Below are 230686 nucleotides of genomic sequence, written 5' to 3'. Positions count from 1 at the left end.
AGTAACCTGTTGGCTGGTAACCCCAGGACATGTCCAGTGGATGTTCCAAAACTGGCAGAAGTTCTATGTGTGTGTAGTTCATTTCTTTTATGTAATCTACAAGCATATATGCAAGTTCACGGTAGTTGTAAAACTCACCAGCCTTCTCTATGCTTCCATCCTTTTTCATCTTCCATGATGCAAGATGGACTTCATAGATATTGATGGGTTTGTCATATGGTGGAGTTGTTTTTCTTTTTTCCATCCACTCCTGGTCATGCCACTCATAGTCCGGGATGTTTTTGACAATTGATGCTGTGTTGGGACGAAGTTCAGAAAGAATTGCATACGGGTCAGCTTTTAAAACCCTTTTTCCATCAGCACCAATAATCTCGTATTTGTAAAGTTCTCCTTCGCCAATGCCTTCTACAAACAGCCACCAAAATCCACTGCCATAAACTCTCATCATCTTGTGATTTTCGCCGCACCAATTATTAAAATCTCCAACAACAGAAACGCTTTTAGCATTTGGTGCCCACACACAGAAAACTGTTCCAACTTTGCCTCTATAGTTTACTACCCTGCTTCCCAAGAACTTGTAACTTTCGAAATGCTCACCTGATTCAAATTTTTTTATGTCAGATAGGTAAATAGTAGATTTTACTTTTTTTATCATACGCTATCCCTCCATTAGAGCTTAGATATAGAAAAGATAAATACTCACAAAATTTTGACAAGATTTAATACAAAATTCAGTAGACAAATTTATTAAAACAGAGGCTGATAAATTATATAAAACAAACAAAATACAGATTTAATTATAACATTACTGTAAAATTAGAACAACAAAAAATTTTTTCTTAAAATACTTAATACCCAAAATAAACAGGTTTTTATTCTTTAGTCAGCTCAAAAATGATATAATTAAGGTAAAGACGTTAATGAAAAGATTTAAAAGAAAAAGTTATTTCAGGGGAGAGTGTATGGGTTTGTCTCACAACCTGCATGAAGGGCACAGAGAAAGGCTCAAAAAAAGGTTTGTGGAACAAGGACTTGATGGTTTTGAAGACCATCAAGTGTTAGAACTTCTTTTATTTTTCAGCATTCCGAGGAAAGACACAAATGAAATAGCACACAGGTTAATTTCAACTTTTGGAAGTATCTCAAATGTATTTGAAGCTCATCCAAAAGATCTTCAAAAGGTAAAAGGCGTCGGAGAAAATTCTGCTATTTTGATATCTCTTATTTCTCAAATATCAAGAAGATATCTTGCTGATAAAAATAGAAAAACCTTTCAGCTGAGGAATGTGGAAGTAGCAGCAGAGTACATAAAGAGTTTGTTTGTTGGCAGGAAAAATGAGGTGTTTTACGTTATTTGCCTTGATACCCAGTTAAATGTGATATATTCTGTGCCACTTTTTGAGGGTACAGTTAAAGAAGCAGTGGTATATCCACGAAAAGTTGTTGAGTGTGTTATTCGTTACAATGCAAGCAGTGTAATTTTGGCTCACAATCATCCAGGGGGGTCGGTAAGACCTTCAATGGATGACATTAAGACAACACAGAAGATTGTCAATGCTTTATCGACAATAGGTGTTGCTGTAAATGACCATTTTATAGTGGCAAAAGATGAGTACTACAGCTTTGCACAAAATGGGATGCTGCCCCAGCCGCAACTGTAAAAAAGGACTTAGAAAAAATATTTTTTAATATCTTAATATGATATGTGGGGTGTTTTTTAATGGATCAAAATGTAATGTGGGCGTTTTTCTCTCTTCCTCCGAGTATCATGAAACATTCAGTAAATGTGGCCAAGTTATGCCAAAAGTTTGCACGGCCTTTTAATCTTGATGAAAAACTTCTTTTCACTTGTGGTTTGTTTCACGATATTGGGAAACTTTATATTGATGAGAGAATCCTTAACAAAAGAAGTTGCTTAACCAAAACTGAATTTGAAATTATGAAGCAACATACTCTATATGGGTATAATTTATTAAAAGAATCAAATGTTAATGAATTAGTATGTTTATCAGCTTTATATCATCATGAGAGATTAAACGGAACAGGATATTGGAAGAAGAAAAAAGAAGAACTGCCAATAGTTGCACAGATAGTTGCTGTGGTGGATGTCTTTGAAGCAAGTACGAGCTACAGACCTTATCGTTTTCCAAAGAGTAAAAAAGCAGCTTTGAAAATTCTAAAAGACCCTGAACTGTTTAACAAGGACATTGTTAGCGTGCTTGAAAGTATAGTATAATTTCTAAAAACGGGTAAAGTATAAAAGTGTACCGTGGTACAAAACGTTTACCTTAGATTTTAGAAAAAGAGGAGACAGCAAATGAGGTTTGTTAACATTGACCATTTAGAAGAAGGAATGATTGTTGGGAAAGATATTGTAGATTTAAATGGAAATATTCTTGAATAATTCCTTCAGATGTGATTCCTCAGCAGTTAAAGTTGAAAATGATAAAAATATTACATCTTATTGCTGAAATGGTTTTGTCAATGAGTCATATTTGATAGAACTGAGAAAGAACCTGAACATAACCATTTTATCTTCACTTAACGACTTTACAAATGAAAAGTCAAATTCAATTGCTGATACAAAAGAAGAAAATAAATTATATTGTAAGTATAAAATTGTAAGTCGTTAAAAATGGGGTATGAGGAGAGGGGTAGCACTACTGATGGATGGAGTTAGCTGTAAAAAGATTTTAATTGTAGAGGACAGTAGACTAAGTGCCCAGATTACCGCAGAAATTTTAGGCAAGTACGGTTATTGTGCAGAGATAGTAACTACAGGGGAAGAAGCTGTAGAGAGGCTAAAGAGCCGCAATGATATTGATCTAATTCTTATGGATATTGAACTTGAAGGAAAAATTGACGGGATAGAAGCTACTTACTTAATTCAACAGTTTTCGGATATTCCTATTTTATTTCTTACTGCTAACACAAGTAGAGAGATTATGGAAAAAATCCGCTCAATTACGGGGTATGGCTATGTAGTAAAAGGAATGGATGAGCATGTACTTATCTCTATTATAGAAATGGCTTTTAAATTGTATGAAACAAACAAGAGAGTAAAAAAAGAACAGAAGCTTTTTCATAATTTATTTGACTCAAGTGATGCAATTATGCTGATTATTGATCCTGAAACAGGAAAGATTATGGGTGCAAATAGAGCAGCTTGCGATTTTTATGGTTATCCTAAGGAAGTCTTTTTGCAAATGAATATAGAAGCAATTCTTTGTTCTACCAGAGTAGAAGCTTTAAAGAAATACGAAGAAACCTTAAGGAATGGTAATAATTCACTGATTTGTATTCATCGATTGGCAAATGGAGAAGAGCGAGTAGTAGAAGTTTATCCATCTTATATACATCATGAAAATAAGATGGTGTTATATTTAATAATATTTGACATTACTGAGCGCTGGAGAGCTGAAGAAGAACTGATGCTTTACAAACATTTATTTGAAGATTCACTCAACGAAATATATATATTTTCACCTGAGACATTAAAATTCATTGCTGTAAATCGCGGCGCTCAAGAAAATTTAGGATATACGGAGGAAGAACTAACTAATATGACTCCACTTGATTTGAAACCTGAATTTGATGTGGAGAACTTCAAAAAACTACTTTCTGAGTTGATGGAAGGAAAAAAAGAACATATTGTTTTTAACACTGTTCATCGCAGAAAGCAGGGAACTCTATACCCTGTAGAAGTTCATCTTCAACTTGTGCAATATATGGGTAAAAGGTTGTGTGTAGCATTTGTAATTGATATAACAGAACGCAAAGCAATGGAAAAGGAACTCCAAGAACAGAATGAGATTTTGAGTATTATAACTGAGTATGCTCACGATGCTATTATAATGCTTGATAATGAAGGGTGCATAACATTTTGGAATCCTGCGGCTGAGAGGCTATTAGGCTACTCCAAAGAGGAAGTGATAGGTGCTGAATTGCATAGATTAGTTATAAGCGATGAAAACCTTTATAAGCTTTATAAGGAGAGCTTTAAGAAGTTTCAACGGACCGGCAAAGGAAGTATTGTAGGGAAAACGATGGAACTGAAAGCGAAACGGAAGGATGGACATGAGATTTATGTTGAACTTTCTCTTTCTGCTGTGAAGATTAATAATGCATGGCATGCAATAGGGATTTTGCGCGATATAACTGAACGAAAGAAATTCGAAGAATTAATTTATAGGCAATCCATTACTGACTCATTAACGGACATTTACAATCGTCGATTTTTTATGCAAATGTTAGAAAAAGAGATAGAGCGAGCAAAGAGAAATGGGAAGTCATTTTCTCTTATTATGTTTGACTTAGACCACTTTAAAAAAATAAATGATAATTTTGGACATGCCATGGGAGATGTAGTGCTCAAGAGAGTGGCTGAGATGGTAAAGAGAAGGATACGCAAAACAGACTATTTTGCAAGGTGGGGAGGCGAAGAGTTTATAATTCTATTGCCAGAGACTTCGGTAAATAATGCTGTAAAAGTGGCTGAGGAGCTTCGTGAACATATAAGCAGTATGAGACTACCAGTGGTTGGACATGTGACTGCGAGCTTTGGAGTAGCAGGATTCAAAGAGCAAGACACAATTGACAGTATTCTTGTACGTGTAGATGATATGTTGTATGAAGCTAAGAAAGCAGGGAGAAATTGTGTGAAGAGTGAAAGTGAGAAAATGAAGTATGATGCAATATAGTGCGATGCAGTGCAAGATTTTTAACAGAAACTATTGTTTTAGTATATTTTAATATAAAGAGTAAGGGATTAGTAATAACAATGAGTTACTAATCCCTTCTATTTATGTTTAATAGATATATTACTTGTTCCTTCTTTATCTTAAACCTGCTGCAACCGAAACTGTCAGCTGATGCTGAGGGTCAATTTGATTGTCTTTGTGGCGAAGTCCATTGAATGTATACACATCAAAGTGACCATCCATTCCATTTACAATTGTATCAAGGTTTGGACCGTAGCCATATCCACCGCTTCTGTTTGCAACATTTTGGTTGTAAGGCACACCATCAACTCCTGCATGTGGCATGCCAGAAACTGACACGGCTATTCTTCTTCCATTTACTTCAAGTATAAACGGACGTCTTTCCCATGTCCAGCTACCGCCAAATATCTCTTTCATAATTTGAGTGTCTTTAAAGCTCAAGGTTTCTACATCGGCATGACTTGCCCCCATTGTTCTTTTTGCAAAGAAGTATTTTCCTGTCTGAATGTCAATAAACTTTCCAACGCTGCCAATTGGGAATACATAATTTCCCTGCGAAAACCAGTCGAGCATTTCAACTCCGTACTCATTTGAATGCACAGCAACTGTATGAACTGGCACTTTTAAGGTTTGCCCTACATAGAGGTAAGAGTTTTGATTTAGATTATTCGCCGACATAAGTTCATAATCGGGTATTCCAAATTTTACTGCAATAGACCATATTGTATCACCACTTTGCACTTTGTAGTAGGTATAGGTTACATAGTCACCTGAAGTATCAACAGGTATAAAGGAATAAAAGGAACTGCTTGGTTTTGAATTATCTACAATATCTTGCTTTATATCTACTGCCCATATTGAAACATAGCCAGTTCCTTTGGGTGTTGAAATTTTATAGAAATCTGCTTGCTTTCCAATAACATTTACAGTTTGCCCTTGAGTAAGATAAAACAGGTTTTGCGAAGATGAAGAAGGCGCAGCTTTTACATATGTCCACCACTTTATTGTTCCAGTAATCTGGACAGGGTTGAGGCTTACTTTTTTTACAATGAGCTTTTGTCCCACATAGAGCGTGTCGCTTGTAAGATTGTTGAGGCTCTTGATAATTTCAATAGATGTTCCGAACGTTTGGGATAGTATCCAGAGTGAATCACCACTTTGAACACTATAGACTATGTAGTTTCCGTTTGGCTTGAATATCATCCGCTTTCCGGATGGAAAGTAGCGAAATTCAAATAAATTTAAGTAAGTTTTGAAAGTAGAAGAATAAGGTACACAAATTCTATTTTGTATGATTTGCATTGGTCCATCCATATATAAGTTTTTTCCATTAAATGTCACCACATTGCTATCGAGCTTGAATATAAGTTCATTTTGGTCAACGATAAGCTTTGATTGAAGAAAGTTATAGTCTTTTGGATCAAAAGCAAAACTTCCACCCAGTATCCTTGAAAGTTCATAAGGAGAGAGATATGCTGCTGAACTTTTGTTAATAATGGTGATGTAAGATGGGTTGCCATTTGCATCAAAAAACAGAGCCTCTTCTTTTTGAATATCAGAGGCAAACGAAGGAGAAACTATGACTAAAGATAAGATTATAATAGTAACAACAAACAGCCAAAATCTTAATAAACTTTTCATAAAAACCCCGCCTCTTTCATTTAAAGTTTTAATATATTTTCATTATAAAGCCAGGTTTTTACTCAGCTCAAATGAAATACTTTCCAAAATGACTGAGTGTCATTTTTAAAAGTTTAATAAAAAAGGGGCTGTCCAAAAAGACGAATGGACAGCCTCTTTAATTTTGTATTTTTGGCATAGTGATATATTTTTGATATAATATATAAAAAATGATAACATGAGGTGATATACCAGTGGCTCGTAAACATGATAAAGTTGTCTTCAAAAATTACAACCCATACCAATATTTAATGCCTATCGACCCAGAAGCTTTTATACCTCAAAATCATTTGGTCAGAGTAATTGATAAAATCATTGATAAGATAGATATATAAACCGTAATGGAAAAGTACAAAGGTGGTGGTACAAGTAGTTACCATCCACTGATGTTATTAAAAGTTTTAATCTATGCTTACATACAAGGTATTTATTCATCAAGAAAAATAGCTCGGGCTTTACGTGAAAACATTACTTTTATGTGGCTCTCAAAATATCAAGCTCCTGATTTTAGGACTATCAACAGATTTAGAAAAGAAATTTTGGGGGATGCAATTGAAAATATCTTTGCCGAGGTGGTTAAACTCCTTATAGAGTTAGGATATGTAAACTTCGACTATTACTATCTTGATGGGACAAAAGTTGAAGCTAATGCAAACAAGTATTCTTTTGTTTGGGCTAAAAGCACAAAAACTTTCGAAAAGAAACTGAGAGAAAAAGTAAAAAACACTCTTGAAGAAATTGAAAGAATAAATGAAGAGGAAGATAAAGCATTAGGAGATTTAGATGTAAAATTGGAAGCTGACTATGATAGCAAGCAGTTAGAAGAAAAAATTGAGCAAATAAATCAAAGACTTGAGGAAGCTGAGTTTAAAAGTAAGAGAAAAGAAAAAAGAGTAAAGAAATTGGTAAAGGTATTGAAAAATGATTGCGTTTTCAGACTCAAAAAGTATGAGAATTATGAGACAATTTTAAACGGCAGGAACAGTTTCTCTAAGACAGACAATGATGCCACATTCATGAGGATGAAGGATGACCATATGAAAAATGGGATGCTAAAACCTGGATATAATGTTCAAATCGGCACACAGAACCGATTTGTAATAGGTTTTAGCATCCACCAAAGTCCCACAGATACTGTCTGCTTAAAAGAACATCTTGAGGCTGTGAAGAAGATGATGGGATTCACACCCAAGAATGTTGTAGCAGACAGTGGCTATGGGTCTGAAGAAAATTATCTTCATCTGAAAGAATGTGGCATAAATAGCTATATTAAGTATAACACATTTGACTTGGAGCAGACAAGAAGATTTAAGAAGGATATTTTTAATGTAAAGAACTGGGAGTACATAGCTGAAGAAGATGCCTATATTTGTCCTGCGGGTAAGAAGGTTAAATATTTGTATCCGAAGATAAGTGTAAATGAGAGAGGATTTGTAAGCTATGAGAAGGTATATCAATGCGAAGAGATTTGCAATGACTGTGAACACAGAGAAAAATGTTATAAAGGTAGAAGATGGAAGAAGAGATTTAGTGTAAGACCAAGGTTAGAAAAATTGAAGGAAGAGGTAAGACAAAGACTATTGAGTGAAGAAGGCAAAGAGATTTACAATAAAAGGAAGGTAGAAGTTGAGACAGTATTTGGGATAATAAAGAACAATAAAGGATTTAGGAGATTCCTGCTCAGGGGCTTAAAGGGTGTAAAGCTTGAGTGGGGTTTGGTTTGTATTGCCTATAACATAGAAAAATTAGCAAAGATAATGATAGAGGGTTGGGGTAAAACTGTCGCCCAACCCTCTTTTTGTTTGCTTTATAACTTAATATTGGTATTTAATACCACAAAACGTCCTTTTTGGTTATTAAAAATTATTGTTTTGGGACAGCCCCTTTTTCTCTAAAAAGAAATATTTTTCATCAAATTTGCCATCTCCAAGGCAGAGAGGGCTGTGTCAAACCCTTTGTTTCCTGCTTTTGTTCCTGCTCTTTCGATTGCCTGGTCAACTGTGTCGCATGTCAGAACACCAAATATAACTGGAATTTCTTGTTCCAAGGAGACGTTTGCAATGCCTTTTGAGACTTCTGCGCTTACATACTCAAAGTGTGGTGTGCTACCGCGAATCACTGCACCAAGTGCAATTATTGCATTGTATTTTTTTGACTTTGCAAGCTTTTTGCACACAAGAGGTATTTCAAAAGCACCTGGTACATAATATACGTCGATATTTTCGCTGTCCACATCATGCCGCTTAAGACCATCCAAGCACCCTTTTAGAAGCTCATCTGTAATAAATGAGTTAAACCTTGAAATGACAATTGCAAATTTCAAATCTTTTCCTTGAAAGCTACCTTCAAAAGTTCTCAACCTTATCCTCTCCTTTTATTAAAATCTCATGCTTTTTCTTTAATATCTTTGAGTGTATATATTTTTTGTTATATGGATTTACAACAATCGGAATAGATATTCTCTTTAAAATTTCAATTCCGCAATTCTGCAAAAAAGAAACCTTTTCAGGATTGGATGTTGCAAGATTTATTCTCTTTATCCCAAAGAATCTTAAAATATGCAGGGCGTCAAAATAGTCTCTCAAATCATCGTCAAAGCCAAGTAGATTGTTTGCCTCATAGGTATCAAAACCTTGCTCTTGATATGCATATGCCTTTATTTTATTAGCAAATCCAATTCCTCTTCCTTCCTGGTCAAGGTAAATGAGCATGCAGTTTTTATTCTCTGCCATAAACTGCAAGAAAAATTCAAGCTGCTGATGACAGTCGCACCTTAAACTGTGAAAAACATCTCCTGTTTTGCACGAAGAGTGTATTCGTACATTTACCGGCTGGCTTGGATTAAAAGTTTCATTTATCAGCACAGCATGTTCTTTTTGCGAAAAATAGTTTTTGAAAGCAAAAATCTTAAACTTTCCATACTGTGTGGGGAGGTCTGCCTCAGCTTCTTTTTGTACTGTGGGCCGGTTTAATAGAATATGATTTTCAATCTCATCAATTGTAGTAACAGGTATTGAAAATCTCTTTGCCAAGCTTTTTACATACTCTTTGTTGTGACTATCTCCTTTTTCGTCTAAGATTTCAATCATCACTGCAGCAGGAAAAAGCCCAGAAATTCTGCAAAGTTCTACAGCAGCCTCTGTGTGACCTTTTCTTGTCAAAACCCCGCCCTCATGAGCAACAACAGGATTTACATGCCCGGGAATTTTAAAGTCAGAAGCCATCGCATTTGGGTTTGCAAGCTCTTTGCTTGTTTTGCTTCTCTCTTTAGCAGTTATACCTGTTTTTGTGTCTTTGTGGTCAACTGTAACTGTGAAAGTGCAACTGTCTTGAGTGTTGTAAGGAACGTATAAATTCAAGCGCCTTTGAATTTCCTTATCTATGGCAACACAGAACATTCCTTTTGCGTGATTTAAGACAAAACTTATCTTTTCAGGTGTTGAGAACTGAGCGGGCAGAATTAAGTCTGCCTCATCTTCACGGTTTTGGCTGTCAAATACTATTACAAACTCTCCACTTTTAAACTTCTGTATTACATCTTTCAAATCATACATGTCTATCACCTCAAATTTTCTTTCACAATCTTTGCAATGTAGTCAAATTCAATGTTTACATAATCACCAACCTTTTTATACTTCAAGGTAGTATTTTCGATGGTGTGTGGAATCAAAGATATTGTAAAGTATGTGTCAAATACATCAACAACTGTAAGAGAAATACCATCAATTGCAACAGAACCTTTTTTTAAAACAAGCCCTTTGAATTTCTCAAAAGGCTTTATTCCAATTATTCTGCTTTTTCCTTGAATTTTTTGCATGTATACTGTGCCAATACAGTCAACATGACCAAGAACAATGTGACCGCCAATTCTGTCTCCCATCTTCAAAGCAGGCTGTAAGTTTACAGGCATCCCCTCTTTTAAAAATTTAAGTGTGGTTCTTTCAATTGTTTCAGGTGACAGGTCAAAGTCAAATTTGCCATTTGAGATATTTGTAACTGTCAGGCACACACCATCAACTGCGATACTGTCACCAATTTTTGCATCTATCTTTTTCACTTCTATACTCAGCTTTACAATATCCTCAATTTTTCTGACCAAAACAACCCTGCCAACCTCTTCAACAATTCCGCTAAACATAACTTATATCTCCTTCAATGATGGTAGAGTTTTTAAAGGTTGTAACTTTTGTATTTACAAGCTTTGGGAAAAAGTCTTCAAAGCCTTCTCCGCCTACCGCACCTTTTGTGTCCTGCCCACCGATGAAAACATTGAATATCAATGAATACCAGTAATCTGCAATTCTTTGCCTCAAAAGAGAAAAATTTAATAAGCTTCCTCCCTCAACAAGAACTGATACTATCTTTTGCTGTGCAAGTTTTGAAAATGCATCTGAAAGGTCAAGATGACCATCTTCTGATGACTTTGCAAAGATTATTTTTATTCCTTTTTGAGAAAGAAGGTCTATTTTTTGTGCATCATTTACATTTTCGCTGCACACAATGTAGGTAGAATACTCATCAGAAGTTTTTACAATATTGCACCCAAGAGGAATTCGCAGCTTTGTATCAAGTACAACTCTTATGGGCTGTCTTACTATCTCTCCATATCTTGCATTTAAAATTGGGTTATCTGAAATTACAGTATTTACAGAGACCAACGTGGCCATATATTTTTGACGAAGACTGTGTACAAAGACATTTTCCTCTTCAGTGCTAAACAAAAATCTCTTATTTGAAGGTTTTGCAATTTTGCCGTCAATACTCTGGGCAACTTTTATGGCAGTGTAGGGAATACCCTTTTTCATGTATTTAAAAAAGTCTTTGTTGATGCTTTCTGCTTCTTTTTGAAGCACGCCTTCTACAACTTCAATTCCGTGCTGTTTTAAAATTTGTATGCCATTGCCATTGACAAGGGGATTTGGGTCTCTTGTGGCAACCACAACTTTTTTAATTCCACTTTTTATAATTGCTTCTGTACAGGGCGGCTGTTTGCCAAAATGACAGCAAGGCTCTAAAGAGACATACATTGTTGCGTTTTTGAGCAAGTATCCATTTTTTATTGCATCCTCGATTGCCAAAACTTCTGCATGTTTTTCACCATACTTTTGATGATATCCTTTTCCAATTATTGTTCCGTTTTTTACAATCACACACCCAACTCTTGGGTTTGGCAACACCAAAGGAGAAGCTTTTTTTGCAAGCTCAAGTGCCATGTTCATATAATAGCTGTGCGATAGGCACTTCAATAATATCCTCCCCTCCAACGAAAATTGATACACAAAAAATTAAAGCCTCGAAAGCATTTTTCCACCTTCGAGGCTTGTAAGCTCTTATTTATGATGTATAAGAAAATCTTCCTTACACATCCACTCCTTCTCCCATCCGGACTTTCACCGTTGGCACCGGAATTTCACCGGTTCTGCAAAAGCCTTGTTGGCTTTTGCTCGCGGGCTTTTACCGCCAGTGGGGAATTTCACCCCGCCCCGAAGGATGGACTATAGCTACTTTTTTTTATATTCAATTTTATCCTTCATTATATTCATAAATTAGCGAAATTTCAATAACAAAATTTACCTTTATTCAAACCTTGTAGATTACATCTTGAATATTCTTCTCTATCATTTATTGAAATTTTTGTTGAAAAACCAAACAACAATATGATAAAGTATATAACAAAGAACAATCGAAATCGCTTACAACTTCTATGATTTTATAAACTAAAAAGTGTAAGAGAAAGGGGTGAAATTTTTGCCGTCGATAGAAGATGTTGCAAAAAGAGCTGGTGTTTCAAAAGCAACTGTGTCAAGAGTTATAAATGGAACAGCAAACGTCTCTGAGAAAAAGAAAAAGGCTGTTTTGGATGCTATAAAGGCATTAAATTACACTCCAAATGTCACAGCAAAAAACTTGGCGCGGAGAAAAACAGATACAATTGGAATCATAATTCAGTCTCTTAGCAGCTGGTTTTACAGTGAAGTTGTAGGACTTTTGAACGAGTACATCACAAAGAAAGGGTATGGGGCAATATTTTGTCAGCTTATAGATAATATCGATTATTTCAAGTTCCTTGTTGGAAGAGTGGATGGCATAATTGTTTTTGGTTATAGGAGCATTGACAAGCAATCTTTGAGGCTTTTGCAGGCAAACAATGTGCCGGTTGTCCTTGCTGAAAACAACACCGACTATTCAGATGTTCCGCGAATAAATGTAAATAACTTCCAAGGTGGATATATTGCTACAAAGTATCTCATTGAAAAAGGCTGCAGAAAAATTGCACATGTTTCAGGCCCGCTTGAGTCGTTTGAAAGCGTTGCAAGGTTTGAAGGATATAAAGCAGCTTTGAAAGACTTTGGCATTGAGTTTTCTCAGAATCTTGTTGTTGAAGGAGATTTTATGTTTCAAAAAGCATATGAGAATATAAGAAAGCTTGTGCAAAAAGAGGAGATTGACGGTGTGTTTGCGGCAAACGACCTTATGGCGTATGCGAGCATGTATGCCTTGGATGAGATGGGAATAAACGTGCCAGCTCAGGTAAAGGTTGTAGGGTTTGACGATGTTGATTTGGTGGGTCTTAGACTTAGCAAAATGCCAAAGCTTACAACTATAAGACAGCCAATTGACCTCATGGTCAAAACAGCATGTGATATCCTTTTTGAAAAGATAGAAGACCCTGACAAGAAGTTTGAAAGTGAGTATATCCTTGACACACAGTTAATTGTAAGACAGTCTGCTTAAAGTGTATTAAAATCTTTGAGAAAGGAAGGTGTATTTGTATGTATTTTATTGGAATTGACGTTGGAACATCTGGGACAAAGACAATCCTGATTGACTCAAAAGGTAAGATTCTGGCTTCTGCAACGTTTGAATATCCTCTTTATCAGCCTCAGATTGGCTGGGCTGAGCAAAATCCCGAAGACTGGTGGGATGCAAGCGTAAAAGGAATTAAAGCTGTGCTTGAAAAGTCAAAAGTAGACCCCAAGGAAGTTAAGGCTGTGGGACTTACCGGGCAGATGCACGGGCTTGTGATGCTTGACAAAAACTGCAACGTTATAAGACCATCAATCATCTGGTGTGACCAGCGAACGGCAAAAGAATGTGATGAAATAACAGAAAAGGTTGGCAAGGAAAGGCTTGTGGAGATTACAGCAAACCCTGCACTGACAGGTTTTACAGCATCAAAGATTCTGTGGGTGAGAAACAACGAACCACAAAACTATGAGAAGGTGTACAAAATTTTGCTTCCCAAAGACTATATAAGGTTTAAACTTACAGGCGAGTTTGCAACAGATGTGTCAGATGCATCTGGTATGCAACTTTTGGATGTGAAAAACAGATGCTGGTCTGATGAGGTGCTTGAAAAGCTTGAGATAGACAAAGGGCTTCTTGGAAAAGTCTATGAGTCGCCAGAGGTTACGGGAAAAGTGAGCAGGCAAGCAAGCGAACTTACAGGTCTTTGTGAAGGCACTTTAGTTGTTGCAGGTGGAGGAGACCAGGCAGCAGGTGCAGTTGGAAATGGTATAGTAAAGACGGGTGTGATTTCATCTACAATTGGTTCGTCTGGCGTTGTTTTTGCCCATCTTGACGAGTTTAAGATTGACCCACAGGGAAGGGTTCACACATTTTGTCATGCAGTGCCGGGAAAATGGCATGTGATGGGTGTAACACAAGGTGCCGGACTTTCTCTCAAGTGGTTTAGAGACAACTTTGCACACATCGAAAAGGCTGCGTTTGAGTTTATTGACAAAGACCCATACATTTTGATGGACCAGGAGGCAGAACTTGCAAACCCAGGCGCAGACGGACTTGTTTTCCTGCCATATTTGATGGGGGAAAGAACGCCCATTTTGGACCCATACGCCAAAGGAATATTCTTTGGAATAACAGCAAAGCATACACGAAGAGAGTTCATTAGAGCTGTCATGGAAGGTGTTGTATTTTCACTTAAAAACTGTCTTGATATTTTGTACGAGATGGGCATCGAGGTGAAAGAGGTGAGAGTTTCAGGCGGTGGTGCAAAGAGCAAGCTCTGGAGACAGATGCAGGCAGACATATTTGAGATGGATGTATGGACACTAAATTCCAAAGAAGGACCTGCGTTTGGTGCAGCTATCCTGGCAGCAGTTGGTGCAGGAGAATATCAGAAGGTTGAAGAAGCCTGCGATACTATGATTCAAAAGGTAGATAGCTGCAGCCCAAATGAAAAACTATTTGAAATATATAGAAAAACTTATAAACTTTACAACAGTATATATCCAAGAGTTAAGGACTTATTCAACATGTAAGAGAGCCGAGTTTGGCTCTCTTTTTTGTCATTTTGTTTGAAGGATTTTTGCGCCTTTTGTCGAAATAATAAGGTGTGTGACTTTCTTGACAGGGGGACTGAAGGTTGAAGTTACAAAAGAGTTTTTGGATGAGAGTGTTTGAATTTTTTCTTTTCTTTTTAATAGGTTGTCCTTTGGCAATTCAAATTGTCGAAGGTTTTTTTCATATTAAAAATCCTGTCATTGAGTATCTTCAAATTATAACTCTGTTTTTTGCAATGATATTTTTCACTGCGTTTTATATTCTCAGGTACAGCAGTGTATTAAAAAGATATAAGGTGTTCGAAAAAAAACAAAAGGTTATCATCAAAAAACTAAAAGAGGAGAAAGATAATATAGAAAAAAATTATATTGACAGTATCCGTCTCAACAAAGAAATGACAAATATTGTAAAAAGATTAATTGAGACAGAAAGAGGATTGAGAGAAAAAAACGAATGGCTAAAAAATTTTTTTGAACTTTCGACAAAAATTATTAGCCTTTCAAGTGTGAGGGAAATAGTAGAAGTTATAGGGGAATTTAAGTATGAGAGTTTGAGATTTGTGAGGGTGAGTGTTTATCATGCTGGTGATGACAAGAAATTCAAGAGTTTGTATCAATTTGGACAAAAAGATGTGCACGAACAGATCCTCTTTAACAAAGCCAAAGAGGATGTGAATATAGCATACAAAGTAGAAAGTAACAGTATAATAAAAGTGGCTATTCCAATCATTTCGGAAGAAAAGTGTGAAGGTATCTGTTTTTATGTAATTGAATGCAAAAGCGTTTCAAATGAGGATGTTGGATATTATATTAGTATGTGCAACTTTATTACAATGGCAATAAAAAATGCCATTTATTATTCAAATCTCAAAAAACAGAAGTCAGAAATAGAAGATTTGTATGAAAAAAGCACTTACATGAACGAAAAGCTAAAAGAGACAATTGAGGAGTTAAATAAATCAAAGGCAGAACTTGAAAAGAAAAATCAAGAAATTGAAAAGTTCTTCTATGAAACAATCTTGTGCTTGTCCAAAGCAATTGAATACAAGGATGTGTATACAAAAGGACACTGCGAAAGAGTACAGAGCATTGCTTTAAAGATTGCAGATGAGCTTTCGCTTTCAGATGAAGAAAAAGATGTTTTAAAAGTTGCGTGTTTGCTTCATGACATAGGCAAGATTGGTGTAAAAGAGGATATATTGAATAAGAAAGGGTCATTAGAAGCTCATGAGTATGAGGAGATACAAAAACATCCTTTGATAGGGTACAACATTTTAAAAGATTTAGAGTTTACAGACAGAATCAAAAAGGTTGTGCTTCAGCACCATGAAAGGGTGGATGGCAGGGGTTATCCATTTGGATTGAAAGATGAAGAGATAGACCTTCTTGCCAAGATTGTAGCTGTTGCCGATGCCTATGATGCAATGACCTCTGATAGACCCTATAGAAAAGCTTTTGATAAGGAGACAGCTTTAAGCGAGATGAAAAGGTGTGCCGGCAGCCAGTTCGATACTACTATAGTGGAAAAACTGATTAATTTAGCCCAAAAAGGTTTAGTGATGTTTTTATAGAAAAAGAAAAAGGAGTGTGTTAAAATTATTAAATAAGCTTGATAGGGAGCAAAGAATAGAGATGTTCAAGGTCATTTTGGCTATAAAGAACCAAAAATTATTTTCTGTTGTAAAAAACACCCTTATTGAAAATGGCTATACCGTGGCTGATACTGCCACAGACTTTGCAGATTGCCTGAGAAAGATAAGGGTTTTAAAACCGGATATTGTTATTATGGAGTATGGTTTTAGTGTTGGCAGCATGGTAGAGATGATAGATATTCTAAAAAATGACAGAATATGTCCTGTTGTCATCTTGGCAAACCAGGCACAAAGGTCTAATATAGAAAGTGTAATTTTAGAAGATGATGAGTTCAACATTTTCTTGTACAGTCCATTTAATAAGTGGGCGTTCATATCCTTTGTTGAGACTATCGTAAAAAATTGGATGAGATTAAGAAAGTTAGAAGAACAAATAAGAAAGCTTCAGGATGATTTGGAAACAAGAAAGCTTGTTGAAAGGGCAAAAGGGATTTTGATGAAGGAGCTCAAGCTTGATGAAGAAAGCGCGATGAGAAAGCTTCAAAAGCTCAGCATGGACCACCAGATGCCTATTAAAGAAGTGGCAAAGAGAATCATAGAATGGAAATTGAAGAACTCAAAATAAGTTGGGCAAGTCTAATGAATGTGCTTATATTTGGAGGGTTTGATGCAGATAATAGAAAACTTTATGTGATGAATGAGTACATAGAAGTACTTTTAATGCTAAATGCAAAACCCATAATTTTCCCTATAAGTTTTTTATCAACCGAGCTTATAAAAGAGTACATACAGATGTGTGATTGTGTTCTTTTTTGCGGAGGTGAGGATGTTCACCCTAAATTTTATGGCAGAGAACCTCAAGTAGGAATAAGAAAAATCAATCTTTTGAGAGATAGAATAGAGCTTGGAGCAATGAGAATTTCATATGAGATGAACAGAAGAGTTTTGGCAATTTGCAGAGGAGTGCAGGTTATGAATGTTGCGTTTGGTGGGACTTTGATACAGGACATAGAGAGAAAATCCTCCATCTCTCATTACCAGAATCTGGATGGAAGGTATGGATATCACTCTGTGGAGATTGTTGGAGGGGTGCTTGCCAGCATCTTTGGATACCGAAAGATTTTGGTAAACTCTTTTCACCATCAGGCAATAGATGAGGTTGCACCTGAGTTTGAAATAGAGGCAGAATCAATGGATGGCATTGTAGAGGCAATTTCAAAAAAAGACAGAAGCTTTTTTGTAGGTGTGCAGTGGCACCCCGAGCTTATGGCAAAAGATGATGAGTTTCAAAAAAGGCTTTTTGAGAGGTTTTTGGAAGGGTGATGTGTTTGAGTATTGGGAAGCTGTCTGAAATAATTTTGAAATATAGTGGGAAGATAATTTATTCGATAGTCATCTTGGTTATTGGTTTTTTGTTTTTAAAGTTTTCTAACAAAATACTTGAAAAATGGAAGAGAAAACAGAGAAATTCTGTATTTCCAATTAATCAAAAGAGGATAGACACTCTTGCAGCACTTTTCAAAAGTATTATAAAATACTCTATATACTTTTTAGTAATTGTACTCATTCTTGAAAACTTTAACGTTTCAATCAAGACAATCTTGGCTGTTGCAGGGATAGGTGGGCTTGCGATAGGTTTTGGTGCACAGAGTTTAATTAAAGATGTTATAGCGGGTCTTTTTTTGATTATTGAAGACCAGCTGTCTGTTGGTGACTATGTCACCATCGATGGAAGAAGTGGAACGGTCAAAGAGATGGGAATAAAGACAATTAAAATTCAGGACTACAACGGCTCAATCCATATTATTCCAAACGGTTCCATAGGTGCCATTACAAACTGGTCGAGGCATAACTCAAAGGCGATTGTGGATGTTAAGCTCAATACAAAGATGAACTTTGATGAGGTGTCTTTGAAACTCCAAGAGGTGTTCAAAGAGATTGAAGAGGAATTCAAAGAAGACATTGTCACACCACCGCAGATTGTGGGGATTGTGGACACAAACTGGATAGAATATACACTCAGAATTGTGACAGAGACAAAACCTCTTCGCCACTGGGATTTAGAGAGGGCGATGAGAAAAAAGATAATTGAAAAGCTTTTTGTAAGCTAAAAAACAAAAGTTTAGAAAGGGGTAGTAACTAGAGGAAAATGAAAGTTTCAGAGCTTTTCATGCCAACTTTGAAAGAAACACCTTCTGATGCAGAGATAGAATCACATAAGCTTATGCTAAGATCTGGTTTTATGAGACAGCTCTCCTCTGGCATCTATGTGTATCTTCCGCTTGGCTACAGAGTTTTAAGAAAGATAGAAAACATTGTCAGAGAAGAGATGGACAGAGCTGGTGCTCAAGAGGTTCATATGTCTGCACTTATGCCAAAAGAGCTTTGGGAAGAGTCTGGTAGATGGGCAGTATTTGGACCGGAGATGTTCAGAATAAAAGATAGAAATGAAAGGGAGTACTGTTTGGGACCTACTCACGAAGAAGCATTTACTTATATAGTCAGAAACGAGATTTCATCTTACAGGGACCTTCCAAAAATTTTGTATCAAATTCAAACAAAGTTTCGTGATGAAAGAAGACCGCGGTTTGGTGTTATGCGCTGCCGAGAATTTACAATGAAAGATGCTTATTCTTTTGACATTGATGAAAAAGGCTTGGACATATCATATCAAAAGATGTATGATGCCTATGTGAGGATTTTCAAAAGGTGCGGGCTTGATGTAAAGATTGTCGAAGCAGACACAGGTGCAATGGGAGGAGCAAGCTCACACGAGTTCATGGTTCCATCATCTGTTGGTGAGGCGGAAATTGCATATTGCAAAGCGTGCGGATATGCTGCAAACTTGGAAAAGGCAGAGTGTTTGGACACACCAGTTGAAAACAATGAGGAACTTAAAGAAAAACAGGAAGTCTACACTCCAAATGTGAGGACAATTGAGGAGCTTGTGAGTTTCCTTGGCATCGACAGCACAAGGTTTGTAAAGACAATGATTTACAAGGCAGATGACAAGTTTGTCGCAGTGCTGGTGAGAGGGGACAGAGAGGTAAACGAGACAAAGCTAAAAAATCTTTTAGGAGCAACAGACCTAGAACTTGCATCTGCAGAGGATGTAGAAAGAATAACAGGTGCAAAGGTGGGATTTGCCGGACCAATTGGTCTTTCGATAGATGTGTATGCGGACAATGAGGTAAAATACCTCAAAAACTTTGTGGTGGGCGCAAATAAGACAGATTATCATATAAAGAATGTTAATCTTTCAGATTTTAAAGTCACAAAGTTTGCAGACCTCAGGAATATAACCCAAGACGACCTTTGTCCAAAATGCCGCTCTCAGAAGGTGACAATTGAAAGAGGAATTGAGGTTGGACACATATTTAAACTTGGTACAAAGTATACAGAAGCTTTTAACTGCGTGTATACAGATGAAAAAGGCGAAAAGAAGCTCATGATAATGGGATGTTATGGTATTGGTATCAACAGGACAGCTGCAGCTATCATTGAACAGATGCACGATGAGGACGGTATAATCTGGCCAATTACAGTCGCACCATATGAGGTAATTGTTGTGCCTGTAAATGTAAATGATGAAAATCAGAACAAGATTGCATTTGAGATTTATGAAAAATTGCAGAAAAACGGAGTTGAGGTTTTGATTGATGACAGAGATGAAAGAGCAGGTGTTAAGTTCAAGGATGCGGATTTGATAGGAATTCCGTTCAGAGTTACTGTTGGGAAGAAAGTGTCAGAAGGAAAGCTTGAGATTAGAAACAGAAGAACAAAAGAATCTTTTGAAGTTGAAATTGAGAAGGCAATAGAGTTTGTAATTAATCTAATCAAGGAAGAAAAAGCAAAATACCAAATATAAGTTTGAAATGCTTGTCAGCAAAAGGGGCTAAAGACAGAAGCCCCTTTTTGTTATTTTAAGAAAAATTTTTAATTTCAAGGAGGTCATGAAGATGAGGATTATCGATGTTAGCATTCCAATTTCAGATAGTATGGTGTATTTTCCTGGTGACCCAAAACCGCAAATATCAAGGGTTTATAGCATTGAAAAAGGAGAAGCAGCGAACGTCAGCAAGCTCATACTTTCATCCCACACAGGGACACACATTGATGCACCAGCTCATTTTATAAAGGATGGAAAGACCATTGACAAGCTTCCTTTAGAGTACTTGATAGGAGAGGTTAAGGTTTTCGAAGTGTATGAAGATGATAAGATAACCAGAGAGTTTCTTGAAAGCAAAAATATTGATTTAGAAGATAGAATATTTTTCAAGACCAAGAATTCTCAGTATCTTAGCAGCACCTCAGAGTTTTGTGAAAAGTATGTATATTTGAGTTTAGATGCTGCCCAGTTTCTCATAGAAAGGAAAGTTAAGGTTGTGGGGATAGATTATCTTTCGATAGAAGAATTTAGCTCAAACGATTTTGCTGTGCACAAGCTACTTCTTTCTAATAATGTTGTAATTATTGAGGGTTTAGACCTTTCAAATGTATGTGGAGGAAAATACAGATATGTAGCATTGCCATTAAAACTAAAAGACTGCGATGGTGCACCTGCGAGGGTGGTGTTGATTGATTTTTAATCCAAAAATTTTGTAGGTTCCATTTACACCTACTTATTTTAATGGTATTTTTGTTAGAAAGACAATCTGATAATTAAATCGCAATTTATTTTTAAATATTTCTGTCTTAGTTGGATTAATTGGTATCAATAAATATAATACCAATATAATTGTGGCAATTAATTGAATTACTTTGTATAACACAAATAACATTTATTAAAAAAAAAAAAAAAAAAAAAAAGTTACATATAATCAAAAATAAAAGGGAGGTAATAGAATGGAACTTTCTAAATTGCAGACACCAAGAAATCCTTTAAAAGCTAATATCCAGCCAGCTGCCTTTAACCAAGTTCAAGACATTTCTCAAGGCCAATCTTTCAGCACCGGTGTTTTTGACTCAACAAAGAAAAAGGAAAAGAGAGATGAGCTAAAGAAAAACACAATAATCGAGAGGCTGGCTGCAGCATCAACTGAGACTCAGGCGGCTGTAGCACAAGCAACACGAAATGTCAACGAGCTTCAGGTTGCAGTGCAGGAGATTGCAGCATCAGCTCAGGAAGCGTCTAAGGCTGCCAATGAGTCTTTGAAAGCTATTCAGGAGATTGAAAAGGTTGCAAAGGTTGCAGATGAAAGGACAGGCGAGCTTTCGAATTCTATTGCAAACCTTCAAGCACTTATTCAAAATATTGCAGACGAGATTGAAGATATGATTCGAGGAATTGAGTCTGCAGCTCAGACTTCTCTTGAATCTGCTGAAAATGTTTTGCAACTTGAAAGACAGGCAAATGAAATTAGAACTACCGCTCAGGCAGTGATGGAGGTTGCTGACCAGACAAATTTGCTTGCACTCAACGCGGCAATCGAGGCTGCAAGAGCTGGCAAGCATGGTCGTGGTTTTGCAGTTGTGGCAGATGAGGTAAGAAGTTTGGCGGAGACAACAAATAAAGCCGCTATCGAGATTCAAAACATCATAGAGGATATTCAAAAAGATGTAAATGTTGTGGCAGAGGATATAAGAGGTGTTGGAGAACTTGTTAGAGGAGAGGCTGAAAAAGCGAAAGGTGTTGCAGAGGATTTAAAGAAGATAGAAAATGCAATCAATACAATTGTTGAAGCTATGAAGGAGATAAGAGTTTTGTCAAGAAATATGATGAATGCATCAAGCGAAGTCAGAGGTGGAAGCCAGCAAATTGCAGCGGCAGCAGAAGAAACTGCGGCAGCAACAGAAGAGTCAAATGCATCATTGATTGAGCAGACAAAGGCTTTGAACGAGATTAACAATGCAATAACAATGCTTGCTGAGATGGCAGATGAGCTAAAATCTACAAGCATTACTCAAAAGAATGCAGAAGAGCTTGCGGCAGCATCGGCTGAACTTGCAGCAATGGTGGAAGAGTCGCACAAGGCAAGCTATCAGATTTCTTCAGCACTTGAGCAGATAATGCAGGCGAGCGAAGAACAGGCAGCTGCATGTGAAGAGTCCCAGAAAGCAACAGAGAATCTTAAAGAAATGCAGAAAGATATAGTTGATAGATTAGAAAACGCTACAAAATTGGCAAAAGAATTGCAGGAGATTTTAGAAAAGAATAGAAAAGATGTAGAGGGATTGATTGAAGGTGTTGCACAGTCGGTTGAGAAGAACAGACAGTCATTGGAAAGCGTGAGAGTACTTGAAAAAAGGATTAGAAACATCGAGAAGATAATTGATACAATCTCAAATGTTACAACAAAAGTGGACTTGCTATCGCTCAATGGATCAATTGAAGCAGCACGTTCTGGCAAGTACGGGAAAGGATTTGCGGTTGTTGCAGGGGATATAAAGCAGCTTGCTCAGCAGTCAAGTGAAGCAATAGGGAATATAAAAGAAATGGTGAGAAATATCAGCGACCAAGTGAGAGTTGTATATGAAGATGTTGAAAATGCTGTTAAAACTTCAACACAGGAAAATGAAAAGGCGCAAAAGATAACCATTTCGCTTGAAAGGGTAAAACTTGCAACAGAAAAAGTTGTGACAGAAGGTGGGCAGCTCCTTAAGATGGCACAGGATGCAGAAGCAGCTCTGACCCAGATTGCAGCAGGAACCATGCAGATAGCAAGGGGAGCAGAAGAAGCATCACAAGCAGCTCAAAGTGCAGCAACCCAGGCACAAGAGCAGCTTAAAGCAATATCTCAGATTGCTCAGGCAGCTCAAGAGCTTGCTAATCTTGCAGAAGAGCTTAAAAATATTTAAGCGGGGTTAGTTTGAAAGAGGAGGATTGAGTGATATGATTGATGAAGAAAGAAAAAAACTATTAAAATCAGATATAGCTGAAGATTTTGAAGAGGAAGATGAGCTCAGTGATGAAAAGCAGCTTGTGATTTTCAAGCTTGGGAATGAAGAATATGGTGTTGATATAATGCAGGTCAAAGAGATTATCAGAACAACCACCATTACTAAAATACCCCAAGTACCCTCTTTTGTTGAAGGAATAATAAGTCTGCGGGGAGAAATATTGCCTATAATTGATATGCGCAAAAAATTTGGACTTCCTGAGGCAGAAAGAACAAGGCAGACGAGGATTCTTGTCATCAATCTTGACAATGTAACAATAGGTGGAATTGTTGATGAAGTTACAGAAGTTTTAAGACTTCCAAACGATGCAATAACTCCACCTCCTCCTGTTATAAGAGGGATTAATACAGAGTACTTACAAGGTGTTGGTCAAATTAATGGAAGAATAATAATCCTTCTTGATATGTCCAAAATACTAACATCTAATGAAGTAATTCAGATTGAGGAACTTAAGGAGGAACTTTTGAATACAAATACACAATAGCCACATTAAACAAGACAGGAGAGTAGAAATTCAAAGATGGTGAGAGTTTTAGTAGTAGAAGATTCCCCTTTAATGAGAAGGGTTTTAATAAAGATACTTCAAAAAAGTCCTTTTATAAAAGTTGTAGATTATGCTACAAATGGGCAGGAGGCAATCGAAAAGGTTGCCTCCCTTCGCCCGGATGTTGTAACAATGGACGTTGAGATGCCAATTTTAAATGGACTTGAAGCCTTAAAGACAATAATGCAGACATGTCCAACCCCTGTTGTGATGATATCAACGCTTACCCAAAAGGGAGCTGAGGTTACATTAAAAGCTTTAAGCCTTGGTGCTGTAGATTTTATTCCAAAGCCATCTAATTATTCAAGCGAGCTTGAGTGTATAGAAAATGAGATTATTCAAAAAGTTTTAAATGCAGCAAAGGCTAATGTGTTTGTTAAAAAAGCTGATTCTTCAATCAAGCAGAAAGCTGTGTCACTGTCCAAAAGACCATTGGCAAGGCCCAATGCAATATTTATAGGTGTTTCAACAGGTGGTCCAAAGACACTGGGTGAGATTATTCCATACATAAAAAGTGACATAGGCGTACCAATATTTATTGTTCAGCATATGCCACCGAATTTCACACGGCAGCTTGCTTCAACACTTTCAGAAAGAAGTTCACTCTTTATAAAAGAAGCTGAAAAGGGTGAGACTGTAAAACCAAACACAGTGTATATTGCACCAGGCGGCAAGCAGATGGAGATAACAATCTCTGGTGGTAGGACTGTAATAAATATAGTTGATGGGCCAGATGATTTGATATACAAACCTTCTGTTGATTATGTTGGATTTTCACTTGCCCAGCATTACAAAGATAGACTTCTTGCAATAATGTTAACTGGAATGGGGAATGATGGAGCAAAAGCCTTTGCTTTTATCAAAAAGTTAGGAGGATTTATAATTGCTGAGGATCAGACCACTGCTATTATATTTGGAATGCCGAAAGCTGTAATTGACCAGGGTATCGCTGATTTGATTTTGCCTTGCACAAGTATTGCGGGGGCTATAAATTCTATATTTTTATAAAAAAAGATTTTTAAGGGCAGGGTTGAAAGATGAATTATGATGAAAAGAAATTTCTCATGGAGCTTTTAGATGAAGGGAAAAAGATATACAAAATAGAGTTTTTACTAAAACCAGATGCTGAGTTTAAATCTCCATCTATGGCAAAGATATATAAAACTCTAAAAGAAAAATATAATGTGTTTTTGACAATTCCAGATGTAGAGCAGGAACATATAAGTGAGGATGTAAGTGAATATCTGTTTTTTATAGAAGGTGACATTGAAATAAATACATTGCGTCAAGTTGTAGAAGATGTTTGTAAAAGTGAAGATGTAGTTGAAATTTTCTTTATCCAAAAACTATTAAAAGAGGATTTAGAAGTTACAGAAACAGAAGAAGCAAGCGTAATCGCAAACCAGTCTGATAATGTTCAGCTTGAAACTTCTGAGGAAGTGATTAAGAATTTTGTATCAAAAGAAAGTGAACACGATGCTAAAAAAGTTGAGTCGGTGAGAATTGATATAAACAAATTAAATAACCTTACAAATCTTGCGGGGGAACTTATTACCTGTAAATCTCAATTAAATCAGATATTGAATGCGTTCAAAGAAATAAGTATAAAAGATAAAACGCTTAGCAGCTTAATTTCAAACCTTGAAAAGGGAATTTTGAGACTTGAAAGAATCTCATTTGAACTTCAGGAAGGCATAACAAGTTTGAGACTGCTGCCAATTAAAAATGTGTTTAGAAAACTTCCGCGAATTGTTCGGGAGGTTGCACAAAAAGAGGGAAAAGAGGTTGAACTTATCATAAAAGGTGAGGAGACAGAGATAGATAAGATTATACTTGAAAAGATAACCGATCCACTGGTACACTTGGTGAGAAATTGTGTAAATCATGGAATCGAAAAGCCAGAGGAAAGAATTGCTAAGGGTAAAAGACCTCTGGGAAGGATTGTGGTAGAAGCATATGCAGAAGGTGAGAGTATTTATATAAATGTTGAAGATGATGGCAGAGGTATTGATATAGAGAAATTAAAAGAAAAGGCTCTGCAAAAAGGCATAGTGACACAGGACCAGCTTGAAAGAATGTCAAATGATGAAATAATCGAGCTTATTTTCTTACCGGGTTTTTCCACCGCCGAAAAAGTTGATGATGTGGCGGGCAGAGGCGTTGGCATGGACGTTGTGAAAAAGAACATAAGTGAGTTAAAAGGAGAAATAAAAGTTATAACAGAGAAAGATAAAGGGACAAGCTTTTTGATGGTAATTCCTCTCACTGTTGCAATAATAAAGACTTTGCTGGTTTTAGCTGGGAATAGATTGTATTTGCTTCCACTTGAAAAGGTGGTTGAAACAGTAAAGATAAGGAAAGATTCAATAAAGTCTATCACAGGTAAGAAGGTGTGCAGCATCAAGGGGGAAATAATACCTTTTTTCAATCTTCAGGAAATACTTGGATATCAAGAGGACGAAAACGGAAGAAATTATTATTTTGGAATTATAGTAAGGTATGGAGAAAGCAAGGTAGGAATAATAGTGGACAGGCTCATGGGTGAATATGATGTTGTAGTGAAGCCTTTGGACCAGTTTGTGGGGAATGTAAAAGGTATAGTTGGCTCAACAATTTTGGGTGATGGTAAAGTTGTACTTCTGCTTGAACCAGAGCAGCTTATTGAAAGAGTTATTCAAAAAGTCTAATTTAAATCAAAAAAGGAGTGGAGCACGAAGGATGAATTCAGTTAAAGAAATAATTGAAATGCTAAATTCAGACGATTATCTTTTGCAAAAAGAAGCTATAGAAAATGCACCAAAGTTCAAAGAACCTGAAGTTGTTGATGGATTGATAGATCTCTTCATAAAAACAAACAACAAGATGATTGAAGAACACATCACAGAGGCACTAAAGCAAATGGGCGGAAGCTATTCTGTTGAGAAGTTATTAAAGCTTTTAAGTCATGAAGAAGCAAGAGTGAGGGTTTTTGCGTTTGAAGTTTTGTGCAAGATAGGAAATGATAATATACAAGCCATTATAGCAGAGGCAGAAAATCCAGATAAAAATGTGAGAAAATTTATAGTTGATATCATGGGTGCTTTAAAGAACAAACAAACAGTTGATGCTTTGCTAAAAAGGTTATCAGATGATGATGTGAATGTGGTCCAGGGAGCTGTTGAGGCACTTGGTAACATTGGAGATGTTGAAGCTCTCAAGAAGGTAATAGAGTTTTTACCATCTGCTCATCTGTGGGTGCAGTGGACAATAATCGAGAGCATAAAAAAGGTGAACAATAGAGAGCTAATTTCAGAGGTTTTGAACCTGCCGTGGGAGATTGAGGATATCATCTTTGACAGTATTTTTGATATGGTAAAGGAAAATGGTGACATTGAAAATGTGGAGGACGCGATAAATCTTTATCTAAAGCTTTCGACACAGCTAAGAATAAAGGTTTTAGATACCATATATTCGATTTATCTGAGGTCAGACAAGCAAAGACTTGAAAAAATTCTTGCAAATAGCAAGTTTTTTGATGAGATAAAGGCCATTTTGATACATGGTTCAGATGAGCAGAAGTACGAAATTTTTAAATATATGGGTAGTATAGAAGATAAGGACTTTGTAAGCTTTATAAAAAGCAGGGTATTTGATGAGACGATTATTTTGAGTGCCATAAAACTCTATTACACAGCAAATACTTTGAGGAAAAGAGAGCTGATTAAAGTGTTCAAATATTTCAACAAGTCAAAATTAGCTGAGTACATTAGAGAGGTCTTTAAAGGTAATGACAATATACTAAAAATCACCGGCTTGAAGATTATGAGGCAGAATGGAGTTAGGGAGGCAGCAGATATGTTACCTGACATGATGAAAGAAGAAGATCTCTTGCCCGAAGTGTTAAAAACTGCTGTTGAACTTGAACTCAAAGAACTGTTTGATAAAATTTATGAGGAGTATTTCAATATTAAAAGCGATGACACAAAACTTTTGATGCTTGAGTGTATGCTTGAACTAAGACCAGACGACCCGAGGGTTGTGGCGCTCATTAAAGACGAACTTGCAAATGAGTTTTTATCTGATGTTCACGTTCTTAAACTTTTACAGCTGATACGAAAGATTGATAACAAAGAACCATTTAGAGCACAGCTGGAATATTTGGTTGACCATCCCAACATGGAAATTTCCATTGAAGCCCAGGACTTGCTTGTGAGCTAGGCTAAGGAGGATCAAAATGCTTACAGAGGTTATCTTGAATAGTCAAGAGTGGTATGTTATAAGGGACTTCATATATAAATCAACAGGTCTTTACTTTTCAGATGATAAAAAAGGTTACATTCAAAAGAGATTAAAAATTGCGATGGATAATTTAGGAATAGATGATTTTTGGGAATATTTGAAAAGAATTGAGACGGAGAAAAGTGCTCTCAACAAGTTGTTGGAATTGGTCACGACAAATGAGACCTACTTTTTCAGAGACATCCCGCAACTTGATATGTTTTCAAAAGATGTTTTACCTGAACTTTTGAACAGGAAAGCAAGTAAAGGCGATTTTGGACTAAAAATTTGGAGTGCAGGATGTTCGACTGGAGAAGAGCCATATACTATTGCCATAATTTTAAAAGAAAGGCTTGAATACTTTGATGACTGGGACATTGAGATACTTGGTACTGATATCTCAGAAAGAGTGCTAAAGCTTGCGCAAGATGCTGTGTACATGCCGCGGTCTTTAAAAGACGTGCCGGAGTATATAAAACTTAAATATTTTGAATACAGTCCTGCAGATAAGATATACAAGCTCAAAGATGAGATAAAAAAGCTGGTAACGTTTAGATACTTAAATTTATACGATGAGAGCAAGATGAAGCTGATGAGAAATTATGATGTGATATTTTGCAGAAATGTTCTGATTTACTTTGATGAAGAGTCAAGAAAAAAGGTTGTGGAGTACTTTTACGATGCACTGAATCCTGGAGGTTATATCTTCTTGGGACACTCAGAAAGTATTTTGAGAATTACAAAAGCATTTGAGATTGTTTATTTTGACAACAATATAGCGTTTAGAAAGCCTGTAAACTAAAAAATTAATGGAGGTAGAAAAAATTATGCCTAAGATTTTAGTTGTTGATGATTCGCCTGTTGTGAAGAAAATTGTGACAACAACACTTGTGAAAAAAGGGTTTGAGGTAAGAGATGCATTGGACGGTGTTGCTGCATTGGAAATACTCTTGAATGAGAAGATTGACCTTGTTATTACAGACCTCAATATGCCCAAGATGGACGGTCTGCAGCTCACTAGAGAAATAAGGAAGAATCCAACATGTAAGAGAATCCCTGTTATTATGCTAACAACAAATCCATCAGAAGAGCAAAAAGCATTGGAAGCAGGCGCAAATCTCTACTTGAAAAAGCCTGTGACAAGTGAGGAATTGATTTCACATGTTCAGAAGTTCTTGAGTATTGAAATGAGAAGTTAACAAAGGTGGGATTGTAATGACTGACCAACTGTTCAGTGCAGCAGAACTTGAAGAGCTCAAAAAAGAGTTTATTGTTGAAACATACGAGCATCTTGAGAATGCTCAAGATGCTCTTTTACAACTTGAAAAATACCCAGACAGCTACGAGACACTAAATTTTATATTCCGGGAAATTCATTCAATAAAAGGAGGAGCAAACTTCTTAGGTCTGCAGGATATCATCAACGTTTCTCATGAAATGGAAAGCTTATTAGATAAGATGAGAAACTATGAGATATACCCTTCCAGTGATGTTATAAATGCTATTTTCGAGGGAATAGATATCATTCGAAAGTTGGCAGACGATATAGAGAACAATAAGCAAAGCAGCATTAATTATTCCTCATATATAGAGCAATTGAAGAGAATAGACAGTTCAAACCAGTCATCAGATGCAGCTATTGAGCAAAGAGTGAAAAACAATGATGATTTTCAAACATTGAACGAACCTGAATTTGCAGGAAATCGAGAAGATGATAAAAATGATGAATTTACAAACTTCAGAATAAATGAAGATGACCAAAACATTGATGAATATTCTTACCAAATGGTTGTTTCATTTGAATATGGAGATGTTACTTACGGAATTGAGGTAGAGTTTGTCAGGGAGATAGTAAGACCAACAGATGTAACTCCAATACCTTTTGCACCTGCACATGTGATGGGACTTATGAACCTGCGGGGGGATGTTGTCACAATAGTTGATTTTGGGAAACTGCTGGGAGTTGAAAAAAGCGAAAGTAATAATCACAAAGTTCTAATAATCGGCAATGAGGAGTTGACATTTGGGCTGTATGTTGATAATGTAAGAGAAGTTGTAAGCGTGCTTCCTGAGGAGATAAAAAAAGAAGCAAATGTAGTTTCAATTTCGTCAGGTGAGGTTTTGAAAGGAATAGTGGAAAGAAACGGTGAATTTATTCAGGTAATAGATATTAGAAAATTGATAGAGAGGTCAAAAAATGGTATGGAGTTGATTTGAATGGAATGGTATATATATATGGTTTTTGTGATAATGCTAATGGTAATAATTGCTGAAAAATTATTACTTATGAAAAAGTCTAATGAAATAAAGAAGATCATTGAATTTGTGAGTTCGGGGGAATTGAGAGCTGGGATACCCAAAAAATTTGTTGATGCATATAAAAGTAAACTTGACTTGATAGAAAAACAGTTTAGAGATGAGATATTTAAGCTTAAGTCTGAAAACCAATACTTAAAGGAAGAAACGGAGAAAAGCAGAAGAGCGTTGGATAGTCAAAAAAGTGAATTGGCAGAGCAGTTACGAACCATATTTGAGTCAGTCAAGGAGCTTACAGAAGCGTTCAAGATAGTAGTTGATGAGATAAATGAGGTCGTAGTGAAGAATTTGGAAGATATGACTCAAAGGTCGAACAAAGTTGAAGATGATATAAGAAAAGGCTGGGAGCAGGTTTCTAAATCAGTGGAGGATATAAATGTTCTATTGAACCAAATGCAAGAGTTATCGGAAGATGTTGTTAATCTTTCAGCGCATGTTGAGAATATGAGCAAAGTGACCCAGATTATTAGCGATATTGTAAAGGAAATCTCTTTTATTTCATTAAATGCTCAAATTGAAGCTAATAAAGCAAAAGATTCTATGGCATTCAGTTTATTAGCATCCGAGATGAGAAAACTTGCAGATAGTGGTAAACAGAGTTTGAAAGAGGTTAACAAGGCCATTTCAAATATTGTTGAAGATATTAATACAAACAGTATCCGAATTAACACTTTTGTAGGTAAGGTGGAAGAGCTAAAAAATAGGACTTACGAGATAACCGATGAATTTGACTCTGTTCACAAGCTTATTAGTTCTGTGCTAAATTATCAAAATCAGCTCTCTGACCAGGTAAAACAACACTTTGCAGGTATTCAAGAAATTGTCGGGGTGTTAGATAATATTTACAATGAAGGTGTCCAGATTCTGAAAAAACATTGCAAAGATGGAGATGAATAAAACTTGTAATGAGAGAGGTTAAGTAATGAGAAAGGTGACCTTTCTTATTGTTGATGATTCTCCTATGTGGCGAAAGGTGATAAGAAGATTTATAGAAGAAAAGCTTAAAGGTAAAGTAGTGGCAGAGGCAGAGGATGGGCTTGAGGCTGTAGAGCTTTATAAGAGATTTAAGCCTGATGTAGTTACAATGGACATTGAGATGCCAAAGTTGGATGGTATAAGGGCAATGGAAGAGATTTTGAAAGTTGATAAAAATGTGAAAGTCATAGTTATAAGTTCAAAAGGTGAGGAAGATGTAGTCAGAAAAGCTCTTTTAAAAGGGGCAAGAGATTTTATTGTGAAAGATTTGGAAACCGAGAAATGGCTAAAAAGATTTGAAAATGTTATCAAAGAAGCAGAAACAAAAAATTTAAAAAAGAGTGTATTTGACAGTATTAAAAGTTACATTAACAAACTGAAAAGACAGTAGGTATTACAGCGGGGGTATTTGTATGAGCTTGGGAAAGGAGAGATATGAAGAAATAAAAAATAGTAAAGTGGAATTTTTTGTAGAGAATCTAAAAGGCTATTTTGGAAACATAAATGATTATGTGGTAGTTATATGGGCTGATGATGGAACAATATTAGAATTCAAAGAAAATGGTGATAAATTATTGGGATATTCACCTGAACAAATAGAAGGGAAAAAGTGGTTGGATGTTCTCATTGATGAAAAAGAGAAAGAGGAAATGGAATGGGTTTACAAAAAATTAGTAAATGATGAAATACTCAGATATTACGTTAATCCTGTGAGAGATATAAATGGAGTAAAAAAGACATTCTTATGGTACAACTCTAAGATAGAAAGTGTGCAGGACAATAAAAAAATTTTTCTTTCAATAGGTTTTAGCTTAGATGCAGTAGAAAGATTAAATAGAAAAATCCAACGATATGAAAGAGATCTCAATAAAATGAGTGCAGAAAGCGAGAATCTAAAGTTCAAAATTTCTAAACAGGATTTTATTTTGAAACAAAAAGATGAAATGATAAAAGATTATAAAACCAGAGTTGAGTTTTTGGCGTTTTATGATGAGCTTACCAAATTGCCAAACAAGAATTCACTTATGAGATGGTTAAATTTAAGAATTAGTCAAGCAGATAATATGAGTACCTATTTGATCTTTTTGGAAGTGAGAAATTTAGAAAAGTTAAATGTTATGTATGGATATGACTTAGTTGATGAACTGATTATCCACATAAGTAAGAGGATAGAAGAGATACTTGGTAAAGAAACTAAAATATTTAAGATAGGATTTGATAGATTTGCAATAATATGTAATACAGATAACATATCTGAGTTTATTGAAAATTTGTTACAAAAACTATTGGTAACATACAATATTAATGGAAACTTGATGAAAGTAAGTTACAATATAGGAGCAACTGCAATGGAAAATATTAATGACTCCACGGCGAACGTTATAAGGAAATGTGATTTAGCTTTAATAAGAGCAAAAGAGAAAGGTCTAAATGAATATGAGATATTTAAACCTTCTTTGGAGGTTCAAACATTAAAGGAAGGGATAATTGAAAGAGAACTTCGTCATGGATTAGATTTAAATGAGTTTGTGGTGTTTTATCAACCAATTATAAACTTAAAGAATAATCAGATCTGTGGATTTGAGGCTCTTTTGAGATGGCATTATTTAAAGTCGGTGTTTGTATCGCCATTGGAATTCATTCCGGTTGCTGAGAAGTGTGGGTTGATTGTGGAGTTAGGCAATATTGTATTGGAACAGTCCCTAAAGGTAGCTAAGTTGTTAAGCAGATATATTAATGATGAGTTTATAATTTCAATCAATATTTCACCACGACAATTTAGCGATAGAGAGTTTATTCGTTCTACAATTCAAATATTAGAAAATGAGGAATTAGAGAATGTTAAACTTCAATTTGAGATAACAGAAAAATTGGCAGTTGAGAATATTGACTATACAATTGAAGTGATAAATCAGCTAAGAAAGTACAACATAATCTTTGCCTTAGATGATTTTGGTGTCGATTATTCTTCGCTGAATTATTTGAGAAGATTACCAATCCAGGCTGTGAAGATTGATAAATCTTTTATTCAAGATATAGAAAAAGACGAAACGTATTTTATAGTAGAAACAATAATAAAACTATGTAAAAAATTGGGATTAAATGTTGTGGCAGAAGGGGTGGAAACAGAGGAACACTACAGAGCTGTAAAAGAACTTGGATGTGACTATGTTCAAGGGTATTTTATAAGTAAGCCTTTGGCTGTTGAGGAGATGATAAAGTTTATTGAAAAGTATAAATCTCAAAATTAAAAGCCATTTTTAGAAGGCACCAATGTGGTAAAATAAATGTAGGTGCCTTTTTTGTTGCAAAACAATAGCTTGTTTTTTTATAAAAAAGGAGTGAATTTTGAAAATGCTCTTCAAAGATAGAGTTGATGCGGGCGAGAAGCTCACAGAAAAGCTGAGGCTATTTAAAGAAAGGCAGGATGTGGTTCTTTTTGCAATTCCACGAGGTGGTGTGGTTGTCGCAAAAGTAATTGCAGATAGGCTCAAAATACCTTTGGATATTGTGTTGGCAAAGAAGATAGGTGCACCTTTTAACAGAGAGTTTGCTATTGCAGCAGTGGATATAAATGGAGATGTGGTTCTAAATAATGAATATGTGGAGTATTTCTCTATGAAAGATGAATATGTAGAACACCAAAAGAAAAGGGTCTTAGAGAACTTAAAAGACCAACTCATTGAGTACAGGGGCTCTGTTGAGTATAAGAGCTTGGAAAACAAGGTGGCAATAATAGTGGATGATGGAATTGCAACAGGTGCAACAACAAAAGCATGCATAAGGTTTCTTTCAAAGCTAAATCCTAAAGAAATATACGTTGCAACACCGGTAATTGCACCTTCGACGTTAAAAGAGCTGGAAAAAGAATGTGATGGTGTCTTTTATATTGTAAGTAGCGAGCCATTTTGGGCAGTTGGACAGTTTTACGTCGACTTTTCACAGGTCTCTGAAGAGGATATTAAAAAACTGCTAAGCTAAAATTTTTTTAAAAACTGTGTGCACAAAAATGTTAACATAAAAAGGCTTTTGTGATAATATAGAATAAAACAAATGGCGGTTGAGTGTGATGAAGAAATGGACTTTTACAGGGTTGGAGATAAGGTCATAAGTCTTCAAAAAATAGTGGATGAAGTCAAGAAGATATTGGATCTTCGCCAAAAAGGCTTTTCACAGATTGAGGTTGCCGAAAAGCTCAAAATAGACAGGTCTTTTATCTCAAAGCTTGAAGGGCTTGGAGAGGTGCGCAAGGGCAAAAATATTGCTGCAATCGGATTTCCTGTAAAAAACAAGGATGAAGTAGAACAGGTATTAAAAAGCTACGGAATAAATTATTATCTTTTAATGACAGAAGAAGAAAGAAATAGTTTTATAAACTCCCTTTCTGCTGCTCAGCTTTTGAACATCATGGGTGAATATATAAATAATTTTAAAATGTTTGACATTGTAATTGCCATGGGTTCAGACTTCAGGCTAAACTGGTTCAAAGCTTTTCTTGATTGTGAGGTCATTACAATACCTCTGGGAAAATCTCCGCTCAAATATGATGTTGAAGTTGATATAGAAGAGCTGAAAAAAATCTTAGATTCTATTGTGAAGTAGCAAGAAGGAAAAGGAGATGTTTTTTACATGAAAAGGGTAGTGAGTGTTAGCATTGGTTCGAGCAAGAGAAATCACAAAACCCAAGCCAAAATAATGGGTATATACTTTGAGATTGAAAGAATAGGGACAGATGGAGATATAAAAAAGGCAATAGAAGTTATAAAGTCTTTAGATGGAAAAGTAGACGCCTTTGGTATGGGGGGAATTGACATTGTACTTTACGGTGGAGGAAAAAATTATGTCATAAGAGAAGCTATTCCAATAAAAAATGCTGCTCAAAAAACACCTCTTGTTGATGGCACGGGAGTAAAAAATATATTTGAAAAATGGGTTATAAAATATCTTCAAGACAACAACATAATAGATTTCAAGGGTAAAACTGCGCTTGTTGTGTGTGCGCTTGATAGATACAAGCTTGCAGAGGGACTATATGAGGCAGGGTGCAAACTTTTGCTTGGCGATGCCCTATTTGCCTTAGGGATTCCGCTTATGATAAAAAGTCTTAAGACGTTTTACTATCTTGCAGCTTTGCTTGTCCCATTGATAATAAAATTACCATTTAGCATGTTGTATCCCAATGATGAGAAAAAAGAAGAAAATCCCAAAAAGCTCAAAAAGTATTGGAAATATTTTAAAGTAGCAGACATCATCGCGGGAGATTATAAATACATTCAAAAGTACATGCCAGATAGTTTAGAAGGAAAGATAATCATCACAAATACCATTACGAAAGAGGATGTTCAAGAGCTTAAGAAAAGAAAGCTAAAGATGCTTGTTACTACAACACCTGAGTTTGACGGAAGATCTTTTGGGACAAATGTTGTTGAGGCTATTTTAGTTGCTCTGACAGGCAAAAAATTGGAAGACATGAGTCAGGAAGAGATAGAAAAGCTCATAAAAGAGATTGATTTTAAGCCCAGGATAGAAATATTCTATTAGTAGAAGATATTTTCTTGGGTTGATAAAAATTTATACTATTACTTTTGTGTTAGAAGGTGAAAGTAGAATTTTTCTTCCAGAATATGCAAAGTTTTTTCCTCTATTTTTAAGAAAACTTCTAGTTGCAAATTCAAAACCCAAGTTCGAAGAGTATATAAGGCTAATTAATGGAATAGAAATGAGATTAGAATTTTTCATATTTCCGAAAATGGAGAAGGTTTCAAAAAAACATAAAAAAATAAAACATTTTATTGACCAGCAAAGAAGAGGAAGAGTAATACACTTTGATTGGACATATGAACAAAATATTCACATTAATTGTTTTATTGCATATCATATTGTAAGAGAAATATTAAAAAAGTACGGTCAACGTTTAAAAAATAGAAAGATAGGAATAGTTGGGCTTGAAAAAGCTAAAAAAAATGGACTTTTATATGAGCTTGCGGAAAATACAGATATTCTTTATACTTCCTTTGATTCATTTCAAGAGACAAAAATAGCTGATGAGCTTTTAGGAGAGTTCGGAACGATTGTAATAAACTGCTGGGAAGAAGAGAAGTTGTTTGAAACTGCAGATGTGGTGTTTATATTCAGAGAGATAGCCAAGACAGCTTATGCGTCAAAAAGAGGAATAGTGTGCTATCCTGAAATGGGTGTGATAAAAGATTTTGAATTTTTGAAAAAGTCCTTTTTTCTTTCTGAGATTTGTGTTGATTTTCTTCCTCTAAAAGATATATGTATATATAACGTGACACCCTTTATCGATTTGCCTATTAACATGGTTGAAATTATTTGTGAAAAGCTTCTCTTTACAACCATAAATAGCTTTTCAGATGCCAAAAAGGTCTTTACAAAAGACCTCTTTGATGTTAAAATAAAGCTCAAGTGACATGAAAAATTTAATACCTTCTGTTAAGAAGCGGTCAGAAAAGAGCGCTTAAAAGCTCTTTTCGGGCCTGGAAATTGTACCAGGCAGCAGGGATGAAAAAATCCTGCGGGACCCATGTTTTTTACACAAAACATGAGTCTTGGCAGGATTTTTTTATTGTTTTAATAGTTTTTGTGAAGAAGCTTATAATGAAAGGAGTTTTGTGAAAGTATATGGAAAAGCAAGGTGCAGCACTTTTATCAGTTTTTTCTAATACAGCCTTGGTTTTATTCAAACTTATTGCAGGTAGCATTATGGGTTCTGTGTCTGTTATATCAGAGGCAATTCACTCTGGCATTGACCTTTTAGCAAGCTTGGTTGCATATTTTTCCATCAAACAGGCAAGAAAACCAGCAGACAGTGACCATCCTTTTGGTCATGGTAAGTTTGAAAATGTCTCTGGTGCATTTGAAGCGATATTAATATTTTTAGCAGCAGCTATGATTATTTATGAGGCAGTAAAAAAGATTATAAAAGGAGGAGAAGTTGAGAAAATAGAAGCAGGGCTTTTGGTTATGCTAATCTCAGCCGTTGTAAACCTTTTTATATCCTCAAAACTCTTTAAAATAGCTAAAAAAACAGATTCTGTGGCTTTGGAAGCAGATGCTTTGCATCTTTTCACAGATGTGTTTACCTCATTTGGAGTATTCTTAGGGCTTGTTGCAATAAAACTTACACATGTGTACATTATAGACCCGATAATTGCTATTATTGTTGCCCTGATGATAATAAAAGCTTCTGTTGATTTGACTAAAAAAGCTCTCTGTGACCTTGTTGACAAGAGTCTTCCTCAAAGCGAGATTGAGATAATTGAAAATATAATAAGAAAATACTCCCAGGTTACAAGCTTTCACAAGCTCAGAACCAGGAAAAGTGGAGACAGGCGCGAGATTGATGTTCACATTAGAATGGAAAATTCAACTACTTTAATTGACGCTCACAACCTCTGTAACCAGATAGAAAATGATATAAAATCAGCTCTGCCAAATTCGTATATAACAATCCACATTGAACCTGAGGAAGAAGAGTAGAAATTTAATTCTCATTAGCAAGCGTTAGTATATGTTCATAGAGCTCTTGACTGATATATATTCCATTTTTAATTAAATCGTTAAGAATAGGTTTAATTTCCTTGATTAGTTGATTTTCTTTTGCTCTTAATAAAACACCTATAGTTCCTGTAACCTTAAGGCCAAATAGAGAGGCATATTTTCTTGCTAAATAATCATCAATGATGCATAAGTCTGCATTTATTTCTTGCGCTAATAGAATTACCTCTATTTCTCCCTTATGCAAGGAAGTCTGAAGCAATTCTTTTGCATATGCGTTTTTTACTCTTTCTATTAAGATATAATCGAATAGAGAAAGATCAATTTTCTTGTTTGTAGGGGCTTTAAAAAATACTTCTTCATATACTCCATATGGCACAATTATCTTCTTGTAGAGAGCCTCCAAAATTGATAATTGATTTACAGCATTTAGCGCAATTAAAGGAGTTGAATTAACAACTACCTTAAGCATTTTTTACATCCTCTTTAATTTCTTCAAAGCAATCAAAGTTAAATACAGAAATATTTTGCTCGGATAGTAATTGAATAAATTCTGCAATACTCATACCGGCGAGTTCTGCTGCTTGACCAAGGGACAGTCTTTTTTCTTTAAAGTATTTGACAGCTATAAGTTTTTTTATTTCACTTGAAAGTTTGTTTTCATCTTCTCGCAAAGCTAAAAAGATTTCTAATGGTAAGTTTATATTAATGATTTTCTGCATAAAGATTTACCTCTCTCTTTTCTGATTTTACTCTGGTTTTATTATAACATAAAAGAGAATTCACAAAAAGTCTATATTGAAATCAACTGTGTTTGATGATATAATATTGCTAACGGCGATGGAGTCCGCCGTACAAATGCCAATGAGGGCTGATGACTCCTACAGATGCTGCAAAAAAGCAACATCTGTAGGAGTTTTTTGTATTTTATAGGCCTAATTTCCTGCTGACTACTTTGATTTTACTGAAGGAGGCACTGGTTATGAAAAACATTGTTGCAATTGCTATTGGAGCTTTTTTTGGTGCTGTTTGTAGATTTTTTATATCTCAGCTGAGCCTTGGCAGCTTTCCTTTTACAACACTTTTTATAAACGTTGTTGGCAGTTTTGTTTTGTGCTTTGTTGCAGAGATAACGGTAGAACACATAAAGATTTCAACTGCCTTAAGACACATGATAACAACAGGTTTTATAAGCAGTTTCACAACCTTTTCTACATTTGTACTTGAAATTGTGAGGTTTTTGATGAAAGGAGAATTTACAGCTGCGATTGTCTATCCTCTTTTATCCATTGTACTTGGGCTTTTAGCTTCAATTTTTGGCTTTGAACTTGCAAGGGCTGTTTCAGAAAGACAGCAAAAAGAGGAGTATGAGGCAGCATGAACTATCTCATTGTTGGAGTTGGCGGAGTAATTGGAGCAATTCTGAGATATACAGTTGGGAAAATATTCAGAGAAGTAATGGAGAAAGACCATCCTGTTGCTACATTGTTTATCAACGTGATTGGGAGTTTTTTAATAGGATATTTGTCAACAAAGCATCTTTCGAGTGAATACAAACTTTTTCTGATGGCTGGTCTTCTTGGGGGGTTCACAACATACTCTACGTTTATGCTTGAAACATCAAGGTATATAAAGAGAAAAAAACATATGAAAGCTTTTATTTATGTATTTATTTCTATCCTCTTTGGAATACTCGCGGCTGGTGTGGGTATTTGGATAGCAAACTTTATATAAATAATTGTTATATCCTGATTATTTTTTTGGGTCTTTTCACTTGAAACCCCAAATTGAATTAATATATAATTTAAATATTGCAAATTCTAATCTTTTTAATTATTTTGAGGAGAGAGTAGGAAATGAAAATCCAGGCACCAAAAGGAACAAAGGATGTACTACCGGAAGAAAGTTATATGTGGCAATATGTTGAGAATAAATTCAGAGAGATTTGCAAGCTTTATGGATATCAGGAAGTTAGGTTTCCTACATTTGAGTACACAGAACTTTTCCAAAGAGGAGTGGGCGAGACCACTGATATTGTCCAAAAAGAGATGTATACCTTTTTGGACAAGGGTGGAAGGAGCATCACTTTAAGGCCAGAAGGGACAGCATCCACAGCAAGATTGTTCATCGAGCATGGTTTTGCGTCACGTCCGATGCCGCAGAGGTTTTACTACATTATTTCAGCTTTCAGGTATGAAAACACACAAGGTGGTAGGTTCAGAGAGTTTCACCAGTTTGGAATTGAGAATTTTGGTTCTTTTTCGCCTGTGACAGATGCTGAGGTAATTTCACTTGCTTACAATTTTTTTACAAGCATTGGGCTTGACAATATTACTGTGAATATTAACAGCATAGGATGTCCTGTGTGCAGAAAAGAGTATGTAAAAAATTTAAAAGAGTATTTTTCGGCAAATTCTCAAAAGCTCTGCCATACATGCCACCAGAGGCTTGACAAAAATCCTATGAGAATTTTGGACTGCAAAGAAGAGGGTTGCAAGCTGATTGCAAAAGATGCACCAAAACCAATAGATTATCTCTGTGATGATTGTAAAAGCCATTTTGGAAGTGTGAAAACTTATTTAGATTCAGCAAAGGTTTTATACAAGGTTGACCCTTTTATTGTTCGCGGCTTGGACTACTACACAAAGACAGTTTTTGAGATTGTGGCGCCTGTTTCCGATAAAGAGCTTGCAATCTGTGGCGGTGGAAGGTACGACAATTTAATCGAACAGATAGGTGGGAATTCTATTCCAGGAATTGGTTTGGCAATTGGTGTTGAAAGACTTTTGATGCTGCTTGAGCAAAATGGTCTTCTTCCCGCAAGACCGCAGATACCAGAAGTGTTTGTGGCAACAGTAGGAGAAAATAGCCTCAAGAAAGCTTTTGAGATTGCAAGGATGCTCAGGTTTGAAGGAATTTCAACCGTAATTGAAGAGATGGGAAGAAGCTTAAAATCCCAGATGAAATATGCTGACAAGATTGGCTGTCAGTTTTCTATAATCATTGGAGATGACGAAATCGCAAAGGGTGTTTGCAAAGTTAGAAATATGAAGACATCTTCAGAGGAAATAGTAGAAATAGTAAATATTTGTCAGTATTTAAAAGAAAAACTTCAAAAATAACAAGGATGTTTTTGTAACTTTAAAAATTTTCAAAGAAGGTGATAGGTGTGGAAGGTATTAAGGGGTTTAAAAGAACAAAATACTGTGGAGAGGTATCACTTGAGGATGTTGGGAAAGAGGTTGTGCTAACAGGTTGGGTTGATACAAGACGTGACCTTGGCGGGATAATCTTCGTTGATTTGAGAGACAGAACAGGCATTGTACAGGTTGTGTTTGATGAGAAGATGGGGGAAGAACTTTTAGACAAGGCTGACTCATTAAGATCCGAATACTGTATCGGTGTTAGAGGCATTGTGGAGAAAAGGCCACCTGAGACAGTAAATCCAAAGATAAAAACAGGCGAAGTAGAAGTAAGAGCAACAGAACTGAGGATTTTTAACAAGTCTGAGACGCCTCCTTTCCCAATTGAAGAGGGAATAAATGTAAATGAGGCAGTAAGGCTAAAATACAGGTATCTAGATTTGAGAAGACCTGATATGCAGAGGAATTTGATGTTCAGACACAAACTCTATCAGGTTGTGCGAAATTTTCTTTCTCAAAATGGGTTTATAGAGATAGAAACACCCATGCTCACAAAATCGACTCCAGAAGGTGCAAGAGACTATTTAGTTCCCAGCAGAATATTTCCGGGAAAATTTTTTGCGCTGCCACAGTCACCGCAGCTTTTTAAACAGCTTTTGATGGTTGCAGGGTTTGACAGATATTTTCAGATTGTAAAGTGTTTTAGAGATGAAGACCTGCGAGCAGACAGACAACCTGAGTTTACCCAGATAGACATTGAGATGTCGTTTGTTGATGTTGATGATGTTATTGAAATAAATGAAAAACTGCTCCAGACCATTTTTGGAGAGATGCTTGGGATAGACTTAAAACTTCCTCTTCCAAGACTTACCTACAAGGAAGCAATGGAAAGGTTTGGATCAGACAAACCAGATACTCGTTTTGGAATGGAACTTGTTGATATTACTGACATTGTGAAAAACTGCGAGTTTAAAGTATTTTCTGATGCAGCAAACAAGGGTGGGTCGGTAAGAGCCATCAATGCAAAGGGTTGTGCAGCCACATTTTCAAGGCGTGAGATTGATGCGCTTGTTGAGTTTGCAAAGAACTTTAAAGCAAAAGGTCTTGCATGGATTGCAGTTGAAAGTGATGGTCTGAAATCTCCCATTGTCAAGTTTTTAAAAGAAGAGGAGATAAATGAAATTCTAAAGAGACTTGGTGCAGAGGTTGGAGATTTGCTGCTATTTTCTGCGGACAAGGATGAAATTGTCTTTGATGTTCTTGGGAACTTGAGGCTTGAGATAGCAAGAAAGCTAAACCTTCTTGACAAGTCAAAGTTTAATCTTTTATGGGTGGTAGAGTTTCCGCTTTTTGAATATTCAGAAGAAGAGGGCAGGTTTGTTGCAAAACACCATCCGTTTACATCGCCAATGGATGAAGATTTAGAATATTTAGAAACTGACCCAGCAAGGGTAAGGTCAAAGGCTTATGATATTGTGTTAAACGGTACAGAAATTGGCGGTGGTTCTATCAGAATTCACTCACCTGAGATTCAAAAGAGAATGTTCAAAGCCCTTGGATTTACCGAGGAAAGGGCACAAGATAGATTTGGCTTTTTGCTGGAAGCTTTCAAGTACGGCACACCACCGCATGGTGGAATTGCTTATGGATTTGACAGGTTGTGTATGCTACTCTTGGGTTTGGATTCTATCAGAGATACAATTGCGTTCCCGAAGGTAAAAGATTCGTCGTGCCCGCTGACTGACGCTCCATCAGAGGTTGAACCAAAACAGCTTCGAGAACTTCACATCAAGGTTGATGTTGTAAAATAACAAAGAATTTTTCGCGGCTCCATGTCCCTAAAATAGTGGTAGATTTTCTTAATGGGACAGGAGCCTTATTTTTTGCAAAATTTTTACCTTGTATTAGAGCAAGATGCTACAAATATCAGGTCAAAAATTTAAAACAGATATGAAATTTTTTTAATTTAAAACTTCCTAAGCATGGATTATATTAATCTTATAACAAAATGATAACGATTACATGGGAGGGATTCACATTATGAGAGGAATTATTTTAAAGTCTGGTGCACTCTTGATGGTAGTTATTTTGATTATTTCTATTTTGCAAATTTTAACTGTGTTTGCCCAGAACACACCATATGAAAATGAAAAATATCCACACCTTCTTGGCAATCAGGCAGTCAAAAAACCCTCGGTTGCTGGCAGACTGCAAATTATTGAAAAGGATGGGAAAAAGTATTTAGCTGACCAGAAAGGTGAAATAATCCAACTTCGGGGTATGAGCACGCATGGACTTCAGTGGTATCCAGAAGTTATAAACAAAAATGCGTTTGAAGCTCTTTCAAAAGATTGGGAGTGTAATGTTGTAAGGCTTGCGATGTATGTAGGTGAAGGTGGCTATGCTTCAAATCCAAGCCTCAAAGAAAAAGTTATAGAAGGTATCAAGCTTGCTATTGAAAATGATATGTATGTGATTGTTGACTGGCATGTGTTAAATCCTGGCGACCCGAATGCTGAAATTTATAAAGGGGCAAAAGACTTTTTCAAAGAAATAGCTACAAGTTTTCCCAATGACTATCATATAATATATGAACTTTGCAATGAACCGAATCCGAATGAACCGGGAGTAGAAAATAGCTTGGATGGTTGGAAAAAGGTAAAAGCTTATGCTGAACCTATCATAAAGATGCTCAGAAGTTTGGGGAATCAGAACATTATAATTGTAGGCTCTCCAAATTGGAGTCAAAGACCTGACTTTGCGATTCAAGACCCTATAAATGATAAAAATGTGATGTATTCAGTTCATTTTTATTCTGGAACTCACAAGGTTGATGGGTATGTTTTTGAAAACATGAAAAAGGCATTTGAAAATGGTGTGCCAATTTTTGTGAGTGAATGGGGAACAAGTTTGGCAAGCGGTGATGGTGGACCATATCTTGATGAGGCGGATAAGTGGCTTGAGTATTTAAATGCAAACTATATTAGCTGGGTGAACTGGTCACTGTCTAATAAGAATGAAACATCAGCTGCTTTTGTTCCATATGTTAGTGGCATGCATGATGCAACATCACTTGACCCGGGCGATGATAAGGTGTGGGATATAAAAGAGCTGAGTATATCTGGAGAGTATGTTAGGGCAAGGATAAAAGGAATTGCATATAAGCCAATTGAGAGAAATAGCCAAATAAAAGGAGGACAAAGTGCACCTTTGGGAGAAAAGGTTTTGCCATCCACGTTTGAGGATGACACGCGCCAGGGTTGGGACTGGGACGGTCCGTCTGGTGTTAAAGGACCTATTACCATAGAAAGTGTAAATGGTTCAAAGGCGCTATCTTTTGAGGTGGAGTATCCAGAGAAAAAACCGCAAGATGGCTGGGCAACTGCTGCAAGACTTATACTTAAGGAAATAAATGCAAAGAGAGAAGACAATAAGTATCTTGCATTTGACTTTTATATAAAACCAGAAAGAGCATCAAAAGGTATGATTCAGATATTTTTAGCTTTTTCACCACCTTCTTTAGGTTACTGGGCTCAAGTACAAGACAGTTTTAATATTGACCTTTTAAAGCTTTCAAGTGCAAAAAAGACAGAAGAGGGGCTTTACAAATTCAATGTATTTTTTGACTTAGACAAAATACAGGATGGTAAAGTGCTGAGCCCAGACACGCTCTTGAGAGATATAATAATAGTCATAGCAGATGGTAATAGCGATTTTAAGGGAAAAATGTTTATAGACAATGTTAGATTCACTAACATCCTTTTTGAAGACATCAGCTTTGAGAGTAGCCTTTATGATGCTGTCTCCAAGCTTTATTCAAAAGGAGTCATAAAAGGAGCTTCAGCTTTTAAGTACTTGCCAGATAGAAGAATCACAAGGGCTGAATTTGCTGCACTTTGTGTCAGGGCATTGAACCTGAAAATTGAAAAGTATGATGGCAGATTTTCTGATGTAAAAAGTAGCGACTGGTATTCAGATGTGGTCTATACTGCGTATAAAAACGGTTTGTTTGGACAGGAGGAAAATAGATTCTTCCCTGAAAGGATTATGAAAAGAGAAGAAGTAGCAGCTTTGGCAATTGAAGTATACAAAAGATTGACAGGAAAAATAGAAGTTAGCACAGACGATATTCAAATTGCCGATGAAGGGCTTATAAATCCTCAATACAGAGAAAGCGTAAAGTTAGCTGTCAAGCTTGGTATTTTTGAGCTTTATTCAGATGGAACCTTTGCTCCAGGTAAGAGCGTTTCAAGAGGGGAGGCGGCAACAATTTTCTATAACCTCTTGAACTTAGCAGGCAAACTATGATACATGAAATTGAAAAAATTTTTAACGAAAGGCTGCTGGCTAAATGCCGGCAGCTATTTTTATATTATTTTGACCATTCAATATGACAAAATATTGCACATTTTAATATCAACAATTCACAAAAAAACTGCAATTTTATCAATTCATTTTGAAAAAAATAGGATGTAAACTATAATCGAAAAGTTCAACAAGTAAATCGAAAGTTTCAATAAACAACTTGAGAAAGGAGACGGCATCAAAAATGGCAAACGGTCAGCGCACATATCGAAGCGGATTTTTGAGAGAACTTAACAAGAACTTTCCTCTGTTTTTAATGGCACTGCCGGGGGTTGTTCTTTTGATAGCATTTTCTTACTTACCTCTGTTTGGACTTATCATTGCTTTCAAAGATGTGCACTATGATTTGGGTATACTGAAAAGTCCGTGGGTGGGTTTTAAGAATTTTGAGTTTCTTTTCAAAACACCTGATGCGTTTATTATCACAAGGAACACCCTTCTTTACAACTTTGCATTTATAGTCTTTGGGAACTTGGCGGCAATTGCAACGGCCATTGCACTGAGTGAAATGAGAGCAAGATTTATGGCAAAGTTTTACCAGTCAGTAATGTTTTTACCATACTTTTTGTCATGGGTTGTTGTTGCTTATATGGCATTTGCATTTTTAAGTATAGACTTGGGGATTCTCAACACAATGATTCTTCCGAAGCTGGGCTTGCAGCCAATTGCATGGTATTTTGAGACAAAACCTTGGCCTGTTATATTGATACTTGCAAATCTGTGGAAATATACAGGTTACAATGCAGTCATATATTTAGCAGCAATTACAGGAATTGACCCTGAATATTATGAGGCAGCTTTGATTGATGGTGCGTCAAAATGGCAGCAGATAAGACACATAACAATTCCGCTTTTGTCGCCACTTGTTGTTGTGCTTGTTCTGCTTGGAATAGGCAGAATCTTTTATGCAGACTTTGGACTTTTTTATCAGCTTCCAATGAACAGCGGTGCTCTTTTTGATGTAACAAATGTTATTGATACATATGTCTATAGGACTCTCATGGGCATGAACGATATAGGAATGGCATCTGCCGCAAGCTTTTATCAATCAATAATGGGATTTATTCTAGTGCTCACATCCAATCTCATCGTTCGCAGACTTGACCCAGAAAAAGCGCTGTTTTAATAATAAAAGAATTTTGTGTGCAAACAAACAGCATGGAAAGGTGATGATAAAATATGCAGTCAAAGAGCAGGTTTTTGCAGATATCTACTGCATCAGAGATTATTTTGCATATCATCTTTGGTATAGTTGCTCTTGCGTGTTTGGTTCCACTCTGGGCTGTGATATCAATTTCTCTGAGTGATGACAATAAGATCAGACAGATAGGGTATAGACTTTGGCCTGTTAAATTGAGCTTAAAATCATACGAGTTTGTATTGGCTCAAGGAGCAGCTATTGTTCATGCATATGGTTTAACTATTTTTGTGACAATTGTAGGGACAATACTAAGTGTGCTTGTGGTTTCTATGTACGCATATATCCTATTCAGAAAAGATTTCAAGTACAGAAAGTTTTTCACATTCTTTGGATTTTTCACAATGCTAATCAATGCCGGGCTTGTTCCCTGGTATATTGTGTGCGTAAATGTTCTTCGCTTAAAAGATACAATATACGCACTAATTTTACCTTATGTAATGAACATGTGGTATGTACTGATTTTTAGGACGTATCTTTCGATGTCTTTACCTGATTCTATCATAGAGTCTGCAAAAATTGACGGTGCAGGGGAGTTTACAACATTTTTCAGAATTGTTGTGCCGCTTGTAAAGCCTGGACTTGCAACAATTGCTCTCTTTGCGGCAATCACATACTGGAACGACTGGTGGCTGCCCTTTATGTTAGTAGAAAGTGAAAAATTATATAATCTTCAATACCTAATGTACAGGGTTCAACAAAAGATTCAATACTTGGCTGAGATAGCTTCAAAAATTAGTCTTGTAAGCGAGAGTCCGTTAAAAGATTTGCCAGCAGAATCTGCACGAATGGCAATGGCAGTTTTAGGTATGGGACCAATAGTTTTAGCTTATCCGTTCTTCCAGCGTTATTTTGTAAAAGGTCTTACCATCGGTGCTATCAAAGGCTGATATGTAATGGTATTAAAGCGGGTATAAGCTTCAGAGCTGCAGTTTTGTTTGCAGCAACCTGAAGCTTATATACAAAAAAATAAAAAGCGGGAGGTTGATTTTTGGTGAAGCTGAAGAAATTTTTTGTAGTGATGCTTGTTGTGGCTTTTGTGCTCACAAGTGTGATTGGCGTTGTGACCGGTTTTGGTGCATCTTCTTCAAAACTTCCTTACGTTAAGCTTACATGGTATGTCATCGGAACTCCACAAAAAGACTGGGATTTAATCAATCAAAAGGTTAATGAGTACATCAAACCAAAGCTCAATGCTGAAATCAAAATGACAATGTTTGACTGGGGCGAGTACAATGACAAGATGCAGACAAAGATTGCAGCTGGTGAGCCGTTTGACATCTGTTTTACTGCAATCTGGACAAACAACTATAGAACAAACGTGGCAAAAGGAGCGTTCTTACCACTCAACAAACCAGGAAATGACCTTCTTTCAAAGTATGCACCAAAGACAAAAAAGATGCTTGGCGATGACTTTATAAGAGGTGCGTCCATCAATGGCATCTTATATGCGATTCCAGCAAACAAGGAAAAAGCACACCACTGGGGATTCATCGTAAGAATGGACTTGGTAAAGAAGTATAAATTAGATGACATGTTTAAAAAGGTCAAGAAATTAGAAGATTTAGAGCCATACCTCAAAATAATCAAACAAAAAGAGCCAGGTGTATATCCGCTTGGAGCATATGCTGGTGAGTCGCCAAGATTCCTTTTGGATTGGGACAAAGTTGTAGACGATGATGTTCCTGTTTCGCTCTATCCAAATAATAAGAGTACAAAAATTGTCAATGAGCTTGAGCAACCAAATACAAAAGCTCTCTTTAAGACAGTCAGAAAATATTACTTGGCTGGTTACATCAGAAAAGATGCAGCAAGTGTAACAGACTGGATGTCTGATTTGAAAGCAGGTAAAGTTTTTGTAATGCCACAATCGCTAAAGCCTGGCAAAGATGCTGAGATGTCAATCTCAACAGGGTATCAGTGGAAACAGATAGACATCACACCACCTGTTATGTCAACAAGAGAAGCTATTGGTTCTATGCAGGCCATCAATGCAAAGTCCAAGAATCCAGAAAGAGCTTTGATGTTCCTTGAGCTTTTCAACACAGACAAATATCTTAACAACCTTGTAAACTTCGGTATTGAAGGTCAACACTATGTATTTAAAGACAAGGCAAAAGGCATCATTGCTCCTGGACCAAAAGCAAAAGACTACAGCCCTGGTCTTGGCTGGATGTTTGGAAATCAGTTTATAAACTATATCTATGAGAATGAAGACCCGAACAAGTGGAAGAACTTTGAAGAGTATAACAAAAAAGCACTGCCGCTTCTGAGCCTTGGATTCAACTTTGATGATTCAAAAGTAAAAACACAGGTTGCAGCATGCAAAAACGTATGGAAGCAGTATATTCCGCTGCTTGAGACCGGCAGTGTTGATCCAGACAGATACATTCCAGAGGCTATTGACAAGTTCAAAAAAGCAGGTGTTGACATTATTATAAAAGAAGCACAGAAGCAGTATGATGAGTTCCTTAAGAAAACAGGAAGAAAGAAATAATTAAAAGAAAAATTACAGACGGGATACTGGTGCAAGATTTATGCACTGGTATCCCGTTTGTTGCTAATATTTGAAAAGAAATAGATTGTGATTTTATCTCAATATAAGATAAAATAAAAGTAAAAACGTTTATACTTCAAAAAATTCAGGGTTGTGATTTTTATGAAAGATTCATTTAATAAGAGGCACATACTGTCAGTAAGTTTCTTTATACCTCTTATAACTACTCTTGCACTCGTAATTGTACTCATATTAAATACACAGAAAACAGTGGAAGAAAGTGTAACTATTGAAAATGAAGAAACAGAGATCACCACAAAGATAAGATTTTTAAGCCCGTGGGGTGGAAGTGACCCTTATGCCGACACACTCTCGTTTGTACTTCAAAAGTTTCAAGAAGAAAATGCCGGCATAACCATTGTCAATGAATCTCTGTTTGGTGATGATTTTTTGATAAAACTTCAGACAGACTTTGCATCTGGCAACCCTCCAGATGTTTTTGGTCTTTTTCCAGGTTCTGTTCGAGACATCCTAATCCAAAGACACCAAATAGCTGATTTAACAGATGTGTTTAAAAAAGATGTAAAGTGGTATCAAAGTTTTTATACTAACATGTGGAAGTATGTGACTTTCAATGGGAAAATTTATGGTGTTCCGCTTGAAACAATAGTTGAGTGCCTTTTTGTCAACAAGGATATTTTTGAGAAGTACAATCTAAAAGTTCCTCAGACATTTGATGAGCTGATAAATGTTTCAAAAATACTGAAGAGCAAAGGAATTATTCCAATTGCTTTCAATGCCCAGCCAGAGGGGACATACATATACCAGAACATTATTGTTTCGATAGGAACAAAGCATGATGTAGAAAATCCGCTCAAGAGCGGTGAATTTTCATCACCTTACATAAAAGCTCTTGACTATTTAAAAGCTCTTTACAAGGCAGGTGCCTTTCCAGCAAACTACTATTCACTTACCAGCAAACAACGAAATGATTTGTTTTTGACAAAGAAGGCAGCAATGATTGTCCAGGGTTCATGGTTCATTCCAAAGTGTGACCCACAGACAGTTGACATATATTTTTTCCCTCAGGTAAACAATACAGGGAAAAAGCATTTGATTTACGGTCTTGGTGGCGGGACATTTTATGTCAGCAGTCAAGCCTGGCAAGATAGAACAAAGAGAAGCTGGGCGATAAAACTTTTAAAATTTTTGACCTCCGAAAAGGTTGCAAGAATATTTGTTGAAAGAACGGGACTAATTTCAAATGTGAAAATAGAAAACCCGCCCAATGTCAAAAATCCTCTGCGTTCAAAAGTGGAAGGGCTTATAAAAGAAGCCGATGTGCTTGTTGCACCGCCTGACCATTTTGTTGACAGAATGGTTTGGGAAGAGGTTATAACTAAAAATATTCCTTATTATCTACAGGGCACAATTTCTTCAAAGTTATTTTGGGAAAGAGCAATCAAAGCGTGGGAAGAGAATATGGAAAAATTGGGTGAATGAGAATGTTCAAAATAAAGATGATTTTTAGGAACTTAATAAAATATTATCGTACCATTTCCATAGACAAAAAATTTTTAGCAGTTTCATACATTCAAATATTTATTCCAATAATCCTCATTGGGGTTATAAGCTTTAGAATTTCGTCAGATTTGATATTCAAAAAATATGTGGGCTACACCTCTGATGTTATAAAAACAGCAAGGCTGCGAATTGTTGACAAGATAAATGAGATAAATAGCATAACTCAGGATATTTTGTATCAAACAGAACTATACAATGTTTTGGACAAATCAATGAAAAATGTGGATTACTACGATGATGTTGCTTCACTTACAAACAAGTTTCGAAAAATAATCTTAGGGCATCTTGATGTGCAATCAATAGGGGTATTCACAAAAGAGAAAAAGCTGTGTATAGTTGATAACACTTCAAAGGAAGTAGGACTTGACGAGATAATACCATCTCAAATCTCTTTAGAAAAAGTGTATGACATTGCTGCAAAAGGAAACGGGAAACCTGTTTGGTGTGTAGCTTTACTGAAAAGAGACAAAGACAGCAAAGTGGCAGTCTTGATAACAAGGTGCATAAATAATCCACAGACATTAAAGTTTGAAGGAATTTTAGCTGTTATGATAAACACAGAGCTTTTTGACAAGACATTTTCCGAACTTGTTGCAGAAAAAAGTCAGGCAATTGCGGTAGTGGGAGATAACATATTTATTTCAACAAAGGGCGAGATGAATGAAGAAAAAATCCTCAAGTTTATGTCTCAAGTGAAAAATAAAAACGGTGTTGTTACATATACTTCTAACGAATACATTGTCAATATTCTGCCAATAAAACAAGTAGACTGGTACATAGTGACTTCTATCCCGGTTAAAGTATTGTTCAGAGATATAGATAAACTCAGGATGTGGCTTATAGTTTTGTGTTTTTTGTCGTTTGTGATAACGTCAGCAATGTCGCTGATGCTTTCAATGGACTTTTTAAAACCAATTAATGCTATCGTGGAAGCAACAAAAAGAATTAGAAAAGGAGAATACAAGACAATAGAAAATCTTGACAGAAAAGATGAACTTGGTATTCTTATTGATAACTTTAACAATATGGTGGTAAAAATAAATCATCTGATAAATTCAATTTACAAGGAACAGATAACACGAAAAGAGGCAGAACTAAAAGTTTTGCAAACCCAGCTAAATCCCCATTTTTTGTTTAATATTTTGGAATCGATTAACTGGCTTGCACAGCTAAATGGCGTATCCCAAATAAGCGATGTTGTCATTGCGCTTTCAAAGCTTTTAGAGGTGAATCTAAAAGAAGAGAAGTTTTTAACCTTAGAGGAAGAAATAAAATATATAACCTCATATGTTTCAATTTTGAAGATAAACTTTGGTGAAGACAATTTAAAACTTGAAGTGGATGTGGACAGAAAAGCTTTAAAACTTAGAATTCCTAAACTGCTAATACAACCTCTTGTAGAAAATTCTATCTTTCACGGCATACGCCCAAAAGGTTTTGGCAAGATATTTGTGGGTGGTTATATTTGGAACGATAAGCTTGCCATAATTGTAAAAGATGATGGTGTGGGAATACCACCTGAAAAATTAAAGGGGATACGTCAAGATTTAGAAGGTGACAATGAGGTCTTCCTTGAACAGGAGGAAAGGTCCTATACAAGAATAGGGCTTGTAAATGTGGTAAAGAGACTAAAGCTCATCTATGGCAGAGATGCAAGCTTTTCAATTGAAAGCCTGCCACAGAGAGGCACTACTATAAAGATTGAAATTCTGTTGGATGCGCTCAGCAGAGCGGTAGAGGAAAGCTTACAGGAATTTTCTGGCGAAGGGGAAGAGGAAGATGTATAAGATTGTAATAGTTGACGATGACATGCTTATTCGAAAAGGAATTAGAAATGTTATAAGATGGAAAGATTTAGAGTGTGAAATTTGCGCTGAAGCTTCAAGTGGAGATGAGGCTTTAAAGGTAATCGAGGAGGTAAAACCTGACATTGTCATTACAGACATCAAAATGCCCAATATGGACGGAATTGAACTCATTGATAGGATTAAAAAGATTATTCCCCAGTGCAAGATTGTGATTTTGACAGCTTACAGGGAGTTCGAGTATGCCCAGAGAGCTATAAAATACGGTGCTTTTGATTTTCTTCTAAAACCAACGAAGGTTGAAGATATAATAAATGTAGTGCAAAAAGCCATAAACGAGATAAAGAAAGAAAAGACAATAGTTGAGGAGCTGGAAAAGATAAATAGCATTTTGAAAGAAAAACTTCCCATCTTAAGAGAGAATTTTTTGTTCAATGTCATATTTGAGATGATTTCAAATGAAGATGAAATACTTCAAATGGCAACGTTTTATGAAATTGAGATTGGCAGTTTCTTGATGATATTAGCCGAGTGCAGTACAAAAGAAGAAAGAGGAAGACAGAATACTCATTTGTACCTTTTGGGAATATCAAATATGCTAAATGACTTTTTGAGCAACGATTTTACCATTTATACTATTTATTTAAACAACTCTCAGGCAGTGTATATTGTAAGCTCAAAGAAAGAACTTGAAAAAGAAGAAGAGAAGAGGTTTTTTGAGCTTTTGAGCCAGCTAAAAAAAGCAGCAGTGGAGTGTTTTAATATTGATTTGACACTTGCAGTAAGTACGTGGGGCAGGGGCATTGTGCAGCTTCCAGACAAATATAAGGAGTGCATAGATGCGATAAATTACAGATTTTATTTTGACGAAGAGGATATCATATATTACAAGGACCTTTCTCACTTTTTCATGTACGTGGATGACAGAAAGTTGAAAAATCTGAAAAATGAAGTTTTGTTGAGTGTCAGATACGGAAATTATTCAAATATAAATAATCTCTTGCTTGAGCTCGAAGAGACCTTGAAAAAGTCAAAAGCAGATAAACAGTACATCTTCAATTTTTACTATCTTCTGCTCATTGAAATAAATATGATAAAAGCTCAGCTTTCTTCGACCATAAATAAACCTGATAATCAAGAGATGTTTGAAAGTATTGATTATTTTAATGAGATTATAAAATGCAAAAGTTTGTCAGAACTCAGCAACATCTTGCGAATATCTATCCAGCGTACAATTGAAGAAGTCCAAAAACACAACCTAAACAAAATGGGCAGTTTAATAAAAAAGGTGATAGATTACATAAAAGAAAACTACCACTCAGGCGAGATTTCCCTCAGCGATATTTCAGAAAAATTTTTTGTAAGTCCTTCATATTTGAGCAGACTGTTCAAGAAAGAGACAGGAAAAAACCTTTCCGACTTTATAAATGAGTATAGAATAGAAAAGGCAAAGCAGCTTTTGCTCACAACCGACCTTAAAACATACGAGGTTGCAGACAGGGTTGGTATTCCAGACCCGCACTACTTTTCAAGACTTTTTAAACGCTACACTGGCTACAGCCCTTCTGAATACAAAGAAGGTGCAAAACTAAAAGGCGAAAAAGTAAGCGAATAAAAAGAGGGGCATGCAAGAAATAGCCCCTCTCATTTTTTGAGCTTAAAATTATTCTTGCTTCATGTTCACTACCTTCAGTAGCATCACTGAGGCAAAAATAGCAAGGATGGCGCCGAAGATGAAAGGTGCAGAAGGACTTATATATTGCCACAAAAATCCTGCAACCAAACTTGCTGGAAATGCGAAAATTCCAACAGCGCCGTTGTAAAGACCGTAAGCTGTACCTCTTTTTTCAGGGGGAACTAAATCTGCAACAAGTGCCTTTTCAACACCCTCTGTAAGTCCATAGTAAAGACCGTACAGAATGTAAAGAGCAACTATTTGATATGTCTTTGTGACAAGTCCAAAACCCAAGTATATCAGGGCATATACAATCCATCCTGCCACAATCAGGTACTGACGTTTTATTTTATCTGACAAAATTCCAGCGGGGTAGGAGCTTAAAGTTGTTATCAAATTGAAGGCAGCCAGCATCAAAAATATCTCTAAAACTGTCAATCCTCTGTTTTGAGCCTGCAGGATTAAAAAAGCATCTGAAGAATTTCCAAGGGTAAAGATTGAAATTGTCAAAAGATATAGTTTAAACTTTTTATCAAATCCTTTCAATGATAGGTTAACCTTTGCTGCAGAGGGGTTTTGGTTTTTAGTATCTACTGCAAATGCAATTATTAAAAAAAGCGCAATAAAGACTGGAAGAATTGACACCAAAACAAGAATCTGAAATAGGTGTTGAGTGAGCTTTAAGGTGTTTTTTGATGTATGGTATATTATGAAACTGCCCACAATCAAAGCTAAAATTGCCCCTGCAGGGTCCATTGCTCTGCTAAAACCAAATGCCTTTCCAAGTTCTTCTTTTTTGGTTGTGTTGGCAATCAAGGCATCACGAGGAGAGGTCCTTATGCCTTTTCCAACCCTGTCCAAAAACCTTATTACCAAAACAAATACCCAGTTATTGGCAAAATATAAAAGTGGTTTTGAAAGTGCCGAAAGGCCATAACCAATGGTTACAAGCCACTTTCGTTGGTTTAGCTTGTCTGAAAGATACCCTGAAAAGATTTTTAGGATTGTTGCGGTTGAATCTGCCACACCTTCAATAAGACCTATTACAGAGGTTTTTGCATTTAAAACGTTTTTCAAGAAAAGAGGAAGAGCTCTTATTGTCAGTTCGCTTGAAAAATCGTTGAGAAAACTTACAAAACCGAATATAAAAGCGTTCCAAGGTATGCCAAGAATCTTCTTTTCCTCAAGATTGTTCTTTTCATTCTTCACTCTCAATCTCTCCTTTCTCATCAGTTTGCCATTCAAATTCAAGCTCAAACTTTATACTGTCGCTTCTTTTCTTGATTTTGACTTCCATTTCCACATTATCTGGAAAATCAAACTTCCGGTCTTCAATGGTAATAGACTTTTCGCGAGAGATTGTGTCAAGAATCTCTTTTGCATGAGAAATGAGATTTTCAGTCTTTCCTTTTCTTGTCTCTTCAAAACGAGAGATTGTCTGATTTTTAAAATAATCTTTTGATGAACCTCTTCCAAGCCAATCAAGCAAAGCGTGTTTAGAAAAACGCCACTCTCTACCTATCTTTCTTGCTGGTATGTCTTCGTCTTTTAAAATTTGATTGAGTGTTTTTGTAGAGATTTCCAGAAACTCAGCCGCCTCTTCAAAGTTTAAAACCTCTTTTTCCATCTGTATCACCTCATAGTACATCTAAGTTCTACTTAAATTATAGTTATATTATAAACAAAATACATTTAAAATTCAAGTTGAACTGACGGCGTGCTATTTTCTTTGGAAAAAATTTTTTTGCTTTAAAAGAAGGATTTTTTGAAAAAATGAAGAATATATATTATAATGATGTTAGTTTGTTTAATAAACAAACTAATTGTATACAAGAATTTTGTTTAAAACTTAGATGTGCTTAAAAAATTTTTCATTATAGAAGGAGAGTGAGTTATAAAATGAAATACTTCAAAGACATTCCAGAAGTAAAATATGAAGGACCACAGTCAGACAATCCATTTGCTTTCAAGTATTACAATCCTGACGAGGTTATTGATGGCAAGCCTTTAAAAGACCACCTTCGTTTTGCAATTGCTTACTGGCACACGTTCTGTGCAACCGGTAGCGACCCTTTTGGACAACCTACAATTAATCGTCCATGGGACAAGTTCTCAAACCCAATGGACAATGCAAAAGCAAGAGTTGAAGCTGCATTTGAATTTTTTGAAAAGCTAAATGTTCCATTTTTCTGCTTCCACGACAGAGACATTGCACCTGAAGGAGAAAATTTAAGAGAAACAAACAAGAACTTAGATGAGATAGTTTCTATGATCAAAGAATACTTAAAAACAAGCAAAACAAAGGTTCTGTGGGGAACAGCAAACCTATTTTCGCACCCACGATATGTGCATGGTGCTGCAACATCCTGCAATGCCGATGTTTTTGCATATGCAGCCGCGCAGGTGAAAAAGGCATTAGAGGTTACAAAGGAGCTTGGCGGCGAAAACTATGTATTTTGGGGCGGAAGAGAAGGTTATGAGACGCTTTTGAACACCGACATGGAGCTTGAGCTTGATAACTTAGCAAGGTTTTTGCACATGGCAGTTGACTATGCAAAAGAGATAGGGTTTGACGGTCAATTTTTGATTGAGCCAAAACCAAAAGAACCGACTAAACATCAGTACGATTTTGATGCTGCGCATGTTTATGGTTTTTTGAAAAAGTATGACCTTGACAAATACTTCAAGCTCAACATAGAGGTAAACCATGCAACCTTGGCAGGACATGATTTTCACCATGAGCTGAGGTTTGCGCGAATAAACAATATGCTTGGTTCAATTGATGCTAACATGGGAGATCTGCTCTTAGGATGGGATACAGACCAGTTCCCAACAGATGTAAGACTTACCACGCTTGCTATGTATGAAGTTATCAAGATGGGTGGTTTTGACAAAGGTGGACTCAACTTTGACGCAAAGGTAAGAAGAGGTTCTTTTGAGCTTGAAGACTTGGTCATTGGTCACATTGCAGGGATGGACGCTTTTGCAAAAGGATTTAAGATAGCATATAAGCTTGTCAAAGACGGTGTATTTGATAAGTTTATTGAAGAAAGGTATAGAAGCTACAAAGAAGGGATTGGAGCTAAGATTGTAAGTGGTCAGGCAGATTTTAAGACGTTAGAAGAATATGCTTTGAATCTTTCAAAGATAGAAAACAAATCTGGCAAGCAAGAGCTTCTTGAGATGATTTTGAACAAATATATGTTCAGTGAATAAAACCGACATTCCCAACTGAAGGCTGGAAGGAGCTTCCTTCCAGCTTTTTTCATGCGACAATACTTTGAGATTTTGCTGTGAGCAGTAGAAGGAGTTTTAAATTTATATCTTCGCTTTTTTTATGCTCAGGTGAGAAAAACTGTGCAGGTGGTTCACCACAAATGTCTGCTCCGACTATCTCAAAAGCTGATGAGAGATATAAAACTATTTCAATTAGTGTTTTGGGCAGACAATGTCCTTGGTCCCAGGTTGTATTTATTGAAGATTTTGTCAAGATGTCTTTGTCAATACTTATATAAACCGGTAGGTGAGGTTTTATCTTTTTGTATTCAACTGGTGAAAAGATTTTGATTTTATTGTTGTAAATATTTTTCTTTTCTTCTGAAAGAACAAAGATTTCGGCAACATGATTTAAGGCTGCTGCATCTTTTAACCACGAACCACATGTTATAAATCCCGGATAAGTGTCTGAATAGTCAACGTGTTTGTCTATGACTATTAAAGAAAGAGTCTTATTAAATTTTTTTAAAAGCATATATGTAATGTGATGGTATTCGCCAGCACCAAGAAAGAACAATGAATTTTCAACTTTTTTTATTTTTTCTGATATTGAGTCAAATATCTTTTTTGAACACATATATTTAGTTGAGGAGAAATTTTTGAGTTCAATGCAAGTGCACATCTCTTTAAGTCTTGGCTGAAAAGAATAATACTCATCAAACATCAAAATGTATGAAGAAGATAATAAGCTTTTCATGCTCATCATCTCCTTCTTTTGCAGGGTTTACATATATAATTATATCACTTTAAGGTGAAGATGCTGTTATAAAGAAGCAAAATGGTGGTATAAAAATTTATTGAAAGCAGAAGATATTGTAGAAATTAATGTTGGAAGGGAGATGAATTTTGTGAGTCCAAAAGAGATGGTGTTAGAGGCTTTGAAGAGTTCTCCAGAGCCGTTGAAAACTCAGGATATTGTTCAAAAGACAGGACTTGACAAAAAAGAAGTTGAAAAGGCTATCAAGGAACTAAAAAGTGAAGGGCTGATAGAGTCACCAAAACGCTGCTTTTACAAGGCAAAATAAGCACTTAAAAAACTTGTTGCCTGTCCACTTTGTAAGGTGCTAAAAAAGATGGACAGGCTTTTTTTATTTTTTTTAGCTACTTAAAGAGTTTATATGGTGTATAATATTCAAGTAGAAAGCCTGCAAAAAGTTGTGCAAGTTAATCTTTTTTCTCTGTTGGGAGGAAAGCTAATAAAATGTTTAAGCTTCTAATTGTAGAAGATGAGAAGATAACACGAGAAAGTCTTGAAACATTGATACCATGGAATGAATTTGGAATTGGGGAAATTAAGAGTGCCAAAAATGGGCAGGAAGCCTTGGAGATTGTAAAAAATTATATTCCCGACATTCTGCTGTGCGATGTAAGAATGCCACGGATGGATGGTATAGAGTTTTCAAAGAGGTTAAAAAGCATTTTTCCAAAATGCAAAATAGTCTTTATAAGTGGCTATGCAGAAAAGGAGTATCTTTTGTCAGCCATCCGTTTGAATGCAATTGACTACATTGAAAAACCTCTCGATATAGAAAAGATTAAGAGCACAATGAAAAAAGTTGTGGAGATTATAGAGTTTGAAAGAAAAGAGGAGGAAGAAAGAGAGAGACTGAAAGAACATTACAATGAGAGTATATATTACGCTGCTTACCAGCTTGTTCAACAGCTTCTAAAGGATCAGCCCGATTATAGCATTTTCAAAAAGTATACTGCTGAAGATTTTTTAACATCGACATTAGATATTATAGTAGGACTTGTCGATTGGAAGGGTGAAGAGGACCATTTAAATGAGATGGTGTCAAAAGAAATATATAACCAATTTATGACTAAAGATTTTGATTCTAAGTTTACTCTGCTATTTTCGTTTTTGTCACAGAATAGTTTTGTTTTTGTTTGCAGTAAAAAAAATGATGTTGAGATAAACAGGGCAGCAGATATACTCAGAGAAGTTTTTTCACAAAAAGGAGAGATTTCGGCAATAGTTGCAACTTCAATTAAGGCAACTCAGGTAAAACACAGCGTTGAAAATATGCTCAGAATACTCAAAAAGAATATATTCTATAATGGGTTTGGCAGTTTATATACATATGAGAATGTTGTTGAGAGAAATGAACAGGAGATTAATTTTGACTTTGAAAAATTTGAGGAATATCTAAAAAGGGATGATATAAAAAAGGCCAAAGAGGAGATAGAGAAGCTATATTTTTGGCTTAAGTCAAACCAAGGCATTGATATTGAAAAGGTAAAAAATATATTTTTTGAGATGCTCTTAATTGCATACCAAGTAGGAAGACAAAGAAAAATAACACAGCTTTTAGATGAAGCTGGGAGAGCAAAAAAATGGCGCGAAATAGAACAAAAGCTTACTTTAAACCAGCTAAAAGAGGTTATTTATGAAACTCTTGATGGAATATTTGAGTTATTTACAACACGTGGCAATTTAAATCGAAAGGTATATCAGATAATGAGGTTTATTGAGGAGAACTTTTATGACAAGCACCTGAGTGTTCAAAAGATAGCTAACCATTTTTATTTCAGTCCAAATTATTTGTGTAGTATGTTCAAAAAAGCAACTGGTAAGACACTCAACGATTATATAACTGAAGTCAGAATTGAAAAAGCCAAGCAGCTTCTAAAAGATAATAGCATCAAGCTATATGAGATTGCAGAGAGAGTTGGATTTGGAGACCCGAATTATTTTTCAGCCCTGTTCAAAAAGAAGGTTGGAATGACTCCATCTGAATTTAGAGAGAGGTATTATGTATGAAGAGGATTGTAAACGCTTTTTCAAATATGAGTATAAAATACAAATTGTTTGCTTCATATATGTTTGTGATTTTAATATCATTTGGTATATTTTCTTTTATGAACTACGTTATTGTTGGAAGGGATGTCGAAAAACGGGCTATTTATTCTTCTGGCAAGATTGTGGACCAGACAGCTTCTTTCTTGGAAAACAGGGTGTCATCAGTCAAAAATGTACTGAACATTTTAGCTCTTGATTCAACCGTGCAAGAGCTTGTAAACAGGCCTGATGACTATTACTACGAAAACATAGGTAACTGGCTTGTAGACTCTCAGAGATTTACAAAGCTTTTTTACAGTACATGCCAGAATTTTGACATACTCAGCATCTCAATTTATATGACACAGGGATTGGCTAAGCTCAGTGAAACAGATAGTTATTTTCTCTTTGAGCGGATTGAAAAGCTTCCATGGTATCACCAGATGGTTTTAAAAGGAGAGCTTTTTGCTTGGGTTACTCCCAAAATGCTAAATATCGCACGAAAAGATGTTGTGTCTTTAATAAGACTGATTCCAGACCCTAAGAATATTAGTGAATACAAAGCTGCGCTCAGAGCTGATATTTCGATTGCTGAAATTGAAAGAATTCTAAATCAGGCTTTGTTTACAAGCAGAACACTTGCTTTTATTGTCAATTCAAATGGTGAAGTGGTTGCACGTTCTTTAAATAAGACAAACTTATCCCTTGGAGAGATGATAAAAGGGATAGAAAAGAATATATTATATCAAGAGGCAAATGTTGTTGAGATAGAGGTAGGGGGTGAGAAACTTCTTGTTCGCACAAAGAGTATTAGTGATACAGATTGGTATCTTGTACTGGTTACACCTTACAAAGAGATTCATGAGCTTAATATAAAAACCATCAAACAGGTCTTTTTCATGATATTCTTGATTACACCTTTTACATTGATATTTGCTTTCTGGGCAGCAACATCAAGTACATCAAGAATTAAAAGGCTTACTCATAATATGAAGAAGGTTATTGAAAAAGGTGATTTTAATATAGAATTGGACTCTCACTCTCAAGATGAGGTGGGTCAGCTCATATATACCTTTAACTATATGTTAAAAAAAATAAAAGAGCTTTTGTATCAGCAGTACCAGCTTGGCAAGGAGAAGAAAAATTTGGAGCTCAAAGCTCTTCAATCACAGATAAATCCTCATTTTCTGTACAACACCCTTGACCTTATAAACTGGATTGCAATTAAAAACAAAAATGAAGATATTTCAAGGCTTGTAACCTCTCTTTCTCAGTTTTATAAATTGAGTCTTAGCAAGGGTGAAGACGTTGTAACAGTGGAAAATGAGATAGAACATGTGAAGGCGTATGTGATGATTCAAAATTACAGGTTTGACAATTGCATTGACCTTAAGATAGATGTTCCACAAAAACTTCTACAAGCGCGGATACCAAAACTGACTCTTCAGCCGCTTGTTGAAAATTCTATTCACCATGGGATTTTGGAAAAAGATGAGCAGAAAGGTACTATAATCATAAAAGGCGAAATAATAGATGACAAAATGGCTGCGATATATGTTATTGATGATGGCGTTGGAATCTGCGAAGAAGTTCTTGAAAAGATAAAGAAGGGAGAGGTTGAGACTACAAGAGGACATGGTTTTGGTATAAAAAATATAAACGAGAGATTAAAAATCTATTTTGGAAATGAAGCTGGACTGTTTTATGAGAGCAAAATAAACGAGAAAACAGTTGCAAAAGTTCTGTTTCCTGTGGAAGAATAGTGATAAAACAGTAGTTAAATTTTTATCCTTTCAATACTCAAAAAATGCGGAGGCTGGTTTTGAAAGGCCAGCTTCTATTTTTTTGCAATTTTTATTATCTTAATTTTACAAAGAAAATATTAATTTTGTCTGATATGAATTTTTAACTGACCTTTTATAATAAGAAATAGAAGAAGCGAGAATAAATGATTTGTTCAATCACTACAAAAGGAGTGGCTGAATTGAAAAAGAATGGTTTTTGGTATGAAATAAAAAAGAACAAGGTACTTTATGCCATGTTCTTACCAGTAGCAATCTACTACATTCTATTTGCCTACATACCGATGGGTGGAATTGTTCTTGCTTTTAAAGAGTTCAACTATCGAGATGGAATACTTTTCAGTCCATGGAACGGCTTTAAAAACTTTGAGTATTTCTTTGCTTCGGGCAGAGCTTGGCTTGTCACAAAAAACACTATTCTTTACAATTTAGCTTTTTTGGCTGCATACACAGTATTTTCAGTTGCGTGCGCAATTTTTATAGCCGAGCTTGCAGGTAAGATATTTAAAAAGTTCATCCAGTCAGTTATGTTTTTGCCGTATTTTGTATCATGGGTTGTTGTAGCAGCTATGATGTATAACTTTTTTAACTATGATTATGGTCTTATTAACACATTGATAAAAAACCTTGGTGGTGAGCCAATAGATATCTACTCAAATCCTACTTACTGGTATTTCCTTTTGCCAATGTTATATGTATGGAAATGGGTAGGTTACGGAAGTGTTTTATATCTTGCAGCTATAATGGGATTTGACGAAGAGTGTTATGAGGCAGCAATAATTGATGGTGCAAATATCTTCCAGAGAATCTTTTATATCACAATCCCGATGTTAAAACCGACAATGATAATATTGATTTTGCTTGCACTTGGAAGAATTTTGCGCGGCGAGTTTGATATGTTTTATCAGATAATAGGTAATAACGGTCTTCTTCTTGACTATACAGACATTATCGATACCCTTGTGTTCAGAAGCCTTATGCAGGTTCAGGATATTGGGATGGCGTCAGCAGCAGGTGCTTACCAGTCGGTGCTGTGCTTTGTGATTATAATGCTTGTCAACTGGCTTGTCAGAAGATATGACAAAGACTATGCACTGTTTTAAATCTTGACTTAAAAGGGGAGAGAACATTGAGAAAGGGTAAGGATTATATCCTCTTTAACATTATCGGATATATATTTATAACAATAATCGGGCTATTTACCTTCATACCTTTTGTTGTGCTTGTGGTAAGTTCGTTTGCTTCAGAAAACTATATCATAAACCACGGTTACACTCTAATTCCACGAGAATTTTCACTCAGTGCATATAAGCTCATTTTCCAAAATCCTCAAAGAATTTTCAGAGCTTACTTGGTAACCATTGTAGTAACAAGCGTTGGCACAAGTTTATCGTTATTTCTTTCCACAATGGCTGCGTATGTGATGTACAGAAAAGATGTAAAATACAGAAATGCATTGGCTTTCTTCTTGTACTTCACAACACTTTTTAACGGTGGTCTTGCTCCGTACTATATAATCTTGGCAAATTACTATCATTTGAAAAACAACGTGCTTGTTCTGATACTTGTGCCACTTTTCAATGTGTTTTACATTTTAATCTTGCGCAACTTTATCAGAGGTTCTATTCCAGACTCTTTGATAGAGTCAGCAAAGATTGACGGCGCAGGAGATTTTACAATATTCTTGAGAATTGTTTTGCCACTTTCAAAACCAGCTTTGGCATCTATTGGACTTTTTATAGCTCTCAATTACTGGAACGACTGGTGGACGCCGATGATGTTTATTGAAAGACAGAGCTTGTATCCTTTGCAGTATACTCTATATTTGATTTTGTCAAGTGTCAATGTTGCGGCAAATATTCTGCAAAATGTTGTGCGAATAGATATGCCAAAAGAAAGTTTAAAGCTTGCAATGACAGTTGTTGCAACTGGTCCAATAATTTTCTTGTACCCGTTTGTTCAAAGGTATTTTGTCAGAGGCATTACACTTGGTGCTGTAAAAGGCTAAAAAATGGTATCAACAGGTACTTTTTATAATGCCTGTTGGTATAGATTAAAATGAATCAGGGAGGTTGATTGTGAGATGAAAAAGAACTTCAGGCTTTTAGCGCTCATCTTGACAGTATGTTTTGTACTTTCAACCGTTTTAGTTTCAATGTTTGTTGTCGGTTTTGGTGCGCAAACAAAGGCGAAAAGAACTGCACCCGGTTTTGACCCAAGCATTGATGTGTCAAAACCTGTCAAGATTGTTGGTTATCTTTTGGGTGATGCACCGGCTGAATTTCCAAACGTTATGAAAGAGCTCAACAAAAAGCTTCAAAAAGACATCAACGCAACAATGGAGATTAACTACATTGGATGGGGAGATTTGAACTACAAATATCCACTTATTTTGGCATCAGGTGAAAATGTTGACTGGATGTACGCAGCAAACTGGTGCTTCTACTTCCAGGAAGCTGCGAAAGGTGGATTTAAGGAACTTACAATGGATATGATAAAAAAATACATGCCAAGACACTACAAGGCAACACCTTCTGTTGCATGGCAGGAAGCAAAGGTAAAAGGGAAAATCTACATGATTCCTACTGCAACACCTGATAGAAAAGCTGACGTTGTGATTTTAAGAGGCGATTTGAGAGAAAAATACAAAGTTCCACCAATTAAAAAATACAATGATATTGAACCGTTCCTTGCTGCAATAAAGAAAAATGAAAAAGGCATGATGCCAATGAACTTGGACAACCAGTATGATTTGAACTCAGTTATGTGGAGACTTTTGGTTGAAAAAACAGATTATTTAGAAGATGTTGCAAGAGTATCAACAGGCGGTACAGGACTTTTCACAACCATATACGACACCAAACCAAAAGTTTACTATATAATGGACAAAGAGATACTTCCTGCTTTCAAAGAGGCAGCAAAGAAGGTAAAGTCATGGTATGACAAAGGATACATCAACAGAAACGCTTATGCTAACAAAGTAAGAAGCAAAGACGCGTTTGACCAAGGGAAGTCAGCAGTTGCGTTTGGAAACAGCCAAGATATACAATCTAATCTTGCAAATGCAAAAGCAAAAGGATGGAAGGTTGAAATTATCCCAATCTTTGACAAGAGAGGCCACAGACCAGCAGACCCATATATAAATAATGGTGTTGCGTTGGTAGCAAAGACAAAGAACGCAGAGAGAACACTTATGGCACTTGACATAATTATGGAAGAAAAGTCTTACAACTATCTTGTTTATTTTGGAATTCAGGGCAAGAACTATATAATCAAAAACAACAAAATTGACTTGCCAAAAGGTGTTACAGCCGACAACAACACTTATCCTCCAGATGCAGCAGGGTTCTGGTTCACAAACAAGGATCAGTTCTTACCACTTGCAAGCTGGGATGACAATTACATTGCTCTGAGGAACACAATCAAGAAAGCACTTGTAAGCTCACCACTTTCTTCATTCTCACTTGACCAGACAAAGGTAAAAACAGAGATTGCAAACCTCAACAGTGTTATGACACAGTATTACAATCCAATATGTTTGGGTATGGTAAAGAACGTGGATGAAGCTTTTGCAACACTTGACAAGAAGCTCAAAGCAGCAGGTGTTGACAAGGTTAAAGCTGAGGCGCTAAGACAGCTTGAACAGTACTTCAAGGAGAGAAATCAGTAAGCCAGCTAAATACATGAGGAAAATTAAAATTGACAGGCGGTTTTCCTGGTAAAAGGAAGGCTGCCTTTATTTATTTTTTATAAATTATTGGTCTTAATTTATTCAAATTGCAGCATATTGACAATTTTAATAAAAAGATATATAATCATTACAAAGTTAAAGCAAACATTTGCATTGATAAAAGGTGTTTTGAACAATCAAGTATATTATTTGTTGAATTGTTTAAAATCCTTATTAAATTTAGCTGGGAGGTAAGAAAGATGCTAAGTTATTTCAAAAGCAAACGTTTTATAGCTGGTTTGTTGACATTCTTATTTATTGCTACTCTTATTTTTCCAATTTCTATTTTAGGGGCAGATGAAAAAACAACTCTCATCATTCACTACTACAGGTACAATGAAGACTATCAAGGTTGGAATTTGTGGATATGGCCTGTTGAACCAGTTGGTGCAGAAGGCAAAGCTTATGAGTTTACATCTAAAGATGACTTTGGAGTAAAAGCAGTGGTTGAACTTCCTGGGAAAATAACAAAAGTAGGTATCATAGTTAGAAAAGGTAACTGGGAAGCGAAAGATGTTGCTGTTGACAGATTCATCTCAGGAATCAACGGGTCAAAAGAGGTTTGGCTGATAGAAGGTGAAGAGCAAATCTATACATCTCAACCTCAGAAAACTCCAAAAATGACAGCTTTTCTTGATGGTCTTAATACAATCGTTGTAAAGCTTGCAAAGAAAGCGGACATTCTTTCGAATAATAAAACTCAAGGTTTTAAAGTGACAGCTTTTTACGATGAAATTCCTATCAAAAAAGTTGAGCCGGTTTTGCCAAAGATAAATAAGAATTTTAAACCAGAAGATGCAGGGTATGAGCTAATTGATGGCGGCACAAAAGTGAGATTTATATTAAAACCTGGTGCAGGTGATTTTAAATTTACAGACACATCTGGAAAGCTTGATGTATATGTCACTGGAACTATGAACGACTGGGGCGGAACGGCTTCTTCTGAAGGAAAGTACAAACCACTTCCGGCATGGAAAATGACATGGAATGCGCAGAAAGGTTACTATGAACTTATAAAAGAGCTTGGCAAAGACGGTGTTGTAATTGGTGCTAAGTTCAAGTTTACTTCATGGGATGGGACATCTGCAAAGTGGTATCCAGATGGAATGGGAAATGACAAGGTTATTGAAGAGCTTTACACTGGTAATGAGAAGATAACAAAGGTTGACACTTTTAAAATCACAACTGAGGATGAGTTAGAACCACAAGTTCCTTATGTTGTGTCAAAAGATGGCTTCAAACCAACAGTTGCACAGGCAAGAAATATTTTGGACAATCCAAAGTATTATTATAAAGGCAATGACTTGGGATGCACATATACAAAAGCATATTCAGCATTCAGACTTTGGGCTCCAACAGCAATTGGAGTTATATTGAGACTCTATGACGATTATGAGACTACAAAATATAAAGAGTATGAGATGCAGCAGTCGGTAAACGGAACATGGTATCTTAAGATAAATGGAGATTTGAAAGGTAAATACTACCAATATGAAGTTTGGCATGCTTCTAACTCTATAACTGACGATACAATCAGAAAATATGTTGTGCCAGACCCATATTCAAGAGCAACATCTGCAAATTCTGAAAGAACTTTAATCTTTGACCCTAAGGATACAAATCCTGTTGGCTGGGAAAAAGATACTTTTGTGACGCTAAAGAATCAAGAGGATGCAATAATTTATGAAACGCATGTAAGAGACTTTACAATAGATGCTTCAAGTGGAGTAAGGCCAGAGTTTAGAGGCAAGTACTTGGGATTTACTCAGACAGGAACAAAAGGACCGAATGGCGTAAAAACAGGCATTGACCATTTGAAAGAGCTTGGCATAACCCATGTTCATTTGCTTCCAACATATGACTTTGGTTCGGTGGATGAGACAAATCCTGATAAAGCTTATAACTGGGGATATGACCCTGTTTTATATCAAAACGTTGAAGGGTCCTATGCTACAAATCCAAACACAATTGCGAGGATAAAAGAATACAAAAAGATGGTCATGGCACTGCACAAGGCAGGCATAGGAATTATTCAGGACGTTGTTTTTAATCACACATTCCAGATTGGCGATGCGAAATTTTCAATATTTGACAAGATAGTACCTGGGTACTTTTATAGAAAAGACAAAGATGGTAACTACTCCAATGCATCAGGCTGTGGTAACGAAATTGCAACAGAAAAGCCAATGGTAAGAAAGTTTATCATTGATACTTTGACATACCTTACAAAAGAGTATCATATAGACGGTTTTAGATTTGACTTAATGGCAGCAATAGACAGGGTTACTATGGCAAAAGCACAAGAAGAAATAAGGAAGATAAATCCATCAGCAGTAATCTATGGCGAAGGTTGGATGGCAGGTGGAACTCCGCTTGATCCGTCCCTGAGGATGGAGATAGGTTCATTTAACCAAGCAGGACTTCACATAGGGCTCTTTAATGACAGGATTAGAGAAGCAATCAGGGGCAATCTTGATAATGAGTCAAAAGGATTTATGCAAGGAAATTATTCTTACAGACTTGAAGATCTAAAGAAAGGAATCCAGGGTGGACTTGGCGATTTTGCAACAGACCCGGATGAATGTATAAACTATGTATCTGCACATGATAACTTGACTCTTTGGGATAAACTTCAGAAGAGTGTGCCAAATGAACCAGATTATATCAAGGATAAAATGGGCAGACTGGCAAATGCGATTGTTTTGACAGCACAGGGTGTACCATTCTTACATGGTGGTGTTGAGTTCAACAGGACAAAGTTTATGAATCATAACTCATACAATGCAGGCGACAAGATTAACAAGTATGACTGGAACTTGAAAGTAAAGTGGAACAATACTTTCAAGTATTATCAGGGTCTGATTGCACTTAGAAAAGCTCATCCTGCTTTCAGGATGACCACAGCAGAGGATATTCAGAAGTATTTGACATTTATCCAAACACCGAAAGGAACATTAGGATTTAGGCTCACATATCCAAAAGATACATGGAATGACATCATTGTTGTTTATAACTCAACAAAGAAGGTTCAAGAGGTGACACTGCCAGAAGGAAACTGGGTTGTTGTTGCAAATGGTGATGAAGTAGGCACAACACCAATTAAGAATCTGACAAACTTTGTTGCTGGCAAGGCATTGGTTGCACCAATTTCCATGTTTGTTGCATACAAGAGTGATGAATTCCCAAAGGGCTTTGTGAAGGTTGTTGGCAAAGACCCAGTTTCACTTGAAACAGCGCAATCTGTTTTAACACCAAAAGTCTATGGAACGGGCAATGTGGCTGTTACATTCAACGTAAAAGTTCCAGCTGGCACAGATGATGATGTTATCTACTTGGCAGGTTCGTTTGGAAAAGCTGGACTTTCTGATTGGAATCCAGGCGATAAAGATGGTGCAATTGAACTTGTAAAAACACAAGATGGAATATACATTGTCACTCTAAAACTCAATAGTGGTGAGACTTTTGAATACAAGTACACAAGAGGTAGCTGGTCAACTGTTGAAAAAGGTGCGAATAAAGAAGAAATAGAGAATAGAAAACTTACAGTCAAAGATGATGGAAGCGGCAAGATGACCATAAATGATACCATTTTAAATTGGGCTGATAAATAAAACTCTCTGTTTACTAAACCACCCTGCGCTTTAAAAGTAAGTGCAGGGTGGTTAAAAGAAATAAACCCTTTTCAACTTTTCTTAGTTTTGACCATGGGAAGAATAAATGCAAAAAGCGCTTAAGCAACAATTCTTGCACATCGGTTTTTTGGATTTACATCTCTCCTTACAATGTTTTACAATTAAAGCATGAAACTCATTAAAAATATATGTATCTAACTCTAGATTTTGCATAACAAGGTTTTGTATATCTTCATATTTTGCTTTTTCACTTTCTATTAAACCCAGCCTATAAAAAAGTCTTTTTGTATAACTGTCTACCACAAAGATGGGTTTTTCAGCACCGTACAAAATTATGCTATCAGCTGTTTCAAATCCTATACCTTTTTGAGAAAGTAAAACCTGTCTCAAACTTGAGATATCAAGAGCAAACAATTTTTCTAAGTCAGAGTTAAATTCTCTTTTTAAAAAGTTACAAAATTCCTTCAGCCTTTTGGTTTTTTGGTTATAATACCCTGCAGGTTTGATTAATTCAGCCAGCTTCTCATCAGAAGTTTGCAAAATTCCTTCAATTGACAGGATATTTGCTCTTTTTAGATTACAAATAGCCTTTTCCACGGAGTTCCAAGAGATATTTTGAGCTAAGATTGCGCCTATTACCATCTCAAATTTGGTTTCAGCAGGCCACCAGTGCTGTGGTCCCCAAAATTCATAAAGCTTGTTATAAATATTGTAAAGAAATTGCGAAATGTCATTAGAGGAAGCTAATTTTGTAATGTCTTGTTTCATAGCGCTTTTCTAATTCTCTTCTCCTTTCTTTATCACAGTAAATTTATAAACCGACTTTAAAAACACATTAAAAAAGTCATTTGGGCTGTGGTCTTTTATCACAGATAAGAGTGAGTATTCCTCTGGTTTTTTGTTTCTGTCAACAAAGACTGTAAGGACAATCATTTCACCGTCAATTAGTGAATTTTTGCTGCTTTCAATCTTTTCTAAAGGATAAAACATCACAGCAGCATTTATGTACTTTGATGCAACATCAATCTTTTCAATGTACACATCGTAAATTCCTCTTTCAAACACGTTCGACATCAATATTTGAGATTTGATAAAGCTTATAACAGGATTATAATATTTCATTTCAGATGCAGAAACCTTGTTTTTATAATAAATTTTCTGAGTTGTGGTTCCATTTGAGCTTTTACTGCTTACAATATATATAGAATCTGAAACCTTTTGAGTGTAAACGGCATCGGAGATGGTAAGATTTTCACTTACCTGTTGGCTTTCATACGGCTTCGAGTACACAGCAGCCGGAAGTTGTGAGCTCTTATCAGAAATTTTGTCTGGAGCTGTTATATAATATTGCCGGTTAGAAGAAGGCTGAACCTCATTTTTTAGCTTGACGTTGTTAACAATAGTAGTGATGATATACATAGGTACAAGCAAAAACGCAAGAATGGTAAAAAGTTTTACTATTGTTTTGTTCATAGTCCTAAAGTCTCCTTATGAAAATTCATAATTTAAGAAGGAATCTAATTAGATTATAAACCATTTCAGCTTAAAAATCAGCTCAAAAGATATTATCTTGTCTGGCAATATTTAATAAAATGAACGTGCTAAATTCAGCATAAAAGCTAACAAATATTGCATCAAATATACATGTATACACTTAATAATTGCAACATATTTCACGAAAAATTAAAAAATCAAAGAAGGAATTTTAAAATTTGCAGCGAAATATATAAATAGTTTGTTTAATAAATAAACAAAAAGGAGTGGTGTAATGTGAAGAGGTTTGGAAGAATTGTGGCAGTGGTGACTTTGGTTGTTTTCGTGTTGAGCTTAGTTTTAGTTTTCTCACCATCTGAAAAGGCTTTCAGCTCAGCAGGTAGCACAAAGAAGATTGTATTTTGGCACATCACAACTGATGCTGTCGGTAAACAGATGATTCAGAACCAGGTAAATCGCTTTATGAAGGCAAATCCTGGTTTCAAGGTTGAAGTTGTTCCTCTTCAGAACGACTCTTTTAAGACAAAGCTTAAGATTGCTATGGGTTCAAACCAGGCACCAGACGTGTTTGTTACATGGGGTGGAGGACCATTCTTTGAATATGTAAGAGCTGGTAAGGTAAAAGATATCACTGCTTACATGAACGAAAAAGGTTATAAGAACAGATTTATTGATGCGGCATTTGGTCCAATTACTTACAATAACAAAATATGGGCTGTTCCAGTTGAAGGTGCAGGTGTTGCTTTAATTTGGTATAATAAAGAAATTTTCAAAAAATATAATTTAAAAGTTCCAACAACATATGATGAATTTTTGAATATTGTAAAAACACTTAAAGCAAAAGGAATAACACCGATTACGCTTGCAAACAAAACAAAATGGCCAGGGTGTGAATGGTATTGGTATTTAGTTGACAGACTTGGTGGTCCTTCAGTATTTGAAAAAGCAGCTGAAAGAACTGGAGGAAGTTTTGCTGACCCAACATTCATAAAAGCAGGAGAAATGCTGCAAGATTTGGTCAAGATGGGTGCATTTGTAAAAGGATTTAATGGACTTGACTGGGACACAGGACAATCAAGAATGCTCTTGTATTCTGGCAAAGCTGCAATGGAATTAATGGGAACATGGCAAATACCTATTATGAAGGCAGAAAATAAAAAATTCTATGAAAATAATCTTGATTTCTTCCCATTCCCAGCTATAAAAGGTGGAAAAGGTGACCCAAGCAACCTAATTGGTATGGCTTCTTCAAACTATTATGCAGTAACAACCACATGTAAGTATCCAAAAGAAGCGTTTAATATGATTCAGTATTTGATTGATGATCAGGCAGTTAAAGAGAGAATTAATTATGGTCAGATACCACCTGTAAAAGGATTGAAGTTTACTGATCCAATGCTGCAGAAAGTTTACAATATTATTGCAAAAGCAAAAAGTGTTCAACTTTGGTGGGATCAATATCTACCACCTCAACTTGCAGAGACTCATAAAGATATTGTACAGTCCCTATTTGGTTTGACGATTACACCAAAGGCCGCTGCTGAAAAGATGGAAAAAGCAGCAAAGGATTATTTCAAGAAATAATTCTGAACAGCAAACATTTTAATTATAGGATTGGTATTAGCTGTGGTATTTTTCCACAGCTAATACCAATTCACTTTTCTGCAGAAATATTTTAAAGACAAATTTAATGATAGGGAGTGAAGTTAAAGTTGCAAAAAGATAAGGCATCGAAATTAATGCAGAATATAGGCATATTATTATTTTTAACCCCTGCTTTGGTCCTTATTGGCATTTATATAATTTGGCCAATTGCTATGTCATTTAACCTAAGTATGTTTGAGTGGGATGGTATTTCACCACAAAAAATATATGTGGGTTTTAATAACTGGAAAAATCTTTTACAAGACACTATATTTTGGCATGCTTTTTTTAACAATGTGAAGTTTATATTCTTGTCAATAATTATTGAGATGCCAATTGCTATTTTACTGGCTGTTTTGCTTGATAGAGGAGGAAAGAAATTTGATGCATTCAAATCACTTTTTTATCTTCCAATGTTGATGTCATCTGTTGCAATTGGTGTGTTATTCAAGTATATTTACGATCCTCAATTTGGTCTTTTGAGTGGAATTTTAAGCTTTTTGCATCTCGACTTTTTAACTCAGGATTGGTTAGGTGACCCCAAAATAGCATTTTATTCTGTTGTAGCTGTTATATGTTGGCAATACATACCGTTTTATATGATATTCTTTATAGCAGCTTTATCAAATATTCCTCATGAACTTTATGAAGCTGCAAAAATAGATGGAGCGACACAGGGACAATATTTTTGGAGAATAGAACTTCCGCTTTTATCACCTTCTATTAAAACGGCTTGCATCTTGTCGTTAATTGGATCACTAAAATATTTTGATTTAATTTACGTGATGACAGAGGGTGGACCATCAAATGCAACAGAGCTTATGGCAACTTATATGTACAAAAACGCATTCGCTTCATTTAAGATGGGATATGGTAGCACTATAGCATCTGCCATGTTCATGATAATTACAACAGCAGGTATTTTGGCATATTTTGCAACTAAGAAAAAAGAAGCATAGAATTTTTAAGACCTAAGGAGGTAAACAAAAACAATGAGTTCAGCAAAAGAAATAAAAAAGTGGTATTTTATATTTTTAGCTGTTTGGACATTGATTGCAGATATACCTTTTTTGTTTATGCTTTTTACGTCTATAAAAACTCAAACGGAACTCTTAATGGGGAATACGTGGCAGGTTCCAAAAAACCCTACTATTGGAAATTATTCTACTGTTCTTCATGGAAGTTTCTTTTACTACTTAAAAAATAGTGTTATTGCTGTTTCAATTTCTGTTGTGTTAATTTTGATTGTATCATCTATGGCAGCATATATATTTGCACGAATGAAGTTTGCTTTAAATAATATCTTGTATTCTCTTATAATTGCAGGAATGGCAATTCCCATACATGTGACTCTCATCCCGATATATATTCTTACAAACAAGATAAAACTTTATGATACAATTTTTGCATTGATTGGACCATATGTGGCTCTAAGTCTTCCGATGTCAATATTTATTCTTACAGAGTTTATGCGTGAGATTCCGATAGAACTCGAGGAAGCTGCCAAAATAGACGGATGTTCTATGTTTAGATTGTATTATAACATAATTCTTCCCCTTTCAAGACCTGCATTGATTACAGTTGGAATATATAATGGAACGTATCTGTGGAATGAGTTTGTATTTGCTCTTGTTTTGACAAGTTCCCCTGAAAAGAGAACATTACCACTTGGCATTTGGGACTTCCAAGCAAGATATGGTTCAGATATTCCAGCTATAATGGCATTTTTGACACTATCTTTACTTCCAATGTTAATTGCTTATATCTTGGGACAGGATAAGATAATTAAAGGAATGATGGCTGGAGCAGTGAAAGGTTAAATTGCATTTATGTGATAGACACTTTCTATCTTTTTATTGTATAATAATTTGCAAACTCAAACTATGTAAAGGAAAATGACAAAATGGGGAATCATTCGCTGATAAAGCAGATAAATAAGCTTTTGATTCTGAAAACAATTTTAGATAAAGGGGTAATTTCACGTGCGAAAATTTCAAGACTTGTAGATTTAAATAAAGCTACTGTTTCTAATTTGACTGATGAATTAATAAAGGAAGGTTATGTTATAGAAAAGGGTTATGGAAAATCGAAAGGTGGCAGAAGGCCAGTACTTTTACAAGTTAACAAGGATGTTGGTTCAATAATTGGTATAGATTTAGGAGTTGATTACATTCATATAATACTTTCTAATTTTATAGGTGAGATTATTTTTGAAGAGTATGTAAATTTAAAGATTAAAGAGGATAATGAAAAATTTTTAAATATTTTCTTTGATTTAATACAAAAGGCAATAGACAAAGCCCCAGAGACTCCAAAAGGCATCCTTGGAATAGGTATAGGAGTACCGGGAATTGTAGAGAAAGAGTCTGGAGTTGTACTTGTTGCACCAAATCTTAAATGGAGCAATGTACCTTTAAAAGACATAGTTAAGCAAAGATTCAACCTCCCTGTTTATATTGACAACGAAGCAAATGCAGGAGCGCTGGGCGAAAAGTGGTTTGGAGAGTGGGGAAAAGTTACTGATTTGATTTATTTGAGTGTTGGAATTGGACTTGGTGCGGGAATTATTATCGACAACAAACTTTTCAGAGGTGCTGCAGGATTTGCAGGTGAGGTTGGACACACCACTATCAACTTTCAGGACGATGTTTGTAGCTGTGGTAACATCGGCTGTCTTGAGAACTTTGCATCTGAGAGGGCACTTTTGAGTGTTATCAAAAAACTTGTAAAAGAAGGAGCAGAAGATAGGTATATAAGCTGTGAAAATGTAGATGAAATCACTCCTTCTCAGGTAATACAAGCAGCAAAGGATGGAAGCAGAGTTTGCAGGATGGCTGTACTTGAGGTTGCTGAAAAGATGGGGATAGGCGTGGCAAATCTTGTAAACATTTTTAATCCTGAAATAGTAATTATAGGTAACAAGGCATCATTTTTTGGTGATTTGTTTATAGAAAAATTAAGGGAAGTGGTTAACCAAAGATCCTTTATCGCCCAGTTTTATAATCTTAAAATTGAAGTTTCAAAGCTAAAGGACAGAGCTGTGGTTTTGGGGTGCATAGCAATGGTAATCTCTGATATGCTTTCTTTTCCAGAGTATGCATGAGGAGGAAGTGTTAGATGAAAGGTTGTGTTTATGGAAAATTGAAAAGGTTTTCGGCATTGATTTTAGCAATTTTATTTTTGGTTTCAACTTTAATTGGCATAGGAAGTGCTAAGGTTAGTAAAGTTAGCGGAGCAACAAAAAAGAGTTTTATGGAGTTTAATTTTGAAAATAAATTGGCAACTCCGTTTAAAGCATCAGGCAAGTCTATGGTTTTAAAGATTGATAGCACAACGGCAGCAGAAGGAAGCTTTTCGCTTCTTGTAGGTGGCAGGAAGCAAATAGATGATGGAGTTTTGCTTGATGTAACCAATCTTATAGATTATTCAAATGAATATACAATTACTCTATATGTTTATCACAAATCCAGCAAGCTGCAGCGTTTTGTTGTGAGTAGCGAAATTGAGACAAAAAGCGGAAAGGAAAATAAACTGCTGTGTGAAAAAGTTGTCATTCCAAACAGCTGGAAAAAACTTGATGCAAGTTTAAATTTGACTGAGCTAAAAGGAATTAAAAAAGTTTGGCTAAAGATATATGTACCAACCTCAACCACGAATTTTTACATTGACCTTTTTACACTCAAAGTTTTCGACAGCTCTCATCTCATAAAATTTGAAAGCTTTGAAGACAAGAGTATAGCAGGATTTATTCCTCAGGATAAAAAATGTAAATTATCAGTTTCAAAAGAAAAAGCTTATCAAGGTACATATAGCATAAAGCTTCAGCAGACTGCCAAAAAGCAGAATACAACTGTTACTTTGCCGGTGAAAGGTACATTTGAAAAGGGTAAAAGCTATTCAATATCTTTTTATGTATATCAGCCCATTTTAAAGAGTTTAAACTTGGCAATTGGTGTTAGGTTTTTGGAAAATGGAAAGAACACGAAAGAGATTGTGCTTGGAAAAGTAACTGTTCCAAGGAATAAGTGGACAGAAACATTTGCAAGCTATACACCTTCTTTGGATTCAAAAGTAAAAGACTTTGTGATTTTCATAAAGCCTCTTTCAGATGTTTCTTACTATTACCTTGACAACTTCACAATTTCAGATGATGGGTGGTATTCAGCTGTTCCTGATTTAGATTTGCCTTCTTTAAGTGAGAAATATAAAGACTACTTTAAAGTTGGTGTTGCTGTACCCTACAAGGCTTTGACAAATCCTGTTGATGTTGCATTCATAAAGAGACATTTTAACAGCATTACAGCAGAAAATGAGATGAAGCCAGAAGCACTTGAGCCGTATGAAGGGACTTTTAACTTTTCAATTGCTGATGAGTATTTGGATTTTTGCAAGAAGAATAATATAGCTATTCGTGGACACACTCTTGTGTGGCATCAGCAAACACCAAGCTGGTTTTTCGAAAACCCTCAGACGGGGGAGAAGCTGACAAACAGTGAAAAAGACAAGAAGATACTTTTAGAGAGGTTGAAAAAATATATTCAGACAGTTGTTTCAAGATACAAAGGCAGAATTTATGCCTGGGATGTTGTAAATGAAGCTATCGACGAAAACCAGCCTGACGGTTTTAGAAGAAGCGACTGGTTCAATATATTAGGTCCAGAGTATATCGAAAAAGCGTTCATATACGCTCATCAGGCAGACCCTAACGCTTTGCTTTTTTACAATGACTACAGCACAGAAAATCCAGTGAAGAGAGAATACATTTACAAGCTTATAAAAGACCTAAAAGAAAAAGGAGTACCCATTCATGGTGTTGGTCTTCAGTGCCATATTTCTGTGAGCTGGCCAAGCGTTGAAGAGGTTGAAAGAACCATAAAACTTTTTAGCAGCATTCCTGGTATTAAGATACATGTCACAGAAATTGATATAAGTGTGGCAAAAGAATTTGGCGAAGATATAGATGAAGAAACAAAGAGATATCTTTTGATTCAGCAGGCAAGAAAATTAAAAGACCTTTTTGAAGTTTTCAAAAAATACAAAAATGTGGTGACAAGTGTTTCTTTCTGGGGGCTTAAAGATGACTATTCATGGCTGAAAGGTGATTTTCCACTTTTGTTTGACAAGGACTATCAGCCCAAATTTGCTTTCTGGAGCTTAATAGACCCATCAGTTGTGCCAGAGGAATAAAAAGCAGATAGAATGGGAAAGCACCACAAGAAGGTTTTAAAGTTCTTTAGAAGTGGTGCTTTCCTATTTTTTGTGTGGTTTTGAAGTTGAAAAAACTGAAAAATTGTTATATTATGAAATAGAAAATTTTAAAGAAAGGAGTCTGGGAAAATGCTTGATAATTTAGAGACAATTGCACAGAATGACCCAAGCGGTATGTTTGAAGCAGTGTATAATCTTCCTGAGCAAATTCAAAAAGCGTACGAGATAGGCAAAAATATTAGCGTGAATGTAAAAGCAGAGGATATAGATAAGGTTGTGATTACAGGTCTTGGCGGTTCAGCAATAGGTGGGAACCTTTTGAGAGTATTTGTCCTTGACAAGTGCAAAATTCCAGTGATTGTTAACAGAGACTATGTACTTCCAGCTTATGTTGACTCTAAAACTCTTGTCATAGCGTCCAGCTACTCAGGTAACACCGAAGAGACACTTTCTGCATACCAGGATGCAAAGGCAAAAGGAGCAAAAATCATTGCAATCACAACAGGCGGAAAGTTAAAAGAGTTTGCCGAAAAAGATGGATTTGATGTAATCACAATTCCAAGCGGACTTCAGCCAAGAGCTGCACTTGGATACTCATTCATTCCACTCTTGATGCTGTTTGTTAAACTTGGGCTGATTGAACCTGTTGATGACCAGATAGAAGAAACAGTAAAGGTTCTAAGTGACCTGAGAGAAAGATATAAACCAGAAGTGCCTGAAGAGAAAAACCTTGCAAAGAGACTTACACTAAAACTTTGGAACAAGCTCCCAATCATATATGGAATTAGTGGAACCACAGAGGTCATTGCAGAGAGATGGAAGGGGCAGATTTGTGAAAATTCAAAGTCACCAGCATATTTCAATGTATTTTCAGAACTCAACCACAACGAGATAGTTGGAACTGAGTCGCCAAAGCATATTCTTGGACTTTTTGAAATTGTAATGCTCCATGACACAGAAGACCACAAGAGAAATGCAATCAGAATGGATATTACAAAAGACCTTATAAAGGGTGTTGTGTCTGGAGTAAATGATATATACTCAATCGGAAATTCAAGACTTGCAAGAATGTTTTCTCTAATCTACTTAGGCGACTATGTATCACTTTATCTCGCAACACTTTACCAAAATGACCCAACTCCTGTGAAAAAGATTGATATTTTGAAGAACAAACTTGCAGAGATTAAAGACTAAGATTTTGAATTTCTATAAAAATTTTAGATGAGAGCTGAGATGAAGATGTTTTTGGAAGTGGAGACGCACTGTCATACCATTGCAAGCGGTCATGCTTACAATACCTTGGAAGAGATGGTACTTGAGGCACAAAGAAAAGGTTTAAAAGGGATATGTATAACAGACCACGGCCCTGAGATGCCAGGGTCGTGTAGCAGTTTATATTTTTACAATCTGGTTGTTGTACCGAGAAAAATTAATGGTATAATGGTATTTAGAGGGTGCGAGGCAAATATAGTTGACTATGAAGGCAATATCGACATTCCGGAAGCAGCGCTAAAAAAGCTTGATTTTGTGATTGCAAGCCTGCACGATGTTTGTATCCCGAGTGGGACAGTTTCTGACCATACCAGGGCACTGATAGGTGCTATTAAAAATCCTTATATACACTGTATAGGGCATCCGGGAAATCCACTATATGAAATTGACAAAGAAGAGGTTGTACTTGCTGCAAAGGAATATAAAAAAGCAATTGAGATAAACAACTCTTCGTTTTATGTTCGTGAAAAGAGCAAGGAAAATTGCATAGAGATTTTAAAGCTGTGCAAAAAACATGGTGTGTATATTGCCATGGGCTCAGATGCACACTACAAAGCAGACATCGGCAGATGCGAAATTACTCAAAAACTTGTGTGTGAATATGAATTTCCGCCTGAGCTTATTGTCAACAAAAGCTTAGAAAGCTTTATAAGCTTTCTAAAGCTTCATGGAAAGGATATTGAGATTTAAAACAAAAATTTTGAGGAGGTAATTTAAAATGCCGTTAGTTACCACAAGAGAAATGTTTAAAAAAGCGGCCGAAGGCAAGTACGCAATAGGTGCATTTAACGTCAACAACATGGAAATTATCCAGGGAATTGTTGAGGCTGCAAAGGAGGAACAGGCACCGCTTATTTTGCAGGTTTCAGCAGGTGCGAGAAAGTATGCAAAGCACATCTATCTTATCAAGCTTGTTGAAGCAGCACTTGAAGATTCAGGAGACCTTCCAATTGCCCTTCATCTTGACCATGGCGAGGACTTTGAGATTTGCAAAGCTTGTATTGACGGCGGTTTTACTTCTGTTATGATTGACGGGTCAAGGCTTCCTTTTGAGGAGAATATTGCTCTTACAAAAAAGGTTGTTGAATATGCTCATGAACGTGGTGTTGTTGTAGAAGCAGAGCTTGGCAAGCTTGCCGGAATTGAAGATAACGTAAAGGTTGCAGAGCATGAAGCAGCTTTTACAGACCCTGACCAGGCGGCAGAGTTTGTTGAAAGAACAGGTGTTGACTCTTTAGCTGTTGCAATTGGAACAAGCCATGGGGCATACAAATTCAAAGGCGACCCAAGGCTTGATTTTGAGAGACTTCAGAAGATTGTTGAAAAACTTCCAAAGGATTTTCCAATTGTTCTTCATGGTGCATCAACAGTTTTGCCTGAATTTGTTGAGATGTGCAACAAGTATGGAGGAAATATTCCAGGTGCAAAAGGTGTACCAGAAGATATGCTCAGAAAAGCAGCAGAGCTTGGTGTGCGAAAGATTAACATTGATACTGATTTGAGACTTGCAATGACCGCAGCTATCAGAAAACACCTATATGAACATCCAGACCATTTTGACCCAAGACAATATCTCAAAGATGGCAGAGATGCGATAAAAGAGATGGTAAAACACAAGCTTAAAAATGTTCTTGGCTGTGCGGGCAAGGCTCCCGAAATTTTAGAGGAGATAAAGAAAAACAGAGGTTAAAAAATGCTGCCAAATAAAGGGCGGGGGAAAAACCTTGCCCTTTTTCTTTTGACAAAATTGTATTGTAAAATAGTTTGTGGTAAAATACTATATGTTGTTTATGCGCTCAGTAGAATATTTTATGCGTGAAAAGAATAAGTTTTAAAATTTCTAACTTTTAAAAAGGAGGTTTGAGGTTTTTATGAAGCATATAAAGGTTGTTGTAAAAAATGCTCTTTCAAAAACAGTTGTCTCTGGCGGCTGTGGTGAGTGCCAGGCATCCTGCCAGTCAGCTTGCAAGACATCTTGTACTGTTGGAAACCAGATTTGCAAGAATAGAAAATAATTTTATGTAGGTGGGCTGTCAAAAAATTTTTTTGAGGGCAGCCCTGTGCAAAACTTTTTTAATTTAAAATGTGATAAAGCAGGAGGAAGACAAATAGGAAAAGATGGTTCATGCGTTTGAGAAGTTCGGACTCAAAATTGTGGTAGATGTGGCGTCAGGTTCAATTTTCACAGTTGATAGCGTTGCTTATGAGGTAATAAAGTATTACAAAGAAAATGGAAGTTTTGATGGAGTAGAAGATGCACTTGAGTTTGATAAACAGCAGATAGCTGAGGCGGTTTTTGAAGTAAAAAGTTTGATTGAACAAGGTGTTTTGTTTTCTGAGGATACTTATAAGGATATGAATTTGATTGAAAAGAGGAATCCGGTCATAAAGGCAATGTGTCTTCACGTTGCCCACGACTGTGACCTGAGGTGCAGATACTGTTTTGCGTCAAGTGGCAGTTTCAAACAAGAAAGAAAACTTATGAGCTTTGATGTTGGCAAAAAAGCTATAGATTTTCTGCTTCAAAATTCTGGTTCTAGACAGAACTTAGAGGTTGATTTTTTTGGCGGAGAGCCACTTTTGAATTTTGATGTGGTAAAAAAGATTGTTGAGTATGCAAGGCAAGAGGAAAAGAAGTATAACAAAAAAATATCTTTTACACTGACAACAAATGCAACAAACCTCTCAGACGATATAATTAAATATCTGAACCAGAACATGGAAAATGTTGTACTCAGTCATGATGGAAGACCAGAAGTTAATGACTTTATGAGGATTGACAGAAATGGCAATGGCACTTATAGCAAAATCACAGACAACATTTTGAGGTTTATCCAGAAAAGAAATGGGAAAACTTATTATGTGAGAGGAACATTTACAGCAAAGAACTTGGATTTTTCAAAGGATGTTATGCACCTATACAGCCTTGGGATAAAAGAGATTTCGATAGAACCTGTTGTGCTGGACAAAAGCAGTCCCTGGGCAATACGTGAGAGTCACATCGAAAGGATAAAAGAAGAGTATGATATTTTGGCAGAAGAGTTTATAAATGCAAAACTTAAAGGAGAAGGTTTTAACTTCTTCCATTTCAATATAGACCTTACAGGTGGTCCATGTGTTTCAAAAAGACTTTCAGGATGTGGTGCCGGGTTTGAGTATGTAGCAGTTGACCCTGAGGGTAATATCTTCCCGTGCCACCAGTTTGTTGACAAGCCAGATTTTAAACTTGGTAACGTCTTTGAAGGTATAAAGAGGTTTGATTTGGTTGAGGAGTTTAAGAAAAATACTGTTTATGAAAAAGATGAATGTTCACAGTGCTGGGCGAGGTTTTACTGCAGTGGCGGGTGCGCTGCTGCAAACTATAATATGAACGGTGATGTTAAAAAATCTTACATTGTGGGTTGTGAACTTGAAAGAAAGAGGGTGGAAAATGCAATAGCCATAAAGCTTTATCTTATGGAAAAGGGGATTGAAAGCTAAAATGATAGTTACTTATAAAGGCAAGACACCTAAAATTGCGCCTTCTGCCTTTGTGGCAGAGAATGCAGTTATAATAGGCGATGTTGAGATTGGAGAAAATTCAAGTGTGTGGTTTGGCTGCGTTTTAAGGTGTGAAGAGAATAGAATTATAATTGGAAAGAATACAAATATACAAGACCTTACGACAATACACACAGACCACTGCTGCTCTGTTATAATAGGCGACAATGTTACAGTTGGGCACAATGTTGTTCTTCATGGTTGTGAGATAGGCAACAATGTTTTAATTGGAATGGGAAGTATTATAATGAACGGAAGCAAAATAGGTGATAATAGCTTGATTGGAGCAGGAAGTCTTATAACTCAAAACACGGTCATCCCGCCAAATACCCTTGTGTTTGGCAGACCTGCTAAAGTGATAAGAGAGCTCACGCCAGAGGAGATTGAAAAGATTGCAATTTCTGCAAAGGAGTATATAGAGCTTAGCAATGAGTATAAAAAGATAAAAGATTATTAAATTTTGTTTGTTGACTTTTTATCAAGCAGAGGATTATAATTTTACTGAATGAGTATTTGTCTGTGAAAACAACTAAACTTTCTACATGTTTTACTAACCTTCTAAAAAGAAAGGAGAAAGGGTTATGCAAAATAAAAGCTTGGCAAAGTTTCTGATTGGATGCTTGGTAATAGCCTTTGCATTTTACATAGTGTTTTTTGGGCTGGAAATTGGAACAGCAAGCATCCCGTCAGTCCAAAAAGTCATAAGGTATGGTCTTGACTTAAAAGGCGGCGTTTACATTGTATATGAGGCAGCAAAAGAGAACCCAACAAGAAGAGAAATGGAGTCAGCATTGCAGCTTATCAGAACAAGGCTTGACATGAGAAACTTTTATGATGCAACGGCGACAATCCAGGGCTCAAAGAGAATAAGGGTAGAAATTCCAGGTGTCAAAGACCCTGATGAAGCTATACAGTATATAGGAAGAACAGCTTTGATTGAGTTCAAGGGACCTTCTGGAGATTTGATTGTTTCAGGTAGAAACGTTGTTGATGCATATGCGCAGCAGACAGCATCAGGATACGTTGTTGCACTAAAGTTTGACAAAGAGGGAACAAAAAAGTTTGCAGAAGGGACAAAAAAATATTTGGGTCAGAACATTGGAATTTATCTTGATGGCAAGCTCATTTCAAATCCTGTTGTTAGAGCAGAGATAGACAATGGTGAAGCTGTAATTGAAGGCATGAAAGATTTGGAAGAGGCTAAAACACTTGCTCAGCAGATAAAAGCTGGTGCTTTACCATTTGCGTTAAAAGTAATTGAAAGCAAAGCGATTGGACCTTCACTTGGGAATGAAGCTTATAAAACCACATTAAAAGCCTGCATAATAGGATTGATATTAGTATTCCTGTTCATGATTATATTTTACAGATTGCCAGGGCTCATAGCTGATATAGCATTGGTGGCATATGTTGTTATACTTGTAGCAATTGTGGGATATGCAAAGATTACGTTGACCCTCCCTGGTATAGCAGGTATTGTTTTGTCGGCTGCAATGGCAGTTGACGCAAACATTCTAATTTTTGCTAGACTAAAAGAAGAGCTCAGAAATGGAAAAACTTTAAGGGCTGCTATGGATGCAGGTTTTAGGCGGGCACTAAATGCTGTTATTGACTCTAACGTAACAACGATAATAGCAGGAATTGTTCTTCTGTTCTTAGGAACAGGTCCTATTAAAGGTTTTGCATGGACGCTCACAATTGGTATTGTGGTATCATTCTTTACAGCAATTACTGTTACAAGATTTTTGCTTACTTCAATTATAAATACAGGGTTATTCAAGGATATAAGATGGTATGGCGGTAAGAAAACCAGGGAGGTGGATGCTTAAATGACCAAGATTGATTTCATGGGGAAAAGAAAGTATTTCTATATACTCTCAATATTAATCATGGTGATTGGCTTAATTTCGTATTTTGTACAGGGTTTTAACTATGACATAGACTTTACAGGTGGTACAGTTTTGGAGATAAACCTTCATAAGGTTCCGACAGCTCAAGAGATATCCGAGCTTGAAAAGCTGACAAAGCAAATTACAGGGACTCAGACACCTATTGTTAGAAAAGTTGAAGATGGTAAAAAGATAATGATAAACGCACATGAGGTTCATGGTAAAAAGAAGACAGAGCTTTCAAAAGAGACAAGAGACAAGCTCTTTGGTGAGATTGCTAAAAAGTATAATCTTAAAAAAGAGGATTTAATTTCCTATCAGAATGTAGGTGCAGTTGTGTCATCAGAGCTAAAATCTCAGGCAATTTGGGCGGTTGTGATTGCATCAATTTTGATGTTGATTTATGTAGCAATAAGATTTGAATTTAGATTTGGTACAACTGCAATTATAGCTATTATTCATGATTTATTAATAATGCTAACTGTCTATACATTATTTAGGATTCCTTTGAATTCAAGCTTTATTGCAGCAATACTCACTGTCCTTGGATATTCTATAAATGACACTATAGTAGTATTTGACAGGATAAGAGAAAATAGAAGAATAATGGGGAAAATGGAGCTCAAAGAACTTGTAAACTTGAGTATGAACCAGACAATAGGAAGAACAATCTCAACAATTACAACAGTTGTAATTGTATTGATAGTATTATATGTAATGGGAGTTCAGTCAATTAAAGAATTTGCATTCCCACTTTTGATTGGTGTTATATCTGGTGCTTATTCTTCTATATTTATAGCAACAGCACTGTGGTTTGACTGGGAGCTCAGTACAAGAAAGAAGAAACTTCAGGCAAAGCCGAAAAGAGCATAAAAGAAAAGCTGTTATTTATGACTTATTTTTAAATTCTTCAAAAAAGCTCTTGCGAAAGCCATTTTCGTAAGGGCTTTTTTAAAATGTCTTTTTATTTTGATTTTTTGGAGGAATTCTTTATGAAGAAAAAGCAAGAGCATCGAATTAGAATCATACCACTTGGTGGGCTTAACGAAATTGGAAAGAACATGCTTGTTGTTGAAGTAAACGACGAGATAGTTGTCATTGACTGTGGTCTTGCATTCCCAGAAGATGAGATGCTTGGCGTTGACCTTGTAATACCTGACATATCATATCTTATCAAGAATAAGGAAAAAGTAAGAGCTTTGATTCTCACACACGGTCATGAAGACCATATTGGAGCTATACCGTACGTACTGCGGGATTTAAATGTTCCAATTTATGGAACAAAACTTACACTTGGGCTTGTTGAGATAAAACTTATAGAATTTGGTATAGATTTGAACTCTGTAAAGCTGTTCACTGTCAGGGCAGGGGATGTAATTAGCTTTAACAATATGCGCATTGAGTTTATAAGGACCACACATTCCATTGCTGACTCTGTTGCTGTTGCGATACACACACCGCTTGGTCCCATTGTCCACACAGGCGATTTCAAGGTGGACTTCACACCAATTGAGGGTGAACCAATTGACCTAATAAGATTTGCAGAGCTTGGCAAACAGGGAGTTCTTGCGCTTTTATGTGACTCAACAAACGCAGAGCGGCCAGGTTTTACTTTGTCTGAAAAGACTGTTGGTGCGACATTTGACAGGATATTTTCCCAGGCTCAAGGGAGAGTTATTGTTGCAACATTTTCTTCGCACATTCACAGAGTACAGCAGGTCATAAACTCAGCTGAAAAGCAAGGAAGAAAGATTTGCGTCTTGGGAAGAAGCATGGTGAATGTTGTAAACAAAGCACTTGAACTTGGGTATTTAAAGATGCCAGATGGGATGCTAATAGACGTTGATGAGCTTGACAACTATCCTCCAAATAAGATTGTGTTGATAACAACAGGGAGTCAGGGCGAGCCTATGTCTGCACTTTCACGAATGGCTTCTGCCGAGCATAAGAAGGTGGGGATTATACCCGGCGATGTTGTTATAATCTCGGCAGCACCCATCCCTGGAAATGAAAAGTTTGTAAACAGGGTGATAAACGACCTGTTTAAGCAAGGTGCGCAGGTAATATATGAAGACATTGATGATATTCATGTGTCAGGTCATGCCTGCCAGGAAGAGATAAAGCTTATACACAATCTTACAAGACCAAAATACAGTATCCCTGTGCATGGAGAGTTCAAACACTTGATACACCATGCAAAGCTTGCAATGGAGCTTGGAGAAAAAAACGTATTTGTATTAGAAAATGGGAAGGTTTTGGAGATTACAAAAGACGGTGCAAAGGTTGTTGGAATGGTGCAGGCAGGCAATGTTCTTGTTGACGGACTTGGAGTTGGAGATGTAGGAAATGTTGTTTTGCGCGACAGACGTCATCTTGCCCAGGACGGGCTTTTCATTGTTGTGCTCACAATTGATTCGTCAACAAGAGATGTCATCTCAGGTCCTGATATAATCACAAGAGGTTTTATATATATAAGAGAATCTGAGCCTTTAATTGAAGAGGCAAAAAGAGTTATAAAGGATGTTCTTTATTTTTGCAACAAAAATGATATTACTGAGCCTAACGCAATAAAGGTAATTTTAAAAGATAATCTAAGGAATTTCTTGTTTGAAAAGACAAGAAGAAATCCAATGATAATTCCAATCATAACTGAGATTTAAATATGTTTGCTTCTACTTAAAAGACCGCAGGTAAATGAGAGATGTACCTGCGGTCTTACTGTTCTGAGGAATTTTCACATGAAAAAAACTTTTGCATATAATAATAAAAGACAACAACGCTTAAAAAAGTGGTAAAAAGAAGATGTATAAGTCTTCAGATTTGAGAGAAAAGGATGTAATAAACATCTCTGATGGTAAAAAGCTTGGCAAGGTTTGCGATTTAGAGGTTGATGTCAAAACTGGAAAAGTAGATGCAATAGTTGTCCCGGCACCATTTTCTGTGGGCAACATCTTCTCTAAAGAAAAAGACTATGTAATTCCATGGGATAAGATAAAAAAGATTGGTGAAGATGTTATTTTGGTTGAAATCTAATAAAAAGTCATCTGGCATAAAATAACAGATGACTTTTTTATTTTTTTTATATTTTTTTTACTCTCCATAAATGAAAAATGTAACTATAATTTTATTTGTGATTCTGAGAAAAACACTATTTTTGGGTTATGGGAGGAAAGAAGAAATGTTGGAGCTTTTAATAGGTGTGATAACTTTTGTGGGAGTTTTAATTTATTTATTTTATGCTTTGCTAAATGCAGAAAAATTATAAGATGAAGGAGGTTTTATGGGTTGTGGTTTGATATTCTGCAGATACTTATTTACCTTATACTATTAATTCTTTTAGCTATTCCAGTGGGACATTATATTGCAAGAGTCTTTAACAGAGAAAAAACCTTTTTAGATCCTGTTTTGAATCCTATAGAAGAATTTTTCTACAAAATTGCAAGAATTAACCCTACCAAAGAAATGACATGGAAAGAATATGCTTTTTCTTTAACTATTTTTAATATTTGTGGCATAGTATTTTTATATATTTTACAAAGAATCCAAGGAATTTTGCCCTTTAATCCTCAGCATTTAAAAGCGGTTCGCCCAGATTTAGCATTTAACACAGCTGTTAGTTTTGTCACTAATACAAATTGGCAGAGCTATGTGGGTGAAAGACAACTCAGTTATTTTACTCAAATGGTCGGATTAACTGTACAAAATTTCCTTTCGGCAGCAACAGGAATGGCAGTTGCTTTAGCTTTAATTCGCGGATTTATTAGAAAAGAGACACCATATATAGGCAATTTCTGGGTTGATATGACTCGCACAGTCCTATGGTTACTTCTTCCTTTATCTTTTGTATTGGCAATAGTGTTAGTTTCGCAGGGAGTCATACAAAACTTTTCGCCATATTTAAAAATAGCTACGTTAGAAGGAAAAAGCCAGACATTACCTATGGGACCTGTTGCATCGCAAGAAGCTATTAAACTTTTAGGGACAAATGGGGGAGGATTTTTTGGGGCTAACTCAGCTCATCCTTTTGAAAATCCTTCTCCACTTACAAACTTTATAGAAATGTTAGCTATCCAGATTATTCCGGCAGCAATGCCTATTGCGTTTGGCAGGTTTATAAAGAATAAAAAAGAAGGTATTATTATACTGAATGTAATGCTTGTGCTGTTTATATTAGATACAAGTATCATTTATTTGAGTGAATACTATGGAAACCCAATAATTCACAGCTTGGGAATTTCACAACCAGCTGCACTGGAAGGGAAAGAAGTGCGATTTGGGATTGGTGGGTCGGCTTTGTTCACATCTGTTACCACTGCTGTAGCCTGTGGTGCAGTCAATAATATGCATGATAGTTTAACTCCTCTGGCAGGGATGATTGCTTTGCTACAGATAATGCTTGGAGAAGTTATTTTTGGAGGAATAGGTGTAGGACTATGTGGCATACTTATATTTGCTATCTTTACAGTTTTTATTATTGGCCTTATGATAGGGCGCACACCGGAATATTTGGGCAAAAAAATAGAGGCTAAAGAAATAAAAATGGCTACCTTAGCAGTGATTATTCCTTCAGCAGCTATTTTACTTGGAAGTGCTTTATCAGTTAGCATAAAAGAAGGTCTGAGTTCTATTTCGAATGCGGGACCGCATGGATTGACAGAAATTTTGTATGCTTTTTCATCGGCAAGTGGAAATAATGGGAGTGCATTTGCTGGGTTGAAAGCTGATACAGCTTACTATAATATTCTGCTTGGTATTGTAATGCTCATTGGACGATTTGGGACTATTATTCCTTCACTTGCTATAGCTGGCAGTCTGGCGAGCAAGAAAAGAATACCTGTTTCAGCAGGGACTTTTCAGAGTGCTACACCTATATTTGGAGTTTTGCTTGGATTGGTTATTCTCATTGTAGGAGGGTTAACCTTTTTCCCGGCTATAGCATTAGGACCTGTTCTTGAACATCTTTTGATGCTACTTCACAAGCTTTTCTGAGTAAATAGAAAGGAGGCTGGGGCTAATAGCTATGAATAATTCTTTTCAAAATAATAATTCGGATGAGAAAAAACAGGATATGAAAAGAAAAACTAAATATGATAAAAAGTTGATTTTATCAGCTGTTAAAAATGCGTTCATAAAACTTAATCCGATAATTCAAGCTAAAAGTCCGGTCATGTTTATTGTTGAGATAGGAGCTGTGCTTACCACCTTTTTTACTTTTTACGATTTTTTGAGGGGCAAGAGAGAGAATTTATTCATAAATCTTCAAATAGGAATCTGGTTATGGTTAACAGTAATCTTTGCAAATTTTGCAGAAGCTTTGGCTGAAGGTCGTGGGAAAGCTCAAGCAGAGAGTTTGCGAAAAACCAAAAAAGAGATAATTGCAAAAAAATTGGTCAATGATAGGATTGAGAGAGTACCAGCTTCAGAACTTCGAAAGGGAGATATTGTTTTAGTAGAAGCAGGGGATATAATTCCTGGAGATGGAGAAGTAATAGAGGGGATTGCAACTGTGGATGAGAGTGCAATTACAGGTGAGTCTGCACCAGTAATTAGAGAGTCGGGCGGTGATAGAAGTTCTGTTATGAGTGGTACAAAAGTTCTTTCTGATTGGATTAAAGTAAAAATTACTGCAAACCCTGGTGAAACTTTCCTTGAAAAAATGATTAGTTTAGTAGAAGGTGCAAAAAGACAAAAGACTCCTAATGAGATTGCTTTGAATATATTTTTGATAGCTTTAAGTATAATATTTTTGCTTACTACAGCTACCTTGGAAGCTTTTGCACATTACTCAAACACTATTGTGCCTATTCCTGTTTTAGTAGCACTGTTGGTATGCCTCATACCTACTACAATTGGAGGACTTTTGAGTGCCATAGGTATAGCAGGGATGGATAAGCTTCTAAAATATAATATTTTAGCATTATCTGGACGAGCAGTAGAGGCAGCAGGAGATGTAGATGTGCTGCTATTAGACAAGACAGGAACTATTACCTTAGGTAACAGAATGGCTACTGCTTTTATTCCAGCACCAGGAGTTTCAGAGGAAGAACTTGCTAATGCGGCACAATTAGCGTCGTTAGCTGATGAGACACCTGAAGGTAGAAGTATTGTTATATTGGCCAAGAAAAAGTTTAATCTCCGCGAGAGAGAATTGAAAAATTTGAAAATGACGTTTGTACCTTTTTCTGCTCATACCCGAATGAGTGGTGTAAATATTGAAGGTAGAGAAATAAGAAAAGGTGCAATAGATGCAATTGAGGATTATGTTCAAAAAAATGGAGGAATTATTCCTCCAGAAGTAAAGTTGACTGCTGAAAAGATAGCGATGGAAGGCGGCACGCCTTTGATAGTAGCAGAAAATGCTAAGGTATTAGGTGTTATCTATTTAAAAGATGTAGTAAAAGGTGGTATCAAAGAAAGGTTTGCACAGCTTAGGAAAATGGGTATAAAAACAGTGATGATAACTGGAGACAATCCATTGACTGCAGCGGCAATTGCTGCCGAAGCTGGTGTAGATGATTTTGTAGCAGAAGCTAAACCTGAAACAAAGCTAAATCTTATTCGAGAATATCAAGCGCAGGGACATATGGTGGCAATGACTGGGGATGGAACAAATGATGCTCCTGCTTTAGCACAAGCTGATGTGGGTGTAGCAATGAACAGCGGTACACAAGCAGCAAAAGAAGCGGGTAATATGATAGATTTGGATAGTAACCCAACTAAATTATTAGAGATTATAGAAATTGGAAAGCAGTTGCTTATAACAAGAGGAGCCCTAACTACATTCAGTATTGCAAATGATGTTGCAAAATATTTTGCCATTATTCCAGCTTTGTTTGCAAAATCTTATCCCGAATTACAGGTTCTGAACATTATGAAATTGGGTAGTCCGAATAGTGCAATTCTGTCGGCAGTAATTTTTAACGCTTTAATAATTGTCTTTTTAATTCCTTTGGCTTTAAGAGGTGTAAAATACAAACCTCAAAATCCTAATCAGATACTGAGACGAAACTTGCTTATTTATGGAGTAGGAGGCTTGCTGACTCCTTTTTTAGGCATTAAGATTATAGATTTTATATTAACTACACTGCTTGGTATGAAATAAGTAGGAGGTAGTGAAAGGTGCTAAAAAAAGGTCTGTTGAATTCTGTTTTAATGCTAATAATGATGACACTATTGTTGGGTTTTATTTATCCGCTGATTATTACGGCTATAGCAAAATTTCTTTTTCCTTATCAAGCATCAGGTTCATTGATTTACAAAGAAGGAAGAGTAGTAGGTTCAAAACTTATAGGTCAGCAGTTCGATGATCCTCGTTATTTTCATGGGAGACCTTCAATGGCAGGGATGGGATATGACGCAACTTCATCTGGAGGATCCAATTTAGGACCTACCAATAAAAAACTTATTGAGCTTGTCAAAAAAAGAGCTCAACAGTTTAGATTGGAAAATCAACTATCCGCTAACCAATATATACCTGCAGATATTGTTACTGCATCGGCAAGCGGCTTAGACCCGGATATTACACCTGAGGCAGCATTATTGCAAGTTCCCAGGATAGCTCGTTTGCGAGGGATTTCGGAAGAAACATTGGTGAAGTTGGTAGAGAAGTATACTAAAGAAAGGCAATTGGGCTTTCTTGGTGCTCGTAGAGTTAATGTTTTGGAACTCAATTTAGCCTTAGACCATTTACAGGCAGGGAAAGGTGAATAGTTGATGCAGAGCAGAAGTGACGATTTTCGACCAGATCCGGAGATATTGTTGAGAGAAGTTCAACAGCAAAGAAAGGGCAAGCTTACTGTTTTTTTAGGTGCAGCGGCAGGCGTTGGGAAAACATACGCAATGTTAGAAGCTGCCCAAGAACGGCTAAAAGAAGGTATAGATGTAGTAGTTGGATGGGTAGAAACTCATGGCAGAAAAGAAACAGAAGAACTCTTAAAAGGATTGCCAATTATACCACCACTTCGTATTGTGTATAAAGGGAAAGAATTTTTGGAGATGAACGTAGATGCTATCATAGCCAGAAGACCTGCTTTGGTATTAGTAGATGAACTGGCACATACAAACGTACCAGGGAGTCGTCATGCAAAGAGATACCAGGATGTAGAAGAAATAATAAATGAAGGAATTGATGTTTATACAACATTGAATATTCAGCATGTGGAGAGCTTAAATGATATAGTTGCTCAAATTACAGGGGTGCAGGTTAGAGAAACAGTTCCTGATAGATTGTTAGAGATGGCAGAAATTCAATTAGTAGATGTACCGCCTGAAGAATTGATATTGAGATTCAAGGAAGGAAAGGTATATGTACCTGAAAAGGCCGAAGAAGCATTAAAACACTTTTTTAGACCTGGTAATATAAATGCTTTGAGACAGTTGGCTATGCGCTATGCTGCAAAAAGAGTTGATTTTCAGTTAGAAAGTTATATGAGGGTTCACAAAATAGAAGGACCATGGCAGGTTTCTGATAGGGTAATGGTATGTGTAAGTTCAAGTCCTTTTTCTGCTCGCCTGATAAGAATGGCTAAACGATTGGCGGAAGGGATTGGAACAGACTGGATAGCTGTTTATGTTGAAACTCCTGAGCGATTATTTGGTGGGAATGAGGAAAAAACTCAGTTAAATAGAAATCTTGAATTAGCTCGTGAATTGGGCGCAGAGGTTATAACTCTTTCTGGGGAGGATATCGCAGAGGAAGTAATAAAATTAGCAAAAAAGAAAAATGTTACCCATCTGATAATTGGTAAACCCCTGCGTTCAAAAATCTATGAATTATTTCATGGCTCAGTAGTTAACAAAGTGATAAAGAAGAGTGAAGGGATTATTATACATGTTATTCCTGATAAATACAATACAGATAAAAAAAGTATATTATATTTCAGAACAAATATTTCAACATATGTCCATTATATTGAATCATTAATATTAGAAGGGTTAGTAACTACCATTGCTTACTTATTCAGGAAGAATCTTGGTATATTAAACATAGGAATGTCATTTTTAATACCTATTTTAATCAGTTCTATACGCGGTGGAATATTGCCAGGTATGGTAGCAGCTGTTACAAGCATTATTTTGTTTGATATTCTCTTTATTCCGCCCACAGGTAGTTTTTCGGTTACTGATTTGAGGTATATTATAACTTTCATAATCTTCTTGTTAGTAGCTTTTTTTACAGGCAACTTATCTCAGCGAATAAAAATAGAAATGAAGAAATGGCGGGAAAGGGGAGATAATTTAGAAGCTCTCTATTCTCTGAGCCGTGATATTGCAGCATTGGCTGATTTTGATGAGATTTTAAGTAGAATTGTAGAGAAGATGTATGAAATTCTTCAAAGCCCTGTTGCCTTAATATTACCAAATGAAAGAGGAGTTTTACAAATTAGAGCAAATTCAAGAAACTGGGATGAAAATTTGTGGGATGAGAGTGAGAAAGGGATTGCTGCATGGGTATTTAAGAAAGGTGAAAAAGCAGGAAAGTGTACAAACACTTTAAATAATGCAAAAGGATTCTATTTGCCTCTCCAGGTAGGGGAGAGAACCGAAGGAGTAATGGGGATTTACTCGGCTGATAAAATAGAGAAAGAAAAATTACAATTGGCAGAAACTTTTGCGGGGCTGGTTGCATTGGCAATCAGCAGAGCAAAACTCCACAAACAAGCTCAAGAGGCTAAATTTTTGGCTGAATCTGAAAAACTCCGTTCAGCTATTTTTAATTCTATTTCACATGATTTGCGAACTCCTCTATCCTCTATTATTGGAGCAGTAACTACATTGCTAGATAATGAAAAAGGTTTCGATTTAGCGCACCAGCGTGAATTGTTAAGAACTATTAAGCAGGAAGCTATAAGAATGAATAGATTTATAACTAACCTGTTGAATGCAGCCCGCCTGGAAAGTGGAGAATTAAAACTAAAAGAGGAATGGATTGATATACAAGACGTTATAGGCGTAGCAATTAGAAGGTTGGGAGATGCTTTAAAATCTAGGACATTAATTTTGAATATACCCCCTGATTTACCATTGTTGAAAGGCGATTTTATTTTGTTAGAGCAAGTATTTGTAAATCTATTAGATAATGCAACAAAGTATTCTCAGCCGGATAGTGAAATAATTTTAACAGTTAAATTAATGAGCAAATGGATAGAAATTTCAATCAGTAACAAGGGTCCCAAACTTTCTGAAGAAGATTTGGAAAGGATTTTTGACAAATTTTATAGGGTACCTTCTTCTTCGGATATTACAGGTACAGGCTTGGGCTTAACCATTTGTAAAGAAATAGTTGAAGCACATAAAGGTAGAATCTGGGCATACAATCATTCGGAAGGACTAACAATAGCATTTACTCTTCCTCTTCCTGATGTAGAAGTGGGAGAAATACCACCAGCAAAAAAGAGGTGATGCGCGTGAGCGATAAAAACGTAAAGGTATTGGTCATTGATGACGAGGTCCAAATACGAAATCTTCTAAAAGTGGCGTTAAGCGGATATGGATATGAAGTAAAAGAAGCTGCTAATGGTGAAGAAGGAATAAAGTATGCCTTGAATTTTAAACCTGACATAATTATTTTAGATTTAGGATTACCTGATATAGATGGAATAGAGATAATTAAAAAAATAAGAGAATGGAGTTCAACTCCTATAATTGTTTTATCAGTAAGAGAAAGAGAGAATGATAAAATTATGGCTTTAGACTCAGGAGCTGATGACTATGTTACTAAACCTTTTGGAATGGGAGAACTGCTTGCACGCATAAGGACTGCATTGAGACATAGGACATTGGTTTCTCCCCAAATTTCTGTGGAACTTGACGATTTGAAAATTGATTTAGCAAGCAGAAAGGTGACGGTAGAAGGGAAAGAAGTAAAACTTACTCCAACTGAATTTGAAATATTGAAAATTTTAGCACTAAATACAGGAAAGGTTGTAACTCACAAACAATTATTAAAAGAAGTATGGGGGCCTATGTATGAAAATGAAGTTCATTATTTGCGGATATATATAGGTCAAATTCGGAAAAAAATAGAAATTGATCCATCAAGACCTCGACATTTGATTACAGAACCCGGCGTTGGTTATAGATTAGTATGAAATTGTGGTTTATAATTCTATACTCAGTAAACACTCACTTGCTTCATCGGCTTCACATACAACGCATCCATCACCATCAACAATGAGGCTGTGTCCTAAACTTATCATCTTCAAATGTGGCCCTACTGCATTTGCCAGAAATACGTAGTATTGATTTTCTACAGCCCTTGCAATTGGTATTGCTCTGTTTTTATCAATCTTCCATCTTGCTTCTTTTGGGTTGTAAAAGTGAGCAGCTAAGATAAATACACCATCACAGTCGTTATCTTTATATTTTTTGAATATTTCATAATAGTTTTGATCTCTGCAGATTACCACACCAAACCTTTTTTGGTCGTGTTCAAAAACAAGGATGTCGTTTCCAGAGGAGAAAATCCTTTTTTCAAGTTCTGTTGGATATTGTTTGTCGTAATGCAGAATTTTCCCTGTAGGTAGTATGACTGAGGCTCTGTTGAATAATTTATTTTCCTCTTTATATGGATGACCGATTATACAAACAATGCCATATTCTCTGCACTTATCAATTATTTGTCCCAAAAGTTGATTCACTCTTTCATTGAGTTCTTGAGATTGCAACAATTCAATGTTATAACCTGTAAGAGCCATTTCAGGAAAGCATATAATATCCACATCTTCCGCATTAGCAAGGCTCAAAAAATGAATTATTCTGTTTAAATTTTTTGTTAAGACACTGCTAATTTTCATTTGGACAATACCTATTTTCACATACATCAGTCCTTTCTTAAGATTTATAGGAAAGTGCATACTCTCCATTTATTAAATATGATATCATTTCTAATACCCCCCAGTCTACAAATATCTCTTTAAAAAACTAAAAAGATTGTTGAATACAATGGTCTCTTAATTGGTTTCATGAAAAGAATATTCTTCTTTTCAGATTTCGCAAGAAAGAATATAATATAAAAGAATGGGAAAATAAATAAAAGCTTTTTGAAAAGAGAGGGTGCAAGAGTTGAAAGAAGCTTATGAAAAACTTGTGATAGAAGGTGGCTACCCGTTAGAAGGCGAGGTTGTAATAAACGGTGCAAAGAATGCTGCAGTTGCTGTAATTCCCGCAGCTTTAATGGCTGACGGAGAAAGCGTTATAGAAAACCTTCCTTTAATTGAAGATGTGTTTGCAATGGATGACATTTTGCTAAGGCTTGGAGCAAAGATAGAATATGACAATCATTCTCTTAAAATAGATGCGAGGAACTTGCACAGTTACATAGCACCATATGAAAGTGTCAAGAAGATAAGAGCGTCATATTACCTTATAGGAGCACTTCTTACACGGTTTGGCAGAGCAGAAGTTGCCATGCCAGGCGGATGTAATTTTGGTTCAAGACCGATTGACCAGCACATAAAAGGTTTTAGGGCGCTTGGCGCAGAGGTAAAAATAGAAAACGGTATGATAAAGGCATATGCAGACAGGCTTGTTGGCACAAAGATATATTTGGATGTTGTGTCTGTTGGTGCAACAATTAATCTCATGCTTGCTGCTGTCAAAGCCAAAGGTACAACAATAATAGAAAATGCAGCAAAAGAACCGCATGTTGTTGACACTGCAAATTTTCTAAACAGCATGGGAGCAAAAATCAAAGGTGCAGGTACTGACGTTATCAGAATTGAAGGAGTCGATAAGCTTTATCCAACAAAGTATGCTATCATTCCTGACCAGATAGAAGCAGGGACATATATGATTGCTGCATGTGCAACAAAAGGGCATGTAATTGTAAAAAATGTGATTCCTAAACATTTAGAGTCGCTTACAGCAAAGCTTGTTGAGATGGGTGCAGAGATTATAACTTATGAGGACAGCATTGAGGTCATTTGCAGAGGGAGGCTCAGAAGCGCAAGCATAAAGACAATGCCATACCCAGGTTTTCCTACAGACCTTCAGCCTCAGATGACAGTGCTGTTAAGTCTCTGTAACGGTACAAGCGTTGTGACAGAGGGTGTGTGGGAAAATAGGTACCAGTATGTTGATGAACTCAAAAAAATGGGAGCAAACATTAAGGTTGAGGGAAGAGTTGCTGTTGTTGAAGGTGTGGAAAGTCTTCAGGGGGCAGAGGTTGTGGCTGTGGACCTTCGAGCAGGTGCTGCTTTGATTGTTGCAGGGCTTGCAGCCAAAGGGCAAACTGTGATTTACAATGCCAAAAATGTTGATAGAGGTTATGAAAACATAGATTCAAAGCTTTCAAAACTTGGTGCAAAGGTTTCAAGAAGATAAGACAAAAGGGGAAAGATAATAATGTCAGATGAAATGCTTTTCTGTCCGCTGTACAGTGGGAGCAGTGGAAATAGCATTTTAATTTCGTACAAAGATACATCAATTATAGTTGATGCTGGTGTAAGCTTTAAAAAACTTGCACAGGCGCTTGAAAAAATTGGGTTTAACAAAAAGATTGATGCAATTTTACTTTCTCATGACCACTACGACCATGTTAAATGTGCGGGCGTTTACTTTAGAAAGCTCAATGTTCCCATTATAACAAATTACAAAACATGGGAAAGTATAAAAAACTCTCTTGGCAAAGTTGACGAAAGCTATGTCAAATTAATTGATACAGGGACAAGCTTTTCGGTAGGAAGCATTGGAATTGATACATTTTCAATACCTCACGATGCATCTGACCCGATGGGGTTTTGCTTTTATGTCAAAGACAAAAAAGTTTCAATTTGCACAGACGTTGGACATGTAAGTGACAGTGTTGCAGCAATGATAGATTTTTCAGATATTATTTTGCTTGAGTCAAACCACGATGTTGAGATGCTGATGTTTGGGCCTTACCCATATCACCTTAAACAGAGAATAAAAGGTGACAAAGGTCATCTTTCAAATGAGCAGGCAGCCAAGATGATATTGAAATTGAATCTTGCTCGTACAAAAAGGATTTATTTAGGACATCTGAGTGAGGAGAATAATCACCCGGATGTTGCGCTTTTGACAGTAAGTTCAATTTTAAAGCAGCACGGTGTATTTGAAAGTTATAATTTTTCTCTTGAAATTGCAAACAGGTACAGTCCATCACTTTGCTCTTTACTATAAAGAATTTTTTGAAAGGGGAGAATTTAGAAGTGAAGATTGCAATAGGTTCTGACCATGCAGGATTTCCTTTGAAAGAGGCGGTCAAGAAACATCTTGAGAAAAAGGGGCTTGAGTACAAGGACTTTGGGACGTACTCTCAAGAGTCTTGCGACTACCCGGACATTGCAAAGGATGTGGCGCTGGCAGTAAAAAACGGAGAGTTTACATTTGGTATACTCATTTGCGGGACAGGCATTGGAATCTCTATTGCTGCAAATAAGGTAAAAGGAATTAGAGCTGCTCTTTGCCATGACACATTTTCTGCCAAGGCTGCACGAGCTCACAACAACGCAAACATCCTTGCGATGGGTGCAAGGGTTATCGGTGAAGGGCTTGCATGTGAGATTGTAGATGCATTTTTGGCATCAAACTTTGAAGGTGGAAGGCATCAGAGAAGAGTTGATAAGATACATCTTATAGAGGATGAGCAGAAATAGAAAAAATCCTCACAAATTTTTAGAAAGGAGTAAAGAGTATGGTAGAGTACAAGAAAAATGTATACGTATTTGACCATCCTTTGATTCAGCACAAGCTGACCTTAATTCGTGACAAAAACACCGGTGTCAAAGAGTTCAGGGAGCTTGTTGAAGAGATAGCAATGCTCATGGCGTATGAGGTTACAAGAAATCTGCCTTTAAAAGAGGTTGAAATTGAAACACCTGTTGGAGTTGCAAAGTGCAAAGTAATCTCTGGGAGAAAACTTGCCATTGTGCCTATTCTGCGCGCCGGGCTTGGTATGGTAGATGGACTTTTAAAGTTAATTCCTGCTGCAAAGGTGGGGCATATTGGCCTTTACAGAGACCCTGAGACTTTAAAGCCTGTTGAGTATTACTGCAAACTTCCACAGGATGTTCATGAAAGAGACATAATTGTGCTTGACCCAATGCTTGCAACAGGTGGGTCTGCCTCTGCTGCATTTGACTATATAAAAAGATACAATCCTCAGAGCTTAAAACTCATGTGCCTCATTGCAGCACCAGAAGGGATTGAAAGGTTGACTCAAGACCATCCTGACGTTGAGATTTATTGTGCAGCAGTGGATGAGAAGCTAAATGACCATGGCTATATTGTTCCCGGGCTTGGTGATGCCGGTGACAGACTGTTTGGTACAAAGTAGCATTGGATAAGTTACAAACACAAGTTCAAAGAAGCTGGATGGAGGATTTTTGAGATGAGACCTACATGGGACGAATACTTTATGCAGATTGTGGATATAGTAAAAGAGCGGTCAACTTGTTTGAGGCGAAAAGTGGGAGCTTTGATTGTAAAAGACAAAAGGATTCTTGCAACAGGGTACAATGGAGCACCGACAGGCCTTCCTCACTGTGAAGAGGTTGGGTGTCTGAGAGAAAAGCTAAATGTCCCTTCAGGGCAGAGACATGAGCTTTGCAGAGGACTTCATGCAGAACAAAACGCCATAATCCAGGCGGCAAAAATGGGTGTTGTGATAGATGGAAGTGTAATTTACACAACCACATATCCTTGCGTGATATGCGCAAAGATGATAGTAAACGCAGGGATAAAAAAGGTTATATACAAAGGTTCGTATCCAGATGAGATGAGCCAGCAGATATTTAGGGAAGCGGGAATAGAGGTTGTAAAGTTTGAAGAAAATGGTGAAGGTGATTTGAAATGAAAAGGCAAACGTTTATTGTGCTTGCTGCTGGTGAAGGCAAAAGAATGAAGTCAAAGTATTCTAAGGTTGTACAAAAGATAATGGGAAAGCCAATGATACTTTACCTGATTGATGAAATTGAGAAAAACTTTGAAGATAGCCAGATAATAGTTGTTGTAGGCAACAAAAAAGAGGATGTTTACAAGGCATTAGAAAGTAGAAATGTAAAATTTGCTCATCAAGAAAAGCAGCTTGGGACTGCACATGCAGTGATATGTGCAATGGATAAGGTATCAAAAGAAGCAGAAGATGTGTTTGTGCTTTACGCAGATGCACCTTTTATTAAAGCTGATACACTAAAAAGAATTTCTGAAAAAAGAAAAGAGGAAGGAGCATCGCTCTGTCTTTTAACAGCTGTCTTTGAAAATCCGTATGGGTATGGGAGAATAATTTCTGATGAAAATGGCAATGTGTTAAAGATTGTCGAGGAAAAAGATGCAACAGATGAGCAAAGGCGAATAAAAGAAATAAATCCAGGATTTTATTGTTTTGAAAGAAATGCGCTTGCAAGTGTTTTAACAAAGATAGACAATAACAACAGCCAGCAAGAGTATTATCTTACAGACAGTATAGAGATACTAAATAGAGAAGGTAAGAAGGTAGTAAAAGTCCTATGTGATGATAATTTTGAGGTCATGGGCATTAACTCAAGGTATGAATTATTTTTGGCTGAGCAGGAGCTTAAAATAAGAATAAATAAAAAGCACCTTGCAGAAGGTGTTCAAATGATAGATATGTATTCTGTCTACATTCATCCAGATGTGCAGATAGGCAAAGACACAGTGATATATCCCGGCACATTCATACTTGGCAACACTACAATAGGGGAAGAGTGCGTAATTGGTCCAAACTCATACATTGTAAATTCAAAAATAGGTAACAAGTGCCATGTATGGTTTTCGGTGATTGAGGATTCAGAGATAAAAGACAATGTAAAGGTTGGACCTTATGCACACTTGCGACCAAACAGCATCTTAGAAGAAGGTGTTAAGATTGGCAACTTTGTTGAAGTGAAAAACTCAAAGGTGGGCAGAAATACAAAGTCAGCTCATCTTACATACATTGGAGATGCTGACATTGGTGAAAATGTGAATTTGGGGTGTGGTACTATATTTGTAAACTATGATGGGTATAAAAAGCACAGAACAGTGGTTGAAGACAACGCGTTTATTGGCTGCAACTCGAACCTTGTAGCGCCAGTTAAGATAGGGAAGAATGCATACATTGCGGCAGGTTCTACAATCACAGATGATGTTCCTGCAGATGCTCTTGCGATTGCCCGTGAAAGGCAGACTATAAAAGAAGGCTGGGTTTTAAAGCGCAAGAAGATGTATGAAAACCACAATAATAAATAATAAAATGAATAGATTTTGTAGACATTTTAAGATAAATTTATTGAATATTTTGTGTTATAATATAGTTTGCGTGGGAAAAGGGTAGAAAAATTAACTTTTGTGCTGGGGGTAAAAAAAGTGATAACACATGGTAAAGAGATAAAAATATTTACCGGTAATTCAAACAAGGAGCTTGCAGAAGAGATAGCCAGTCACCTTGGTAAAAAACTTGGTGATGCAGAGATTGGCAGGTTTTCAGACGGTGAGATATCAGTTAGAATAAACGAAACTGTGCGCGGTGCAGATGTTTTTGTGGTCCAGTCTACCTGTCATCCTGTAAATGAAAATCTGATGGAACTTTTAATCATGATTGACGCTTTCAAAAGAGCCTCGGCAGGAAGAATTACAGCTGTGATACCATACTATGGATATGCAAGACAGGACAGAAAAGCACGGGCTCGCGACCCAATCACAGCAAAGCTTGTTGCAAATTTGATAACATCTGCAGGGGCAGACAGAGTCCTGACAATGGACCTTCATGCACCTCAGATTCAAGGGTTTTTTGACATACCACTTGACCATCTAATTGGTGTTCCAATTTTAGCAAAATATTTTATGGAAAATGTAAACTTAGAGAATGCTGTTGTTGTATCGCCAGACCTTGGAAGTGTGACACGTGCACGTAACTTTGCAACAAAGCTTGACCTGCCGCTTGCCATAGTTGACAAGAGAAGACCCAAAGCAAATGTTGCCGAGATTATGAACATAATTGGTGATGTGAAAGACAAGACATGTTTGATGGTTGATGACATGATAGATACGGCAGGTACAATTGTTGCTGCAGCTCAGGCTCTTATGGATTATGGTGCAAAAGAAGTTTACGCGTGCTGTACGCACCCGGTTTTATCCGGACCTGCTGTTGAGAGGATAAAAGAGTCACCAATAAAAGAGCTTGTTGTTCTAAATACAATTCCTCTTCCGCCTGAAAAGAGGATAGATAAGATAAAGGTGTTGTCTGTTGCAAGCCTTTTTGCTGAAGCAATAACAAGAATATACGAGGATGTGGCTATTTCTACCCTTTTTGATGAATATATAAGCACAAAAGGGAACAGATAAAAATTGCTTTCAAAGAAGATAAATAAAGGCTGTCTTTTGACATGGTTTAAAAGGCAGCCTGTTTTTGTAAATAAAAAAGGAGTGAGAAAAAGTTGGACTATATCATTGCAGGGCTTGGTAATCCTGGTGAGAGATACACATTTACAAGACACAATGCAGGTTTTTTAGCGATTGACTATTTAGCACAGTTTTTTAACACCAAAGTTGACAAAATAAAGTTCAAAGGTTTGGTTGGCAGCTTTGAATATTCCGGTAAAAAAGTTTTGCTTTTAAAACCAATGACGTATATGAACGCAAGTGGTGATAGTATCATAGAAGCTGTGAACTTTTATAAAATAAAACCTGAAAAGCTCATTGTGATTTACGACGACATAGCATTTGATGTTGGAGTTGTGAAGATGAGAAAAAAAGGGTCTGATGGAGGGCACAATGGCGTAAAATCAATAATACAGCGCCTGGGGACAGAAGAGTTTCCCAGAATCAGAATAGGTATTGGTGTTCCAAAGTATGATATGGTAAAATATGTTTTATCTGAGTTTGAAGACGGTGAAAAAGAAAAGATATTCAAAGCAATTGAAAAAGCAGCAAACGGGATAAAAATCTTGCTTGAAAGTGACATAGACAGAGCAATGAACTATATAAACGGGGATGTGGTGGTGTAGGCTTTGTTAAAGGTTTTAGAAAGGCTTGATGGCTTTAAAACTCTTGAAGAGATTGTTGCCAAAAAAAGCCTTCCTGTTGTTGTCACAGGCGTTGGTGAGATGGGGAAGGCACTTGTGGTCAAGTCTTTATGTGAAAAATTTAACAAAAAGGCGTTGTTTATAACAACTCAAAGAGCAAAACTTGAGTGGGAAAGAAGGTTTAAAAACCTTTTTAGTAGTGTAGTGAGCCTGCAGGAAAGAGAAAATCCATATGTTGCATCTTTTGCAAAGAGCAGGGATTCTGAAATTACCAGGATAGAGCAGTTTGTAAAGATTTTTGAGGATGGTTTTGATGTTCTCATATTAACTGCCCAGAACCTTTTTGAAAAGTACACAGATTTGAAGTTTGATTGCATTCTTCTCACAGAAGGTCTTGACATTCAGCTTGAAACCCTTATAGAAAAGCTTTTAACATTCGGGTATGAAAGAGTAAAAACTGTGGAAAAGAAAGGACAGTTTTCTCAAAAAGGTGGCATAGTTGATATATATCCTGTGGCAAGCACATATCCTGTGAGGATTGAGTTTTTTGGAGATACCATAGATACAATTAGACTTTTTGATGTTGAAACCCAAAAATCTTTTGAAAAAATAGATAGTATTAAAATTTACAAGGCAATTGAGTGGGATTTGCAAGAAGACTTTTCAGAGGGCTTAAAACATATAAAAGATGACTATAAAAAAATGAAATCTAAGCTGAAAGAAGAGAGCAGAAAGAATTTAGAAGAGACTTTCAAAGAAGTGGTAGAAGGAATTCGGCTGGATGTTGAAAGGCTGTATCCATATTACTATCAGCAATTTTTATCAGTTATTGATATTTTTAGTGAATGCCTTATTTTTGTTGACGAGTATAATCAAGTCTACAACAGCTTGAAAGCTTTTGAACAAGAGATGCAAGAGATGTTTTCAGACCTTTTAGAAAAAGGGTTTGTGCTTCCGAAGATGGCAGACTGTTATTATACTGTCAATGAGATTTTGCAAAAGTTCTCAAGCACCATAATTCTTCAAACATTTGCATCTTCTATTAAAGAGATTGAACTGAGAGAGATTATATCTTTCAACTTCTTTCGAGAACTTCCCACCTACAATGCTCAGAAAGAGGTTTTAATTGATGATTTGAAGTATTATATGTCAAAAGACTATACCATAAACATCTTTACAGGAAGTCGAACATCCCTTGAAGATTTAGAAGAGGCACTTTTAAAAGAAAATATACAGTTTTTTGAGCTTGATGAGCCAGAAATAGAAAAACCAGGAGTATATCTAATAGCCAAGTCTGCCGAAAAGGGCATTGAGATACATGATATCAAATGGGTTTGCCTTTCATTTTTCCATCTTGAAAAGAAAAAGGAAACAGAAGCAAAAAAGAGGGCAAAATCTAAAAAGGATGCTTTTTATACAATTGAGGATTTAAAACCAGGTGATTTTGTCGTTCACAGAACACATGGTATTGGCAAATTCTTGGGATTTGAAAAGATTACAGTTGAGAGTACAACAAAAGAATATGTAAAACTTGAATATGCTAACTCTTCTTATCTATATGTTCCAACCACAAACTTGGATGTGATTGAAAAGTATATTGGAACAGACGATGTACAGCCAAAACTATCTAAGCTTGGGTCACAAGAGTGGCAAAAGCAAAAACAAAAGGTAAGAAAATCTCTTGAGATTGTAGCAAAAGACCTGGTTGAGCTTTATGCAAAAAGACAGCTTCACAAAGGTTTTAAATTTTCAAAAGATACGCTTTGGCAGAAAGAGTTTGAAGAAAAGTTTCCGTATACAGAGACAGAAGGACAGCTTCAGGCAATTGAAGAGATAAAAAGGGATATGGAAAGTGAAAAACCGATGGACAGGATACTTTGCGGCGATGTTGGTTATGGCAAAACTGAGGTTGCAATGAGAGCAGCATTCAAAGCTGTGATGGATTCAAAACAGGTGGCAGTACTTGTTCCCACAACAATTCTTGCACAGCAGCATTACATGACATTTTCTGCACGAATGAAAGATTTTCCAGTAACAATTGAGGTTCTCTCACGTTTAAAAAATGAGACACAACAAAAGAAGATAATAAAAGGTTTAAAAGAAGGTACAATTGACATTGTGATTGGTACGCACAGGCTACTTTCGAGCGATGTTAAGTTCAAAGACCTTGGTCTTTTGATTATTGATGAAGAACACAAGTTTGGCGTGGAAGCAAAAGAGAAGATAAAAAAGCTAAAAACAAATGTTGATGTTCTGACCCTCACCGCAACACCTATACCAAGGACACTTAACATGGCACTTTTAGGAATCAGGGATTTGAGCGTGATTGAAGACCCGCCTGAAGATAGGTATCCTGTACAGACATTTGTGCTTGAGTACAATGAAAGGATAATAAAAGAAGCTATTTTAAGAGAAATTTCAAGAGGAGGTCAGGTATTTTATCTTTACAATAGGATAAAAGATATACAAGAGGTGGCTGCCAAACTTCAAAACCTTGTGGGCGACAGTATAAAAGTTGCATGCGCTCACGGGCAAATGCCCGAAGAAGAGTTGGAGAGAGTGTTACTTGATTTTATTGAAGGCAGGTACGATGTGCTTGTGTGCACAACAATCATAGAGTCTGGGGTTGACATGCCAAACGTCAATACACTTATTGTCGAAGACAGCGACAGACTTGGTCTTGCCCAGCTTTATCAGCTAAGAGGAAGAGTGGGTCGGTCTAACAGGCTGGCATATGCATATTTTACATTTAGAAAAGACAAGGTGCTGTCCGAACAGGCACAGAAGAGACTTGCTGCAATAAAGGAGTTTACAGAACTTGGGTCGGGTTTTAAAATTGCCATGAGGGACCTTGAGATAAGAGGTGCGGGGTCTGTGCTTGGAAAGCTTCAGCACGGTCATATAAACAGTGTTGGGTATGATATGTATATAAGACTTCTTTCGGAAGAGATAAGGAGGCTTAAAGGCGAAAATATACAGCCGGAGATTGAACCTCAGATAGATGTAAAGGTAAGCGCGTTTATTAGCAGCAGTTACATTGACGATGAAAAAGAGAGAATTAATATGTACAAAAAGATTTCGTCAATCGAGTCAAAAGATGATGTAAACGATATTTATGATGAGCTGATAGACAGGTTTGGGGATGTGCCCAAAGAGGTTGACAATTTAATAAAGGTTGCATACTTGAAATGTTTGTGTAAAAAGGCAGGGATAATAAGCATTTTACAGCTTCAAGAATGTCTTTTTAAACTTCAATTTTTTAACAGTGAAATGCTTTTAAAAGCAATGAACAAGTTTTTGCAGCAAGGACTTTCATGTTCGCAAAACAAGGACGACTGCTTACAGCTCTTTATAGAGAATAACTGGCTTGATACCCTGATAGCTATTTTAGAAGATTTACAAGAAAGTTAAAAAAGTTTTTACAATTGGGGTGCTTTAAATTAGTCGTTTATTGATTTATAATATTAATATTATCAAAATACTTTTAACAAAGGAGAAGGGATGTATGGATAAAAGAACTAAAATTGTGCTTTTTTCTATTGCAGCAGTTGTGCTTCTGATAATTCTCATTGCTGTAACACCTGAGATAGTAAGGTATGTAGATGAAAACAGGGCAGTTGCCATAGTAAATGGCGAGAAAATAACAAAAAAGGAGTTTGCCATCAACTATAGGTCTCAGATAAATTACTATGGACTTGACAAAGCATTTTTATCCCAAAAAGTTGGAGACAAGACATATGAGCAGCAGATAAAAGAAAATGTTTTGGATGGTCTTATAATGAGACAGATTGAACTTCAGCAGGCAAGAAAGAGAAACATTACTTTGTCTTCAGCAGAAAAGAAAGCAATAGACCAGCAAATTGAGCAGTACAAATCAAACTCTCAATCGGGTACTGAGTTCAAGCAGTATCTTCAGACAATTGGTGCAACCGAGAATGAATATAAGGACCAGGTTATAAAATCCCAGATTGTTTCAAAGCTGTATGATGAGGTAACTAAAAACCAAAAGGCGTCAGATGCTGAGATAGAAAGCTATTATAATTCACATAAATCAGACTTTGTTGAGGTAAAAGCAAGCCATATTTTGTTTAAGGTAAATGACTCAAAAGAGGAAGCTACAAAAAAGAAGAAGGCTGAAGAGATTTTGCAGATGATAAAAGACGGGCAGAACTTTGAAAAGCTCGCACAAAAGTATTCTGAAGATGAGACAACAAAACAAAAAGGTGGCGATATGGGATATTTGAGGAAAAATATAATTATTCAATATTATGGAAATGAATTTGGTAATGCCGTATTTTCGCTTGGGATTGGAGAGATAAGCAATATTGTTCAAACAAATGATGGGTTTCATATTATAAAGGTGACAGATAGAAAACAGCTTCTGCTCAGCGATGTGAAAGATGAGATAAAATCAACAATTGAGAGCCAGAAGAAAGAAGAGTATTATCAGAGCTTACTTGAGAAGTGGAAAAAGGAAGCAAAGATAAAGAAGTTTGAAGATGTTCTAAAAAGCGTATCGATATAATAGTTTTTAGCTTTTAACCTTGAGGTGTGAATTTAAAGTGGATTTTTTGGAGAAGGTAAAGAGTAACATAGAGAAATATGGAATGCTAAAAAAAGGTTTTAAGGTACTAATAGGATGTTCTGGCGGCGTTGACTCAATGGTACTGCTTGATTGCATCTGCAGGCTAAAAGATGAGTACAGCTTAGACATAACAGTTGCGCACCTTAATCATATGCTAAGACCAGAGGCAGATGATGATGAGAAATTTGTAATTGAGATGTGCAAGAGGTATAATATTAAATGTATTACACGAAAAGTTGATGTTGCAAAACTAAAAAAAGAAAAAGGACTTTCTGAAGAGGAAGCAGGAAGAAGCGCAAGATATAGTTTTTTTTATGAAGTAGCAGAAGAGCTGAACATTGACAGAATACTTCTGGGGCACAACAAAAACGATGTGGTTGAAACCTTCTTTTTGAACCTGTTCAGAGGAAGTGGCTTGGAAGGTCTTGCATCTGTGCCGCCTGTGCGTGATATTATTGCAAGACCTCTTATAAATATTTCAAGAGAAGAGATTGAGGAGTTTGCAAGAGTTAACAACATCCCATTTGTTGTCGATAAGACAAACTTCAGTCTTAAATATAAAAGAAACATAGTGAGAAACGAGATTTTACCACTAATAAAAGAAAAATTTGGGGAAAGTGTGTTAAATACCATTTTTCGCACAGTCGAAATAATAAGAGAAGAGAGTGACCAGATAGAAGAGCTTGCTCAAAAGTCTTTTGAGGAATGTGTTCAAAAAGAGGATATTTACTATGTTTTAAATATTGAAAAGACAAAAAATCTTCCAGTCTTTTTGCGAAGAAGAATTATAAAAATGATACTTGAATATTTTAACGCTCCAATTTCGTATGATATCTTAAAAGAGATTGAAGAGCTTGCTTCTCTTTCATCAGGTAAGAAAAAGGTATACAATGAATTAGTTGTTGAAAGACAAAATGACGAGCTGGTATTTTATAGAAAATCGGAAGAGAGTTCTTTTTGTTTTGAAATATCTTTAGACAAAGAAAACCATGTATTTTATAAAAGTTTTAAGTTCAATGTTAAGCCTACTTACAGGATAGAAAACCCAAAGAATATATACATTGATGCACAGCATATTACGCAGGAAAAGCTTTATCTTCGAACGAGAAGAGATGGTGATTTTATCTATTTCAAAACGGGTAAGAAAAAATTAAAAGAATGGTTCATTGACAAAAAAATTCCCAAACGAAGACGAAGTTCCATTTTACTTCTTGCAAAAGGCAGTGAAGTGATTGTAATATTTGATATTTATTCAAATATAGTTACTATAAACCATAAGTATAAAATCAAACCAGATACAAATATTTTCTTAGAAATACAATTTGCAAAAGTGAAAGGAGAAGAGTGACAGTGAAAGACATATCGCTCAAAGTAAAAGAGATTTTAATCACTGAGGAGCAGATAAAACAAAAAGTAAAAGAGCTTGGACAAAAAATTTCTGAAGATTATAAAGATAGTGACGATTTTTTAATGGTATGTATTTTAAAAGGTGGGGTAATTTTCATGGCAGACCTCTTAAGACAGATAACAATTCCTGTTAAGATAGAGTTTATGGCAGTGTCAAGTTATGGAAACTCAACATCTTCATCAGGAATTGTAAGAATTCTAAAAGACCTTGACACAAGCATAGAAGGCAAGGATGTTTTGCTTGTTGAGGACATTGTTGACACAGGTCTGACTTTAAGGTATATAACCGAGTATTTGAGAGGAAGAAAACCGAGAACTCTTAAAATTTGTACCATGCTTGACAAACCCAGCAGACGAAAAGTGGATGTGGAGATACATTACAAGGGGTTTGAGATACCAGATAAGTTTGTAATTGGTTATGGGCTTGATTATGCAGGACTTTACAGGAACCTGCCTTATATAGGCGTTTTGGAATAGAATAAAATTTAATTTTAGAATACTTGAAGGGAGTGCCTATTTACAATTGAGGAACCTATTTAAAACTGCAACAATTTATATTCTGATAGCCCTTGTAATTTTGTTACTTGTAGATATTTTAAGTGGAGGGCTTTCGTACAATCAGCTCTTTTCAAATTTGAGCGAAAGAAGAGAGGTAATTTATTCAGAACTCATAAACGATATAAACGATGGCAAGGTGACAAGGATTGTTTTGAGCTATAACAATGTGTCTGGACAGTATGCAGACGGCACCAAGTTTGACAATGTGTTTGTACCGTCTCCAGACAAGTTTTTGGACCAGATACAGCCAGCCATTCAGGCAAAGAAGATTCAAATAGTGACAAAAGAACCGCCGCAAGTACCATGGTGGCTTTCGACCTTTTTGCCAATGCTAATCTTTGCTGGCTTGATGATTTTTGTATGGATATTCATGCTGCAGCAGACCCAAGGTGGCGGCAGCAAGATAATGTCGTTTACAAAATCGCGTGCAAAGACAATTCAGGACCTTAAAAAGAAAGTCACATTTGCAGACGTTGCAGGTGCAGATGAAGAAAAAGAAGAACTCAAAGAGGTTATTGATTTTCTCAAAAATCCAAGAAAGTATATCGAACTTGGTGCGAGAATTCCAAAAGGGATTTTGCTTGTCGGACCGCCTGGAACAGGTAAAACCCTTTTAGCAAAAGCAGTTGCAGGCGAGGCAGGAGTTCCATTTTTCAGCATATCGGGTTCTGACTTTGTTGAGATGTTTGTTGGTGTTGGTGCAGCAAGAGTGAGAGACCTTTTTGACCAAGCAAAGAGAAATGCTCCATGTGTTGTGTTCATAGACGAGATAGACGCAGTTGGCCGTCACAGGGGAGCAGGGCTTGGCGGAGGTCATGACGAAAGAGAACAGACTTTAAACCAACTTCTTGTTGAGATGGACGGGTTTGGAACAAATGAAGGAATAATTGTAATGGCGGCAACAAACAGACCTGACATATTGGACCCTGCACTTTTGCGACCTGGCAGATTTGACAGGCAGATTGTTGTAAATGTTCCAGACGCAAAGGCAAGAGAAGAGATTTTAAAAGTCCATGCACGTAACAAGCCTCTTGGTGAAGATGTTGACTTGTCTCAAATAGCAAAGATAACAGCTGGGTTTACTGGTGCTGACCTTGAAAATCTTTTGAATGAGGCTGCACTTTTAGCAGCAAGAAAGGGCAAAAGACAGATTAACATGGAAGAGGTTCAGGAAGCTGTGGCTAAAGTGTTGATGGGGCCCGAAAAAAGGAGCAGAGTTTACACTGAAAAAGAAAAGAAACTTACAGCATACCATGAAGCAGGTCATGCAATTGTTCGTACCATGATTCCTGATTCTGAACCTGTCCATGAGGTTTCAATTATACCAAGAGGGTATGCCGGCGGGTACACTATGTATCTTCCAAAGGAAGACAAGTTCTATGCATCAAAATCTGATATGATGCGAGAGATTGTGACCCTTCTTGGCGGAAGAGTTGCAGAAAAGCTTGTTTTGGAAGATGTATCAACAGGTGCAGCATCTGATATAAAAAGAGCAACCAAGATTGCAAGGGACATGGTAACAAAATATGGAATGTCTGATAAACTTGGTCCTATGACCTTTGGAACAGAGCAGGAAGAAGTGTTCTTGGGAAGGGACCTTGCACTTGCAAGGAACTACTCAGAAGAGGTTGCTGCTGAGATAGACAGAGAAATAAAGAGCATTATTGAAGAAGCTTATAAAAAGGCTGAAGAGATACTTAAAGCGAACATTGATAAGCTTCACAAGGTGGCAAATGCACTTTTAGAAAAAGAAAAGCTCACGGGCGAAGAGTTTAGAAAACTTGTTTTTGAAGATGCTCAACCTCAGCCGGCTTAAAAAGGTATGAAAGATTATAAAAATGTAGTTGCATTTTTTCGAAGAATATAATATAATAAAATTGAAAGGACAAAGGCGTCCTGAAGTTTAAAGTGGGCGTCTTTGTCCTTTTTTGTTTACTCATAATATCAAAAATCTTTGAATGGAGGGGAATTTTGTAATGAAGAATTACACCAAGGAAGACATCATTCGCATATGCAAGGAGCAGGATGTAAAATTTATAAGACTCCAGTTTGTGGACATTTTCGGAATTTTAAAGAATGTTGCTGTTCCTGTTGAGCAGCTTGAAGCAGTGTTGAACAATGAGATTATGTTTGATGGTTCGTCAATCGAAGGGTTTGTAAGAATTCAGGAGTCAGACATGTATTTAAGACCAGACCTTAACACATTCACAATCTTCCCATGGAGACCGTCACCAAACAAAGTAGCAAGACTGATTTGTGACGTTTACCTTCCAGATGGAACACCGTTCCCTGGCTGTCCACGTGGTGTGTTAAAGAAGATGCTCAAAAAGGCTGAAGAGATGGGATATAAGTTTTTTGTTGGACCAGAGATAGAATTTTTCTTGTTCCTCACAGACGAAAATGGCAATCCAACTTTGCAGACACATGACCAGGGTGGATATTTTGATTTAGCACCTGTTGATTTGGGCGAGGATGCAAGAAGAGACATGGTATTGACTTTAGAGGAGATGGGATTTGAGATAGAAGCATCTCACCATGAGGTTGCACCTGGTCAGCATGAGATTGACTTTAAATACGACGATGCACTCTATACAGCTGACAATGTTGTGACATTCAAGCTTGTTGTAAAGACAATTGCACAAAGACATGGCCTGCATGCAACATTCATGCCAAAACCAATATATGGAATCAATGGTTCTGGAATGCATACAAATATGTCTCTTGCAAGGGTATCTGATGGCAAGAATGCATTTTTAGACCCAAATGACAAGCTCCAGCTTTCAAAAGAGGCATATTACTTCATTGGTGGTCTTATGAAGCACGCAAGAGAGTTTGCACTTGTTACAAATCCGCTTGTAAACTCATACAAGAGATTAGTGCCAGGGTATGAAGCACCAGTTTACATCGCATGGTCACCAAGGAACAGAAGCCCGCTTATAAGAGTTCCAGCTAAAAGAGGTCAGGCAACAAGAGTTGAGCTAAGATGCCCAGACCCATCAGCAAATCCATACCTTGCATTTGCAGCTGTTTTGGCAGCTGGGCTTGATGGCATTAAGAACAAAATTGAGCCGCCAGAACCAGTTGAAGAAAACATCTTCATAATGAGCGAAGAGGAAAGGGCAAAACGTGGAATTGGAAGCTTGCCAGGAAGCTTAGAAGAGGCAATCAAAGAGTTTGAAAACAGCGCTCTTATGAGAGAGACACTTGGAGACCACATCTTTGAAAAGTACTTAGAAGCAAAGAAGCTTGAATGGGACGATTACAGAACAAAAGTACATCAATGGGAGATTGACTCATATCTTACAAAGTACTAATTTAACAATAAAGGCTGCCATCTCAAAAGAGAGAAGGCAGCCTTTATTTGTATTTTAGTGTAAGGATTAAAGATTTTCATGCTTTTTAGCATTAAGATACCTGTCAATGCTCTCTGCAGCCTTTTTTCCCATCCCCATTGCAAGAATGACAGTGGCTGCGCCTGTGACAATGTCGCCTCCTGCAAACACACCTTCAATGTTTGTCATAAGATTTTCATCTACCTTGATAGAGCCGTTGGGGTTTAGCTCAAGGTCAGGTATAGCTTTTTTGACAAGTGGGTTTGGGCTTTGTCCAATTGCAACTATGAAGTTGTCTGCTTCAAAGACAAAGTTTGAACCATCTACAGGTTTTACGCTTCGTCTGCCAGAGCTATCCGGGTCAGATAGCTTCATTTGTACAAGTTCTAAAGCTCTGACATGGCCCGACTCATCACCTATGAATCTTACAGGGCTTACAAGCTCAACTATTTTTATTCCCTCTTCTTTTGCATGCATAATTTCTTCTTTTCTTGCAGGCATCTCAGCCTCAGTTCTTCTGTATAGAATATAAACGTCGCTTCCAAGCCGTCTTGCAACTCTTGCTGCGTCCATTGCAACGTTTCCACCGCCAATTACACCAACCTTCTTACCAAGTTTGATTGGTGTGTCGTATTCAGGAAACTTGTATGCCTTCATGAGGTTTATCCTTGTTAAAAATTCATTTGCTGAGTATACCCCGTTTAAAAGTTCACCTTCAATGTTCAGAAAATTTGGAAGTCCAGCACCAGAACTTATAAATACAGCGTCAAACCCTTCCTGCTTTAAATCCTCTAAATCAAATGTCTTGCCAAATATCATGTTTGTTCTAAACTCAACACCCATCTTCTTTAGATTTTCAATCTCCCACTCAACAACCTCCTTTGGAAGTCTGAACTCAGGTATTCCATAGTACAAAACTCCACCAAGTTTGTGAAATGCTTCAAATATTGTTACTGCATAGCCCATCTTTGCCAAAGATGAGGCACATGAAAGTCCTGCAGGGCCCGAGCCAATTATTGCAACCTTTCTGCCGTTTGGCTGTGGCTTTGAAAATTCAAACTCACAGTTTTGTCTGAACCAGTCAGCCACAAACCTCTCAAGCTTGCCTATAGCGATTGGATCACCTTTTATTCCACGAACACAGTTCTGTTCGCACTGAGTCTCCTGAGGACATACGCGTCCGCATATAGCAGGAAGAAGGTTTGTCTCAAGTATTTTCAAGTAGCTTTCCTTAAATTTATTTTCCTTTATAAGCCGGATGAATTCAGGAATCTTAACCTCAACAGGACAGCCTTTTACACACGGTGCATTTTTACACTCAAGACATCTTTGTGCCTCCCTAGCAGCTTCATCAGGTGTGTAGCCCAAACACACTTCATCAAAGTTGTGTATCCTCTCAATAGGTTCCTGTTCCTTAATAGGAACTCTTTTCAATACGTCCAATTTCTCTACTCCCCCAATCCAATTTTACATTTGTGTTCCTTGTACGAAATGTTTTCAACATCTTGATAGTAGGAATTTCTTTTCATAAGTCCATCAAAGTCGACTTCAAATCCATTGAAAATAGGACCATCGACACAGGCAAACTTTACTTCATTTCCAATCTTCACTCTGCATCCGCCGCACATCCCTGTCCCATCCACCATAATTGGATTGAGACTGACCAAAGTCTTTATTGAAAACCTTTTTGTTATGTCAACAACTGCTTTCATCATTGGGACTGGTCCTACGGCAAATATTTCATCATACCTTCTGCCACTTTCTAAAAGCTCTTTTAAGATATCTGTGACAAATCCTTTTTTTCCATAGGAGCCGTCGTTTGTGGAGATGTATAGATTATTGCAATATTTTTTTAGCTCATCCTCAAAAAAGATGTTTTCTTTTGACCTTCCTCCAATGATGATATCTATGTTTTTGCCTTCGCTGTGAAGCATCTTTACCTTTGAAAATATTGCTGGAATTCCAAGCCCACCTGCAATGAAGAGGTAATCCTTATCTTCCGGGCTGTGCTCATATGGCATGCCAAGCGGCCCAACAAAATCAATAATTCTGTCTCCAGGGTTTAGCTGAGATAAAAGTGAGGTTGTTTTTCCTACAACCTGAAATATGATGTATACTATTCCCTTTTCATTGTCAAAGTCTGCAATTGTAAGAGGAATCCTTTCACCGTTTTCTGTAACCCTCAAGATAACAAACTGGCCCGGTTTAGCCTTTTTTGCAACCTGTGGGGAGTATATGCCCATGAGCCATACATTCGGCGCTAAGTTTTGTTTTATAACAATTTCATTCATTTTTTTCTCACCTGCATAAACACAGATTTTAATATATAGTATCAAAAAAGCTCTGAAAATTCAAACATAAAGTTTGACAAAAACTTGACTATTACTCTTTTGTAGGGAAAGCTTCTTTGAGATGTAGCATATAATCCTAAGTAAGAGAAATGTTCTGGAGGACAAGACATTGAAGGAGGATATTGAAAAAAGAGTGATTTTGGCAGCAGAAATTATGATTAAGTACAATGCAACTGTGAGGAAGGTTGCAAGGATTTTGGGTGTGTCAAAGTCCACAATTCACAATGACCTTACAGAAAGGCTTTTGTACATTGACAAAGGACTTTACAGGCAGGTAAGAGCTATATTGGAAAGAAATAAGCAAGAGAGGCACATAAGAGGAGGGCTTGCAACCAAGAGAAAGTACCTTATCAAAAAATCACAGCTTCTTTCTAAAAATAGTGGTATAATATAGCTTATAAAAATCTGGTGCAGGAGAGGTCAGAAGATGAAAGCAAGCTTTGAGGAACTTGTAGAAATAATGGACATACTCAGGAGCAAATGTCCGTGGGATAGACAGCAGACACATGAAAGTCTTAAAAAGTACCTCATCGAAGAGACATATGAGGTTATTGAAGCCATAGACGAGAAAGACTTTACAAAACTTAAAGAAGAACTTGGAGACCTGCTTTTACAAGTAGTATTTCATGCCAAAATTGCTCAGGAAAACGGTAGATTTGATATCTACGAGGTTATTTATGACATCTGTCAGAAGATGAAGAGAAGGCATACACATGTATTTGGTAGCGACAACTTTTCAACCGCTGAAGAGGTTCTTCAAAACTGGGATAAAATTAAAAACAATGAAAAAGAAGTTGAAACGGTTACAGAGAGCATGAAAAGAATTCCAAAACATCTTCCAGCTCTTATGAGAAGTTATAAGGTTCAAGAAAAAGCAGCTAAAGTGGGATTTGATTGGGAAAGTTATGAAGGTGCTCTAAATAAAGCATATGAAGAACTTGAAGAGTTAAAGGAGTGTTTGTCGAAAAATGATAAAAAAGAGAAAATTGAAGAAGAAATTGGCGACCTTCTTTTTGCAGTTGTGAATATAGCAAGGTTTTTTGATGTTGACCCTGAAGAAGCCTTGCACAGAACAGTTAAGAAGTTCATAACCAGATTTTCACATGTAGAGGAAAGTGCCTCGAAACAAGGTAAAAAATTGAACGAAATGAGCCTTGAAGATATGGACAAATTTTGGGAAGAGGCAAAAAAAGTTTAGAAAAGGCTTGAAAAAAGAAGGATTTTTGATATAAATATAGAATAGAAATATTTAGAATATCACAAAATACGCGAGGAGGTAAGAAAGAATGAACAAAACAGATTTGATTTCGGCAATGGCAGAGAAGAGTGGTCTTACAAAGAAGGATGCTGAAAAGGCACTAAATGCGTTCGTAGATGCAGTAACAGAGGCACTCTCTAAGGGGGAAAAGGTTCAGCTTGTTGGTTTTGGTTCATTTGAGGTAAGAGAGAGGGCAGAAAGAGTTGGCAGAAATCCTCAAACTCAAGAAGAGATAAAGATTCCAGCAACAAAGGTACCTGTGTTCAAAGCAGGCAAAATGTTGAAAGATGCTGTTGCAAAATAGGTTTTTTGGTCGATATAGAGGTTTTTTAAAAAGAGGGGCAAAACTTTGCTTTAATGTTAACTCGGCTGCAGCCAGTTTTTAGCTGCAGCCATAAATTTTTCGTCGCTTTTATGATTTTTTTAGAAGGCTCAAAGAAGGTGGGGACTTTAAAAAATGCGAATAGACAAGTATCTAAAAGTGTCGAGAATTATCAAAAGAAGGACTTTGGCACAGGAAGCGTGCGAAGCGGGAAGAGTATTTGTGAACGGAAAAGTAGCAAAACCATCAACAGATGTCAAAGTTGGAGATGTCATTGAGGTGCACTTTGGTGACAGAGTCTTTAAATGCAAAGTGACAAGTGTTGATGAAAAGGTCCAAAAGAATCTGGCAAGTTCAATGTATGAGGTGATGGAGTAAGGTTTTCTGAATAGGTTTTGACATAATTTTCTGTCAGAATAAATATAGTTATTATTGTGATGCTGAGAATATTTTTGAAGGATGCCACATGGTAATGGATGAAAGAAAAAATCTAAAATCTAAAATTCACAGTGTGCTTATCGAAAGCAGGGAAAAGATAACAATAAATGGTGTTGATGATGTTGAGAGCTTTGATGAGAACAATATCATCTTGATTGTCAATGATGAATTGCTTGTAATAAAAGGGTTTGACCTTAGAATAAATAAAATAAACACAGAGACAGGTGAAGTATTCATAGAAGGACAGATTTATTCGCTTGAGTATGGTGAAAGTCCTAAAAAAGGTTTGCTGTCACGACTTTTTAAATGAGAGGCGAAAAAGATTGCCGGCAAGCGTATTTGAGCAGATTACGGATTTTACAAGCTGTTTTTTTCTTGGATTTGTAGTAGGAGTTGTATTTGATTCATTCTTTTTCAAAAGGATATTAAAGCGCCGAACAAAAGAACTTTTATTTTTTGCATCTTCAATTTTATCCACAGCAATATTGATAGCGGGTCTTATGTTTATAAATTTTTATACACTCAAATGGTACACCTTTTTGGCAATAGCTTGCGGTATTTATGTTTATAAAAATACCATTTCGCCACTCTATAAAGGATTTTTAAAAAAGGTGAACAAAGTTTTATCTTTTAATAAAAGATGAATTGTGATAGAATATAACTACACTTTTGAGAGTTTCCAAAAAGGAAGACAAGCTATGAAGAAATTTTTTAAAGCGCTGAAAAGAATTATAGTACTTGCATTTGTAATAACCTTTTTTATATATTCAGCCACAACAGTTTTCAAACAGCAGATGATTTTAAAACAGGTAAAAGCTCAGCAGCGGGAAGTCATTGTCCAGATAGAAAGAATCAAAAAAGAAAATGAATATCTAAAAAGGCTTGCGCAGTATGTTGGGACAAAAGACTACATTCAGCAAGTAGCGAGGGAAAAGCTTGGGCTTGTTGGCAAGGATGAGATTGTGTTTATAGATAAGAACAAAAAGAAAAAAGAGTAGAGGAGGCTATTTTGTGTCAATCAAAAGAGGTCAGATATTAGAAGGTATTGTAAAGGGCATAACACAGTTTGGTGCGTTTGTTGAACTTCCAGACGGCAAAGTTGGGCTTGTTCACATCTCAGAAGTGGCAGATGAGTTTGTTGAGGATATAAAAAAATATTTAAAAGAAAATCAAACTGTTAAGGTAAAGGTTATCAATGTAAAAGAAGATGGTAAAATCAGCCTATCGATAAAGAGAGCAAATGAAGCAATGAAAAGAGAAAATGAGAGGAAAAGAACAAAAGATGATTTTGAAGCAAAACTTTCAAAGTTTTTAAAAGATAGCAATCAAAAGATAGTAGAGTACAACAAGAGATTTGACGGGAAAAGAAGATAACAGCCTGTTTTGAGTTTGAAACAGGCTTTTAATTTAGAAGAAGTATGTCAAAAAAATATCAAAAGAAAATAAGGGGGAGAAAAGTTGTTCAAAAAAAAGAACATCTCACTTGCGGTTATAAGAAGGTTGCCGAGGTATCTTCGGTATGTTGAAGACCTTTTAAACCATGATATTATGAGAATATCCTCGTCAGAGCTGAGCCAGAGAATGGGTTATACGGCTTCCCAGGTAAGGCAAGACTTTAACAATTTTGGCGGGTTTGGACAGCAAGGATATGGTTACAGCACACAGGTTCTTTATGAGAATCTTGTAAAAATTTTGGGGCTTGACAGGAATTTTAAAATGGTCATTGTAGGAGTAGGTAACCTTGGTCAGGCATTGGCAAATTATGCTAACTTTTATAAAAAGGGTTTCAGGCTCATCGGACTATTTGATATTGACCCTCAAAAGGTAGGGAAAACTATCCGCGATATAAAGATTGAACACGTTGACAAGCTTAAAGATTTTATCAAAAAGAATGATGTTGACATTGGTGTTCTGTGTGTGCCAGCAGATGTTGCGCAAGAGGTTGCAGATATAATGGTTGAAGGTGGCATAAAGGGTATTTGGAATTTTACTGCAAAGGAGATTGAGGTAAAAGGTGATGTGGTTGTTGAGAATGTGCATCTGATTGACAGTCTGATGGTGCTGTCGTACAAGCTAAATGAAAAACTTCTTGAAAAAGAGAGAATAAAGTAAGACTTGAGGTGAAATGGATGCGATATATAAGCACAAGAGGGAGCAAAGAGGTGCAGGCAAAAGAGGCTATTTACAGGGGAATAGCTGAAGATGGTGGGCTTTACACCCCTGTTTCAATTCCATCTCTTGACACAGAAGAGATAAAAAACATAGACTCTTACGCAAATCTTGCAAAATATATATTTGAGCTTTACCTTACAGATTTTACAAAAGAAGAGATTGCTGATTGCATTGACAGGGCATATAGCCGTGGCAGGTTTGACACAAAAGATATTGTGGGTATCAAAAAGCTCAGTCCTGGTCTTTTTGCACTTGAGCTGTGGCACGGGCCGACGTACGCTTTTAAAGACGTTGCGTTGCAGGTTCTGCCTCATCTTTTGTTAAAATCAATGCCGAGTTTTTACAAACAGGCGCTAATACTTGTTGCAACATCAGGCGATACTGGCAAAGCTGCCTTGGAAGGGTTTAAGGATGTGGAGAGAACAAAGATAGTTGTGTTTTATCCATCTGAGGGTGTGTCAGATGTTCAGAAAAGACAGATGACAACCCAGGAAGGCAGAAACACTTTTGTTGCCGGGATAAAAGGCAATTTTGATGATGCCCAATCTGGTGTGAAGGAGATTTTCACAAGCAAAAAATGCATAGATACAATCGAAAATCTGGGGTTTTTCTTTACCTCCGCAAACTCAATAAATTTTGGTAGGCTTCTTCCACAGATTGTATACTATATCTGGAGTTATCTGGTGCTTTTAAAGGCTGGAGATATATCTGAAGGTGAAAAGATAAACTTTGTTGTTCCGACGGGCAATTTTGGCAATATATTGGCAGGTTTTATCGCAAAACTTATGGGAATTCCTATAAATAAGCTGATTGTTGCTTCGAACATAAACAGTGTGGTTGCCGATTTTGTCAGGACGGGCTTATATGACAGAAGAAGAAAGTTTTACAAAACAATCTCACCTTCAATGGATATTCTTGTTGCAAGTAATTTGGAAAGGTTATTGTATTTGGTAACAAGAGATTCAGAAAGAGTAAAAAAATACATGTTAGATTTGAAAACTGAGGGGTATTTCAAAGTTGAGGAAGAAGTTTTAAAAGATATTCAGGAAAGTTTCTGGGGCGATTTTTCCACAGATGACCAGACAAGAAATAGCATAAAGACTATTTACCGCGAATATGGTTATCTTGTTGACCCGCACTCTGCTGTTGGGTTTGATGTTTACACCAAGTACCAAAAGCAGACCTCTGATAACACAAAAACGGTTGTACTTCAGACTGCAAATCCTTACAAGTTTGCAAAAGATGTTTTGAACGCTTTGTTTGATGGTGAATATAATAATATTGACCCGTTTGAAGCACTAGAGATTTTGTATGCAAAGACAGGTGTTGAGGTCCCGGAGGGGATTAAAAGTCTTCTTTCAAAGCCAATTTTGCATCCTGACGTGATAGAAAAAGACAAGATGTTTGATTTTATATTAGAGAAAATAAGAGATAATTAAAGAAATTTAAAAAAAATATCCGGAAAACATAAAAATTTTGCCGAAAAAGGGTTGAAAAATGAAAAAATTGTGCTAAAATAGAAGTTGAAAAAATGAATATTGCAAGATATCTCGGTAGGCGAGGCTCCTACAGGGATATAGGCTGCTGCCGCGAAAGATTGGAGACAATCTGAGCTGGTGAACAGGTTTTGCCGAAACCAAGGCATAACCTAATGCAGCTTTTTATGCCGTGTAGTGCCAAAGCTTGTACGAGGTAGCTTTGAAAAGGGCAGAAGTGTGCTTTCACCTCGTTTTTAAGCTTTGGGTGAAAGCACTTTTTGTTTCTAATAGCAATGTATAAAAATTTTGGTATTGCGAAAATTCTTCTTAAAGAAGGAGTTGAGAGAAAAGATGGATTCTGGTCCTGTGAGTAAGCAGGATTGGACAACAAAAAGCAATTGTACTTTGGAATGTGGAGGGGTGCTAATTTTTACCTGCTTTGAAGCAAATAAAGGGATGGATACACCCTTTTGCAAATAGATTTTAAAGGCTTTTAGCACCCCTCCACGAGGTTACAAAAAATTCAAAAAAGGAGGGGTGCTAAAATGCCAAATGTCACAAGCTTTTATCTTAGCAGAGTAATCGGCAACAAGGTCTTTTCAGAAGAAAAGAAGGTTGTAGGAAGGCTTTTAGACTTGGTTGTTGATGCAAGTTATATAAGACCAAAAGTAATTGCTGCAAAGGTAAAAAGTGGCGGTCGAACTCAAATTGTGGACTTTTCGTTTTTCATAATCTACAAGGAAAAAGGTCAGTACGTGATTGAAACAAGGAACTTAAAGCCAATCGATGTGAAAAAAGAAGACACCATTATGCTTGTTCGTCATATACTTGACAAGCAGATTGTTGATATGAACGGCAGAAAAGTTGTAAGGGTAAATGATATAAGACTTGCAGTACTTTCTACAGGTGTTTATGTAATAGCTGTAGATATCGGTCTTGAAGGGCTTTTGAGAAGGCTTGGTCTTGCAAAGCCGCTGAAAAAGGTGTTAAAACCGCTTGGTAAAAACATTCCTTCGCGTTTGATTTTGTGGGATGATGTACAGCCGCTTGCATCTCCGAGGCTTGATTTAAAGCTTTCAACCACATATTCAAAGCTTGCTACCTTGCATCCTTCGGATTTGGCAGACATTATTGAAGAGCTTGACAAAAAGACGCAGGCTTATATCTTTTCTACCCTGGATGATGAAAAGGCTGCAGATGTTTTGGAAGAGCTTGAAGTTGAAGCACAGAGAAATGTTTTAGAGAGTCTTCCTGTTGAAAAGGCGGCGGATGCACTTGAGAAGATGCCGGCTGATGAAGTTGCAGATATTCTTGACGAGATAAAAGAAGAAAGAGCAGAAGAGCTTTTAAACAGCATGGAGAAAGAAGCATCAGAAGAAGTCAAAGAACTTATGGAGTATCCCGAAAACAGTGTTGGTGCGATAATGACAACCGATTTTATCTCATTCAAGACACATTTCACAGTTGAGCAGACAATAGAGGAGCTAAGACGCTTAAAACCTGAACCAGATGAAATTTATTACCTGTATGTTGTTGACAATGATGAAAGGCTTTGCGGGGTTGTGTCTTTGCGTGATTTGGTAATCTCTGAGCCTCAAACACCGCTTTATGAGATTATGAACAGAGACGTGGTTTGTGTCAAAGACACTGACAATGTTAATTCCCTTGTTGAGATTATTTCAAAATATAGCCTTCTTGCTGTGCCTGTTGTGGACGAAAGCAAGAAACTCATTGGAGTTGTCATTATAAACGACATTGTATACGAACTGTTGAAGATGAAAAGAAAGCTGCTGCTGTAGATAATAGGTTGATACGAAAGAGGTGATATAAAGATGGCACAGACAACAAGAAGCACCAGACTAAGAAATATTCTTTTAATTTTAAGTGTAATTGGGCCAGGGCTTGTGACTGCAACAGCTGACAATGATGCATCGGGTATCGCAACATATGCAATGGTAGGTTCCATGTTTGGTTACAAGATGCTGTGGGGACTTTTTCTGATAACCATAAGCTTGGCAGTAATTCAAGAGATGGCGGCAAGAATGGGCGTTGTAACTGGCAAGGGACTTTCTGACCTTATCAGGGAAAACTTTGGTGTGAAAATGACATTTTTTGCAATGGTGACCCTTTTGATTGCTAACTTTACAACAACAGTTGGCGAATTTGCAGGAATTGCAGCAAGCCTTGAGATATTTGGTATATCAAAATATATCTCTGTTCCTCTTACTGCCATTTTTGTATGGTATATTATCAATAAAGGTTCGTATAGAAAAACAGAGAAGTTCTTTTTAGGTCTTATGGTAATTTATGTTAGCTATATAATTTCAGGATTTTTGGCCAAACCAGACTGGAAAGAGGTGTTCAAAAACACATTTGTGCCCTCATTTAGCTTTGAGCCCAGTTTTGTATTGATTTTTATTGCCATGATAGGGACCACGATAACGCCATGGATGCAGTTTTACTTGCAGTCATCTGTTGTGGATAAAGGGGTTGATGTTAAGAACCTTAAGTACCAGCGATGGGATGTGTTTTTGGGTGCCTTCTGGACAGACTTTATTGCCTTTTTCATAGTTGTTGCAACAGCGGCGACACTTTACAAACATGGCATTAACATTGAAACAGCAGAAGATGCGGCAAAGGCGCTTCAGCCGTTTGCAGGAAAATATGCATCAAGCCTTTTTGCGATAGGGCTTTTTGGTGCATCACTTTTAGGTGCGCATATTCTGCCACTTTCAACAGCGTATGCTATAACGGAGGCATTTGGTTTTGAAAATGGACTTGACAAGAAATTCAAAGAAGCACCTATATTTTATGGAATAATACTTCTTTTTATTGTAATAGGTGCGGGAATAATTTTACTTCCGAATATACCACTAATTAAACTTATGATAATAGCTCAGGAGATAAATGGAATTTTGCTTCCAATAATTCTCATTTACATGCTCAAGCTCACAAACGATAAAGAAATCATGGGTGAGTATGTGAATTCAAAACTATTTAATGTAATTGCATGGGTGACAGTTGTGTTCATAATAATTTTAACATTGATTTTGCTTGTACAGCCATTTTTGAATATATAGACCTTCCTGGGCCTGTTTTTTACGTTTGCTTTTTAGAGAGAAAGTTTTAAACTATTATGATGAGTTTAGCCGCAGATGGTTTTCATCAAAAGACTATTCTTGCGGCTTTTCTTTTTCTTCACTTGACATGAAGCGCATCTTTGGTTTATAATTGACAAAAGTTAAAATGTACAAGCATAAATTGAAGTGGTTTGAATTAAAATTAATCATAAAAAAATAAAGTCTATTTTCTTTTTGAAAAAGGGGAGGAAAAAATGGCAAGAGAAATGGATACAGCAAAATATCAACTTTCTCGTGAAGCATATGAAAAGTACTTAAAAGAGCTCGAAAATTTAAAAACAGTTAAGAGGAAAGAAGTTGCAGAAAAGATAAAGGTTGCTCGTTCATTTGGTGACCTTTCAGAAAACTCTGAGTATGATGAGGCAAAGGCAGAACAGGCAGCTTTAGAGGAAAGAATTGCATATTTAGAGCAACTTATAAATAATGCCAAGATTATTGATAAGGATGAAGTCTCAACTGATTTTGTTGGGATTGGTACAAATGTAAAAATTCAGAATTTAGATACTGGGGATGTATTTGAATATTCAATAGTTGGGTCAAAGGAAGCAGACCCTTTGAATTTTAAGATTTCTGATGAGTCGCCTGTTGGCAAAGCTTTGATGGGTAAAAAAGTTGGAGATGTTGTTGAAGTGAGTGTACCTGCAGGAAAGTTCAGATATAAGATACTTGAGATATCAAAATAAAAAGACGGAGTTGGTGAGAAGGGATGCAGGATTTTGAGTTTACACAGGAAGAGCTAAACGAGCAGATACAAAACAGGATAAAGAAACTTCGAGAACTTCAGCAGAATAAATACAATCCATATGAAAAGGTAAAATACGACCCGACACATTATTCCACTGATATTAAAGAAAACTTTGAAGTATTTGAAGGCAAGTTTGTCTGTGTTGCAGGAAGGATGCTTTCAAAAAGAGGCCATGGCAAGGCTTCATTTGTGGATATTTTGGACACAAAAGGAAAAATCCAGATTTATATAAAGATTGATGAAGTTGGAGAAGAAAAGTACGAGGAGTTCAAAGAGTATTATGATATCGGAGATATAATAGGTGTAAAAGGTGAGGTTTTCAAGACTCACAAGGGCGAAATTTCGGTAAAGGCAAAAGAGATTGAGATGCTCACCAAATGTTTGCGACCACTTCCTGAAAAGTGGCATGGGCTTAGAGACATTGATACAAGGTATAGAAAAAGATATCTTGACCTGATTGTAAATCCTCAAGTAAGAGATACTTTTATCAAGAGAAGCTTAATAATTCGCTCAATCAGAAAATATTTGGATGACAGGGGATTTTTGGAAGTAGAAACGCCTGTTTTGAGCCCTGTTGCAGGTGGTGCTGCTGCAAGACCTTTTATTACCCATCACAATGCTTTAGACATTGACCTGTATTTGAGAATTGCAACAGAGCTTCACTTAAAAAGACTTATAGTTGGTGGGTTTGACAAGGTATACGAGCTTGGTCGAGTATTTAGAAATGAAGGTATTTCAATAAAACACAATCCGGAATTTACAACCATTGAGATTTACCAGGCGTATGCTGACTATAAGGACATGATGGAACTTACTGAAAAGCTCATCACAACGGTTGCACAAGAGGTTCTGGGCACATTAAAAATAACATATCAAGGGCAGGAGATTGACCTGACACCGCCATGGCAAAGACTTACCATGGTTGAAGCAATCAAAAAGTATGTTGGTGTGGACTTTGAAAATGTTACTTCTCTGGATGAAGCAAGAAAAATTGCAAAGGACCTTGGGATTGAGGTTGAGGAAAACTGGCAGGTAGGTCATATTATAAACGAGGTGTTTGAGAAAAAGGTTGAAGATTTTCTTGTCCAGCCCACGTTTATAATGGACTATCCGGTTGAGGTTTCTCCGCTTGCAAAGAGAAAGAAAGACAATCCACAGTTTACAGAGAGGTTTGAACTTTTCATTACATGCAGGGAAATTGCAAATGCATTTTCTGAGCTGAATGACCCGTTTGATCAGAAAGAGAGATTTTTAGAGCAGCTCAAGGAAAGGCAGAGAGGCAACCAAGAAGCCCACATGATGGATGAGGACTTTATAGAAGCGCTTGAGTACGGCATGCCACCGACAGGTGGGCTTGGAATAGGAATTGACAGGCTGGTTATGCTTCTGACAGATTCATATTCAATCAGAGATGTGTTACTTTTCCCAACAATGCGACCAAAGGATTAGAAAAAGAGGAAGGGGCAGTTTTGTTTATTTTTTGAAAAAGCTGCCCCTTTTTTTAGAATACTATAATCTTTTAATTGTGCTATAATAGTAAGGGAAGGTAAAATGGAAAAGAAGGAGATTTTAAATAGCATGAAAATTGCTATTCCGCATTCGCTTTTGTATTATTACTATTTTCCTTTATGGGATACATTTTTCAAAGAGCTCGGGTTTGAGGTGGTAGACACAGGACCAACAACAAAAGATATTCTTGACAAAGGTTCAAAGGCGGCTGTTGCCGACATCTGTGCACCCATCAAAATCTTTACAGGGCATGTTATTGAGGGACTTGAGAAGGCTGATTATGTTTTTGTTCCAAGGTTTGCGAGGATAAAAAAGCCAGAATATTTTTGTCCAAAGTTTATGGGGCTTCCAGATATAATTGAGGGAACGGTAGAAGAAAGTAAAGGAAGAGTTATCTCACCCATAATAAATGAAAAAAACAACGAGAATATAAGCTCGCCGAAGGTTTATGAAATCCTTATTGAGATGTTTGGATTTTCTCACAGGGAGATACGACTTGCGATAAAAAGAGCAGAAGAGGTTTTTGAAAGGTTTAAAAAACTGATGCACAAAGGACTTTCTTGCGACAAAGCACTTGATAGCTACAAAACGGGTAGATGGGAAGAGGACTTAAGAAGAGTAAAAAAAGATGTCGATGTGACAATTGCTGTTTTAGGATATGTGTATGATGTGTATGATTCTTTCATAAGCATGGATGTTGTAAAAAAACTTGAAGCCTTAGGTGTAAATATAAAAACATTTGAGATGGTACCCCAAGAGGTTGCATATGACAATTTAAAACACTACAGGAAAAGACTTTTCTGGACGTTCTCAAACAGGGTACTTGGTGCAGGTCTTCATTATCTTAAAGACCCAGAGGTAGATGGTATAATCCATGTGACAGCTTTTGGATGCGGACCTGATGCAATTGTTGGAAGGTTTTTGCAATATGAGAGCGATGTTGCAGGAAAGCCATTTACCACTTTGAGAGTGGATGAACATACAGGCGAGGGACACATGATAACAAGGATTGAAGCCTTTGTTGACATGCTCAAGCGAAAAAAGTGGGCAAAATTGTCGGAGGTATTATAAAAATGAAAGTATCATTTCCTTACATGGGCTCTGCCATAGTGTATAAAAAACTTTTTGAGTTTTTGGAACATGAAGTGATAATGCCGCCAAAACCAACACAGAGGACCATGGACCTTGGTGTCAAATATTCACCAGAGTTTGCTTGCATTCCTCTTAAAATGGTCATGGGAACATATTTAGAGGCCATTGAAAAAGGTGCAAAAGTGCTTGTGACATCTGGTGGACATGGTCCGTGCAGGGCAGGTTTTTATGGTGACACTCACAGGAACATATTAAAATCTCTTGGTTATGACGATGTCGAACTTATAATCTTTGATGCTCCACAGGATAACTGGAGGGCATTTTTCAGGAACGTTCAAAAAATCCGAAATGGAGTTCCTTGGCATAAGGTTATAAACAGGATGTACACGTTATACAGATTTGTCCAGAAGCTTGATGAGCTTGAGAAGATGGTTCAAAAGATAAGACCGTATGAGGTCAACAAAGGCCAGACAACTCAGGTTTGGAATCAAATCCAAGAAAAGTTTGACAAAATAAAGACAAGAAAAGAACTGTATAAGGTTTATGAAGAGTGCAAGCAGATGCTTCTTAGCATCCCAACAAAGAAGGTTGATGAAAAAGACAGAATAAGGGTTGGAATTGTGGGAGAGATTTATGTTGTGATGGAAAGCTCTATTAACTTTGGGATAGAAGAGATTTTGGGCAATCTTGGTGTTGAGGTAGAAAGAAGCTTGTATCTTTTTGAGTGGATAAACGACAATCTGGTTCCATGGATTTTAAGACCCAAGAGGTTTAAAGAGATTATAAAAAAGGGTCAAAAATATATCAAGATTTTAATTGGTGGTCATGCGGTTGAGACTGTGGGGCATATTATAGACTTTAAAGAGAGAGGATTTGACGGAATTGTTCATCTTATGCCTTTTGCATGTTTGCCAGAACTTGTGACCCAGAGTTTAATTCCAAAGATATCAAAAGAGGTTGACATTCCAATTCTATCGCTTCCAATAGATGAGCAGACAGGGAAGGCAAATATGCTCACCAGGATAGAAGCTTTCATTGACCTTTTGAGAAATAGGAAAAGAGGAAAAACAAAAGAGGTCTTTATTGACAACATACAAGAACATGTTCAGGAAGAAAGGGTTGTAATGGTATGAAGGAAATCTACATAGGGGTTGACGTGGGTTCTGTTTCAACTAACGTTGTTGCCATTGATAGAAATGTGAAGGTGCTTTTTAAGACGTATATAAGAACAAACGGACAGCCTATAGATTCTGTCAAAGAAGGTGTAAAGCAGTTAAAAGAGACACTTGGAGATGTAAAAGTTTTAGGGGTAGGCACAACCGGGTCGGGCAGACAGCTTGCAGGTGCTATCTTGGGTGCTGACGTTGTGAAGAACGAAATTACAGCCCATGCAACAGCCACAATTCATTTTGTACCGGATGTGAGAACTATTTTTGAAATAGGCGGCCAGGACTCTAAGATAATAATTATAAAAGACCAGATGGTTGTGGATTTTGCAATGAACACTGTATGTGCTGCAGGCACAGGTTCGTTTTTGGACCATCAGGCAGAAAGGCTCAAAATTCCTATTGAACAGTTTGGTGATTTGGCACTATCTGCAACAAGACCAGTTCGAATTGCGGGAAGGTGCACAGTTTTTGCAGAGTCTGACATGATTGCAAAGCAGCAGTTTGGCTTTTCAAAAGCTGAGATAATAAGAGGGCTTTGCGATGCTCTTGTGAGAAATTATTTGAACAATGTTGGAAGAGGCAAGAATTTAGAACCGCCATTTGTTTTTCAGGGCGGTGTTGCAGCGAACAAGGGTATCAGAGCAGCATTCGAAAGAGAACTTCAAAGCAAGATTATTGTACCTGAACATTTCAATGTCATGGGGGCAATAGGTAGCGCCATTTTAGCAAAAGATTACATTGAAAAGACAAAGGCAAGAACAAATTTCAGGGGGTTTGACGCTGCTGACATTGATTTTTCAACATCATCTTTTGAATGCAAGGGTTGTTCGAACAGGTGCGAGGTTGTGAAAGTGTCAATGGAAGGCAAGGTCATTGCAATGTGGGGTGACAGGTGTGGCAAGTGGACAAATTCACTTTAAGTTTGAAATTGTAAATGCCATGGAAGCTTTCGATCCATGGCTTTTTTAATTTTTCTTGTAGTTGTTTTACTATTCTTTTGAAAAAAGTGATATAATAAAAACTAGAATAAGATTTTTCACAATAAGAAGGTTTTAATCATGTCAGAGGGGTAAAGGATTATATAAGGTCAATTATTTTAAAAATGTGTGCTTTGGAGTCGTATCCTGGAAAGGAGGAGGAACTAAAAGAATTTGTAGAAAACGAACTTTCTGAGATGCTCATCTTTTACGACGATGACGTTAAAAACAACCTCTTTGGCGAAAGAGGCAAAAATCCAAAGGTGCTTTTGAATGCTCATCTTGACTCATACGGAGCAGAACATGTGGGTAAAAACTGGATGTTTGAAGTAGTTTTTGATGAAAAAACAGGAAGGATAAAAGGAAATGGCGTACGGCCTATAGGTGCTGACGACAGATGCGGTATTGCTATTATCTTGGCTCTTCTGAGGTTTACTGACTACCAATTCAAGTTTCTTTTCACCACATCCTGTGAAGATGAACACCAGGGTGTAAAGTTCTTCATTGAAAATCATCCAGAATTTTTCAAGGGCGTAAACCTTGTGATTGGTCTTGACAGAAGAGGGTTTGGGGATGTTGTGTGCAGCTATGGCGGAAAAGACGTGTGCTTTAAGAATGAGTGTATTGACAAGGTGATAGAAATTGGAAAATCCTTAGGAATTCCTGCTAAGAAAGAAAAAAGTCCCCACGTTGCTGATATAAGGTTTATTGCAGACAAGTTCGGAATTAGTAGTTTTTGTCTTTCTGTGGGATATTACAATCCTCACACAACCTCTGAGTATGCTGTTTTGAATGAGGTTGTGAAGACCTATGAATGGATGTGCAAAATCTTGGAGTGTGTGCAATGAAAGAAAATGCCTTTGAATAGCTTTTCACAAGGGCCTTTTAAAAAGGTCCTTTTTTGTTATTGTAATTTTTCCTTTGCTCAAGTATAATGTATTAAAAATGATTATTTATGCATTTTTCTCTTTTCGAACATCTCAAACTATACACATAGGGGGAAATGTTTCAATGGAAGAAAAACTAATATACATCGACGGAGAGTTTTACAAAAAATCAGAAGCTAAAATTTCAGTTTTTGACCATGGTTTTTTGTATGGAGATGGCGTGTTTGAAGGAATAAGAGTGTATAATGGCAAGATTTTTAAGTGCAAAGAACATGTGGACAGGCTGTACCAGGCTGCAAAGGCCATCTACATGGAAATTCCAATCTCAAAAGAAGAAATGATTGAAGCGCTAAAGAAGACATGCAGGATAAACAATATCAGGGAAGGATATATCAGGCTTGTTGTATCGCGAGGAGTTGGGGATTTGGGCCTTTCTCCAACAAAGTGTCCAAAACCAACAATTGTAATAATTGCTGATTCAATTGTTTTATATCCACAAGAAATGTATGAAAAGGGAATGAAGGTAATAACAGCATCCACAAGAAGAAATAGTCCTCAGTGTGTTGACCCGCAGATAAAGTCGCTAAATTACCTAAACAACATCTTGGCAAAGATTGAAGCAAACAGGGCCGGAGTGCCTGAGGCTATAATGCTTACACAGGATGGGTATGTCACAGAATGTACAGGAGACAACATCTTCATTGTCAAGGACGGTGAGCTTATCACTCCACCTGTGTATCTTGGAGCTTTGGATGGGATTACAAGAAGAACGGTTATGACTTTGGCAAAAGATTTGGGAATACCTGTGTATGAAAAGGTATTTACACTTTACAATCTTTACAATGCTGATGAGTGTTTCTTTACAGGTACTGCGGCAGAGGTTATTGCAGTGACCGAGGTTGACGGTAGAAAGATTGGAAATGGAGAGGTTGGACCAATAACCAAAAAGCTCATGGAAGAATTCAAAAAGCTTACACTTGTTGATGGTGTTGACATATACGAATAAGGAGATGAAAGCATAAGATGAGAAGTGATATTGTCAAGAAAGGATTTGAAAAGGCTCCTCAGCGTTCGCTTTTCAAAGCAATGGGATACACTGATGAAGAGATAAGAAGACCACTTATTGCAGTTGTAAATTCGTGGAACGAGGTTGTTCCAGGGCACATTCATCTTGACAGGATTGCAGAGGCAGTAAAAGCAGGTATCAGGCTGGCCGGGGCAACTCCAATGGAGTTTAACGTCATTGGTGTGTGTGATGGTATTGCGATGGGTCACATTGGCATGAAGTATTCGCTCATCACAAGAGAGCTCATTGCAGATTCAATTGAGGCAATGGTAATGGCACACCAGTTTGATGGCATGGTCTTGATTCCAAACTGCGACAAAATCGTTCCTGGAATGCTCATGGCAGCAGCAAGGGTGAACATCCCAGCTATTTTGATAAGCGGTGGACCTATGCTTGCAGGAAAAATTGGCGATAAGGTATGCGACCTTAACTCTGTATTCGAAGGTGTGGGCGCATACTCTGCAGGCAAGATTTCTGAAGAGGATTTGTATGCCTTAGAAGAAAATGCATGTCCTGGCTGTGGTTCATGCTCTGGGATGTTCACTGCAAACACAATGAACTGTTTGAGCGAGGCTTTGGGGCTTGCTCTTCCTGGAAATGGAACAATTCCAGCTGTCATGGCAGCACGAATTCGTCTTGCTAAAATGGCAGGTATGAAGATTGTTGAGCTTGTTGAAAAGGACATAAAACCGTCTGATATTTTAACTATTGAGGCTTTTGAAAATGCCTTAACTGTTGACATGGCGCTTGGGGGTTCAACAAACACCATCTTGCATCTTCCTGCTATTGCAAATGAAGTTGGAATAAAATTAAACCTTGATATCATAAATGCTATAAGCGACAGAACACCAAATCTTTGCAAGCTCTCACCAGCAGGGCAACATCATATTGAGGATTTGTACTTTGCAGGCGGCGTTCAGGCTGTTATGAATGAGCTGTCCAAAAAAGGTTTAATTCATCTTAACCTTTTAACAGTCACAGGAAAAACTGTAGGAGAAAATATCAAAGATACGAAAGTTAAAGATTACAATGTCATAAGACCAATCGACAATCCATATTCTGAGACAGGCGGGCTTGTGATTGTGAGGGGTAACCTTGCACCAGATGGTGCTGTTGTCAAGAAAAGTGCTGTGCCGCCAAACCTAATGAAGCACAGAGGACCTGCGCGCGTGTTTGAAAGCGGTGAAGAGGTGTTTGAGGCAATCTTGAAAGGAAAGATTCAAAAAGGAGATGTTATTGTCATAAGATATGAAGGGCCAAAAGGCGGACCTGGTATGAGAGAAATGCTCTCTCCTACATCGGCACTGGCAGGAGTTGGGCTAATTGAAGATGTTGCGCTGATAACCGATGGAAGGTTTTCCGGTGCAACAAGAGGTGCATGTTTTGGTCATGTATCGCCGGAGGCAGCAGAAAGAGGACCGATTGCAGCAGTTCAGGATGGCGATATGATTTCAATTGACATAGAAAACAAGACTCTTACGTTAGAAGTGCCAGAAGAAGAAATCAAAAGAAGACTTGAAATCTTACCACCGTTTGAGCCAAAGGTGAAAAAAGGGTATCTTTACAGATACTCAAAACTTGTCAGGTCTGCGTCAACTGGTGCTATACTTGAGTAAAAAATCTTATTTGGGGGTTGTTGGGTTTTGAAATTGACAGGAGCAGAGATTATAATTGAGTGTTTAAAAGAACAGGGAGTAAATGTTGTTTTTGGGTATCCGGGCGGTGCTGCTTTAAATATTTATGATGCTCTTTACAAACATCAAAATGAGATAAAACATTATCTAACATCGCATGAACAGCACGCATCCCACGCTGCAGACGGATATTCAAGAGCGTCCGGCAAGGTTGGCGTGGTCTTTACCACTTCAGGACCTGGTGCAACAAACATTGTGACAGGTATTGCAACAGCGTATATGGACTCTGTGCCGGTTGTTGCAATCACAGGGCAAGTACCAACTAATTTGCTTGGTAAAGACTCTTTCCAAGAGGTTGATATTACAGGTATTACCATGCCAATTACAAAGCACAATTTCATTGTCAAGGATGTCAATACACTTGCAGATACCATCAGACGCGCGTTTGAAATCGCACAAAGTGGAAGGCCGGGACCTGTTTTGGTTGATGTGTGCAAGGATGTTACTGCGCAGTATGCTGAGTATGAAAGAAAAAAGCCAAAGAAGATAAAAAAGAAGGTTTTAGCAACACAAGAAGAGATAGAAAAGGCAATTGAGCTTATAAATTCAAGCCAAAGACCTTTTATCTGTTCAGGTGGCGGTGTTATTTCATCAGAGGCATCTGAAGAGCTCATTGAATTTGTGGAAAAAATAAACGCACCTGTTGCAACAACGCTCATGGGTGTTGGAGGTTTTCCTTCCACCCATCCGAACTATACAGGACTTGTTGGAATGCACGGTACACGTGCTTCTAACTATGCGGTTTCACACTGTGACCTTTTGATTGCTGTTGGTGCAAGATTTTCAGACAGAGTAATCAGCAAGGTTGACAGGTTTGCACCAAATGCAAAGATTATTCACATTGATATTGACCCGGCTGAGATTGACAAAAACGTGAGCACAGACATTGCACTTGTGGGCGATGTAAAGCAGATATTAAAAATATTGATTGAGAATGTACAGAAGAAGACCAGCACAGAATGGATAGAGATGATTTACGAATGGAAGAGAAACTATCCTTTGAGCTATCCTCAGGATGGCAAGCTTCACCCACAGTATGTTGTTGAGAGAATTTCTGCTCTTACCAACAACGATGCAATAATTACAACAGAGGTTGGGCAAAACCAGATTTGGGCAGCACAATTTTACAAATACCAAAGACCAAGACAGTTCATCTCATCCGGCGGTCTTGGCACAATGGGTTATGGTTTTGGTGCGGCAATTGGAGCAAAAATTGCACGGCCAGACAAGGTTGTAATTGACATTGCAGGTGATGGAAGCTTTAGAATGAACTGTGGTGAGCTTGCAACAGCTGTGCACTACAATATACCTGTGATAGTTGCGCTTTTGAACAATGGCGTTTTGGGAATGGTTCGCCAGTGGCAGGACCTTTTCTATGGCAAGAGATTTTCACAGACAACGCTTGACAGGCCGCCAGATTTTGTAAAGCTTGCAGAGGCTTACGGCGCACTTGGTATAAGGGTTACATCACCAGATGAGGTTGACAGTGCTATTTTAAAGGCGTTAGAAGCAGGAAGGCCAACTGTGATTGACTTTGTAATTGACAAAGACGAAAAAGCACTACCAATTGTTCCACCCGGCGCTCCTATTGATGAGATTATTGATTAAAATATTGCAGATTAACAAAATTGAGAAAACTTGAGAGGCTGTTACAAAAAAGTAAACAGCCTCTTCTTGTTTTTTACTGAGTAATCTTCAATTGCTAAATCTGTTCCGAGTCAAAAGATTACCTCTATATAAGAAATTTCTTTTAAATGTCATGAAAATGAAAGTAAATTTTGTATACAGTTGATTAGTTTGAATACATATTATATAATCAGTACCAGAGAAACTATTTTTACGAAAGGTGTAGATGAATGAAAAACAAAAGAGTAAAAATCTTATTCTGTATATTATTAACATTGTGTTCTACTTTTTTGACTTCATATGCTGATAAACAAGTTAGGGCCTCTTCAAGCCAACAATTTCAATCAGCTGTGAAGTTGTTCGGTGGCAAGTATGTGTATGTGCCGGTTCAGTTTGACGAGGTAAAGGAAGTCACAGAAGATTTGTTAGCATATAAGATAAATAACAAGTGGGGTTTTATCGACAAAAATGGCAATATAGTGACTGAGCCAAAGTTTGATTGGGAGTACACTGTGCCAGGTTTACAGAGTGGTTTAGTAGCAGTTCAAATGAATGGAAAGTGGGGATGTGTAGACAAAACAGGCAAACTGGTAGTTGATACGCTGTACGAAGAGGTTTCAAGTTATTCTGGTAATTTAGTTACAGTAAAGTTAAATAATAAATACGGGTTTGTAAACATAAAAACAGGAAAATTAGTGATTGAGCCGATGTACGAAATGGTTGGTGTTTTTTCAGAAGGATTAATAGCGTGTAGGAAATATCAAGATTTGACATGGAGTATTATTGATGATAAAGGAAACCTATTAGCTGATAAACTTCCCTTTGAGAGAATAGGAGAATTCCGCGAAGGTTTGGCTGCGGCTGAAAAAGATGGTAAATGGGGGTTTATTGATAAGACAGGAAAGGTGATAATTGATTTTCAATATGATTGGTATAGAGATTTTTCAAAAGGATTAGCAGTGGTTGAAAAGGGGGGAAGATGGTATTATATAAATAAGACTGGTAGAATAGTTGTGGATTTGGGAGATGAGATTAAGGAGATTACAAATAGTACAACTGATTCATTAGATTTAATAGTTAAAAAAGAAAACTATTGCTTGATAAACAAGACAGGTAAACAAACAATAAAATTACAATTTGATTATGTAAAGAGTTTTTCAGAAGGTGTAGCAGCGTATGTATATAAGGGAAGATGGGGTTTTATTGATGAGACGGGAAAGATAATAGTAAAACCTAAGTTTGAATGGGTAGAAGATTTTTCAGAAGGATTAGCTGCAGTTAGACAAAATGGAAAATATGGATTTATCGATAAAACTGGAAATGTGGTAGTAGAGCCTGAATTTGATTCTTTTGAAGGTTATGACACTGTAACATTTCGCAGACCTCTAAAATTTTCTGATGGAATAGCAGTAGTTATAAAAGATGGGAAAACATGTTTTATAGATAAAACAGGCAAAGTTGTAGTAAAGTTTAATAGTCTTCGCTTAGTTAGAGATTTCTCAGAAGGATTGGCTGCAATATGTGAAGGTGGAGGATTTGGTTTTATAGATAAAACAGGTAAGGTTGTTATAAGACCAATATATAGCTATGTTAGCGATTTTTCTGAGGGATTAGCTGCAGTTTGGATAAATAACAAAGCTGGATTTATCGATAAGAGTGGGAAATTTGTTATACAACCACAGTTTGATTCATGTATTAGTTTTTCCGAAGGTTTAGCTCCAGTAAGGATAAAAAATAAGTGGGGTTTTATAGATAAGAAGGGTAGGATAGTTATAAAACCCCAGTACGATGATGTTTCAAGATTTTCAGAAGGAATGGCGGCTGTATTAATAAAAAATAAATGGGGATTTATAGATAAAAGCGGCAAAATAGTTATAGAACCTCAGTTTGATAATGTGAAGGATTTTTCACAAGGTTTAGCAGCAGTGTCAAGAAATTATTTATGGGGATTTGTTGATAAAAAAGGGAGAATGGTTATTATGCCTCAATTTTCTGAAGTTACGAGTTTCTCAAGAAAAGTTGCAAAAGTAAAGGAATTACCTAAATATGGAGTTATAAATAAAATATCTGGTAAGATAATGATACCACCACGATTTCATCAAGTAGGTATTTTTTCTGACGGTTTGGCAGCAGTAAAAGAGTATGACAAGTGGGGATTTATTGATGAGAAAGGAAATTTAGTAATAAAACCTCAGTTTGATGATGTCAGAGTATTTTCAGAGGGATTGACAGCAGTTAAGCAAAATGGCAAGTGGGGATTTATAGATAAAAGTGGAAGAACGATAATAAAGAATCAGTATGATTTGGTTGGGGAATTTTCGTGTGGGCTGGCTAAATTTAGGAAAAACAACAAATGGGGATTTATAGATAGGACTGGCAAGGTTATTATAAAACCACAGTTTGAAGATGCTAAGCCATTTGTAGATGGTGTTGCTGAAGTTAAATTAAATGGATTATGGGGGATTATAAATACGAAAGGGAATATCATAATAAAGCCCCAGTTTTTTGATATTGTCAGAGTGTCCAATAACTTGGCTGTGGTTCAAAAAACAGATGGCAGTTATGGTTTTGTAGATAGGAAAACAGGTAAGCTGTTACTCCAGCCTCAATTTGACGGTATTAGAATTCTTTGTTGGAAGTGGGCTGTAGGCGTTGTTCAAAAAGACAAGAGTGGAAAAGAAAAATGGGGTTTATTGATTGAAACAAAATAAAGTTTTCAACATTTATTACACTGAGGGGCTCTCACAAAAATTTTAAGTGAGAGCCCCATTTTATTTTCTATTTTGTTTGCAAATCCCCCTCAATCAGAATAGACAAAATCTGGTCAATCTCAGCAAAAGCAAGAGCAATACAGGAATCAGCAGCTCCATAGTAAAGATAGATTTGGTTGTCTTCAACAATTGCTCCGCAGGTGAATACCACATTGTTGACATCCCCAATTCGTTCATATACTTCCTGGGGTGATAGAAGCCACTCAGGACATCTTTTCTTGACCTTTGCCGGATTTTCTAAATCCAAAAGTGCAGCACCAAGTCTGTAGATTGGTCCTGAGGGCATCATCTTCACGCCGTGATAGATTATTAGCCAGCCTTCAGATGTTTTTATTGGCACAGCTCCTGCACCAACTTTAAAGCCGTCCCACCAAGGTCCTCCTTTTTCAACAAGCACAACCTCATGGTTTCCCCAGTGAATGAGGTCTGACGAATATGCAATCCAGATGTGTTCGATGTCCCCTGCAACAGGTCTATGAAGCATGGCGTACCTACCGTTAATTTTTTCAGGGAACAAAACTGCATCTTTGTTGTTGGGAGGATAAATTAATCCCATTTTTTCAACTTTTTTAAAGTTCTTTGTTCTTGCAAGTGCAACCGCAGGACCATAACGAGAGTATGCAGTATAGGTTATATAATAACAATCATCTTCAGGTATATATGTTATTCTGGGGTCTTCACAGCCAAATTCTTCATATATGAATACTGTAGGTTGGGGATAAATGAGAGGTGATTTTTCAATCTTCCAATTGGTTTTGCCATCACTGCTTCGTGCGACAGTCAAATGAGACTTTCCCTGTCTGTCCTCAACTCTCAAAAGTAATAAGTACTCATTTTTATATTTTATTGCGCCAGCGTTGAACACAGCATTTGCTGAATATGGTATGTCATATACTGTGATTATTGGATTTCCACTGTAGCGTGTGAATATATCCTTTTTTGCAAAGACCTTTTTCATAATAAAATCCCCCCACAAATAAATTATCTATACATTGAAATATACCACATTTGCTGTTGAATAATTACAAAAAAATTATTAAAATATTTTTAAAAATCTGTCAAGAAAAAAGAAAATCAATAATTTAGCGGGGGTGATTTTTTAAAATGAAGTCATATAGAAAAGAACTCTGGTTTGAAATTCCAACAAGAAGGGCTTTTGTGAACATCACAGATACACTTCAAAAGTGTGTGGACGAAAGTGGTATAAAAGAAGGACTTTTACTTTGCAATGCTATGCACATAACAGCAAGTGTATTTATAAACGACGATGAGCCAGGTCTTCATAAAGATTTTGAAATCTGGCTTGAAAAGCTGGCACCTGAAAAACCCTATTCTCAGTATCACCACAACGTTGGTGAAGACAATGCAGATGCCCACCTTAAAAGAACTATCATGGGAAGAGAAGTTGTGATTGCTATCACAAATGGCAAACTTGACTTGGGTCCATGGGAACAGGTGTTTTATGGTGAGTTTGATGGCAAAAGAAAAAAGAGGGTGCTTGTGAAGATTATAGGAGAGTAAGGCAATGTCATGTTTTGATCACAGTTGGTGCATAAATACTGCGTTGTTTTGTTAGTAAAATCCATTAAAAGTTGAGATAACTTTCAGATTACAAATTGAAGAAGTATAGAAATATCTCAGTAAAATTTAATGCATAAGCAAAAACAAATAGGAATTGAATTTTGAATTTCGAAAAATACAGTTTAAACAAACTTTTTTGAGGGAGGAGTTGCTATGAACTTGTCATCTAAAATAACTAAAATTTCCTTAGTCATACTTTTGGTTGTTGATCCGCTGCTATTGCTATTTTCATATTATATTTTTGCTGGCTTGGGAAATTATCCAATTGTAAACATTCTTGTGGGATACATTATCTGTGTTTTGATCATAGGTATTCCTGTTGTCTTTATCGCAAGACTGAGTGCAAGAAAAGTGGAACTTGGTTCAGGGTACAACTTGCCTGTATTTTTATCTTTTCTTATCTTTTTCGCAAACGTTCTTGCTGCAACTTTAGTAGGTGTTATTGCATCAAAAATAAAGCCTCTTCCAGAAGATGTACTTGCATTAAGGGTAAGCGGAGCAATAGCTATAAATATGAATATTATTGCTCTTTTGCTTTTTATATATTCTAAAGTTCTAACTCAGGAGGAATTCACAAAATATGCCGAAAAGACTAAGATTTCGATTTCCACAAAATTAACAGTTGGGGTTTTATCTGTTACTCTTTGGGTTGGTCCAGTTTTATTGAAATATATAACAATTCGAATTAACCTTGACAATGCTACAAAGATGAATCTTGTCTTAATAAGTGTTTTTGCGAACATAATACTTGCTTTTGTTTTGTGGCTAATAAATAGAAAGATCTTGTCAGTAGTACCTGCAATTTCTGAGACATTTTCGAAATTAGCGCAGGGGGACCTAACCTTTAAGAGTGTTGTTCATTCAAACGATGAATTTGGTACAATTAACAACAAATTAATTGAGACTATAGAATCTCTCAAAAATCTTATAACGGGTGTAAAAAGTACGGTAATTAGTTCTATTAAAACATTCGAAAATGCACGGGAAGTTTTCGAAAAACTAAATATGGATTCTTTTGAAAACGCTAAAGCAATTGAAAAGCAACAATCCGATATTCAGCGAGTAGCAGCTTCAGTTGAAGAGATTAATGCCAACATTGAAGAATTGGCTGCTCAAGCCCAAAGTCTCAGTGATTTAGCATCTACTGTACTTTCAACTTTTCAGGCACTATCAGAAAAATCAGAATTAGGTCAAGTAGCGGTGGAAACTATACTAGAAACGAGCGAAATACTCGTTAAAAAATACAGCCAGTTGAGAGATGGAGTACAGCAACTGGCACAAACAACCCAAAACATTGGCGATGTTGTGAAATTTGTTAGGCAGATTGCAGAGCAAACAAATCTATTAGCGTTAAATGCAGCAATTGAGGCTGCAAAGGCAGGAGAAACTGGGAAAGGATTTGCTGTTGTTGCATATGAAATTAGGAAATTAGCCGAGCAGACTAAAGAATCGACAGCTGTTATAAATCGAACAATTTCGGCTGTAGATTTATATTCTAAACAACTCGAAGAGCAAATAGCGGCTCTATACCGTGATGTAGAAGAGAACAAGAAGAAATATGCTGAACTTTCAGAAATTTTTATTGACATAATTCAGAGAATCAAGGATTTAACTTCTCTTGTCGATAATCTTTCGGCACATTCTGAAGAAGAAGGTGCTTCTGTAGCAGAAATAGCTTCGGCAACCAAAGAGATAGCTGATAGTATCTCGGAAATTAGCGAATTTTCTGAAAAAATAATTTCTTCCACGGAGTACAATCTGAGTCAGGCTAATGATTTATCTAAGCAGATTTCTCTACTCTCAAGCTCGGTGGAGCAGATAAGAAGTCTGATTGAAAAGTTTAAAGTATAGCAGGTATACCTTTAAATATTTATTGAAACACGTGAAAAAATAAAATGGTCGCGCAAAAACAATCATTTAATGCAATTGCATATTAACGTTAAGTTATTTAGTAAAAAAATAGAAAGTCAGCTGATAATTTCGCCCAACCTATTTTAATTAGTTATACACTTATTTTACATGTTTTCCTAAAAATTATTTAACGAAAAAAGTTTTCTACAAACTCTTGACACCATTGTGGGAGGGTGAGAGATTGACAATTATTCCTATGTGTATTAAGATACACATAGGGAGGTGTATAAAATGAGGACCAATATTTTTATAGATGAAAATTTATTAAAGAAAGTAATGGAAATTGCTGGAGTGAAGACAAAAAAAGAAGCAGTTGAGATTGCCTTGAGGGAGTACTTAGAAAATCACACACGGAAGAATTTGTTAGAGTTAAAAGGTAAAATAATGTTTGATGAAAATTATGATTATAAAAGGATGAGGGCAGAACAATGATTTTAGTTGACACTTCTGTGTTGATAGATTTTTTTAAGGGGAACACAAACGAAAAGGTAGAAAAGTTTGAATGGATATTGAAAAATAAGATACCATTTGGGATTACTCATTTAATTTACCAGGAAATTTTACAAGGTGCTAAAGATGAAAAAGAGTTTGAGCTGTTGAAGGAATATTTGAGCACTCAACCATTTTATGAATTGAAAAAAGGAAAAAAATCGTATGAAGAAGTAGCGCTACTCTACTTAAAGTGCAAGAAACGGGGCATAAATCTCAGAAGCACTATAGATGTGATAATAGCCCAGATAGCTATTGAAAATAATCTTTATTTGCTCCACAACGACAGAGATTATTCTAAAATTGCAGAGATTGATAATAGATTAAAAGAATATTAAATGTAATAACATTTCCGGTTGACAATACCCTTTTGTTTTGTTAATATTAATGAGGCAAATTTAAAAATTGAATATGGTAAACAATGATAAGGTTATCCTTATCAAGAGAGGTGGAGGGAAAAAGGCCCGATGAAACCCGGCAACCGGCAAAGCTTTTGGCTTTGCAATGGTGCCAACTCCGTCAGAAAGCAAAATAATTTGGCTTTCTGAGAGATGAGGATAAAACTTTTGCAAAAGAAAGTTTTGCCTCTTCTTTTCAGAAGGGGCTTAAATTTTTTGGTATTTTTAAAAAACAAAGAGTTTTTATTTTACTTAAAAGGAGGTAAAAAGACAGATGAGAAAGCTATTTACGTCAGAGTCAGTAACAGAGGGTCATCCTGACAAGATCTGTGACCAGATTTCAGATGCTGTTTTGGATGCAATATTGGAAAAAGACCCATACGCAAGGGTAGCATGTGAGGTTGCAGTAACAACAGGTCTTGTTCTGGTTATGGGTGAGATAACAACAAAATGCTATGTAGACATACCAAAGATAGCAAGGGATACAATAAGAGAGATTGGCTATACACGTGCAAAGTATGGATTTGATGCTGACACATGTGCTGTTATAACATCAATTGACGAACAGTCGCCTGATATTGCAATGGGCGTTGACAAGGCGTTGGAGGCAAAACTTGGTGAGATGACAGAAGATGAGATAGAGGCAATTGGTGCAGGCGACCAGGGTATGATGTTTGGCTTTGCTTGCGATGAGACTCCGGTTTTAATGCCAATGCCAATCTATCTTGCGCACAAGCTCGCAAGAAGACTTGCTTATGTGAGGAAAGAAGGTATTTTGCCTTATCTTCGTCCAGATGGCAAAACTCAGGTCACAGTTGAGTATGAAGATGACAGACCTGTTCGAGTTGACACGGTGGTTGTATCCACACAGCACAGCCCAGAGGTTACACATGCTCAGATAGAGGCAGATGTTATTGAGCATGTTATAAAACCTGTGATTCCAGAGGGTATGCTTGACAAGAACACAAAGATTTTTGTAAATCCTACAGGAAGATTTGTGATTGGTGGACCTCAAGGCGACTCAGGGCTTACAGGAAGAAAGATTATTGTTGACACATACGGTGGATATGCACGCCACGGCGGTGGAGCTTTTTCTGGTAAGGACCCGACAAAGGTTGACCGCTCTGCAACATATGCTGCAAGGTATGTTGCAAAGAACATTGTTGCATCAGGACTTGCTAAAAAGTGTGAGGTACAAGTTTCATATGCAATAGGTGTTGCAAGACCACTTTCAATCAGGGTTGACACATTTGGCACGGGTAAAATTAGCGATGAAAAGATTGCTGAGATTGTAAAGAGGGTATTTGATTTGCGACCTGCTGCAATAATCAGAGACTTGGACTTGAGACGTCCTATCTACAAGCAGGTAGCAGCATATGGGCATTTTGGAAGAGAAGATTTGGACCTTCCATGGGAGAGAACTGATAAGGTTGATATAATACTCAAAGAAGCTCAGAATATTTAAAATTCTCGAAAGAATAGTTCTAACTTATTCAAGCCTTTAATAATGTTTATTAGAGCTTGTTTTGGATAAAATTTATGGCAAGTAAATGGATAGAAAGAATCCAGATGTGTCCCTTTATCAATATATATGGGTTATAGTAAAGTCTCTGTTCATGGTTTGCTTGCTGATATTTGTTATATCCATTTTTGTGATGTATTTTTCTATGCCAGACAAGATTGCTCTTTTTCTCACGCTATTTTCTATGTTTGTGGGGATAGCATTTTCTGGGTATGAGGCAGCAGCTATGTCACCCAACAGAAAAAAAGTGGCAGCGTTTTTGGTTTCAGTTTTTGTTACAGTCATACTTTTTGTCTTGAGCATCGTATTTAAAAAAGATTTTAATGTTTCAAAATACCAATTATATATCCTTCTGTTTGGACCGATTATAGGGTTTTTGGCAGGTGCACTCAATTCAAGTAAGGCAAAAAGACCAAGAACAAAAAGAAGATAGAGTTTTTAAATAAATGCATTTTCCCCTTTTGCTTTCAAAAAGCAAAGGGGTTTATTTTTTTGCTTTTGAGCCACTTATGATATATAATAATCTCAAGGAAAAAATTAATCTTTTTGGGGGAAAAGATGATGAAACAGAGGATTGCATATCTAGTCAGCAGTCTTTTTACAGTTCCCATGGTAGCATTACTTGTTTTTACTATCATGTGGTTTGATAATAGTAAAGCAAACTTTAACAATAATTTATATTACTATCTGAATTCAGTATTATTTTTCACTATAATTCCTCTTTGTGCCTATATTGTTGCAAGGACCATTCCTAAGTTTAAGGCTGGAGGAAGAGAAGCCGAAAGAAAACTTGCATTTATATTTGGAATAGTCGGGTATGTACTTGGAAATATAAGTCTTGTGTTTATGAAAAAACCAACAAAGGCTATGATAGGACTTTATTTATCATATCTTATCTCAGCCTTGATTTTGGCGTTTGTGAATAAGGTCTTGAGGTTCAAAGCGAGTGGTCATGCATGTGGAATAACCGGTCCGATTGTTGCAATAAACTTTATTGCGGGAATAAAGATGCTATATTTGGCATTGCTCATTCCTCTTGTCATGTGGTCAAGACTTGTGCTAAAAAGACATGATACAAAACAGCTTTTAGCAGGTGCTGCCACTTCATTTTTTGTCACGCTCATAATAATGATTTGGATATACTGAGGTTCTTAAATTAAGTTATTTTCTGCGTTTGAGGGGGATTTTTTGAAGTATGATTTTTCAGAAGAAGAGATGGATTTTGAAAGATAATAACAACTTTGAAAATATGGATATTGAAATTGATGGTAGAAAAATAAAGCCTCAAATTATAAAGGTTTTGAACAATAGAGGTGTACAGGAGAAAGAAGAAATAGAGAGATTTTTAAATCCTTCACTGAAGAATCTTCACAATCCCTTTCTTTTGAGTGACATGAAAGAGGCGGTTAAAATAATACACGAGGCTATTTTGCACAAAAGCAGGGTATTAATATATGGTGATTATGACTGCGATGGAGTCACAAGTACATATCTACTCTATTCCACTTTGAGAAATTTCTTGCCCACAAGCTATTACATTCCCAATAGATTTAAAGATGGATATGGACTCAATCTTGATGTTTTAAAGAAACTGGAGGATAAGTTTGACCTGCTTATTACTGTTGACACAGGGATTAGCGCACAAAATGAGGTAAAGTATCTTAAAGAAAAAGGGAAAAAGGTCATAATCACAGACCATCATGAACCGAAAGAAGTTTTGCCAGATGCTGATGCTGTGATAAATCCTAAAAGAAAAGATAGCGTTTATCCTTTCAGGGATTTGGCGGGTGTTGGGGTGGCGTTTAAGCTTTTACACGCACTCAAAAGCTCTGGGCTAAATCTTAAACTTTCTGAGTATCTTGATGTTGTTGCAATTGGTACAATTGCAGATGTTATGCCTCTTGTTGATGAAAACAGGATTTTTGCAAAGTTCGGGCTTAAGGTTTTAAAAAATACGAGAAACGTTGGACTCAAGAAGCTTATAGAAGTAGCTGGACTTTCGTCAAAAGAGGAGCTAAAGCCGTATGATGTGTCGTTCATAATCGGTCCGAGACTGAACGCCGCTGGGCGAATTTCTGATGCGAATTTGGCTGTGTCACTTCTTTTAGAGAAGGATGCTATAAAAGCAGAGAGTATCGCAAAAAGACTTGATGAGGAGAATAGAAAGCGTCAGGAGATAGAGGAAAAGACAATCAAAGAAGCCCAGAGCTTGATTGCCAAAAACAAAAGTATTTTAAAGAAGAAGATATTTGTTCTTAGCAATGGTTCATGGCATGCTGGAGTTGTTGGGATAGCTTCTTCTAAGATAACAGAAAAGTATTACAGACCGTCGCTTTTGCTAACAGTTGCTGACCAGGGTATTTTAAAAGGTTCTGGAAGGTCAATTAAAGGGTTTAACCTGTTTGAGGCTTTGAAGAGCTGTTCCGAGATCTTACTAAAATTTGGTAGCCATGAATATGCAGCAGGTCTTTCCCTACCTGTTGACAATGTCGAAAAACTTGATGAGATTTTAAATTCTATTGCACAGGACTACCATTTTATGATATTCAAGCCAGCAATTGAGGTTGACCTTGTGCTCTCTTTAAATGAGATTGATGATGAGTTGGTTGACCAGGTTTATCTGTTAGAGCCGTTTGGGGTTGGAAATCCTGAACCAACATTTTTGATCAAAAATCTTGTTGTCGAAAATTTTAGGTTTATGGGTGAGGACAACAAGTACTATAAGTTTTTTACTGGCAACTCGACAAAATATGATGTTGTGTGCTTTTCAAACTTAGAAGATGAGGATGAGCTAATTTCAATGAAAAAGGTTGATATTGTTTGCAAGCTTGAGAGAAATCTTTTTAACTCTGTGAGAAAAAATCAGTTCAATATTATTGATATTTGTGAAAATGTTAGTTTTGGAGTAATAAAAGACCTTTACAATAATCTAAAAGCCATAAGGGAGTGTAACTTAAACTTTAAAAAGTATGAACTGCACAGAGCCAGCTTGCAAGATATTGAAAATAAAAAATGTGTCTATGTAGCATTTTATCCGCATATTGTTCTCAATTTTCTCAAATTCTTGAAAGGAGAAGATGTGGAGGGCGAGTTTTTTGAGTTTTTGAATATGCAAGGTAGAATAATTCAGCATCAAAGTAGCCTCAAAGAGGTGTATTTTGACGATATCTTTGCAACAAGGCTTGATAAGTTAAATCTTTTAAATGATGAAGCAGATTTGATTGTTGCGCTTGATGTACCTTCATATCAGTTTATAAAGAACTTCTACCCAGATGTTGATGTAGTTATGATTAACTTGGATAACAAATTTGATGAATTTGCGTTACAAATTAATGAAGAATGTGTGAACGTCTACAAAACCTTCAGAACGTGTGAGTTTATATCTTACAATTTTTCGGGTATATATGAATCAGACCCATTTTTGAAGGTAGTAAAACTGCTTTTTATTGTCCAAATGTTTGAAGAGGCGGGTCTCATTTTAGCAGAGGTTACTCACGAGGGAATTGAGGTAAAAGAGTTTTTAAAGGCACAAGAAAAGGTGAACCTAAAATCTACAAAGGTATACAGCTTTTACAAAACTTTAAAAGAATAAAAGATGAAAGGGGGAGTTTTGTTGAATGTAGGCGTTTATGACTTTATATGGCTTGGGATTGCTCTTGCGTTTTTGATTGCTGATACGTTTATAGGCTTTGTTTTGTTCCCAATTTATATATCAGCCTTTGTAGTATTTATTCTTGACCTGTTTATCAACAATATTGCACTTGAAGTAGGGATATTTATTGTTCTGGCAGTTAGTATTTTCTTAATTTTCAAGCCCAAGATAAAAAGGTTTCTTCAAAACATGCCCAGGATAGAAAATAAAAGTTTTGTATCTGTTGGCGATGAATTTTTTGTTGAGGAAGTATCTGAGGATGGATATTTTGGTAAGATAAAAAAAGACGGGATATTTTATAATATCTACAGCCAAAAGAAGCTTCAAATAGGGGACAAAGTCAGGGTTACAAGGGTAGAAGGGCTAAAAATCTTTGTTGAAAAAATTGAGGATAAGGTATAAGGAGGGGAAAGTAAATGCCTACAATTGGCTGGGTAATACTTGTTGTGGGACTCTTTTTAATATTCTTCTTCTCAAGCATCAAGGTTGTCAGAACAAAATACTGCTATGTTGTTGAAAGGATTGGCCAGTTTCACAGGGTTTTAGAACCTGGTGTTCACATCATCATTCCGTTTATTGATAACGTCAGAGCAAAGGTAAATATGCAGGAACGAATTCTTGATGTTCCGCCACAGGATGTTATTACAAAAGACAATGTGAGAATAAAGATTGACTCTGTTGTGTTTTTTGAGGTATTTGATGCAAAGATGTGCACTTACAACATTCAAAACTATCAGGCGGCGATTATGTATTCAGTGCTCACAAACCTTAGAGATGTTGTTGGTAACATGACACTTGACGAGATATTTTCATCAAGAGAAGTAATTAACTCAAGACTCACATCTGTTTTGGACCAGATAACAGATAACTATGGTGTTAAAGTTAAAAGGGTTGAAATAAAAGATATTATTCCACCAGCAGAAATTACACAAGCAATGGAAAAGCAAATGAAAGCAGAGCGAGACAAAAGAGCCATGATTTTGGAAGCAGAAGGTGTAAGAGAAAGTGAGATTGCAAAGGCAGAAGGGTATAAGCAGGCGCTTATAAAGAGAGCTGAGGGTGAAAAGCAACAAAAGATTTTGCAGGCAGAAGGTCAGGCTCAGGCAATAGAGATGGTAGCTAAGGCTCAGGCAAATGCTATTGCGTATGTCAACAGGGCAATAAAAGAAAGTGGAACAGATGCGGTTGTCCTTGCGATGAGACAGATTGAAGCTGCAATTGAGATTGCTAAAAATCCAGCAAATAAGGTGTATATCCCAACAGATGCGTTCAAAAATCTTGGAACTCTCATTGGTGCGTCTGAGCTAATAAGAACAAATGATAATACAAACTCTCAACCATCATCACAATAAAAAATGATGAGAGGTGGCAAAACGAAAGATGAGGAATGTATATGACATTGCATATGAACTTGCCACTGCTTTGAAGGAGTCGAACGAATTTAAGAGGTTTAAAGCTGCAAAAGAAAAGATTGAAAAGGATGAAAAGTTAAAACAGATGATTTCTGATTTTAAAAAGAAACAGTTCGAACTTGAACAAAAACGCCTAAAAGGTGAAGAAGTTACGAGCTCTGATGTGTATTCCTTGCAGCAGCTTTATCAGATAATATCTCTAAATCCAGATATAGAAGAGTACCTTTCTGCTGAGATGATGCTGGCAAAGATAATTGCTGACATTTCAAAAATCATTGCTGACAGTATTGAGCTGAAAGACGAAATTTGGGGATTTAGCGAGAATAAATAAAAAAACAAAAATGAGGGGATTTGCTCAAAGATGGCAGATAGAATAATTTATGATTACAAAAAGGAAAAGACCAAAAGAGTTTTGAAAAGAGTAGGATTTGTTTTGGCGCTGCTGATTTTGATTGCCATTGCATTTTCGATCGCGTTTGATTTGTTTTTAGAGCTAATCCAGATAAGAGAGATTGGTAAGAATTTTGTCAGTGTATTCTGGAAAAATTTCTATGTAAAACTTTCCGTACAAATAATTTCTTTTATTATATTGTTTTTTGTGTTCTTTACAAACAACGCAATTGTGAAAAAGAATGTAGAAAGAATTGTAGGGAAAATTGGCTTTTTGAAGAAAAACATCCTCAATATTATTCTTTCTCTTTTCTTAGCACTTATTACAAGCAAGTATTTAGAAAATAATCTCTATATAAAGTTTTTAACATTGACACATTCTAAACCTTTTAATATCAAAGACCCAATCTTTAAAAAAGACATAGGTTACTATGTGTTCGAAAGACCATTTTATCTGACTGTGGTGAATTTCCTCTTTTTCTTGATGATATTCGTATGTGTATACACAGTGGTATTATATTTAGTGCTCTATACAGTTTCATTTGTTAGCAGAACAAGTTCATGGAATATTCTATCTGATAAAAAGGTCAGGTTCCATATATTTTTCAACCTCATACTCATATTTGTTGTAAAAATATTTACTTTAAAGTACGAAATGGAAGGACTTTTGTACTCTTTCTTTGGAGAAGTTGTGGGAGTTGGATATACAGATTATTATATTAGAATGAATTACTTTAAGCTATCTTATATAGTTTTGGCTGTGATTATTGCGCTTAGCATTTACTTTTTTATAAAAGGAAAATATTCAACTGTTGGGAAAGTCATGCTTTCATATATTGTTTGGGGAATTTTGGGGACATTAGTTGCTACGGCTTTTCAGTATTTTGTTGTATCTCCAAACGAGCAGGTGTATGAGAGACCGTTTTTAGAAAAGAATATAAAGTTTACACGGCTTGCTTACAATTTAGAAAACATAGAAGAAAAATATTTCCCTGTTGACACATCCAACAACATAACTGCAAAAGACTTGGAGCAAAACAGGGCGACAGTGGAAAATATAAGAATAACAGATTTTCCAACCACTTTAGACATTCAAAACCAGATTCAGCGATTTAAACAGTATTATATCTTCAATGATGCAGACATAGCAAAATATACCATAAACGGCAGGATAAAATCTGTGTTTATCTCTGCAAGAGAGATAAACTACGATGGCATTCCTACAAAGACATATATAAATCAGAAATTCCAGTATACCCATGGTTACGGCGTTGTTATGAGTCTTATGACAGAGGTGACACCAGAGGGTCAGCCAAAGTTCATTATAAAGGACATCCCAGTAAAAAGCTTAGATGGTGCACCCAAGGTTACCCAGCCACGTATCTACTATGGCGAAAAGACAGACCCGTATGTAATAGTCAACACAAAGGTTGATGAGATAGATTACCCGGAAGGTGATTCAAACAAGCTCTACAGATACACTGGTAATGGAGGAATAAAACTTACACCGCTTAATAGGCTGATATTTTCATATGTATACAAAGATTTTAGGCTTCTTATTTCTTCTGCCATAAATTCAAACAGCAAAATCCTTATAAACAGAAACATTGTTCAAAGGGCAAAAAGGGTTGCACCGTTTTTGGAGTTTGACCCTGACCCGTATATCCTGATTGATGGGAAGGGTCGTTTAGTGTGGGTTTTGGATGCGTACACAAAGACAGGTTATTTTCCATATTCAGAGCCAACCGAAGAAGGTTTTAATTACATCCGAAACTCTGTAAAGGTTTTGATTGATGCGTACAATGGTACCTTGAAGTTCTACGTTGTGGACAAAAACGACCCCATTGTAAATGTCTACAGGAGCATATATCCTCAGCTTTTTGAAAAAGGAGACATTCCAGAAGATATTGCCGAGCACATAAGGTATCCCGAGTATATCTTTACTGTCCAGGCAAACATCTTGAAAAGATATCACATGACAAATCCAAATGTATTCTACAACAAAGAAGACCTGTGGGACTTTGGCAAGCACAAAACGCCTGACGGGTCTATTGACTACATTCCGCCGTACTACAGTGTAATGAAACTTCCAGATTCGCAAAAAGAAGAAATGATTTTGATGGTGCCATTTACCCCGCTAAAATACAATACAATGATTGCATGGCTTGCAGCAAAAAGTAGCCAAGAAAATTATGGCAAGCTTGTACTCTACAAGTTCCCGAAAGGCTCAACTGTGTATGGCCCGCTGCAGGTGGAAAATATGATTGACCAAGACCCGCAGATATCAAAAGATTTGTCTCTTTGGAACCAGGGAGGCTCTAAGGTAATAAGAGGCAATTTGTTGGCATTGCCAATAAACCAAAAGATTTTGTACATCGAACCAATATATATTGCATCTGACAACGCATCAGCTTTGCCAGAGGTAAAAAGAGTGATTGCTGCCTGCAACGGCAAAGTTGTAATGGGAAGCAGCTTAAATGATGCTCTTTCGCAGCTCATTGGACAGCAGTTTGCACAAACTACCCAAGAGGTGCAAACGCCTCAACAGCAACAAGGCGCTCAGGAAAATCAAAGCTTTTCTGAGCAGCTTTCAAAGTTAAAAGGTATATTTGAGGATGCTAAGAAAGCTTTGAAAGAAGGTAACTGGGAAGAATTTGGGAGGAAGTTCAAAGAACTTGATGAGATGATGAAAAATATAAAATAACATGAGAGGCTCTTTGTGGGAAAACCCCAAAGAGCCTTTTTAGTTTTTCTTTTTAACAAAGATTACATACACAGGTAAACCAAGAATAGTAACTAAGATGGAAAAGATTGAATCTGTAGGGTTTGAAAATATGTTGTTTACAAGAATGTACAGACCGCTGAAGATTGCAACAAGTGGAGTTATAGGATACAAAAATGTGTTGTAACCATCCTCATTCTTACCTTCTCTTTTTCGCTTGATAAATATCCCAATAAAGAACAGAACATAGAATATCCACGTTGAAAACATGGCAAGGTCTGTGAGCCTATTGAAACTTCGTGTAAATATATACAAGACAGAAAGAACATAAACAAGAATGCTTGAGTTCACAGGTGTTGCAAAGCGAGGATGAAGTCTTGAAAATATATTGTTTGCCACAAATTTCTGGTTTGCTGCCATAGCATATGGAATTCTTATACCTGTCAGGGCAAAGCCGTTTAATGTTCCAACAATGGAGATAATTATGCCAAGTGAAATAAGAGCCTTTCCAATTTGACCAAATAACTTTTCAGAGATAATGTTTATAGCATTTTCAGCCATTGCAAGCTTTTCAATTCCAATGACATTGATGTAAGCAATATTAACAAGAAGATAAACCAACATAACAAAACTCATTCCGAATATCAATACAAATACCAAATTTTTTTTGGCATTTTTCATCTCTCCAGCAACATTTGGTACAGAAAGCCAGCCATCATAAGCCCATAATGTAGATAAAACGGCAAGACCAAAGTTTCGGGGATGATAAAAATAAGTATCAAAATTGCCAGCTGCTGCAGGTTTTATTAATCCAAAGAAAATAATTAAAAAAATAGGTATCAATTTCAAAACTGTTGCCAAAAGCTGAAGAGCTCCGCCATATTTGTTGCCTATAACGTTGATGATAACTATTGCTGTCAAGATACCTAAAGCTAAAATGTCATGCAATATCTGATTTGCATTTAACATACTTGATACTTGGTCTGCAAACAACACAGATAATGCAGAGAGTATGGCAGGTGTATAAATTAAAGTGTTCATCCAGCCAAACAAAAATGAGATTTCATTTCCATAAATCTTTTCAAGATAGACGTAAAGCCCGCCTGTGTGAGGATATCTTGCTGAAAACTCAGCAGCAACAAGCGCACCGCACAGTGACATCACTCCACCCAAAAACCAGGCCAAAAAAATAAAAGTGAAACTTCCAGAGTGCTTTGCAACAGGTGTTGCTTTAAAAAATACCCCTGAACCAATTACCATTCCCACAACTAAGGACAGTGCCATCCAGATGTTTAGATTTTTCTTAAGAAGAATATTGCTTTCCATCTTGCGCCCCCTTTTAGAAAAGTTGCTTCAAAAACTGCAGAAGCTTTGTCGCATTTAGCTAAAAATATAGCACACGAAAAACCTTTGCGCAAGAGAAATATTGTTGTGAAGCTTTCCGGCAGTGGTTTGTTTTGAAATGATTTTTGCATACTTTTAATAGTTTCATAAACAATTTGTAGATTAAATTAGCAATCTGGTTAGTTTAAATTTTAAATAAACGATAGTGACAAAATATCTGAGTTGTATTATAATAATTAATAAAAGACATCAAAATCAAATATAAAAACACATAAAAACAAAACTAATTAACTTCAGCTTCAAAAATCAGGCACAATTAAACATAAAAGCAAAATTGCACAAATATCAGTTGAGGAAAGGAGCATAAATTATGAATTTTGAACTACTACATCCAGCCGACCAGATAGTTATGATAATGGAGAGGATATACGGCTATGGTATGACAACAACGTCTGGTGGGAATATATCAATTAAAGATGACAACGGCGATATCTGGATTACACCTTCTGGGATAGACAAAGGAAGTTTAAAGAGCAGCGACATCGTCCAGGTAAAAGAAGATGGAGAAATCATTGGCAAGCACAAGCCTTCTGTTGAACTTCCGTTTCACGAGATGATATACCGCGCACGGCCTGATATAAAAGCAATAATTCATGCGCACCCGCCAGCGATTATGGCGTTTTCGCTTGCACGCAAAATTCCAAATACAAAACTGATTCCGAATGTTCATCTAATATGCGGCGAGGTTGAGTTAGTAAGCTATGCTTTGCCGGGAAGCACTGAGCTTGGTCAGAAGATAGCTGAGACCTTCAAAAGAGGAGTATCAACAGCCGTCTTGGCAAACCACGGTATTGTTGTAGGTGCAGAAAACCTTTTCAAAGCGTTTATGGCGTTTGAAACGCTTGATTTTTGTGCTCAGCTTGAGATAAGAGCAAGGCTTATTGGTGAGCCAAAACCTCTAAGGCCCAAAGACATTGAGATTTCAAAAGCAAAACAGGATATTAAAATGGATGAGTTCATTCCAAAGGCATATTCGAGTTTTGAAAGGCTGTCAAGAAAGAAGATGTGTGAACTTATCCATAGGGCATATGACCAGAGACTTTTTACAAGCACTCAAGGGACATTTTCTCAGAGGCTCAGTGATAACTCCTTTATAATAACACCATACATGGTTGATAGAAAATACATCCAGCCAGAAGACATTGTTAGGATAGAAAATGAGTACAAGGAGGCTGGGAAAAGGCCGAGCAGGTCAGTGCTGTTGCACAAGTATATCTATGAAAAGCATCCTGATGTCAACGCGATAATCATTGCTCATCCGCCGAACATAATGGCTTTTGCTGTGACAGAAAACGAGTTTGATTCAAAAACCATACCCGAAACTTATATTTCTCTCAGAAACGTTAAAAAGATTCCGTTTGGTTCATCGTTTATGCAGCCAAAAATGACTGCAGATGTGTTTTCTAAAGAAACTCCAGCTGTGATTGTAGAAAATGACTGTGTAATTGTTGTTGGTAAAGACCTTTTAGATGCATTTGACAAACTTGAGGTGCTGGAGTTTACTGCAAAGGCCATCATAGATGCAAAGAGGTTGGGTGATGTTGTGCTAATAAGCCAAGAGGAAATTGAAGAGATAGAAAGAGCATTTAAACTGTGAAAAAATATTTTGAAAGGGATGATGAGATGGAAAAAAGTAAAAGCTTGCATGAGCTTGTATGGCTGTGCCAGAAGATTGGCAGAAAGATTGACTATGTTCAGGGTGGCGGGGGAAACATTTCTGTAAAGCTTGATTCTCAGTATATGGCGATAAAAGCGTCTGGTTTTAGGCTTGACCAGGTGACAGAGGATGACGGGTATGTGATTGTAGACTATCAAAAAATAAAAAGCTTTTATGAGAATGTCAATCTTTCGCAGAATAAAGATTATGAAAAAGAGAGTTTAGAAGTTGCTCAAAAGAGCATTTTAAGTTTTCCTGGGAAAGTTTTAAGACCATCGGTGGAGGTAGGGTTTCACTCAGTCCTTGACAGGTACGTCATCCACTCTCATTCTGTATATGCTAATATCTTGGCTTGTTCACGTGAGGGCAAGCAGCTGTGCTACCAAATATTTAAAGATGGAAATTTTAACTTTATCTGGATACCTTATATCAATCCTGGTTTTTCATTGACCATTGAAATTGCAAACCAGCTCAGAAAGTTTCCAGCTGAAGATAAAAGACCAAAGGTAATCTTCATGGAAAATCATGGACTTATTGTGTCTTCAGATAATTTGAAAGAAGCCTATGAGGTGCACGAAAAGGTTAACCTTTTGATAAAAAGGTGGTTCAAAATAAGAGGGCGATATCCTTCTGCTGTGCTAAAACAAATTGATGATAACAAATACCAGAGCAGAACAAGGTTTATCTTGGATTTTATAAAGTCAGAAAAGTTTGAAGTTGAACTATTTGAAAAATATCCTCTTTATCCTGACCAGCTTGTTTATATAAACTCAAACCTGTACACAGAAAATCCAAAGATAGAAATAGATTTGCAAAAAGGCAGAGTTGTATACAATGCAGCCTATTCAGAGGCACTTGCAACTGAAGAGACTTTGCTTGCTTATCTTTATGTGATAACCAAAATAAACAAGTTTGGTCTTACTATAAAAACTATGTCAGAGGATGAAATGGAATATATCAAAAACTGGGAGAGCGAAAAATATAGAAAAGAACTACTAAAGAAAATGGCAAAATAAGAAGGCAACAAGTGTTCTTGACCGCTTGTTGCCTTTTGTTATGGTAAAAAGTGTCACTTTTAATCTGGTTTTGACCACATTTTAAGACCAATATTTTTAAAATATTCAATTCTGTCCCTCAAATTTGGAAACTTTTCTTGCATTTTTTCTGAAAAAAATCCAAGTTCTTTGTCTTCTGTTGCCATTATCTCATGTCCAATCAAAGCCCATGTAGTATCTATCAAATGCTTGAACTCATCCTGTTTTAATGCTTCACATATAAAACTTTGGCGGGGTGAGTTTATGTCTTCACCACTTATCTGAAGAAAATTATACTTTTCACAAAGGTGTTTGACTCTTTTTAGCTGAGAGAGAGTATTTCTTGATGGCATGTATGTCACTGCTTTTATGCCAAGCTCATCCAAAACCTCAAACAAAAGCTCAAGATATTCATCTTCAAATTTTTCACTTCTTTTATCGCCTGTAACAGATTCAACAACATCACCAAGATAGGCGTATGCAATTATCGCACCTATGTTTTTTGAAAACTCTACAACCTCTTTTATGTCAGGGCACTCATCTGTGGCATTTATATAGAATTTGGGGGTAAAATCGCTCTTAAGTAGCCCTAACAGGTCATATTCATAAAAAGGGTTTTGCTCATCGCTCAGAAAACCTTCTACTTTTTTACTAATCTCAATCTTCAATTCATCTTTGAGAAAATTTATCAATCTTTTTCCCTTGCCAATTCTTTCAATGAGCTTTTTTGCCAGAGCAAAAAGTATGTGTCTTTCTGTAACAGTGCCACCTTCACTATATTTTGAAATACTCACAACATCCTTTTCAAAATCCAAAACAATTTCGTACTTTGAAAGAAGACTATTGATGTTTTCCACCATCAGCCTATTTCTTTTCATCCTTCTTTCGATATACGGTTTAAAAAAGTTCATTACAGTTTCAATTTGGTTATGTGGAATTCCATGAATTGCAACATAGGCAATAGAATGCTGGTCAGGATTGTTTATTTTCTTGCCAGAAAGCAAGGTTTTTGAAAAGTCAGCTCTGCACTCAACACCAATGGTTGTTGCAATACCTGCTATTTTGCCAGCACGAATAAATTCATCGCTACCTGCTATGGTGTCGTGGTCCATTATACCTGCAGTTGGAAGACCGCTTTTTGCCGCCATGTAAATTGCCTTTGAAGGAGAGTATGGTGAAAATGAGTAAAATGTATGTATGTGATTGTTAATGACGCTACTTTTTGGTGGCAATGAAATCTTGCCTTGCCTGACAAGCTCAAAAAACTTTAAAAGAGATTCAAGTCTTCTCTCCTTATCTTCATGATTTAGTTCTTTTTCAAGAGCAAACTCAACTTGTGCCATGTTTCAAATCTTTCTCCTTTTTAAAGATTTATCTCATTTCCTGACCACCTGTTACATTTATAGCCTGCCCTGTCATGTAGCTTGCTTCATCAGATGCTAAAAATACGAGCACGTTTGCAACATCGTCATATGTGCAGGCGCGCCTGAGTGGCACTTGGCTCAAATACTTTTCTCTTATCTGTTCTGGTGTAAGTCCTTGATTTTTGGCGTACTGCTCATAAAGGCTGTTTACCCACAAAGGCGAGTCAAGCAGATTTCCCGGGCATATAGCATTTACTCTAATCCCATACTCTGCAAGCTCAAGTGCCAAGCTCTGTGTAAGACCAATTCCACCAAACTTTGATGCAGAGTATGCAGAGTTTTTGTACGACCCTTTCTTTCCGGACTTACTATTTATCTGGATTATATTTCCTTTTCGGCGTGGAATCATCACTCTTGCTGCGGCTCTTGCGCACAAGAAATATCCAATGAGGTTTACATCGATTACCTTTTTCCACTCAGCAAGCGAAAATTCTGTAATAGGCTTTGCAATTAGTATTCCAGCATTTGCAACCATCAAATCAAGCTGGCCAAAAGTTTCAATGGTCTTGTCGACCATTGCCTCAACCTCTTGTTCGTTTGTAACATCACACTTTACAGCAATAGCTTCAGATAGCTCACTTGCAACTTTCTGAGCACCTTCCAAGTTTATATCCGCAACAACAACCTTGCATCCTTCTTTGTCAAGTCTTCTTGCCAGCGCCTCGCCAAGTCCCTGGGCAGCCCCTGTAACAATCGCAACCTGTCCTTCTAATCTCCTGCAGCTCATATTATAAAACCCCCTTTGATATTGCTTTAACATGTTGTCTTTTTGTTCTATCTAAAATCAATTATACAATATGTGTTGTGTTTATGTCTATATCAATTTGATTTATTTTTGACTTTATTGATTTTTTGGCTAAGATGTATTATCATTATCTTGTAACAACCCTGATGTTATAGATAAGATTTTGATTTGTAAAGGAGGATATAAAAATGAAGACAAAAGCTGTGAGATTATATGGCAAAAACGATTTGAGACTTGAAGAATTTGAACTTCCACCAATAAGAGAAGACGAAATCCTGGCAAAAGTAATTTCTGATAGTCTTTGCATGTCTTCTTACAAGGCAGCAATTCAAGGAAGTGAGCACAAAAGAGTACCAAAAGACATAGACAAAAACCCGGTTATAATAGGTCATGAATTTTGCGGGCAGATAGTAGAGGTAGGTAAAAAGTGGCAGGATAAGTTCAAGCCAGGTGACAAGTTCACCATACAGCCTGCGCTGAACCTCAAAGACAATCCGTATGCAGCACCGGGATATTCGTTCCAGTACATTGGTGGTGATGCGACATACATCATTATTCCGAATGAGGTGATGGAGCAAAACTGTCTTTTAAAGTATGAGGGTGATGCTTTCTTTTACGGCTCACTGGCAGAGCCAATGTCATGCATTATTGGCGCATTTCATGCAAGCTATCACACCCAGGCAGGCAAATATATACACAAAATGGGTACATTAAAAAACGGTTTTATGGCAATCTTAGCAGGTGCTGGTCCAATGGGGCTTGGGGCTATTGACTATGCTGTGCACGGTCCAAGGCCACCAAAGCTGCTTGTTGTGACAGATATAAACCAGGAAAGGCTCGCAAGAGCAGCCTCAATATATACTAAAGAAGATGCTAAAAAGCATGGGGTTGACCTTTATTATGTCAACACTGCCAATGTAGATAATGTTGAGAATTATCTTCTTTCATTTACTGATGGTAGAGGTTTTGACGATGTTTTTGTCTTTGCCCCTGTCAAAGAACTTGTTGAACTTGCAGATAAAATTCTTGCAAGAGATGGGTGCCTAAACTTTTTTGCAGGACCGAGCGACCCTAATTTTTCAGCACTTTTGAACTTTTACAATGTACACTACAACTCAACGCACGTTGTTGGAACAAGTGGTGGCAATACCGATGACATGATTGAAGCGCTTGATTTGATGGCAAAAGGTATCGTCAACCCCGCTGCAATGATTACTCATATCGGGGGGCTTAACTGTGTTGCGCAAACAACCTTAAATCTTCCCAAGATTCCTGGCGGTAAAAAGCTTATATACACAAACGTAGAGCTTGACCTTGTAGCAATAGAAGATTTCAAGGAAAAGGGAAAAGAAGACCCTCTTTTTGCAGAGCTTGCAAAGATTGTTGAAAAAAATAATGGTCTTTGGTGCAAAGAGGCAGAAGATTTTCTTTTAGAGAATGCTAAAAAGATTTGACAGTTAAAATTGAGTATTAACAGTATGAAAGGAAGATATGCAAAGTGTGTATAAATGTCTGTTATTTGGGAGAGGTAGAGTATCAGGAAGCTCTTATTATTCAGGAGAGCATTTGGTCTTTGAGGGTTGAAAAGAAGATTGGTGACACACTGCTGCTGCTTGAACATCCACCTGTTATCACAATAGGAAGACGTGGCAGTAAGAAAAACATACTTGTGTCAGAGGAGTTTTTAGAGAAGTTAGGTGTCAAGGTATTTGAAGTAAGCCGTGGCGGGGATGTGACATATCACGGTCCTGGTCAGCTTGTAGGATACCCAATTTTTGATTTGGCTTTGACAGATAGAGATATAAAAAAGTTTGTGTATCTTTTAGAAGAGGTTTTTATAAGGCTTTTAAAAGACCAGTTTGGAATTGAAGCGCAGAGGGATGAAGACAAATACACCGGTGTTTGGGTTGAAAATAGCAAGATAGTTGCTATAGGGATAGCAGTTAAAAAGTGGGTAACCATGCACGGATTTGCTTTCAATGTAAATACAAATCTTGAACACTTTTCGTGGATTGTCCCGTGCGGACTGAAAGATAGAGGTGTTACATCCTTAGAAAGACTGATTGAAAAAACAATTCCATTTGAAGATGTGGTGGATAAGGTTCAGTCTTATTTTGGAAAGGTTTTCGGCAAGAGTTTGGATATCTTGGGCAAAGAAGAGCTTTTAGATTTGCTGAAAATCCAAACGCAAGAAGGTATGGAAAGATGAGCTATCTAAAAAAGCCTGATTGGCTGAAGATAAGAGTAAAGGCAGATCAAAAAATAGATGATGTCATAGAAATTTTAAAAATGTTTTCTCTTCACACGGTGTGTGAACAAGCTCAGTGTCCAAACATTTATGAGTGCTTTTCAAAAAAAACTGCCACTTTTTTGATTATGGGCGATGTATGTACAAGAAACTGCACATTTTGTGATGTAAAGAAAGGAAATCCAAAGGAGCTAAATACAGATGAACCGGGGATGGTTGCTGAGGCTGTAGAGGCACTTGGGCTTGAGTATGTTGTCATAACCTCTGTTACAAGGGATGATTTGCCAGATGGAGGGGCTTCTCACTTTGCAGAGTGCATAAGAAGCATTAAAGGAAAAAGTAAACATACTAAGATTGAGGTTCTAATTCCTGACTTTAAAGGTAGTTTTGAATCAGTTTCAAAGGTTGTAGAAGCTTCACCTGATGTTGTTGCACACAATATAGAGACCATCGAAAGGTTATATCCCTGCGTAAGACCTTTAGCAAGTTATAGAAGGTCGCTTGATATCTTGAGGATGGTAAAAGAGATTGATAGAAGTGTATTTACAAAATCGGGTATCATGGTTGGACTTGGTGAGACAAAAAATGAAGTTAAAAAGGCGCTTGAAGACTTAAGAAAAGCAGAGTGTGATTTTGTAACAATAGGACAGTACCTATCTCCTTCCAAAAATCACCATCCTGTTGTTGAATTTGTTCATCCAGATGTCTTTGAAGAGTACAAAGAATTTGCAATTTCAATTGGATTTAAGTTTGTTATGTCAGGTCCTCTTGTGAGAAGTTCATATATGGCAGAGAATGCAAAGGATATAATTGAAAATGTCCGCAGAATATGAAATTAGAAAGACAAAAATCAAAATAACATTGACAGAAAACAAACAAAATGATACTATTGAATTGAAGATGAAAAAAGTTAACATGATGGATGAAAAAATATATCAAATCTATTGAAGCAAATAAACAGGTCAAATGGAGGTCATTAATATGGCAATGCCTGTAATAATGCCCAAGCAGGGGCAGACTGTTGAAAGCTGTATAATTACAAAGTGGCACAAGAAAAAAGGTGATAAAGTTGAGGTTGGCGACCTTTTATTTTCTTACGAGACCGACAAGGCAAGCTTTGATGAGGAAGCAAAGGTAAGTGGTGTGCTTCTTGACATTTTCTTTGAAGAGGGTGAAGAGGTTCCTGTCTTGACAAATGTGTGTGTGATTGGTGAACCTGGCGAGAATGTAGAAAAATTCAATCCAAAGGCATCTTTGGAATCTAAAAAAGATGAAGTTTTGAATTTACAGGCATCTGACCACGAGGCGCCGATAGAAACTGAAGAAAAAATTCCAAACACTTCTTTACAAACTGAAGGAAAATTAAAAATTTCGCCCAGGGCAAAGAACTTAGCTGAAAAGCTAAATGTTGACTTTAGGTTTGCAAGACCTTCAGGGCCAGATGGAAGAATAATTGAAAGAGACATTTTAAAACTTTTTGAGTCAGGACCGGTATTTACAAGTGCGGCAAAGCAGAAAGTAAAAGAAATTAAAGATGCTCAGATTTTAGAGCCAACTGGCATTGGTGGTAGAATTACAACTTTTGACATTGAAAGAGCAAAGCAGGAAAGCTATGTTTCAAAAACTTCTGAGGTTTCTGTGCCAGATGGAGAATATGAAGACGTACCTCTTTCGAATATCAGAAAGGCTATAGCAAAGGCTATGTATCTATCACTTACCACAACAGCTCAGCTGACATTACATACATCATTTGATGCAACTAAAGTTCCTGAGTTTAGGAAAAAAGTAAAAGAAAATAGAGAAAAACTGGGACTTGAGGATATCACAATAAACGATATAATCCTTTTTGCAGTCTCAAGGGTTTTACCAAAACACAAATTGCTCAATAGCCATTTTTTGGATGACAAAACGAGATATTTCAAGAATGTTTATCTTGGGTTTGCAGTTGACACAGAGCGTGGTCTTATGGTGCCAACAATATTCAATTGTAACCAAAAGAGTTTGAGCCAAATCTCAAAAAAAGCAAAGGAGCTAATTAGCCTTTGCAAAAAAGGAACAATCTCACCAGACCTTTTAAAAGGAGCAACATTCACTGTCACTAACTTAGAAAGCTTTGGCATAGAAAGTTTTACACCTGTCCTAAATCCTCCTCAAACAGGGATTTTAGGTGTAAATACAATTGTTCAAAGGCCTAAGGAAGAAGATGGACATATAAAATTCTATCCTGCAATGGGGCTATCACTAACATTTGACCACAGAGCGTTAGATGGAGCCGATGCAGCAAGGTTTTTGAAAGATTTAAAGGAGCTTTTAGAAAACTTTGATTTGTTTTTGGCACTCTGATTTATTTAGAGAGGGTGAAAACTTAGATGAAATACGACCTGATAATCATAGGCGGTGGACCTGCGGGGTATCTGGCAGCAGAGAGGGCTTCAAAAGGAGGACTCAAAACGCTCTTAATAGAAGAAAGGTATTTGGGCGGTGTTTGTCTCAACGAAGGGTGTATTCCTACAAAAACCCTACTATACAGTGCAAAGATTTTAGAAGGAGCAAAGCACGGTTTTAAATATGGTGTTGAAGTACAGAATATTGCGTTAAACCACAAAAAGGTACTTGAAAGAAAAGACAAAGTAATAAAAACTCTTGTGACAGGAATAAAAAGTAAGCTCAGAAAAAACGGTGCTGAAATACTCAGCGGCCATGGAGAGATTTTGGGAAGAAGCAGCAAAGGATATGTTGTAGCGGTGGGCGATAAAGAATTTGTCACAGATAGGCTCTTGATTGCCACTGGTTCTTCGCCTTTCATTCTACCAATTGAGGGCGTGAAAGAGGGGCTTGAAAGAGGATTTGTGTTGACTAACAGAGAAATTCTTGAGATTGAAAGTGTACCAGCCTCTTTGGTTGTGATTGGTGGGGGAATTGTTGGGCTTGAGATGGCGTCATATTTCAATTCGGCAGGCTCAAAAGTGACTGTGGTTGAAATGCTTGACCACATTGGCGGCAGCATGGATAGGGAAATTTCGAATATCCTACTTGAAACATACAAAAAAAAGGGAATTGAGTTTGAACTTTCAGCAAGAGTTACTAAAATTGATGACCGAAAAGTGGTGTATGAAAAAGATGGAAAGTTTTTTGAAAAAGAGACAGAGAAAGTTTTGCTGAGCGTCGGAAGAAGACCAAATATCACAGGATTTGGACTTGAAAACATAGGAGTTGAGGTTGAAAAAGGGTGTGTAAAAACAGATGATAGAATGAAGACCAATGTCCAAGAGGTGTATGCTGCGGGGGATGTAAACGGCAAGCTCATGCTTGCTCACACAGCATACAGAGAAGCAGAGGTTGCTGTATGGAATATGCTTGGAAGAAGGGTGAAGGTGAACTACAATTCTATTCCTTCTGTTGTATATACAAACCCGGAGGTTGCATGGGTGGGCGAGAGCGAAGAGTCGGCAAAAGAAAAAGGCTTGGAATATGAAATTGTAAAGCTTCCTATGCTTTACAGTGGGAGGTTTGTTGCTGAAAATGAAGAATTTGACGGGCTTTGCAAAATATTGATTGATAGAAGGAAACGAACAATACTTGGCTGTCACATGATAGGAAACTACAGCTCAGAGATAATTTACGGTGTTGGTGTGATGATTGAATCACAACTGAGAGTTGAAGATATAAAGGATATTGTATTTCCACATCCGACGGTTAGCGAAATCATAAGAGAGGTCATATTTGAACTATAGAATTTGTGGGGGAGGTTGATTTTAAAGATGCCAAAATCACAGTTTATTGACCCGAACGAGATAAGAAAAAGTGGCTGGATAAAATTCTATGATATTCCTGTGAACCAGTATAACAAAACCTTAGAAGAGGAGAGACAAAACTTTTCAGATGACCAGCTGATTAGAATTTACAGAGACATGCTTATAATCCGCGAATTTGAGACAATGCTCTCTTTAATAAAAACAACTGGAGAGTACAACGGGATAAAGTATGACTATCCGGGACCGGCACATCTGTCGATTGGTCAGGAAGCAGCGGCGGTCGGCCAGGCTTTTGTGTTGGATAAAGATGACTTTATATTTGGTTCACATAGAAGTCATGGAGAGGTTATTGCAAAAGGTCTTTCAACAATTGAAAAGCTCAACGACGATGAGCTTTTGAAAATCATGGAGAGCTATTTTGATGGAGCAATACTTAGAGTTGTGGAAGAAAACCTAAAAAATATCTCAAGCATTAAAGAACTTGCAGTCAACTTTTTCTTGTATGGCACGCTTGCCGAGATATTTGGAAGAGAGACTGGGTTTCAAAAAGGTCTTGGCGGGTCTATGCATGTGTTCTTCCCACCGTTTGGAATTTACCCGAACAATGCAATTGTTGGCGGGTCTGCTGACATTGCAGTAGGGGCAGCTTTGTTTAAGAAAATCAATAAGAAAAATGGCATTGTTGTTGTCAATATCGGCGATGGTTCGATGGCGTGTGGACCTGTATGGGAGGCTATGTGTCTTGCTACAATGGACCAGTACAAAAAACTGTGGGATGAGGAGTACAGAGGTGGTCTTCCAATAATCTTCAATTTTATGGACAATCAGTATGCTATGGGCGGGCAGACACGTGGCGAGACAATGGGATATGATATGCTTGCAAGGGTCGGTGCAGGTGTTAACCCTGAGCAGATGCATGCTGAGCGTGTTGACGGTTACAATACTTTGGCTGTAATTGATGCAATGAAGAGAAAGAAATACCTGCTTGAACAAAAACAAGGTCCAGTGCTTTTGGATATTGTCACATACAGGCTCACAGGCCACTCTCCATCTGACTCGTCTTCCTACAGGACAAAAGAGGAGATTGAGGCATGGGCTGCTCAAGAACCAATTGTAACTTACAAGGATGAGTTAATCAGAGCAGGTATTGTAACAGAAGAAAAGATAGAGGAGATTCAAAGCTATGTAAAAGAACTTATAACAAAGATATGTGCACTTGCTGTTGATGAAAATGTTTCGCCAAGAATAAATCTTGTGAAAGACCCGGATGGTATAGCAAGATATATGTTCTCAAACCAGAAGATTGAGAAGATGGAAGAAAGAGTTCCTGAGGTTTTAATTCCAAAAGAAGAAAATCCGCGCGTAAAACAGATAAAGAACAAAATAAGAGTAGGAATTGTTGACGGAAAACCTGTTCCAAAGGCAAAGGTGTTCAATCTCAGAGACGCAATATTTGAAGCGCTGCTTGACAAGTTCTACACAGACCCGACACTTATCTCATACGGGGAAGACTTGCGCGACTGGGGCGGAGCTTTTGCGGTCTACAGAGGACTTACAGAGTCTTTGCCATATCACAGGCTATTTAACACCTGTATCTCAGAAGGTGCAATAGTTGGGTCTGCAGTTGGATATGGGATGTGTGGTGGCAGGGTTGTTGTTGAGATAATGTACTGTGACTTTATCGGAAGAGCAGGGGATGAGATATTCAACCAGCTTGCAAAGTGGCAGGCAATGAGCGCAGGGACATTGAAGATGCCTGTTGTTGTGAGGGTTTCTGTTGGTTCTAAATATGGTGCACAGCACTCCCAGGACTGGTCTTCTATTGTCTCTCACATTCCCGGACTTAAAGTTGTATTCCCAGCAACACCTTATGATGCAAAAGGGCTTATGAACAGCGCCCTGTCTTCCACAGACCCAGTGATATTTTTTGAAAGCCAAAGACTGTATGATATTGGAGAGCTTTTTCACAAAGAAGGTGTACCGGAAGGATATTATGAGGTTCCAATTGGCGAACCTGATATCAAAAAGGAAGGTAAGGACATTACAATCCTGACAGTTGGAGCAACGCTGTACAGAGCACTTGATGCAGCTAAAATCTTGGAAGAAAAGTATGGTGTTAGCGCTGAAATTATTGACGCAAGGTCGCTTGTGCCTTTTAACTATGAAAAGGTGATTGAATCTGTCAAAAAGACAGGAAAGATTGTGCTGGCATCTGACGCATGTGCAAGGGGCTCAATTTTGAAAGACATGGCAGCCACAATTGCCGACCTCGCATTTGACTATCTGGACGCACCACCTGTTGTAGTTGGTTCTAAAAACTGGATTGTCCCTGCATACGAATTTGAAAACTATTTCTTCCCGCAAGCTGACTGGATTATTGACGCAATCCATGAGAGGATTATGCCGCTCAAAGGTCATGTGCCAAAGAACAACTTCACAACAAATGAGATTTTAAGGACAAATAGACTTGGTATATAATACTTTTAAACCCAAGATGAATTTTCGGGATGTGGTGTTGTGAATGATTTCAGAAGACAAAAAATCCTGGAGATATTAGAACAAAAAGGGGAAATTCAACTTCAAAAACTCAAAGAGTTTTTTCCGGACATATCGACCATGACGCTGCGGCGCGATTTGATTGCGCTTGAAAAGGAGGGGCACCTCATTCGGACACATGGTGGTGCTGTCAGCACAAAAAAGTTGTGGCAACTAACTGGCCAGGAAGACGAGTATTCAAAGCGTGCCCAGGAAAATATTGAAGCAAAGATGAGGATTGCAAATATTGCAAAGGGACTTGTTGAAAAGAACAGGTCAATATATTTTGACGCAGGTTCCACCATCATGTGTCTTGCCAAAATCCTCGATAGTGACAATTTCACAATCATCACAAGCGGGCTTAACATTGCACTTGAACTTGTGAAAAAGAAAAATGTCTTTGTTGTGATGCTTGGGGGAATTGTTAACAGCAACACCTTATCAGTGTCTGGTCCAAATGCTATATTTTCTCTTGACAAAATGAACATTGACATTGCTTTTATGAGCGCATCAGGTTTTTGTCTTGAAACAGGATTTAGTGTTTCAAATGCATATGAAGGTGAGCTCAAGAGAAGGATAATCGACCGGAGTCAGAAAGTGGTTATGCTTATGGACACTTCAAAAGTGGGCAAAAACATGCCGTTTTCGTACGCAAGGCTTGAGGAGATTGACATATGGATTTGCGAAAAACAACTTCCTGAAGATATTGAAAAGGCTGCTCAAGAATGTGGCGTTAAGATTTTATATTGAGGGAAAAGGGAGGGAAGGTTTTTTATGAGCTTGGATTACGAAAAAATTCTTGCCGATTATGAAAGGGCGAAAGAGGTTTACAAAGACTTTGGTGTTGACACAGATGAAGTTTTAAACAAGATGAAGAGGATTAGTATTTCGCTTCACTGCTGGCAGGGCGATGATGTCACAGGGTTTGAAGAAGCAACAAAAGGCATGGGCGGTGGCGGAATTTTAGCAACAGGAAACTATTTTGGAAGAGCAAGAAACGGCGATGAACTCAGGTCTGATTTAGAGTTTGCTATGAGCCTCATTCCTGGCAAGCACAGGGTAAATCTTCACGCTATATATGCTGAGACAGATGGGAAAAAGGTTGACAGGGATGAGCTTTCAATTGACCACTTTGAAAAGTGGCTCAAGTGGGCAAAAGAAAAGGATATAGGACTTGACTTTAACCCCACATTTTTTGCCCATCCAAAGGCACAGTCTGGATACACACTCTCAAGCACTGATGAAGGTGTCAGAAAGTTCTGGGTAAAGCATGGCATAAAGTCAAGAGAAATTGCATCCCAAATAGGGAAAGAGCTAAAAAAGACCTGTATAAACAACATTTGGATTCCTGATGGGTCAAAAGACTTTACAGCAAAGAGGTATGAGCACAGGAAGATTTTGAAAGAATCTTTAGATGAGATATTTGCTGCGTCGGTTGACAAAACCTATCTTGTTGATTCTGTTGAGAGCAAGCTTTTCGGAATTGGGTCTGAGGCATTTGTTGTTGGTTCTCATGAGTTTTACATGGGCTATGTTTTTACAAGCAAGCACGATATAGCAATATGTTTTGACCTTGGACATTTCCACCCGACAGAAAGTGTGGCTGACAAGATTTCGTCAGTTTTAGCATTTTCAAAGAAGGTGCTTTTGCATTTGAGCCGTGGTATGAGGTGGGATAGCGACCATGTTGTTGTGCTAAACGATGAGGTATTGTCTGTTTCGCAGGAAGTAAAAAGAGCAGATGCTTTTGACAGAGTGTTTTTTGCATTGGACTTTTTTGATGCAAGCATAAACAGAATCACTGCTTGGGTGACAGGCGCAAGAGCTGCTTTAAAATCAATTCTGTACGCTTTGCTTGAACCTACACATCTTTTAAATGAAGCTGAAAATGAAGGGGATTTTGGAAAACGGCTTGCGCTTTTGGAAGAGTTTAAGACTTTGCCATTTGGTGCTGTGTGGAACAAGTTCTGCTATGAAAGTAACGTCCCTGTTGGAAGCAGCTGGCTTGAAAAAGTAAAGGAGTATGAGGATAAGGTTTTGAAAAGTAGGATATAAAAACAAGAGAGGCTGCAGCTTGCAGGTAGGTTATATAAAACTGGCTGCAGCCCTTTTTATATCCACATTATTTAAACGGGTTTTCGTCCTTGTAGAGCATATTTGCTGGTTGGTTGAACGATATGTCATCAACACCAAGCATTTTCATTGCGTCAAATAGAACTTTTCCGACATGTTTGAATGCGACTGCTGTGTGGTGCGGGAACCTCTTTTGAATCAGAACGTATCTGTAGAATCTTCCCATTTCTTTTATTGCAAACACACCAATTCCGCCAAACGAACGTGGGTCAACATCAATTACCTCACCCTGTGCAACATATGACCTGAGCTGGCAATCAGCTGTTGACTGAAGCCTGAATATTGTTATTTCACCGGGTTTTATTGCACCTTCAAGTGTTCCGCGTGTAATGTCTGGTTCTTTGTCAGGTTCTAAAAGTCTGTGCATGATAAGCTGGTATCTCATCTCTGCATATTTCATGTGGCAGATTGGAGTATTTCCGCAGTGGAATCCCATGAAAAGGTCTGTTAGCTTGTAATCTTTGAACTTGTCCTTGTTTGCCTCGTACATATCTTTTGGTACGGTGTTGTTTATATCAAGGATTGTTGCGGGAAGCTGTGTCGCAAGTGTCACTATATATTCGCTCAGTGCCCCGTATATGTCAACCTCACATGCAACTGGAATACCTCTTGATGCAAGCCTTGCGTTTACATAGCATGGAACAAACCCAAACTGTGTCTGAAAAGCTGGCCAGCACTTGTTAGCAAATATTGCAAACTTACAGCTACCACGGTATTTTTCATACCAGTCCATCAAAGTGAGCTCATATTGAGCAAGCTTTGGCAAAATTCCTGGGTGTTTGTTGCCTGTCCCAAGCTCATCTTGCATTTGTTTTACAATCTCAGGTATACGTGGGTCGTCTTTGTGGTTGTTGAAAGCCTCAAACAGGTCAAGCTCAGAGTTTTCCATTATCTCTATGCCAAGGTCATAAAGAGGTTTTATTGGTGCGTTACATGCAAGAAAATCCTGCGGACGTGGTCCAAAACTGAAGATTTTAAGGTTCTTTACTCCTATAACAACCCTTGCAACATCTAAAAAATGAGCAATCATATTTGCTACTTCTTCTGCATCTCCAACAGGATACTCTGGGATATAGGGATTGAGCTTTCTCAGACCTATATTATACGAAGCGTTTAGCATACCACAGTAAGCATCGCCACGACCGTCAAATAGGTTTTCTTGAGTCTCTTCAGCTGCTGCGACAAACATGGAAGGTCCGTCGAACTTTTGTGCAAGCATTGTTTCAGGTCCTTCTGGGCCAAAGTTTCCAAGATACACAACAAGAGCATTTACACCTGCTGCTTTAAGTTCGTCTAAGGCTTTTAAAACGTCGTTTTCATTTTCTACTGTTGTCTTTGCTTCAAAGATGTCAATACCAAGACGTTTGCACGCTTCAACTACCGCTTTTCTTCTTTTTTCAGAAAGTGTGATTGGAAAACAGTCTCTGCTGACCGCCACAATTCCAAGTTTAACTTCAGGTATGTTTTGCAGCATTTTTAATATTCCCTCCCAAATGTTCATTTTAAATCAGAAATGGTTTTATAATTAAATTATATACCTTTCAACTTGTGCATACAATAAAATAATTCCATTATATTCCATTTAAAATCAAAAAATTGTTCACATACAAGTTGGGAAACAAACTTTTCAAAATCCACTTTTAAAATAAAAACTTTTATGCTACAATATCATAGTTAAAATATAACTTTTATTAGCCCGACAGCAATGAAAAATTTAAAATAAATCTTTTCAAGGGAGGATTAGGATGGAGTTCAAGATTGAAAAAAAAGGTACAAACAAAGCAATAATTGAGGTTGAGGTTGAGGCTGAAAAGTTTGAAGAAGGTCTTCAAAAGTCTTATTTGAAAAATGCAAAATATTTCAAAATTCCAGGCTTCAGACCTGGCAAGGCTCCACGGTCTTTGATAGAGAGAGCTTATGGCGAAGAGGTATTTTATGATGATGCTATTGACTATGTTTTAAATGAGACATATCCAAAAGTAATTGAAGAGAGTAAACTTGAAGTTGTCTCAAGGCCAGAAGTGGATATTGTTCAAGTTGGAAAAGGCAAAAGCTTCATATATAAAGCTGAAGTGTATGTAAAACCTGAGTTTGAGCTTGGCCAGTACAAAGGAATTGAAATCAAAAAGATTGAATATCCGGTTGCTGAGGAAGAGGTGGAACACGAGCTTGAACACTTGAGAGAGGAAAATGCAAGGTTTGTTCCTGTTGAAAGGGAAGTTATGCAAGGCGATATTGTCACCATCGACTTTGAAGGGTTTGTAGATGGAGAGCCGATTAAAGGTGGTACTGCTCAAGATTATGAGCTTACAATAGGTTCTAACTCCTTTATACCAGGGTTTGAAGAGCAGCTTATTGGTATGAACAAGGGTGAGGAGAAGGAAATAGAGGTAACATTCCCTGAAGATTATCAAGAACCTTCTCTTGCTGGTAAAAAGGCAACTTTCAAGGTAAAAGTGAAGGATATAAAGGTGAAAGAGCTTCCTGAGCTTGACGATGAGTTTGCAAAAGATGTCAGTGAATTTGAGACATTAGAAGAACTTAAACAAAGCATCAGAAACAGAATTAAAGAGAAAAATGACCAGAGAGCAAAAGATGAGATGATTGACGCAATCTTAGAAAAAATTGCCCAGAATACTTCAATAGATATTCCTGAACCAATGATTGAAAATCAGATAAATTATTATGTTGAAGATGTTGCAAGAAACCTTCAGTACTTTGGCATGACATACGAAAGATACCTGCAAGCGATAGGAAAGACTGATGCTGAATTTAGAAGCCAGTTTAGAGAAAGAGCAGAGAAGGCTGTGAGAAATAACCTCATCTTAGAAAAGATTGCAAAGGTAGAGAATATCCAGGCAACAGAAGAAGAACTTCAAAAAGAGCTTGAGAGACTTGCAAAGATGTACAACTTAGAAGTTGATAAGCTCAAAGAAAGGCTTTCTGAAGATGATATTGAATATATAAAAGAGGGTATAATCCTAAATAAGGCTATAGATTTTATTTACGAAAATGCTAAAATTATAAGTGAAGAACCTCAAGGCGAAAATCAGGAAAACTAAATGGAGTTTTTAACTTCTAAATTTGTTTTTCCAAAAGGAGGGAAAAGTCATGTCTGCACTTGTACCAATAGTTATTGAGCAGACAAACCGTGGCGAAAGAGCATATGATATATATTCAAGGCTTTTAAAGGACAGGATAGTAATCCTCAGCGGTGAGATTACAGACGATATTGCATCACTTATAGTTGCTCAGCTTCTTTTCTTAGAAGCTGAAGACCCTGACAAAGATATTTACCTTTATATAAACTCACCTGGTGGGTCTGTTACAGCCGGCTTTGCAATCTATGATACTATGCAGTATATAAAACCTGATGTTTCAACAATCTGTGTTGGGATGGCAGCATCAATGGGCGCATTCCTTCTTGCGGCAGGTGCAAAAGGCAAGAGGTTTGCCCTGCCAAACAGCGAGATAATGATACATCAGCCGCTTGGTGGTGTTCGCGGTCAGGCAACAGATATAAAAATCCATGCAGAGTGGATTTTGAAAATAAAAAATAGAATAAATAAAATCTTATCAGAGAGGACCGGTCAACCAATTGAAGTGATTGAGCGCGATACAGACCGCGACTTTTTCATGACAGCAGAAGAGGCATTAAAATACGGTATTATTGACAAGGTGATTGAAAGGCGCCCATAAATTCTTCTTTAATTTGAGGTGATTCAAAATTGGCTAAGTTTGAGGAAAAGAAACAACTTAGATGTTCGTTCTGTGGAAAGTCACAGGATGAGGTAAGACGGCTTGTTGCTGGTCCCGGCGTTTATATCTGTGATGAGTGTATTGAACTTTGTTCTGAAATAATCTCAGAGGATTTTGAAGAAGAAGAATACAATGAGTTTGACGACAGACTCCCAACTCCAAAAGAGATAAAAGAGTTTTTAGACCAATACGTTGTTGGTCAGGACCATGCAAAAAAGATTTTATCTGTTGCTGTATATAACCATTACAAGAGGATATACTACCACGACACCAAAAAAGACGATGTTGAACTTCAAAAGAGCAACATCTTAATGCTTGGACCAACAGGTTCTGGTAAAACATACCTTGCACAGACTCTTGCAAAGATGTTAAATGTTCCGTTTGCAATAGCTGATGCGACAACTTTGACAGAGGCAGGTTATGTTGGTGAAGACGTTGAAAATATCCTGCTCAGGCTAATACAGAATGCTGACTATGATATTGAAAGAGCAGAGCGTGGTATAATCTATATAGATGAGATTGACAAGATTGCAAGAAAGTCTGACAATCCTTCTATCACAAGAGATGTCTCAGGCGAAGGTGTTCAGCAGGCACTGCTCAAAATTCTGGAAGGGACCATTGCTTCTGTGCCACCACAGGGTGGGAGAAAGCATCCGCATCAGGAGTTTATACAGATAGACACAACAAACATCCTGTTTATCTGTGGCGGTGCATTTGAGGGTATTGAGAAGATAATTGAAAAGAGAATTGGTGAAAAGACACTTGGTTTTAATGCAAAGATTGAAAGCAAAAAAGAAAAAAAGATTGGGGATATACTAAGACAAATAATGCCTCAGGACCTTTTAAAGTTTGGAATGATTCCAGAATTCATAGGACGCGTGCCTATAATAGTTACATTGGATGCACTTGACAAGGAAGCTCTGATAAAGATACTAACAGAGCCCAAAAATGCTCTTGTAAAACAATACCAGAAACTCTTTGCAATGGATGGTGTTGAGCTGGAGTTTGAAAAAGATGCATTAGAAGCGATTGCTGACAAAGCGATTGAGCGCAACACTGGTGCAAGAGGTCTTAGAGCTATCATGGAAGAGATTATGCTTGATGTGATGTTTGAAATACCATCAAATGATAAGATAGAAAAGGTTATTATTACAAAAGCGGCTGTTTTAAAAGAAGACAAACCTATTGTAATAATAAATGAGAACAAGAAAGCTCAGAAAAAGCCAAGGCTAAGACAGCGTCTTCAGGAAAGAAGAGGAAATGTATCGTAGAAAATATTCGAATGTACAATCTGACGTGAAAGCAAGAAGGCTGGAAGAATTAACCAGCCTTCTTCTTTTTGAATTTTTTCATTTCAAAGAAGGGAATTTTGAGTTTGTAGAGAATTTAGTTATTATATAAGCTGTGTTATAACTAAAATTTTAATTTTGGGCTTTTGGAAAAGCCCGGTGAGAGGTTTTGTTGAAAGTAAGAGAGTATCAGGAGAGTTTGGAAGAAAAGATTCTTTCACCGTATGCGACACTTTCAAAAAACACAAAAGGAAGACAAAAACCTGAACAGAAATGCGATGTGAGAACAGAATTCCAAAGAGACAGAGATAGAATCATACATTCCAAATCTTTCAGAAGACTCAAACATAAAACCCAGGTGTTCATATCACCAGAAGGTGACCACTACAGAACACGGCTCACACACGCTTTGGAAGTTGCACAGATTGCAAGGACAATTGCAAGAGCTCTGAGGCTCAACGAAGATTTGACAGAGGCAATAGCTCTTGGTCATGATTTGGGTCACACACCATTTGGCCATGCAGGTGAGGATATCTTAAACAAGATAACCACAACCGGATTTTCACACAACGTCCAGAGTTTACGGGTTGTTGATTTTCTGGAAGGTGAAGACGGTCTTAACCTTACATTTGAGGTCAGAGACGGGATTTTGAATCATGTTTGGGGAAGGACACCTGCCACTTTAGAGGGCAGAGTTGTCCAGTTTGCAGACAGGATTGCCTATATCAACCATGACATTGACGATGCAATGAGAGCAGGTATATTGAAAGAAGATGACCTACCTAAAGATTGCCTCAAAATCTTGGGATTTTCTAAGAGAGAGAGAATTAATACATTAATTAGGGATATAATAAAAAATAGTATGGACAAGCCAGAAATCTCCATGAGCGAAGATGTTTTTTATGCAATGCAAACTTTGCGAAGTTTCATGTTTGAAAATGTGTATATTGGTTCTGAGGCCAAAAAGGATGAGAGTAAAGCCAAATATATTATACAGGCTCTTTATGAGTATTTTATGTCGAACTGTGATGCATTGCCTGACGATGTAAAAAAGAATATCGACAGATTTGGCAAGGAACAGGCAATAGTAGACTATATAGCCGGAATGACAGACAGGTATGCTATGCGAAAGTTTTATGAATTATTCTTACCATCACCGTGGAACAAGCTTTGATTTTTATTAAAAATGCTAAAAGGTATTTTAAAAAATTTGTCGAAATAAAATTAAATTGTCTTAAAAAACGCGAAGGTGAACATGATGTGCTGGAAAGAGTTGTAGAACAGGTCCTCAGCAAGATTGACATTGTTGATGTTGTCTCAATGTATGTCCCGCTTAAAAAAGTGGGAGCAAATTTCAGAGCGCTTTGTCCTTTTCATCAAGAGAGGACGCCCTCTTTTTATGTCTCACCGGCAAAGCAGATATTTCACTGTTTTGGCTGTGGAGTTGGCGGCAATGCTATCCATTTTGTTATGCGCATAGAGAATTTGACCTTTACAGAAGCGCTCAAAGTATTAGCCCAGAAAGCAAAGATTGACGTAGACTTTTCTCAATCTCAATCAGCAAAAGACAGAGCTTTGGCAAAACAAAAAGAAGAGCTTATTTCGCTTCACCATGACTGTTTTGAATATTTTCAGAGTCAGCTGTATTTGAGGAAAAACATAGATGCTGCAAGGTATGTTTTGAAAAGGGGGATAAGAAAAGAAACTGCAAAGCAGTTCGGGCTTGGATTTTGCCCTGAGAATAACAACTTGTATGAGATGCTCTCAAAAAAGTATTCCAAAGAGATTATTGATAAAAGTGGAATTTTTATTGAGAGAAATGGAAAGAATTATTGTAGATTCGAAGGCAGGCTCATTTTTCCTATATTCGATACAATGAACAGAGTAATTGGGTTTGGTGGTCGTATAATTGACGACTCCCAAGCACCTAAATACATGAATTCACCCGATACTCTTATATTTTCAAAATCGAAGGTTTTATATGGTCTTAACATTGCAAAGTCAAGCAAAGAAAAAGATTTTGTGGTTGTGGAAGGGTATATGGATGTCATTTCTCTTCATCAGGAAGGAATAGACAATGTTGTAGGGGTTTTGGGCACAGCACTGACACAGGACCACAGTTTTCTTCTGCGCAGGTACAAAAACGAAGTTGTACTTTGCTTAGACAGTGACCAGGCAGGCAAAAATGCCGCGTTTAGAAGTGCTGATATACTTTACCAAAATGGGCTTATGGTAAAGGTTATGGAACTTGAAAATGCAAAAGACCCTGACGAGTATATAAAAAAGTTTGGAAAGGATGCGTTTTTACTAAAGAAACAAAATGCTATGTTTGTAATAGATTTTAAAATAAAGCAGATATCTTCTAATTATGATTTGTCAAAATCAGACCAGAAGTTTAAGTTTGTAAGAGAATACTTTGAAAAGATTTTGATGCCAATTACAAACGAGGTTGAAAGGCAGGAATATGTAAAGAAGCTATCCCAGCTCACACAAATTGATGAAGATGCAATATTAAAGGAATTTACCAAAAATGAAAATATAAAACTAAAACGCATAGAAAGTATTCAACATTTTAAACAAGTTCAGCAAAAAAGTAATTTAACTGAAGAAGAGAGAATCAAAAAAAATGATATAGACCTTTTATCTATCTATGTGGAGTGGGCTAACAAGTCAGAAAGCGTCAGAAATGCTGTTACCGAGGATGATTTTTGCACCGAGGATATAAAAATACTTTTCAGTTCAATAAAAAACTTAATTAATGAGGGGATGGAATTGACCTATTCGATGCTTTTGACCTTTGTTAATGACGAAAAAATATTATCAGAACTTACAAACTTTTCCTCAAAAGGATTCGAAACAGAAGAAGCTGCCAAGAGAGCGATAGAAGAACTGAAAACAAACAATAATAGAATGTTGTGGTTAAGACGTGAGATGTTGGAGGCACAAAAGAGAGGAGATAATGAAAAGGTATTGAAGTTACAAATGCTAATTAGAAAAATCAAAGACAGAAAGGAGGGAATTTAAGGGATGACAGACCAGAACATGGAAAACAATGAGGTGAAAAACCTCAATGACCAAAATATAAATAAAGAGACTGGAAGCGAACAGCAGCAAGAGGTTGAAAAACAATTGCTTGCATCACAGAAAAATGAAAATCAAGAAAAACAGCCTGCTAAAAAGAGCACAGAAAACAAATCGGAAGGTAAGAAAATGAGCGAAGAAAAAAAGAGTCTTATAAGAGAAAAGGTCAGAGAACTTATATCTCTTGGTCAGAGCAAAGGTTTTCTGACATATTCTGAAATACAGGAGATACTTGACAAGGTAGAGCTTGACGCAAGCCAGGTTGAGAACATCTACGATACCTTGGAGAGCATGGGAATTGATGTTGTTGACGACAGAGTGTCAGAGGAGGAGCTCTTAAAAGACGATCTGGAAAATCTACCTGAAGGTATTGCTATAGATGACCCTGTCAGGATGTATTTGAAGGAAATTGGCAAGATTCCACTTTTGACCCCCGAAGAGGAGATTGAACTTGCAAAGAGGATTGAACAGGGCGATGAGGAAGCTAAAAAGAGGCTTGCAGAAGCAAACTTAAGGCTTGTTGTAAGCATTGCAAAAAGATATGTTGGGCGTGGGATGTTATTCTTGGACCTAATCCAGGAAGGAAATTTGGGACTTTTAAAAGCAGTTGAAAAGTTTGACTACAGAAAAGGTTATAAATTCTCAACATATGCAACATGGTGGATTCGCCAGGCAATCACAAGAGCTATAGCTGACCAAGCAAGAACTATCAGAATTCCTGTGCACATGGTTGAGACGATAAATAAGCTTGTAAGGGTATCACGCCAGCTTCTGCAGGAAAAGGGAAGAGAACCAACACCTGAAGAAATAGCAAAAGAGATGAACATGCCAGTTGAAAAGGTGCGGGAGATTCTAAAGATTGCTCAAGAGCCGGTATCATTGGAGACGCCAATTGGTGAGGAAGAAGACAGCCACTTGGGAGACTTTATTCCAGATGATGATGCGCTTGCACCATCTGAAGCTGCTGCATATTCAATGCTAAAAGAGCAACTTTTAGAGGTTTTGGATTCTTTAAACGAAAGAGAAAAGAAGGTTTTAAAGCTTCGATTTGGCCTTGAAGATGGAAGAGCCCGCACCTTAGAAGAGGTTGGCAAGGAGTTCAACGTGACACGTGAAAGAATCCGTCAAATTGAGGCAAAGGCATTGCGAAAACTCAGACATCCAAGCAGGAGTAAGAAGCTTAAGGATTTTTTGGAGTAAGAGTGAAAGGGAATTACCTGATAAACAGGTAATTCCTTTTTTGTTGTTTCAACTTGTAATTAGAAATTTAGAACAGGAAAGAAAAACACTAATTTAAAATTGCGGACTGAAACATAAAAAGAGTCTGTATATAATTAATAAGAGCTGTCCACGGGATTGAGGACAGCTCTCATAGTTTGTAAATATTTATTTGTATAATACTGCATCACCTACAAAAGGATAAATCATACAATTATAATTAGCTGGATTTGCAAAAAATTCAATCTTTAATGTATTACAGCCAACCACATCTAAAGAAACCTCTTTTCCTTTCTCCCCTTTTGCAATTTCTATCTCGTATCTTTTTTCACCATCCAAATAAATTGTGAATTTTCCACTTGCACCGACTTCAGAATCATCATCTAAACCCAAAGTCATTTTCAATTTTTTGTAATCGCCGTTTAACTTATACTGAACAAATGTAAATCGCTTATTATTGTTTGAATCCCAATATGAATATTGGTAAGCATCCCACCAAATATTTTTGCGATATGTTTTTCCAAGCAATGTAACCACGTCCTGATTGATACCATATCGACCCTGATCACCCCAAGAATCTTTAACAGCTTTGTAGTCACTCAACGGCAAATCAGTTAGAAATATACCCCCATTTGGACCTAAATCGGGACCTATAACTAATGCTTTTTGATTATCTTTAATTTTCCAAGGAGTTATGTTTTTGTTAAAGAAGCAATACATAATTGAATCAAGATGAACAAACCTCATCCCTTTATAGTTCAAAAATGGAACTTTGTATTTGAGTGTTACTCCATTTAGGATAATATCTCTCTGGTACTCATAAACTGGGCTTGTTGCTACCTTTTTGCTAAGTTCATTTACCTTTGCTTGAAGATTAGCATTTTCTTTTTTTAGCTTGTCATATTGAGTTTTTAAAGAATTGTAATCTTTCAAAAGTTTTTCGTACATGGTCTTATAATTTGTTGGGGATGATGCAACCCCAACAAAACAAAAGATAACAGCAAAAATGATTATAAATGCTGAGAAGTACTTTTTCATTTCTTCAACCTCCCTGCAAAGGATTTTATTCTTGCTAATAATGTATAAAATGAAAAATTTAATGTCAACCATGTTTTGAGATAAATAATCTCTTGCATTAATTTGTAAAAGAAATTATAATTAAATCAAGATTACACCTTAAGAGTATAAATTTTGTCGAATTGTGTCGAAATATGTCGAACAAAATTAAAAAGCGATGATAACAGGAGGGAGAGAAAGTTGCTTTACTGTCCAAAGTGTGGTGCCACAATTGAAAAGGGGCAGAAAGTATGTAGTCAGTGTGGAGAAAGCTTAGAGTCAAAGATTTTGAGTAATTTGCAAGGGACAAAGAGAGAGTTCTTCTTAGAAAAATACTTTGATAGCAAAACAGAAGAATTTAAAGTTCCAAGCATAAAATTTAAATTTGACAGAAAACTTTTGCCGTGGTTTTACGGAATTATAGGTTTCCTGGTGTTCTTAGTATTGTTTGTAGCAATTGGAAAGTCAATGTATTCTCCGCAAAAGGTTGTGGATGAGTTTAAGGAAGCTATTAAGAATAAAGATTCAAAAAAGCTTTCCCAGATACTTATTCATGAGACAAATGAGCAAATTTCACAAGATAATCTAAAAGCTTTCATAGAGTTGTGTCAGACAAAACCTGAATACATAGACGGTGTTTTCAAAGCATTAGATGAAGCAATTCAATCAATTTCAAATTTATCTTCAGATACAAAGAACAAATCTCTAACAGAACTTTTATCTAATCTTTTCTCAGCTCAAGATTATTCTAATGATTTTGTTTTAAAACCTGTAGGCAAAGGGATGATTTTCTTCACAAAATATAAGATTGCAGCAAAAAATTACTTTTTAAAGGTAAAATGTGATACAAAGGACGCGAAAATATACTTGAATGATAAGAATATTGCTTCAGTTTCAGACCCATCTCAGGAAATTTCAATAGGTCCTTTGATTGCGGGGATATACAAGGTTAAAGCTGAATACAAAGGTCCATATTGTACATTAGAAAAGATTGATGAAGAAGAAATTTACAGTACTGATTTTAGTAACTATAACCAACACACTGCTGAACTATATCTTAATCCTCGCTACGTAGAGATACAATCAGATTTTGAAGATGCTGAGATAATTTTGAATGGTAAACCAACCGGTGTTTTGGTAAAAGATGCTTCTGAATTTGGACCTGTAAGTGATGAAAGTGAGTTTAGTGCAAGAATAAAACTTCCATGGGGTGAGGCAAAAACAACTTCTATAAAACTTAGCAGCTGGTCAAATAGAGTTACAATCCCAAATACACTTTCAAACGATGATACAAATAACTCAACATTTGAAAAGGTTGCTTCTGTTGTAAATGAATTTGAAAAGTCCTACAGGACTGCTATGACATCTCAGGATCCAAATAAGCTTTTGCACATATCTGATGAGTTAAAACAAGTTTTTACAAACAGAATTCAAGATTTAAAAGCCAATAACCAAAAGTTTGCAGGCAAGGTAACAAAAACTGAGTTCAACTTTGGAACATTGCAATTATTTAAAGATGAAGAAGGAAGAATAACAGTAAAAATTACTGCGAAGATTTACTACAAAGATGCAGTATATTCCCAAGAAGGGACTCCGCTACAAGATATTCCTGAAAAAGAAACCGGACAGGTTTACACACTTTTATGGGATGAAAATGCAAAGAACTTTGTTATCATTGGGATAAATGCTCCTTGGTATTATGATTGGCCAGATAATGGCAAGATTAAAGAATACAAATTAGATGAAGGGAGTGTGTGATTGAAATGATGAAATGTCCGCATTGTGGTAAGGAACTTCAAGAAGGTGAAGTTTGCACTTGTCAAATAAATCAAACGGTAGGGAGTCAAACAAATGGCAGTCAAGCTACAAGCGGTGAAGTATTGAATGATACTCAAAATACTGCGAAAATTAGTGAGGATGTCAAGAGCGAAAATATTGAGCAAACTATGAATACCACTGAAGAAAAGAAAAAGGAAGCAGCTAATACTCAAATTTTAAATGAAGTAATCAATTCGGCAGTTCGATATTCTCATCTTACAATAAAATTTGCTTGGGCATTTTTGAAAAATCCGTTTGTTTTTATTTCAAAGGTTATACAAAACAATGACTTTAAAGTAGGCATCTTGTTTGCTATTATTACCTTTGTACTTATTTCTATCCAAAATCTTGTTTTAGCAGGAAGAGGTATAAAGTTAGTTGAAGATTTTTTTGGGGTATCGCTTTTAAATTCGTATTCATTGTTTAAAACATTTCTTTATAATTTTATAGCTTTGTTTCTTTTATACCTTTTGTATTGCGGTATTGTTAAATTGATATTTGTGATATTAAAAGAAAATATTGATTTTAAGGCTGTATTAGGAGGAATAGGGGTAAGTTTAATTCCTCTTGCGTGGGTAGCTATTGCGAATTTAATTTTGCAGTTTATAAGTGTTTGGTTAGTTGTATTATTATGCATATTTGGTTTTCTTATGAATGTTACGTTAAATTTTTGGTCGGTTAAAGTTTTACTGAAAGATAAAGAAACTAAGGCACTTTATATTACAGTAGGAGCGTACATTGTATGTATTATTTTACTAGCAGTGATTATGTTTGCAATAGGCAATGGGATAGCAAGTTCGAGTGGGGGAAATGTTATTAGTGTAGGTTCAGATAATATTATTGGAACTTGGTCGGATGATAAAGATACCATCATATTTTATCCAAATGGTACATTTAAAGCCCATTATTATTGGATAGGTGGCGCATGGGAGATAGATGGGAATAAATTATATCTCACAGGAACATTAACTGGAAAAGAAGGATATTATTACAAAATTGAGGGTAATAAATTAATATTGGATCCTATTCCTGGTTCAGGTTTGGGCAAGTATGAATTTTATAGGGTTAGATAAATTAAGATTACTTTTCGTTAAGATTTAGAGGTGAGTTACAAACATGAAAAAATTCAAAATGATTTCAATTTGTATATTTATCGTTTTGTTATTACCAATCAGTGGATGTTCGTTATTAAAAACAAAAAATGAAAGTGTTAGCAAGGTTAATACTTCAGTTAAGCAAAAACCAAATCAGGCTATTGTGTATTCAAACAAAAATGAACCTACAAACAAGCCTGCGTGGGATGTTGTATTTGAAAGAATTTACCAAAAAACAGAAAAGTACGAAATAGATGTATTTATACCTAAAATCATTGGTGATGCATTGAAACAAGAAATCTGTGAAAAAATAAATTCTATTCTTAGAAAATATACTGAACAACAAATCGCAGATATAAAAAAGATATCTGATGGGTCAGAAGGTGACTCAGGTTTGTATCCATATATACTTGATATCAAATGTGAATGGGACAAAAGTGTTGAACCTTATATTTCTTTTTTATTTGAAGAATACTCATATACTGGTGGGGCACATGGTTTGACTCAAATAGAATGTTTTACCTTTGACCTGAGAACAGGTAACAGTATAAAACTTGTAAACTATTTGAATAATGATCAACGAAAATTAATAGAAAATTATATAAATTTTGCAAGAGCTCTATGTAATGATTTAGATGATCCACCATATGAAGTGTTTAATGGGCAGGGCTATCAGAAAGCCATTGATGAAGATTTGTTTGAAGATATGGTATTCAAAAATGATGGTCTTTTAGTTTGTTTTGAACCATATAAGATTGCATCATATGCAAGAGGAGTAGTAAAATTTTGGTTTGACTTAAAGGAGCTAAGGAACAAGGAAGAAAATATAGATTTTGATTTAAGTAATTATGTCACGATAAAAAAATTGTTAAGTATGAATCTGAGCGAAGTAAGAAATGAGTTTGGTTTACCAACAGAGATCTATTCCTATGAAGGTGGGTTATTATATAAGACTAAAAGTGAGCTTTTATTTAGCTTTGATTTTAATTCAGTAGAGAGATTAGAAGATATGACTAAAGCATGTGTTAATAGTTTTAGTACTGGAGACAATGTAAAACTTTACGGTATTTCTTTGAAAGGCTCACTCTCAGCTTTAGATAAAAAATTGTTAAAAAATGTAAAAGAATTAAAAAAAGTTAGTGAAGGAATCGATGAAGAGTGGGGCAGCTATTTTGTATCGTATGAACTCGGTAAAGACATAGAATTATATATCGAGTCCAAGACAAGTGATAAAAACTCAGATGTAAGTTATATGCTGGTTAAGAAAAAAAGGTTGTAGAACTTATTGAACAGAGTTTGCTATTAGCTTGTGATTAATTGTTAGCTGCAAAAACCAAAACAGTTTAGGGGAGGCAGTATTAGTGTGGAATAAAGTAAAAATTTTGAACAGGAGAAATAATGAGTCTATTAAATTGATTATAGCAATTGTGGTGTTAGTTTTAGTACTTAATACAATTGGAGTTTATAGTAAACAAAATGTGAATGTTAAAGACAATCTAATTATAATAGAACCTAAGTTTAAATATATATATCCATTTTCAGAAGGATTAGCTGTTTTTGTAAGCGAAGATAATAAACATGGATACTTGGATACGAAAGGCAATATTATAATAAAACCTAATTTCGAAGAAGCGCATAGCTATTCTGAAGGTATAGCAGTAGTTAAGGAAAAAGGAAAATGGAAAGTTATAAACAAAAAAGGCAATATCATTTTAAGTTTGGATTTTGACTATATTGGAAGCTTCAGCGAGGGTTTAGCACCAGTAGAAAAAGATAAAAAATGGGGGTATATAAACAAAAAAGGTGAAATAGTGATTGAGCCTCAATTCGAAAGTGCGGGTAATTTTTTTGAGGACAGGGCTGTAATACAGCTAAACGGAAAATTTGGCTATATAGATAAGAGTGGAAAAATAATAATATCACCCAAATATTATGTAGCTTATGAATTTTCAAAAGGTGTTGCTGCTGTTGCAATTTTAGATGCACAAAAAAATACAAAGTATGGCTTTATAGATAGAAATGGCAAATATGTTATAGAACCTAAATATGATTTTTTAGCAAGTTTTATTGGTAACATTTACTATGATAAAATTTTCAAGAATGGGTTAGCAAGAATAAGAGTGAATAACAAGTTTGGATATATAAATGAAAAAGGTGAAGTAGTTATTCAACCAAAATTTGAATATGCTCTTGAGTTTGATAAAAATATTGCCTTAGTTTGCTACAATGGAAAATATGGATATATAAATAAGAGAGGAGATTTTATAATCAATCCAGTTTATGAAGATATGTTATTATTTTCAGAAGGTTTAGCAGCAGCTAAGTTAAGTGGTAAATGGGGTTTTATTAATTATAAAGGTGATTTTACTATAAAACCTCAGTTTGAAAAAGCTTATAGTTTTTCAGAGGGAGTAGCTGCTGTAAAATTGAAAGGTAAATGGGGTTTTATTGACAAAAAAGGTAATTTTATAATTAAGCCTCAATTTGATGAACCTATAATATATTGCAGTGCCATATATACTTTTACAAATGGTTTAGCAGCAGTTTGTAAAAATAGAAAATATGGATATATTGATAAAAATGGGAAATGGATTGTTGAACCTAATTATGACGTAGCAAGTGGGTTTATGAATGGCTTTGCTTATATTGGTAAAAATAACCTTGAAGGATTTATTGCATTAAAGAACATGGTGTTGAAAGAAAAAAACTAAGATTTCCATATAATTATTTGATAGCCGTTTGTAAAATGGGTGTTGATTGAGGGTAAGAAGTAACAATAAAAACAAGAAGTACAAACAAGGCTTAAAAGGAGTGGTACAGTTACAATCATATATTATCAATAATGACAAAAATATTGAACAACAAACATATGACAAAAATTTACAACCTCGAAAAAGACAATAGTATCCTAAACCTTCTAAACTCTAAGTTTTAGAAGGTTAAGTAAAAAAACTATAAATTTTTTATAGGTTAGAGATTCAAATACTGTAGTTTTAGGCGATAAGTTTTTTAAGTTTATTCAGTTTTTTAATAGTCAATTTAGAACAATAAAGCTTAATATTGTGAGCGAGAAGAAATAAGAGCGAAAAAGTAATGGCAGAGAGCAAGAAATCAGAGAAAATAGAAATATGGTCAAGAGTTTGGATGGTATCAGAACCCATGTAGGATTTTAGGTGGTAAATAGTCTGCTCCACAGCGACACGTTTGTGGTAGAGGTCTAAAAACTCTTGAGAATTTCTACTCAGACCTGGGAAAGACCGAAAATCGTCAGGGTAAGTGTAGGAGACTTGTCAAGAATTTTGTGTTTCCATTTCATAGCGTATATTGTAGAGCTGCAATATATTGTAACTACATTTTTTAAGAATGGGTACTCCGTTTTCCCACTTGCCTCGACGCAAGTTTTCTCTTTGTAAATAGATGTTTATTTCTAAAACTTCTACAGACTGAGAATAACCCCTGAATTTATTCTTATTTTTTCAATTATACTGTTAACATTTTCTACTGCATTGGTAGTATAGATATGCTTTCTTAAATCTTCTGGATACTTCATATGTGCAAGATAAAATTCAGCTTTTACGCAAATACCTTTTATGAATCTGGGGTATTTTGAGGAATATTGATTACAAAGATCTTTAAACTTTAAAACTGCTTCATCAAAATCAGAAGAGGAAGTTCTTAATTTATCAAGTTCTTTGTTGAAAACAGAAGAATCGTCTAAAGGCTATTGTTTTCTAACGTTGCACTGAAGGTGAACAAAACATAGTTGATGATTGGCAAGGGGATAAACGAGCCGAGTAGCATCGATAATGCCCGGAAAATCATCGCTTAGAACTATTAAGACTTTTTTAAGACCTCTTGTAATTAAGTCATCAAAGACTCTCATCCAATCGGCTTTGTTTTCTTTGCCGAAGAAAGGGCAGAATACCGAAGATATCTTTTTTGCCTTCTAAATCAATGCTGAGCACAACATAGCAAGTAGCTTGTTTAACTTTTGAGTTATCTTTAATTTCGCTTTTGAATAACCGTCAATGATAAGAGCAAAAGCACAGCCATCGAAGTTCTCTTTGTTTGAAAAGTTGAAGCTCATTTTTAAGATCGTTTTTGATTTTTTCGATTTCGCCTTCAGAATAAGGCAGATTCATGCTTTTAAGAGTTTGGACAAGAGAACTTTCTGAGTAACCATTGGTAACTTGTAACATAAGCAGGTCGGTGTATGAGCTGTCAACTCTTTTGTATCGGTCAGGAAGAATAGAAGGTCGAAAGTTAACAGTGCGTGTATGAGGGACAGAAATTCAAGACGTTAGGCAGGCGTTGCAAGTTTTCTGTCGTAAAAGCCATTGCCTTTGTCATTTTCATTTTTAGCAAGGTAGAGTGACCTTTCCGATAACATAAAGCAAACGAGCAAGTTTTCTAAAACTGTTTTAAAGCTGGGCGAGTAGGGTCGTCTTTAGAGCAATACATATTTAATACTTGTTCTTAAGCCTACTTTTTAGCGGTTTCAAAAATCTCATTTTTCTCCATAATCGTGAACCCCCTTTGTTGATTTATTTCAATACTAATTATACAGTGGACACAATTTTATTTTAACTCCAACGGAATTACTATTTACTTTGAAGTGGGCCGAGAGCAAAGTGATTTATCCCAAACAAAAGTAGTTGATGCAATTATCAATTGGAGTGACCAGAGAAATTAAAAGATAATTTAATATGTGGTCAATCTGTTGATTACACGCGCAAAAGAAAGGGATGGGTGAGTATGATTAGTAATGCCAAAAAAAAATTCGTAGGAGGGAAAAATGAAAAAATAAAATATGTCTTATTTTTATTTTTGGTAAGTGTGATATTGATAACATTGAGCACTTTCTATATCAAAGCATCAAATAATATGGGGAAGAAGATAGTTTACATCGATACGGGCGGTAATCAAAACCTTGCTGTAACAGAAAATGGAGAACTTTACGAATGGGAGTTAGGTGGAACGTTAGAATCTCGATATTTGCCTACAAAAGTAATGGAACATGTTAAGATTGCAAAAGCTGGATGGGCACATGTATTAGCAATAGACCAGAGTGGGAATTTATATTGTTGGGGTAATAACGAGTATGGACAATTAGGAGATGGAACAAAAGAGAGCAAAACTACTCCTGTAAAAGTTTTGGAAAATGTAATTGCAATAGCTGCTGGTAATTATCATAGCTTGGCAGTTACAAAAAATGGAGATTTATATGCATGGGGATACAACGATTGCGGACAGTTAGGAAATGGGACAAGAGTTGACAGTAACAAACCTATTAAGATTATGACAAATGTTAAAGATGTAGCAGCTGGATGGTATACAAGCTTTGCTATTACCAAAAATGGTGATTTATATGGATGGGGTGCAAATGACTCAAACCTATTATGTAGCGGTAGAAGTGAATATAGAAGTAAACCAGTAAAAATAATGAGTGAGGTTCAAAAAATTTCTGCGGGACTTAACCATGCTTTGGTCTTGACAAAAAAAGGAGAGTTGTATGTATTGGGATATGGAAGCGAGAAACCCCTAAAAGTAAATCTTAAAGATATAAAAGGTGTTTCACATATATATGCAGGAGTATCAGGAGATTCGTACAGCTTGGTGGTTGATAAAAATGGAGTATTATGGGCATGGGGACGAGGTTATAATGAAACTGTGATAATCAAAAACGAAGTTAAGCAATCTAAAATTTACAAAATTATAGAATTTAAGCCTGTTAAGATAATGTCAAATGTTATGTTGGCATCTGGTAAATTAGCAATGACGAAAGATAAAAAGTTATACATTTTTTGCAATAACACTGGACCATTTATCTTTGGTGCGCCAGAAAGAGTAGATAGGCCTGTTTTAATCATGAAAAATGTTTCTTTATGTAGTGCGGGTGCTGACCACTCTCTTGCTTTAACTAAGGATGGGAAATTATATGGATGGGGCAATAATTCATATAATCAGTTAGGGAACGGAACCAAAAATCCCTTATGTAGGCCCACAAAAATAGATATTAATGTTGGAGAAATCATAGGAATTTTAGCAGGAACTCAACGTAGTTTTTTGATTAATAAAAAAGGCGAACTTTTTGGGTGGGGAAGTAACACAAACAATACTATTGATTTTAGCAACGATAAAATAATTTCAAAACCTAAAATAGTATTAAAAGGAATTACACAAGTAGATACTAATGAAAATGAAACATTTGTTGTAACAAAAAATGGTAAAATGTATGCGTTAGTTTTTGTTGTTCAAGCAGAACGAGATACTCTTAAGTGGCAAATTATCAAAGAAAATAGACAAAAAATGTATAACATAACAAATAATGTAGACAAAATTAGTGCAGGGTATCAGACTTTAATCTTGAAAAAGGACGGGACCTTATATGCATTGAAAGGTAAAACTTCATGGAAAGGAAGCCATACGCAGATAGAATCTTATGTGATTGAGAAAGTATTGAATAATGTGGTATCAATGGCAAGTGGTTATGACCATTGCTTAGCTGTTACAAAAGATGGAAGTTTATATGCCTGGGGCAGTGATCCAGCTCATGGGGAAATAGGCAATGGAATAGCAATACCCAATCTTCGAATAGATAAGCCTGTAAAAGTAATGGATAATGTAAAAATGGTAGCTGCAGGTGCAAATAGAAGCTTTGCATTGACAAAAGATGGAGAAGTTTATGCATGGGGATTCAATTTGGGAACACTTGGAACTGGCACAGATTCATGGTATGAACCCAGACCTGTGAAAGTGTTTGAAGGAGCTGTATGGATATCTTGTAAAGGAGAACATGTATTGGCATTGACAAAAGAAGGGGATTTATATGGTTGGGGAGATAATAGTTCAGGACAAGTAGGAATTGGTGGTATTATTATCTCTAAGCCAACACAGATAATAATCCGGTAAGTAACCAATTGTAGGATGTTTGTAAGTACTAATTTTTCAGTTGGATAGTGATGAAACAAGTCCTTAAAAATAATGTTTACTTTTAATAAACATATCAGAAATCTATTGTATTTGGTATTTTGCAGAGAAAGACAAATAGTAAAATGTGAGAGGGGTATTACTATGTTGAATTTATTGCAAAGGACAATAATTGAAGGAAGATTGTCTTGCTATGTGAAGAAAACAAAAGATTTTAATCCATATGAAAAATCAGATGTTTACGATTGGGAATTTAAAAAGGAGATAAACAGATACATTTTTAAAGATTCTTATCGTGGATTTAATCCCTATGCAGGAGTTGAAGTAATAATTGAGAAAGATAGCAATAAAGTGGTATGGATATGTGATTATGTTGGTTATGTTTTGGATAAATGCCCAATTGGTGCAAATCAAGTATATGATTTTTTAAAAGAAGCTAGGGCTAAGCATTTGGTGGAATGCAATGATGATCTATTTAAGGATTTTACATACGAAAAAGAATTATTAAAATATAAATCGATATTTGAACTTAAAGCAACAGGAGTATTGGAGAAAACTGATATTTATTATGATAAAGAATTAATTGCCCAACACATTGCATCTTGGAATTGTGAGAATATGAAGATGGAATGTTATAAAATATAGAAATGAAAGATATAATTATTGAAGAAAGAAATAAAGATAAAAATATTTCCCTTGGGACAAAATATTAAAATGCAAGACATAACAACCACAAATGAAGTATATTAAGAGCAGGGGTTACTTATTTCCCTGCTTTTGATTTGTTAGGTCATTTAGTTATTAACTTTTTACTTACACATATTTAAAATAAGAATTTACTTGCAAACTTTTAAAAGGAGGAAGCTAAAGGTCTGAAAATGCTAACCCCAAGAGATGACATCAGAAACATCGCTATAATTGCCCATGTTGACCATGGCAAAACAACCCTTGTAGATGCAATGCTAAAACAAAGTGGGATATTCCGCGAAAATCAAGTAGTAGAAGAAAGAGTTTTAGATTCAAACCAGCTTGAAAGAGAAAAAGGAATTACCATAATGGCCAAAAACACAGCCATTATGTACAAAGGTATAAAGATAAATATCATAGACACACCGGGACATGCAGATTTTGGAAGCGAAGTTGAAAGGTCGCTTGTTATGGCAGATGGCGTGCTTCTGGTTATAGATGCCTATGAAGGTCCAATGCCCCAGACAAAGTTTGTGCTCAGAAAAGCTTTGCAGCTTAAACTCAAGCCAATTGTTGTTATAAATAAAATTGACAGGCCTTTTGCAAGACCATATGAGGTTTTGGACAAGGTTCTGGACCTATTTATTGAGCTTGGAGCAGACGAAGACCAGCTTGACTTCCCATATGTTTTTGCATCGGCAAAAGAGGGGATTGCCAAGTTTAATTTAGATGATGAGAGCAAAAATTTAGAGCCACTTTTTGAGATGATAGTAAAAAATATTCCCGCCCCCTCTGGGTATATCGATGCACCTTTTCAAATGATTGTGACATCAATCGACTATGACAACTACTTGGGAAGGATTGCAATTGGCAAGGTTGTAAGAGGAAGTGTAAAGGTTGGTCAGCAGGTTGCAGTTTGCACAAAAGAAGAAGGTGTGCTACAAAAGACAACGGTTACAAAGCTTTACCAATTTGAGGGACTAAAAAGAGTTGAGTGTCTTGAAGCAAAACTTGGTGATATCATTGCAATTGCAGGAATTGAAGGGATAAACATCGGACAGACAGTAACAGATGCGGAAAATCCAGAACCTTTGGAGTTTATCAAGATTGATGAGCCAACAATCTCCATGATATTTTCAACAAACGACTCACCATTTGCAGGAAAAGAAGGCGAGTATGTAACATCAAGACATTTGAGAGAGCGCCTTTTTAAGGAGCTTGAGAGAAATGTTGGACTGAAAGTTGAGGAGACTGATTCACCCGATTCTTTTAAGGTATCAGGAAGAGGTGAGCTTCACCTTGCAATCTTAATTGAGACAATGAGAAGAGAAGGTTATGAGTTTCAGGTTTCAAAACCGCAGGTTATAACAAAGATTGTAAATGGTGAACTTTATGAGCCGTATGAATATTTGATAATTGATGTTCCAGAAGAATTTATGGGCACTGTCATGGAAAAATTAGGTCCGCGAAGAGCCCAGCTTCAAAATATGACTATCTTAAACGATGGATTTATGCGTCTTGAGCTTATAATACCTGCAAGAGGACTTATAGGTTTTAGGTCTGAGTTTTTGACAGATACCAAAGGCAATGGCATTATGAACCATGTGTTTTATGACTATATGCCATATGCTGGTGACATTCCTGAAAGAAACAGGGGTGCACTTATAGCTTTTGAAACTGGTGAGGCTGTGACATATGGTCTTTACAATGCTCAAGGAAGGGGAAGGCTTTTCATAGGTCCTGGCACGCAAGTATATGAAGGTATGATTGTTGGTGAAAGTTCGCGCCCAGAAGATATTGTTGTCAATGTTTGCAAGAAAAAACACTTGACAAACATGCGCTCAGCAACGGCTGATGAAGCTTTGCGTTTAACTCCGCCTGTGCAGCTTTCACTTGAAGAGTGTATAGAATTTCTGGCAGAGGATGAACTTTTGGAAGTGACACCAAAGAGTTTAAGGCTTAGAAAGAAGATTTTAAATCACGAGATGAGAAAGAAGATGGAATCAAGAGCCAAGAAAGAAGAAAAGGAGCCTGTATTTTAAGGGCTCTTTTTCTTTTTGGGTTTTCATTGTGGTATAATATGAACATGAAAAACAAGAGAAAAGTTTTGGGGTAAATAGTACTATGAGATTATGGCAAAAAAGTTTTAAATATTATTTGGTTGTATTACTCTTCTTAGTCTTAATGGTCTCACTTGTTTATGTATCACTCAAACATCAAAAAGGAAAAGTAATCGAAGCTGTGGTTGAGATTCCACAAAATACGTCCACAAAAGATGTTGCTATGATTTTAAAGAAAAATGGGATTATAAAAAACCCATACTTTTTTATGTTTTATGTCAAACTCAACAACTACAAGATAGCAGCAGGAAAATACAAGCTTTCGTCTGATATGACATATGAGCAGCTGTGCAAAGCTCTTGAAAAAGGTTTTGTTCCAAAAGCTCCCATTAAGTTTACTATTCCAGAAGGGTTCACAGCCCAGCAGATTGCCAAAAAACTCCAAAGTCTTGGACTTGTAGATGAAAAAAAGTTTTTAGAAGCTGTGAATAGTTATGACTTTAATTTTAAGTATAAATACAGTTCAAAAGAAGTAAAGTATAAGCTTGAAGGGTTTTTGTTCCCCGATACATATGAAGTATATCCCGGCACTTCAGAAAAAGATATTATAAGAATGATGCTAAATAGATTTTTAGAGGTATATGAAAGCATAAAGGATAAAAAGACAACAGATTTAGATGATGTTCAGACAGTTATACTTGCCTCAATTGTTGAGAAAGAGGCAAAAAAAGATAGTGAAAGAGGAATTATTGCTGGTGTGTTTTTAAACAGGCTACAAAGAGGTATAAAACTTGAAAGCTGTGCAACTGTAGAATATGTACTTCCCATTCACAAAGAGCTTCTTTCTTTGCAGGATGTGAGAATAAAATCGCCGTACAATACATACCTTAAAAAAGGACTGCCGCCTTCTGCTATCTGCAGCCCAGGCAAAAAAAGCCTTCTTGCAGCTTTAGATCCTGCAAAAACAGATTATCTATTTTTTGTTGCCAAAAAGGATGGAACTCATATATTTTCAAAGACATTTGAAGACCATTTGAAGGCTCAAAAACAAATAGAAGAAGGGAAAAAATAAAAAATGGATATATCGCAGGACATTTTGAACCAGTTTATAAGAAGCAAGCTTACAAATATGGACCCAAGACTTTCCAAGATTGAAAAAGAGGCTCAAAAGAGAAATATACCAATAGTTTCAAGAGAGGTATCACGGCTTTTGACAATACTTTCAATGCTGAGAAAACCAAAGAGAATATTGGAGATTGGCACTGCAGTAGGGTTTTCAGCGCTGTCCATGCACATAGGCTTTCCTGAAGCAAAGATTATTACAATAGAGATGGATTTCGACATGGTTATGGAAGCTAAAAAAAATATAAAGGAATTTGGTGCTCAGGACAAAATAGTTATTATTGGTGGTGAGGCGGAAGAGGTGCTGGCGGCAATTGAAGGTGAGTTTGACATGATATTTTTTGATGCCGCAAAAGCTCAGTATATTGATTATTTCAACCTTACCAAAGAGAAGATGGCTAAAAACTGCCTCCTTATATGTGACAACGTGCTTTTTAAAGGAATGGTTGTAGGAAGAAGATATCTTAAGAGAAGGATGATAACAATTGCAAAGAGAATGAACAAGTTCATAAAAATGATAGAAGATGACCCTGACTTTGTAATGACACTTCTTCCCATCAGCGACGGGGTCTTGATAGCCGTAAGAAAGTAGAAGAAAAGTTTGTGGAGGTTTTTGAAAAGATGATGAATATAAAAAAGCCTGAACTTGTTGCACCTGCGGGTGATTTGGAAAAGCTCAAAACTGCAATTTTGTACGGCGCAGACAGCGTGTATATTGGCGGTAGAGAATTTGGGCTCAGAAAATATGCGGGCAATTTTGATTTTGATGAGATGAAAGAGGGCATTGATTTTGCACATAAACATGGCAAAAAGGTGTATCTTACAGCTAACATATTCGCAAGGAATGAAGATATTAAGAAAATAGATGAGTTTTTTGACATTATAAAAAACTTTGAATTTGACGGAATAATTGTGTCCGACCCAGGGGTATTCATGAAAGCCAAAAAGCTTGGGATACCTATTCATATAAGCACCCAGGCAAATACAACAAACTATGAATCTGCCCGTTTTTGGCATCAGCTTGGTGCAAAAAGAATTGTGCTTGCAAGAGAGCTGTCTTTGGATGAAATCAGAGAAATAAGAGAAAATATCCCTGAGAGCCTTGAGCTTGAGGCTTTTGTCCATGGGGCGGTCTGCATTTCATATTCAGGCAGATGTTTTTTAAGCGCGTATATGACATACAGAGACGCAAACAGGGGCGAGTGCGCTCATCCGTGCAGGTATAAATATTATGTCATGGAAGAAAAAAGACCAGGCCAGTATTTTGAGGTGTTTGAAGATGTTGATGGCACTTATATCTTTAACTCAAAAGATCTTTGCATGGTTGAGCATATTGACAAGCTTGTTTTTTCAGGGATTGATGCTTTTAAGATTGAAGGAAGGATGAAAAGTAGTTTCTACGTTGCAACAGTTGTAAGTGTGTACAGAAAAGCAATTGACAAGTTTATAAAAGACCCTGAACATTTTGAGCCAGAACCTCAGTGGCTTGAAGAGATTGCAAAGTGTTCTCACAGAAGTTACACAACAAACTTTTATTTTGGAAAGCCAGATCATGACGACTATAGATTTGAGTCAAGCAAATATGTCAGAGAATATGAATTTGTCGGGATTGTCAAAGAGGTTTTGGGTGACGACTGGGCTGTAGTTGAGCAAAGAAACAGGTTTTTCAAAGGAGATACTGTTGAGGTTATGCTCCCAAACGGGACATATTTTGTTCAGAGGCTAGATAGAATTTATGACCTCGAAGGAAATCCCTTGGAGGTTGTTCCTCATGCACAGCAGCTTACAAAAATAAAATTTGACAGACCTGTTGTAGAGTTTGCAATGCTAAGAAAGAAAATAGAAAGTTAAAAATTAATGGTGGACATGCAACAAAATGGGGGAATGAGCATATAATTGTATGCTGAGCTTAAAAAATGTAATGGGGGCTCTTGATAATGTTTTACATCGAAAATCAAAGCTCATTCCCCCAACCGATGTCTTCTGAAGAAGAAGAAATGTATCTGAACAAGATGTGGGAAGGCTGCAAAGAGGCGCGAAATATTCTCATTGAAAAAAATCTGCGTCTTGTTGCGCATATAGCCAAAAAATACACATTTTCATTCCCCAATTTAACAGATGATATCATTTCTGTTGGCACAATTGGTCTTATAAAAGCGATTGAGACTTATTCTAAAGCTAAGTCCACAAAGCTTTCCACATATGCGGCAAAATGTATCGAGAACGAGATACTGATGTATTTAAGACAAAACAAAAAATTTTTGTCCCAGCTTTCACTTGAAAATCCGATTGGTAGCGACAAAGACGGAAATGAGATAACTTTAATGGACGTTTTGCAAAACGACCAGGACGACATAGACGAGCAGGTTGACTTAAAAATCCAGATAAAAAATCTTTTGAAAAAGCTTGACAAAATTTTAAAAGGTCGCGAAAAGAAGATTATTGAGCTCAGATACGGGCTTAAAAATGGCATAGAAAGAACACAGATGGAGGTTGCAACCCTGCTTGGCATTTCCCGTTCATACGTCTCACGAATAGAGAAAAAGGCACTTCAAAAGCTCTATGGCGAGCTTCAGAATTTAAGTGATGGTATATAAAATGGTCGGGATGACAGGACTTGAACCTGCGACCTCTTGGTCCCGAACCAAGCAGTTATTTAAATAAATGTGAGAAAAAGAAAAGAAAAAACCACCATTAAGGTGGTTTTGAATTATGAAGAGTGTTTTTCTAATTCCTCAAGGTATTTTTGAATAATAGTCAGCACGAAATTACTCAAAGTCCTGTTTTCTTTGTTGGCCATCTCTTGGAGCTTTTCTCTCAATTCCTTTGGCATTGTTACAAGCACACGAGTGTTTTTTTTTGATACAGCCATTTACTCACCTTCTTTCAAAATCTTTGTTTTCTCTTTGATTATATCACTCTACTACACTCTTGACAATAGGTGTAACACAGTGTATAATAGTGATACAAACTAAATGGAGATGAGGGAGATGTACAAAGAGATGTATGAAAAACTTTGGGATATGCGTTCAAGTCTTATTGATTATTGTGACGAGGTGGACAAGCTAATGACCAAACCACTTGAGGAAGGTGAGAGAGATTTAGCCATTGCTCTTAAGAATGAACTGGAGTGTGCAATTACTGTTGTGAATATGCTGATGAGTAAAATTTTTTACAAAGCCACATATCAAGGATAAAGGAGCGTGGTTTTAAAATGCCAAAGGTAACAGTTAACCTGCCAAGACCAGTTTACAACCACCTATCTAAGCTTGTTGAGGGTGGTAAAAGCTTTGATGAGGTTTTGACAAGTGCCACAGCCATTCTAATTGACACTATCCACAGAGAGAGCAACAGAGAACTTGAAACAGCACACTGGTTTAATATAGCTTCAAGCATTGATATGGACTACAGAAAAACCCTCATTGCATTTCTTGACAATGGAATTGACCTATTTGTCTCACTTTACAAAAGGCACCAAAGCAAGGGCGATTTAAGAGAGCAGGCTCAGACTTTGAGAGTAATAATCCTACTAGAATACCTAAAAGAGTGCATCAACAATGAGGATATTGATTACCTTATGGAGCTGAGATATCCACCAATTGAGGAAGAATTAGAATACTGGCAGCAAAGAGGTTTTAAGATACCAGAAGCTTTAAGGAACACAGATAAGCACGATAATGTTGTCGGTATTAGGCTTGTGGTCCAGCCTTGTATTGGGGAAGAAAAAAGATAAAAGCCGATGGGATACTGTCCTGTCGGCTATTCTTTCTTTAAAAAACAAAAAGGGGGGTTAAAGCTCTATGAAAGCCAATCACCTTTTATATCTCAAAGCAATGGACAGAATACTATCAAGTTTTAGGTTTGGAGAAGATGACGCAGGGGAGATTGTGAAGAAGATAGCTTTTTATGGCGTCAAATATATAAATACCAAGCCAAGAGCTGAGATTATCACAATTGAAGGTGTAAAAGCGGACCTTTCACTTGAATGGTTGATAATTCAGAGCATGGCACAATTAACACCTAAGGAGTTTATGCAGCTTTTCCCTATCAAGAAGTTTTACAAAGGCCGCAAATATTCAATCAAGGACTACTACACAACCAGAGAAATGCTCAACAAAAATGACATGGACAAGCCTATTGGAGAGGCAATAATTGAATTTTTGTGGGACTATGTCAATGACGACATAGAAAGCTTTCTTGTCAATCACATGGAGACTTGTCAAGAATTTTGTGTTTCCAATTTATAACGTAAGTTGTAAAGTTGGGTTATATTATTAAGACATTTTCTAATACTGGGAACTCCATTTTTCCATTTTGTGCGGCGTAAATTCTCACGTTGTAAGTAAACATTAATTTCTAAAACATCAATAGACTGAAAATACCCACCTGAATTTACTCTAATTTTCTCAATTATACTGTTGATACTTTCAACAGCGTTTGTGGTATAAATATGCTTTCTTAATTCTTCAGGATATTTCATATGGGCAAGATAGAACTCTGCTTTTTCGGATATTCCCTTGACAAAGCGAGGATATTTTACAAGGTATTCTTTACAAAGTTCTTTAAATTTCAATACAGCTTCATCAAAATCAGATGAAGAAATTCTAAGTTTGTCTAAACTTTTGTTAAAAGCTGAAGCGTCTTCTTTTGACATATGTTTTCTAACGTTGCGTTGAAGGTGGACAAAACATAGTTGATGGTCTGTAAGAGGATAAGCAAGTTTGACAGCGTCTATGATGCCAGGAAAGTCATCGCTTATGACAATTAGAACTTCCTTAAGACCTCTTGTAATTAAGTCTTCAAATACTTTTGTCCAATCAGCCTTATTTTCTTTGCCGAAGAAAGTGTAAACACCAAAAATGTCTTTTTTACCTTCTAAGTCGATACCAAGCACAACATAACAAGTAGCCTGTTTAACCTTAGAATTATCTTTGATTTCACAGTGGTAACCATCAATAATAAGTGCGAAGGCACTTGAAGGTAATTCTCTTTGTTTAAATAATTGAAGTTCATTTTTGAGGTCTTCTTTGATTTTTAGGATTTCGTTTTCGGAATAAGGAAGATTTAAGTTTTTCAATGTTTGAAGGAGAGAGCTTTCAGAATAACCGCTTGCGACTAAAGACATAAGTAGGGCGGTGTAAGAATCATCAACTCTTTTATATGGTTCAGGTAGAATAGAAGGTCTAAAATTTCCGGAGCGAGCTCTTGGCACAGAAATCTCGAGTGTTCCAACAGAGGTTGCGAGTGTTCTATCGTAAAAACCATTACCTTTGTCATTTTGGTTTTTAGCAAGATAAATATTTCTTTCAGACAACATAAACCACTCGAGCAAGTTTTCTAAAAGTTGCTTTAAAGCTGGGCGAGTAGGGTCATCTTTGGAACAATACATGTTTAGAACTTGTTCAATAGCCATGTTTTTTGCAGTTTCAAAAATTTCATTTTTCTCCATGTTTGTAAACCCCCTTTGGTTATTACTCAATACTAATTATACAGTAGACACAATTTTATTTTAACTCCCATCACATGCTCACAATTAGCCAGCTAAGAAGATTTGAGGGCAAGCCTTCTTTAGCCGAGGAGATGGCAAAAGAGCTTGGACTTAAAACTTATAGGTTATATCAAGACAGCCAGGGCAAAAAGTTTTTGTTTGATGAGGAGACAGGCAAGACCATAAGAGTTAAAGAAAGACCAAAGCATTTGAGGATAATAAGAGGCAGGGGGGAGAGGGGAATCAAAAATTTTGGCAAAGCTTAACAGACCGTGCGGGGCAGGTCAGCACGCACAAAGTTCGTTTTATTTCGCAAAAGGGGGTATCCCATTTTGGGGGTACCTTTTTTATTGCAAATCCATAGCAAACTTATGACAAAATTCGACATGGCAGCTTTGTAGGTGGTATAATCAAAGTAGAACATAAGTTTGAGGTGGTACCAAGATGTTTTGTTATGATTGGGAAAGCTTGAAACGTGAGTTTTTAACGGGCGATTACAGAACACTTAAAGAGTTTGCAGAGGCTAAAAATATAAGCTATGGACTTTTGCGCAATAAGGCAAAGGGTTGGACACAAGAAAAAAGACAAGTGGAGAGAACTAAGAGCAAGCTTATAGTTGAAAAGACACTACAAAAGCAGATAGAGAAAGCAAGCGACTATAATACTTTGCATGTTGAGTTTTGGGACAGACTGCTTGAATTGGTGTGGGAAGCTCTAAATGATGATAAGACCATCAAGACCAAGGAAGGCAAGATAAACATTTATGCACTTGAAAAGCTTTCTAACGTGGTTGAGAAGGTCCAAAAAGGACAGAGACTTGCTCTTGGACTTGATGATAAAAAAGACGAGCACAGCGAGGAACTTCTCCAGAGGATGTGGGAAATTGTCCAAGCACTCCATGAATCAGATGAGGCTACTGTTATAAACTAAGCTTACAACCAAAGGAGTGTTAATAACAAATGCAGCAGGCAGTAACTAAACAGCTTGACAAGGCACAAAGGCAGCTTCTAATTGCCGACAATTTAAAGCTTGTGTATCATGTGGCAAACAAGTTTATGCCATGTCCTAAGGGCTACATGTATGAAGTTGATGACCTTATTAGTGAGGGTTACTTTGGTTTGGTTGTGGCAGCTAAAAACTTTAATCCCAGTTTAGGAGTAACATTTTCAACCTATGCTTGCAAGGTGATTGAAAGCAGGATAAAAAGAAGCTTGCCAAAGTACAAATTATCTTCTGCCATCTCTTTGGACAGTCCAGTATCAAAAGAACCAGAAGAAGATACATCTACAGTTGGAGATATAATCTCAGATGGTTATTCAGTCGAAAGAGAAGTAATCAGAAAAGATACTCTTGATAGGCTTCAAAGGTATTTTGATGCTTTGACCGATGAGGAAAAAGAGAGGGTTTTATACTACATCTCCACAGGAAAAAATCCACCTGCCAGCGATAAGGTGTTCAGAAGTGCAAGAAGGAAGATAATAGCCAAGATGAGACAAGAACAGTTTGAGGCAGACCTTGATGATTTGACAATTTTCATATCCTGTCCAGCGGTGCATGTAGCAACGGGCAATGGTTACTTTTCATCTCCAGTTGAAACTGCAGTTATTGCAAGAGAGGAGAAAAGAAAACAGCTTGAAATCCTGTCTTTAATTCCACAATTGGACAAGCTGAGAATGTTAAAACAGCAAGGCGAACAGGATAGAATGAAACTTCTTGCTGCCAAGTGGGAAGTGGAAGAGTTTATTGAAAGGCACTGGGATAACCTCACAGTTTACAATGTCAGACTTCTCAAAGACTATTTTGTTTTTTGTCTTTCTCATCTGTCCATGGTGCAAAAGTATGGCAGCAAGTACAGAGAGCAAATAAAGAGAGTGGTCAAAAAGATAACTGGATAGAGATTAAAAAATTATCCATACTAAAAATGCTAAAAAAGCTAAAAAAGTCGGGGGATTAGGAATATCAAGGAGTTTAAGATACCCACTTTTTTAGCAGGCAAAGCTAAAAAAGTTATAGAAAAAGCTTTTAAACCTTGTGGTGTCTACACTACAGCCTTGCTAAAAAAGTGCTAAAAAAGTAGGTATACCCCCCTACCCTAAGAAGACAATAAGCTTTTTAGGACCAGCGGGCGGGCATCCAAAAACCTGCACGTGGAAGTTTACACGAGGGGGGGTTATCAAAGGGACATTTTGACCTTTTGAAGGTTGACAAGTGTAACAAAATCAAAGTTTAGCGTGACAGCGTGTTACTGATAAAAGAAACAAACAAGCTTAACAAGAGAAACAGAATACAAGAGAAGTTTAACAGCAGTAACAGAAGAGAAGAAAAACCTTGTCAGAGTTGTTTTTGACCGCAGCGGTCAAAGTGTAACAAGGGTAACAAAACGCAAAGAGGAAGTAACAGGGGTAACAGCTTTTGAGGTGTCGAAAATGTCAAGTTGTGTCAAGAAAGCTGCCTTGCTTAATTGTTTGCCAGTAAAGGAAGCTTCTAATATTGCGGGATTTTGAGCTTTGGGACAGTTGACTTTATAATGCTGCAACATTTTGCAACATTTAAGAGACCTTTTAAGACACAGCCAGCACTTGAGTTTACTGATGTGGCGGGCTTTTTCGAGTGTTAAAAAGTGTTAACCTTTGTTAACGTTTTAAACAGCATTGGCAAAGACACACTCTTAACAGCCGACGAAATTCGCATGTTTGGATATGCTAAGAAATGCTAAGGACTGAATGAACAAGGTAGCAAAAGAGAACTTGCTAACAATTGCTAACATTTTAGGACGTCGCACTTCACGACATCCTTTGTTATTCCGAGATTTCCGAGTCCCTAAAAAGGGATAGGGTATTGCAAATCTCTACAACTTTTCATTGGGGACCAGCGAGCTGGAGCTTGCGTATGCAACCGCAAGTTTTCAAAATTTTTTGGAATTTAGATGCTCTTATCAGATTTTGCCTTGAATTTTGAGTTTTTAAGAAGTTTTAGGCTGCAAAGAACTGCTTAGTAAAACTTAAGGTTTTGGACTTGAAAAAACTTGAGGATTACAAACCAGTAGCAAAGTTAGAAGCCAGGCGTCCAGTATTAAACATTTTTGCTAATCCTACCGTCGTTTTATGAGGCATACCTAAAAAGCAGGGTGATTATTTATATGTCCAAATCATTTTGAAGCGTTTTAGAGGCTTTTTATGAGGTTTGCAATTGCATTCAAGGTTGAGCTGATAAAGACAAGAACTAATAAAGAGAGCAGAAAGAATAAAAAGGCAAGGTGAATATCAGAGTTTCACTTTTACCATTTTTAAAAAATGGAACAAAACCAAGTAAAAAAAAACATGGTAGAAAAGAAAGAGATAAGAAAATCATAAGTCAATATAAGGCTAAGTATGACATAAACAAGCAAATAGGTAACTTCCTGTTTGCACAAAACTATAATTTTGTGCAATGTATGTTTAATTTTATACTGCGAAAATTTCTTGTGGATAATTAAAATATTTTTCCCTATTGATGTGGACCAAAAAATGTGATATATACAATAGTGGATATGGTATAGTCTCAGAGTGAGACAAACTATATATGGCACGAAATAAATGTTTGGAGGTAAGAGGCATGAATATGCTTGAAAAACTGAGAAAAGAGAGAAACCTGAGCATCTCTAAGCTCTCAATTTTGACAGGACTGAACTACAATATCTTGTGGCAAACAGAGAAAGGGTACCGCAAGGCATACCCAAAAATGGTTGAAGCTTTATCAAAGTTTTTTGAGATTGAGCCACAGGAAATTTTTGAAGCTGATGGGACACCTAAAAAGGTCTCTTGAGGCGAAATAAAAAATTTTGATATTCGGTCATCAAAAAAATCAAAAGTATTGAAACTTTTAATTTAATGATACCAGAAGGGAAATTAAAGTGCAATACATTATGAAACGAAAAGGAAAGAGGTGAAAAAAATGAGCAACGAAAACCAAAATCTTAAGATGTTACGTGCAGCAATAGCATATGTTGAAAGACTGAACTGGGCAGTCTTACCTTTACACTCAATTGTAGATGGACAATGTACTTGTGGCAAGAGAGATTGTCCAAACGCAGGAAAACACCCACTTGGCGAGCTTGTACCCAATGGAGTTAAGGACGCAACAAAGGACAAAAAGAAGGTAAAGGAATGGTGGTTAAAAAGACCATGGGCTAATATTGGCATTGCGACAGGTAAGATATCTGGATTCTTTGTTTTGGATGTTGACGGTGAGATAGGAAAGGAAGAATTAAGAACACTTGAGGTTGAACACGATAAGCTTCCTGATACTGTTGAACAGCTTACAGGCAGCGGTGGAAAGCATATACTCTTTAAATATCCTTCTGATGTTGTAGTACCTAACAAAGTTGGTTTCATTCCCAAGGTGGACATTAGGAGCGATGGAGGTTACATTGTTGTAGCTCCATCCATTCATAAAAGTGGCAACCAATACATGTGGGAAGCTTCCAGCCATCCATTGGAGGTTGAAATAGCCGAGCCTCCAAAATGGTTGATTGATATGATAGTCGAAAAACCTTTAACAGATGTGAAGCGACCACCTGAATGGTGGAGAAAATTAGCGCAGGGTGTACCTGAGGGGTACAGAAATATGTCGGCTGCCTCTCTTATGGGGTTATTGCTGAGGAAAAGAATAAATCCTGTCTTAGCCACTATGTTGGTTTTAGCTTGGAATAGGGAATATAACAAACCACCAATGGATGATAAAGAGGTTTTAAGAGTATGTGAGTCCATTGCTAAAAGAGAAATGCAGAGGTTACAAGGGGGGATGAACCAGTGAGCTATATAGCTGAGCTTGAAAATCTCTTTAATTCTACCCAAGAAACAGAGGATTTTGACAGTATTGAGATACAGGAATTCCCTCAACCTATGCCAAAGGATGTTTACAGGGGTGTAGGCGGTGCGGTTGTGAATTATCTCAAGGATTTCACAGAAGCAGCACCTGAAGCTTTGCTCATTAACTTCTTAGTAGCCTTTGGGAACATGGTAGGAAGGCGGGCGTGGCTTGAAGTAGGAGGCGACAGGCATTATCCAAATCTTTTTGCGGTATTGGTCGGCGATACTGCAAGTGGGCGAAAAGGGTCAAGCTGGTCAATTATAGAGAGAGTTTTTGAAAAGGTAGACCAAAGCTATATTTTGAACAATGTACGAAATGGTACAGTTTCGGGGGAAGGCATTATATACCATGTTAGGGACCCTATCTTTAAATGGGACAAGAACTCTGAGACTTATGAAATGATAGACCCAGGCGTTGAGGATAAGAGGTTACTTATTATTGAGTCTGAGTTTGCCTCTCTTCTTAGGGTTATGAAAAGAGAAGGGAATACACTTTCTCCATTGCTCAGAAATGCATGGGATGGTAAAGCTAAACTTGAAACATTATCTAAAACAAACTATGCCAGAGCTACGAATGCGCATATCTCATTGATAGGGCACATTACTTTTGATGAGCTGAAAAAAGAACTGTCGGACGTGGAGAAAATGAACGGTTTTGGCAATAGGTTTTTATGGTTATGTGTTAGGAGAAGCAAACTATTGCCAAATCCTCCACAAATACCTGAGGATAAACTTACAGGCTTAGGGCTATGGATAAAGGACATGGTGGCAAAAGCACCAGAAGGACCAATTTCAAAAACTGATGCAGCCAAAGAAGTGTGGGCACTTATATATGAAAAATACGCAGACAAGGGGGAAGGTGAAACAGCAGCTTTAATAGGCAGAGCAGAGGCACAAATCTTGAGACTGAGCCTTATATATGCCTTAATGGATGGTAGCGATAGAATTACACCTGAACATATCTGTACCGCAAGGTTGGTATGGGACTATTGCCAAAAGTCTGTTGAATTCATTTTTAGTGAATTCAACAGAGAAAAAGAAAGCTCAATGGTTTTAAATTTATTGACCGCACTCAAGGACAAACCATTGAGCCAGAGCGAAATAGCTATAAATGTATTTAAAGGGCACATTACCGCAAATAAGCTTGTAAAACTGCTAAAAAAGTTAAATGCGCAGGGTTTAATAGAAGCTAAAAAAGAAAAAACAGCAGGCAGACCTAAAACACTTTGGTCTTTGACAGACGCAGGAGCAAAAAAACTTCAATCTATTGCTTAAAAACTTTTTTAGCACTTTTAAAATGCACAAAAACCCCTTAACTCAAAGGCTGGGGACTTTTTTAGCACTTTTTTAGCAGCCACTTGCTAAAAAAGTCCTCACCTTCAACCGTTGAAGATTCTGAATTACAAACTTTTTTAGCTTTTTTAGCTTTTTTAACAAGCAATAATTTTAAAGCTCTTCATCAAGGAGGTCACAACAATGGCAGCAAGTAAAACACAAAAGGCATCTACCTATAACCCAAGCTCTAAAATATCTTTAGGTGACTGGTTAGACATCTGGATGAACCAGTTTTTAAAAATAAGAATTAGACAAACCACCTATGACAATTACACACTTCTTATCAGAGTTTATATCAAGCCACATTTAGGGCATATTTGCCTTGATGAATTAACACCTTTGGACATTCAACAGTTTTATAACAAGCTCTTAAATGAAGGCTTTTCAGCCAAGACTGTTAAGAACGTTCACATTGTCATTCATTCAGCATTGAAACAAGCAGCAAAATGTGGTTACATAAATCAAAATGTATCTGAAGCGGTCTCATTACCCAAGGTTGAACGACCAGAAATAAATACTCTCTCAGCCGAGCAAGTAACAATCTTTTTACAGGCTGCCAAAGATGACCCTCTTTATCCTGCTTTCTTGTTAGAGCTTTATACTGGTCTTAGGCGTGGCGAACTGTTAGGGTTAAAATGGGATGATATAGACTTTAATAACTGTACCATCCATGTTCAAAGGTCATTGGTGAGAGTATACGACCAAGCTCATAAAACCAAACTTGTATTACAACCACCTAAGACTAAAGCAGGCTATAGGGTGATTCCTATTCCTAACTTTGTGGCAGATACATTAAAAGAGCTTTATAACAAGCACCAAGCCATAAAACAACAGCAACCAGATTACAACTCTTTAAACTTGGTGTTTGTAACAACACAAGGCACACCTATTGACCCACGCAATTTTGAGAGAAAATTCAAACAGCTTTTGAAAAAGGCAAACCTGCCAAACATCAGATTGCACGACCTAAGACATACAGTAGCCACGTTATTATTACAACAGAATGTACATCCCAAGATTGTGCAAGAAATTTTAGGACATAGAGACATCTCAACCACTTTAGACATCTACAGTCATGTGAACCTTGAACTTAAAAAGCAAGCCACAAACTGTTTAGAGAGCCTACTCAACCTTGGTACTATTCAAGAAAATTGAAAAACTTAGTTATTTAGAATGGTCGGGATGACAGGACTTGAACCTGCGACCTCTTGGTCCCGAACCAAGCGCGCTACCAAACTGCGCCACATCCCGACCTCTTGCTTTATATGTCTTTTAAAATGAAGTTTACAAATCTCTATTTATCATTATATAATAATTTTCAAAAAAATCAATCGAAAAAGGGGAATAAAATTGAAGCTTATAAGAAAAAGATTTTATCCAGAAGAGGAGATAGATATCTCATCTGACCAAATTGTCTATCTTGACGATATGATATTGGTCACCAAATGGCTGCCAATCAAAAAAAGAGAGGATATCAAATGGGGAGCTTCTTGCATATACTTTGACAAAGGAATAAAAATTAGCAAGGTCTATGGACATGATGATAGACTAATTTATACCTATTGTGATATCATTAATACACGGAAAGATGAAGAAAAGATTATTACAGAAGATTTGCTTGTTGATGTTGTGGTGTATCCTGACGGCAGCTACAGAATAATGGACATAGATGAGCTTGTAATGCTGAGAAGAGAAAATAAAATCTCTGAAGAGATTGTTTTGGATGCGCTTCACAAGCTCAATTTTCTTTTAAACGACATTTACAATGGCTTTGAACTGGACAAGGTAGAAGAGTATCTTAAGAAAAAGGAGTGAAAACACAGAATGATAATTATTGGTGAGAAAATAAATTCAACAGTCAAAAACGTTGCAGAGGCTATAAAAAATGAAGATTACAATTTCATAGTATCTCTTGCAGAAAAACAGGCAAAAGCAGGTGCTCATTATATAGATGTAAACGCTGGGGCGTTTGTTGACATTGAGGCGGAAATACTAAAAAAGATGGTTCAAAACATTCAAAGCAAAGTTGACACCCCACTTTCAATTGACAGTCCACGACCAGAGGTAATTTCCGAGGTTATGAAAGTCTACAAAGGGCAAAGAGCAATTTTCAATTCTGTCATATATGAGCAAGGAATCTTAAATAAAGCTTTGCCTGTGATAAAAGAGTACAACATGAAAGTTGTTGCACTTTTGATGGAAGACAGTGGCATTCCAGAAGACCCTCAAAGTAGGCTTGAGATAGCAAAACGACTTGTTGACAGATTTGACAAGGAAGGAATCTTGCTTGAGGACATATTTTTAGACCCCATGGTTCAGCCAGTTTCTGTGGATAAAAGATATGTTGATATTGCGCTTGAGACAATCAGGCTTTTGAGGAATGAGTTTGAGAATGTAAATATTATATGCGGCCTTTCAAATATATCTTTTGGCTTGCCAAAAAGAAGGTGGATAAACAGAGCGTTTTTGCCCATTGCAATATATTTTGGACTCAACAGCTGTATTGCTGACCCTCTTGATGATGTTTTAATGAAGCTCATTTATGCTTCTGAGACTTTGTCTGGGCAGGATGAGTTTTGCATGGAATATATAACAAAAGCACGGGAAGGTTTTTTAGATTAAAAAAGTATATGAAAAGGTGAAAAGATGTTAAAGGTTTCGAGAGTGTTTGAGGGAAGCTTAGCTTACAAATGTGGTATCAAAGAAGGAGATATAATTTTGAACATAAACGGCAACAAGCTCAATGACCTTCTTGACTACATGTATTACTCTAAGGATGACACTCTTTTGATAGAATATATGAGAGATGGCAAAATCCAAAAAATAGGACTTATAAATAGGAAATTAAAGCCTATGGGGATAGAATTTGAGTATGAGAATGTAAAAAGGTGCACAAACAAATGTATATTTTGTTTTATTGACCAGCTTCCCAAAGGAATGAGAGATACTCTCTATATCAAAGATGATGACACCGTTCTCTCGGTTTTAAGTGGTAACTATATCACCCTTACAAACCTGACACAAAAAGATTTTGAGAGAATAGTTAAGTTTCACTTGAGCCCCTTGAAAATCTCTGTGCACACAACAGACCCACAGCTGAGACAATTTATTCTCAAAAATCCCAAAGCTTCTTTGATTTTAGAGCAACTTGAATATTTGTCAAGCCACAACATTGAATTTGATGTACAAATAGTCTTGATGAAAAATATCAACGATAAAGATAATCTTGATAAGACCATATCAAGCCTTGCAAATTTTTATCCAAACCTTCGGTCTATTGCGGTTGTGCCTGTTGGACTTACCAAATATAGAGAGGGGCTTTTTGAGCTTGAGCCTTTTTCAAAAGAGGATGCAAAAGAGGTTATTTTACAAATCTCAAAATGGCAAAAAGAGTTTAAAAGAAGATTTGGAACCAAACTTGTATTTGCTTCAGATGAGTTTTATGTGAAGGCGGAAGAGAAAATACCTGATTATAGATTTTATGAAGATTTCAGACAGATTGAAAATGGGGTGGGTCTTCTTGCCCTTTTTAGAAAACAGTTTTTAAGTAGTTTAAAAAAACTAAAGCCAAATGTTAAAATAAAAAAACGTATAACCCTTGTGACATCTGTGGCAGCATATAAGTTTATGAAAGAACTAATTGAGACTTTCAACCAGAAATACCCAAATATAAAGGTTGATGTTGTGGCTGTGGTCAATCATTTCTTTGGCGAAAATGTGACTGTTGCAGGGCTTTTGACAGGCCAGGATATTATAAGCCAGCTAAAGTGCAGAGAACTTGGAGATTATGTTTTAGTCCCTGCATGTGCTCTCAATCATGAAAATAAATTCTTGGATGATGTTCATATAGATGATGTTGCCAAAGAGCTAAAAAAGGCTGTGTACGCTGTGCAAAATCATGGCAGAAAACTTTTGTATTACCTTTTGAAAGGTGGTGAGAAAAATTGAAGCCAACAGTTGCAATAGTTGGAAGACCTAATGGGGGCAAGTCAACACTTTTTAACAGGCTCATTGGCGAAAGACGGGCAATTGTGGATGATACACCGGGTATTACCCGTGACAGGATAATTGGTGAGACAGAATGGAGAGGAATAACTTTTAATGTGATTGACACGGGCGGAATTGAACCATACTCTGAAGACATAATACTAAAACAAATGAGAAGGCAAGCCCAGTTTGCAATTGATATGTCTGACGTGATTATTTTCATGGTTGATGGTAAAACTGGGCTTACCGATGCAGACAGAGAAGTTGCCAACATGCTCAGAACTTCGAAAAAGCCAATTGTTCTTGCTGTAAATAAGATTGATAATATTTCACAGCAGGCTATGATATATGAGTTTTATGAGCTTGGACTTTCTGACCCGATAGCTATGTCTGCTGAGCACGGAACAGGAGTTGGAGATGTTTTAGATGCAGTTGTTAATTATTTAGATAAAGAGGGAATAAATGAAATAGAGGAAAGTACAATAAAGGTGGCGATAATAGGAAAGCCAAACACAGGAAAGTCCTCTCTTGTAAATTATATTCTTGGTGAGGAAAGGGTTATTGTGAGCGATATTCCAGGAACGACGCGCGACGCGATAGACTCTACATTTGAATTTGAAGGCATTCCTATAACTTTGATTGACACGGCAGGACTTAGACGAAAAAGCAAGATATATGACAACGTGGAAAGGTACAGCATGCTGAGAACTCTTCAGGCAATAGAAAGAAGTGATATCTGTATAATTTTACTGGATGGAACAGAAGATGTATCTGAACAGGATGCAAAGGTTGCAGGATATGCTTATGAGGCTGGGAAAGGATGTATTGTTGCGGTCAACAAATGGGATGCTGTTGAAAAAGATGAAAAAACAGCAGATGAGTATAAAAAACAGATAGAAGAAAAGCTCAGCTTTTTAAAATTTGCACCTGTACTTTTTATTTCGGCAAAAACAGGGTTCAGAGTCAAGAAGCTACTTGAAACAGTACTGTATGTATATGGCAATTATACGCGAAGAATAACTACCGGGCAGCTCAACGATGTTTTAGCGGAGGCAACAACAATATATCAGCCACCGAGCGACAAAGGAAAGCAGCTAAAAATCTATTACATGACTCAAGTGGGGGAAAAGCCGCCCAAAATAGCTATTTTTGTTAATAGCAAGGACCTGTTTCATTTTTCATATCAAAGGTATATTGAGAATTATCTGAGAAAGACATTTGACTTTACGGGAGTTCCGATAATATTTCTTATTAGAGAGAAAGGGGAACAGGACAAATGAAAGCACTTCAGATTTTGATTGTGCTTGCGGTAGGTTATTTGCTGGGAAGTGTTCTTCCGGCGCTCATAATTAGCAAGATGGTAAATGGTATTGATATTAGAAAGTATGGGAGTGGAAATCCTGGAACAACAAATGTTTTGAGGACTCTTGGAATTGGTCCTGCAATTTTGGTTTTTGCAATTGACGTTTTAAAAGGTGTTGTTGCAACCCTGTTTGCAAAGATAGTTATGCCAGATGACGTTGTGCTTGGTGTTACTTTGGCTGGATTTGCGGTTATTTGGGGGCATACTTTCCCACTTTATTTCGGGTTCAGGGGAGGAAAGGCAGCGGCAACTTCAATTGGTGTTGCACTTGTTGCAACCCCAGTTATAACGCTTGTTGTTATTGCACTGGCACTTATTGTTTTGCTGCTCAAAAGGTACATGTCTTTGACAGTGATTGTTGGAGCAATTTTGTATTTCTTTGCAGTTTTGATATTTGCAAGAGAGTATTGGTTTTTAGCTTTAATTATTTTGGTGGTTATAATCATCAGGCACAGGGAAAATATTAAAAGGCTTTTAAATGGCACAGAAAGAAAGGTAGGGGAGAGGGTTAAGCTTCAATAATTAAGATGAATTCGTATAGTAAAATAGCTACTTACTATTCAAAATTTTCGTCATTGTTTTTTAGTAAGAAAGACATTCTCAGATTTATAGAAAAAAGTTTTTTGGATTATGGGGTTAAAAAAGACTGTAAGATATTGGACATAGGATGTGCAGATGCCAAACTGCTATTTCTTTTAAAACGAAGAGGTTTTAAAAAACTTTATGGGATTGATATTTCTTCAAAGATGATAAACCTTGCTTTCAAAAGAGCCGTTTTAAAAGGGATAAAGCTTTACAATCTAAATTTTTTGAATTTTACGTCCAGAAAGAAGTTTGAGGCTGCTCTGTGTACAATGGATGTTGTAAATCACGTTCCTAAGAAAGATGTATTTGACTTTTTTAAAAATGCTAATATTATTTTAAAGAAAAATGGAATACTTATTTTTGATATAAACACCAAAGAATATTTACAAAAGCTTGGCCGAAGAAGACTTATTGTCAAAAAACTTGGCGGCACACTTTTGGGATGGAAGTTCAACTTAACCTCAAGGTATTTAAAAATAGATTTTTCAGTAAGAGAAAGAAACGGTAAGAATATCTCTGAAGACGTATACCAGTTTATATACGACGAAGAATTTGTTGAGAATGTCTTAAAGGACTATGGTTTTGAGGTATTGCAAAAGGTATATGATTATAAATTTCCTTTTAAGACCAAATTTTCATCAAAAGTGTGTTATGTTTGTAAGAAAATTTGATGAATAATAATCTCTCAAAAAAGAGAATAATATCTTTTGTAAATTTACTTTTGAAGAAGGTGGATTTTTAAAGATGCGAGGTAGGGTAAAATGGTTTAATCCCGAAAAAGGGTATGGATTTATAAGTGCTGACAATGGTGAAGATGTGTTTGTGCACTTTTCTGCCATCAATATGGAAGGGTACAAGACACTTGCAGAGGGGCAGATGGTTGAGTTTGATATTGTGAAGACAGAGAGAGGCAATCAGGCTATGAATGTAAGGAAAGTAAAATGAGCTTCTGGCAGTTTTGCTGGAAGCTTTTTTGTTTTTGGATTAAAATAGACTATATATAAACTTTCTTGACAAATCAAATTTCGGAGGGAGAATTTATATGGCAAAAATCTTGAGAGCTCTGTCAAAAGACAAGAACATAGCAATCTTTATCATGGATTCAACAGATATAGTAGAGTATGCACGCAAAATACATAACCTTCCACCTATTCCTGCAGCAGCTTTGGGAAGGTTATTGACAGCAACATCTATGATGGGCGTTATGTTAAAAGGTGAAAATCATTCTGTGTCAGTTCAAATATCATGTTCAGGTGTGCTAAAAGGCTTGGTTGCTGTTTCTGACTCAAAAGGGAATGTAAAAGGATATGTAAAAAACAAAGAGGTGCTCACAGAGATTGATGAGAGAGGAAAGTTGAATGTCAAGGGTGCAATTGGAGAAGGGACGCTCACTGTAATAAAGGATTTGGGATTGAAAGAACCTTATATAGGTCAAATTGAGCTAATATCTGGCGAAATAGCAGAGGATATAACACACTATTTTGCTCTGTCAGAACAAATTCCTTCAGCTGTTGCGCTTGGTGTTCTAATTGACAGGGATGAGAGTATAAAGTCAGCAGGAGGATTTATTATTCAGGTTTTACCTGACACAGATGAAGATGTCATCTTGGAACTTGAGCAGAAATTGAAAAATTTTTCGAACATCTCATCAGTACTTGAAAATAAAAGCATTGAAGAGATTGTAAAAGAACTTTTTGGCAGAATAGAATATGAAGTTTTGGCAAGATATCAGCCAGTGTACAAATGTGACTGTTCTAAAGAGAAGGTGGAATCTATAATTCCGCTTTTAAAAGATGAAGAAATTTCAGATGACACCATCGAAATTGTGTGCAGTTTTTGCCAGAAAAAATACTACTTTTCAAAGGAAGAAGCTTTCAAAATTAAATATGGAGAATAATAAAGAGAAAAATCGAGATTTATTTAGCAATAGCGAGAAGAAGCTAAATTTTGAGCAAAAATAGCTGAATTTAAGAAAAATTTGCCCAAAAAATACTATTGAAAAAACCACGCATCTTAAGTATAATAAAACATGTCGCCGCTGATTGAAGCGGCGCTCAAAAAAAACGGGCGGTTAGCTCAGCTGGGAGAGCACCTGCCTTACAAGCAGGGGGTCGCAGGTTCGAGCCCTGCACTGCCCACCATATTGAAAGGCCCAGTAGCTCAGTCGGTTAGAGCGCCAGCCTGTCACGCTGGAGGTCGAGGGTTCGAGTCCCTTCTGGGTCGCCAACTAAAAATAAAATGTGCCTCGGTAGCTCAGTTGGTAGAGCAGAGGACTGAAAATCCTCGTGTCGGTGGTTCGATTCCGCCCCGAGGCACCACTTTTTAAGATGAGCGGGAATAGCTCAGGTGGTAGAGCGCTACCTTGCCAAGGTAGATGTCGCGGGTTCGAGTCCCGTTTCCCGCTCCAAAATTTTATATAAGAAAAAATATGGCGCCATAGCCAAGCGGTAAGGCAAGGGTCTGCAAAATCCTGATTCCCCGGTTCAAATCCGGGTGGCGCCTCCAATATGTGAAAGTTACCAAAGGGGCTGTCCAAAAAGACGAATGGACAGCCTCTTTAATTTTGTATTTTTGACATAGTGATATATTTTTGATATAATATATAAAAAATGATAACATGAGGTGATATACCAGTGGCTCGTAAACATGATAAAGTTGTCTTCAAAAATTACAACCCATACCAATATTTAATGCCTATCGACCCAGAAGCTTTTATACCTCAAAATCATTTGGTCAGAGTAATTGATAAAATCATTGATAAGATAGATATATCAACCGTAATGGAAAAGTACAAAGGTGGTGGTACAAGTAGTTACCATCCACTGATGTTATTAAAAGTTTTAATCTATGCTTACATACAAGGTATTTATTCATCAAGAAAAATAGCTCGGGCTTTACGTGAAAACATTACTTTTATGTGGCTCTCAAAATATCAAGCTCCTGATTTTAGGACTATCAACAGATTTAGAAAAGAAATTTTGGGGGATGCAATTGAAAATATCTTTGCCGAGGTGGTTAAACTCCTTATAGAGTTAGGATATGTAAACTTCGACTATTACTATCTTGATGGGACAAAAGTTGAAGCTAATGCAAACAAGTATTCTTTTGTTTGGGCTAAAAGCACAAAAACTTTCGAAAAGAAACTGAGAGAAAAAGTAAAAAACACTCTTGAAGAAATTGAAAGAATAAATGAAGAGGAAGATAAAGCATTAGGAGATTTAGATGTAAAATTGGAAGCTGACTATGATAGCAAGCAGTTAGAAGAAAAAATTGAGCAAATAAATCAAAGACTTGAGGAAGCTGAGTTTAAAAGTAAGAGAAAAGAAAAAAGAGTAAAGAAATTGGTAAAGGTATTGAAAAATGATTGCGTTTTCAGACTAAAAAAGTATGAGAATTATGAGACAATTTTAAACGGCAGGAACAGTTTCTCTAAGACAGACAATGATGCCACATTCATGAGGATGAAGGATGACCATATGAAAAATGGGATGCTAAAACCTGGATATAATGTTCAAATCGGCACACAGAACCGATTTGTAATAGGTTTTAGCATCCACCAAAGTCCCACAGATACTGTCTGCTTAAAAGAACATCTTGAGGCTGTGAAGAAGATGACAGGATTCACACCCAAGAATGTTGTAGCAGACAGTGGCTATGGGTCTGAAGAAAACTATCTTCATCTGAAAGAATGTGGCATAAATAGCTATATTAAGTATAACACATTTGACTTGGAGCAGACAAGAAGATTTAAAAAGGATATTTTTAATGTAAAGAACTGGGAGTACATAGTTGAAGAAGATGCCTATGTTTGTCCAGCTGGTAAGAAGGTTAAATATTTGTATCCGAAGATAAGTGTAAATGAGAGAGGATTTGTAAGCTATGAGAAGGTATATCAATGTGAAGAGATTTGCAATGGCTGTGAACACAGAGAAAAATGTTATAAAGGTAGAAGATGGAAGAAGAGATTTAGTGTAAGACCAAGGTTAGAAAAATTGAAGGAAGAGGTAAGACAAAGACTATTGAGTGAAGAAGGCAAAGAGATTTACAATAAAAGGAAGGTAGAAGTTGAGACAGTATTTGGGATAATAAAGAACAATAAAGGATTTAGGAGATTCCTGCTCAGGGGCTTAAAGGGTGTAAAGCTTGAGTGGGGTTTGGTTTGTATTGCCTATAACATAGAAAAATTAGCAAAGATAATGATAGAGGGTTGGGGTAAAACTGTCGCCCAACCCTCTTTTTGTTTGCTTTATAACTTAATATTGGTATTTAATACCACAAAACGTCCTTTTTGGTTATTAAAAATTATTGTTTTGGGACAGCCCCTTTTTTATTTTTCTGAAGAAGGATTTTTAACCTTTGCGTAGAATAAAAATATATTGTACGCTTTTTTAAAGGTCGTCAAATTATTGACAAAAAATTTTATTCTAAAGAGGAGGGATTGATGTGGGAGCCTACATAGCTTTAATCTATGGAGTCATTGTATTTGCAATTCTTGTAATCATTGGTCTTGTCAGATTTATCTTCTCACAAGAAAAAGGTAATGAAAAAATGCAGGAGATTGCAGGTGCAATCAGAGAAGGTGCCATGGCATTTTTAAACAGGCAGTACAAAACTATTGGTATTCTTGCATTGATTGTTGCCATTATAATCATCATTGCAAACTACTTTGGTAACCTTTCAAAAGGTTCGTCACAGGCTGCTTCAATTGCTTTTCATATAGGTTTTGCTTTTATAACAGGTGCACTTTGCTCAGCAATATCTGGGTATTTGGGAATGTATATTGCAGTAAATTCTAATGTCAGAGCTGCAGCAGGTGCAAGGAAAGGTTTAAATAGAGCCTTGCAGATAGCTCTTCGTGGCGGTGCTGTGACAGGTTTGGCTGTGACCGCACTATCGCTTTTGGGTGTTGCAACACTGTTTTTACTCTACGGAGGAGCTTCTGGAAAAGAAAATCTTATAAAAGAAGCACCTTCGCTGATTGTCGGTTTTGGATTTGGTGCGTCGTTTGTGGCTCTGTTTGCTCAGCTGGGCGGTGGAATATACACAAAGGCTGCTGACGTTGGCGCTGACCTTGTAGGTAAAGTGGAGGCAGGAATTCCTGAGGATGACCCAAGGAACCCAGCTGTTGTTGCTGACCTTGTTGGTGACAATGTTGGAGACTGCGCAGGCCGTGGTGCAGACCTTTTTGAGTCAACAGCGGCAGAAAATATAGGTGCTATGATATTGGGTGTTGCTCTTTATCCTGTATTCGGATGGAAGGGGATTTTGTTCCCGCTTGTTGCACGTGCTATAGGTATTGTATCGTCTGTTATTGGTCTTTTCTTTGTCAATACAAAGGATGAAAGCAAAGACCCAATGAAAGCTTTGAACAAGGGCTATTTTGTTACAACAATACTGAACTTGATAGTATTGATTTTCATAGTAAAAGCAATGCTTTCTGGCAAGCTTCCAAACGGTCAAGAGGTTAACTGGTGGCTTTTGTATGGCTGTGCAGTTACAGGAATTATACTGAGCTATATTTTCGTATGGCTTACAGACTTTTATACCTCATACCACTACAGACCTGTTCAGGAGATAGCTAAAGCTTCAACAACTGGTCCTGCAACAAATATCATTACAGGTATGTCTGTTGGTATGGAATCAACAGCATTGCCGGTTATATTTATCTCAATTGCAATTTATATCGCATACAAGCTTGGTGAACATGCACTTCCCGGGTTTGCAAACGGAGGACTTTACGGCACAGCTATTGCTACAATGGGTATGCTTTCAACCTGTGCATACATTTTAGCAATGGATACATTTGGACCGATTACAGACAATGCAGGCGGTATCACTGAGATGTCAGGTGCACCTGAAGAGGTAAGAAACGTTACAGACAGACTTGATGCTTGCGGCAATACCACAAAAGCATTGACAAAAGGTTATGCAATTGGTTCTGCGGCACTTGCAACTTTCTTACTTTTCTCTGCTTACCTTGATGAGGTTAAAAAGATTTTGGGAAGACCACTTGAGTCTTGGTTCTCTGTTGATATTGGAAAACCTGAAGTGTTCATCGGTGCATTTATAGGTGCGATGGTTGTTTACCTTTTCAGCTCAACAGCAATAAGGGCGGTTGGAAGAGCTGCTCAGTATGTTATCTTGGAAGTAAGAAGACAGTTCAAAGAGATACCTGGTATTATGGAAGGAAGAGCAAAGCCTGACTATGCAAAGTGTGTTGATATTGTTACAAAAGGTGCTTTGAAAGAAATGGTTGTTCCTGGAATGATAGTTGTAATTGCACCTATTTTGGTTGGAATTTTACTTGGAAAAGAAGCAGCAGCAGGCTTTTTAATGATAGGTACAATTGCAGGTGTGATTTTGGCACTTTTCCTCAACAACGGTGGTGGTGCATGGGACAACGCAAAGAAGTTCATAGAGCTTGGCAACTACGGTGGTAAGAGGTCTGATGCACACAAGGCAGCAGTTGTTGGCGACACAGTTGGTGACCCATGCAAAGACACAGCAGGTCCGTCTTTGCATGTGCTTGTCAAGCTCATATCAACAATTACTCTTGTGTTTGTATCGCTTTTTAGATAAAGATTTATTGAGAAAATAGAAGCAAAAGGGAAGAAGGGAAACTACAGCCCTTCTTCCCTTTTTTATTTTTGAGAATTGAAGCTAAGGATTGAATTTAAGTTTGCTTATACAGAAAATAAATTAAAGTTGTTAAACAATTTTCAAAAATGGTATAATAAAATTAGGAAATGAATAGGGGGGAGCACAGATGGGCCTTTTTGGTTTAGGTGTTCCAAAACAGATAAAAGAATTGGGACGCGACATCTGTGAGCCGCTTGAGGTTGAGTACATTGAAGGTCATCCTGATATCAAGTATCAAGGCAGAATGAAGCTGCATGTGTGTCAGAATGGTTTTTATCTGATTGACCCGTCTAAAAAGCATTTCGGTGTTGTCAAATGGACAGACTTTAAAGATGCTTATCCGAGCAAGACAGGTGACAGGAGAACAGTAATTGCAACAAAGGATTATAAGATTTACTTACTTGGTATTGAAGAAAGGGTTTGCGAGGTTCTGACAAAGAGAATGGCAAGCTAAGAGGTGTAAGTTTATATTCAAAGGGTACTTTTTAAAGAAAGGGGGCTGCCCAAAAAGATAAGTGGACAGCCCCTTTCTTACAATATATAGTGTTTATTTATTTAGTTTTATCTATATATTGCGAAATGAAAATTTTAAAATTTTGTTTTTAAACAGCATCTTCATTTAATTTTGAACTTAATATGTCAAAATGATTACTCTTCCATGAAAGTATATGAGTAGTGAGACTCTTTCAACTTCAAATTATAAAGAAAACTAAAGAAAAATTGAGTTAGCAAAAGAAATAGAGAGCTGAGCTCAAAAAATGAGATTTAGTAAAAAAAAAAAGCGAAAATTGAAGTTTGACATGAATGGAAGCTATTGTATAGAATTTTAGCAGAAAAAGTAAGGGGATAAATGGTCAGAAGATCAATTGTAGTAATAATACTAATAAAACAAGAAAAACAAGCACAAAAACTAACTTAAGCATGAAGATAGGGAGAATGAGAGAAAAATACTATTATGTAAACAGAGTGGTATGCTAAAATTAGAGTAATTTTAATATTAATTTATGGTCACAACCTCTACTGTGCGCACTGGGGGTGTGATAAAAAAAATAAAAAACATGAGGAGGGTTGAAAATGGAACTTCCTGTTTTTAAAGGAACACAAAAAGCAGCATGTGCAGCATGCACTTTACCAGGTCTTGTTTTAAACCCTTTGATGGTTTCTTTTCCTGTATGTGTTCCAATACAAGTTGCTATCTTAACATAATATGTGATTTTAATACAGGTAGAGAGGAACCTCAGTGTAAAGAGGTTCCTCTTTTAAAGTCTTTTTGAAATTTTTGTTTATAAATTTAAAGCAAATTTGTTGGTGGAGGTAAATTAACATGTATCCTATATTGAAGGACAATTGTATACTTGTTAAACAAAAGGGAGACTCATTATTACATTGCTTTAATAGCATGGGAATTACTACAGAATTAATAAACAAAACTGCTGCCGAAATTTTGGAATTATGCGATGGATCTAAAACGCTTTCTGAAATTTCAGATATTATAGCAAAAAAGTATAATGAATCACATGACAAGGTAAACAATATTGTAAAGAATTTCATAGATGTATGTATTGAAAAAGGCTATGTTGAAATAAAAGGAGAAAAAATTGATAAATCATGTCAAAAAGCTAAAGGTAGTTTTGATTTATACGTTCCCTCTTTGGTAACTCTTGAGGTTACGAAAAGATGTAATTTTGAGTGTTTGCATTGCTATAATCAAGTTGATATTAGTCATAAGGAGTTGACATTGGATGAGATTAATGATATATTTGGACTTTTGTCGGAATATGGTGTTATGAAATTGATAATTACTGGTGGAGAACCTACTCTAAGAAAGGATTTAACAAAAATAATAGAAAAAGCTTCAAGAAAATTTAAATTAGTTACGGTTATTAGTAATGGCTATTTTATAACTGATGATTTTGTAAATAATATTGGTGAATATAAAAATGTAATATTTCAGATTAGTATAGATGGATTAGAAGAGACTCATGATTTAATAAGAGGTAAAAAAGATTCTTTTAAAAGAGCTTTAGAAGCTATTAATAGATTGAATAAAAAAAATATTTATACTGTAGTAGCCTGCACGATAAACCAGTTAAATTTTAGTGAGTTGGCTTTGTTAACAGAAGTTGTTAAAAAGTCAGGAGCAAAACAAATTAGATTTGGAATTCTGATGTATTTAGGAAAAGCAAAGGAGAATCAATATTTGTTTCCAAAGATGCCTTTAGAAAATATTATAAAAATAGTTAATAATTTGAAAAAGAAGTATCAAGATGAGAACTTTTTTGTAGGTGATGCAGATTTCAAAACCGATACTTTGGCATCACAAAATAACTGTGGTGCGGGATATCAATTATTATATATCGATTCTGAAGGCAATGTGTTTCCATGTCCATCATTTAGATACTATTTGGGAAATGTGAGAACTGATAGTCTTTATAATATATTATCTAGCTCTAAATTGGATGTATTAAAGAATTTAGAATCACCAGGCAGTGCATTATGTAGTGAGTGTCGTAATTCGGTATATTGTCATAGTTGCTCTGGTGTTGCATATTCTCTTGATTTTTATAAATGTAGATGGAAAGAACAACTAAGAACTAACTAAGTAACTTTTCGGAGGGTAATTATAATGTCTATTCCACTTTATATTGCCACTGAACTAACAAAAAAATTTGGAAATAAAACAGTTATAGATAAACTGAGTTTTAAAATATATCAAAATGAATTTGTTTATTTAAGAGGAGCAAATGGAGTAGGGAAGACTACACTACTAAATATTATTGCAAAGTTAGATAATATATGGGATGGTGAGTTAAAGTTTAAAGACATAAGCTTAAAAAAAATAAAATTACATAATTATCCAATTAGTTATATGCCTGATGAGCCTATTTTTTACGAGGGTTTGACAGTAAAAGAGCATTTGAACTTTATAGCCTCAATGTATGGTTTTAAAAGCGAGGATGCAAGAGAAATTACAAGTATTTATGTTAATGTGTTTAAATTAAAAGAATATTTAAATTACTTGCCTTCTCAACTTTCGAGGGGTAATAAGCAAAAGGTAATGTTATGTTGTGCTTTACTAAAAGATTTTGAAGTATTAATAGCTGACGAGCCATTTAATTTTTTAGATTCTGATTCTATTAAATCCTTAACCGAGATATTATCCATAATAAAAAGGAGTGGAAAAACTATAATATTAACTTCGCACGAAGTTGAATATATAAAGAGTTTAATAGACAGAGAGATTCAACTTAAAAGGAGAGTAGAATAAAGTGTTAAAGTTGCTGTTTATTGAATGTAAAGATAAACTGCGAATGAATATATTAGTATTTAGGCGTTTTGGGATAATACTGATATTAGGATTGATACTGTTATTTGGGATACTGCCAAGTTTAGTTGATATAGATTTTTCTAATAAACTTAATCATGCTGTAAATAGATGGATAGTTTTCGTAGCTGTTATATTGTTTTTTGTGTTAAAAACATTTGTAACTAAAAATACTAACATATATATTTGTATACCTACATTTATGCATTTTTATTCACAAAAAACTTATAGACTTGGACTTGCAGTAATAATTAGATTTATTAATTACTTAATTTCGAGAAGTCTTTTATTTTACTTTTTATATAAAATCGCAGTATACTTATTTAGTAATAGTGTATATTATTTTGGAACAAAGGAAATTTTTCTTCTATTTATTGTAACAGATATTTTTTCTGAGTTGATCAAGTTTATTTGCTCGTTTACTTTTTATTCAAAATATTCTTTCTTAATAAAAACGTTATCGTTGTTAACTTTTATTTTATTAATTTACGTTTTAGAAAAAAAGGTTCTTCTTGTATTTTTAGTAGTTGAAATATTATTAATACCTGTAATTTTAAAAAACGTTGATATACAAAAATTTCTAAATTATGGCAAAATAATATATAAATCTAACTGGGGATTTGCAAGAGGTGACTGGGGATTGCTTGTAGAAGTGGGTGAAGAATACAAAAAGTTGATTGATTTTGGTGAAAAGAAATCTTGTGATTTGTTATTGTCATTTCCCTTTAATATTTTTTTAAACCAATTTTTGATTTTAAAAAGAGTCTATTTAAAGCAATTAATACTACTATTACTAATAATAGTATTATCAGCCATTACTCTGCCAAAATTGCAATTAAGTGTACAACTATATTGCTATTTTATCAATCATAGCTTTATGTTATTTTACCTTTTATTATTCTATTTGATGGACACAAAAGGGCATATGTATTTTTATATGCACAGATTGAACATCTTACAATTAACATTTTCTGCGGTGTTTTTCGTACTTTTTAATATACTTTTGAACCTCTTACTACTTGCTTTTTTACAACCGTCATGGTATTACAAAGTAATTTGGTATTTAGTATTAGATTCACTCCTGTTTTTTGCGTTAAAAATTTTTTGGCAAAAGGAAAAAGTTAAGTTCTTATTGTTATGTAGCGTAATAATTCTCCAAGGCCTGTTCTTAAAATTAAGCTGATTATTAAATTTTTATTGTGTTGACAGTATAACATGATTAGTTTCTATTACAATTTCTTATGTACTTGTTAGAGTAGCTGTTAACAATAAACACTAAAACACCAAAATCGTTCCAATTATTACGCATATATTAAAGTGAAAAATTTACTTATTTTACTATTTCACTATCATTCGGTGGTAAAATTTCCGAATGGAAAGTTTGAAAGATAATTTGCTTTTCTAAAAAAACAAAAGCAAATATTGTATTAATTTAAAATTATTAGAAACAACAATAACCTTACCTTCTGCTTTCTCCATAAAAAGGTCCATATATCAACTATATTTACTCTTTAATTTTCTGCAAAGGTTACAAAATTTATAAATAGCTTCATCAAAGGAAGAAGAGAACTTTATTTTGTTAGATTCTCTATTAAATTCTGCGGAATCAACTTTGCTCATGTATTTGTGGATATTTTTCTGTAAATGAAAAAAAAAGAGTTAATAGTCCGCATATTATTGTATAGCTTTTATATTCATGATAATCCTTGGGAAATCATCGATTACAATTACTAAAACTAGTTTAAGATCATGATTTATCAGGTCTTCAAAAGCTTTATTCCAATCAGCTTTACTTTCTTTAGCAGGGAGTAATATTTTTACTTACATTGGTTATATCTTTTATTCAACAACTTCATGCTAAAATTGAAAAAGTTGGAGATAAAATTATTGCAACAACCCACAAACATACCAATTGGCTATGTGGGAAGATAATTTATTAAAATTAGGTTAAGAGATAAAAATTGATGCGAGCAGAGGATTTTTATACAAATACTTTAGATCTGTGAAATTGTAAAAGGTATATAGATATTAATACCAAAAGCTTCCTTCTTAGTATTGAAAGAGTATAAGAGCCTAAGTGGGAGGCTTTATTTTTTTAGATGATGCTCTTCTTCTTTTTCCTTGATAATGAGATTTTTTTACTATAAAATAAAAAAGAGTAGCAAAAAAGTTTTTAAAACAAAAGGAGATGAGATAAGACATGATTACAAGAGATGATGTTGAATATGTTGCAAACCTTGCAAGGCTGACATTAACTGAAGAAGAAATAGAGAAGATGACAAAAGAGCTTGGGGCTATAATCGAGTTTGCAAATAAGCTATCTGACCTTGACACAAAGGATGTTGAACCAACCGCACATGTTCTTAACCTTTACAATGTGTTTAGAAGCGATGAGGTAAAACCTTCGTATCCGCGCGAAAAGATTTTACAAAACGCTCCTTCCCACGACGATGTTTGTATAAAAGTTCCGAAAATTGTGGAATAAATCTTTATTTGTAAGGAGGCTAAACAAAAGATGCTCTACAAACTGACTGCACATGAAGCAATTGAACTTATAAAGAAAAAAGAAGTAAAATGCCAAGAGGTTGTTGAAAGTGTTCTTGAGAGAATTAAACAGGTTGAAGATAAGGTAAAGTCGTATATAACAATCACAGAAGAACAGGCTTTAGAAAATGCGAAAAAGATTGATGAGAAAATTGCCAAGGGTGAACAGGTTGGAAGCTTATATGGGCTTCCAATTGCTCTCAAAGACAACCTGTGTACAGATGGAATTAAGACAACTTGTGCCTCAAAAATCCTTTACAACTTTGTTCCACCTTACGATGCAACTGTTGTAAAAAAGCTAAAAGAAAATGACATGACACTTTTGGGCAAGCTCAATATGGACGAGTTTGCAATGGGCTCATCAACAGAAAACTCTGCTTTCCACACAACAAGAAACCCGTGGGATTTGGAAAGAGTGCCAGGTGGCTCAAGCGGTGGGTCTGCTGCGGCTGTTGCGGCAGATGAAGCATTTTTCACCCTTGGTTCTGACACAGGTGGGTCTATCAGACAGCCAGCTTCACTTTGTGGAGTTGTTGGTATGAAGCCAACCTATGGAAGGGTTTCGCGATTTGGACTTGTTGCATTTGCGTCCTCTCTTGACCAGATAGGACCTTTGACGAAAGATGTTGAGGACTGTGCAATTGCAATGAACATCATATGCGGACATGACCCATATGATGCAACATCAGCACCAATTGAGGTTCCTGACTTTACAAAGGCGCTTAAAAACGATGTAAAAGGGCTCAAGATAGGAGTTCCAAGAGAATATATGGAAAAAGGAGTAAACGATGAGGTAAAAAAAGCTGTTGAGAAAGCACTTGAGCTTTTAAAATCTCTTGGTGCACAGTACGAAGAGTTTTCAATACCAATTGTGGAGTATGCTCTTCCAACTTACTATATTATTGCTTCATCTGAGGCAAGCTCAAACTTGGCAAGATATGATGGAATCAAATATGGATATCGAACACAAAACTATGACGACCTAATTGATTTATACAAAAAGACAAGGTCAGAGGGATTTGGCGCAGAGGTAAAAAGAAGGATTATGCTTGGGACATATGCGCTTTCTGCTGGATACTATGATGCATACTACAAAAAAGGATTGCAGGTAAGGACATTGATTAAGCGGGCATTTGATGAAGCTTTCCAGAAATATGATGTAATAATTACTCCTACAAGCCCAACAACAGCATTTAAAATAGGTGAAAGAGTTTCAAACCCGCTTGAGATGTATATGTCGGATATATGCACAGTGCCAGTTAACATTGCAGGGCTTCCTGCAATATCTATTCCGTGCGGTTTTGACAGCAAAGGCCTTCCAATAGGTCTTCAGATTATAGGCAAGGCGTTTGATGAACAGACGATATTGAGAGTTGCATATACCTATGAACAAAACAGTGGCTATAGGAATTTGAAACCTAAAAATCTGTAGAGTTTTTTCTCTGTAAAAAAGCATTATTTTAGCAAGAGGTGAAAAAAGAAGATGGAATATGAGGTTGTGATAGGTTTAGAGGTCCATGCTGAGCTTGCGACAAAATCAAAGATATTTTGCAGCTGTACAACAGAGTTTGGCGGTGAACCAAATACCCACTGCTGTCCTATTTGCACTGGTATGCCAGGAGTTTTGCCAGTTTTGAACAAAAAGGCGGTTGAATATACCATAATGGCAGGTCTTGCAACAAACTGCCAGATAGCAAGATATAGTAAGCAGGACAGGAAAAATTATTTTTATCCTGACCTTCCAAAGGCTTACCAGATTTCGCAGTATGACTTGCCGCTCTGTTACAATGGTTATATAGACATTGAAGTAAATGGGCAAAAAAAGAGAATAGGAATAAAGAGAATTCACATAGAAGAGGATGCTGGAAAACTTCTTCATGACCAGTGGGAAGAAGGTAGTCTTGTTGATTTTAACAGGTGCGGTGTTCCTTTGATTGAGATTGTTACAGAGCCAGATTTGCGTTCAAGCGAAGAGACACGAGTTTTCCTTGAAAAGCTAAAAGCAATTTTGCAATACACAGAGGTTTCTGACTGCAAGATGCAGGAAGGTTCGCTCAGGGTGGATGTAAACCTGTCTGTGCGCCCAAAAGGTTCAAAAGAATTTGGTACAAGAACAGAAATGAAAAACTTAAACTCTTTCAGGTCTGTTGTGAGGGCAATAGAATATGAGGCAAGAAGGCAAATAGAGGTATTAGAAAGCGGTGGTGTTGTTGTTCAGGAGACAAGGCGCTGGGATGATGCAAAAGGCATAAGTTTATCTATGAGGACAAAAGAAGAAGCGCATGACTACAGGTATTTCCCAGAGCCTGACCTTCCACCTATAATTGTAGACGAAGAGTGGATTGAGGAGATTAGGAAAAGAATTCCTGAGCTTCCTGACCAGAAAAAGGAAAGGTATATAAAAGAGTATGGGCTTCCAGAATATGATGCCGGTGTTCTGACTTCATCAAAGGCTATAGCAAGCTTTTTTGAAGAGTGTATAAAATATACGCAAAACATAAAGGCTGCAAGCAACTGGGTGATGGGAGAGATTATGAGAATCTTAAATGACAAAGGGTTAGAACCTGAGGAAATTGACAATATAAAGATTAAGCCAAACCAGCTTGCAAGCCTTATTAACCTTGTTGATAACAAGACAATTTCAAACACCATTGCAAAACAAGTCTTTGAAGAGATGTTTGAAACAGGCAAAGACCCAGAGGTTATTGTAAAAGAAAAAGGGCTTGTTCAGATAACAGATAGGAACGTAATTTTAGATGCTGTCAGACAGGCAATAGCAAATAATCCAAAATCAGTAGAGGATTATAAAAATGGTAAAGACAAGGCATTTGGATTTTTGGTGGGCCAAGTTATGAAGATAACAAAAGGCAAGGCAAACCCACAGCTTGTAAATGAAATCTTAAAAGAAGAGCTTGAGAAAATCTAAACTTCAGAAAAGGAGCTTTCTTGAGAACATTCAAAAGAAAGCTCCCTCTTTTTTAAATTTTTTGAAAAGGTGAGAATAAAAGTGGAAACCAAAAAGTTTGGGATTGAGAAAGACATCTTGGATAAGATTATCGAAATTTTTAAAAAATATAAGCAAGTTAAAAAGGTTTGTATATTTGGTTCAAGGGCAAGGGGAGACCACAAGAAAACTTCTGACGTAGATATATGTATTTGGCTTGAAGATGATGGTGAAAACCTGATTTACAGAATTGAGGATGAATTAGAAGAAGTTGATACAATATTATTGTTTGATATTGTTGTGTTCAGTAGTATTACAAAAGAAAGTCTCAAAGACAGTATTATAAAAGAAGGAGTAGTTATATATGAAAGAGAGAATAGTAGAGAAGTTTGAAGATTTTAAGAATGCTCTAAAAAGGTTGGAAGAAGGTATAAGTATAGAGCCAGACAAGGACATCATTATGGATGGGGCAATCCAGAGGTTTGAATTTGTCTTTGAACTTTCGTGGAAGTTAATGAGGGAATATTTGAAGTATACTGGTTTAGAGATTAACAATCCACGGGGCGTTATAAAGTATGCATATCAAAACGGCATTATAGAAGACGGTGACAAGTGGCTTAAAATGCTTTCGGATAGAAATATGACTTCACATTTATATAACCAAAAAATGGCTCAGAAGATTTATCAAAACATTAAATTTGAGTACGTAGAGTTATTTAGAAAGTTACTTTTAAAATTTGAAGAGATAATATCTTCTGAACTCTGAAGATGGCAAATTTGTTGATGGATTTGCAAAAAAAGGGTAAAATAAAATTGAGAAAATGAGTTTTTAACAAGTAGTCTTTTGAGGAGATGGTAAGATGCAAAAGAAAGAGAAAAACAACAATTTTTATATGGCGTTTTGTGATGACAGGTTCAAAATAAATAGAATTGCGGTTACCTTTATAGACAAGCTTGAAAGGGAGAAAAATACATTAAATGCTCTATTTCCGATGGTTTTAATAAGAGGAAACAACAAGTACAAGGATATGAAAGAAATAAATAGATTTTTGGACAATATGTATGGTGCATCTTTGAGCATTGATGTGGATAAAAAGGGTGACCTGCAGGCAATTTCATTTGCAATAAGCTTTTTAAACGATAGATTTGCAGGGGAAAACCTTTACACCAAAGCACTACAGTTTTTGTATGATATCATATATGGTCCAATAAAATATGGTGGTGGCTTTGAAGAAGATGCTATCTTGCAAGAGAAGAACAATCTAAAACAGGAGATTGAAAGCAGGATAAACGACAAGGTCCAATATGCAATTGACAGGTGTATAGAGATTATGTTTGAGGGGCAAAACTATGCTCTTTATGAAAAAGGAAATGTTAATGACTTGCATACCATCACAAAAGAAAAACTATTTTCACAGTACCAAGAGGTTGTTACCAAAAAGCCTATGTACGTGTTTGTCTATGGTGACTATGATAAAGAATGGGCAGTTTCAAAAGCATTAGAGGTTTTTGGAGATGAAAAAAGAGAGAGTGTACACAATGATTTTTCTATAAACATTCCATTTGAAAAAACAAGATATGTAACAGAAGAAATGGAGGTAAATCAGGGCAAAATTGCCCTTGGGATAAGAACAAATGTGGATGTGACATCTGAGGATTATTACAAGCTTTTGATGCTCAATGGTATTTTAGGAGCATCCCCAAAATCAAAGCTTTTTGAAAATGTTCGTGAAAAAGCTTCTTTGTGCTACTACGTATTTTCAAGGATTGACAGGTTCAAATCTGTAATGATTATTAGCTCTGGAATTGAGATTGAAAACTACGAAAAGACTTTGAATTTGATTTTGCAGCAGATAGAGGATATCAAAAATGGGAAGATTGATGATATCGAATATGAAAGTGCAATAAACTATTATAAAACAGCCTTGATGGCTATATATGACAGTCCAAAAGACCTTCTGAGTTTTTATTTAAATCAGGCATTGGTTGGACAAATAATGGAGCCAAAGAAAGTATTTGAAAAGCTCAAAAATGTGAATATAGAGGATATAAAAAGAATAGCAGGTGGATTTGAGCTTGATACTGTATATTTTTTGAAAAACAGAGGTGTTGCTAAAGATGGAAAGGATTTATGATGATGTTCTTCACGAAGAGGTTTATATAAATTCGTATTCAAACGGGCTAAAAGCCTTTGTAATAAAAAAGAAAAACTTTAGCAAAGCATTTGCAGGGTTTGCAACAAAATATGGTTCTGTTGATAGCAAATTTGTTCATCCAAAGACAAAAGAAGTTGTTGAGGTTCCAGATGGCATTGCACATTTTTTAGAACACAAGTTGTTTGAGGAAGAAGAAGGAAATGTGTTTGACAGGTTTGCAAAGTTCGGTGCAATGGCAAATGCATTTACATCATTCAAAGAAACAGTCTACTATTTTATATCAACCCAAAACTTTTATGAAAATTTTGAGATTTTGTTAGATTTTGTACAAAATCCATATTTTACTGACCAGAATGTTGAGAAAGAAAAGGGAATAATTGGCCAAGAGATTAGAATGTATCAAGACAATCCAAACTGGAGGGTCTATTTTAATCTTTTAAACGCGCTTTATGTAAACAATCCTGTGAAAATTGACATTGCAGGAACATTAGAGAGTATTCAAAAGATTACAAAAGAGGATTTGTATTTGTGTTATAATACATTCTATCATCCAAGCAATATGATAATTGTTGTATGCGGTGATGTGGACCCCCAAAAAGTTTTTGATACAATTGAGAGGATGGAAAAGACAAAAGAATATCAAAGCCTGATAGAAAGGATTTATCCTGATGAGCCCGAAGAAGTAAATCAAAAAAAGATAGAGGCAAGGCTTTCAGTGGCAGTGCCAATCTTCTATATAGGCTTTAAAGACAATCAAAATGACCTTCCACCGTATGAGATGATAATGAAGGATATTCAAACACAGATAGTGGCTGAGATGCTGTTTGGAAAGTCAACAGATTTTTACGAAAACCTATATAAAGAAGGGCTTATCAATCAAAACTTTGGGTTTGAGTACAACTGTGAGCCTGAATATTCGTTTTTTATGATTGGCGGTGAGAGCAAAGACCCAGAAGAGGTTTACAGAAGAATAATTGAGCACATTGAAGATGTCAAGAAAAAAGGAATTGACAGGGCAGAGTTTGAAAGGGCAAAAAAGGTTGTGCTGGGAAGCCACTTGAGAAAGTTTGACAATCCTGAAAAACTCTCTGTTGAGTTTATATACAGCTATTTCAAAGGAGTAAATATTTTTGAGTATGTCAAAGAAATATCTTCTGTGTCATTTGAGATGTGCGAAAAAAGGCTAAAAGAATTTTTTGATGAAAGCAAAAGTTGTATTTCAATTGTATGGCCGGCAGGTTGAAGAAATAAAAGTATGGAGTAAAAACAATGATAGATAATAGCATAGTCTTTCCAGGTCTTGGCTTGAGGTTTGATTTTAGTCCAGTTGCATTTGAGATTTTTGGACTTGAGGTTAGATGGTACGGGATTATAATTGCAATTGGTTTTTTATGTGGTTTTCTTGCAAGCACATATTTTGCTAAAAAAGAAGATGTAAGCCCAGAGGTTTTGCTTGACATTGCAATAATTGCAACACCTGTTGCAATAATCTTTGCAAGGGCTTATTATGTGATTTTTAATTTTGAAGAGTTCAAGGACAATATTCTAAGTATTTTTGCCATTCGCCAGGGTGGAATTGCGATATATGGAGCTTTGATAGGTGCACTTTTGAGCACATACATTTATTGTAGGGTAAAAAAGATAAATTTTTTTAAAATATGTGATGTGGGTGTTCACGGTCTGATATTGGGGCAGGCAATAGGAAGATGGGGTAACTTTGCAAACAGGGAAGCTTACGGCTATGAGACAAGTCTTCCCTGGCGTATGCAAATTTATAGCAGTGAGGCGGGAAGAAGAATAGAGGTTCATCCAACATTTTTGTATGAATCTCTATGGGATTTTTTTGTCTTTTTGCTTTTGATATTCTTAAGAAAGTACAAAAAGAAAGAGGGGGATATTTTAGGGTTTTATTTGATATTTTATTCTATAGGCAGGTTCTTTATAGAAGCCTTGAGGACAGACAGTTTAATGATAGGAAATTTTAGAGTCTCTCAGATTGTTGCAGTTTTGTGCATTGTTGTAGGAAGTGCGATTGTGGTAGTGAACAAAAGGTCATTTTTCGACAAAATATAGCAAAAAAATAGTACAATGTATTTTTAGAGTATTTTTGTTGACAAAATACGCGTTTGGGTTTATAATTAAAATACAATCTTTGTAAGATGGTGGGAATATGATAACAGAAAAGATAATGAAGCTGAGAGAGAAGTTGGATGAACTGATTAACAGCAATGCTGACTATGACTCAATATATCATGTCAGTACAGAGCTGGACAAGCTTATTTTGGATTATTACAAAGAAAAGAACGAAATGATGCTCAAGAAGCTCATCAAAAAAGAAGGGAATGTGTAAAATTTTTATTGAACAAAAAAGGACCTGATAGCGGGGGGCAAGACACAACACAGAAAGAGCTTTTAAGATATAAAAATAGGGCAGATAA

General features: G+C 36.5%; 200 protein-coding genes, 6 tRNA genes, 5 pseudogenes and 4 riboswitches (1 of these 215 only partly in view). Of the genes and pseudogenes, 183 read left to right on the top strand and 28 right to left on the bottom strand.

The window, feature by feature from the left end; all coding sequences use genetic code 11:
• Positions 1 to 655, bottom strand: partial view of a 1,4-alpha-glucan branching protein GlgB gene (glgB, locus tag OTK01_RS10600; RefSeq protein WP_029228632.1) — the beginning only. 1298 nt of this gene lie to the left of the window's left edge; 655 of the gene's 1953 nt are visible here — the first part of the coding sequence; its start codon is at positions 653 to 655; its stop codon lies beyond the left edge, outside the window.
• Positions 656 to 962: 307 nt separating this feature from the next.
• On the opposite strand from glgB, the gene radC reads away from it, so the two are divergent.
• From radC to OTK01_RS10585, 3 genes are all read left to right on the top strand, one after another.
• Positions 963 to 1661 carry a RadC family protein gene (gene radC, locus OTK01_RS10595; protein ID WP_029672136.1) on the top strand — a complete coding sequence of 233 codons (699 nt, stop codon included), beginning with the start codon at positions 963 to 965 and terminating at the stop codon, positions 1659 to 1661.
• Between the two features lie 59 nt (positions 1662 to 1720).
• Positions 1721 to 2236, top strand: a complete 516-nt coding sequence (locus tag OTK01_RS10590) for an HD-GYP domain-containing protein (RefSeq protein ID WP_029228634.1) — start codon at positions 1721 to 1723, stop codon at positions 2234 to 2236.
• A gap of 430 nt (positions 2237 to 2666) precedes the next feature.
• Positions 2667 to 4700 carry a GGDEF domain-containing response regulator gene (locus OTK01_RS10585; RefSeq protein WP_029228635.1) on the top strand — a complete coding sequence of 678 codons (2034 nt, stop codon included), beginning with the start codon at positions 2667 to 2669 and terminating at the stop codon, positions 4698 to 4700.
• A gap of 135 nt (positions 4701 to 4835) precedes the next feature.
• On the opposite strand, the gene OTK01_RS10580 is transcribed toward OTK01_RS10585, so the two are convergent.
• Positions 4836 to 6362, bottom strand: coding sequence for a LysM peptidoglycan-binding domain-containing protein (locus OTK01_RS10580; RefSeq protein WP_029228636.1), 1527 nt, complete (start codon positions 6360 to 6362; stop codon positions 4836 to 4838).
• Between the two features lie 233 nt (positions 6363 to 6595).
• Between OTK01_RS10580 and OTK01_RS10575 the strand changes: the two are divergent.
• A pseudogene (locus OTK01_RS10575) lies at positions 6596 to 8286 on the top strand (IS1182 family transposase); the annotation flags it as partial.
• Positions 8287 to 8292: 6 nt separating this feature from the next.
• Here the strand turns inward: OTK01_RS10575 and ribH are convergent.
• Genes ribH through ribD form a run of 4 tightly spaced genes read right to left on the bottom strand, consistent with a single transcriptional unit; the run spans position 8293 to position 11647 of the window.
• Complete coding sequence (gene ribH, locus OTK01_RS10570; protein WP_013433229.1) at positions 8293 to 8760, bottom strand: 6,7-dimethyl-8-ribityllumazine synthase; 468 nt, start codon at positions 8758 to 8760, stop codon at positions 8293 to 8295.
• Positions 8747 to 9955 (bottom strand): 3,4-dihydroxy-2-butanone-4-phosphate synthase, encoded by a 1209-nt coding sequence (gene ribB / locus OTK01_RS10565; protein ID WP_029228003.1) that lies wholly within the window; start codon positions 9953 to 9955, stop codon positions 8747 to 8749. Before ribB ends, ribH begins: the two co-directional genes overlap by 14 nt.
• Before the next feature lie 5 nt (positions 9956 to 9960).
• Positions 9961 to 10539 carry a riboflavin synthase gene (locus OTK01_RS10560; protein ID WP_029228004.1) on the bottom strand — a complete coding sequence of 193 codons (579 nt, stop codon included), beginning with the start codon at positions 10537 to 10539 and terminating at the stop codon, positions 9961 to 9963.
• Positions 10532 to 11647 carry a bifunctional diaminohydroxyphosphoribosylaminopyrimidine deaminase/5-amino-6-(5-phosphoribosylamino)uracil reductase RibD gene (gene ribD, locus OTK01_RS10555; RefSeq protein WP_029228005.1) on the bottom strand — a complete coding sequence of 372 codons (1116 nt, stop codon included), beginning with the start codon at positions 11645 to 11647 and terminating at the stop codon, positions 10532 to 10534. The genes OTK01_RS10560 and ribD overlap by 8 nt, the downstream gene beginning before the upstream one ends.
• 120 nt (positions 11648 to 11767) lie before the next feature.
• Positions 11768 to 11896, bottom strand: a riboswitch (FMN riboswitch).
• Between the two features lie 244 nt (positions 11897 to 12140).
• On the opposite strand from ribD, the gene OTK01_RS10550 reads away from it, so the two are divergent.
• From OTK01_RS10550 to OTK01_RS10435, 24 genes are all read left to right on the top strand, one after another.
• Positions 12141 to 13136 carry a LacI family DNA-binding transcriptional regulator gene (locus OTK01_RS10550; protein ID WP_232841654.1) on the top strand — a complete coding sequence of 332 codons (996 nt, stop codon included), beginning with the start codon at positions 12141 to 12143 and terminating at the stop codon, positions 13134 to 13136.
• A 38-nt stretch (positions 13137 to 13174) separates the two neighbouring features.
• Complete coding sequence (gene xylB, locus OTK01_RS10545) at positions 13175 to 14683, top strand: xylulokinase (protein WP_029228007.1); 1509 nt, start codon at positions 13175 to 13177, stop codon at positions 14681 to 14683.
• A 104-nt stretch (positions 14684 to 14787) separates the two neighbouring features.
• Entirely contained in the window at positions 14788 to 16275 is a 1488-nt protein-coding gene (locus OTK01_RS10540; protein ID WP_029228008.1) for an HD-GYP domain-containing protein, read from the top strand.
• Positions 16276 to 16336: 61 nt separating this feature from the next.
• On the top strand, positions 16337 to 16921 hold the full coding sequence (locus OTK01_RS10535; RefSeq protein ID WP_029228009.1) for an ANTAR domain-containing response regulator: 585 nt from the start codon (positions 16337 to 16339) through the stop codon (positions 16919 to 16921).
• Positions 16897 to 17619 (top strand): gamma-glutamyl-gamma-aminobutyrate hydrolase family protein, encoded by a 723-nt coding sequence (locus OTK01_RS10530; RefSeq protein WP_029228010.1) that lies wholly within the window; start codon positions 16897 to 16899, stop codon positions 17617 to 17619. Before OTK01_RS10535 ends, OTK01_RS10530 begins: the two co-directional genes overlap by 25 nt.
• Entirely contained in the window at positions 17619 to 18407 is a 789-nt protein-coding gene (locus tag OTK01_RS10525; protein WP_029671960.1) for a mechanosensitive ion channel family protein, read from the top strand. The genes OTK01_RS10530 and OTK01_RS10525 overlap by 1 nt, the downstream gene beginning before the upstream one ends.
• Positions 18408 to 18445: 38 nt before the next feature.
• Positions 18446 to 20164: a proline--tRNA ligase gene (locus tag OTK01_RS10520; protein WP_029228012.1), complete on the top strand. Its 1719-nt coding sequence runs from the start codon at positions 18446 to 18448 to the stop codon at positions 20162 to 20164.
• A 91-nt stretch (positions 20165 to 20255) separates the two neighbouring features.
• Positions 20256 to 20885: a cyclase family protein gene (locus tag OTK01_RS10515; protein WP_029228013.1), complete on the top strand. Its 630-nt coding sequence runs from the start codon at positions 20256 to 20258 to the stop codon at positions 20883 to 20885.
• 256 nt (positions 20886 to 21141) lie between these two features.
• Positions 21142 to 23094, top strand: coding sequence for a methyl-accepting chemotaxis protein (locus OTK01_RS10510; RefSeq protein WP_029228014.1), 1953 nt, complete (start codon positions 21142 to 21144; stop codon positions 23092 to 23094).
• A 34-nt stretch (positions 23095 to 23128) separates the two neighbouring features.
• The gene (locus OTK01_RS10505) at positions 23129 to 23680 is read left to right on the top strand and encodes a chemotaxis protein CheW (RefSeq protein ID WP_029228015.1); all 552 of its coding nucleotides are present in this window, start codon (positions 23129 to 23131) and stop codon (positions 23678 to 23680) included.
• 36 nt (positions 23681 to 23716) lie between these two features.
• Positions 23717 to 24748: a protein-glutamate methylesterase/protein-glutamine glutaminase gene (locus tag OTK01_RS10500; protein ID WP_029228016.1), complete on the top strand. Its 1032-nt coding sequence runs from the start codon at positions 23717 to 23719 to the stop codon at positions 24746 to 24748.
• Between the two features lie 29 nt (positions 24749 to 24777).
• Entirely contained in the window at positions 24778 to 26427 is a 1650-nt protein-coding gene (locus tag OTK01_RS10495) for a chemotaxis protein CheA (protein WP_029671961.1), read from the top strand.
• A gap of 31 nt (positions 26428 to 26458) precedes the next feature.
• Positions 26459 to 27937, top strand: a complete 1479-nt coding sequence (locus tag OTK01_RS10490; RefSeq protein ID WP_029228017.1) for a HEAT repeat domain-containing protein — start codon at positions 26459 to 26461, stop codon at positions 27935 to 27937.
• A 16-nt stretch (positions 27938 to 27953) separates the two neighbouring features.
• The gene (locus OTK01_RS10485) at positions 27954 to 28799 is read left to right on the top strand and encodes a CheR family methyltransferase (protein WP_029228018.1); all 846 of its coding nucleotides are present in this window, start codon (positions 27954 to 27956) and stop codon (positions 28797 to 28799) included.
• 25 nt (positions 28800 to 28824) lie between these two features.
• The gene (locus OTK01_RS10480; protein WP_029228019.1) at positions 28825 to 29196 is read left to right on the top strand and encodes a response regulator; all 372 of its coding nucleotides are present in this window, start codon (positions 28825 to 28827) and stop codon (positions 29194 to 29196) included.
• A gap of 16 nt (positions 29197 to 29212) precedes the next feature.
• Positions 29213 to 30214 carry a chemotaxis protein CheW gene (locus tag OTK01_RS10475; RefSeq protein WP_029228020.1) on the top strand — a complete coding sequence of 334 codons (1002 nt, stop codon included), beginning with the start codon at positions 29213 to 29215 and terminating at the stop codon, positions 30212 to 30214.
• A complete protein-coding gene (locus OTK01_RS10470; protein ID WP_029228021.1) occupies positions 30215 to 31210 on the top strand; it encodes a methyl-accepting chemotaxis protein in 996 nt (331 codons plus the stop codon).
• A 25-nt stretch (positions 31211 to 31235) separates the two neighbouring features.
• The gene (locus tag OTK01_RS10465) at positions 31236 to 31679 is read left to right on the top strand and encodes a response regulator (RefSeq protein ID WP_029228022.1); all 444 of its coding nucleotides are present in this window, start codon (positions 31236 to 31238) and stop codon (positions 31677 to 31679) included.
• Positions 31680 to 31701: 22 nt separating this feature from the next.
• Complete coding sequence (locus OTK01_RS10460; RefSeq protein ID WP_029228023.1) at positions 31702 to 33540, top strand: sensor domain-containing protein; 1839 nt, start codon at positions 31702 to 31704, stop codon at positions 33538 to 33540.
• A 103-nt stretch (positions 33541 to 33643) separates the two neighbouring features.
• On the top strand, positions 33644 to 34270 hold the full coding sequence (locus OTK01_RS10455; RefSeq protein ID WP_029228024.1) for a phosphoribosyltransferase: 627 nt from the start codon (positions 33644 to 33646) through the stop codon (positions 34268 to 34270).
• 96 nt (positions 34271 to 34366) lie between these two features.
• Positions 34367 to 34891: a helix-turn-helix domain-containing protein gene (locus OTK01_RS10450; protein ID WP_014041965.1), complete on the top strand. Its 525-nt coding sequence runs from the start codon at positions 34367 to 34369 to the stop codon at positions 34889 to 34891.
• Positions 34892 to 34918: 27 nt separating this feature from the next.
• A complete protein-coding gene (locus OTK01_RS10445) occupies positions 34919 to 35830 on the top strand; it encodes a hypothetical protein (protein WP_029228025.1) in 912 nt (303 codons plus the stop codon).
• A 19-nt stretch (positions 35831 to 35849) separates the two neighbouring features.
• Positions 35850 to 36719, top strand: coding sequence for a hypothetical protein (locus OTK01_RS10440; protein WP_029228026.1), 870 nt, complete (start codon positions 35850 to 35852; stop codon positions 36717 to 36719).
• Positions 36720 to 36931: 212 nt separating this feature from the next.
• Complete coding sequence (locus tag OTK01_RS10435) at positions 36932 to 37789, top strand: cation diffusion facilitator family transporter (protein WP_014041969.1); 858 nt, start codon at positions 36932 to 36934, stop codon at positions 37787 to 37789.
• Between the two features lie 4 nt (positions 37790 to 37793).
• Here OTK01_RS10435 and OTK01_RS10430 read toward each other — a convergent pair whose 3' ends face one another.
• Positions 37794 to 38279, bottom strand: coding sequence for a PIN domain-containing protein (locus OTK01_RS10430; protein ID WP_013433209.1), 486 nt, complete (start codon positions 38277 to 38279; stop codon positions 37794 to 37796).
• The gene (locus OTK01_RS10425; RefSeq protein ID WP_013430958.1) at positions 38272 to 38529 is read right to left on the bottom strand and encodes a UPF0175 family protein; all 258 of its coding nucleotides are present in this window, start codon (positions 38527 to 38529) and stop codon (positions 38272 to 38274) included. The genes OTK01_RS10430 and OTK01_RS10425 overlap by 8 nt, the downstream gene beginning before the upstream one ends.
• Positions 38530 to 38634: 105 nt before the next feature.
• Positions 38635 to 38698, top strand: a riboswitch (Fluoride riboswitch).
• Between the two features lie 91 nt (positions 38699 to 38789).
• Here OTK01_RS10425 and crcB (OTK01_RS10420) point away from each other — a divergent pair.
• From crcB (OTK01_RS10420) to OTK01_RS10370, 11 genes are all read left to right on the top strand, one after another.
• Positions 38790 to 39188, top strand: a complete 399-nt coding sequence (crcB, locus tag OTK01_RS10420) for a fluoride efflux transporter CrcB (protein ID WP_029228027.1) — start codon at positions 38790 to 38792, stop codon at positions 39186 to 39188.
• Positions 39185 to 39541 (top strand): fluoride efflux transporter CrcB, encoded by a 357-nt coding sequence (gene crcB, locus OTK01_RS10415; RefSeq protein ID WP_029228028.1) that lies wholly within the window; start codon positions 39185 to 39187, stop codon positions 39539 to 39541. Before crcB (OTK01_RS10420) ends, crcB (OTK01_RS10415) begins: the two co-directional genes overlap by 4 nt.
• 122 nt (positions 39542 to 39663) lie before the next feature.
• Complete coding sequence (hisS, locus tag OTK01_RS10410; protein WP_029228029.1) at positions 39664 to 40929, top strand: histidine--tRNA ligase; 1266 nt, start codon at positions 39664 to 39666, stop codon at positions 40927 to 40929.
• A 47-nt stretch (positions 40930 to 40976) separates the two neighbouring features.
• Complete coding sequence (gene aspS, locus OTK01_RS10405) at positions 40977 to 42761, top strand: aspartate--tRNA ligase (protein ID WP_084694630.1); 1785 nt, start codon at positions 40977 to 40979, stop codon at positions 42759 to 42761.
• Positions 42762 to 42990: 229 nt separating this feature from the next.
• Positions 42991 to 45258: a cellulase family glycosylhydrolase gene (locus OTK01_RS10400; RefSeq protein WP_029228031.1), complete on the top strand. Its 2268-nt coding sequence runs from the start codon at positions 42991 to 42993 to the stop codon at positions 45256 to 45258.
• Positions 45259 to 45499: 241 nt separating this feature from the next.
• Positions 45500 to 46441, top strand: coding sequence for an ABC transporter permease (locus OTK01_RS10395; RefSeq protein WP_029228032.1), 942 nt, complete (start codon positions 45500 to 45502; stop codon positions 46439 to 46441).
• Between the two features lie 53 nt (positions 46442 to 46494).
• A complete protein-coding gene (locus OTK01_RS10390; protein WP_029228033.1) occupies positions 46495 to 47403 on the top strand; it encodes a carbohydrate ABC transporter permease in 909 nt (302 codons plus the stop codon).
• Between the two features lie 104 nt (positions 47404 to 47507).
• The gene (locus OTK01_RS10385) at positions 47508 to 49010 is read left to right on the top strand and encodes an ABC transporter substrate-binding protein (protein WP_029228034.1); all 1503 of its coding nucleotides are present in this window, start codon (positions 47508 to 47510) and stop codon (positions 49008 to 49010) included.
• 162 nt (positions 49011 to 49172) lie between these two features.
• A complete protein-coding gene (locus OTK01_RS10380; protein WP_029228035.1) occupies positions 49173 to 50513 on the top strand; it encodes an ABC transporter substrate-binding protein in 1341 nt (446 codons plus the stop codon).
• A complete protein-coding gene (locus OTK01_RS10375) occupies positions 50510 to 52381 on the top strand; it encodes a sensor histidine kinase (protein WP_029228036.1) in 1872 nt (623 codons plus the stop codon). Before OTK01_RS10380 ends, OTK01_RS10375 begins: the two co-directional genes overlap by 4 nt.
• On the top strand, positions 52374 to 54014 hold the full coding sequence (locus OTK01_RS10370) for a response regulator (RefSeq protein ID WP_029228037.1): 1641 nt from the start codon (positions 52374 to 52376) through the stop codon (positions 54012 to 54014). Before OTK01_RS10375 ends, OTK01_RS10370 begins: the two co-directional genes overlap by 8 nt.
• A gap of 48 nt (positions 54015 to 54062) precedes the next feature.
• Here the strand turns inward: OTK01_RS10370 and OTK01_RS10365 are convergent, their stop codons facing one another.
• Both OTK01_RS10365 and OTK01_RS10360 read right to left on the bottom strand, forming a co-directional pair.
• On the bottom strand, positions 54063 to 55283 hold the full coding sequence (locus OTK01_RS10365) for an MFS transporter (RefSeq protein WP_029228038.1): 1221 nt from the start codon (positions 55281 to 55283) through the stop codon (positions 54063 to 54065).
• The gene (locus OTK01_RS10360) at positions 55273 to 55701 is read right to left on the bottom strand and encodes a helix-turn-helix domain-containing protein (protein ID WP_013403912.1); all 429 of its coding nucleotides are present in this window, start codon (positions 55699 to 55701) and stop codon (positions 55273 to 55275) included. Before OTK01_RS10360 ends, OTK01_RS10365 begins: the two co-directional genes overlap by 11 nt.
• A gap of 272 nt (positions 55702 to 55973) precedes the next feature.
• Between OTK01_RS10360 and xylA the strand changes: the two genes are divergently transcribed.
• Positions 55974 to 57290 (top strand): xylose isomerase, encoded by a 1317-nt coding sequence (gene xylA / locus OTK01_RS10355; protein WP_029228039.1) that lies wholly within the window; start codon positions 55974 to 55976, stop codon positions 57288 to 57290.
• Between the two features lie 49 nt (positions 57291 to 57339).
• On the opposite strand, the gene OTK01_RS10350 is transcribed toward xylA, so the two are convergent.
• Positions 57340 to 58047, bottom strand: coding sequence for an arginase family protein (locus tag OTK01_RS10350; protein WP_029228040.1), 708 nt, complete (start codon positions 58045 to 58047; stop codon positions 57340 to 57342).
• Positions 58048 to 58198: 151 nt separating this feature from the next.
• Between OTK01_RS10350 and OTK01_RS10345 the strand changes: the two genes are divergently transcribed.
• The 7 genes from OTK01_RS10345 (at position 58199) to pulA (ending at position 69275) form a co-directional block, all read left to right on the top strand.
• The gene (locus OTK01_RS10345; protein WP_029228041.1) at positions 58199 to 58375 is read left to right on the top strand and encodes a helix-turn-helix domain-containing protein; all 177 of its coding nucleotides are present in this window, start codon (positions 58199 to 58201) and stop codon (positions 58373 to 58375) included.
• A 176-nt stretch (positions 58376 to 58551) separates the two neighbouring features.
• Positions 58552 to 60114 (top strand): response regulator, encoded by a 1563-nt coding sequence (locus tag OTK01_RS10340; RefSeq protein ID WP_029228042.1) that lies wholly within the window; start codon positions 58552 to 58554, stop codon positions 60112 to 60114.
• Complete coding sequence (locus tag OTK01_RS10335) at positions 60111 to 61895, top strand: cache domain-containing sensor histidine kinase (protein ID WP_029228043.1); 1785 nt, start codon at positions 60111 to 60113, stop codon at positions 61893 to 61895. The genes OTK01_RS10340 and OTK01_RS10335 overlap by 4 nt, the downstream gene beginning before the upstream one ends.
• Positions 61896 to 62080: 185 nt before the next feature.
• Positions 62081 to 63037: an ABC transporter permease gene (locus OTK01_RS10330; RefSeq protein WP_035168175.1), complete on the top strand. Its 957-nt coding sequence runs from the start codon at positions 62081 to 62083 to the stop codon at positions 63035 to 63037.
• Between the two features lie 26 nt (positions 63038 to 63063).
• Positions 63064 to 63942, top strand: a complete 879-nt coding sequence (locus OTK01_RS10325; RefSeq protein ID WP_029228044.1) for a carbohydrate ABC transporter permease — start codon at positions 63064 to 63066, stop codon at positions 63940 to 63942.
• Positions 63943 to 64017: 75 nt separating this feature from the next.
• Positions 64018 to 65604: an ABC transporter substrate-binding protein gene (locus OTK01_RS10320; RefSeq protein ID WP_029228045.1), complete on the top strand. Its 1587-nt coding sequence runs from the start codon at positions 64018 to 64020 to the stop codon at positions 65602 to 65604.
• Between the two features lie 260 nt (positions 65605 to 65864).
• Positions 65865 to 69275, top strand: coding sequence for a type I pullulanase (gene pulA, locus OTK01_RS10315; RefSeq protein ID WP_029228046.1), 3411 nt, complete (start codon positions 65865 to 65867; stop codon positions 69273 to 69275).
• An 81-nt stretch (positions 69276 to 69356) separates the two neighbouring features.
• Here the strand turns inward: pulA and OTK01_RS10310 are convergent, their stop codons facing one another.
• The gene (locus tag OTK01_RS10310; RefSeq protein ID WP_029228047.1) at positions 69357 to 70064 is read right to left on the bottom strand and encodes an endonuclease III domain-containing protein; all 708 of its coding nucleotides are present in this window, start codon (positions 70062 to 70064) and stop codon (positions 69357 to 69359) included.
• Between the two features lie 9 nt (positions 70065 to 70073).
• Positions 70074 to 70769, bottom strand: a complete 696-nt coding sequence (locus tag OTK01_RS10305) for a hypothetical protein (protein WP_029228048.1) — start codon at positions 70767 to 70769, stop codon at positions 70074 to 70076.
• A 297-nt stretch (positions 70770 to 71066) separates the two neighbouring features.
• Here OTK01_RS10305 and OTK01_RS10300 point away from each other — a divergent pair, with 297 nt between their 5' ends.
• The 21 genes from OTK01_RS10300 (at position 71067) to OTK01_RS10205 (ending at position 95433) form a co-directional block, all read left to right on the top strand.
• Positions 71067 to 72374 (top strand): extracellular solute-binding protein, encoded by a 1308-nt coding sequence (locus tag OTK01_RS10300; protein ID WP_029228049.1) that lies wholly within the window; start codon positions 71067 to 71069, stop codon positions 72372 to 72374.
• A gap of 128 nt (positions 72375 to 72502) precedes the next feature.
• Positions 72503 to 73393 carry a carbohydrate ABC transporter permease gene (locus tag OTK01_RS10295; protein WP_029228050.1) on the top strand — a complete coding sequence of 297 codons (891 nt, stop codon included), beginning with the start codon at positions 72503 to 72505 and terminating at the stop codon, positions 73391 to 73393.
• 33 nt (positions 73394 to 73426) lie between these two features.
• Complete coding sequence (locus OTK01_RS10290; RefSeq protein WP_029228051.1) at positions 73427 to 74254, top strand: carbohydrate ABC transporter permease; 828 nt, start codon at positions 73427 to 73429, stop codon at positions 74252 to 74254.
• A gap of 83 nt (positions 74255 to 74337) precedes the next feature.
• Positions 74338 to 75537 (top strand): ROK family transcriptional regulator, encoded by a 1200-nt coding sequence (locus OTK01_RS10285; protein ID WP_029228052.1) that lies wholly within the window; start codon positions 74338 to 74340, stop codon positions 75535 to 75537.
• Positions 75538 to 75551: 14 nt separating this feature from the next.
• Positions 75552 to 77621, top strand: coding sequence for an endo-1,4-beta-xylanase (locus OTK01_RS10280; RefSeq protein WP_029228053.1), 2070 nt, complete (start codon positions 75552 to 75554; stop codon positions 77619 to 77621).
• 150 nt (positions 77622 to 77771) lie between these two features.
• The gene (locus OTK01_RS10275) at positions 77772 to 78836 is read left to right on the top strand and encodes a bifunctional phosphoglucose/phosphomannose isomerase (protein WP_013431955.1); all 1065 of its coding nucleotides are present in this window, start codon (positions 77772 to 77774) and stop codon (positions 78834 to 78836) included.
• A 45-nt stretch (positions 78837 to 78881) separates the two neighbouring features.
• A complete protein-coding gene (locus tag OTK01_RS10270) occupies positions 78882 to 79604 on the top strand; it encodes a phosphatase (RefSeq protein ID WP_013431956.1) in 723 nt (240 codons plus the stop codon).
• 28 nt (positions 79605 to 79632) lie between these two features.
• Complete coding sequence (gene fba / locus OTK01_RS10265; RefSeq protein WP_013431957.1) at positions 79633 to 80604, top strand: class II fructose-1,6-bisphosphate aldolase; 972 nt, start codon at positions 79633 to 79635, stop codon at positions 80602 to 80604.
• Between the two features lie 181 nt (positions 80605 to 80785).
• Positions 80786 to 80929, top strand: a complete 144-nt coding sequence (gene scfA / locus OTK01_RS10260) for a six-cysteine ranthipeptide SCIFF (RefSeq protein ID WP_013289901.1) — start codon at positions 80786 to 80788, stop codon at positions 80927 to 80929.
• A 103-nt stretch (positions 80930 to 81032) separates the two neighbouring features.
• Complete coding sequence (gene scfB / locus OTK01_RS10255) at positions 81033 to 82394, top strand: thioether cross-link-forming SCIFF peptide maturase (RefSeq protein ID WP_029228054.1); 1362 nt, start codon at positions 81033 to 81035, stop codon at positions 82392 to 82394.
• 1 nt (position 82395) lies between these two features.
• Entirely contained in the window at positions 82396 to 82911 is a 516-nt protein-coding gene (locus OTK01_RS10250) for a gamma carbonic anhydrase family protein (RefSeq protein ID WP_029228055.1), read from the top strand.
• Between the two features lie 124 nt (positions 82912 to 83035).
• The gene (secD, locus tag OTK01_RS10245; RefSeq protein WP_029228056.1) at positions 83036 to 84283 is read left to right on the top strand and encodes a protein translocase subunit SecD; all 1248 of its coding nucleotides are present in this window, start codon (positions 83036 to 83038) and stop codon (positions 84281 to 84283) included.
• Positions 84284 to 85216 carry a protein translocase subunit SecF gene (gene secF, locus OTK01_RS10240; RefSeq protein WP_029228057.1) on the top strand — a complete coding sequence of 311 codons (933 nt, stop codon included), beginning with the start codon at positions 84284 to 84286 and terminating at the stop codon, positions 85214 to 85216. It abuts the gene before it with no gap.
• A gap of 119 nt (positions 85217 to 85335) precedes the next feature.
• Positions 85336 to 87003: a ribonuclease J gene (locus OTK01_RS10235; protein ID WP_029228058.1), complete on the top strand. Its 1668-nt coding sequence runs from the start codon at positions 85336 to 85338 to the stop codon at positions 87001 to 87003.
• 142 nt (positions 87004 to 87145) lie between these two features.
• Entirely contained in the window at positions 87146 to 87376 is a 231-nt protein-coding gene (locus OTK01_RS10230; RefSeq protein WP_013289907.1) for a YlmC/YmxH family sporulation protein, read from the top strand.
• Between the two features lie 70 nt (positions 87377 to 87446).
• Positions 87447 to 87608 (top strand): potassium-transporting ATPase subunit F, encoded by a 162-nt coding sequence (locus tag OTK01_RS13360; protein ID WP_083789035.1) that lies wholly within the window; start codon positions 87447 to 87449, stop codon positions 87606 to 87608.
• 20 nt (positions 87609 to 87628) lie between these two features.
• Positions 87629 to 89332, top strand: a complete 1704-nt coding sequence (gene kdpA, locus OTK01_RS10225; protein WP_029228059.1) for a potassium-transporting ATPase subunit KdpA — start codon at positions 87629 to 87631, stop codon at positions 89330 to 89332.
• Positions 89333 to 89411: 79 nt separating this feature from the next.
• Positions 89412 to 91445, top strand: a complete 2034-nt coding sequence (gene kdpB / locus OTK01_RS10220) for a potassium-transporting ATPase subunit KdpB (RefSeq protein ID WP_029228060.1) — start codon at positions 89412 to 89414, stop codon at positions 91443 to 91445.
• 17 nt (positions 91446 to 91462) lie between these two features.
• A complete protein-coding gene (gene kdpC / locus OTK01_RS10215; RefSeq protein ID WP_029228061.1) occupies positions 91463 to 92053 on the top strand; it encodes a potassium-transporting ATPase subunit KdpC in 591 nt (196 codons plus the stop codon).
• A gap of 3 nt (positions 92054 to 92056) precedes the next feature.
• Positions 92057 to 94744 (top strand): sensor histidine kinase, encoded by a 2688-nt coding sequence (locus OTK01_RS10210; protein ID WP_029671972.1) that lies wholly within the window; start codon positions 92057 to 92059, stop codon positions 94742 to 94744.
• The gene (locus OTK01_RS10205; protein WP_029671973.1) at positions 94744 to 95433 is read left to right on the top strand and encodes a response regulator; all 690 of its coding nucleotides are present in this window, start codon (positions 94744 to 94746) and stop codon (positions 95431 to 95433) included. The genes OTK01_RS10210 and OTK01_RS10205 overlap by 1 nt, the downstream gene beginning before the upstream one ends.
• A 9-nt stretch (positions 95434 to 95442) precedes the next feature.
• On the opposite strand, the gene OTK01_RS10200 is transcribed toward OTK01_RS10205, so the two are convergent.
• On the bottom strand, positions 95443 to 96165 hold the full coding sequence (locus OTK01_RS10200; protein ID WP_084694632.1) for a carbon-nitrogen hydrolase family protein: 723 nt from the start codon (positions 96163 to 96165) through the stop codon (positions 95443 to 95445).
• Positions 96166 to 96406: 241 nt separating this feature from the next.
• Here OTK01_RS10200 and OTK01_RS10195 point away from each other — a divergent pair, with 241 nt between their 5' ends.
• From OTK01_RS10195 to glnA, 14 genes are all read left to right on the top strand, one after another.
• Positions 96407 to 97666 carry a UDP-N-acetylglucosamine 1-carboxyvinyltransferase gene (locus OTK01_RS10195; protein ID WP_029228065.1) on the top strand — a complete coding sequence of 420 codons (1260 nt, stop codon included), beginning with the start codon at positions 96407 to 96409 and terminating at the stop codon, positions 97664 to 97666.
• Positions 97667 to 97687: 21 nt separating this feature from the next.
• Positions 97688 to 98485 (top strand): MBL fold metallo-hydrolase, encoded by a 798-nt coding sequence (locus OTK01_RS10190; protein ID WP_029228066.1) that lies wholly within the window; start codon positions 97688 to 97690, stop codon positions 98483 to 98485.
• Between the two features lie 29 nt (positions 98486 to 98514).
• Positions 98515 to 98961, top strand: a complete 447-nt coding sequence (gene rpiB, locus OTK01_RS10185; protein ID WP_013431970.1) for a ribose 5-phosphate isomerase B — start codon at positions 98515 to 98517, stop codon at positions 98959 to 98961.
• A 38-nt stretch (positions 98962 to 98999) separates the two neighbouring features.
• Complete coding sequence (gene upp / locus OTK01_RS10180) at positions 99000 to 99641, top strand: uracil phosphoribosyltransferase (protein WP_013403882.1); 642 nt, start codon at positions 99000 to 99002, stop codon at positions 99639 to 99641.
• A 54-nt stretch (positions 99642 to 99695) separates the two neighbouring features.
• Positions 99696 to 100160: a deoxycytidylate deaminase gene (locus tag OTK01_RS10175; RefSeq protein ID WP_013431972.1), complete on the top strand. Its 465-nt coding sequence runs from the start codon at positions 99696 to 99698 to the stop codon at positions 100158 to 100160.
• A complete protein-coding gene (gene glmU / locus OTK01_RS10170; protein ID WP_029228067.1) occupies positions 100157 to 101554 on the top strand; it encodes a bifunctional UDP-N-acetylglucosamine diphosphorylase/glucosamine-1-phosphate N-acetyltransferase GlmU in 1398 nt (465 codons plus the stop codon). The genes OTK01_RS10175 and glmU overlap by 4 nt, the downstream gene beginning before the upstream one ends.
• Positions 101555 to 101671: 117 nt before the next feature.
• Positions 101672 to 102649 carry a ribose-phosphate diphosphokinase gene (locus OTK01_RS10165; RefSeq protein WP_014042929.1) on the top strand — a complete coding sequence of 326 codons (978 nt, stop codon included), beginning with the start codon at positions 101672 to 101674 and terminating at the stop codon, positions 102647 to 102649.
• A 92-nt stretch (positions 102650 to 102741) separates the two neighbouring features.
• Positions 102742 to 103311, top strand: coding sequence for an aminoacyl-tRNA hydrolase (gene pth, locus OTK01_RS10160; RefSeq protein WP_013431974.1), 570 nt, complete (start codon positions 102742 to 102744; stop codon positions 103309 to 103311).
• A 3-nt stretch (positions 103312 to 103314) separates the two neighbouring features.
• Positions 103315 to 106740 (top strand): transcription-repair coupling factor, encoded by a 3426-nt coding sequence (mfd, locus tag OTK01_RS10155; protein WP_029228068.1) that lies wholly within the window; start codon positions 103315 to 103317, stop codon positions 106738 to 106740.
• Between the two features lie 94 nt (positions 106741 to 106834).
• Positions 106835 to 107854, top strand: coding sequence for a peptidylprolyl isomerase (locus OTK01_RS10150; RefSeq protein ID WP_029228069.1), 1020 nt, complete (start codon positions 106835 to 106837; stop codon positions 107852 to 107854).
• A 37-nt stretch (positions 107855 to 107891) separates the two neighbouring features.
• Positions 107892 to 109262, top strand: a complete 1371-nt coding sequence (gene tilS / locus OTK01_RS10145) for a tRNA lysidine(34) synthetase TilS (protein ID WP_029228070.1) — start codon at positions 107892 to 107894, stop codon at positions 109260 to 109262.
• A 2-nt stretch (positions 109263 to 109264) separates the two neighbouring features.
• The gene (gene hpt / locus OTK01_RS10140; protein ID WP_014042924.1) at positions 109265 to 109798 is read left to right on the top strand and encodes a hypoxanthine phosphoribosyltransferase; all 534 of its coding nucleotides are present in this window, start codon (positions 109265 to 109267) and stop codon (positions 109796 to 109798) included.
• 46 nt (positions 109799 to 109844) lie between these two features.
• A complete protein-coding gene (ftsH, locus tag OTK01_RS10135) occupies positions 109845 to 111695 on the top strand; it encodes an ATP-dependent zinc metalloprotease FtsH (protein WP_029228071.1) in 1851 nt (616 codons plus the stop codon).
• 160 nt (positions 111696 to 111855) lie between these two features.
• A complete protein-coding gene (glnA, locus tag OTK01_RS10130; protein ID WP_029228072.1) occupies positions 111856 to 113193 on the top strand; it encodes a type I glutamate--ammonia ligase in 1338 nt (445 codons plus the stop codon).
• A 66-nt stretch (positions 113194 to 113259) separates the two neighbouring features.
• Here glnA and gltA read toward each other — a convergent pair whose 3' ends face one another.
• Together gltA and OTK01_RS10120 are read right to left on the bottom strand one after the other, a co-directional pair.
• Positions 113260 to 114654 carry an NADPH-dependent glutamate synthase gene (gene gltA / locus OTK01_RS10125; RefSeq protein WP_029228073.1) on the bottom strand — a complete coding sequence of 465 codons (1395 nt, stop codon included), beginning with the start codon at positions 114652 to 114654 and terminating at the stop codon, positions 113260 to 113262.
• Positions 114655 to 114659: 5 nt separating this feature from the next.
• Positions 114660 to 115502 carry a sulfide/dihydroorotate dehydrogenase-like FAD/NAD-binding protein gene (locus OTK01_RS10120; protein WP_029228074.1) on the bottom strand — a complete coding sequence of 281 codons (843 nt, stop codon included), beginning with the start codon at positions 115500 to 115502 and terminating at the stop codon, positions 114660 to 114662.
• A 169-nt stretch (positions 115503 to 115671) separates the two neighbouring features.
• Between OTK01_RS10120 and OTK01_RS10115 the strand changes: the two genes are divergently transcribed.
• From OTK01_RS10115 to OTK01_RS10010, 22 genes are all read left to right on the top strand, one after another.
• Positions 115672 to 115956 (top strand): sporulation transcriptional regulator SpoIIID, encoded by a 285-nt coding sequence (locus OTK01_RS10115; RefSeq protein WP_014042920.1) that lies wholly within the window; start codon positions 115672 to 115674, stop codon positions 115954 to 115956.
• Positions 115957 to 115989: 33 nt separating this feature from the next.
• Positions 115990 to 116760, top strand: a complete 771-nt coding sequence (gene mazG / locus OTK01_RS10110) for a nucleoside triphosphate pyrophosphohydrolase (RefSeq protein ID WP_029228075.1) — start codon at positions 115990 to 115992, stop codon at positions 116758 to 116760.
• Between the two features lie 88 nt (positions 116761 to 116848).
• Positions 116849 to 117124, top strand: a complete 276-nt coding sequence (locus OTK01_RS10105) for an HU family DNA-binding protein (protein ID WP_011916753.1) — start codon at positions 116849 to 116851, stop codon at positions 117122 to 117124.
• A gap of 153 nt (positions 117125 to 117277) precedes the next feature.
• The gene (locus tag OTK01_RS10100) at positions 117278 to 117520 is read left to right on the top strand and encodes an RNA-binding S4 domain-containing protein (RefSeq protein WP_029228076.1); all 243 of its coding nucleotides are present in this window, start codon (positions 117278 to 117280) and stop codon (positions 117518 to 117520) included.
• 94 nt (positions 117521 to 117614) lie between these two features.
• Positions 117615 to 117890 carry a YabP/YqfC family sporulation protein gene (locus OTK01_RS10095; protein WP_014042918.1) on the top strand — a complete coding sequence of 92 codons (276 nt, stop codon included), beginning with the start codon at positions 117615 to 117617 and terminating at the stop codon, positions 117888 to 117890.
• 13 nt (positions 117891 to 117903) lie between these two features.
• Positions 117904 to 118224, top strand: a complete 321-nt coding sequence (gene yabQ, locus OTK01_RS10090; protein WP_013431987.1) for a spore cortex biosynthesis protein YabQ — start codon at positions 117904 to 117906, stop codon at positions 118222 to 118224.
• A gap of 54 nt (positions 118225 to 118278) precedes the next feature.
• Complete coding sequence (locus tag OTK01_RS10085) at positions 118279 to 118578, top strand: FtsB family cell division protein (RefSeq protein WP_029228077.1); 300 nt, start codon at positions 118279 to 118281, stop codon at positions 118576 to 118578.
• A gap of 13 nt (positions 118579 to 118591) precedes the next feature.
• Positions 118592 to 118954, top strand: a complete 363-nt coding sequence (locus OTK01_RS10080; protein WP_029228078.1) for a S1 RNA-binding domain-containing protein — start codon at positions 118592 to 118594, stop codon at positions 118952 to 118954.
• An 84-nt stretch (positions 118955 to 119038) separates the two neighbouring features.
• On the top strand, positions 119039 to 119692 hold the full coding sequence (locus OTK01_RS10075) for a redox-sensing transcriptional repressor Rex (RefSeq protein ID WP_029228079.1): 654 nt from the start codon (positions 119039 to 119041) through the stop codon (positions 119690 to 119692).
• A 17-nt stretch (positions 119693 to 119709) separates the two neighbouring features.
• The gene (gene thrC, locus OTK01_RS10070; protein WP_029228080.1) at positions 119710 to 121191 is read left to right on the top strand and encodes a threonine synthase; all 1482 of its coding nucleotides are present in this window, start codon (positions 119710 to 119712) and stop codon (positions 121189 to 121191) included.
• A gap of 103 nt (positions 121192 to 121294) precedes the next feature.
• Positions 121295 to 121451: riboswitch (M-box (ykoK) riboswitch) on the top strand.
• A gap of 324 nt (positions 121452 to 121775) precedes the next feature.
• Positions 121776 to 123029, top strand: coding sequence for a magnesium transporter (locus tag OTK01_RS10065; RefSeq protein ID WP_029228081.1), 1254 nt, complete (start codon positions 121776 to 121778; stop codon positions 123027 to 123029).
• A gap of 33 nt (positions 123030 to 123062) precedes the next feature.
• Positions 123063 to 124310: an Nramp family divalent metal transporter gene (locus OTK01_RS10060; RefSeq protein WP_029228082.1), complete on the top strand. Its 1248-nt coding sequence runs from the start codon at positions 123063 to 123065 to the stop codon at positions 124308 to 124310.
• Between the two features lie 266 nt (positions 124311 to 124576).
• Entirely contained in the window at positions 124577 to 125053 is a 477-nt protein-coding gene (greA, locus tag OTK01_RS10055; protein WP_029228083.1) for a transcription elongation factor GreA, read from the top strand.
• Positions 125054 to 125076: 23 nt separating this feature from the next.
• Entirely contained in the window at positions 125077 to 126564 is a 1488-nt protein-coding gene (gene lysS, locus OTK01_RS10050; protein ID WP_029228084.1) for a lysine--tRNA ligase, read from the top strand.
• Positions 126565 to 126693: 129 nt separating this feature from the next.
• On the top strand, positions 126694 to 127695 hold the full coding sequence (locus tag OTK01_RS10045; RefSeq protein ID WP_029228085.1) for an acyl-CoA dehydratase activase-related protein: 1002 nt from the start codon (positions 126694 to 126696) through the stop codon (positions 127693 to 127695).
• 2 nt (positions 127696 to 127697) lie between these two features.
• The gene (locus tag OTK01_RS10040) at positions 127698 to 128849 is read left to right on the top strand and encodes a 2-hydroxyacyl-CoA dehydratase (protein ID WP_029228086.1); all 1152 of its coding nucleotides are present in this window, start codon (positions 127698 to 127700) and stop codon (positions 128847 to 128849) included.
• On the top strand, positions 128846 to 129805 hold the full coding sequence (locus OTK01_RS10035) for an acyl-CoA dehydratase activase (RefSeq protein WP_029228087.1): 960 nt from the start codon (positions 128846 to 128848) through the stop codon (positions 129803 to 129805). The genes OTK01_RS10040 and OTK01_RS10035 overlap by 4 nt, the downstream gene beginning before the upstream one ends.
• 182 nt (positions 129806 to 129987) lie before the next feature.
• Positions 129988 to 130710: a M28 family peptidase gene (locus OTK01_RS10030; protein ID WP_013432791.1), complete on the top strand. Its 723-nt coding sequence runs from the start codon at positions 129988 to 129990 to the stop codon at positions 130708 to 130710.
• A 163-nt stretch (positions 130711 to 130873) separates the two neighbouring features.
• Entirely contained in the window at positions 130874 to 131755 is an 882-nt protein-coding gene (ilvE, locus tag OTK01_RS10025; protein ID WP_029228088.1) for a branched-chain-amino-acid transaminase, read from the top strand.
• A 17-nt stretch (positions 131756 to 131772) separates the two neighbouring features.
• A complete protein-coding gene (gene ilvD, locus OTK01_RS10020) occupies positions 131773 to 133431 on the top strand; it encodes a dihydroxy-acid dehydratase (RefSeq protein WP_029228089.1) in 1659 nt (552 codons plus the stop codon).
• A 27-nt stretch (positions 133432 to 133458) separates the two neighbouring features.
• Entirely contained in the window at positions 133459 to 135117 is a 1659-nt protein-coding gene (ilvB, locus tag OTK01_RS10015) for a biosynthetic-type acetolactate synthase large subunit (RefSeq protein ID WP_029228090.1), read from the top strand.
• A 248-nt stretch (positions 135118 to 135365) separates the two neighbouring features.
• The gene (locus OTK01_RS10010; RefSeq protein ID WP_029228091.1) at positions 135366 to 137846 is read left to right on the top strand and encodes a WG repeat-containing protein; all 2481 of its coding nucleotides are present in this window, start codon (positions 135366 to 135368) and stop codon (positions 137844 to 137846) included.
• A gap of 67 nt (positions 137847 to 137913) precedes the next feature.
• Here the strand turns inward: OTK01_RS10010 and OTK01_RS10005 are convergent, their stop codons facing one another.
• Complete coding sequence (locus tag OTK01_RS10005; protein WP_029228092.1) at positions 137914 to 138864, bottom strand: glycoside hydrolase family 130 protein; 951 nt, start codon at positions 138862 to 138864, stop codon at positions 137914 to 137916.
• A gap of 146 nt (positions 138865 to 139010) precedes the next feature.
• Between OTK01_RS10005 and OTK01_RS10000 the strand changes: the two genes are divergently transcribed.
• The 12 genes from OTK01_RS10000 (at position 139011) to OTK01_RS09945 (ending at position 151965) form a co-directional block, all read left to right on the top strand.
• Positions 139011 to 139427: a secondary thiamine-phosphate synthase enzyme YjbQ gene (locus OTK01_RS10000; protein WP_013432785.1), complete on the top strand. Its 417-nt coding sequence runs from the start codon at positions 139011 to 139013 to the stop codon at positions 139425 to 139427.
• A 213-nt stretch (positions 139428 to 139640) separates the two neighbouring features.
• Positions 139641 to 141338 carry a methyl-accepting chemotaxis protein gene (locus OTK01_RS09995; protein ID WP_029228093.1) on the top strand — a complete coding sequence of 566 codons (1698 nt, stop codon included), beginning with the start codon at positions 139641 to 139643 and terminating at the stop codon, positions 141336 to 141338.
• A gap of 291 nt (positions 141339 to 141629) precedes the next feature.
• The gene (locus OTK01_RS09990) at positions 141630 to 141830 is read left to right on the top strand and encodes a type II toxin-antitoxin system VapB family antitoxin (protein WP_029228094.1); all 201 of its coding nucleotides are present in this window, start codon (positions 141630 to 141632) and stop codon (positions 141828 to 141830) included.
• Entirely contained in the window at positions 141827 to 142225 is a 399-nt protein-coding gene (gene vapC, locus OTK01_RS09985) for a type II toxin-antitoxin system VapC family toxin (protein ID WP_029228095.1), read from the top strand. The genes OTK01_RS09990 and vapC overlap by 4 nt, the downstream gene beginning before the upstream one ends.
• Positions 142226 to 142320: 95 nt before the next feature.
• A riboswitch (SAM riboswitch) is annotated at positions 142321 to 142445 on the top strand.
• A gap of 114 nt (positions 142446 to 142559) precedes the next feature.
• Positions 142560 to 143750 (top strand): methionine adenosyltransferase, encoded by a 1191-nt coding sequence (metK, locus tag OTK01_RS09980; RefSeq protein WP_014042349.1) that lies wholly within the window; start codon positions 142560 to 142562, stop codon positions 143748 to 143750.
• Positions 143751 to 143835: 85 nt separating this feature from the next.
• Positions 143836 to 144240, top strand: coding sequence for a TIGR04086 family membrane protein (locus tag OTK01_RS09975; protein WP_029228096.1), 405 nt, complete (start codon positions 143836 to 143838; stop codon positions 144238 to 144240).
• 128 nt (positions 144241 to 144368) lie between these two features.
• Positions 144369 to 144953 (top strand): hypothetical protein, encoded by a 585-nt coding sequence (locus OTK01_RS09970; protein WP_029228097.1) that lies wholly within the window; start codon positions 144369 to 144371, stop codon positions 144951 to 144953.
• Between the two features lie 49 nt (positions 144954 to 145002).
• Positions 145003 to 147399: a single-stranded-DNA-specific exonuclease RecJ gene (recJ, locus tag OTK01_RS09965; protein WP_029228098.1), complete on the top strand. Its 2397-nt coding sequence runs from the start codon at positions 145003 to 145005 to the stop codon at positions 147397 to 147399.
• A gap of 21 nt (positions 147400 to 147420) precedes the next feature.
• Positions 147421 to 147861 carry an NfeD family protein gene (locus tag OTK01_RS09960; RefSeq protein WP_029228099.1) on the top strand — a complete coding sequence of 147 codons (441 nt, stop codon included), beginning with the start codon at positions 147421 to 147423 and terminating at the stop codon, positions 147859 to 147861.
• 14 nt (positions 147862 to 147875) lie between these two features.
• On the top strand, positions 147876 to 148811 hold the full coding sequence (locus tag OTK01_RS09955) for an SPFH domain-containing protein (protein ID WP_029228100.1): 936 nt from the start codon (positions 147876 to 147878) through the stop codon (positions 148809 to 148811).
• A gap of 28 nt (positions 148812 to 148839) precedes the next feature.
• Positions 148840 to 149202, top strand: a complete 363-nt coding sequence (locus OTK01_RS09950) for a YlbF/YmcA family competence regulator (RefSeq protein ID WP_029228101.1) — start codon at positions 148840 to 148842, stop codon at positions 149200 to 149202.
• A 30-nt stretch (positions 149203 to 149232) separates the two neighbouring features.
• The gene (locus OTK01_RS09945) at positions 149233 to 151965 is read left to right on the top strand and encodes a UPF0182 family membrane protein (RefSeq protein WP_029228102.1); all 2733 of its coding nucleotides are present in this window, start codon (positions 149233 to 149235) and stop codon (positions 151963 to 151965) included.
• A gap of 39 nt (positions 151966 to 152004) precedes the next feature.
• Here OTK01_RS09945 and OTK01_RS09940 read toward each other — a convergent pair whose 3' ends face one another.
• Positions 152005 to 153309 carry an APC family permease gene (locus OTK01_RS09940; protein ID WP_029228103.1) on the bottom strand — a complete coding sequence of 435 codons (1305 nt, stop codon included), beginning with the start codon at positions 153307 to 153309 and terminating at the stop codon, positions 152005 to 152007.
• Positions 153310 to 153697: 388 nt separating this feature from the next.
• Here OTK01_RS09940 and OTK01_RS09935 point away from each other — a divergent pair, with 388 nt between their 5' ends.
• A complete protein-coding gene (locus tag OTK01_RS09935; RefSeq protein ID WP_029228105.1) occupies positions 153698 to 154984 on the top strand; it encodes a class II aldolase/adducin family protein in 1287 nt (428 codons plus the stop codon).
• Between the two features lie 26 nt (positions 154985 to 155010).
• On the top strand, positions 155011 to 156060 hold the full coding sequence (locus OTK01_RS09930) for a class II aldolase/adducin family protein (RefSeq protein ID WP_029228106.1): 1050 nt from the start codon (positions 155011 to 155013) through the stop codon (positions 156058 to 156060).
• Positions 156061 to 156119: 59 nt separating this feature from the next.
• Here the strand turns inward: OTK01_RS09930 and OTK01_RS09925 are convergent, their stop codons facing one another.
• Both OTK01_RS09925 and srlD read right to left on the bottom strand, forming a co-directional pair.
• Entirely contained in the window at positions 156120 to 157421 is a 1302-nt protein-coding gene (locus OTK01_RS09925; protein WP_029228107.1) for a PHP domain-containing protein, read from the bottom strand.
• A 28-nt stretch (positions 157422 to 157449) separates the two neighbouring features.
• Positions 157450 to 158229: a sorbitol-6-phosphate dehydrogenase gene (srlD, locus tag OTK01_RS09920; RefSeq protein WP_029228108.1), complete on the bottom strand. Its 780-nt coding sequence runs from the start codon at positions 158227 to 158229 to the stop codon at positions 157450 to 157452.
• 206 nt (positions 158230 to 158435) lie between these two features.
• Here srlD and OTK01_RS09915 point away from each other — a divergent pair, with 206 nt between their 5' ends.
• From OTK01_RS09915 to OTK01_RS09880, 8 genes are all read left to right on the top strand, one after another.
• The gene (locus OTK01_RS09915; protein WP_029228109.1) at positions 158436 to 159701 is read left to right on the top strand and encodes a zinc-binding dehydrogenase; all 1266 of its coding nucleotides are present in this window, start codon (positions 158436 to 158438) and stop codon (positions 159699 to 159701) included.
• A 44-nt stretch (positions 159702 to 159745) separates the two neighbouring features.
• Positions 159746 to 160456, top strand: a complete 711-nt coding sequence (gene lipB, locus OTK01_RS09910) for a lipoyl(octanoyl) transferase LipB (RefSeq protein WP_029228110.1) — start codon at positions 159746 to 159748, stop codon at positions 160454 to 160456.
• Complete coding sequence (gene lipA, locus OTK01_RS09905; RefSeq protein ID WP_029228111.1) at positions 160453 to 161328, top strand: lipoyl synthase; 876 nt, start codon at positions 160453 to 160455, stop codon at positions 161326 to 161328. The genes lipB and lipA overlap by 4 nt, the downstream gene beginning before the upstream one ends.
• A gap of 148 nt (positions 161329 to 161476) precedes the next feature.
• Positions 161477 to 162838, top strand: a complete 1362-nt coding sequence (locus OTK01_RS09900) for a dihydrolipoamide acetyltransferase family protein (RefSeq protein WP_029228112.1) — start codon at positions 161477 to 161479, stop codon at positions 162836 to 162838.
• Positions 162839 to 162864: 26 nt separating this feature from the next.
• Positions 162865 to 164229: a dihydrolipoyl dehydrogenase gene (gene lpdA, locus OTK01_RS09895; protein ID WP_029228113.1), complete on the top strand. Its 1365-nt coding sequence runs from the start codon at positions 162865 to 162867 to the stop codon at positions 164227 to 164229.
• Between the two features lie 27 nt (positions 164230 to 164256).
• Complete coding sequence (locus OTK01_RS09890; RefSeq protein WP_029228114.1) at positions 164257 to 166728, top strand: alpha-ketoacid dehydrogenase subunit alpha/beta; 2472 nt, start codon at positions 164257 to 164259, stop codon at positions 166726 to 166728.
• A 39-nt stretch (positions 166729 to 166767) separates the two neighbouring features.
• Entirely contained in the window at positions 166768 to 167535 is a 768-nt protein-coding gene (locus OTK01_RS09885; RefSeq protein ID WP_029228115.1) for a DeoR/GlpR family DNA-binding transcription regulator, read from the top strand.
• 24 nt (positions 167536 to 167559) lie between these two features.
• Positions 167560 to 168840 (top strand): L-rhamnose isomerase, encoded by a 1281-nt coding sequence (locus tag OTK01_RS09880; protein WP_029228116.1) that lies wholly within the window; start codon positions 167560 to 167562, stop codon positions 168838 to 168840.
• A gap of 67 nt (positions 168841 to 168907) precedes the next feature.
• On the opposite strand, the gene OTK01_RS09875 is transcribed toward OTK01_RS09880, so the two are convergent.
• A complete protein-coding gene (locus OTK01_RS09875) occupies positions 168908 to 170392 on the bottom strand; it encodes an L-fucose/L-arabinose isomerase family protein (RefSeq protein ID WP_208595880.1) in 1485 nt (494 codons plus the stop codon).
• A 271-nt stretch (positions 170393 to 170663) separates the two neighbouring features.
• Between OTK01_RS09875 and tig the strand changes: the two genes are divergently transcribed.
• From tig to rpoD, 7 genes are read left to right on the top strand one after another with little or no spacing between them, the layout of a single operon-like run.
• Positions 170664 to 171980: a trigger factor gene (gene tig / locus OTK01_RS09870; protein WP_013432115.1), complete on the top strand. Its 1317-nt coding sequence runs from the start codon at positions 170664 to 170666 to the stop codon at positions 171978 to 171980.
• Positions 171981 to 172029: 49 nt separating this feature from the next.
• Entirely contained in the window at positions 172030 to 172617 is a 588-nt protein-coding gene (gene clpP, locus OTK01_RS09865) for an ATP-dependent Clp endopeptidase proteolytic subunit ClpP (protein ID WP_013403820.1), read from the top strand.
• A gap of 29 nt (positions 172618 to 172646) precedes the next feature.
• On the top strand, positions 172647 to 173948 hold the full coding sequence (gene clpX / locus OTK01_RS09860; protein ID WP_029228118.1) for an ATP-dependent Clp protease ATP-binding subunit ClpX: 1302 nt from the start codon (positions 172647 to 172649) through the stop codon (positions 173946 to 173948).
• A complete protein-coding gene (locus tag OTK01_RS09855) occupies positions 173938 to 174078 on the top strand; it encodes a hypothetical protein (RefSeq protein ID WP_269011601.1) in 141 nt (46 codons plus the stop codon). The genes clpX and OTK01_RS09855 overlap by 11 nt, the downstream gene beginning before the upstream one ends.
• Before the next feature lie 60 nt (positions 174079 to 174138).
• Positions 174139 to 175140, top strand: coding sequence for a deoxyguanosinetriphosphate triphosphohydrolase (locus tag OTK01_RS09850; RefSeq protein ID WP_029228119.1), 1002 nt, complete (start codon positions 174139 to 174141; stop codon positions 175138 to 175140).
• A complete protein-coding gene (dnaG, locus tag OTK01_RS09845) occupies positions 175137 to 176990 on the top strand; it encodes a DNA primase (protein ID WP_029228120.1) in 1854 nt (617 codons plus the stop codon). The genes OTK01_RS09850 and dnaG overlap by 4 nt, the downstream gene beginning before the upstream one ends.
• 3 nt (positions 176991 to 176993) lie before the next feature.
• Positions 176994 to 178247, top strand: coding sequence for an RNA polymerase sigma factor RpoD (rpoD, locus tag OTK01_RS09840; protein ID WP_029228121.1), 1254 nt, complete (start codon positions 176994 to 176996; stop codon positions 178245 to 178247).
• A 186-nt stretch (positions 178248 to 178433) separates the two neighbouring features.
• On the opposite strand, the gene OTK01_RS09835 is transcribed toward rpoD, so the two are convergent.
• Positions 178434 to 179303, bottom strand: a complete 870-nt coding sequence (locus OTK01_RS09835; RefSeq protein ID WP_029228122.1) for an NPCBM/NEW2 domain-containing protein — start codon at positions 179301 to 179303, stop codon at positions 178434 to 178436.
• Positions 179304 to 179522: 219 nt separating this feature from the next.
• Here OTK01_RS09835 and OTK01_RS09830 point away from each other — a divergent pair, with 219 nt between their 5' ends.
• From OTK01_RS09830 to OTK01_RS09815, 4 genes are all read left to right on the top strand, one after another.
• Positions 179523 to 181079 carry a zinc ribbon domain-containing protein gene (locus tag OTK01_RS09830; RefSeq protein WP_029228123.1) on the top strand — a complete coding sequence of 519 codons (1557 nt, stop codon included), beginning with the start codon at positions 179523 to 179525 and terminating at the stop codon, positions 181077 to 181079.
• A gap of 5 nt (positions 181080 to 181084) precedes the next feature.
• Positions 181085 to 182212: a Yip1 family protein gene (locus tag OTK01_RS09825; protein ID WP_029228124.1), complete on the top strand. Its 1128-nt coding sequence runs from the start codon at positions 181085 to 181087 to the stop codon at positions 182210 to 182212.
• 43 nt (positions 182213 to 182255) lie between these two features.
• Positions 182256 to 183512 (top strand): DUF4163 domain-containing protein, encoded by a 1257-nt coding sequence (locus tag OTK01_RS09820; protein WP_029228125.1) that lies wholly within the window; start codon positions 182256 to 182258, stop codon positions 183510 to 183512.
• A gap of 82 nt (positions 183513 to 183594) precedes the next feature.
• The gene (locus OTK01_RS09815; protein WP_029228126.1) at positions 183595 to 184944 is read left to right on the top strand and encodes a WG repeat-containing protein; all 1350 of its coding nucleotides are present in this window, start codon (positions 183595 to 183597) and stop codon (positions 184942 to 184944) included.
• Positions 184945 to 185226: 282 nt separating this feature from the next.
• On the opposite strand, the pseudogene OTK01_RS09810 reads toward OTK01_RS09815, so the two are convergent.
• Positions 185227 to 185514, bottom strand: a pseudogene (locus OTK01_RS09810) (ISNCY family transposase); the annotation flags it as partial.
• Between the two features lie 9 nt (positions 185515 to 185523).
• Positions 185524 to 186694: pseudogene (locus OTK01_RS09805) on the bottom strand (IS256 family transposase).
• A gap of 294 nt (positions 186695 to 186988) precedes the next feature.
• Here OTK01_RS09805 and OTK01_RS09800 point away from each other — a divergent pair.
• From OTK01_RS09800 to sigK, 7 genes are all read left to right on the top strand, one after another.
• On the top strand, positions 186989 to 189145 hold the full coding sequence (locus tag OTK01_RS09800) for an RCC1 domain-containing protein (protein WP_029228127.1): 2157 nt from the start codon (positions 186989 to 186991) through the stop codon (positions 189143 to 189145).
• A 162-nt stretch (positions 189146 to 189307) separates the two neighbouring features.
• Positions 189308 to 189808: a DUF5680 domain-containing protein gene (locus OTK01_RS09795; RefSeq protein WP_029228128.1), complete on the top strand. Its 501-nt coding sequence runs from the start codon at positions 189308 to 189310 to the stop codon at positions 189806 to 189808.
• Positions 189809 to 190041: 233 nt separating this feature from the next.
• Positions 190042 to 191892: a translational GTPase TypA gene (gene typA / locus OTK01_RS09790; RefSeq protein WP_029228129.1), complete on the top strand. Its 1851-nt coding sequence runs from the start codon at positions 190042 to 190044 to the stop codon at positions 191890 to 191892.
• 82 nt (positions 191893 to 191974) lie between these two features.
• Entirely contained in the window at positions 191975 to 192982 is a 1008-nt protein-coding gene (mltG, locus tag OTK01_RS09785) for an endolytic transglycosylase MltG (protein ID WP_029228130.1), read from the top strand.
• A gap of 3 nt (positions 192983 to 192985) precedes the next feature.
• Positions 192986 to 193624 carry an O-methyltransferase gene (locus OTK01_RS09780; RefSeq protein WP_029228131.1) on the top strand — a complete coding sequence of 213 codons (639 nt, stop codon included), beginning with the start codon at positions 192986 to 192988 and terminating at the stop codon, positions 193622 to 193624.
• A 29-nt stretch (positions 193625 to 193653) separates the two neighbouring features.
• A complete protein-coding gene (locus tag OTK01_RS09775; protein ID WP_029228132.1) occupies positions 193654 to 194883 on the top strand; it encodes a peptidase U32 family protein in 1230 nt (409 codons plus the stop codon).
• 86 nt (positions 194884 to 194969) lie between these two features.
• Positions 194970 to 195629 carry an RNA polymerase sporulation sigma factor SigK gene (gene sigK / locus OTK01_RS09770; protein WP_029228133.1) on the top strand — a complete coding sequence of 220 codons (660 nt, stop codon included), beginning with the start codon at positions 194970 to 194972 and terminating at the stop codon, positions 195627 to 195629.
• Between the two features lie 113 nt (positions 195630 to 195742).
• Here sigK and OTK01_RS09765 read toward each other — a convergent pair whose 3' ends face one another.
• Entirely contained in the window at positions 195743 to 195904 is a 162-nt protein-coding gene (locus tag OTK01_RS09765; RefSeq protein ID WP_029228134.1) for a ribbon-helix-helix domain-containing protein, read from the bottom strand.
• A 130-nt stretch (positions 195905 to 196034) separates the two neighbouring features.
• On the opposite strand from OTK01_RS09765, the gene OTK01_RS09760 reads away from it, so the two are divergent.
• The 3 genes from OTK01_RS09760 (at position 196035) to OTK01_RS09750 (ending at position 197279) form a co-directional block, all read left to right on the top strand.
• Positions 196035 to 196229 carry a hypothetical protein gene (locus OTK01_RS09760; protein ID WP_269011600.1) on the top strand — a complete coding sequence of 65 codons (195 nt, stop codon included), beginning with the start codon at positions 196035 to 196037 and terminating at the stop codon, positions 196227 to 196229.
• Positions 196230 to 196246: 17 nt separating this feature from the next.
• Complete coding sequence (locus OTK01_RS09755) at positions 196247 to 196765, top strand: hypothetical protein (RefSeq protein ID WP_029228136.1); 519 nt, start codon at positions 196247 to 196249, stop codon at positions 196763 to 196765.
• A 67-nt stretch (positions 196766 to 196832) separates the two neighbouring features.
• Positions 196833 to 197279: a hypothetical protein gene (locus OTK01_RS09750; protein ID WP_029228137.1), complete on the top strand. Its 447-nt coding sequence runs from the start codon at positions 196833 to 196835 to the stop codon at positions 197277 to 197279.
• Here the strand turns inward: OTK01_RS09750 and OTK01_RS09745 are convergent.
• A complete protein-coding gene (locus tag OTK01_RS09745) occupies positions 197252 to 198481 on the bottom strand; it encodes an IS256 family transposase (RefSeq protein ID WP_269011599.1) in 1230 nt (409 codons plus the stop codon). The genes OTK01_RS09750 and OTK01_RS09745 overlap by 28 nt on opposite strands.
• 131 nt (positions 198482 to 198612) lie before the next feature.
• Between OTK01_RS09745 and OTK01_RS09740 the strand changes: the two genes are divergently transcribed.
• The 7 genes from OTK01_RS09740 to OTK01_RS09710 all read left to right on the top strand — a co-directional run bounded on the left by OTK01_RS09740 (position 198613) and on the right by OTK01_RS09710 (position 205860).
• A complete protein-coding gene (locus tag OTK01_RS09740) occupies positions 198613 to 198786 on the top strand; it encodes a hypothetical protein (RefSeq protein ID WP_269011598.1) in 174 nt (57 codons plus the stop codon).
• Between the two features lie 178 nt (positions 198787 to 198964).
• Positions 198965 to 199450: a hypothetical protein gene (locus OTK01_RS09735; protein WP_029229211.1), complete on the top strand. Its 486-nt coding sequence runs from the start codon at positions 198965 to 198967 to the stop codon at positions 199448 to 199450.
• A gap of 29 nt (positions 199451 to 199479) precedes the next feature.
• Positions 199480 to 200415, top strand: a complete 936-nt coding sequence (locus OTK01_RS09730; protein ID WP_029229212.1) for a sigma-70 family RNA polymerase sigma factor — start codon at positions 199480 to 199482, stop codon at positions 200413 to 200415.
• A 1699-nt stretch (positions 200416 to 202114) separates the two neighbouring features.
• Entirely contained in the window at positions 202115 to 202324 is a 210-nt protein-coding gene (locus tag OTK01_RS09725) for a helix-turn-helix domain-containing protein (protein WP_029229214.1), read from the top strand.
• 129 nt (positions 202325 to 202453) lie between these two features.
• On the top strand, positions 202454 to 203314 hold the full coding sequence (locus OTK01_RS09720; protein ID WP_029229215.1) for a bifunctional DNA primase/polymerase: 861 nt from the start codon (positions 202454 to 202456) through the stop codon (positions 203312 to 203314).
• Entirely contained in the window at positions 203311 to 204645 is a 1335-nt protein-coding gene (locus OTK01_RS09715) for a helix-turn-helix transcriptional regulator (protein WP_029229216.1), read from the top strand. The genes OTK01_RS09720 and OTK01_RS09715 overlap by 4 nt, the downstream gene beginning before the upstream one ends.
• A 201-nt stretch (positions 204646 to 204846) precedes the next feature.
• Positions 204847 to 205860, top strand: coding sequence for a tyrosine-type recombinase/integrase (locus tag OTK01_RS09710; RefSeq protein WP_029229217.1), 1014 nt, complete (start codon positions 204847 to 204849; stop codon positions 205858 to 205860).
• A 19-nt stretch (positions 205861 to 205879) separates the two neighbouring features.
• Here the strand turns inward: OTK01_RS09710 and OTK01_RS09705 are convergent.
• A tRNA-Pro gene (locus OTK01_RS09705) sits at positions 205880 to 205956 on the bottom strand.
• Positions 205957 to 206055: 99 nt separating this feature from the next.
• On the opposite strand from OTK01_RS09705, the gene OTK01_RS09700 reads away from it, so the two are divergent.
• The 20 genes and pseudogenes from OTK01_RS09700 to OTK01_RS09605 all read left to right on the top strand — a co-directional run bounded on the left by OTK01_RS09700 (position 206056) and on the right by OTK01_RS09605 (position 221787).
• Complete coding sequence (locus OTK01_RS09700) at positions 206056 to 206520, top strand: ribonuclease FAU-1 family protein (protein WP_029229218.1); 465 nt, start codon at positions 206056 to 206058, stop codon at positions 206518 to 206520.
• A gap of 9 nt (positions 206521 to 206529) precedes the next feature.
• Complete coding sequence (locus tag OTK01_RS09695) at positions 206530 to 207327, top strand: dihydropteroate synthase (RefSeq protein ID WP_029229219.1); 798 nt, start codon at positions 206530 to 206532, stop codon at positions 207325 to 207327.
• A gap of 24 nt (positions 207328 to 207351) precedes the next feature.
• Entirely contained in the window at positions 207352 to 208653 is a 1302-nt protein-coding gene (locus tag OTK01_RS09690; protein WP_029229220.1) for a DUF512 domain-containing protein, read from the top strand.
• Positions 208650 to 209972 carry a ribosome biogenesis GTPase Der gene (der, locus tag OTK01_RS09685; protein ID WP_029229221.1) on the top strand — a complete coding sequence of 441 codons (1323 nt, stop codon included), beginning with the start codon at positions 208650 to 208652 and terminating at the stop codon, positions 209970 to 209972. The genes OTK01_RS09690 and der overlap by 4 nt, the downstream gene beginning before the upstream one ends.
• Positions 209969 to 210577 carry a glycerol-3-phosphate 1-O-acyltransferase PlsY gene (gene plsY, locus OTK01_RS09680; RefSeq protein ID WP_013433166.1) on the top strand — a complete coding sequence of 203 codons (609 nt, stop codon included), beginning with the start codon at positions 209969 to 209971 and terminating at the stop codon, positions 210575 to 210577. Before der ends, plsY begins: the two co-directional genes overlap by 4 nt.
• Positions 210578 to 210582: 5 nt before the next feature.
• Positions 210583 to 211311 (top strand): class I SAM-dependent methyltransferase, encoded by a 729-nt coding sequence (locus tag OTK01_RS09675; RefSeq protein ID WP_013433165.1) that lies wholly within the window; start codon positions 210583 to 210585, stop codon positions 211309 to 211311.
• 73 nt (positions 211312 to 211384) lie between these two features.
• A complete protein-coding gene (locus tag OTK01_RS09670) occupies positions 211385 to 211585 on the top strand; it encodes a cold-shock protein (protein WP_014041996.1) in 201 nt (66 codons plus the stop codon).
• A gap of 97 nt (positions 211586 to 211682) precedes the next feature.
• Entirely contained in the window at positions 211683 to 212537 is an 855-nt protein-coding gene (gene hslO, locus OTK01_RS09665) for an Hsp33 family molecular chaperone HslO (protein ID WP_014041997.1), read from the top strand.
• Positions 212538 to 212705: 168 nt separating this feature from the next.
• Positions 212706 to 212781 (top strand) — tRNA-Val (locus OTK01_RS09660).
• Positions 212782 to 212789: 8 nt separating this feature from the next.
• Positions 212790 to 212866, top strand: a tRNA-Asp gene (locus tag OTK01_RS09655).
• Positions 212867 to 212882: 16 nt separating this feature from the next.
• Positions 212883 to 212958: transfer RNA gene (locus OTK01_RS09650), tRNA-Phe, on the top strand.
• 13 nt (positions 212959 to 212971) lie between these two features.
• Positions 212972 to 213047 (top strand) — tRNA-Gly (locus OTK01_RS09645).
• A 23-nt stretch (positions 213048 to 213070) separates the two neighbouring features.
• Positions 213071 to 213145: transfer RNA gene (locus tag OTK01_RS09640), tRNA-Cys, on the top strand.
• A gap of 128 nt (positions 213146 to 213273) precedes the next feature.
• Positions 213274 to 214979: pseudogene (locus OTK01_RS09635) on the top strand (IS1182 family transposase).
• 104 nt (positions 214980 to 215083) lie between these two features.
• The gene (locus OTK01_RS09630) at positions 215084 to 217219 is read left to right on the top strand and encodes a sodium-translocating pyrophosphatase (RefSeq protein ID WP_029229137.1); all 2136 of its coding nucleotides are present in this window, start codon (positions 215084 to 215086) and stop codon (positions 217217 to 217219) included.
• A gap of 187 nt (positions 217220 to 217406) precedes the next feature.
• Positions 217407 to 217733, top strand: coding sequence for a hypothetical protein (locus tag OTK01_RS09625; protein ID WP_013433162.1), 327 nt, complete (start codon positions 217407 to 217409; stop codon positions 217731 to 217733).
• Between the two features lie 620 nt (positions 217734 to 218353).
• Complete coding sequence (locus OTK01_RS09620) at positions 218354 to 218485, top strand: hypothetical protein (RefSeq protein WP_269011596.1); 132 nt, start codon at positions 218354 to 218356, stop codon at positions 218483 to 218485.
• Positions 218486 to 218603: 118 nt separating this feature from the next.
• Positions 218604 to 219881 carry a radical SAM/SPASM domain-containing protein gene (locus tag OTK01_RS09615; protein ID WP_029229136.1) on the top strand — a complete coding sequence of 426 codons (1278 nt, stop codon included), beginning with the start codon at positions 218604 to 218606 and terminating at the stop codon, positions 219879 to 219881.
• A 24-nt stretch (positions 219882 to 219905) separates the two neighbouring features.
• Complete coding sequence (locus tag OTK01_RS09610) at positions 219906 to 220547, top strand: ATP-binding cassette domain-containing protein (RefSeq protein ID WP_029229135.1); 642 nt, start codon at positions 219906 to 219908, stop codon at positions 220545 to 220547.
• Position 220548: 1 nt separating this feature from the next.
• Positions 220549 to 221787, top strand: a complete 1239-nt coding sequence (locus tag OTK01_RS09605) for a hypothetical protein (protein WP_029229134.1) — start codon at positions 220549 to 220551, stop codon at positions 221785 to 221787.
• A 314-nt stretch (positions 221788 to 222101) separates the two neighbouring features.
• Here OTK01_RS09605 and OTK01_RS13355 read toward each other — a convergent pair.
• A pseudogene (locus tag OTK01_RS13355) lies at positions 222102 to 222404 on the bottom strand (transposase); the annotation flags it as partial.
• A gap of 400 nt (positions 222405 to 222804) precedes the next feature.
• Between OTK01_RS13355 and gatC the strand changes: the two are divergent.
• From gatC to OTK01_RS09560, 9 genes are all read left to right on the top strand, one after another.
• Positions 222805 to 223089, top strand: coding sequence for an Asp-tRNA(Asn)/Glu-tRNA(Gln) amidotransferase subunit GatC (gene gatC / locus OTK01_RS09600; protein ID WP_013433157.1), 285 nt, complete (start codon positions 222805 to 222807; stop codon positions 223087 to 223089).
• A gap of 30 nt (positions 223090 to 223119) precedes the next feature.
• Positions 223120 to 224580, top strand: coding sequence for an Asp-tRNA(Asn)/Glu-tRNA(Gln) amidotransferase subunit GatA (gatA, locus tag OTK01_RS09595; RefSeq protein WP_029229133.1), 1461 nt, complete (start codon positions 223120 to 223122; stop codon positions 224578 to 224580).
• Positions 224581 to 224631: 51 nt separating this feature from the next.
• Entirely contained in the window at positions 224632 to 226074 is a 1443-nt protein-coding gene (gatB, locus tag OTK01_RS09590) for an Asp-tRNA(Asn)/Glu-tRNA(Gln) amidotransferase subunit GatB (protein WP_029229132.1), read from the top strand.
• 75 nt (positions 226075 to 226149) lie between these two features.
• A complete protein-coding gene (locus OTK01_RS09585) occupies positions 226150 to 226485 on the top strand; it encodes a nucleotidyltransferase domain-containing protein (RefSeq protein ID WP_029229131.1) in 336 nt (111 codons plus the stop codon).
• Positions 226457 to 226858, top strand: coding sequence for a nucleotidyltransferase substrate binding protein (locus OTK01_RS09580; RefSeq protein ID WP_013433153.1), 402 nt, complete (start codon positions 226457 to 226459; stop codon positions 226856 to 226858). Before OTK01_RS09585 ends, OTK01_RS09580 begins: the two co-directional genes overlap by 29 nt.
• Before the next feature lie 94 nt (positions 226859 to 226952).
• On the top strand, positions 226953 to 228227 hold the full coding sequence (yfmF, locus tag OTK01_RS09575; RefSeq protein ID WP_029229130.1) for an EF-P 5-aminopentanol modification-associated protein YfmF: 1275 nt from the start codon (positions 226953 to 226955) through the stop codon (positions 228225 to 228227).
• A complete protein-coding gene (gene yfmH, locus OTK01_RS09570) occupies positions 228211 to 229491 on the top strand; it encodes an EF-P 5-aminopentanol modification-associated protein YfmH (protein WP_029229129.1) in 1281 nt (426 codons plus the stop codon). The genes yfmF and yfmH overlap by 17 nt, the downstream gene beginning before the upstream one ends.
• Before the next feature lie 26 nt (positions 229492 to 229517).
• Positions 229518 to 230321, top strand: coding sequence for a prolipoprotein diacylglyceryl transferase (lgt, locus tag OTK01_RS09565; RefSeq protein ID WP_029229128.1), 804 nt, complete (start codon positions 229518 to 229520; stop codon positions 230319 to 230321).
• A 97-nt stretch (positions 230322 to 230418) separates the two neighbouring features.
• Positions 230419 to 230598 carry a Spo0E family sporulation regulatory protein-aspartic acid phosphatase gene (locus OTK01_RS09560; RefSeq protein ID WP_013433149.1) on the top strand — a complete coding sequence of 60 codons (180 nt, stop codon included), beginning with the start codon at positions 230419 to 230421 and terminating at the stop codon, positions 230596 to 230598.
• Positions 230599 to 230686 lie beyond the last annotated feature (88 nt).

Origin of the sequence: Caldicellulosiruptor acetigenus (assembly GCF_026914305.1) — a bacterium.
GTDB lineage: Bacteria > Bacillota > Thermoanaerobacteria > Caldicellulosiruptorales > Caldicellulosiruptoraceae > Caldicellulosiruptor > Caldicellulosiruptor acetigenus.
This window is presented reverse-complemented; position numbering and strand designations above follow the sequence as displayed.

Coding starts and splice junctions, on each gene's coding strand:
- radC (WP_029672136.1), top strand. CDS start 963: ATGGGTTTGTCTCACAACCTGCATGAAGGGCACAGAGAAAGGCTCAAA.
- OTK01_RS10590 (WP_029228634.1), top strand. CDS start 1,721: ATGGATCAAAATGTAATGTGGGCGTTTTTCTCTCTTCCTCCGAGTATC.
- OTK01_RS10585 (WP_029228635.1), top strand. CDS start 2,667: ATGGATGGAGTTAGCTGTAAAAAGATTTTAATTGTAGAGGACAGTAGA.
- OTK01_RS10580 (WP_029228636.1), bottom strand. CDS start 6,362: ATGAAAAGTTTATTAAGATTTTGGCTGTTTGTTGTTACTATTATAATC.
- ribB (WP_029228003.1), bottom strand. CDS start 9,955: ATGTATGATTTGAAAGATGTAATACAGAAGTTTAAAAGTGGAGAGTTT.
- OTK01_RS10560 (WP_029228004.1), bottom strand. CDS start 10,539: ATGTTTAGCGGAATTGTTGAAGAGGTTGGCAGGGTTGTTTTGGTCAGA.
- xylB (WP_029228007.1), top strand. CDS start 13,175: ATGTATTTTATTGGAATTGACGTTGGAACATCTGGGACAAAGACAATC.
- OTK01_RS10535 (WP_029228009.1), top strand. CDS start 16,337: ATGTTCAAGGTCATTTTGGCTATAAAGAACCAAAAATTATTTTCTGTT.
- OTK01_RS10530 (WP_029228010.1), top strand. CDS start 16,897: ATGGAAATTGAAGAACTCAAAATAAGTTGGGCAAGTCTAATGAATGTG.
- OTK01_RS10525 (WP_029671960.1), top strand. CDS start 17,619: ATGTGTTTGAGTATTGGGAAGCTGTCTGAAATAATTTTGAAATATAGT.
- OTK01_RS10520 (WP_029228012.1), top strand. CDS start 18,446: ATGAAAGTTTCAGAGCTTTTCATGCCAACTTTGAAAGAAACACCTTCT.
- OTK01_RS10515 (WP_029228013.1), top strand. CDS start 20,256: ATGAGGATTATCGATGTTAGCATTCCAATTTCAGATAGTATGGTGTAT.
- OTK01_RS10510 (WP_029228014.1), top strand. CDS start 21,142: ATGGAACTTTCTAAATTGCAGACACCAAGAAATCCTTTAAAAGCTAAT.
- OTK01_RS10505 (WP_029228015.1), top strand. CDS start 23,129: ATGATTGATGAAGAAAGAAAAAAACTATTAAAATCAGATATAGCTGAA.
- OTK01_RS10500 (WP_029228016.1), top strand. CDS start 23,717: ATGGTGAGAGTTTTAGTAGTAGAAGATTCCCCTTTAATGAGAAGGGTT.
- OTK01_RS10495 (WP_029671961.1), top strand. CDS start 24,778: ATGAATTATGATGAAAAGAAATTTCTCATGGAGCTTTTAGATGAAGGG.
- OTK01_RS10490 (WP_029228017.1), top strand. CDS start 26,459: ATGAATTCAGTTAAAGAAATAATTGAAATGCTAAATTCAGACGATTAT.
- OTK01_RS10485 (WP_029228018.1), top strand. CDS start 27,954: ATGCTTACAGAGGTTATCTTGAATAGTCAAGAGTGGTATGTTATAAGG.
- OTK01_RS10480 (WP_029228019.1), top strand. CDS start 28,825: ATGCCTAAGATTTTAGTTGTTGATGATTCGCCTGTTGTGAAGAAAATT.
- OTK01_RS10475 (WP_029228020.1), top strand. CDS start 29,213: ATGACTGACCAACTGTTCAGTGCAGCAGAACTTGAAGAGCTCAAAAAA.
- OTK01_RS10470 (WP_029228021.1), top strand. CDS start 30,215: ATGGAATGGTATATATATATGGTTTTTGTGATAATGCTAATGGTAATA.
- OTK01_RS10465 (WP_029228022.1), top strand. CDS start 31,236: ATGAGAAAGGTGACCTTTCTTATTGTTGATGATTCTCCTATGTGGCGA.
- OTK01_RS10460 (WP_029228023.1), top strand. CDS start 31,702: ATGAGCTTGGGAAAGGAGAGATATGAAGAAATAAAAAATAGTAAAGTG.
- OTK01_RS10455 (WP_029228024.1), top strand. CDS start 33,644: ATGCTCTTCAAAGATAGAGTTGATGCGGGCGAGAAGCTCACAGAAAAG.
- OTK01_RS10450 (WP_014041965.1), top strand. CDS start 34,367: ATGGACTTTTACAGGGTTGGAGATAAGGTCATAAGTCTTCAAAAAATA.
- OTK01_RS10445 (WP_029228025.1), top strand. CDS start 34,919: ATGAAAAGGGTAGTGAGTGTTAGCATTGGTTCGAGCAAGAGAAATCAC.
- OTK01_RS10435 (WP_014041969.1), top strand. CDS start 36,932: ATGGAAAAGCAAGGTGCAGCACTTTTATCAGTTTTTTCTAATACAGCC.
- OTK01_RS10430 (WP_013433209.1), bottom strand. CDS start 38,279: ATGCTTAAGGTAGTTGTTAATTCAACTCCTTTAATTGCGCTAAATGCT.
- OTK01_RS10425 (WP_013430958.1), bottom strand. CDS start 38,529: ATGCAGAAAATCATTAATATAAACTTACCATTAGAAATCTTTTTAGCT.
- crcB (WP_029228027.1), top strand. CDS start 38,790: ATGAAAAACATTGTTGCAATTGCTATTGGAGCTTTTTTTGGTGCTGTT.
- crcB (WP_029228028.1), top strand. CDS start 39,185: ATGAACTATCTCATTGTTGGAGTTGGCGGAGTAATTGGAGCAATTCTG.
- hisS (WP_029228029.1), top strand. CDS start 39,664: ATGAAAATCCAGGCACCAAAAGGAACAAAGGATGTACTACCGGAAGAA.
- OTK01_RS10400 (WP_029228031.1), top strand. CDS start 42,991: ATGAGAGGAATTATTTTAAAGTCTGGTGCACTCTTGATGGTAGTTATT.
- OTK01_RS10395 (WP_029228032.1), top strand. CDS start 45,500: ATGGCAAACGGTCAGCGCACATATCGAAGCGGATTTTTGAGAGAACTT.
- OTK01_RS10390 (WP_029228033.1), top strand. CDS start 46,495: ATGCAGTCAAAGAGCAGGTTTTTGCAGATATCTACTGCATCAGAGATT.
- OTK01_RS10380 (WP_029228035.1), top strand. CDS start 49,173: ATGAAAGATTCATTTAATAAGAGGCACATACTGTCAGTAAGTTTCTTT.
- OTK01_RS10375 (WP_029228036.1), top strand. CDS start 50,510: ATGAGAATGTTCAAAATAAAGATGATTTTTAGGAACTTAATAAAATAT.
- OTK01_RS10370 (WP_029228037.1), top strand. CDS start 52,374: ATGTATAAGATTGTAATAGTTGACGATGACATGCTTATTCGAAAAGGA.
- OTK01_RS10360 (WP_013403912.1), bottom strand. CDS start 55,701: ATGGAAAAAGAGGTTTTAAACTTTGAAGAGGCGGCTGAGTTTCTGGAA.
- xylA (WP_029228039.1), top strand. CDS start 55,974: ATGAAATACTTCAAAGACATTCCAGAAGTAAAATATGAAGGACCACAG.
- OTK01_RS10350 (WP_029228040.1), bottom strand. CDS start 58,047: ATGAAAAGCTTATTATCTTCTTCATACATTTTGATGTTTGATGAGTAT.
- OTK01_RS10340 (WP_029228042.1), top strand. CDS start 58,552: ATGTTTAAGCTTCTAATTGTAGAAGATGAGAAGATAACACGAGAAAGT.
- OTK01_RS10335 (WP_029228043.1), top strand. CDS start 60,111: ATGAAGAGGATTGTAAACGCTTTTTCAAATATGAGTATAAAATACAAA.
- OTK01_RS10330 (WP_035168175.1), top strand. CDS start 62,081: ATGATTTGTTCAATCACTACAAAAGGAGTGGCTGAATTGAAAAAGAAT.
- OTK01_RS10320 (WP_029228045.1), top strand. CDS start 64,018: ATGAAAAAGAACTTCAGGCTTTTAGCGCTCATCTTGACAGTATGTTTT.
- pulA (WP_029228046.1), top strand. CDS start 65,865: ATGCTAAGTTATTTCAAAAGCAAACGTTTTATAGCTGGTTTGTTGACA.
- OTK01_RS10310 (WP_029228047.1), bottom strand. CDS start 70,064: ATGAAACAAGACATTACAAAATTAGCTTCCTCTAATGACATTTCGCAA.
- OTK01_RS10305 (WP_029228048.1), bottom strand. CDS start 70,769: ATGAACAAAACAATAGTAAAACTTTTTACCATTCTTGCGTTTTTGCTT.
- OTK01_RS10290 (WP_029228051.1), top strand. CDS start 73,427: ATGAGTTCAGCAAAAGAAATAAAAAAGTGGTATTTTATATTTTTAGCT.
- OTK01_RS10285 (WP_029228052.1), top strand. CDS start 74,338: ATGGGGAATCATTCGCTGATAAAGCAGATAAATAAGCTTTTGATTCTG.
- OTK01_RS10280 (WP_029228053.1), top strand. CDS start 75,552: ATGAAAGGTTGTGTTTATGGAAAATTGAAAAGGTTTTCGGCATTGATT.
- OTK01_RS10275 (WP_013431955.1), top strand. CDS start 77,772: ATGCTTGATAATTTAGAGACAATTGCACAGAATGACCCAAGCGGTATG.
- OTK01_RS10270 (WP_013431956.1), top strand. CDS start 78,882: ATGTTTTTGGAAGTGGAGACGCACTGTCATACCATTGCAAGCGGTCAT.
- fba (WP_013431957.1), top strand. CDS start 79,633: ATGCCGTTAGTTACCACAAGAGAAATGTTTAAAAAAGCGGCCGAAGGC.
- scfA (WP_013289901.1), top strand. CDS start 80,786: ATGAAGCATATAAAGGTTGTTGTAAAAAATGCTCTTTCAAAAACAGTT.
- scfB (WP_029228054.1), top strand. CDS start 81,033: ATGGTTCATGCGTTTGAGAAGTTCGGACTCAAAATTGTGGTAGATGTG.
- OTK01_RS10250 (WP_029228055.1), top strand. CDS start 82,396: ATGATAGTTACTTATAAAGGCAAGACACCTAAAATTGCGCCTTCTGCC.
- secD (WP_029228056.1), top strand. CDS start 83,036: ATGCAAAATAAAAGCTTGGCAAAGTTTCTGATTGGATGCTTGGTAATA.
- secF (WP_029228057.1), top strand. CDS start 84,284: ATGACCAAGATTGATTTCATGGGGAAAAGAAAGTATTTCTATATACTC.
- OTK01_RS10235 (WP_029228058.1), top strand. CDS start 85,336: ATGAAGAAAAAGCAAGAGCATCGAATTAGAATCATACCACTTGGTGGG.
- OTK01_RS10230 (WP_013289907.1), top strand. CDS start 87,146: ATGTATAAGTCTTCAGATTTGAGAGAAAAGGATGTAATAAACATCTCT.
- OTK01_RS13360 (WP_083789035.1), top strand. CDS start 87,447: ATGAAAAATGTAACTATAATTTTATTTGTGATTCTGAGAAAAACACTA.
- kdpB (WP_029228060.1), top strand. CDS start 89,412: ATGAAAAGAAAAACTAAATATGATAAAAAGTTGATTTTATCAGCTGTT.
- OTK01_RS10210 (WP_029671972.1), top strand. CDS start 92,057: ATGCAGAGCAGAAGTGACGATTTTCGACCAGATCCGGAGATATTGTTG.
- OTK01_RS10205 (WP_029671973.1), top strand. CDS start 94,744: ATGCGCGTGAGCGATAAAAACGTAAAGGTATTGGTCATTGATGACGAG.
- OTK01_RS10200 (WP_084694632.1), bottom strand. CDS start 96,165: ATGTATGTGAAAATAGGTATTGTCCAAATGAAAATTAGCAGTGTCTTA.
- OTK01_RS10190 (WP_029228066.1), top strand. CDS start 97,688: ATGTCAGATGAAATGCTTTTCTGTCCGCTGTACAGTGGGAGCAGTGGA.
- upp (WP_013403882.1), top strand. CDS start 99,000: ATGGTAGAGTACAAGAAAAATGTATACGTATTTGACCATCCTTTGATT.
- OTK01_RS10175 (WP_013431972.1), top strand. CDS start 99,696: ATGAGACCTACATGGGACGAATACTTTATGCAGATTGTGGATATAGTA.
- glmU (WP_029228067.1), top strand. CDS start 100,157: ATGAAAAGGCAAACGTTTATTGTGCTTGCTGCTGGTGAAGGCAAAAGA.
- OTK01_RS10150 (WP_029228069.1), top strand. CDS start 106,835: ATGGATAAAAGAACTAAAATTGTGCTTTTTTCTATTGCAGCAGTTGTG.
- glnA (WP_029228072.1), top strand. CDS start 111,856: ATGAAGAATTACACCAAGGAAGACATCATTCGCATATGCAAGGAGCAG.
- OTK01_RS10120 (WP_029228074.1), bottom strand. CDS start 115,502: ATGAATGAAATTGTTATAAAACAAAACTTAGCGCCGAATGTATGGCTC.
- mazG (WP_029228075.1), top strand. CDS start 115,990: ATGAAAGCAAGCTTTGAGGAACTTGTAGAAATAATGGACATACTCAGG.
- OTK01_RS10105 (WP_011916753.1), top strand. CDS start 116,849: ATGAACAAAACAGATTTGATTTCGGCAATGGCAGAGAAGAGTGGTCTT.
- OTK01_RS10100 (WP_029228076.1), top strand. CDS start 117,278: ATGCGAATAGACAAGTATCTAAAAGTGTCGAGAATTATCAAAAGAAGG.
- OTK01_RS10095 (WP_014042918.1), top strand. CDS start 117,615: ATGGATGAAAGAAAAAATCTAAAATCTAAAATTCACAGTGTGCTTATC.
- OTK01_RS10085 (WP_029228077.1), top strand. CDS start 118,279: ATGAAGAAATTTTTTAAAGCGCTGAAAAGAATTATAGTACTTGCATTT.
- thrC (WP_029228080.1), top strand. CDS start 119,710: ATGCGATATATAAGCACAAGAGGGAGCAAAGAGGTGCAGGCAAAAGAG.
- OTK01_RS10065 (WP_029228081.1), top strand. CDS start 121,776: ATGCCAAATGTCACAAGCTTTTATCTTAGCAGAGTAATCGGCAACAAG.
- OTK01_RS10060 (WP_029228082.1), top strand. CDS start 123,063: ATGGCACAGACAACAAGAAGCACCAGACTAAGAAATATTCTTTTAATT.
- greA (WP_029228083.1), top strand. CDS start 124,577: ATGGATACAGCAAAATATCAACTTTCTCGTGAAGCATATGAAAAGTAC.
- lysS (WP_029228084.1), top strand. CDS start 125,077: ATGCAGGATTTTGAGTTTACACAGGAAGAGCTAAACGAGCAGATACAA.
- OTK01_RS10045 (WP_029228085.1), top strand. CDS start 126,694: ATGAAAATTGCTATTCCGCATTCGCTTTTGTATTATTACTATTTTCCT.
- OTK01_RS10040 (WP_029228086.1), top strand. CDS start 127,698: ATGAAAGTATCATTTCCTTACATGGGCTCTGCCATAGTGTATAAAAAA.
- OTK01_RS10035 (WP_029228087.1), top strand. CDS start 128,846: ATGAAGGAAATCTACATAGGGGTTGACGTGGGTTCTGTTTCAACTAAC.
- OTK01_RS10030 (WP_013432791.1), top strand. CDS start 129,988: ATGTGTGCTTTGGAGTCGTATCCTGGAAAGGAGGAGGAACTAAAAGAA.
- ilvE (WP_029228088.1), top strand. CDS start 130,874: ATGGAAGAAAAACTAATATACATCGACGGAGAGTTTTACAAAAAATCA.
- ilvD (WP_029228089.1), top strand. CDS start 131,773: ATGAGAAGTGATATTGTCAAGAAAGGATTTGAAAAGGCTCCTCAGCGT.
- OTK01_RS10010 (WP_029228091.1), top strand. CDS start 135,366: ATGAAAAACAAAAGAGTAAAAATCTTATTCTGTATATTATTAACATTG.
- OTK01_RS10005 (WP_029228092.1), bottom strand. CDS start 138,864: ATGAAAAAGGTCTTTGCAAAAAAGGATATATTCACACGCTACAGTGGA.
- OTK01_RS10000 (WP_013432785.1), top strand. CDS start 139,011: ATGAAGTCATATAGAAAAGAACTCTGGTTTGAAATTCCAACAAGAAGG.
- OTK01_RS09995 (WP_029228093.1), top strand. CDS start 139,641: ATGAACTTGTCATCTAAAATAACTAAAATTTCCTTAGTCATACTTTTG.
- OTK01_RS09990 (WP_029228094.1), top strand. CDS start 141,630: ATGAGGACCAATATTTTTATAGATGAAAATTTATTAAAGAAAGTAATG.
- vapC (WP_029228095.1), top strand. CDS start 141,827: ATGATTTTAGTTGACACTTCTGTGTTGATAGATTTTTTTAAGGGGAAC.
- metK (WP_014042349.1), top strand. CDS start 142,560: ATGAGAAAGCTATTTACGTCAGAGTCAGTAACAGAGGGTCATCCTGAC.
- OTK01_RS09975 (WP_029228096.1), top strand. CDS start 143,836: ATGGATAGAAAGAATCCAGATGTGTCCCTTTATCAATATATATGGGTT.
- OTK01_RS09970 (WP_029228097.1), top strand. CDS start 144,369: ATGAAACAGAGGATTGCATATCTAGTCAGCAGTCTTTTTACAGTTCCC.
- recJ (WP_029228098.1), top strand. CDS start 145,003: ATGATTTTTCAGAAGAAGAGATGGATTTTGAAAGATAATAACAACTTT.
- OTK01_RS09955 (WP_029228100.1), top strand. CDS start 147,876: ATGCCTACAATTGGCTGGGTAATACTTGTTGTGGGACTCTTTTTAATA.
- OTK01_RS09950 (WP_029228101.1), top strand. CDS start 148,840: ATGAGGAATGTATATGACATTGCATATGAACTTGCCACTGCTTTGAAG.
- OTK01_RS09945 (WP_029228102.1), top strand. CDS start 149,233: ATGGCAGATAGAATAATTTATGATTACAAAAAGGAAAAGACCAAAAGA.
- OTK01_RS09940 (WP_029228103.1), bottom strand. CDS start 153,309: ATGGAAAGCAATATTCTTCTTAAGAAAAATCTAAACATCTGGATGGCA.
- OTK01_RS09935 (WP_029228105.1), top strand. CDS start 153,698: ATGAATTTTGAACTACTACATCCAGCCGACCAGATAGTTATGATAATG.
- OTK01_RS09930 (WP_029228106.1), top strand. CDS start 155,011: ATGGAAAAAAGTAAAAGCTTGCATGAGCTTGTATGGCTGTGCCAGAAG.
- OTK01_RS09925 (WP_029228107.1), bottom strand. CDS start 157,421: ATGGCACAAGTTGAGTTTGCTCTTGAAAAAGAACTAAATCATGAAGAT.
- srlD (WP_029228108.1), bottom strand. CDS start 158,229: ATGAGCTGCAGGAGATTAGAAGGACAGGTTGCGATTGTTACAGGGGCT.
- OTK01_RS09915 (WP_029228109.1), top strand. CDS start 158,436: ATGAAGACAAAAGCTGTGAGATTATATGGCAAAAACGATTTGAGACTT.
- lipA (WP_029228111.1), top strand. CDS start 160,453: ATGAGCTATCTAAAAAAGCCTGATTGGCTGAAGATAAGAGTAAAGGCA.
- OTK01_RS09900 (WP_029228112.1), top strand. CDS start 161,477: ATGGCAATGCCTGTAATAATGCCCAAGCAGGGGCAGACTGTTGAAAGC.
- lpdA (WP_029228113.1), top strand. CDS start 162,865: ATGAAATACGACCTGATAATCATAGGCGGTGGACCTGCGGGGTATCTG.
- OTK01_RS09890 (WP_029228114.1), top strand. CDS start 164,257: ATGCCAAAATCACAGTTTATTGACCCGAACGAGATAAGAAAAAGTGGC.
- OTK01_RS09880 (WP_029228116.1), top strand. CDS start 167,560: ATGAGCTTGGATTACGAAAAAATTCTTGCCGATTATGAAAGGGCGAAA.
- OTK01_RS09875 (WP_208595880.1), bottom strand. CDS start 170,392: ATGCTGCAAAACATACCTGAAGTTAAACTTGGAATTGTGGCGGTCAGC.
- tig (WP_013432115.1), top strand. CDS start 170,664: ATGGAGTTCAAGATTGAAAAAAAAGGTACAAACAAAGCAATAATTGAG.
- clpP (WP_013403820.1), top strand. CDS start 172,030: ATGTCTGCACTTGTACCAATAGTTATTGAGCAGACAAACCGTGGCGAA.
- OTK01_RS09855 (WP_269011601.1), top strand. CDS start 173,938: ATGTATCGTAGAAAATATTCGAATGTACAATCTGACGTGAAAGCAAGA.
- rpoD (WP_029228121.1), top strand. CDS start 176,994: ATGACAGACCAGAACATGGAAAACAATGAGGTGAAAAACCTCAATGAC.
- OTK01_RS09835 (WP_029228122.1), bottom strand. CDS start 179,303: ATGAAAAAGTACTTCTCAGCATTTATAATCATTTTTGCTGTTATCTTT.
- OTK01_RS09825 (WP_029228124.1), top strand. CDS start 181,085: ATGATGAAATGTCCGCATTGTGGTAAGGAACTTCAAGAAGGTGAAGTT.
- OTK01_RS09820 (WP_029228125.1), top strand. CDS start 182,256: ATGAAAAAATTCAAAATGATTTCAATTTGTATATTTATCGTTTTGTTA.
- OTK01_RS09800 (WP_029228127.1), top strand. CDS start 186,989: ATGATTAGTAATGCCAAAAAAAAATTCGTAGGAGGGAAAAATGAAAAA.
- OTK01_RS09795 (WP_029228128.1), top strand. CDS start 189,308: ATGTTGAATTTATTGCAAAGGACAATAATTGAAGGAAGATTGTCTTGC.
- typA (WP_029228129.1), top strand. CDS start 190,042: ATGCTAACCCCAAGAGATGACATCAGAAACATCGCTATAATTGCCCAT.
- mltG (WP_029228130.1), top strand. CDS start 191,975: ATGAGATTATGGCAAAAAAGTTTTAAATATTATTTGGTTGTATTACTC.
- OTK01_RS09780 (WP_029228131.1), top strand. CDS start 192,986: ATGGATATATCGCAGGACATTTTGAACCAGTTTATAAGAAGCAAGCTT.
- OTK01_RS09775 (WP_029228132.1), top strand. CDS start 193,654: ATGATGAATATAAAAAAGCCTGAACTTGTTGCACCTGCGGGTGATTTG.
- sigK (WP_029228133.1), top strand. CDS start 194,970: ATGTTTTACATCGAAAATCAAAGCTCATTCCCCCAACCGATGTCTTCT.
- OTK01_RS09765 (WP_029228134.1), bottom strand. CDS start 195,904: ATGGCTGTATCAAAAAAAAACACTCGTGTGCTTGTAACAATGCCAAAG.
- OTK01_RS09760 (WP_269011600.1), top strand. CDS start 196,035: ATGTATGAAAAACTTTGGGATATGCGTTCAAGTCTTATTGATTATTGT.
- OTK01_RS09755 (WP_029228136.1), top strand. CDS start 196,247: ATGCCAAAGGTAACAGTTAACCTGCCAAGACCAGTTTACAACCACCTA.
- OTK01_RS09750 (WP_029228137.1), top strand. CDS start 196,833: ATGAAAGCCAATCACCTTTTATATCTCAAAGCAATGGACAGAATACTA.
- OTK01_RS09745 (WP_269011599.1), bottom strand. CDS start 198,481: ATGGAGAAAAATGAAATTTTTGAAACTGCAAAAAACATGGCTATTGAA.
- OTK01_RS09740 (WP_269011598.1), top strand. CDS start 198,613: ATGGCAAAAGAGCTTGGACTTAAAACTTATAGGTTATATCAAGACAGC.
- OTK01_RS09735 (WP_029229211.1), top strand. CDS start 198,965: ATGTTTTGTTATGATTGGGAAAGCTTGAAACGTGAGTTTTTAACGGGC.
- OTK01_RS09730 (WP_029229212.1), top strand. CDS start 199,480: ATGCAGCAGGCAGTAACTAAACAGCTTGACAAGGCACAAAGGCAGCTT.
- OTK01_RS09725 (WP_029229214.1), top strand. CDS start 202,115: ATGAATATGCTTGAAAAACTGAGAAAAGAGAGAAACCTGAGCATCTCT.
- OTK01_RS09720 (WP_029229215.1), top strand. CDS start 202,454: ATGAGCAACGAAAACCAAAATCTTAAGATGTTACGTGCAGCAATAGCA.
- OTK01_RS09710 (WP_029229217.1), top strand. CDS start 204,847: ATGGCAGCAAGTAAAACACAAAAGGCATCTACCTATAACCCAAGCTCT.
- OTK01_RS09695 (WP_029229219.1), top strand. CDS start 206,530: ATGATAATTATTGGTGAGAAAATAAATTCAACAGTCAAAAACGTTGCA.
- OTK01_RS09690 (WP_029229220.1), top strand. CDS start 207,352: ATGTTAAAGGTTTCGAGAGTGTTTGAGGGAAGCTTAGCTTACAAATGT.
- plsY (WP_013433166.1), top strand. CDS start 209,969: ATGAAAGCACTTCAGATTTTGATTGTGCTTGCGGTAGGTTATTTGCTG.
- OTK01_RS09675 (WP_013433165.1), top strand. CDS start 210,583: ATGAATTCGTATAGTAAAATAGCTACTTACTATTCAAAATTTTCGTCA.
- OTK01_RS09670 (WP_014041996.1), top strand. CDS start 211,385: ATGCGAGGTAGGGTAAAATGGTTTAATCCCGAAAAAGGGTATGGATTT.
- hslO (WP_014041997.1), top strand. CDS start 211,683: ATGGCAAAAATCTTGAGAGCTCTGTCAAAAGACAAGAACATAGCAATC.
- OTK01_RS09625 (WP_013433162.1), top strand. CDS start 217,407: ATGGGCCTTTTTGGTTTAGGTGTTCCAAAACAGATAAAAGAATTGGGA.
- OTK01_RS09620 (WP_269011596.1), top strand. CDS start 218,354: ATGGAACTTCCTGTTTTTAAAGGAACACAAAAAGCAGCATGTGCAGCA.
- OTK01_RS09615 (WP_029229136.1), top strand. CDS start 218,604: ATGTATCCTATATTGAAGGACAATTGTATACTTGTTAAACAAAAGGGA.
- OTK01_RS09610 (WP_029229135.1), top strand. CDS start 219,906: ATGTCTATTCCACTTTATATTGCCACTGAACTAACAAAAAAATTTGGA.
- gatC (WP_013433157.1), top strand. CDS start 222,805: ATGATTACAAGAGATGATGTTGAATATGTTGCAAACCTTGCAAGGCTG.
- gatA (WP_029229133.1), top strand. CDS start 223,120: ATGCTCTACAAACTGACTGCACATGAAGCAATTGAACTTATAAAGAAA.
- gatB (WP_029229132.1), top strand. CDS start 224,632: ATGGAATATGAGGTTGTGATAGGTTTAGAGGTCCATGCTGAGCTTGCG.
- OTK01_RS09580 (WP_013433153.1), top strand. CDS start 226,457: ATGAAAGAGAGAATAGTAGAGAAGTTTGAAGATTTTAAGAATGCTCTA.
- yfmF (WP_029229130.1), top strand. CDS start 226,953: ATGCAAAAGAAAGAGAAAAACAACAATTTTTATATGGCGTTTTGTGAT.
- yfmH (WP_029229129.1), top strand. CDS start 228,211: ATGGAAAGGATTTATGATGATGTTCTTCACGAAGAGGTTTATATAAAT.
- lgt (WP_029229128.1), top strand. CDS start 229,518: ATGATAGATAATAGCATAGTCTTTCCAGGTCTTGGCTTGAGGTTTGAT.
- OTK01_RS09560 (WP_013433149.1), top strand. CDS start 230,419: ATGATAACAGAAAAGATAATGAAGCTGAGAGAGAAGTTGGATGAACTG.